Source organism: Nonomuraea sp. NPDC002799 (assembly GCF_053592075.1).
This window is the reverse complement of the sequence record NZ_JBSFVA010000001.1, coordinates 1-228,228: the sequence shown is the minus strand read 5'-3', so window position 1 is coordinate 228,228 and position 228,228 is coordinate 1. Positions and strand designations below refer to the sequence as shown.

Sequence of the window (228,228 nt, the reverse complement as noted above, 5' to 3'; positions counted from 1 at the left end):
AGACCGCCGCCGACGCCCTCGGCCTGCGCAACGGTTAGGCCGAGGTTGCTCCTTCCGCGCTCAAGGCCAAGGATGGTCTCCCATGGATGAGGAAGGCATTTCCTCCGAGCGTTTCACCGTGTCGATCGGCCTGCACGACGTCTTCACCGTCGCCCGCGCGGCGGGCGAGCTCGACTACAGCTCCGCGGGACTGCTGCACCAGCAGGCGCGAGACGCCTGGCAGGCGACGCCCGCCGCCGGACTGGTCGTGGACCTGCGCGGTGTGACATTCTGCGACTCCATGGGCGTCGGCGTGCTGGTGCTGCTGCTCAAGCAGAGCCGTGAGCAACAGAGCAGCCTGATCCTGTCGGGCATCCCGCCCCTTCTGGAACGGATTCTGACGATCACCGGCCTGCGCACCGCGTTCCAGGTGGCGGATTCGGTGGAGGCGGCCATCCAGACCTTGCGGACGCCGCCCCGATCGGACACCGGCCCGGACGACCAGACCGGCTCGGGCGCGGATGCCTGACCAGACGGCAAGGAGGCCACCGTGCCCGTCCATCGCCTGCCCGACAACCCCAGCCTCGAACGGCTCCGTGAACAGGCCAAGACCCTCCTCCAGGACGTGCGGGCGGGCCTTTCCGAGGCCCGCGGGCTCGTCACCGAGTTCCATCCCCGGCCGCCGGAGACGCCCGAGCTCTCCGACGCGCAGCTCGTCACCGCCCGCCGGTACGGCTTCGCGAGCTGGGCCGAGCTGACGGAGCACATCGGCACCATCGAGCGATACTCCCGCTCACCGCACCGCGTCGGGCCGAGCGAAGAGTTGCCGGAGGAGTTCCTGCGGCTCGCCTGCCTCACCTACGGCCACGACCACGCGGGCCGGACCGGGGAGGCCGGCCTGCTGCTGGCCCGGCATCCGCACCTGGCCGCCGCGAACGTCTTCACGATGGCGGCCACCGGCTCGGCCGACGCGCTGGCCGGCGCGCTGGCCGCGGACCCGCGACTGGCCCGGACCCAGGGCGGCCCCTTCGGGTGGGAGCCGCTGCTCTATCTGACGTACGCGCGTCTCGACATCGCCGCCCCGTACGTGGCGGCGGCCCGGCTGCTCCTCGAACACGGCGCCGATCCCGACACCGGATTCCTCTGGGACGGTCTGACCTCACCGTTCACCGCGCTCACCGGCGCGTTCGGCGGGGGAGAGAGCGACCAGCCACCGCATCCGCAGGGATGGGCGCTGGCCAGGCTGCTGCTGGAGGCCGGAGCGGACCCCAACGACAACCAGACCCTCTACAACCTCGGGCTCGGCGGCTCCTTCTCCGACGACACCGCCCACCTTGAGCTGCTGCTGGAGTTCGGCCTGGGCCGTGGCGAGGGCGGGCCGTGGCATGCCCGGCTGGGCCCGGCACTGCAGTCCCCGCAGCAGATGGTGCGCGACGAACTGGCCACCGCCGCACTGCGCGGTGGCCCGCGACGCGCCCGGCTGCTCCTCGCCCACGGCGCGGAGGTGCACGGCCTCGGCGGCCACCCGGTGTATGACGGACGCACACCGTACGAGCTGGCCCTGCTGAACGGGCACACCGAGGTCGCGAACCTCCTCGCCGCCGCGGGCGCTTAGGCCGGTCAGGACTGACCGCAGGTCGCGGGGCAGATCTTGACCTCGGGGTAGCGTGCTGATGGTTTGTCCAGGATGGACTGTCGTTTCGACTTCAGGTGCTGGTCGAGGAAGGCTGCCACGTACGTGCGGGTGAGCTCGGCGGCCCGCGCCGCGGGCAGGGCGTCGTAGGCGGGCGTGAGGCCGAGGACGCCCGCCAGCAGCGGGCCGTCGGTGAACGACTGGTGGTCCGCGCCCGTCAGCACGAGCCAGCGCTTCCACCCGGTCAGCAGCTTCCAGTCGCGGTCCCACGAGTTGTCACGGCCGCCGGAGGCGTGCTGGGGCGAACCCAGGAACATGAACGGCCGGGAGAACCCGCTCTTGGGGATCCGGGCGTAGGTGGTGCCGTCCATGTCGATCCCGGCGCGTATCCGAGGGTCCTTCAGCATGGCCGCCATGGCGCCGGCCCCGCCGATCGACTGGCCCGCCATCGCGATCGCGGAGCGGTCGATCAGGTCAGCACCGGCCCACTTCGCCGGCAACTGGTCGAGCACGAAGGAGACGTCGGCCGCCCGGCCCTGGACCACCCCTGGGCCGAAGCCCGGGTCCGTGTCACTGTCGCACGCGAGGCATTCGGCGACCCGCCCGTCGGACAAGGTCGTGGCATAGCTCTCGTAGGTGTGGTCGATCCCGGCCACGACGTACCCCCGGCTGGCCAGCTCCTCGGCCAGGGACGTGAGCGTGCTCATCGGCTTGGTGAAGCCGGGGGAGAGCACGACCAGCGGCAGCTTCCGCCCGGCGGGTTCGGCGTCTTTGATGGCGTTCGTGCGGGTCTTGCTCAGCGTGTCGGACGGAACGCCCGCCGCCCGCAAGCCCTTCAGCGTGAGCTCCGCCTCCTTCGGCGTCATGTACGGCGCCCGCTGCCCGTCCCGCTGCTCGGTCGGATACCACAGGGTGACCTTGAGCTCCCTGGCATCGACGTCGAGGTTCCAGGGATCGGGGCGGGAGGTGTCCTTCAGGTGCAGGGCGGTGGTGCCGACCGGATGGGCGCCGGTGGGGGCGGGCAAGGCGGCGGGGCTGGTCGGCGTGGGGGACGGGTTGGCGGCGGACCGGGGCGGCAAGGGTGCGGAGCAGGCGGACGCGGCCAGGACGACCAGTCCCGCGGCGACCGCCAGGAGCTGTCTCATCGAGAGGTACCTTCACTTGTGCAGCAGGGCCAGGGCCTTGGCCAGCGCGGGGTCGCGCCCGGCGGCCGCGTCCTCCGGGGTCAGGGGCACGTGGTGGTCGGGGGGCACGCCGATCCGGTCGATCACCTCGCGATCGGGCCCCAGGTGGTGCCTGGCGGGGAAGCCCAGCAGGGTGTTGTTGCGCAGCAGGTATCCCTGTGACGGTCCGGAGATGACGCCGGCCGTTCTGGTGCCGACCAGCCGGCCGGCGCGCAGGTCCTTGACCGCGGAGCTGAAGTGTTCGCAGGCCGAGGCGCAACTGCGGTCGGTGAGCACCGTCAGCGGCAGGTTGAGCAGCTCGACGGTGTCGTCGGTCCGCAAGGTCTCGCACTTGCCGTCCACCGTGCACAGGTAGGCGGTGACCTTGCCGTGGGCGAACGCGCTCACCAGCCGGATCGCTTCGGTGGGGCTGCCGCCGCCGTTGCCGCGCAGGTCCAGCACGACGCCGGTGATCGTCCGGCCGGCACGCAGCCGGGAGATCGCCTTGAAGGCCCTGTTCGCGGAGTCGGGAGCGAATCCGCGCAACCGCACATAGGCGATGTCGTCGTCCAGCAGCTTCGACTGCACCACCTGCAGCTCGGCCAGATCCCGCTGGTAGAGGCCGGGCTTGAGCGTCACGCTCCAGCGGCGGCCGGTGCTCTGCCGCGAGAGCCGCAGCCGGACCGGACGCGCCTCCGGGTAGCGCGGGTAGAGGGCGGCGATCGCGGGGGCCGGCTTCCCGTCGATGAAGGGCGCCGATCCGTTGACCGATTCGATGACGTCACCCGGGCGCAGTCCGGCGGCCTGCGCCGCGCCGCCCTGCACCTGGGTGACGAAGAGCGGCGGAAGGGCGACGCCGGGGTTGCCGGCCACCTGCGGGCCGTTGACGTTCGCCAGGAGACCCAGGCCGTAGCCGTCACCGTCGTAGTAGTCGGGCGGCCGCTTGACGTCGTGCGCCCAGGAGGCGTGATTGTCGCCCAGACCGGCCACGATGGCCTCAAGGGTGGCGACGGCCAGCTTGCCGCGAAGATCGGGAACCTGATCGGTGACCTTCCGGTAGACGGCCTCGAAGGCGGCCCAGTCGGCTTTCCGGTCGCCGGTCAACGCCGGCATGGTGGCCTCGGGCAGGTCGCGCCCGTTGCGGTTGAGCTCCTGGGTCAGGGCGACGAATCCGGCGTTCAGCAGCGAGCGGGCGTCCAGCGTGGCGCCGCTGTAGTAGTTGCCGAGGATGCAGAAGTACGCCTGCTCGATGACGTCGATCGTGGTGGCCGTCTCCGCCCCGGGAGCTCCCTGGGGCGTGGCGCAGACCGTACCGGCTGCCGTGCCCGTCTGGTTGCGCGGCGGCGCCGGCGCCGTGCAGGCCGCCGCCAGGAGGAGGGCGAGAACGGCGGTCGCGGTCCTGATGACGGTCATGACAGGCGCCTGCGGATCCACCAGAAGGACAACCAGGTCAGGCCGAGGGTGAGCAGGGCGTAGATCCCCGTCTCGATCCACTGGAAGGGCCAGAAGCGCTCAAGGGGCTGGTAGGTCGCCTGCTGCCGATAGCCGAGCCGGTTGATCTCGACGATGCAGCCGTCTCCGCCGACCGCCGACGGTGCGCAGGGGCCCGACGTGGTGGAGATCTGGGCGGCGCCCGCGGCGCCGGTGCCGAGCGTACGTCCGGACGGATCGATCAGGTTGGTGGACAGGACCCAGGCGCCCGCGTGACCGGGAACGGCCGCCCGCAGTTGAATCTCGACGAATCCGCCTCGGTCCCGGTTGATGCCGATGCCGTCCACGTTCGTCTTGCCGAGCTCGAAGGTCGCGGTGATCGGGGGCATCAGGTGGGGCCGGACCAGCAGCGGCATGGCGAGCTGGAGCGCGGCGAAGACGGCCAGGGTGAGGGCCATGGCGGGCAGCGTGCGGCGCACCAGCATGCCCACGGTCACACCGAGGACGAAGGCGAAGGCCGCGTATCCCATCGGGGTGATGCCGCGCGCGCCGAACACCAGGGGAGCCATCAGGGCCAGGTTCTCAGCGGCTGATTTGTCCAGAGGGTCGGACCACCAGGTCACCATGAGGCCGCACAGGCCGGCGACGGCCACGGCGGTCAAGCCCATGAGCCCGAGCTTGACCGCCAGCCAGCGGCCGCGGGTGATGCTCTGGTTCCACACCATCAGGTGCGTGCCCGCCTCCAGCTCGCGGGTGATCAACGGTGCTCCCCAGAAGAGCCCGGCGAGGGCGGGCAGGAGCAGCACGACGAGAGTCAGGGCCATGAACGAGGTCTCGTACTCGCCGAAGAAGTGGTCGTAGAAGCGGTCGCAGGAGTTGTCCTGGGTGCAGGCCGCGATCCCGGCGGAGTAGTCGGAGACCAGGCCGGGGCCGGTCAGGGCCAGGACGATGGCGAGGAGGACGAGCAGGGCGGCCATCATCGCGGCCGAGCCGCGGAACTGGCGCCAGGTCAGCCAGATCATCGCTGCACCTCCAGGGCGACTCGCCGGTTCTCGGCGGTGCGGTTGTCCATGTAGGCCAGGACGAGGTCCTCCATGGTGAGCTGGGTGACCGTCCAGGCGGGGTCGTGGACGGCGGCGTCGGTGCGGATGACGTACGTGCTCTGCCGGTCGGTGTGGCGGGCGGAGATCACCTGCTGGTCGGCGGGGAGCCGGTCGGGGTCGCGGCGCGGCCCGGTGAGCCGGTGATGGGTGGCCAGCAGCTTGTCGGTCTCTCCCGCCACCTGGACGCGGGAGTCGACGAGCACGATCAGGAAGTCGCAGACCCGTTCCAGGTCGGAGACCAGGTGGGAGGAGAGCACGACGCTGAACTGGTGCTCGACGGTGGCCTCCATCAGTCCCTGCAGGAACTCACGGCGGGCCAGCGGGTCGAGCGAGGCGACCGGCTCGTCCAGGATCAGCAGTTCGGGCCGCTTGGCCAGGCCCAGGGTGAGGGCGAGCTGGGCGCGCTGGCCGCCCGATAATTTCCCCGCCCGCTGGGCGGGATCGAGACCGAGCTGCGCGATACGCTCCCGCGCCATGGTGGCGTCCCAGCGAGGATTGAGCCGCGCTCCTAGACGCAGGTGCTCGGCGATGCTGAGCCCGGCGTAGACGGGGGTGTCCTGGGCGACGAACCCGACCTTGGCCAGTTGCGCCGGGCCGCCGGCGGGCCGCCCGCCCAGCACCGTGAGCCCGCCCGCCGTCGGCTCCAGCTGGCCGCTGGCCAGCTTCAGCAGCGTGGTCTTGCCGGCTCCGTTGGGGCCCACCAACCCGACGACGTGCCCGGCGGGGATGTCGATGGTGCACTCGCGTAGTGCCCAGCGTTTGCCGTATCTCTTGCCCAGTCCCTGGGCCTGCAGGACGGAAGTCACGCTATGTCCTCCTGAGAGGTGGTCCGAAAGGTGGTCATGAAGAGGGCCTCGATGCTTTCCTCGTCGAGGCCGGCCCGGCGGGCCTTGGCCAGCCAGCGCTGCAGCTCCAGCCGCAGCGGGCCGTGCGCGGCCAGGGAGGTGTCGGTGAGCGTCGCCGTGACGAACGTCCCCACCCCCGGCCGGGCGGCCGCCAGGCCCAGGTGTTCGAGCTCCCGGTAGGCCTTCAGCACGGTGTTGGCGTTGATCGCCAACTGCGCCACGACCTCCTTGACGGTCGGTAGCTGGTCGCCCTCGCGCAGCACGCCCAGCCTTAGCGCGTGCCGTACCTGCTGAACCAACTGCAGGTACGGCGACACACCCGACCTGCCGTCCAGATGGAACTCGATCACCGGGTACTCCATTTATCTAGCTTGCTAGCACTTTAGAGTTCCCAATGTTAGGGGATCATAAGGATCGGCGCATGGGCCGCGCCCGGCGGCTTGAAGCGGCCCCAGGTTGGCGGCGATCGACCTGCGAGCTCCTCGCCGGAGTCTTCGTCGAGCGGCATCGGCGAGGTGAGGCGCAGAGGACGTTCGCCTCTCGGGATGCCTGTCGCGGGCACTCCCGGGGCCACTTAGGTCAGATGGGGGGAGGGGAGCACCCAGCCTGATGCGGCGGTCATGGGTCTCGCCTCTTCGGCTCGGTCACACGCGGGGAACGACACCACGCGGAGCCGATGGCCGTTGTCACACGTCAGTGCCATGCCCCCGCCCTGTCCACGAGGCGGGGGCACACGGTCACGGTCAGCCGTCGGTCTGCGGCGGCCAGAGCATGGCGTGCTGGCCGTCCGGATACATCGCCGTTCCGACAGCCGCCGACCTGCCCCTGCGATACGCCACTTACATCGGGTTTGAGTCGGGAAGCCCGACGCGTCCTCAATTACGAATCCCAACGAACCAGGAAGGAAAACCCCGCGGACCCGTGGAAACCCGCCCACTCGGCGCGACAACCGGGCCCATCACGCTGACCGCAGCGTAAAATCAACCCTCAGCCGAACCGCTTACCCGACCATACGAAGCTCGTGAAGGATCGAGGCCTAATCCTCCAGACGCCTGACGGCAGACGGTTCGACGACGAAGAATCCGTCATGGGTAGTGCACGCGCCAGGCGGTTGGGTGAGAGTAGAGATCCCAGGGACGAGTGGTTTGAGATCCGGCGGAAAATCCGATCCGCCCGCCGTAAACAATGCACCCTCGAAGATCTGTCCAACTTGGGGAATTTCGATGCCTCGCCTGCCGTCTGGCGCGCGGACCGGTTCCGTACCCTCGGGCCATAGGGGAACCAGCGTCCTGAATTGCCGATCGGGATCACCATGTCTCGTAGCCACAAGGCACGACTCACTTTCCACCCACTCAAGTCGTGCCGTCAACGGCATCAAGGTGGAGTAGAACTCCCCCCGATATACAGCGATGGCCGGGTCGGTGCCAATAACGACGTGGCAGACTTCGTCCGACGGGCACGGATCAGGCGGAGCGGCTGTGGATGATCCACTTCGGCCGGCGTCTACGGTGCATGCCACTAAACTCACGGCCGCAACAAGCATCGCGGTGACTTCGGACAGTCGTCTCACGGAGACAACCCCTTCTGGCGAACCAACATGAGTTGGTCAAGCTGAACGTGGTGCAGTTGCCGCTCGTGACTCCAAGAATTCTCATGGACCGGCGCTCATCTTCGCGGACGATGAATGGCGAGCTTTCACCGGAGGTGTCCGGATCGGCGAATTCGACCTGTAGCAGGGCCACCCAAACGACTGTTCAGTCAATTCCACGGACCGGACGAGATGGGAGTCATCGCCGAACCCTCCAGGGCGACCATGTTCCCGTACCGTTTCACAGTTCCACGGCCGGATCGCGTGCGACATCGTTCCTCACCCTCAACCCTCGCTGTTCTCGACGACGACCACTTGTTGGGCGTGCAGTATGGCCGCTGCGGCCCAGCTTGCCGACCCGATGACACAGGCCGGACGGCTGTTGAGGATGTCGTCGCGGCTGTGGATAAGGGCTTCGGTGGAATAGGTGGTTACCTAATCTGGAGTGTCTTCTAGGTGGACCTGGCCTTCAATAGGTATTGATGTAATGGCCCATTCTGGAGGAGGAGACATGGCGCGCTGGCATGAAGTCGCTCAAGCCCTGCGCGAGGCCATCGCCGCAGGCGCCTACCCACCCAGCACCAAGATTCCGACAGAAGACCAGCTAGAGCAGCAATTCGGCTGTAGTCGAACTACCATCCGCCGCGCGGTCGCCCAACTCACCGCCGAAGGTCTCGTTCTTCCGGTTCGCAAGGGCGGCACTACTGTCCGGGAGCAACCCGAGCGGCAACCCCTCACCCTCGCCACGCACGTGTACCGCGACGAACTTGGGTACTACTTCAGCCGCACCGTGCAAGATCTGCGCCCTGTAGAGCCGCCCACGGTAAGCCAACGGCCGTGCCCGCCCGATGTCGTTGCCCTGTTAGGACTCCGGACCGGCGACCCAGTGATCATTCGCGACCGTGTGATGGGAGATCCCGAAACGGGCCGCGTCATCCAGTTGGCCACCTCCTACCTGCCCGCTGACCTGGCAGCCGGGACCGTGCTGGCCGAGGCCGACACGGCGCTGGCGGCATCTACGACCGCATGGAGGGTGAACTCGGCTGGGGCCCACTCGACTGGCAAGGTGTGATCGCTGCCAGGGCCGCAACCGCCGACGAAGCGCGCCTGCTCCATCTGGCACCAGGAGTGCCGGTGCTCACCATCACACGTACCGCTATCGCCACGGCTGGGACCGCCGAGGGCCGCATTGTCGAAGTGAACGTCACCCGCCGCGACGCAAGCCGTTTCGAGGTCCGTTACCCGATCACGCGCGACGTCTGACCCTGAGCAATAGTGCGGCAACCGCCTCCGGGGCCTCATGCATGGCGTCGTGGCCGGTTGGGAGGTCGTGGACCTGCCACTCGGGATCGGCTTGGAGCCGGGTGCGGAGTTCAGCGAACGGCGTCCGGTCTTCCCATCCCGAGCAGTAGACGAACTCCCGGCGGGGGACCTGAGCGAGCGTGCCGGTGAGCCGGATCGTTTGCACGAACGAGGCGAGAGGATGGGGACGGCGGCGGGGATCGCCGCCGTCCGGCGGCCGGACGGCGTAGCCGGTGGTCGCAGCGCCGGCCGCGAACACTTTCCGGTAGCGCTCGGTCGTCGACGACCAGCACGACTCGCCATCGCGCGGTACGTAGGCGTCGAGATGCACCAGCCGTGAGATCCGGCCGTCAGCACGATCGGCGGCGGCGGCGATCACCATCCCGCCGTAGCTGTGGCCGACCAGCGTCGCGCTGGTGATGTGGGCGCGATCGAGGAGCCGCAAGACGTCGTCGGCGTGCGTGTCGAGGTTGGCGGTCGCGATCGTCGCGTTGTCGTCGTCCGGCCGCAGACCGGTCAGGGTCAGGGCGTGAACGGCATGACCGGCACGCTCCAGCAGCGGAACCACCGCCTCGAACGACCAGGAGCCGTGCCAGCCGCCGGGCACGAGGACGAACGTCGCCATGCGTTTCTCCTTCTCTCTCAAGCCGCGGCATCGAGGCACGCTGCCTCGATGCCAGGTGGTTCGGCCGGGCGCTCTGCGCGACCGAAGACCACTCCGCAGGAGGAAGTTTCACCAGATCAAGGTGTGGCTGGCCACCGATAGGATGCCAACTGATGCCTGTTCGCCGCCAACCTCGCCGGATCGCCGGTGTGACGTCACATATGTGGCCGTCCGGTGGGCGCCACCTCTGGTCATCCGGTGAAACAAGCGCGGCGCAGTCGCACGCACGGGGACACCTGGTGTACGCAGCCAGCGGCGTCCTGGCAGTACACACCGAGCGCGGCACGTCGATCGTTCCCGCCAACCGGGTCGCCTGGACCCCCGCCGGGTTCACGCACGACCACCGCGCCCACGGCGACACCGATATGCGGATCGTCTTCCTCGCGCCATCCCTCGCCCGGCTCATCCCAGCCCGTCCCGCCGTGTTCCTGGCCTCCGACCTCGCCCGTGAGGTCCTGCTCGCCCTGACCGGCCCCCGCAACTACGACGCCGCCGCGCCTGGCTACAGCCCCTCCGCGCGCTCTCGCCTCCTTCGGGTCCTCGTCGATGAACTCCGCGAAGCACACGAACAGCCCCTGCACCTGCCGGAGCCACGGGACGACCGGCTGCAAGCCATCGCCCGGATGTTGTACGAGAAGCCGGCAGACAACGCCACGCTGGCCGAACTCGGGAAGACCATCGGAGCCAGCACCCGCACCCTCAGCCGACTGTTCCGCAACGAACTCGGCATGACCTTCTACGAGTGGCGCACCCAGCTACGCATCTACCACGCGCTCGTGCTCCTCGCCGACGGCCACGACACCACCCAAACCGCCTACGCCTGCGGATGGGCCAACCCCAGTGGCTTCATCGCAGCGTTCACCGAGATCATCGGAACGACCCCGGGCCGCTACCGAACCGGTCGCCAGACCACCGCCCGCGCATCTCAACTCCCGACGGCGGGCAAGTCCTCGGGGTGATTCGTACGTCGATGGGCCACGGCTCGGCGGCTCGTTCGTTCTGCTCGGTCCGCAGCGGTGCCGGCAACAGCCTTTGCCGCGGTTCGCCCGCCCAGCCGGCAGCAGACCGCCGCGTCCAACCTCAAGGAGGAATATCCGTGAGCGTGGTGGCGACCTTCTCCGTGGTCAAGACCTCAGCCCACACCACGATGCCGCCAAGTGGTCCCGAGTCCACCCCCCAGCGCAGCGACAACTGCTCCACCAAGAGCAGGCCCCGGCCATCACAGTCGCCATCCCCCGCCTGGCGTGGTTGAGGAGTCTTGATGCCCCCTTCATCGGTCACCTCGACACGTGCCAGCGCATCGTCGATCGCCGACACTTCCAGGATTACGAAGCCGCCCGGCCGTCCCGACCTCGAATGAGCCACCGCGTTGGTGATCAGCTCACTGACCACCAATCGCACATCGTCCACGTCCCGATGCCCCGCCGCCGTCAGGATGCGCCCCACACACAGCCGGAGAAGAGAGACCGATGCGTTCACCCCCGGCACCAGCAGTTCGGCGAGAAGTCGCGGCCCGCTCACGGCGCGACCTTCCGAAGCGGTAGTTCCGCATCGACTTCGTGACGCGCCAGCGCTTTCTCTAGTCGCGAAACGTGAGCAAGGCGCTGCACTTCGTAGTCGCTGAACGGCATAGCGGCCCTCACCTTCTGGTCTGGCACTCTGGACGGCCTTATGGCTGGGGGCGGATGCGATCGGCGGCCAAGCCATCGCCCAGCGTCATGATGTGCTTACGCTTCGCATTCTGTCAATGCACTGTGCAGATTTGGAGTGACCTGTGCAATAGCACTCAATGGTAGGCGTCGATCTGCCACACTTGGCGGCATGTCTTCAACCCACAGTCGGACGGTGAGACTGCGACGACTTGCGCGTGAATTGCGCAAAATGCGAGAAGACAGTGGGTTGACACCCGAAGCTGCCGCAGCTCAACTCGGGTGGAGCCGAAGCAAGGTCAGCCGAATCGAAACAGGCCGGACGACGGCGAGCCGTTCTGACGTTTCATCGGCTTGCGACCTCTATGGGATCAATTCAGGCGATCGCGCTCTTTTGGTCGAGCTGGCAAGTCAGGCACGAATACGCGGCTGGTGGACCGCCTACTCCGACGTATTCACAGGCTCGTATGTCGGCTTGGAAGACGATGCCGCCTTGATCCGGCAGTGGGAGGTGCAGCTCATTCCGGGGCTGCTCCAGACCGAGGACTATGCCCGCACGGTCATCTCGCAACATCGCCCCGAGGGGGAGGTGCAACGCTGCGTCATGGCCCGGATGACTCGACGTACGCTGCTGAGCCGTCCCGATGCGCCGAGGCTCGACGCCATCATTGACGAAGCCGCCATTCGCCGCTCCATCGGCGGTCAGCAAATTATGGACGAGCAGCTCGGAGCACTGCTGATCGCAGGCAGGCGCGCCAACATCTCCGTCAGGATTCTCCCTTTCAGCGCCGGTCATCATGCCGGACTCGAAGGAGCGTTCACGATCCTCAGCTTCTGGGAGGACATCGACCCAGACGTTGCCTACGTGGAGGGAGCGGGTGGCGACATTTACCTAGAAAACGCCGAACAGGTGGAGCGCTGTAAGGTGTCATTTGAGCGGATTTCGGACGCCGCTCTGTCTTCAGATGATTCCTTGCGACTGATCACGAAAGTCAAGGACGAACGATTCTCATGATCGATCTCTCTCGGGCCGAGTTTCACAAGAGCAGCTACAGCGGTAGCGGCAACAACTGCGTTGAGGTAGCGACCAACGTCCCCGGCGCCGTCATCGTACGAGACAGCAAAGATCGCGGCGGCCAGGTTCTGGTCTTCACACCTGAAGAGTGGAAGGCATTCGCTCGCGGCGTGAAGGACGGCGAGTTCGATCTAGGCTGAGCCCACGTCAAGTACCTGGCTGGGATGAGGCGAGGCTCCGTTCGGGCCGAGTGTGCCGATCACCGCGCCGGCAGGGGACCAGCAGCAGCCGGGCGCAGGGGGTGTTGGGGCGGCGACTATCGTCTTGGATGTCGTGAAAGGTAGAAAAACCCCGCTGGTGTCCCATGTGCGGATGTTCGTTCGTCGTGCAGGTGAGAGCCCACTGCCCTGGAGGTCGCGATGCGGTACGCCCTGATGATCTACACCGAGCCCGGCTACGAGGACACAGTGTCGGAAGCCGAACGCGAGGCGGCCCGCGCCGAGTTCGCGGCGCTGGCCGATGACCCCCGGTGCAGGGGCGCCGCCCGGATGCAGCCGGCCGAGACGGCGACGAGCGTGCGCGTGGCCGGTGGCCGGATGTTGATGACCGACGGCCCGTTCGCGGACACCAAGGAGGTGCTCGGCGGCTTCTACCTGGTCGAGGCGGCCGACCTGGACGAGGCGATCGAGCTGGCGGCGCGCATCCCGGCCGTCCGGATCGGCGGCGCGGTGGAGGTCAGACCGGTGGCGCGGGGCTGACCGTGCTGGAGGAGGTCTTCCGGGACGAGTGGGGCCGGGTGCTGGCCTCGCTGGTCGGGTTCCTCGGCGACTTCGACCGGGCCGAGGACGCCGCGCAGGAGGCGTTCGCCATCGCGGCGCAGCGCTGGCCCGCGTCGGGCGTGCCGCCCAACCCGGGTGCGTGGCTGGTGACGACGGCCCGCAACCGGGCGATCGACCGGATCCGCCGCGAGCGCACCCTGGCCGCGAAGATCCACCTCCTACCGGTCCCCGAGGTCACCATGGACGAGTCCGACGATGTCGTGATCAAGGATGAACGGCTTGAGCTGATCTTCACCTGCTGCCACCCGGCCCTGCCACTGGAGGGCCAGGTGGCGCTCACGCTGCGGGCCCTCGGCGGCCTGGAGACCGCCGAGATCGCCCGGGCCTTCCTGGTCTCAGAGGAGACCATGAAGCGGCGCCTGTCCCGCGCCAAGGCCAAGATCAAGGCGACCGGGATCCCGTTCGCGGTCCCCGGAGCGCACCGGCTGCCCGAACGCCTCGACGCGGTGCTCGCCGTGATCTACCTGATCTACAACGAGGGTTACCGCGGCCGGGTCGACCTCGGCGCCGAAGCCATCGGCCTGGGGCGAGTGCTGGTCGCGCTCATGCCGGACGAGCTGGAGGCGCACGGGCTGCTGGCGCTGATGATGATCCATCACGCCCGGCGGCGGGCCCGGTTCTCCGGCGAGGATCTCGTGCTGCTCGACGATCAGGACCGGTCGTTGTGGGACATGGGCCAGCTGGAGGCGGGGCGGGCGGTGCTCGATCGGGCGCTGGCGCTGGGCGGGCGCGGCGCCTACGTCGTCCAGGCCGCGATCGCGTCGCTGCAGACGCGGGAGCCGATCGACTGGCCGCAGGTCGCCGAGATGTACGGGCGGCTGGCCGAGCTCACCGGCTCCCCGGTCGTCGAGCTCAACCGTGCCGTGGCGGTCGCCCAAGCCGGCGACCCCGCCGCGGCGTTGCGCGCCGTCGACCGTCTCGACCTGGACGGTTACCTCTACTTCCATTCGACCCGCGGCGAGCTGCTGCGGCGGCTCGGCCGCGACGACGAGGCCCGTACGGCCTACCGCCGGGCGCTGGAGCTGGCCGACTCGACCCCCGAGCGGCGATTCCTGACCCGGCGGCTCGAAGAAGATCTCTGACCTGGGTTGTCCCCCGGACGGGTGCTCGTTCGTCGCCTGGATATGAGCGACAACGAGACGAACAACAAAGCCACGTTCAGCCGCTTCCACGACGCCGTGAACAGCGGCGACGCGGAGATCATCGCGAAGGCGATCGACGAGGCCGTCGGGCCGGACCTGCTGTTCCACGCGCCGGTGCCGATGGGCGCGACGGGGGCGCAGGCACTCAAGAACGTGTGGACGGTGCTCCTTCGCGCGTTCCCCGACATCCACGTGACGATCGAGGACGTGGTCGCGGAGGGGGACAAGGTCGTCTACCGGAACACGGTCACCGGGACGCACCAGGGCGAGTACCGGGGCTTGGCGCCGACCGGTAAGTCCGTCACGTACCAGGAGATCTTCATCGTCCGCTTCGCCGGCGGCCGGATCGCCGAGATCTGGGGGGTCGTCGACGTCTTCTCGCAGATGCGGCAACTCGGCGCCATTCCGGCATAGCCCGCGGCGTCCGTTCGATCAGCGGCCCGCCGGGCGTCCGAGCCTGGCCAGCGGGTGGACCACTCCGGACGGGTGTGTCCCAGCCTCTGTTGGCCACCTGTCCGCGCTGGCTTTGCTGAGCCTTACGCCCGGTCGGACAGCGACCCAGGGCGGAAAGGCCGCAACCTGATGCCCCGCGGATGCGGAGGACGGGACGGCCGCTGAACCAGAACGGGAGCCCAAGTCATGCCAGTCACCACCAAGAAGTCGTCTCCGGTCGTCCTGCTGACCGCCCTCGCGGCCATCAGCGCCACGCTGCTCACCACGAGCCCGGCGGCTGCCGCCGTCAACGAGCGCGGCCAGATGGCGGTCCCCTGCGGCGGCCCCCACAACCATCAGGGGAGGGCCCTTTACCACAACTGCTCCGACGCCCGCGAGAACATCTTCGTGACCTACCTGCTGGGCGGAAACACCTACTTCTGCGTGGCGCCGGGAGAGACGAAGGACGTCGGCAACTGGAGCAACGTGTTCAGGGTCTACAACCGGGGCGGCTGCTGACACCCTTCCCGGGTCCACGGGCCGGCCCGTGGACCCGGGAGCGGGCGCCGATCAGAGGTGATGCCAGGTGATCTGCGCCCGCTGGGCGGCGTCGGCGAGCCACTGATCGAAGGCGGCATCCCCGGCGGCCTCCAGCGTGTCCGCGTCCGCCACGGCCTCCGCCCGTTCGACGATCAAGCCCGTCAGGAAGCGTCCTTCGAAGGGAACCGGTCCGGCGGCGCCGCCGGCCGCCACCTCCCGCAGCGGGGCGGGCAGCTCGCCGGACCAGGTCTGGGCCCTGGTCAGTCGCAACCCCCATCGGTCGCTGAGAGCGCCGTGCAGTTCGGCGGCTTCGATCGGGTCTTCCGACAGCACCCAGGTCGCCCGTACCCGTGCGAACCGGTCACGATGACGGTCGAGATGCCCGGGGCCCAGTTCCGCACGCATCCGGGTGCGGAACTGGCGATCCCTGGCCATCGCCGTCATGTGGTCATGGAACGCCTCGGCGCTCATGCCCATCCGGGCCAGCCACGCCAGCATCGCGTCACGGCTGGTGAGGCCGCGCCGCCGGCGGAAGCCGTCCGCGACCGCCTGGATCTCGTCCAGGCCGACCTGTTCCTTGACGGCGGCGTTCCGCAGGAGGCAGAACCGCACCAGCTCCTCCTGCGGCGACAACCCGGGGCGGGTGAGCGAGCGGAGCATGAGCATCGCCTCGGACGCGGAGACGTGCGTCCCGTCCACGGTCAGCAGATAACCGGCGGCCCAATGGCTGGAATGATCGACCAGCCAGGACGCCCCGTCGTCCGCCTGCACGCCCAGCATGATGGTGCCGCCGGCGGGCTCGTCGATCAGCAGGTCGTAGTCGACGACCGGCGAACCGGGACGCGGGCTGGTCACGAGCTGGGCGCCGAGCGAAGGATGCGAATCGGCCCAGACGGCGGCGGCGCGCTGCGCCTCCTCCACCGCGGAACGCCGGCGGGTCAGCCCGCGCAGCAGGTTCACGCCGCTTTCCAGAGCCGGGCCGAGGGAGGATTGAGTCATTGCGCGTCCGTTTCTTCGGCCGTGAGCCAGTCGGCGATGGCGTCGCTGATGGGCAGGCCGGTCAGATCTTCGATCCAGCCCCACTGCCCATTGGGGTTGATCTCCAGGAACACGTACTCGCCGTCAGGGGTCAGGATGAGGTCGATCGCTCCGAACGACACGCCGAGCGCGGCGGCCAGGTCCACGCACCGGCGGGCGACGTCGTCGGGCAGGTGGTGCACGCTGTGGCGGGCGCGGGTGAAGTCGTAGTGGCGCCAGTCGTCCCGCGTACGCGGCGAATCCTGCGAGGCGATCTCGGCGGCGAAGACCTGCCGGCCGACCACGGTGACCCGCAACTCCACCGCCTTGGCCACGTACGGCTGCAAGATGGCCGGCTCGTGCGCGATCCGGCTCCGGCCCGCGAGCGCCCGCCGGTCCACCACGGTGGTGTAAACGGTGTGGGACGCGCCGTCGATCTGGAACAGGGTGTGCTCCATCGCCTTCGCGATCAGCCGCCCGCCCGCCCGCTCATAGGCGGGCGCCAGCTCGGTCGGGTCGTTGGTGACCACCGTCTGCGGCACGGCGAAGCCGAGCTCCCCGGCCAGGGCCAGGTGGACCAGCTTGTTGTGCGCCCTGCGCAGCACCGGTTGCCTGGCCGGCAACCAGCGCGCGGCCAGCAGATCCCAGAAGCCTTCCAGGAACCACTCCGAGAGCTCGCTCACCCGATCCCGCAGATCGGTGGCCGTGACGTTGCCGGCGGCGCGCGGGCGTCCGGGACGCCGGACCCACACCGCCGTCGTCTCCGAGAGGTCGGCGACCTCCTCGCCCCTGGCCAGGCTGAGGCCGGTGCCGGCCGCTCCGAACCGCGCGGTCAGGCGGGCGGCGGCCGGATACTCGGCGGGATCCCACCAGAGAACGTCCGCGCCCCGGGCTTTCAGCTTGGGCAGGACCATCCGCACGGTCTCGTCGCCAGGCTCACTCAGAATCAGTAACACGTGACCCCCTCAGCCGCGTGGGAGGAACCTCCGTCCCTCCCACGCGGCCGCGATTCTTAGTAGTCGGAGACCCAGTCGGTGGACGGGCTGCCACCCGTGCCGTAACAGCGCTGCATCGGCATGCCGCCGGTGACGAGGCCGAGGTCGGCCTCGTCGATGACGGCCAGCTCGTTGCTCAGATCGTCCAGACTCACGAGTTTCATGTTCCTTGGTTCCCTTCAGAATGAGCCGCGAGCCCCCGCTTGGAACGTGCGGAGACGTCTTCAGCTCCTGGATGAAGCTCACCACCGGCTGTTTGGAAGCGACTTGGAGGTGGCTTGTACGGACGCCCGGCAGCGGTGATCTCCATCTCACGTGGAATAGTGGTTAATTAAGGGATCGTTGAGATCGGGGGTAGCGCGAACGCCGTGACACGGGACCAGAGGGAGTCGCGGCCGACCGCCTGACTCAGGGAGCAGCGTTTGCGTCACGACACGGCCGATCTACATCCCAGAACCGTCGCCGCGGTCTATCCGGCGGGCATGCTGGCGGCACCGCCCCGCACGCTGATCGACGTCCTCGACGAGACCGTCCGCCTGCATCCGGAGGCGCTCGCGCTCGACGACGGCATCGTCCGCCTCGACTACCGCTCGCTGGGCGCGGAGGTGTATCGCCTCGCCGGCGAGCTCACCGCCGCCGGGATCGGCCGCGGCGCCAGGGTCGGCGTGCGCATCGCGTCGGGCACCGCCGAGCTGTACGTCTCCATCCTCGCCGTGCTCGCGGCCGGCGCCGCGTACGTGCCCGTCGACGCCGACGACCCCGACGAGCGCGCCGAACTGGTCTTCGCCGAAGCGAGAACCGACGCCGTGCTGGACGGCGAGCTGACCGTCCGCGACCGGGCTGGGGCGGTGCCCGCGCGGCCCGGCCCGGACGACGACGCGTGGATCATCTTCACCTCCGGCTCCACCGGCAAGCCGAAGGGCGTCGCGGTGACGCATCGCTCCGCGGCTGCCTTCGTCGACGCCGAAGCCGGGCTCTTCCTGCAGGACCGGCCGCTCGGCCCCGGTGACCGGGTGCTGGCCGGGCTCTCGGTGGCCTTCGACGCCTCGTGCGAGGAGATGTGGCTGGCCTGGCGGCACGGCGCCTGCCTCGTGCCCGCGCCCAGATCCCTCGTACGCACCGGCATGGACCTCGGCCCCTGGCTGGCCGAGCAGGGCGTCACGGCGGTCTCGACCGTGCCGACGCTGGCCGCGCTCTGGCCGGCCGGGCACCTCGGCGACATCCGGCTGCTCATCTTCGGCGGTGAGGCGTGCCCGCCCGAACTGGCCGAACGGCTCGCCGTCCCCGGCCGGGAGGTGTGGAACACCTACGGGCCCACCGAGGCGACCGTGGTCGCCTCGGCCGCGCGGCTCACGGGGGAGGGGCCCGTACGCATCGGGCTGCCCCTCGACGGATGGGACCTGGCGGTGGTGGACGCCGCGGGCGAGCCCGTGGCCATGGGCGAGACCGGCGAGCTGATCATCGGCGGCGTGGGCCTGGCCCGCTACCTGGACCCGGTCAAGGACGCCGAGAAGTACGCGCCGCTGCCGTCCCTGGGCTGGGAGCGCGCCTACCGCAGCGGCGACCTGGTACGCGCCGACCCCGAGGGCCTCGTCTTCGCCGGCCGGGCCGACGACCAGGTGAAGCTGGGCGGCCGCCGGATCGAGCTCGGCGAAGTGGACGCCGCGTTGCGGTCGCTGCCGGGGGTGACCGGCGCCGCCGCCGCCGTCCGCACGGCGGGCGGCGGGCACCAGGTGCTCGTCGGCTACGTCGTCACCGAGCCGGGCTTCGACGCCGGGCAGGCGCGCGAGCTGCTCGCGGCTTCGTTGCCGGCCGCCCTCGTGCCGCGCCTGGCGCCCGTGGACGCATTGCCGGTCAAGACCTCCGGCAAGATCGACCGCGACGCGCTGCCCTGGCCGCTGGCCGGGCCGGCCGCGCCGGCGGGCGAGCTGACCCCGGCCCAGGAGCTGCTGGCCGAGCGGTGGACCGCCGTCCTCGGCGTGATGCCGCAGGGGCCGGACGCGGACTTCTTCGCCGACGGCGGCACCAGCCTGGCCGCCGCCCGGCTGGTCTCCGTGTTGCGCCCCGACTTCCCCGACATCTCGGTCGGCGACATCTACGCGCGTCCGACCCTCGCCGCACAGGCCCGGCTGCTGCGCGCCGGCAACGAGCCGGAGCCTCCGCGACGGCCCGTGCGGCCCATGCCCAGAGGCGCCGCGCTCGCGCAGACGGCACTCATGATCCCGCTGCTCACCGTCGGCGCGATGCGCTGGCTCGTGCCGCTCGCCGCCCTCGGCAACCTCCTCGCGCCGCCCTGGGCTCCCGCGCTGTCATGGTGGTGGGTGGCCTTGGGCGCGCTGGTGTTCGTCACGCCCATGGGACGCATGGGTCTTTCGGCGGCGGTCGCCCGGCTGCTGCTGCGCGGCGTCCGTCCGGGCAGCCATCCGCGCGGCGGCGGCACGCACCTGAGACTGTGGTTCGCCGAGCGTTTCGCCGACCGGCTCGGCGTTCCCGACCTCGCGGGCGCGCCCTGGATGCTCTGGTACGCCCGCCTGCTCGGCGCCCAGATCGGCGAGGACGCCGACCTGCACTCGCCCCCGCCGATCACCGGCCTGCTCAGGCTGGGCAGGGGCGCGTCGGTCGAGCCGGAGGTCGATCTCAGCGGCCACTGGTACGACGGCGACCTGCTGCGCATCGGGGAGATCCGGATCGGCGCGTACGCCACGGTCGGCTCCCGCGCCACCTTGCTGCCCGGCGCGCGCATCGGCAAGAACTCCCAGGTCGCCCCGGGATCGGCGGTCGCCGGAACCGTGCCGTCGGGCGAGCGCTGGGCCGGTGTCCCCGCGTTCAGGCAGGGCAAGCCGCGCAGGACCCGGCCCGCCGAACGCGCCGCCCGCTCCCGCCTCTGGGTGTCGCTCTACGGCGTGGCCGCCATCGTGCTCAGCCTGCTCCCGGCCGTCGCCGCCGGGGCCGCGCTCGCGGTCCTCGCCGCCTTCGCCGGGGACGCCCGTACGCTCGGCGCCGCCCTCGCCGCCGCCCTGCCCGCCGTGCCGCTCGCCACGATCGCGGGCATGGCGACGTTCGCCCTGATCACGCTGGTGAGCGTGCGGCTGCTCGGCCTGGGTCTGCAGCCGGGACACCACCCGGTGCACAGCCGCCAAGCCTGGCAGGCGTGGGTGACGGGCCGGCTGATGGCCGCGGCACGGGTCTGGTTGTTCCCCCTGTACGCGAGCGTCCTGACCCCCGCGTGGTTGCGGGCCCTCGGCATGAAGGTGGGCCGCGGCGCCGAGTTGTCCACCGTCCTCGCCCTGCCCACGATGACCACGGTCGGCGACGGCGCCTTCCTGGCCGACGACACCATGGTCGCCCCCTACGAGCTCGACGGCGGCTGGATGCGCATCGCCTCCGCCCGGATCGGCAAGCGCGCCTTCCTCGGCAACTCCGGGATGACCGCGCCCGGCCGCAAGGTGCCCAAGGACGGCCTGGTCGGAGTCCTGTCGGCGACGCCGAAGAAGGCCAAGTCCGGCTCGTCGTACGTGGGCATGCCGCCGATGAAGCTGCGCCGTACCGCCGAGGAGGGCGACCGGAGCAGGACCTACGACCCGCCCGCGCGCTTCAAGGCGGCGCGGGCGCTGGTCGAGGTGTGCCGGGTGGTGCCCGCCATGTGCCTGGTCGCGCTCGTCGTCCTGGTCGCGGCCGCCGTCGAGTGGCTCGCCGCGCGCTACGGCTTCGCCGCGGCGGCCGCGTTGAGCGGCCTCGTCATGATGGCCGCCGGGCTGCTCGCGGCGGCGGTCGCGACGGCCGCCAAGTGGGCGCTGGTCGGCCGGATCAGGATCGGGAACCGGCCGCTGTGGAGCTCGTTCGTGTGGCGCAACGAGCTGGCGGACAACTTCGTCGAGGTGCTGGCCGCGCCCTGGTTCGCCCAGCCGTGGCTGGGGACCGCGCCGCTGAACGTGTGGCTGCGCTCGCTCGGGGCACGCGTCGGCCATGGGGTCACGTGCGACACGTACTGGCTGCCCGAGGCGGATCTGGTGACCCTCGGCGACGGCGCGTGCGTCAACCGGGGCTGCGTGCTGCAGACGCACCTGTTCCATGATCGGGTGATGAGCATCGACACGGTGACGCTGGAGGCCGGCGCGACGCTGGGCCCGCACGGCGTCGTCCTTCCGGCCGCCCACGTGGGCGCCGGCACCACGATCGGGCCCGCCTCCCTGGTCATGCGGGGCGAGGGCGTGCCCGCCGGCACCCGGTGGTTCGGCAATCCCATCTCGGTATGGCGATGACGTCCTACTTCCCCGATCACGGCGACCTCCGCTACCGGGTCGTGCACTACGACCTCGACCTCGGCTACCGGGTGGCGGCCAACCGGCTCGACGGGCGGGCCAGGCTGACGGTGTCGGCCGCGGAGCCGCTCACCGACCTCGCCCTCGACCTCGGCCAGTTCCGCGTCTCGGGCGTCAAGGTGGACGGCCTGACCGCCCGTTACGCCCACGGCCAGGGCAAACTGCGGGTGACCCTGCCCAGGCCGCTGCTCGCCGGAGCGCGGGCCGTCGTCGAGGTCGGCTACGCGGGCCGCCCCGTGCCGGTGCGCAGCGCCTGGGGCGGGCTGGGCTGGGAGGAGCTGACCGACGGCGCGCTCGTCGCCGGCCAGCCGATCGGCGCGCCCTCCTGGTTCCCGTGCAACGACCGGCCCGGCGACAAGGCGACCTACCGGATCTCCGTGACCACCTCGCCCGCGTACCAGGTCATCGCGAACGGCGTGCTCGCCGTCAAGCGGCGCGGGGCCGGCACCGTGACGTGGGTCTACGACCAGGCCGAGCCCATGGCGACCTATCTGGCGAGCGTGCAGATCGGGCGCTACCAGCTCGTGCAGGAAGGCGACATCCGGCTGGCCCATCCGCTGCGCCTGGCCACCCGCGCCCGCTACGACTTCGGCCGGCAGGGCGAGATGATGGCGCTGTTCACCGACCTGTTCGGGGCTTATCCGTTCGCCGGCTACACGGTCGTGGTGGTCGACGACGACCTGGACATCCCGGTCGAGGCCCAGGGCATGTCGATCTTCGGCAGGAACCACGTGGACGGCGCGCGCGGGTCCGAGCGGCTGGTCGCGCACGAGCTGGCGCACCAGTGGTTCGGCAACAGCCTCACCGTGGCCTGCTGGCGTGACATCTGGCTGCAGGAGGGCTTCGCCACCTACGCCGAATGGCTCTGGTCGGAGATGTCGGGCGGGCCGTCGGCGGCCAAGCACGCCCTGCGCTGGTACCGCAGGCTCGAAGGGCTCCCGCAGGACTTCGTGCTGGCCGACCCCGGCCCGGCCGCGCTCTTCGACGACCGCGTCTACAAGCGGGGCGCGCTGACCCTGCACGCCCTGCGCGACGCGCTGGGGGACCGGGCCTTCTTCGCCGTGTTGCGCTCGTGGAGCACCCTGCGCAGGCACGGGAGCGTCACCACCGAGGAGTTCACCTCGCACGTCCGGCGGTACGGCTCCGTCGGCGCGCTGCTGACCGCCTGGCTGCACGACAAACCACTCCCTCTCATGACTTATTGATCAAGTTCGCGGCGGCTCGCTACAGTAGGCGCTCCCCTCCTCAGGAGCGCCTCTTGCGTCGCTACCGATCAGGCACGATCGCCGCGCTGATCGCGGCCGGCTATGTGGGCGTCACGCTCGCCGCAGGGGTCGTGACGCTCGTCACCGGCGAGCTCGGCTTCGTCTGGTGGGCTGTCCTGCGCGAGCCGCCACTGCAAGGGCTCGCCGTCAGATGGTGGATCCTGCTGTCCCTGGTCCCGGTCGTGGTGGTGCAGGGGTGGGCCTACTGGCAGGTGCTGCGCGGCCCGTTACGCGGCGGCCCGCCGCACCGCGACCGGCGGGTCACGCTGCTGCTATGGGCGCTCTACCTCAGCGTCGCCTGGTGTTTCCTCCCGTACTCCGTGGTTCCGTGGACGTGGTGGCAGAGCCTGCTCAGCCTGTCGGTGCAGGTGGCCACCGCCGTGCTGTACTTCCTGGTGCTGCGCTGCGCCAGATGGCTGCGGCTGGCCGTGCTCATCGGCGGGACGCTGAACGGGCTGACCGCGTTCGCCGGCTCCATGGTGTACGGCCTCGGCGCCCTCACCTGGCTCCTCCCCGTCCTGGACTGGGTCAACCTGACCTGGCTGGCATGGATGATCCCGATCCTGGCGGCGCAAGCCAGGGACCCGCGCTGGAGCAGAACCACGGTGTGGCTGGGAGCGCTCAGCGTGGCGACGGCCATCCTGCCGCCTTCGGAGATCGCGACGGCGTTGATGCCCGCCGACGAGGCGCAGATGCTGGTCTGGTCCCTGTTCAGCGCCGTCAGCGTCTTCGGGATGTTGTGGCTGGCCCGCTCGGCGCACGACCTCGCCGGCCCGCTTCCCGCCCACGCCCCAGCGCCGCGGCCGGCCCGTCCGCCGGCCCGGTGGTGGCCGCTGCCCGCGCTCGCCGTCGTGCTGCCGCTGCTCCCGGCGGCCGTGAACCTCGCTCGCGGAATGCCCTTCTGGCACGGCCCCAGGGGCGAGATCGACCGTTTCGTGCGCGAGGTCGGCGGCGACTTCGCCATGGTGTGGCTCGCCCTCGACCTCCTCGTCGGGGTCGGCGTCCCCGCGCTCCTGGTCCTCGCCGCGGTCCTGCGCCGGACGCGGCGCCTGCTCCGGGGGACGATGACGTTCCTGGTCATCACCGCCGCGATCGGCGTGCTCACCACGCGGGGCGACGGGGGAAGCCTCGGCGACGACCCGTCGCCGTACCCGGGCAGCCTGTTCGTCAAGGACGGCGAGATCTTCCTGACCGGCGGCATCTCCCCTCTGTGGTTCAGCGCCGCCCTTCTCACCTCCGCGCTCATCCTGCTGTTCCTGTACGCCCCCGCGCCGGCCGGACGCCTGCGCCACCACGTGCTCGTGACCGCGCTCGCCACGACCGTCCTCGTCGCCTTCCTGCCCGCCGCCGACCACGCCCGCGGCCCGGTCACCACGGCCGCGGACTGCGAGCCGGACTTCGGCTCCGAACGGCCCAAGCCGACCCCCGAGCAGCGGTTCGTCTGCGGCATCCGCAAGGACACCACGTTCACGTACGCCGCCACCGCCCCCGACCAGGTGCTCCTCGCGCACGGTCGGCGGTTGTGCGGCGTCTACACGCGCAACGACCCCCAGGAGCTCGCCCGCCTGCACGCCGGGGAGAACCTGCGGCGCGACGACCTGACCCACCCGCTCGCCACGATCTGCCCCGGCGCCGCCGCGGTCGTCCAGGCGGCGGCGGACGCCCAGGAAAGGGAGACCCAGGAGTGGGAGGCGGACGCCCAGCGCATGTGCGACGCGACCCCGCAGCACCGCCCGCTCATCAAGGCGGCCAAGACGACCCGGGTCAAGAAACCCCAGTGGACGGACTACGGCGTCATGGAGGCGTACGGGGAGCCCGAGGCCGACTACGACCCCGGCGACATGGAGCTCCTGGACAAGGCCCAGCGCAACGGCCTGGTCGCCGCCCGCCCCGGCCACCTGATGGTGTTGTCCCACTCCGACTTCGACGTGTGCGTCACCATGGAGACCTACACCCGCCGCCCGCCGGTCGAGACCAAAGGCTGGGACCACGTCGTCGAAGTCGGCTACCAGCAGGCCGGCGACTCCATCGTGTTCGAGGACCAGATGGGCGACCAGGAGCTGCCCGACCTCGCGCTCGACGGCTACCAGGGCCCCTATCGGATCCGCGTGCACTACGCGTGGTTCCCGTGGCAGGGCGAGCAGGAGGCCGCCCAGCGGCTGCTGGTCATGGCCTTCCCCGGGAAGGGCGACAAGGTCGTCACCTACCGCGGGCCGGCCCGGCGACGATGACCGGCATTGTCGGTGGCACCTGATGGAATGCGCAGGACCAGATCGTGCGACGTCGCAGGAGCCCGCCGTGGACCGTCACGCATGGAAGCCGTTCCTTCAGCGCTGGAGCGAGGAGTGGCGCATCGCCAACCCCGACGAGGAGCCGGACGGCGACCCCTGGCTCGGCGGCCCGGCCGCCACGGAGGACGAGGTGCGTGCGCTGGAGGCACGTCTGGGGTGCGCGCTGCCTCCGTCATTCCGGGAGTTCTTACTGGTCACCAACGGCTGGCGGCATGCGGGCAATTTCGTCTGGAGCCTGCGCGGCACCGAGGAGCTCGGCTGGCTGGCCGACCTGGAGCCGTTCTGGGCCGACGCCTACGCCGACTGGGAGGAGGAGGAGACGGAGCCCGCGGCGGCACGCTCGTTGCTGATCTCCCTGGAGGCGGACGCCGGCGTCGTCTACCTCGACCCGGGCGATGTCGACGAGCACGGCGAATGGGCGGCCTACGACGTGTTCTCGTGGACGGCCGCAGGCCCCGACCGGCACGGTTCGTTCTACGAGAAGATGTACGACTTCTACGCCGGATTCCATGCCCTCGACCGCCCCCGATGCGAGACCCAGCGCGGGTGGGACGCCAAGGTCGAGGACGCCCGGCTGGCGAGCCTGCGCGGCGAGGTGGACCACCCGCTGGCAGTGCTGGCGCAGGCCGCGCGTTTCGGCCGCGACCGCGCCACGTTCCTGCACTTCCAGATGCGGACCCTGTTAAGGGAGCAGGACGACGACCCGTTCCACCGCCTGGTCACGCGCGGCGACACCGGGATGTGGACCCTCGACGAGGACCTGTTCGCCGCCGAGGCCCTGCCGCTGCTGTTCGCCGCGCACGAGCAGGCCCGCCGCTTCGGCTCCGGGTCCACGCTCCAGTCCTTGTGGGACCGCGGCCCGCAGGAGGTCAAGCGCCTGCTCGGCCACCATCAGGCGTGGCGCAAAGAGCCGGGGTTCCGGCTCTCCTTCGGCAACCCGGAGTTCGACGAGGCCGCGCACGCCGCTCTCGACGCCGGCGAGGACGCCTGGCCGCGCCTTCGTGACGCCCTCGGCCATTGGCGGCCGCTGCACGAGGACCACCTCGCGCCGATCGCCCTGCTGGCCGACCCCCGGGCCGCCCGCCTGATCACGCCAGAGCGCGGACGCGAACTCCTGGCCACGAGCCGGGGCTGAACGCAGGCCGGTGACCGCCGCGAAGCCGGTCGCGCGGCGGTCACCGTGCGACCGAGCCGAGGCGATCGATGAAGATCCCGGTCGGCCTGTCAGCGTCGATCGTCGCAAGTTTGACGATCGAGTCGGTGCCTTCCGTGACCGTCAGTTCACCGCTGTGGTTGTTCATGTCGGTGGCGGCGAATTTGCGATTGGCGACCTCCCCGGGAGTGGCGATGTTGAACTTGATCTGTGGGAGCGCCTGGGCGTACCGGACAGTGATCATGTTCAGCGCCGCTTTCGACGAGCTGTAGGCGAGTTCGTGGAATCTCGAGGAGGGCTGCTCCGGATCGGTCACGACCGTGAAGGAACCGACCGCGCTGGACACCATCACCACCCGCGGATGGTCCGTCGCCTGAAGCAGGGGAGGACGCGTGCGTGACCCTGATCGGCCCGTACACGTTGGTGTCGTACACGAAATGGATGTCGTCGACCGTCGCAGTGGTCAGCGCAACACCCTTACCGGGCGAGCCGGCGTTGTTGATCAGCACATCCAGCCGATCGGTGTGCTCCCGGACGAGCCGTACTGCGTCGGTCACCGACTCGTCCGAGGTCACGTAGAGCGGGACATGTGTGAGCTCGCGACGCCCGATAGGAGATGATCCGTGGGCCTACGGCTTGGCGCGTAGCGCATCGGGGCTTCGATCCGGGGCGATCGTGGAATGTTCTGCGTTGTGATCGCCCCCCGGCCAGGAGGTTCCTCGTGTTCCACAAGATCGTGCGAGCCTTGACCCAAACCGCTTCAGGCCAACGGCAGGCAGCCGAGGACGATGCGCACGCGTACGGAACACAACTGCTCAGAGAGGCCCGCGAGGAGCTCAACCGGGCCGATACCAAAGCCCAGGTTCTCCTCGGCATTGTCGGCATCGGCCTCGGCGCCGTCACAGGCGGCCTGCTCGCGGGGAACTGGTCACCTTTTGCGATGTCCAATGCCGTCGAATGGCTGTGGTGGGCAGGGGCGGCGGCAGCTCTGGCGTCCGTGGTGGTGCTCGCTGGCGCGGTCTATCCGCGGTTGGATAGACGGAAGGGGAACGGCACCGTCATGTACTACGCCGATGTCTTCCACCTCGACTCTAGGGCGACCGTCGTCAGCGCTTTGAGGCGGTCCTCGGCACTGGACCTGGAGCGAGCCGCTGATCAGCTGTACCGGGTTAGCCGCATCGTCGGGCAGAAGTATCGCCTCATCCGCTGGGGGTTCTGGCTGCTTCTGGGCGGAATGACGGCTACGGTGAGCGCGGCGCTGATCAACGTCGTGCTCACCGGGTCTCCGCCGTGACCGCGCAGGCGTAGGTGTGACGCCGCTCCGACAGGCAGGTCACACTCCGCCTACCAGCAGAGTGTCGTCTTCCAATGGCGGAACGGGCAGGCCGAGAAGTTCCAGGGTGCTGCGGAGTACTGATTCGTTGGTGACGACGAAGTTGAGCATGTCCACCGATTGGTAGCTCTGCATGATCTTATCGACGGTGCCAAGGAGTTCCTGCGCTCCCTGCTGCCGCTGCTCGACGAGGTCCGCGATGATCTGCGGCAGTTGCTCTGGGGTGACGGCCAGTTGGATCGCGTGCACCACTCGGGCGCTTCCCTCCACAGCGGCGAGGAACTCCTGCCATTTCTGCCGGACCTCGTCGGTGCTCTGGATTTTGAGCAACGCTGCGGCGGCGTCGGATTTGATGTCGTGCTGCTTTCTGTGGGCATCCCGGTTGAGCTGGCGTATCTCCTCGGGAACGTTCACCTCGGCTCTGACCGTCCATCGGTAGACTCCCGTCATTTCTCCTGAGATCGATCTGAGCTGGTCGTTCACGGCCTGTTCCGCCGCGCCTGCGCCGGTGATCTCGAACCGCCGGGTGATCGGACGCACCTCCTGGCAAGCGCGCTGGAGAACCGCCTCGGCTTCGGGCACTTCATCGTTGAGCACGACTCGGGCTCGTTTCCCGGCCGAGGTCGCGGTCCGGAGCAGGGTGACGGAGAAGTCGTAAGCGTCGCCCTTGGCGGGCGAGGCCAGAACGAACGGCTCGATGTGGACGGGCGGTTCGGCCTCGGGCTCGTTCTGCTGGACGTGATAAAGCATGGGTGCCAGCCATTTGCGCATGTGATCAGCTCCTGTGAACGAGTTGACGCAGGTGGTGATGAAGATCGGCAGAGATCTCGCCGTGGTGCCGCCAGAACCGGAGGTAGAGCAGGGCCCGCTTGGCGTTCCGCCTATCGGTCAGGCTGAAGATCTGGTCCGTGATCTCCCGTACGGTGGGCCGCTCGTCGTAATAGCGCAGCCACTCGCTCAGCAGCAGGTCCCAAGACTCGGGCACGGCCAGGCGCCCCTTTTCCTCGTAGCTGAGCGCGTTGCGCCAGAGCGTCGCCAGCGAGGGATCGGGATCGAGCCGGCTCAGATGTGGCCGCTCAGGGGTCGGGACGGGCAGCGCGGCCAGCCGTCCGAAGGCGAGGGCGGCACTGTGATGACCGGCAGGACCTCCGTCACCGACCCAACCGGCGAGGTTGTTCACGATGGTGCGAGCGGTGTCCGCGCGATACAGATAGGCGATGGACTGGGCCACGTCGCGGTGGAACTTGTCGCCTCTGGTGAGAACCAGGGTCCTGAACGCGGCGAGGGCTTGGTCGGGTGCGGCGAGACCAACGGACGAGGCGTAGGCGCGGATCGCGATCGCCTTCTCCGAATCCCTGCCCTGGATCATCGAACGGAGATGAAGGTGGACGCGGCGTGTCATCGACGGGTCCTCGGCGGCGGCTTCCAGCGCCAGGGCAGCGAGCTGGTGATCCCGGGACCGGGAGGACCGGCTCCACACCTCCAGGAACCGCTCGTTCACGAGGGCGAAGTCGAAGGTCGCAAGCTTCCCGACTGCATGCCCGACCTTGATTCTCGTGTGCGAAGATCCCTCGCCGCCGAGCCAGAGCAGCCAGTCGACCAACGAGTCGCGGATGGTCGGCTGGTCTTCCCAGATGACGCGCAGCATGACGGCCGCCAGCTTGGGGCGTCTCAGCCTTATGCTCCGCCCGCCACCGGGCCCGGCGGGTGTGGCTTCGGCATCCACGTAACTCAGCCAGAGGGGTAGCTTCTCCCAGAGCTGGACTGGTTTCGGCGAATGATCACGGCGCCACTTCTCGTTTAGCCGTTCGGCCAGGGCCAGCGCCGCGCCGGAGATTTCCGCCTCGGGCAGCCCATGGAGTACGGCGATGCTCGTCATGAAACACCGGCCTAGGATCGGCCTGCGCTTCTCTAGATCGTCGCCGACCTTCACGCGCATTCGGTGGAATCGCCGGTCCAGCATGACCTCGATGGGAGTGCCGGCCTCCACAGTGGCGGCCACCTGCTTGGCTAGCTCGACCACCTGCCAGGGCGCGGAGTGAGCGCGAAGTTCCTCGTCCAGAAGCCGCTGATCGTCCGGGGTGAGCCGAGTGCCCGATGCCTGAACGGACATATGCTTGGCGAAGAGCCGGGTGTTCGGCGGGGGGTCGTGCTCGATCATGGGTGCGGCAGAGGAGCTGATGTGCTCCGGCACCAAGACGATCACCCTGCAGTCCGCGTTGACGCCGGCCCGCTTGAGATTCGTGGTCACCCTGTCTACGGCATCGGGTGTATCGACCAGGTCCAGCAAGTAGCCGTGTCCCGATTCCAGTTTCCAGTCACGGGGGTTCGGCGTGCTCGCTCCATGCGGAATGATCCAGCTCGCTCTGCCACACCAGTCGAGCAGTGCTGCCAGGGCCGTGGTCGCCTTTCCGGTCTCTGCCGCGCCACCGAGCAGGACCAGGCGTTCGCTGTCGAGCAGCCTGCGTGCTTCGGCTTGCGACTGGGTCGATATCAGCGTTCGCCGTAGGTCCTCGATCTCGCTTTCCGTCAGTTCGTGAATCGTCGCCGTCGTTTGAGCCCGCCCCTGGTCTACGTGAATGTCGCCTTGGGCGAGCCAGATGTTCCCCTTCTTGACGCGGTTGCGCACGCGGCCGATCAGGTCCCGGGTGCCGACGCTGGGCCGCTCGTCGGCGAACAGGTCGTCCAGGCTCTGCCTGCGTTCCAACCACTCCTGTCCGGAGGCGGTCATCTCGTTGCGGATCGATTGGTTGTCAGGTTCCTGGGATGTCTCGTCCGCTTCCTCGAGAGCGGCGGCTTCGACCTCCGGTTCTTCCGGCTGCGGATTCTCGGATCTCGGTTCCTCAGGCGAGGAGTCGCTCATTTCTTCCTCCGCTTCGGATCACGAGTGACGTTGATGTCTCCTTGCGCGAAAAGAATGTCGCCTCTCTTGACCCGGTTCTTGATCGACCCGATGCTCGACGGCGGTGATGACGGGGCGTCGCGGAACGGCGGGGACTCTGGAATCTCCATGTCGTGAACGTCGAAGTGCGGCACGTACAGATATGCCGGGTACTCCTGCTTCTTCTCCGCCACCGCGACCTCCAGAAACTCTGACGGTCTCGGCCGCCCCGGCCCCTGTGACACGTAGTCGCGGAACACCTCCCGCGAGACGATCAGCGCCAGATCGGCGTCGCGGAAGGTGTCGAGAGCGGTCCGGATCGGTGCCGAATCGCGCAATCTCGCGGGCTGTACCGCGTGCTGCCCAGGCCATCCGGCCGCGCCGTCCAACTGCAGCGGTCCGACGTGGACGGCCAGCCTTATTCTCATCCGGGCCCAAGTGGGATCGGCGCGTCGACTGTTGTGCGCCGCTATGGCCGCGTCCAGCTCAGTCAGGAACGGATCGAGGAGAAGAGGAATCGTGACGAGCGGGCCCGGCTCGGCGGGAAGGACGGCGGTCAGCGAATCACCGCCCACCTGACACGACCACGACTCCCGATCCAGCCGAACGCGGTCCGCCGCCGTCTCGATGGCGCAGATCAGGCCGGACTGGAGGGTTCGCTGCTGGGCATCGGTGCGGCCGCCGTAGTTCTCGATGTCGGCAGTGAGCAGGACGCGGTAATCGTGCGTGACCATGGCATCTCCAATGAGCGGGTGAGCTCAACGGTGAGGCACGACCCGGCGGGAGAAGCCTTAGAAATATGGCTTGGCGAGGAACGGGAGGTCAGCGAGGACAGTCAGCCCCGCCAGATCCTTCACCACCACGTCGCGGTGCCCTCGCCGAATGACCCCCTCCGCGGCCAGTTCGCGCAGCGCCTTCTGCGTCGTGATCTCCTTGGCGCCCACCAGCATGCCCAGCTCGGCTCTCGTGAGCGGGACGCCGATGCTCACGCCATCATCCGTGGTACGGCCGTGCCGCGAGATCAACGCGATCAGCACGCGTGCCAGGCAGACCTTCGTCTCGTATCCGGCGAAGTCGAGGCGTCGCTGATTGGCCCAACGCAGCCGGGCGGCTATGACCTGCGTCAGCGCCAGTGCCGCGGCGGGACGCCGAGCCACGAAAGAGCGGAACACCGGGCCCTTGACCTGCTGGCAGACCGCGCGCCCGCAGGTGGTCACGGTCGCCGACCGTGGCGACCCGTCCATGGCGGCCATATCGCCCACAATGTCGCCCGACACCCGGATGCCTAGGGTCGCCTCGACACCGTTCTCAACGCCCCCGGTGACTTTGACCAGCGCGTCCAACAAAACCCAGACCGATGTGCCGTGATCTCCTTGGCTGATCAGGATGTGTCCGGGCGGGAGCGCGCGCAAGGTCCCGAGCCCAAGGAGCTCCGAACGCAGCTCGTCCGTCAGACGGTGCATGAAGGTGCCGGTCGGCCATCGGTTGGGTGCCAAAGTCTCCTCCAGCAGGCGATGTCTCACACATATGCCAGCTGGATCGTCTCGGCAAGGGAGTCATACGTTTGCGGACGTTCGCCCCATCGGCGGGGTAACGACCAGTTGTAGGCGTACAGTCCGTTGTCATTGCCCCGTCGCCGACGTTCTGACGGATTGATACCGAACGCATGTCGGCCTCCCACTCAAATGCTCGCTTAAATGGCATTTGTCGGTGCTTGATAAGCGGAGGAGAGGGATCGTACTCGGCCACCCGATCTTTGCAATCAGCACGACGAACATCCCTAAATTTAGGGATGTCAAGCCTTTCGCGGAGCGTTTTATCGTGGAGTAACCGACCCGGCTCAAACCCTCCATAAGCCGGTGCGGCCCGCGAAAACTCCAACGAAAGGAGTAGGACAATGTCCAAAAAGTACGCGTCATGGCAACACGGATTCACGGCCGTGGCCGAGAACCCCGGCACCAGCGCACTGAGGCAGGGATTCGGCGTGACCTTCTCGCTCCCGGCGAACGGGGGCGACTGGATCCACCTAGCCATCCCCACCCCGGTCATCGTCGAAGACCGCCGGGCCACCCTGGACAGGGTGCTGATCCTGTTCCACGCCCGAGAGACCAGCGCGCTCCTCCGCGTGCACGTCTGGGACGGCCCGAACCGCATCCTGGCCAGGGACGACCTCAGAATCGAAGGCGATCACACGCACGCCCCGAGCGGGAACAACGTCTTTCCCGTGGGCCGTGACGGCATCAGCTGGGGGTGCGGGATCTCGATGTTCTTCACCGCCGGCCAGATCAACAGCCGGGTCTTCATCGCCGGTTTCGGCGGGGACTTCTCGCACAACATCTGACGGGACGACCGGCGCCCCTCCGGGAGTCATCCGCTGGGGTGGACCAGGTCGGGTTCCATGACCGCGCCGGGGGCGACGACGCGGACCACCGCGAAGTCGTCCTCGCTGCTCAGATCGAGCAGGAGGGGCTCGGCGCCGGTGACCTCGGCCACGGTGACCGCCAGCGACGCGAGCTCCTGGGCGATGTCGTCGGTGGAGTGGCGTCCGGCGGCGACCTCTTCCCAGGAGTGGAGGGCATCGGGCGGGGGCGGTGCCCCGGCCCCGCCGTCGCGTACGTGGCCGTAGACGGAGGGCAGGTCGTCCCTGGTGCCGGCGATGCTGGCCAGCCGGCTCTGCGCGGCCTCGGTCAACGCCCTGGAGAGCGCGACCTCGGGAGCTCCGTGGGCGCCCCAGCCGAGGCAGGTGACGGGAAAGTCCGGGCTCCAGATCCGGGCGCCGAAGCAGGGCACGCCGAAGCGGCTGGGCAGCCGGAAGACGGCCGTCCTGATCTGCGCGGAGCGCAGGCGGTCGAGCAGGTCGGCACACGCGTCGTCGCTGACGGAGGCCGGATCGACGTGGGTGCGCGCGCTCGTGCCCGGGCCGGCGCAGCCGATCGCGTCGCGCTCGGTGATCTCGTACAGCGCGTGCAGCGCGGCCTCCTCACGCGAGTTGCCCGAGGCCAGGCCGTTGCTGCCGGCGAGCAGCCCGAACGGGCTCCAGTCACGTTCGTCGGGGCCGGTGAGGCGAACCACGTCGAGGGGTACGGGCGCGGCACGCCCGCTGACCATCCCGACCCCGTCGATCCAGTCCAGCAGCGTGTGCTCGGTGACCACGCTGCCCGCCAGCATGGGCAGGTCGAGGAGGTCGTAGCCGAGGTCCAGGTCGCGGGCGGCCACGGAAGGGTGGACGGTCGCGGGAACGACGTGCTCGGCGTGCCAGAACTCGATGCTCTCCATCGCCGCCGAGACGTTCGCCGACGTCGTGGACCGGCCTTTGCCCTGGGCGACGCTCAGCGTCTTGGCCAGGGGCCGCACGGCCATGACGACCGGAATGCCGATCACGTCCAGCCCGGTCACGTCCGCCATCCTGGTGATGCCGAAACGCGCCAGCCGGGGTCTGATGATCTCCCAGGTCTGCTCGGGACGGCGAATGCGGTGCGTGCCCTCAAGGAACGTCTTGAGCGTCATCGTGCGGTCCCCCCGAGGTGGCTCCTGATGAAGAACGGGCGCAGCGCGCCCACGGCGGCATCGACCGACTCGAAGCCCCGGTCTCTGGCGGCGGCGAGCAGGGAGTCGCCGTCCACGTCCCACACCTCGCCCAGGTGTTCGCGGAGCATCGCGCCCTTCAGGCGTTCGATGTTCTGGCCTGGCCGCTCGGCCGCGAACCGGGCGTTGACCGCGTACGACTCGGCGACCGCCGTGCGCGCGTCCTGGTCGGCGGCCAGCTCGGCCGCGGCGGCCACGAGGTCGTGGGCCAGGCGGGGCGGCCGGTACGAGCGGACGAGCACGCGCCGGAGCCGCTCACCGGAGGGGAGGGTGCGCAGCTCGTCGCCGGTGAGCCAGTGACGCAGCCGCTCATCGCTCAGAGCGGCCATCCCGTGAGCCTCGGCCACGGCGAGCGCACCCGCCGATTCGCCCAGCGGACCGCCCCCGCCCGCCGATTCGCTCAGCCGACCGCCCGCGCCCGCCCACTCGGCGATGCGGGTCAGCGCGAACGAGCGCCAGCGGGCCGGAAAGCCGGGGTGGTAGATCTGCTGGTACCCGGCGACGGCCGCCTGCCCGACATGGTGGCCGTCCACGTCCACACCCGAGAAGGTCGCCTCCCAGTCGTAGAGGAAGCGGTTACGCCACCCGCCCGACGCCGCCCATGCGCCGGCCGGGACCGGCTCCGGCAGCCGCCGCAGCGTGTGCACCGCGTCCGCGGCCTTGATGTCGCGCTGTTCGGGATGCCGGTCGAGGAAGGCGGACAGGTCTCCTACCGCCCGCCAGGACCGTTCCGTGTAGTGCAGGGCGCGGGCGGTGCCGAGCATACGTTCCGCCCGCTCGGCGGTCAGCGCCCCCGCCGCGAGCGCGGCGTTCAGCGCGTAGCGGATGTTGACGAGCGGTTCGCTGAGCCGCGTGTACTCGGGCGGCTCCGTATGGGCCACGGCCACCTCGTCGTCGGAGGTGATGGCGCCGGAGCGGTACATCTCGTACACATGTCCGTGCCCGGTCATGCCGAAGGGGTGCAGCTCGGCGGCGCGCAACGCGCCCATGCTGGAACAGCCGGCCACCTGGGCGCCGGCGGCCAGCACGGACAGGATCTCCTTGTGCCGCAGGGCGGCGCTGTGGTGGTAGTAGCCGTCGATGACGACGGCGACGTCCCCCGCGCCGAGTCCGAGGCGCAGCAGGTCGCCGTGGGCGACAGGCGGATGCGTGCGCGCCGCCGGCGCCGCCGCGCGGACCTCTTTCTCCGGCAACGTCGGCCCGACGAAGACATGAATGGTCATGGCACCTCCAAAAGGCGAATCGTCATACTAGGCGGCCGATAAGCCTGGCCTCCAGCGGACGGCGAAATATGGGTGACACCACCCAGAAAGATGAGCCGCCGCGCCGGAAAATGGGTGCCGCGCACTCATGGCCGGCGCTCCCCGGGCTGACATATTCATTCCCGTCCACCTTTCGTCTGGGTGAATGGGGAGGTGAAAAACATGGCTATCGAAACCTTCGACGATGCCGAGTCGAACCCGGTGATCTGCATAGGTTGGTATAACCATTAATTCGCCGATCGAGGGCTCGCGAAGAGGGTCTGCGCCCTCGTCGGCCCCGATCCGGCGTATTCCTTTCCGTCCACCTGCCAGCAGGGGTGAATGGAGGTGAAAAGCATGACGATCGACATTTTCGAGGAGTCCGAGATGGACCCGGCGGTCTGCCTGGGCTTCTACAAGAGTTAGTTCGCTGATCGGGAGCCGGCGGGGATGGTCTGCGCCCCCTCGCCGGCTCTCGGCACCTGAGATCCGAGGTCGACCATGCACCGAATCGAGCCGCGCGCGGTTCACCACATTCGCGGCGAGAATTGTTACTGGGCCATAGGCACGAAGCGGGTGGCGCGGCTGCCCATGGACTGCGTCGACGAGCGCGGCGATCTCACCGACGAGGCCCGCGCCGCCGTCGAGGCGGCGAACCTGAGTCCAGCGCCGGACCCGGACCTGTTCCACATCACCGCCGTGATCACCACGCAGTGCAACCTGGCCTGCTCCTACTGCTTCCAGAACACCGAGCTGCCCGGCCCCGATCATGTCGGGGCGCCGGCCCGGATCCCGCAACTCTGGCTCAACGAGGAGCGGATCCCGCGCATCCTGGCGTTCACCCGGGAGCGCATGCGGCGGCGCGGGGCCACCAAGCTCGAGATCATGTTGTTCGGCGGCGAGCCGACTCTCCGCGTCGGTGTCTGCGAACGCCTCCTCGACAACGCTCGCGAGCTCGGCCTGGTGAAGGCCGCGATGATAACCAACGGCACGCTCATGAAGCCCGCGGCCGTCGCCCGGCTGGCCAGAGCGGGCCTTCGCTCGGCCCAGATCACCTTCGACGGCGACCTGCCGGTCCACGACCAGATCAGGGTCACCCACAACGGACGCGGCAGCTTCGACCGCATCGTCGGCAACCTGGCCGCCTCCCAGGACACGGAGATCGCCTGGGGACTGCGCGTCAACCTGACCGGCCAGTCCATCGACGGCACCCGCTCGCTGCTCGACCGGCTGGCCACCCGGCTCGACCCGGCCAGGTTCGCGATCTATTTCGCCCCGGTCAACGACGGCGGCATCGGGTTCGCGGACACGCTGCAGGCTTCGCGCGAGCTCGGCCGGCGTGTGGGCGAGCTCTCCCTGCACGCCATGGACCTAGGGTTCACGCTGCCGCTGCCGAGCGCGTCCTCCTGCCTGGCCTGCGGCGAGGTGGGCGGCGAGACCGGCGCGGTGATCAATGCCGACGGCACGCTCTTCAGTTGCTGGGAGTCGGTCGGCCAGGACGGCTACCAGGTCGGCACCGTCGATGACGGCTACCTGGCCGACGAGGTGATCGACCCGCGCTGGGTGTCCTGCGGATACTCGGCGGAGCAGCGGCCCGACGGCTCCTTCGCCGACACCGTGAACGCGATGGTGCTCGACCGGATGCACGCGGCAGGACTGCTGGGCGGGGTGCGGCGATGAAGAACCGCCTGCCCACGGGCTTCCGGCGGCTGGCGGCGGCCAGAGTGCTCTCCGTGACGGGTGACATGATGTTGCCCGTCGCGGTCTCTTTCGCCGTTCTGTCCACCATGGGGGGCGGAGCCGCGGAGGTCGGGGTGGTGCTGGGGGCCGAGTTCCTCGGCCTGCTGGTGTTCCTGCTGTTCGGGGGCGTGCTGGCCGACCGGCTGCCGCCCGGCACGACCCTGGTCGCCGCCGACCTCGTCCGCGCGGCGATCCAGCTCGTCGTGGCGCTGCTGCTGGTGACGGGCGAGATGACGGTCCCCGTGCTGGCCGGCCTGCTTCTGGTACGCGGCGCCGCGTCGGCGTTCTTCTCACCTGCCTTCGGGCCGCTGCTGTTGCGGACCGTGGGCGCCGAGCGCATCCAGGAGGCCAGCGGGCGCCTCGGCGGCGTGATCGCCACCGCCGTCGTGGCCGGTCCGCTGATGGCGGGGGCGCTGGTGGCCTGGCTCGGTCCGGCGGGCGCGATCGCGGTGGACGGGCTCAGCTTCGTGGTCAGCGCGCTGCTGATCCTGGGGCTGCGGCGTACGAGCGAGAAGGGGATCCGCGCGGCGCGGGGGCCGTCGACCGTGCGGGAGTTGCGGGACGGCGCCCGCGAGGTGTTGTCACGACCGTGGTTGTGGGGCTCGATCGCGGTCGCCGCCGCGGTCGAGTTCCTCGCGTCGGGGCCGTGGTCGGCGGTGGTGCCCGTGGTGGCCGAGCTGCGGTACGGCGGGGTGGTGGCCTACTCGTGGATGATGGCCGCGCTGGGCGTGGGCGCCATCGTGGGCAGCGCGGTCGTGGCCAGGCTGCCGGTCCGCCGGCATGTCATGTCGGCCAACCTGCTGCTGGTCCCGATGGGGCTGGCCGGGCTGGCGCTGGCGTTGCACGCCGAGCTCTGGGTGGTGCTGGCGGCGTTCACCGTGTGCGGCGTCAGCCAGGCGATGTCGGGGGCGCTGTGGGAGACGGCGCTCAGTCTGGGGGTGCCCACGTCCTCGCTCGGCCGGGTGAACTCGTGGGACGCCCTGGGCTCGTTCGCCTGCCGTCCGGCCGGCCAGTCCGCCGGCGGGCTGCTCGCCGCGCGGGCCGGCCCCGATCTGGTGCTCTGGATATCGACCGCGGTCATGGTCGTGGCCCCGCTGTGTCTCGTGGCCAGCCCGCGCGCCCGGCAGCGTACCGACGACTTGAGACCCGCCGAGGAGACAGCGTGCGAATTGTCCTGATCAACATGCCGTGGGCGCCGGTGGACGTGCCGTCACTGGCTCTCGGAATCCTCACCACATGTGCCCGCGGCCGGTTCCCGGACGCGGACGTGCGGGTCGTCAACGCCAACCTCGACTATGTGAACTGGCTGGTCGAGCGGGGCGAGTTCACGCTGCCGGACTACCAGTTCTACGCGCAGGACAGCTATTTCCTGGGCTGCGGCGACTGGGTCTTCTCCTCCGCCCTGTACGACGACCCCGGCTGGCGCGAGGCCGAGTTCACCGAAAGCATGCGCCCGATCATCCCGCAGGAGCGGATCGAGGCCAGCATGCGCCTGCACCGCTCCGCCCCCGACTTCATCGAGCACCTGGCGCGGCAGGTGGCGGAGCTGGATCCCGACGTCGTCGGCCTCACCTCCACCTTCCAGCAGAACAGCGCAGGACTGGCCCTGGCCAGGCGGTTGAAGAGCCTCGCGCCCCGCGCCACGACCGTGTTCGGCGGCGCGAACTGCGACGGGCCGCAGGGCGCCGCGCTGCACCGCAACTTCCCGTTCGTCGACTACGTGGTACGCGGCGAGGGCGAGGTCGCCTTCGCCGACCTGCTGACGCTCCTGCGGGAGGGCGGAGACCCCCGGGACATCGCGGGGTTGTGCTGGCGTGCTCCCGGCGGCGACCCGGTGGCCAACGAGATGAGCGCGACGCCGCTGCCGCCCGCGGCCATCATGAGCCCGGACTACGATGATTTCTTCCGGCAGTTCCCCGCCTCGCGCGCCTACGGCTGGACCGAGCCCAAGCTCGTGGTCGAAAGCTCACGGGGCTGCTGGTGGGGGCAGAAGCACCACTGCACGTTCTGCGGTCTCAACGGCTCGCTCATGACCTTCCGCAGCAAGAACCCGTCCACCTTCCTCGACGAGATCCTCGCGCTGGCCCGGCGGCACCGCGTGCTCGACATGATCGTGGTGGACAACATCATGGACATGGCGTACGTGACGTCGTTGCTGCCGCGCATCGTCGAGGCCGACGTGGACATCCGGCTGCACTACGAGATCAAGTCGAACATGCGCGCCGAACAGCTCGACATGCTCAGAGCCGCCGGGGTGATCCGCGTGCAACCGGGCATCGAGAACCTCAGCACCCGGGTGCTCAAACTCATGGACAAGGGCGTCACCGGCTGCCAGAACGTGCGCATGTTGCGCGACGCGCAGACCAGCGGGCTCACCGTGGCGTGGAACTATCTGCACGGCTTCCCCGGCGAGCGGACGGAGGACTACCTCGGGGCGCTCGCCCAGATGTCCGCGCTGCATCACCTCGGACCGCCCGACGGGGTCGGCCCCGTGGTGCTCGAACGGTTCAGCCCGTACTTCAACGACCCGGGACTCGGCTTCGCGACCCGATCGCCCGCCGAGCAGTACCGGGTCACGTACGCCCTGCCGGACGCGGAGCTGGCGGACTTCGCCTACCTCTTCGACACCCCCGAGCAGGGCATCGGCGAGGACGTGGCCGAGCGGTTGCGCGCGGCGGTGCGCCGCTGGCGCGAGGCGTACCCGGCCAGCCGGCTCACCTGCGACGACCTGGGTGACGCGATCGTCCTGGTCAGCGAGCGCGCGGGCTTCGACTGGACGGTCATGCGCCTGAGCGACGAGGTGGAGATCGCCGCGTTCCGCCTGCTGGAGCAGCCCCGCCGCGTCCCCGCGCTCGCCGCCAGGCTCCGCGTGCCGCAGGCGCGGGTCATCGAGCTGGTCCGCGCGTGGCTGGCGCTCGGAATCCTGTTCACCGAAGACGACCAGTACGTCCACCTTGCTCCCCGTTCTGCCAACCAGAGTCTCCTGCACACCGTTTAGGACCGCGATGAAGATGACGCTGCGCCTGTGGCGCGACTACGACGAGCGGGCTCGCCGCCTGCCTGGCATGGACCTGGGCCACCGGCTGGTGGATCCGGCACAGGAGGAGCTCGCCCGTGATCTCTACCAGCAGGGCGTCCGCCGGGTGGAGGTGGCCGAGCCCGTGGACGCCCGTCACGGGCTGGCGGCGCTCGCGCTGGTCAGGGAGCTGACCAGCTACGCCGTGGTCGTCGACTGGGAGCCGGGCCAGGGGATCCCGCTGGAGGGGCTCGGCCACCTGGCCCCGCCCAGGAGGCTCGACGACGCCGACCGGCTGTCGGCCTGGCGGCGCGGCTTCTCGCTCGGACGGTACGTCTACCGGCACGGACCCGGCTTCGTCCAGGTACGGGACTGGCGCTCGGGCCGGTTGCGCAGGCTCACCATCGACGACCCGGCGTACCTGGCGGCGATCCCCGCCCTGTTGCGGGGCACGATCGTGGACGCCGTCGCCACGCCGATGCTCCAGGCGCTGGCAACGGGCGGCCTCGTCGCCATCGCGGGCGGGCAGGCGATCTGGTTGCCCTACCGGGTCCGCCGATGGACGTTCGGCTCAGAGGCCGCGTGAGCTGAGCAGGAAATACTCGCCCAGCTCCGTCCGGTTGGCCAGGCCCGTCTTGTCGAGGAGGTTGCCCACATGGCGCTCGACCGTACGCGGCGACAGGTGCAGCCGGGCCGCGATGTCCCGGTTGCCGCACGCGCGCGCCAGCAGCTCCAGGACCTCGTACTCGCGTGCGGTGACCCCGGCGTTCCGCAGCCGCTGCGGCACCCGCCCCGAGCCCAGCCGCCGCTGGCGGATCGGCAGGCCGATGCGCCGCTGCAGCTCGCGGCAGCGGCGCGCCAGGACGGGCACGCCGGTCTGGAAGAAGAAGTCCTCCGCCTGGCGCAGCCAGTGCGCCGGCTCTCCCCACCCGGCCACGTGGGCCTCCGGCGCGACCAGCCGCAACCCCAGGTGCCTGGCCACCGGGTACGGCCCGCCCGCCTCCGCCGCCTCGGCCATCGCCAGCGCCGCCTCATCCGGCCGGCCCGCCCGGCCCAGGCGCACGGCCCGCGCCAGGGCGGCGAAGTGCCGGTTCCACCGGACGTTCGCGCCGCCTTCATCGAGGCCCTCGTCCTGACCGTCCTGGAGTGCGTCGAGAAGCAGCGCCAGGCCGTACTTGCCGCTCAGGACCGCGAGCGGCTCGACCGTCTCGCCGATCGTCGCGAGCACCGACCGCGCGGCGGGCACGTCGTCTTCGAGCAGTGCGCAGAACGCCCGCCCGAGGCCCACGGCGAGAGCCGGCTCCGGGCCTTCGACGGAGCCCAGCAGCTCCTCCATCTCCCGCCGCCGCCCGCGGTGCGCCGCGTGCACGGCTCGCACGGCTCGCGTCTGCCCGGCCGCCTCTCGTGGCCAGAGGCCCGAGGCCCGGTCGAACTCGCCCCGCAACGTGGCGTCCAGGGCGAGCATCGTGTCGATGTCGTGGATCGAGCTCTCCGCGCCGGCCTTGACCGCCGCCTCGCGGGCCGGCCGCAGCGGAGCCGCGTCTCCCTCGCGCAGCCAGTCGGCCGTGGCCTGCTGGAGCCGCGCCGGTCCGCCGGTCGGTCCGGACAGGTTCAGGCAGCGCACGTGGCCGAGCCGCCGGGTCCGCTCCACGATGCGGACGGCCCGATCGGCGCACGAGCACAGGGTGCAGAGCATGAACGTGGGCTGGGCGGCGATCGTGTCGGCCAGGTATTCGGCCACGACGAGGGTGTCGATGTCTTCGTCGCAGAGGTCTTCGAGCACCAGCAGCGCGCCCCGCGCGCGGGAGGCGAGGGACAGCAGCCGCACCACCCCCTCGGCCAGTTCGATCAGCGAGCCGTCGTCGCCGCGGTCCTCCGCCCGCCAGTCCGGGATCAGCCGCCCGAGCACGCTCCGGTAGGGGCCGAGCTCGTCGGGCAGCGTCGTGGTGTCGCGGCTGAAGACGAGCAGCGCCTCGTGCAACGGCCTGAACCTGGAGGGCCCGCCGAGCTCGCTGGCCCGGCCGCGCAGCGTGATCATCCCCTCGGCGGCCGCCTCCGCGAGTGCCGCCTGGGCCAGCCGCGACCTGCCGCTGCCCGGCTCGCCCAGGACGAACACCGCACGCCCCCGTCCCTGGCGTGCGTCGGCCAGAGCCTCGGTCAGCAGGCCCCGAGCATGCTCCATCATCAGATCCCCCCGCGCCTTGACAAAGCGAACTCCGCGCATGGTAGGTCCGAGCGATATTGATCCGATTTAAGCCGCTATAAGGCAAGAAAAGCGGGGAGCTGGGGCCCGGAAGGGAATGTCACCACTCCCTGGCAACTCCGCGAATCGCCCTTTCCAGGCATCAGCCCATGATTAGGATGCTCTCCGGGCGGCGGCGAGAAAGATCACGCCCAGCCGCCGTTGACGTGGAGAGGGCTCGTGAGTAACAGCATGAATGAGGGGACGCCCCGCCCGGGAAGGCGCCGTCGCGCCGGCTCGTCCCCTTCGTCGCCCTCAGGTTCCCCCTCGGGGGCCGGGGAGCCGGGCCGGGGTCCGGCGCACCCGCCGCGTCGTCCGGAAGCCGCTTACGAGCAGACCGGCGCGATGGGCGCGCAGCCGTACGACGAGCCTTCGAGACGCGGTTCCCAGCCTCGGCAGGCCGGACGCACGGGGAGCGACCAGGACCAGCCCGTCGGTGACCCGCCCCGGCGCTCGCGCCGGAAGAGCGGTGGCGGACCCGCCGGACCCGCCGAGCCGCCGGGGCCGCCGGCCGCTCCGGCCGCTCCGGCCGGTAGGGGCGGCGGCCGGAGCGGCTGGCGCCGGTTCGTGCCGAGCTGGAAGGTCTTCGTGGCCTCGTTCGTGGTGCTCGCCGCCGGCCTCTTCGGCATGGTCATGGTCGCGTACGCCAACACGCCGGTGCCGAGCCCCGAGCAGGTCAAGTCCGACGCCCTCGCCCAGCAGAGCACCATCTACTACCGGGACGGCAAGACGGAGATCGGCAAGCTCGGCACGAAGCGCGAGATCCTCGGCGACATCTCGCAGACGTCCCAGAGCGTCAGGGACGCGGCCGTCGCCATCGAGAACAACACGTTCTACGAGGACTCCGGCATCTCCATCTCGGGCATGGCCCGATCGCTCTGGATGACCGCGAGCGGGCAGCAACTGCAGGGCGCCTCGACGATCACCCAGCAGATGGCCCGCGCCTACTACGACGGCCTCAGCCAGGAGGTCTCCGTCATGCGCAAGGTGAAGGAGATCTTCGTCGCGGTCAAGCTCGACGAGACGCTGACCAAGGACGAGATCCTGCTGAACTACCTGAACACCATCCCCTTCGGCCGCGCGAACGGTGTCGAGGCCGCCGCGAAGGCCTATTTCGGCCCCAAGGTCACCGCCGCCAAGCTGACCCCCGAACAGGGCGCCTACCTCGCCGCGCGCATCCAGCGCCCCAGTTGGGAGCCCGACGCGCCCGCGCTCAAGGCGCGCTTCCAGACCGTCATCCAGTACATGGCCGAACAGTGGCCCGACAGGTACGGCCGGCTCCCGCAGACCGCCAAGTTCCCCAAGATCCACACCGATGACAACAACGAACTCGGCGGCCTCAAGGGTTACATGGTGATGCAGACCCTGCAGGAGCTGAAGCTGCGCGGCCTGACTCCCGACGCGGTCAGGAGCGGCGGCTACCACATCACCTCGACGTTCGACAAGAAGCTCATGCGGGCCGCCAAGGCCGCGGTGGAGAGCACGAAGTCCGCCATGAGCAAGGAGTTCCACGCCGGCCTGGCCGCCGTGAACCCGAAGAACGGCCAGATCCTGGCGTTCTACGGTGGCAACGACTACGTCACCGACCCGTTCAACGAGCCCTTCGACGCCAAGAAGCAGGCGGCCTCCGCGTTCAAGCCGTACGTGCTGGCGGCCTGGCTGCAGGCGGGTTACTCGCTCAAGAGCTTCGTGCCGGGCAACGTGACGGTGCCGAAGGTGGTGCCCGGCCAGGCGCGAGGCGGCTTCCGGAACAGCCACAACGTCGGCACGGCGGTCGACGTGATCAAGGCCACCGCCCAGTCGGTCAACACGGCGTTCGTGTCGATGGCGTACAAGCTGCCGGGCCGGCTCGACGACGTGGAGAGGCTCGTGGAGGCGGCCGGGTTCGACCAGCAGCGGATGCAGGCTGACGTCAAGGAGCACAGCTACCAGTTCGCCATCGGCAGCGCCCTGGTGACCCCGGTCGAGCAGGCCGCCGGTTACGCGATCTTCGCCAACGCCGGCAAATACACCAAGTACCACGTGGTGAAGGAGGTCAAGCTGGGCAATCAGGTCGTCTACGGCGAGCAGCGAGCCACCAAGAGCGTCATCGACCCCGGTGTCGCCGCCGACGCGACCGCCGCCATGCAGGAGGTGCTGCGCAGCGGCACCGCGGCCGGCAAGGGCCTGGGAAGCAGGCCGGCGGCCGGCAAGACCGGCACCAACAACGACGAGAACGGCGCCTGGTTCGTCGGCTACACGCCGCAGATCTCGGCCGCGGTCGGGTTCTACCGCGAGCAGTGCCGGACGAAGAGCGGCAGGATCGTCCTGCCCCTGCACTCCAACTGCCCCGACACTCCCGGCGGCAAGCCGAGCACGAAGTACGGCCCGGACAACCGCTACAGCAGACCCTACGAGGTGTCCCTGGGCTTCGAGGGCGCCGGTCCGCCCACCCTCACCTGGCAGAAGTTCATGATGCTCGCCCACGAAGGGCTGCCGGTCGAGCAGTTCCCGAAGAAGGCCGAGCTCGGGCTGGCCGAGAACATCGTGCCGAGCCCGACGCCGACGCCGAAGCCGTCGCAGAGCCCGGACGACCCGTTCGGCGACGACAACCCCCTCGACCAGGGCTGCCTGAGCGAGCCGTGCGACGACAACACCACACCCGATGACGAGGTCACCATCGACGACCCGGGCGGCAACACCGGCCTTCCCCAGGACGGCAACGGCGACGTGGGGGCGGGCGGCCAGGTGCCCGTTCCAAGACCTTCGGGACGGTCGCCGAGGTGAAGCAGCAGTCGCCTTCGGCCGGCCGATGAGGGGCGACGGCTTCAGGCGGCTGCACGAATGGGGCCTTACGCCGGACGGGGAGTTCCGTCAGTCTCAGCCGGCCGGGGCGGCTGGTCGATGTGACTGCGGCAGACGAGGACGGGCCGCCAGGATCAGTCAGCGGGCAAGCCAGAGTTCACGTCACTCTTCACGGCGTGGCAAGGGGAGGAGGGGGGAGATTGCGTGGCCGGCTCGGCAGGCGGTAAAGGGTGTGCGCGCCGGACAACCACTCCTCGTCCATCGCCCGCCCGGTGATCCGCCCGACCGCGGTCAGAAAGGAGTCCGCGACTGTTTCGTCGGGGTGATCCGGGCCGAAGGGCAGACCGTCCAGGTGCGGAGTGAAGAACTTGCCCGGCGCTAGCGGAGCCCCCTCCAGGGCGCCGACCCAGTCGAGAACCTGGCCATTCTCCAGATAGACCAGGTCGTCCACTCCCTCGATCTCGAGCCAGCCGACATACAGGAGCCGTCCGCCGTTCTCCGTCAACGCCTTTCGCGTCTTGGGAGAGCCGCAGACGCTGCCGCTGATCTGAATGATCTGCGTCCAGCCGGGCGCCTGCGGGCCCAGCCAGATGACATTGTCGCCAGGGGCGGCCGGGAAACGTTCGAGAGCGTCGTCCAGGGTGCAGATGGCAGCCGAATCCTGGTCGGCGTTCAGGCGCTTGACGATGTCCTCCCCGTCGAGCCCCGAGACCCAGATGCCGATGAAGTGGTCATCGAATCCACGAGACCTCAACAGGTCGCCGGCGGTGTTCATTACGGCCGTCCCTTACTTGCTCGATCGTACGGTTTCGTGCGGACGCGTTGCAGCAGGTGCTGCGACCGATCAGGCCCGTAACCGGCGGAGTTGAAGGCTCCCTTTTGCGTGCCGGCCATGGGATATTCGTCGCAGGCTTCACCGTTCGCTACGTAGTCCGGTTCCATGAAATTAGTAGGCTGCGCATCGTGCAGCGGCTGGCGCGCGGCGAGGCCCGCGCGGTGGACCTGACCACGCAGCTCGGGCTGGCCCGGTCCACGGTGTCGAAGCACCTGGCCTGCCTGCGCGACTGCGGGCTGATCGACTACCGCGCCGAAGGCCGCCAGTCGTTCTACTCCCTGACCCGGCCCGAGCTGATGGACCTGCTCAGCGCCGCCGAGCACCTGCTCGCCGCCACCGGCCACGCCGTGACGTTGTGCCCGGCCCACGGCGCCCGGCCGGCCGGAATCATCGCCGGCGGTTGGCTGCCTGCGTGAGCGGGCCTGCATCGCGGTCTTCTCGTCCACACTGAGCGCTACCGAGCCCGGTGGGCGATGGAGGTAGAGAGCGCAGACCTCGGCGGCTTTCGCGTAGAAGCCGGGGTCCTCGGGCCGGGTGAGCCATCCGCGTACCAGGTGCGGTTTGAGGTCCAGGCCGGCGAGGATGCGTCCGACCTGGGAGGCCGAGATGCCGGTGCTGGCCAGGTGATCAGCGATGGCGCGATGGGTCCATTGGCTGTCGACGGCGGGGCGTGCCGAGGTCACCGTGGCCACAATGGCCGGATGCACTTCGGGACCGTTGCGGCGCGGGCGCCCCGGCCGGGGACGGTCCTCCAGAGCTGCGAGTCCTTCGGCGGTGAACCGCTTACGCCAGCGGCGCACGGTGTCCAGGTGCAGTCGGAGCATGCGGGCGATGACGGCGTTCGCGGTGCCATGTGCGCAGGCCAGGGCGACATGCGCTCGCTGCACCCGCCGCAGCGGCGCTGTTCGCGAGCTCGCGAGCTCGTAACAACGCGAGCTGGTCACTGTTCCAGAGCACCGCGAACGGACTGGACGACGTCATCCCCCACCTTCCCGAGCTTCTTGATCACCACGGAGGGGTAGCGTCGCTGACCTGAGCCGGAGCGGTCGATGCCGGGCCGGGCTGGCAGGGGGTGCCGGTGTCCATGGATGCGGAGGCGCCGGCGATGACCGAGTCGAGCCTGTCTCGGGTGTGCGTGAGATCGACGATGTGCTGGTCGATGTGACCGCGCTCCACAGCCAGGCGGTCGAGGAGTTCGGGTGTGGCCTTGCCGTCGATGACGCATGGCGTGAGCTCGGCGATGGTCTTGCTCGACAGGCCGGCGGTGAACAGCTCTCGGACCAGGAGAATCCGGGCGACCGCGGTTTCGGGGTAGTGGCGCTGGCCGGTGTTGCTGCGCTCGGCCGTGAGCAGGTTCTGCTCCTCGTAGTACCGCAGGGCCCGGGTGCTGACGCCTGTGCGGCGGGCGAGTTCCCCAATGCGCATTCCGAGCTCCATGTGATCTAAACCACAACGACTTGCCTTTGACGTCGACGTCAAGTTTTAGCGTAGCTGACATGACTCCGGGAGTTTCGCCCGATATGTCACGGATCAACGCCGGACGCATCCTCAACCTCAAGATCACCTGACCCGCCACCCGCACCACATCGGAAAGAAGCACGCACGTGACCACCCACCAGGCGACCGGCCTCACCGGCCCCGCTCCCACCCCGACCGTGACGGTCAAGCCGATCGTGCTGCCCGCCCCCCAGCGCGGCCAGGACCTGCACGTACGCGTTTCCGCACCGCTCACTGGCACACGCCTGCCGATCGTGCTCTTCGCACACGGATTCGGGTCCGACCTGGACGGCTACGCACCGCTGGTCGACCACTGGGCCTCTCATGGCTTCGTGGTGATCCAAGCCACGCATCTCGACTCCGAGCGGGTCGCCATCGCCGCGGACGACTCCCGCAGGCCCCACCTGTGGCGCTACCGCGTGCAGGACATGAAGCGCATCCTGGATGAGCTCAAGCCGCTGGAGGCATCCGTGCCCGGCCTGTCCGGCCGGGTCGACCACAGCCGCATCGTCGCGGCGGGCCACTCCTTCGGAGGCCAGACCGCGGGCATCCTGGTAGGTCTGCGCGTCACCGACCCCCAGACCGGCACCGCCGATGACCTGTCCGACTCCCGGGTCATGGCCAGCATCCAACTGGCCACGGCCGGCAAGGGCGGCGACGAACTGACCCCTTTCGCCCACGAGAACCTTCCCTGGCTCCGCGACCAGGACTTCTCTCACATCACCGCCCCCGGACTGGTGGTCGCCGGCGACAAGGACGATCTCCCGCTCACCACCCGAGGACCCGCCTGGACAAGCGACCCCTACACCCTCAGCCGCGGCAACAAGAGCCTGCTCACCGTCTACGGCGGCGAGCACTTCCTTGGCGGCATCTCCGGCTACCGGGCAGCAGAGACCACCGACGAGGACCCCAGCCGCGTCGCCCTCGTCCAGCAGGTCACCCTCGCCTACCTACGCCACATCACCGGCATCGACCACACCGACTGGCAGATGGCCCGGTCCGCCCTCGCCGAGGCCCACGCGCTGGGGCGGCTGGACAGCAAGTGACCCTCGGCGGTTGAAATAACACGCCTTCGGCCGCCCAGCGACCCCCCGTAGGATCAACGCGGGCCGGCACTAGTGAACGCGTGGGGTGAGGTCGTTGGCGCCCCAGCCGATGGGCGAGGGGTCGAGCACTCCGCGCCCGTTCGGCGGGCAGACGCGCGCGTGGCCACCGGAAAGCCGTTGCCCGTGGCGAAGGCGTAGAAGGCGCCGCCGACCTCGATGAAGCTCGGGTCGGCGAAGTCGCGGTCGAGACCGAGCGAGATCGAACTCGCCGTGGCGCCGGCCGGCCCACAGCGGCGCACGTGATCGTCATCAGCACGACGACGAGCATTCGCAGACCGGCTCGCAGGACGGATCTCATGGGCGGCCACACTAGTGAAGGCGCGGGGCGGGGCACATCAACCCGTCGTTGTATCTCGGGTAGACCAGGGTTGTACGTGCCCCTCGTGCGCAGCCGATGGGAACCGGCAGGGGTGACCGGACGCGGCGAAAGGGACGTGGCTGATATCCGTCCAGCGCGTGACATCTGGCGGTCAGAGCGGAGGCTGCGTGAGACGAGCTCGCAGCCCCATCACCTGCACAGGCCGGGGCGGGTCATCGGCGGACGCGATAGCGCAGGTGTGTGGCTTCCCGGCCCCGGATGACCCGGAGGGTCTCCAGCTCGACGTGCTCCGCCGCGAGATGTTCGAAGAGCCGGCGGCCCGCACCGAGCAGGACCGGGACCAGGTGGATCTGTATCTCGTCCAGAAGCCCCGCCCGTAGGCAACGAGAGGCGGTGCCTACGCCGTGGACCAGGACGTTCTTCTCGCCGGCCGCCTCCTTGGCCCGACGCACAGCCTCCTTGAGATCGCTCAGGTAAGTGACGGCGGGCCAGTGCGCGTATGCGGGGGCGGGCTGATGGCGGCTGAGGATGAAGATGGGCACGCCGTCGTGATGGTCGCCGCCCCAGCCTTCGGCCGGTTCGAAGGTCCCGCGGCCGGCGATCACCGCTCCGGTGGAGAGGAAGTCGTCAAGGACCTCGCGGTCGCCGTCGTCGAGCTGTTCGGCCTCAACGCCTCCGGACCAGTCGTGGAGACGCTCTCCGCCGTCCCCCAGCCCATTGCCTGGCCCTTCGTTGGGGCCGGCGACGTAGCCGTCGAGTGACATGGACATATACAGCACGGTCGAAGACATGACGGATGTTCTCCTTCATTCGACGTTGTCAAGTGCTGCCCGGCTCGGCGCGAGGGGCCAAGGCCACCCGAAGGAATAACGTCCAGATCCATGGATGCCGTTTTCGCCAGGCATGGCGACACTAATCGGATACGTAGTCAAAGCGATTGAGAATTCTTGCGCCAGAGCGCAATAATTTTGCATGCCCGAACCGGTGCCTCTCCGGCTGGACGACATCGACGCGCACCTGCTCGACCTGCTGCAGCACAATGCCGACCGCACCCTGTTCGACCTCGGCGAGCAGGTGGGGTTGTCGCCGAGTGCCGTCCAGCGGAGGATCGCCCGCTACCGCAGGGACGGGCTCATCACCCGGCAGGTCGCCGTCCTGGACCCGCATCGTCTCGGCTCCGCCGTGCTGGCCGTGGTCCTGGTGACCCTCGTCCAGGAGTCATTCGAGCACCACCACGCCTTCGCCGACCGCATGAGCTCCGACCCGCAGGTCCAGCAGTGTCACCGGGTCGCGGGACCGTGGGACTACGTGGTCGTCCTGACGGCCAGGAGCATGCGCGAATGCAGCCGGCTGGGGGATCGCCTGTTCAAGAGCGACGACAACATCAGGCGTTACGAGACCCTTCTGGTGTTCGACACCATCAAGGCCGACCTCACCTTCTCCCTGTCCGAACCGCGGCACGAGGGGTAGACGGCCCGGCGACCGTGACCCAGGCGGCGCATGGGGGAGTCTTCACCGGGTAGTCCGCACGTTATGTCCGCTTCGGAGAATTATCGGGGTTGGTTGCTGGCCGGCCGCTACCGGCTGCAGACCGAGCTCGGCCGGGGCGGCATGGGCAGAGTCTGGCGCGGCCACGACGAGCTGCTCGATCGCCCGGTCGCCGTCAAGGAGCTCACGCTGGACCAGCAGCCGCCGTGCGAACGTGCGGCGATGCTGCGCCGCACGATGAGCGAGGCCCGGCTGGCCGCCCGGTTGTCCCATCCCCACATCGCGGCCGTCTACGACGTGGTGGAGGCCGACGAGCGGCCGTGGATCGTGCTGCAGTTGGTCCGCGCCCCCACCCTCGCCGACGTGCTGGCCGCACGAGGACCCCTGCCGCCCGCCACCGTGGCCGGGATCGGCCTTCAGGTGCTGGAGGCGTTGCGGGTGGCACACGCCGCCGGCATCGTGCACCGCGACGTGAAGCCCGCCAACATCCTCATGGACGACGGCGGCCGGCACGCGGTGCTGACCGACTTCGGCCTGGCCACCAGCCTGGAGCAGCCGGCCGACCTGGGGTTCACCGAGACGGGGATCGTGGTCGGCACCCCGGCCTACATCGCCCCCGAACGCGGCCACGGCGCGGCCGCGATGGCCGCGAGCGATCTGTGGTCGCTGGGCGTCACGCTGTACGCCGCGGTCGAGGGTCGCTGCCCGTTCGGGCAGGGCAACGCCCTGGGCATCATCAGCGCCGTCCTCACCGCCGACCCGGCCCCCTTCGAACTCGCCGGCCCGCTGGCGCCCCTCATCACCGGCCTGCTGGCCAAGGACCCGGCCCGCCGCACCGGCATCGACGAGGCCCGGCGGCAGCTGCATCGCGTCGCCGTCCCGTCCATCGAGCAACTTCCGGTCACCGGCGCCATGGCGTCGGTGCCGAGCACACCCGCGCCGCCGCCCGATCCCGCCGGCCAAGCCTCCGGAACGAGCCGGCCCGCCGCCGATCCGGCCGGGCGCCGGTCGCCGCGCTCGATGGCCTCGAAGAGGTCCTTGGTGGCATGGCGGCTCGGGACCAGGTCCACGCGGCCCGCAGCGGCGGTGACCGTGTTGATCGCCGGTGCGCTGGCGGCCACCGCCTGGTCAGGCCAGTCCGCCGCCGAGCGGCCTCACGCCGACCCGCCTGCCACTACGGCCCCGGCCTCTCCCTCCGCGAGCCTGCAGGTAGAGCCCGTGTCCGTCGAACGCGGCACTTCGGCCACCCGGCACCAGGCCGACCGGCCCGCCCGCGGCCCGGCGGCGGCGGATTCCGTGCCGCCGGGTCCGGCGAAGAAGACCGCGGGCAAGGGCAAACACGGGCACAAGCTCCACCCGCCCGGCAAAGGCGGCGGCAAGGGGCACAAATGATCAGGTCGTAGCCGCATCGGCGACACGACGTACACCGCTGTTACTTGACGGCGCCGCCGGTGATCCCGGAGATGATCTTCCGCTGGGCGACGGCGAAGACGATCAGCAGCGGCAGGCTCATGAGGATGACGTAGGCGAAGATCAGGTGCCAGTTGTTGAGATAGAGGCCGGCGTTGGCGACCTGGAACAGGTTCAGCGGCAGGGTGTCGAGGCGGCCGCCGACGACGAAGAAGGCGTAGAAGACGTCGTTCCACACGTACAGGCAGATGAGGATGGTCGCGGTGGCCAGCACCGGCCGCAGCAGGGGCAGGATGACCGTGACGAACACCCGGACCGGACCCGCTCCGTCCATGCGGGCCGCCTCCTCGATCGACACCGGCACGGTGCGGACGAAGCCGGTGACGAAGAAGATGACGGTGGACATGTAGATGCCGGCGTAGACGCCGATCATGCCCACGGGGCTGCCTGCCAGGCCGAGCTGGCGCAGCAGGAGCACGATGGTGACGACGGCGGGCGGGAGCACGATCCCGCTGATGGCCAGCGCGTACAGCACGGCGTTGAGCCTGCTGGCCCGGCGGGCGAGGATCCAGGAGGCCATGGAGCCGACCGTGAGCACCAGCGCGACCGAGGGCACGACGATGAGCAGGCTGCCGAGGAAGGCCGAGGGGACCTCGCCCTGCTGCCAGACCTGAACGAGGTTCTCCCAGAGCTGCCAGCGCGACGGCAGGGACAGGTCCGGCGACAGCGCCTCGCTCTGCGACTTGGCGGCGGTGACGACGACCAGCCACAACGGCACGCCCATGACGGGCACGGCGAGCGCGACGACGGCGAAGGGACGTAGCCGGGCGGCGAGACCGCGGGGCCGGTGCAGCGGGGCGCGGCGGTGAGCGCGGGCGCCGAAGGCGGGGACGGTCACAGGATCTCCTCCCTCTTGCGCAGGATGTAGATGACGGGGACGGCCAGCAGGGCGACCACCACGAACAGCACCAGGCTCATGGCGGTGGCCTGGGCGAACAGTCCCTGGCCGAAGGTGCGGTAGATGAAGATGTTGAGGATCTCGGTGCTGCGGGCGGGTCCGCCGCCGGTGAGCGCCTGGACGATGTCGAAGCCGTTCATGGAGCCGAGCAGCGCGGTGGCGACGTTGAAGGTGATGGCGGGAGCCAGGAGGGGGAAGCGGACCGACCAGAACGCCTGCCGGCCGGTGGCGCCGTCGATGCGGGCGGCCTCGGTGACGTCCTGCGGGATGGTCTTGAGCCCGGCCAGGTAGATGAGCATGGACAAGCCCATCCACTTCCAGGCGTGGATGACCGCGGCCAGCGGGAGGGTCCAGGTGGTGCTGCCCAGCCAGGCGATGCTCACCGGCTCCCCGGTCAGGGCCGAAAGCAGGTCGTTGAGGCTGCCGTCCGGCTTGAGCAGGGCCTGGAAGACGTAGCCGACGGCCAGGGCGGACATCAGCACCGGGATGAGGAAGACCAGGCGGGCGGTGCGGTTCAGCCAGGTGTCCTTCTCCAGCAGGACGGCCAGGCCGAAGCCGAACAGGTTCTGCAGCAGCGCCACCAGCGCGGCGTAGATGACGGTGATGCGCAGGGCGCTGAACAGCGTGCCGTCCGACAGCAGGTAGCTGAGGTTGTCGAAGCCCACGGGCCGGATGCCGCTCTTGAAGCTGGACCAGTCGGTGAAGGCGTAGATGAAGTTGAACAGCGTCGGCAGGAAGAAGAACACGAACAGGATCGCGAAAGCCGGCGCGAGGAACCACATCGGGTGGGTGCGGTTGCGCCCGGCCGTCACGGGCGGGCGCCGCTTGGCCGGCGCTCGGCGTTCGTCGGACGGGCGGGTGAGCGTCTCCTGACCGGTCGGCACGAGCGGCTCCTTGATCGGTGGGATGGGGCGGGGGCGGGAGGCCGGGCGGCCTCCCGCCGGGCGGGTTGGATCAGAAGCCGGTGGCCCCGGCCGCCTTGGCGAGCTGGGCGAACTGCTTCTGGGTGGCGGCGGCCACCTGCTCGGGGGTCAGGCTGCCGGTGATCATGTCGGCCAGGTTCAGGTAGAGGTCGGGGTTGGCCACGGCGAGCGCCTGCATGGAGCCGACGGACTTGCCGAGCGAGGCGTGCACGTCCAGCAGCGCCTGCGGCACGCCTGCGGGGGTGGGCACGTCGGACCGGAGGGAGACGGTCTTGCGGTCGGCGGCGAAACCGGCGTAGCCGGGACCCATCCAGTAGGCCAGGAGCTGGCGGGCGGCGGCCTCACGCTTCGCGTCGCCGGTCCGGAAGGCGACCAGCGCGTTGGACTGGTCAGGGATGAACGTGCCCACGTTGCCGGACGGCGAGATGGGGAAGAAGCCGATCTTCTTGTCCAGCTCCGCGGTGTCGGCCTTGGCCTGGAGCTGGCCGAAGAACGAGTTCACCTGGACGGCCATGGCGGCCTTGCCGGACAGCAGCGCGTCGCCCTGGTCCTCGAAGGTGGCGGTCTTGATGTCGGCGTTGAACAGGCCCTCGTCGATCAGCGCCCGGTACTTCTTGATCGAGTCCAGGACGGTCTTGTCCTCGAAGGTCTCCTTGCCGGTGTTGATCCGGTCCCACAGCCCGTCGCGGGCGGCGTCGGCGAGCTGGACCTGCACCCACCACTGGGTGCCCCACTTGTCGCCGGCCATCTCGAAGAACGGGGTGACGCCCTTGCCCTTGAGCGTGCGCGCGGCCTCGATCAGCTCGTCGAAGTTCTTCGGCGGTGCGGTCAGGCCGTTGGCCGCGAAGACCTCCTTGTTGTAGTAGACGCCCTCGACGGCCGGGCTGGTGACGAGCGCGGCGTAGCGGGTCTTGTCCAGCAGGCCGGTGATGTCGCGCAACTCGGGTGCGAGCGTGGAGATCCAGGGCGCGCCGTCGAGCGGCTGGAGGTTGGTGCGGGCGTTGAGCGCGGTGAGCATCGACGCCGTGGGCTGCCAGAACGCCAGGTCGGGCTTGTCGCCGGTGGCCACCTTGGTCTGGACGCTCTGCTCGTACGGGTCGGGGATGGTGACGATCTCGACCTTGGCACCGGTGGCCTGGGTGAAGGCGTCGGTGACGGCCTTGGGCATGGTGTTGCTGTTCTGGGCGGCCCAGATGGTGAGGGTCGTGCCCTCCAGGCGCTCGGTGGGCGCGGGCCAGGCGGCGGGGGAGCTGCCGGCGGCGGGCGTGGCGGGCCCGGCGGAGGGATCGCTGCAGGCCGCGACCGCCAGAGTGACGGTGATCGCGACGGCGGCACACTTGACAAGCTTCACAGTGGGATTCCTTTTATGCATTTTAAGCCACCTATCGTGTCGAATGTCCCGTTTGGGGGGTTAGCGGGGACGAAGGTGCAGGATGCGGGCGGTAGGGGCGGGGAGCGACGTAGTGACGGTGAGTTCTGCGGTCCGGGGGTTCCAGGAGTGCGTCCAGCCCCCCGCTGCCGCGGGGTAGGCGATCTCCACGCTCAGGTCGCGCCCGGACAGGTGGGGAAGGGAGAGCACGGTGTTGTCGGCGGCTCCGGGCCGGCGCCAGATCCCCACGTGGGTGGACTCCCCGGCGCGCAGGCCGAGGGCGAGCCAGGGGTCGTCCCAGCCGGGCAGGCCGAGCGGCCAGCACGGCGTGGCACCCAGGAGGCCGGGGCGGAGGCCCTGGTGCAGCCGGACGCCCTCCCGGACCAGGTCGAGCTGGGCGTCGTTCATCCGGTTCAGGTTGCCGGACAGGTAGAGGCGGCCCAGGATGCCGGTGGACATGGTGAAGGCGATCTCCTCGTCCGTCATCCCGGGCTGCGGGTAGGCCCAGTTGGCGGCCTGCTCGGGCAGCATGGACAGCGGCGCGGCGACCGCGATCGGCGGGTAGCGCAGGAAGTCCTGCTGGTCGCTGGTGGACTGCAACTGCAGGCGCGAGAGCATCGCGTAGTCCATGCGCATCGCGCCGGATCCGCAGTTCTCCAGCACCAGGTGCGGATGCCGGTCCAGGACGCCGTCCAGCCAGGCCAGGTGGGCCCGGTTGTGCGCGAGCAGCCCGGCGCCGACGCTGGTGGCGTCGAGGTCGGTGCCCGCGCCGGGGTTGATGTTGTAGTCCAGCTTGAAGTAGCCGACGCCCAGCTCCTCCACCAGCCGGTCCACCACCTGGTCCAGATGCGCGACGGCGGCGGGGTGGCGCAGGTCCAGGTGGTAGCGGCCGTGCTCGGCGACCCGCTCGCCGGCGCGCTGGAGGAACGCCTCGGCGGGCAGTTTGTCGGCCATCGGGCTGCGGACGCCGATCACCTCCGGCTCCAGCCACAGGCCGGGCGTCATGCCGCGGGCGGTGATGCGGGCGAGCACCTCCTCCAGGCCGCGCGGGAAGCGGGTCTGGGAGGGCAGCCACTCGCCCACGCTGTCCCACCAGTCGCCACCGTCGTCGTACCAGCCGGCGTCGACGCAGAAGATCTCCGCGCCGGTCGCGGCGGCGGCGTCGATCAGCGGCAGCAGCTTGTCCGTCGTCGGGTCGCCCATCAGCGTGTTCATGTAGTCGTTGAACACGACGGGCAGCGCGGGGCGGTCGGGGTGGGGGCGCAGCAGCCCGCGGCGGTGCGCGGTCAGCGCCGCCGCCGCGCCCGCCACGCCGTCCGCCGAGACGGCGATCGAGACGGGCACGGTCGTGAACGACTCACCGGGCGCGAGCAGCTCGTTCCACTGGTGGTCGATGTCGGTCGGCCCGGACAGGGAGACGTACGCGCCGTCCAGCCGGTCGCCGGCCTCCCACCGCCACGGGCCGTTGTGCTCGATCTGCCACAACCACGTCTGGCCGGTACGCCCGTCGGTCAGGCCGCCCATCGGCACGTGCCGCCCGCTCGACCAGGTGCCCGAGCTGGTGAGCGCGAACGCGCCCCGCCCGTGCTGGCCGTGCTCGGCCAGGCCGAGGTCGGCGACGTGATCGCTGAGCGGCTGCCGGACCCAGCGGCTCTCGCCCAGCCACTCGCTGGCGGCGTGCAGCACGTCCAGCTCGCGCACCGGCCGCCCGAGGAAGCCGGCGGCGAAGGAGGTGACGGCCAGGAGCAGCACCGGCCGGTCGCCCAGGTTGGTCACCCGGACCGACGCCTGCACGGCCGCCACCCCGTCACGGGAACGCAGCGTCTGCTCCACGCCCAGCCCGGAGACCTCGTCCCGCATCCGGATGCGCAACTCGTGCCAGCCGCCGGCGGTCGACTGCTCGGCGCCCGTGTAGCGCAGCCGGCTGCCCACCGCCGTCTCCGACAACCGCTGGGAGACCTGGGACCGGCCCTCGCCCGGCACCAGCACCTCCACCAGCGGCTGCGACACCCGCGCCGGCGCGGCGGACGGTCCCGCCGACAGTTCGCGCAGCGACACGGGACGATCCGGGTGGATCTCCACCACCGCCACGAGGCCGGAATGGCCCCAGCGCAGGGTTTCAACGACGTCAGCAGGCATCAAGATCTCTCTTCCCCGAGGTGGGACGCACTCGGGGTGTCCAGGGCGTACACCTCTGCCCGAGCGGCGACCATCGTCATGTGACCGGTCACATTCATCTGAGCGCTAGTGTGAGCGGTCACATCCTGCTGAGGGAAGACCTCTTTGCGTGATTGTTACCTTCAGGTTTCAGAACGCGGCGGGCTCACGCGCCACCAAGGTTCAGGAATGCGGCGGAGGCGCGGCGGGCTCACGCGCCACCAAGGTTCAGGAATGCGGCGGAGGCGCGGTGGGCTCACGCGCCACCAAGGTTCAGGAATGCGGCGGAGGCGCGGTGGACTCGCGCACCACCAGGCTCGGCAGCACCAGGGCCGGCTCAGGCTGGGCCTGCCCCGTCAGCTCCGCGACCGCCGCGTGGAAACAGGCCCGCCCCAGCCCCGCGAAATCCATCCGCACGGTCGTCAGCGCGGGTGTCCAGTAGGCCGAGCCGGGGATGTCGTCGAAGCCGACGACGCTCACGTCGCCGGGGACGTCCTTGCCCGCGTCGTACAGCGCCCGGCGCACTCCCTGGGCGATGTCGTCGTTGCCGCACAGGATCGCGGTGACGTCCGGCTCCGCCGCCAGTCGTTGTCCGGCCCGGTAGGCCGAGCCGATGTCCCAGCCGCATCCCAAGACCTCGGGGACCTCCGCGCCGGCCTGCCGCAGCGCGTCGCGCCAGCCGCCGAGCCGCCCGCTGGAGCCGCCCTCCGACGGGATCGCGACGTGGTGCACCGTGCGATGGCCCAGCTCCAGCAGGTGCCCGGTGGCGTCGGCCGCGGCGCTCCGCTCGTCCAGCGCGATCGCGATGCGCCCCCGGTCGGGCGCGGCCGGCTCGGCGGCGGCGACGGCGGGCACCTGCTCCGGCAGCGCCTCCAGCACCGCGACGCCCATCGGGTCGAACGCGATCACCACCACGCCCCCGGCGCTGGCGTCGCTCACGTAGTCGACGGTCTGCTTCACCTCGGCGGGCTCGGCCGACTCCACCACCCGGATGCCCATGGCCATCCCGGCGGCGCGGGCGGCCTCCTCGATCCCTTGGAGGGTGGCGGCGTAGCCGTACAGGACGGTGTTGGAGGTCACCACGGTGATGCCGCGGCCGCGGCCCAGGCTGAGCGCGCGGGCGGCCCGGCTGGGCCGGAACCCGAGCTGCTCGATGGCCGCCTGCACGGCGGTGCGCGTTTCCGGCCGGACCCGCGGCGACTCGTTGAGCACGCGGGAGACGGTCTGGTAGGACACCCCGGCGGCGGCGGCGACGTCTCGGATGCTGGGCACGGCCCCAACGCGGGCGGTGGAGCGAGACGCGCGTCGAGGAGTCGAGGTCACCGTCCCATGGTAGGCCCGGCCCCAGGTAACGAAATGACAACAGCCCCTTTACCCGGCCCCGGGTAACAGTCACACTCCGCATTTGTGACCGGTCACATTTTGCTGATACCCCCGCCCCCGTCACCCGTCAGGAGACAACCGCCTTGTTATCCAGACGCGCACAACTGATCGCCGCCGTCGCCATGCTGCTCGCGTGCTCGTTGCCGGCCACACCCGCGTCCGCCGCCCCCGCGCTCACCGTCGACCTGGCCGCCGGCACCGGAGCGCTGAAGTACGGCGCGACCGGATTCCTCTACGGCCTCGGCGATGACGGCGTCCCCACCGACACCATGCTGGCCGCGCTCAAGCCGCAGGTCACCGCGCAGAAGGCGCCCGACGGGCTGCAGCACCCCAACGGGGACGCGCTGCGGATCGCCGACCAGTTCAAGCGCACCGGCGGTCGCGATATCCAGATCTACCTGCAGGACGTCTACAAACAGTGGCCGTACGACAACCTGGGCATCAACGACTATCTCGCCAAGATCGACACGATGGTGCGGAAGGTGGTCGCGCACCCCCACCGCGCCTCCTTCGTGTACGTCCCGTTCAACGAGCCGGACGCGATCTGGTACGGGGGCGACTTCACCCGATTCCTCGGCGACTGGCGCCTGACCTACCAGAAGATCCGCTCGATCGACCCGCAGGCGCGCATCGCCGGTCCGAACATCTCCCGCTACAACTCCGGGCAGCTGCGCTCGTTCCTCACCTATGCCCGCGACAACAACGTGCTGCCCCAGGCCACCACCTGGCACGAGCTCGGCGACGACTTCTTCACCGGCTGGTACGACCACTACAACGACTACCGGGCCATCGAGGCGAGCCTTGGTGTCAGCCCGCGGCCCATCGTGATCAACGAGTACGGCCGGTTCTCCGGGGACCTCGGCGTCCCGGGCAACCTGGTGCAGTTCGTCACCAGGTTCGAGAACAGCAAGGTCGACGCCTGCCTGGCCTACTGGACGACCGCGGGCTCGCTGAACGACCTGGTCACCCAGAACAACCGGGCCACCGGCGGCTGGTGGTTGTACAAGTGGTACGGCGAGCTGACCGGGCACACCGTCCGGGTCACCCCGCCCTCCCAGAACGGCCCGCTGCAGGGCCTGGCATCGCTGGACGCGGGCCGGAAGCAGGCGCGCGTGATCTTCGGCGGCAACCTCGACGTCAACGGCACCTACGCCGCCGACCTCGTGGTGCGCGGGCTCGGCTCGGCCGCCTACCTGGGCAACCGCGTCCATGTGACCGTGTGGGGCGTGAACAGCTCCGGCCTGGCCCCCTCCACCGGTCCCTCCCGGGTGCACGAAGGGGACTACCCGGTCGTCGACGGTCAGTTCACCGTGCCGCTGACCGGCCTCAACGGCTCGGCCGCGTACCAGATGATCGTCACGCCGGACAAGGACCTGTCACCGGTCGCCTCGGCCACGCGCTACGAGGCCGAGTACGCGGCGCTCGGGGGCACGGCGGCCGTGACCTACGGCGCGGGCACCGGCTACTCCGGCACCTCCTTCGCCGAGGGCTACGGCGGCAGTGCCGACGCGAGCACCAGATTCGTGGTGACCGCACCCGACAACGGCTACTACAACGTGGCGCTGCGCTACTCCGCAGGCCCCTTCGGCGGCGCGCCCGCGGACCGGTCGATCCGGCTCCGGCTCAACGGCTCGCCGCTCACCGACCTCGCGCTGCCCGGCACGCCCACCTGGGACGCCTGGAACACCGTCACCCGGAAGGTCTACCTGGCGGCGGGCGTCAACCGGATCGCGGTCGAGGCCTACACCGGCGACGACCGGGACGCGGTCAACGTCGACTACATCGACGTCACCCCGACCAGCGGCACCGTGACCGCCTACGAGGCCGAGAGCGCCGCCAACACCCGCGGCGGCACCGCCGCGACCGGCGCCAACGGCGCCGCGTCCGGCGGCTCATACGTCGGCTGGGTCGGCGCCGGTGCCGCCAACACCCTGCAGTTCAACAACGTCACGGCGCCGGCCGCGGGCCGCTATCGCATGGTGGTCACCTACGCCAACGGCGAACTCGGTGAGGGGGCGACCAACTACAACAACAACATCGTCGACCGGTACGCCGACATCAGCGTCAACGGCGGGACCGCCCAGCGGGTCTTCTTCCGCAACACCCTGGGCTGGTCCAACTTCCGGACCACCGTGGTGGACGTGGACCTGCGGGCCGGCGGCAACACGATCAGGTTCGGCAACGCCTCGGCGGGCTTCGCGCCCGACCTGGACCGGATCCAGATCGCCGCGGCCCTCGGCTGAACCGGCGGCGGTGCGGGCGTGCCGTACGCGGCGGCGCGCCCGCACCGGTCGCGAAGAACCAGACCCGTCGGCGGCGGCGCGCCCGCACCGGTCGCGAAGACCCGGACCAGCACGCCGGTGATCGCGAGGCTCAGAACTCCAGGCGGTACATGACGGCCATGCGCCGCATGAAGGGCAGCTTCCGGGCGATCCGGACCATGGCCCGGTGTGCCGCGCGGAGGTGCTCGTAGCCCTGGAGGTCGAAGGCGCTGACGGTGTCGGTGCAGCGCAGGCGGGGGTGGATCGAGACGAGCTCGTCCGCGCCGTCGACGCCCCAGTACAGGGTGGCCTTGGCGACCTGGACCGGCTTGTTGATCTTCTGCATCTTGATGCCGCGGGTGCTGAAGGCGTCGAAGACGAGCTGGCCGGAGGGGAAGCGCTCGACGACGCGCCGCAGCAGTTCGCGGCCTTCCTCCTGATGCAGGTACATGGTCAGCCCTTCGGCCACGACGAGCACCGGCAGGTCGCCGGGGACCTGATCCAGCCAGGTGGGCGGAGTGACCGAGGAGGCGATCAGTTCGTAGCCGGCGCGTTCGGGGAAGAGCTTGCGGCGCAGCTCGACGACGTCGGGGTAGTCCACGTCGTACCAGCGCACCGACGGCCCCGGGTCGACCCGGTAGACGCGGGTGTCCATGCCGCAGCCGAGGTGGAGCACGACGGCCTCGGGATGGGCCTGGAGGAACTCCCGGGTCCAGGTGTCGAAGTGCAGGCTGCGGATCGCCACCGTGGCCGCGTCGCCGGGCTTGATGCCGACCTTGGTGAAGTCGAAGTCGATCTTGCCGAGTACGTCCAGGGCCATCGTGTCGTGCAGGACCGAGTCGGGGGACTGGGCGTCGGCGGCCTTGGCGTACAGAGTGGCCAGCATGGTGGCGGGCGCGCCGGTGAGATCGATCTTCTCCATGGGCACACGTTACGCTCGAAGCAGGTCAAAACCGCGCCATTTCGGCTGCCGGCGGTGGCGGGACCGGGCGCGGCCCCACCAGGTGCCGGCGTGCGGTCAGGCGTCCCAGGTGACCGGGAGGCTCTTGACCCCGTAGATGTCCGCGGTCTCGGGGCGCAGGGCGACCTCGTCGGCCGGGACGGCCAGCCGCAGGGTGGGGAAGCGGTTGAGCAGCGCGGGGAGTGCGACGCGCAGCTCGACGCGGGCCAGCTGCTGGCCCAGGCACTGGTGGATGCCGTGGCTGAAGGCCAGGTGCCCGCCGTCTTGCCTGGCGAGGTCGAGCGCGTGCGGGTTGGTGAAGCGCTCGGGGTCGCGGTTGGCGGTGCTGAGAGACAGGATGACCGTCGTGCCGGCCTTGATGGTCTGGCCGCCGAGCTCGATGTCCTCCAGCGCCGTCCGCATGAACTGCTTGGCGACGCTCAGATACCGCAGCAGCTCCTCCACGGCCTTGTCGGTGAGCGCGGGGTTGTCGCGCAGCGCGGCCATCTGCTCGGGGTTTTGCAGCAGTGCGAAGGTGCCCAGGGCCAGCATGTTCGCGGTGGTGTCGAATCCGGCCGACAGCAGGATCAGGGCCATGCCCTTGAGCTCCTCGTCGGTCAGGTCGCCGTCGGTCAGGTCGCTGAGCAGGTCGTCGGTGGGGTTGGCGCGCTTGGCGGCCACCAGCTCGGCGAGGTAGCTCTGGGTCGCGATGTAGGCCGCGATCAGTTCGTCGTCGCCGACCTCGCCGCCGAGGAACTTGTCGATGTTGTCCTGGAAGGAGCCCCGGTCCTCGTACGGGACGCCCAGCAGCTCACAGATGATGATGGCGGGGATGGGCTTGGCGAAGGCGGTGACCAGGTCGGCTGACGGGCCGGCCTTGTCCATCGCGTCCAGGTGCTCGGCGGTGACCTGCTCGACCCGCTCGGTGAGCAGCCGCATCCGCCGGACGGTGAACTTGCCCACCAGCGGCTTGCGGTAGCGGCCGTGCTGCGGCTCGTCCATCAGCAGGAACTCACCGGGCGGCGCCGCAGGCACCTCGATGTCACCGTAGTCGACCAGCGGGTGGTGGCGCATGAACTCCCTGCGCGAGCTGAAGCGCGGGTCGGCCAGCACCGACCGGACCAGGTCATAGCCGGTGACCAGCCAGCCCTGATGCCCGCCGGGGAAGGGGAAGCGGCTGATCGGGCCGTGCTCGCGGGCCTCGGTCAGCTCCTTGGGCGGGTCGAAGGGACAGCCGGACTGACGCGCGGTCGGCATCGTCTCGACGGTGTAAACCATGATCATTCTCCTCGGACTAAAGCTCGGAAGCTGCGGGTATCTTCTTGCGGGGCGCTCTGCTCCACGCCGATCTGCACCAGGGCGGACTCGATCAACACGGCCTGGCTAGGAGATCTTGCGGCGGTAGGTCCTCATGGCGAAGGCGTAGGCGACGACGAGGATGCCGGCACACCATCCCAGGGCGATCCAGATGTCGGTGCCTACCGGCTGCTGGGTGAACAGGTCGCGGATGGCGTTGACGATGGAGGTCACCGGCTGGTTCTCGGCGAAGAAGCGCACCGGGCCGGGCATCGTGTCGGTGGGCACGAAGGCCGAGCTGAGGAACGGCAGGAAGATCAGCGGGTAGGAGAACACGCTCGCGCCTTCCACCGTCTTGGCCGTAAGACCGGGGATGATGGCGATCCAGGTCAGCGCCAGGGTGAACAGGATCAGGATGCCGGCGACCGCGAACCACGTCTGCACCGGCGCCGAGGAGCGGAAGCCCATCAGCAGGGCGACGAGCACGACGACCACGAGCGAGATCGAGTTGGCGATCAGCGAGGTCAGCACATGGGCCCACAACACCGACGAGCGCGCGGTCGGCATGGACTGGAAGCGCTCGAAGATGCCGCTCTTCATGTCCGTGAAGAGCCGGAACGCGGTGTAGGCGATGCCCGAGGCGACCGTGATGAGCAGAATGCCGGGCAGCATGTAGTTCACATAGGAGACCGACCCGGTGTTGATCGCGCCGCCGAACACGTAGACGAACATCAGCATCATGGCGATCGGCATGATCGCGGTCGTGATGATGGTGTCGGGGCTGCGGCTGATGTGGCGCAGGGATCGTCCCAGCAGGATGGCGGTGTCGCCGAAGAAATGCTTGCTCATCGTGATTCCTGACTTGTCTGTACCGAGATGCGGTGTTCGCCGGTGCTGTCCGTGCCGACGAGGGTGAGGAAGACGTCTTCGAGGGTCGGCTGCTTCTCGACGTATTCGACCTTGGCCGGCGGCAGCAGTTGCTTGAGCTCGGCCAGGGTGCCGTTGACGATGATGCGGCCCTCGTGCAGGATCGCGATCCGGTCGGCGAGGTGTTCGGCCTCGTCCAGGTACTGCGTGGTGAGCAGCACGGTCGTGCCGCCCTCGGCGAGCTTCTTGACGGTCTGCCACACCTCGATGCGCGCCTGGGGGTCGAGGCCGGTGGTCGGCTCGTCGAGGAAGATGACCGGCGGGTCGCCGATGAGGCTCATCGCGATGTCGAGGCGGCGGCGCATGCCACCCGAATACGTCGACGCCTTGCGCGCGCCCGCCTCGGTCAGCGAGAAACGCGCCAGCAGGTCATCGGCGATCTTGCCCGGGTCCTTGAGGTGCCGCAACCGGGCGACCAGCACGAGGTTCTCCCGCCCGCTGAGGATCTCGTCCACGGCGGCGAACTGCCCGGTGAGGCTGATGGACTCCCGTACGTCCGCCGGTCGCGTGGCGACGTCCCGGCCGTTGACGCTGGCCGTGCCCGCGTCGGCCTTGAGCAGCGTGGACAGGATCTTCACGACCGTGGTCTTGCCCGCCCCGTTGGAGCCGAGCAGGGCGAAGATGCTGCCCCGCGCCACGTCGAAGTCCACGCCGCGCAGCACCCGCAGGTCCTTGTAGGACTTCTCCAGGCCCTGCACGCGAATCGCCTGGGCTTGTTGTGTCGTCATCAGAGTGTCCCGTCTTCATTCCTGGTCTCTTCACCGGCGGCGCGCGAGATGGCGCTGGTGAACCGATTGCGCTCGCGGCTGATGTAGCGCCCCATCGAGTAGTTCTGCATGAACGCCTCGACGAACTCCACGGGGTCCTCCCCGAAGATCTCCCGGATCGGGGTCCCGTCCGCCGCGCTCTGCTCGAACAGATCGGCGAGGTCTTCGTACATCGAGGCCGCGTCGGCGCCGTCTCCCGGCCCGAAGTGCATCAGGTACCGCTCCAGCGCTTCGACCGCGATGCGATAGTTCTCGGGAAGCGCCTTGACGCGCGCCTTGTACTGCCGCCAGCGCCTCTTGTCCTCCAGCGGCCCGGTGACCACCTCCAGGAACTGCCGGGCGCGGCTCTTCGACTCGTTCGACTCTGCGTCCATGGCTACTTGCCTCCTTCTCGAAGCTGCTGGAGCCGTTCGGCGAGGAAGCTCCAGGTTCTCCAGAACTCCTCGAGGTACTCCCGTCCCTGAGCGTTCAGGGAGTACATCTTGCGCGGCGGCCCCTTCTCGGACGGGACCTTCTCCACGTCGACGAAGCCGCGCTGCTCGATCCTGACCAGCAGGGCGTAGACGGTGCCCTCGGCGATGTCGGAGAAGCCCTGCTCCCGCAGCCACGCCGTGATCTCGTAGCCGTAGGCGGACCGGCCGGCCAGGATCGCGAGGACGATGCCCTCCAGGGTCCCCTTGAGCATCTCCGTCAGCTGCTTGCGCATGGAACACCTCCCTTCAGCTACTTGGTGTTGCTGACTACCGGTACACAGTAACACTGACTACCAGTATGTAGCAACACCAAGTAGCTAGGGCAAGCCGGGCCCGCGAGCACGAGCCGCCGTCAAGACGATCGCTTGCAGGTGCAAGACGATTACTCATTGGCCATCTCAGGCGCTGAACAACAAAATCGAGTTCTGACCGACTGACGTTCGGGACAGAGCGCACGGCGAATGTCACACTCTGAAACTCGTGCGGCTCTTAGGGAGAGAAGGCCGGTGGGGACGCGGTCCCCACCGGCTTTGACGAAACGGGGAGCGGGCTGATGGCAAGGACAATGCACGAAAGAGGCCGGTCATATCGCGCTGCCTGCCGGAAGATGGTCACGGTGCTGATGGTCGCGGCGTTATCGGTGGTGGCGGCACCGTTCGTCGCGGTGGCCGGCCCGATCCCCGGTGGGCACGCGGAGGTGTTCGTCAACGGGGAGCGGGAGGATGGGGCCGCGGCCGCGTACGTCTGCTTCCGAGCCCCCGCCGTGGTGCGGGCCGGTGATGGGGGCCTGCTGGCCTTCGCCGGAGCGCACCTCGATGATTGCAGCGACTCCAGCCCAGGCGACATCGTGCTGAAGCGGTCTTCTGACGGTGGCAAGCACTGGGGCCCGTTGCAGGTGCTCGCCAGGCACAGCGCGACGCCGCGGGTGTTCGCGCACAATCCCGTGCCGATCGTGGACACCACCACGGACCCGCATCGGATCGTGTTGTTGTACACCGAGAACCATGACCGGGTCCATGTGCGTACCAGCGACGACCACGGCGCCTCGTGGGCGGCCCGGAAGGCGATCACGAAGGAGATCTGGAAGCCCGCCTGGGGAGCCTGGCAGGAAGGGTCGGAGGATTCTCCGGGACAACTCGGCACGGGCCCCGCGCACGGCATCCAGCTCAGCAGGGGCGCCGCCGCCGGCCGGCTGGTGGCGGGCGTCACGGTGCGTGTCGCCCCGGGTATCTACAAGGAATCTCCCCTCGGTGGAGCGCTGATCTACAGCGACGACCACGGCACCACCTGGCGCGCCGGCGCGTCCTCGCACGGTGCCGAGCCCGTGATCGGAGCGCAGGAGCTCAGCCTCTTCGAGCGGAGCGACGGCGGCGTGTTCGTGACGGCCCGCAACGAGGAGGGCAGCACGGCGACGGTGAACAGGGCCGCGTACGCGATCTCTCGTGACCAGGGCAAGACGTTCGAGGCCGACTTCGCGCTGCTCCCGCCGCTGGGGCTGCCCGCCATCGGCACGCAGGCATCCACCCTGGCCATCAGGGCCGAGGACCGCGACGGCTACGACCGGGCGCTGCTGGCCGCCCCGGCCGGCTCCACCCGGGCGGACCTCACCATCCGGTCTTCCTTCGACGGCGGGCTCACCTGGCAGGCACCCCAGGACGGATTCCTGGTCCGCGACGGCATCTCCGCGTACTCGGACCTGATCGACTTGGGCGGCGGAAAGTACGGCGTCATCTACGAGGGCGGAGTCGACGATCAGCACGAATTCGTCAGGTTCGCCACCTTCACCGAGGCCGACCTCGACCTGCCGGACACCCCGGCCGGTCTGACGGCCGATCAGTACACCGGCGCGCTGGCCACCACGGCCCCGGATCAGCTCCACCTCTTCGCCCCCACCCCCGCCGGCGACCTCGGCCACTGGTTCGAGGAGCCCGACGGCACGGTCAAGCGCGGAACCTGGGGCACGGCCGTCGCCGGTGAAACGGTCGCCTACCTCGCCGGTGCGCAGCAGCACGTCCTGGTGCGCGGCACGGACGGGAGCCTGCGGCACCGCTTCTGGGACACGGGCCGCGGCGGGCTGCTCCAGGAGACCTGGCTCCCCGCCGGCACGGTGGCAGGAGCGCCCGCGGCCGTCACGACGCCGGGTCAGCAGCACGCCTTCGTCCGCACGCCGGACGGCCGGTTGCTGCACACCTGGCGGGACGCCGGTACGGAGTCCCGCCGGGAGCAGACCTGGGCGGCGGCGGGCACCGTGGCCGGTGACCCGGTCGCGGTGGCCTTCGGCGACCAGCAGCATGTCTGGGCCAGGGGAACCGATGGCGAACTGCACCACTGGTGGTGGACCAAGGGGCCCGGCGTCCGGCACGAGAGCTGGGCGGGGACCGTGCGCGGCACCCCGTCGGCGTTCGTGCACCGCGGTCAACTGCACGTCTTCGCGGCCGACGCGCAGCAGCGGCTGTCGCACTGGTGGTGGGACTCCGGCACCCAGGTGGTCAAGCGGCAGACGTGGGCCGGCCCGGTCCCGCTGGGCGGACGCCCCTCCGCGTTCGTGCACGGCTCCCAGCAGCACGTCTTCGCCCGCACGACCGGCGACACCCTGGCGCACTGGTGGTGGGATCCCGCCTACGACGAGCCCCGTTACGCCGTGTGGCCTGGGGCGCTGCACTCCGATCCGGTGACGGGCGTGGCCGGTGAAGCGCAGCACGTCTACGGGGCCTCCGCCGGCGGAGGGGTCACCCACTGGTGGTGGGACCGTACCGGCGGCGTCCAGCAGAAGAACTGGGGCGGTCAGCTCGCCTCCGCTCCGGGCTGGTGATCTGACACCGGACCTGCTCGACGAGGTGGGAAATGTACATTCTGGCTATGGACGTGCTGAGCGACGCGGTCACCGCCATGCGCACGGGCAGACCGCACTCGACCCGTCACGAGCTCTACGCGCCCTGGAGCATGGGCTTCCCCCCGATCGAGGGGGGCGGCTTCCACATCGTCCTGCAAGGGTCGTGCTGGCTCATCCCGCCGCGGCCGGAGCCGCCGCTCGCCCTCGGCGCGGGTGATGTGGTGTTCATGCGCGGGCGGCACGCGCACAGCCTGGCCGACAGCCCGTCCACCCCGCTTGAGTCCCGTACCGGTGACGCGCCCTCCGGGCAGGCGCGGGGCGAAGGGTCCGGGGCGGCCGCCATCCTGCTGTGTGGCGCGTACATGCTCGACCAGAACAGGGCGCATCCGCTGATGTCGCACATCCCGCAGATCGTCCACCTGCCGGCGCAGGTCGGGCATCACCCGTCCCTGCGCGCCGCCGTCGACCTGCTGGGCAGTGAGCTCGCGCGGCCACAGCCCGGGGCCGGCGCCATCATCCCCGCGCTGCTCGACACGTTGCTGCTCTACATCCTGCGGGCCTGGATGGAGCGGGAGTCCCAGCAGGGCAGGACGACCGGGTGGATCGCGGCGCTGAACGACTCCTCGATCGCCGAGGCGCTGACCGCGATCCACCACGATCCCGGCCACCCGTGGACGGTCGGGGAACTCGGTGCCCGGGCCGGCCTGTCCCGGGCGGCGTTCGCCCGGAGATTCGCCGTGCTGGTCGGGCAGCCGCCACTCACGTACCTGACGTGGTGGCGGATGACCACGGCCGCCCGGCTGCTGCGCGAGTCGGACGCGCCGCTGCGGATCATCGCCGCCCAGACCGGATACTCCTCGGAGATCGCCTTCGCAGCCGCGTTCAAACGACAACACGGCCGCACCCCGGGGCGCTACCGACGTCACCCCGGGGTGCCGGCGGGCGGCGCGGCGGCTTCCGTTCGTCCTCTTCATCGACTATCGTCGATTGACGATGAATGAAGCGAAGGGACCGCTGCCGCGCGCGGCGGCCGAGGAGTATGCGAGCTGGTTCAAGGCCCTGGCCGACGCCACCCGCATCCAGATCGTGTCGCTGCTGGCCCGGCGCCGCGCGCCGATGAGCGTGGGCGAGATCGTGACCGCGTCAGGGGTGGGCCAGTCCACCGTCTCGCACCACCTGAAGATCCTGGCGGAGGTGCGGTTCGTGCTGGTCGAGAAACAGGGCACCGCCGGCCTGTACCGCATCAACGAGGCGTGCGTGAGCTGTTTCCCGACCGCCGCCGACGTGGTCATGGGCCATCCCGTCCCGGCCGCGCCCACCTGCGAGTGAAGGAGCACCGCCATGGCGCATGACGAGATCATCGACCATTACTCCGCACCGGCCCGGCCCGCCTCCGCCGGCCATGGCGTGCACTCGGCGATCGTCCAGGCCGCCGAGCCCGCCGGGCCGGGGGTGGAGATCCGGCCGATGCGCGAGGCCGACGCCGAGCAGGTGCTGGCCATCTATCAGGCCGGGCTGGACACCGGGCAGGCCAGCTTCGAGACCGTCGCCCCGAGCTGGGCCGGCTTCACCGCGGCCCGGCTGCCGGACCTGCGTTACGTGGCCTGCGACACCGGCTCGGGCCAGGTGCTGGGCTGGGTGGCCGCCTCGGCGGTCTCCACCCGGTCCGTCTACGCCGGAGTCGTCGAGCACAGCGTCTACGTCCACCCCGGCTGCCAGGCCCACGGCATCGGCAAGGCCCTGCTGGCGGCTTTCATCGCCGGCAGCGAGGATACGGGCGTGTGGACGATTCAGACGGGGATCTTCCCGGACAATGCCGCCAGCCTGTCGCTGCACCAGGCGCTCGGGTTCCGCACGGTCGGCACCCGGGAGCGGATCGGCCGCCACCACGGCGTCTGGCGCGACGTGCTGATGCTTGAGCGGCGCAGTTCCGTGGCCGGAATCTGATCGTCGCGCGATGATGTGCGCCGAACCCGCCTGTCAGCCGGGGGTCAGGACGACTTTGAGCGCTCCGCTCGTCTGGGGATCGGAGAAGATGTCGTACGCGGCGGCGATGTCGTTCAGCGCGAAGCGGTGGGTGACGAAGGTCCTGGGGTCGAGTCGCCCGGCGGCGATCATGTCCAGCAGGGCCGGGGTGGAGTAGGTGTCGACCAGGCCGGTGGTGATGGTCAGGTTGCGGTCCCACAGGTCTTCGAGGTGCAGGGTGACGGGTGCGCCGTGCACGCCGACGTTGGCGACGTGGCCGCCCGGGCGGACCAGGCGGGTGCAGAGCTCGAAGGTCTCCGGAATGCCGACGGCCTCGATGGCCACGTCGGCGCCCAGCCCGCCGGTCAGCTCGGCGACCGCGGCAGCGGCATCGTCGCCGGCGCCGACGAGCAGGTCCGCGCCGAGTTGTTTGGCGGCTTCCAGCCGGGCGGGGGCCGGATCGACCGCGATGATGTGGCTCGGCGTGAACAGGCGCGCGGCGGTGACGGCGGCCAGCCCGATCGGGCCGGCCCCGACGATGACCACCGTGTCGCCGGGCCGCACCTGGCCGTTGAGCACGCCGACCTCGTAGGCGGTGGGCAGGATGTCGGAGAGCATGAGCGCCGCCTCGTCGTCGACGCCGCCCGGCAGCAGGTGGGTGGAGGTGTCGGCGAACGGGACCCGGACCTGCTCGGCCTGCGTGCCGTTGACGTGATGGCCCAGGATCCAGCCGCCGCCACCGAGACACTGGCTGAACATGCCGGTACGGCAGTAACGGCAGCGGCCGCATGCCGAGATGCAGGAGACCAGGACCCGGTCACCCCGCTTGATCATGCCGACCGAGGCGCCGGTCGCCGTCACCGTGCCGACCGCCTCGTGGCCGAGGACGGTGCCCGGTCGCACCGTGGGCACGTCGCCTTTGAGTATGTGCAGGTCAGTGCCGCAGATGGTGACCGCGTCGACCCGTACGACCGCGTCGGTGGGGTCGATGATCTGCGGCTCGTGAACGTCCTCCCAGGAACGTTGCCCCGGCCCGTGATAGATGAGCGCCTTCATCGTGTCTCCTCAGTGTCAGCGCCGCACGCAGCCCTTCCGAGGCAGGGTCGAACCCCTCGTACGCGAGCACCCACGGGTGCGGCCTCGTCAGGTCCAGGGTGGCCATACTGATGAACGTACCCACGCGCCTCTGCCGCAGACAGAGTCCTTGGACCCCTTCTCCAGCGACTTCCGGCCCTGCATCACCAGGTCAGGGGGCGGGCGGACCTGCTGGTGGTGGGCTTACACGGGCGCGGTGCGCTGGGCGCCCTGCTCCTCGGCCCGGTCAGCCAGGGCGTGCTGCATCACGCCCGCTGCCCGGTCGCGGTGGTCCGCTCCTGAGCTCCTCCCCAGCCGGAAGGCCGGAATTCTGGCGTCCTGTCGCGGGCACGGCCTGCTGCCCTGATGCGACACTGATCGACGTGGAAAGCGAGCCCCACCCCTTGATGCCGCAGATGCGGCTTGACGAACTGCTGGCCGAGTTGCAGGTGCGGCTGAATGCCGTGCCGGCCACCCGGGACCGGGTGCACGCGCTGCTCGAAGCCGTGGTGTCGGTGGGCAGCGACCTCGACCTGGAAACGGTGTTGCGCAGGATCGTGGAGACCGCGACCCACCTGGCGGACGCCAGCTACGGCGCGCTCGGCGTGGTCGGCCAGGACGACACCCTGGTGCAGTTCATCCCGGTGGGGCTGAGCGAGGAGGAGATCGCCCGCATCGAGCACTGGCCGCACGGGCTGGGCTGCTGGGTCTGCTGATCAAGGACGCTCGGCCGCTGCGGCTGGGCCGTATCTCCGACCACCCCGAATCGTACGGCTTCCCGCCCGGCCATCCGCCCATGGGCACCTTCCTCGGCGTCCCGGTGCGGGTGCGCGACGAAATGTTCGGCAACCTCTATCTCACGTCCTCGGAAGTCACCACGAGCCTGCTGTCCGGCGCCGATCCCCGGCAGGTGCTGACCGTGGCCGAGCACCTGCTCGCCGTGCTGCGCGAGGCCCTGTCCAACGTGGTGCGCCACCCCCGTGCCGCCCGGGCGGAGGTCTCCGTCGAGGTCACGGCGGCCCGTCTCGTCCTCGTGGTCTCGGACGACGGTGCCGGTGCAGGGGAGGCGGGACGCCGCAGCGGCCTGCGCAACATCGAAGAACGGGCCGGTCGGCTGGACGGCACGGCGGAGCTGGAGGTGCCGGAAGGGGGCGGCACCCGGCTGCGTTGGCAGGTCCCCTTGTGAGGACCTGGGACTCCCTGGTCCGCTGCCCGTTGCCTATGACGTGCGGCGCTCTCACAGACCGCGGATCCGCCGGCCGGTGATCCGGCTCGGCACGACGCGGATGTACAGGTGACGCTCGCCACCGGCCCATGGGGTGACATCGGCGTCGGACACCTTGGCCACCTCGTCCTCCGGCACGTGATGGGCGGGACCCTGGACGAGGACGCTCCAGCCCTCGTGCCTGGCCTCGTCGATCCGGTCCACCTCGAAACCGATCTTGATGTCCACCCCTTCCAGGCCGGTCCGCAGGTCCTGGTCCATGGGGCCGTTGCGGGCGGTGCGGAAGACGATGGCGCCGTCGTGGAGCCGGTAGTTGACCGGCAGCACCGCCGGCCCGTCCGAGCCGTTGAACGCCATCCGGCCGATGCCGCCCGGCGCGATGAGGCGCAGGCACTCCTCGGGCTCCAGCACCTCCAGCACCGGATCGGCCGCGGCGCCGCCGGGGCCCGGCGGGCGGTCGCGGCCACCGCCCAGCAGATCCTCGACGGTGGTCTGCAGTGCCGTGGCCAGCCGCGTCACCGTGCCCCTGTCCGGGGTGCCCAGATGACCCTCCAGATACTCGATGTACCCGGCCGACATGTCGGTGCGGTCGGCGACCTGCTCCAGGGTGAGGCCCAGGTCGGTGCGGTGCTGGATGATGCGGCGTCCGAAGTCACCGTTGCCTGTCATGAGCGTGTCCTCCGTGCTGGCGGGTCGTGGTTTCGCCGCGTGACGATGGCGGGCCGTGGCCTGGAGCTTCACCTGGGCGCCGGCGGCCATGCCCTGGACGCTACCCGGGAGTCGCGTCCATCACACAGGGTCCTTCGGCCCTGGCTCGCGGTCCCCGCACAGGACTTTCGACCAGGGCATCCGGGACCTTCGCCGCTGCCGGTCCACGGCTCGGCGCAGCGACAAAGGTGAGGTGGTTGCAGGCGCGGGGTTCAGCCGTCGCCGAGCTCGTCGATCCCCGGAGGTGGACCATGAGCATCCGCTCGCCGAAACAGGTGCTGGACGCGGTGGTGGAGGCAGGGCGCTGGGCGCCGTCCGTGCACAACACGCAGCCCTGGACGTTCGCCGTGTCCGGCGAGGAGATCAGCCTGCGGGCCGACACAATACGCCTCCGCGCACGGCGTCAGCGCCGCCTTCCACACCCAGGCGATGGAAATGGACCCGCTGCGCGACTTCCTGCGGCAGGAACTCTGCGCGGGCGAGCACCCCCAGATGATCATGAGGCTGGGTGGTCACCTTCGACGCCAAGGACGTGCCCCGCCGTGCGGTGTCCGACGTCGTGGAGTGAGAAGGACCAAGGTCCCTCCGCGACGGGCCGTAAGGCACTGAACGTGAGCCGCCCCGAACGGTGTGATGAAGGTACGACACGGACTGTACGACAGAGCTGAAAGGGGAGGCCCGCCATGGCCACCACCACTCGTAAGCCGATGGCGGCCGGTACCGCCGCCGCCCACCGTCCTGTCGATTACGTCTGGGCCGTCGCCCGGATCGCGATCGGCTGGGTGTTCCTGCTCGGTCAGCGCGGCCAGGGGGTCCTTCCTGGCGGCCTGGTCGCGCAGCCGCCGCAACATGGCGGTGGTCGTCTGAGGGTCGAGCAGCGACTGCCCGGAGGCGACCGTGCGCACCGCGCCGACCAGGTCGGAGCCGTGAATCTGCTTGAGCACGTATCCGGCGGCCCCGGCCATCACCGCGTCGAACGCGCCAAGGTCCGAGGATTCAGAGCGGATCGTCGGCCGAAGGCAAGCACCGCGCCGGCTCGCTCACAGTTCGCGTCGACCGTGTCTGTTCTTTCACTTGTCGTCAGGGGGAAACACCACGTGCTCGCCATTTCGTCGCAGGAAACGCCAGGCTTCGACACGTCCCGAACCGACGGGAAAGGCCTGCACCCTGAACTCGCGTTCCAGCTCAATATGGAGATCGCCGAACGACGTCACCTTCATAGCGGTCACCCTGGGTCGTAACTCCATGAAGGTGGCATCGACCCGATCCGCCATGTAGTCGTACATGGTCCGTTCGCCATCGGCATCGCTGGTGTCATGGACTTCGTGTTCGAGCCAGGCGAGATCAGCGGAACCGAGGATCACCCGGCTCTCGTACGTGACCCGGAAGGGGCATTGGAGGTGCAGCGCGAAGGCGCTCTGCCAGTCGTCTGCCCATGTGGCCGGCGGTGCGGGATCGAGGTCGATGACACCCATGTCGAGGGCGCGGCCGACACCGACCGCATGCAGACCCAGAAGGGCATGGAGATTTGCTTCCATTCGGTGCGGGTCGAATATCAGCTTGGTCCTCCGAACGAACTCAGTCTCCCAAGCGGCCATCGTACGGCGGACGGCAGGTGCGCCACGGTCACGACCCGGCGGCGATCCCGTTGGCCGGCGGCGCCCACTCGCCGGATCGTCCTCCGCAGCCAAGGACGCGTAAGCGGTCCGTCAACGGGGGAGGCCCGCGAGAGCTTCTTGAGTGATCTTGTGGAGCCGGGTGGCCTGCACGGGGTCGAAGGTGGATGAGGCGGTGGGGATGCGCTTGCCGGCGAGTACTGCGGTCAAGCGTGCGGGTGGATCGTCCAAGTAGGGCAGGATCTCCGCGACGGCCTGTGCGGTGCTCTTGCCGCGCGTCTTCAGCACGTTCACGTGGGCCGCGGTCGCCTGATCGTATTCGCCGGCGAAGCTGGTGGCGACGACGCCGGGATGGTTGAGCACGTACCGGATGGGTGTGTCGTGGTGGATCCGGGTGTAGCTGACGCCAAGAAGGTCGCACAGGCTCGCGCTGTGGCCCAGCGCGCCGGTCCCCGGGTAGTTCCGCCGCAGTTGCAGGTCGTCCCAGCGCACGGGGCCGGTCTGGCCTGCTCCGCCGAAGTTGAGGATGATCGGGCGCGGCGCTCGGCTCAGCGGCTCGACCAGGCCATGGCTGAACAGGAACCGGCTGAGATAGTAGAGCGCGAAGTTGCTCTCGAACCCCTCCGCGGTCTCCATCCGGTTCGAGCGGTGGAACCGCGCACCGAGCACGAGCACGTCGATGCTCGGGTGATTCTCGGCGATCCACGCGAGGGCCCGTTCGTTCTCGGTGACGAGACTCAGGTCCGCTTGCAGAAACCGGGCGCGATCGCCCGCCCCGTCGCTCGCGGCGGCGTCGAGGAACGCCTGGCCTTTCCCACGATTCCGGCCGACGGTGACGACGTGGTAGCCACGGCGCAGATAGGTGTCGGCAAGCGCCCTGCCGATGCCGTCGTTCCCGCCGGTGATCACTGCTGTGGGCATCGAAGTGCCACCTCCCAGATATTTACTTTGAGAAATCAAAGCATCTACGCTGGGGATGGCGCAACCGGCCCGGCGGTCAGGGAGAGGTGGTGGGATCAAGCGTGATGCGCAGGCCCTCAAGCATGCGCTGCTGCACCCCCAGGAGGACGTCGGCGGCTTGGCCGAGCTCGGCCGGGTCGGTGGTGGACAGGACGTCTCCGAGCAGGTCCCGGCGTGCGGCGCGGACCTGGGCCACGGTGGCGCGGCCGGCGTCGGTGATGGCGATCAGGGTCACTCTGCGGTCGTCCGGGTCCGGAATCCGTGTGACGAGGGAGTCGGCACGGAGCCTGCGGAGCTGCAGCGAGACCGTCGACAGGTCGACGTGCAGGCACTCGGCGATGTCGGAAACGCGCATGGGCTCGGCCAGGTCGAAGTGCTCCAGCAGGCGTAGCTCGCTGCCGGAAAGATCACATCCCGAGCGGCGCGCCACCTCGGCCTTGACATGCCTGCTCTCGCTCCACCGCACGACGGCGGACACCGCGACCTCGAGCCGAGCCAGCGCCGCCCGGTCGGAATGACTCACCACGCCATAGTAGAGGCGTCGTGGGTGATCCGGTCGCTGACTGTGGCGGGCCAGGACGGTGCCGAGGACGGAGACGGACGGCGGTCAGGGGCCGGACGTCACGGGCGCCAGCCATAGCCCGGCGAGGGCGTCGATCAGTCCGCTCGCGGCGTCGTGCCAGCTCGACCGCGCGGTGGGGGTGCCTTCGGCGAGAGCACGTTCACGCTCGGCGCACGTGTGCGTGATCAGCTGGCGGGTCATGTCGCCGCGTTCGGCACGCACTTCGGCGGGCAGTTCGGGCAGGCATCGGTGGAACCCCTCGATGATCTGTCGCAGCGAGGGGGAGGTGCGCGTTTCCTCCGCCATGATCGCGCTGAGCCCGGGGTCGGTCACCACCTGCGCGGTGAAACGGGCGTACCAGGTGAGCGGGCCCTGGGCGGCCAGATGCTCGGTGACCGGGCGCACCATGCACGCGACCCAGTGGCGTACGTCGGCCGAGTCGTCCGTGCCGGCCAGCATCTGCGCACGTATGCGTTCGACCGGCTCGTGGTGTTTGCGGATGATCGCCTGTACCAGGTGGGTCTTGGTGCCGAAGTGGTAGCCGACCGCGGCGTTGTTCCCCTGCCCGGCGGCCTCGCTGATCTGGCGGTTGGACACGGCGAACACCCCGTGCTCGGCGAACAGCCGCTCCGCCGCTGTCAGGATTCGATCGCGGGTCACGCTGACCTGCTCGGCCCGTCCCGTCTTACTGATCGTCATCACCACCGCGCCGATGGCGCAGGCCACCCTCGCCTCGGCTCACGGGGACCCCTCCTTCGTACCGGTCGAATCGCTGCTGGTAAATTTAAGTCAATCGACTGATTTAAGATACCCCACGCCCCTTCATTCTTTCCCCGCCGCAACGGAGACTTCGTATGGCCACCCTTTCTGATCGCCCTGCTCACGCAGCCGACCCACCGCGGTCGAACAGCTTCGTGATGGTGCTCGCCTTCGCCGGGATCGTGGTGGCGGTGATGCAGACCTTGGTGATCCCGCTGGTTCCCGAGCTTCCCAAGCTCTTGGGAGCCTCGCCGTCCGACACCACCTGGGCGATCACCGCCACCCTGCTCGCGAGCGCCGTGGCCACACCGGTGGTGGGGCGGCTGGGCGACATGTACGGCAAGCGGTTCATGCTCCTGGTCAGCCTGGTCCTGCTGATCGCCGGATCGGTCGTGTGCGGCTTCAGCGACACCCTGACGCCGATGATCGTCGGGCGCGCCCTGCAGGGCCTGGCGGCCGGCGTCATCCCGCTCGGCATCAGCATCATGCGTGACGAACTGCCCCCCAACCGGCTCGGCTCCGCGACCGCGCTCATGAGCGCCTCGCTGGGTGTGGGCGGCGCGCTGGGCCTGCCCGCCGCCGCCCTCATCGCCGACAACGCCGACTGGCACGTGCTGTTCTGGACCGCGGCAGGTCTCGGCGTTCTGGCCACCATCCTGGTGCTGGCACTCGTGCCCGAATCGGCGGTGCGCAGCGGCGGCCGCTTCGACCTGGTCGGTGCCGCCGGACTGTCGGTCGCGCTGGTATGCCTGCTCCTGGCGATCTCCAAGGGCGCCGACTGGGGCTGGAACGACGGCCTCACGATCGGCCTGTTCGCCGTGGCGGTCGTCGTGCTGCTGCTGTGGGGCTGGTGGGAGCTGCGCAGCCGCGAGCCCATGGTGGACCTGCGCACCACCGCACGGCGTCAGGTGTTGTTCACCAACCTCGCCTCCATCATGCTGGGCTTCTCGATGTTCGCGATGTCCCTGGTGATGCCGCAACTGCTGCAGTTGCCGGAGGCCACCGGGTACGGGCTGGGGCAGTCGATGCTGGCCGCGGGCCTGGTCATGGCGCCGTCCGGCGTGGTGATGATGATCCTGGCACCCTTCGCGGCTCGTCTGTCCGCGCTCAAGGGGCCCAAGGTCACCTTGATGATCGGCACCGTCATCGTCGCCGCCGGCTACGGACTCAACATCGTGCTGATGTCCGAGATCTGGCATCTCGTCATGGTCTCCTGCGTCATCGGGGCCGGTATCGGATTCGCCTACGCCTCCATGCCCGCCCTCGTCATGGGCGCCGTGCCGGTCTCCGAGACGGCCGCCGCGAACAGCCTCAACACCCTCATGCGCGCCGTCGGCACCTCCGTCTCCAGCGCGGTGGCGGGTCTGGTCCTGGCCGAGATGACCATCACGCTCGGCCCCGCCGTTCTCCCCTCTCAGGACGGCTTCCGCGTCGTCATGGCCATCGGCGCCGGCGCCGCCCTCCTCGCCTTCGTGCTCGCCTTCTTCCTTCCGCGCCGCAGCCAGGCCGCCGCGACGTCGCACGCGGCCGCTACGGCACCTTCCGAGGCCGAGGCCGAGCCCGCGTACGCGTCGCCGAACGACTCCTGGACGGACCAGCCGGACGGCGGCGTCGAGATCCGCGGTTTCGTCAAGGGCGATGACGGCTACGCGGTCGCCCAGGCCACGCTGACACTGATCGACGCGCGCGGCCACCAGCTCGGCCGCGCCCTGAGCCTGGCCGACGGCGGCTACAGCGTCTGGACGCCCGGTATGGGCACCTACGTCCTGATCGCGTCGGCCACCCATCGCGAGCCGCAGGTGGCCACCCTCACCGTGGGCGACCAGCCGGTCGACTTCAACCTGGTCCTCGCCGGGTCGAGCAAGCTGACCGGTGTCGTACGCGACGTGGAGGGCAAGCCGGTGCCCGGCGCGGTGGTCGTGCTGACCGACGTCCGCGGCGAGGTCCTCACCTCGGGCGCGACCGACGCGGAGGGCTCCTACAGCCTGTCCGGGGCGGCCTCGGGCAGCTACACGCTCACGGTCAGCGCGGACTCCCATCGCCCGGCCGCCGTTCCGGTCGAGGTCCTCGGCGCCGGCCAGACCAGGCAGGACGTCGAGCTGCGGCCCGGCACCCGGATGCGGGGCACCGTACGGACGCGGAATGGCGCCCCGCTGAACGACGCGCGCGTGACGCTGCTGGACGCGGCCGGGAACGTGGTCGGCACCACGACCACCGGCGAGGACGGCGCGTACGCCTTCGCCGACCTGACCGGCGGTCAGTACACCCTCATCGCCACCGGATACCCGCCCGTGGCCGACACCGTGACCATCAGCGGCCCGGACGACGACCGCGACCTGTTGCTGGCCCACGCCGAGTAACGCCCAACGCCGGGAGCAGCCGTTCCGGCGACGCCGCAAGGACCGCTCCGCAAGGACGAGCAGGGAGAGCAGGAACGCCATGGACACCAGTCACGAGGCCGCCTACTCCGGCCAGCAGGCCGAGCAGGGCGCCCCGAGCGGCCGACGGGGCTTGCACGCCCTGATCCGGACGAAGGACGGGTGGGCCGTTCAGCACGCGGTCCTCACGATGACCAGCACGTCCGGGCAGCAGGTCGTACGGGCCGAGGCCGACGCGGAGGGGGTCGTGTCGAGCCGCCCGCTGACGCCCGGCGTGTACACGGCCGTCGCCACCGCGGCCGGGTACACACCGGCCGCGCTGACGGCGATCGTCACCGGATCCGGCACCGCCGAGCTGGGGACGGTGGTGCTGGCCCGGCAGGGCGGCGCCGACCTTCCCCCACCCGGCATCTGGACGCTCGACCCCGCCCACTGCGCGATCGCGGCGACGGCTCAGCATCTGGGGCTCAGCACCGTCCGGGGGCGGTTCACCGAGTTCGCCGGGCGGATCGAGGTCGGCCAGACCCCGGAGACCTCCGCTGTGGCCGCCGACATCGCGGCCACGTCGATCGACACGGGGAACGGCACCCGGGACGAGCATCTCCGCTCGGCCGACTTCCTGAACGCCGCCAACTATCCGACGATCTCGTACCGCAGCTCCGGGCTCACCCCGGCGGGCTCCGACCGGTGGACCGTGCACGGGATGCTGACCCTCGCCGGGGTGACGCGGCCCGTCGATCTCCACCTGGCCTACCTCGGGACCGGCCCCGACCCGTGGGGCGGCCTGCGGGCGGCGTTCCGGGCCGAGGCCGAGCTGCGTCGTGAGGACTTCACGATGACGTACAACCAGGTGGTGCGGGCCGGGGTCAACCTGATCGGTTCGACGCTGAAGGTGGAGCTGGACATCCAGGCCGTGCAGAGCACGTAGGCGCCGGCCGGTGATCGTCAGGCGATCTTGGGTGCGGCGCGCATGCCGATGTAGCAACATCCGGTGCCGTCGGGCAGGGTGGAGAACACGACGGGCATGTAGTCCTCGCTGAAGGAGGGACCGGCGCCGGTGGCGGCGAACACGGTCGCGGTAACCGGTGCCAGGTCCATGTCGAGGGGCGGGGAGAAGTCCTTCATGCCGTCGACGAACTCGTACCGCAGGCGTCCCGCGCCGTGCTGCTCGGTCACGGTGATGACGACGCCCTCACGCTTGTAGGAGCCGAGCAAGGGGGCGAAGTCCACCGCGGGGGGCTCGACGGCGGGGGCGAAGGGCTCGGGCATCGTCACGCCGGCCAGCTCGCCGAGCAGGTCGCGCATCAGGTCGGCGTAGAGGCGGCGGGCGCCGCCGCCGTTGGTCAGCAGGGCGATGGCCACGTCTGCCTGGGGGACGACGCGCAGGTAGGCGTACTGCCCGATGGAGGCGCCGTCGTGGCCGAAGCCGGGGACGCCGAACCAGTCGTACAACGTCCAGCCGAGTCCCCAGCCGTCGGCGCTGACGGTCCACTTGTCCGGGACGTCCACCTCGCGGTGCTGCATCGCCGCGACGGTCGCGGCGGACAGCACGCGGGTTCCGTCCGGTGCCAGGCCGCCGGACAGGTGCGTCCTGGCCAGGCGGACCACGTCGGCGGCGGAGGCGATGACCCTGCCGTAGGGTCCTGCCGAGCGGGGCATGAGGTCCCACGCCGGCGCCGGCTCCGGGTCGGCTCCCGGCTCGCCCAGGTGTCCCATCGCCGCTCGGAACCGCAGGGCCTCCTCGGGCAGCGTCATGGTGTGGGTGAGCCCGAGCGGGGTCAGGAGCCGGTCCTTGAGCGTCTGGTCCCAGGTCTGGCCGGTGAGCACTTCGATGATGCGGCCCAGCACGTTGTAGCCGAGGCTGCTGTAAGAGACGGCCGTTCCGGGCGGGCAGTCCAGTGCCACGCCCTTGGCAGCCTCGACGTACTTGGCCAGGCAGTCGTCTCCGCGGCCGGTGTCGATGGTGAAGTCGCAGGTCAGGCCGCTGGTGTGGGAGAGCAGGCGGCGAGCTGTGATGCTCTCGGTGGCTTCGGGGTCGGCGACGGCGAAGTCCGGCAGCACGTCGGTGACGGGGGCGTCCAGGTCCAGCTCACCGGAGTCGGCGAGCTGCATGATCAGCGTGGCGGTGTAGATCTTGGCGATCGAGCCGAGCTGGAACACCGAGTCCGTCGTCGCCGCCACGCCGGTGCCGCGGTGCAGCACGCCGGCGGCCAGCTCGTGGACGTCGCCGTCGACGAGCACCGCCAGGGTCGCGCCCGGCACGTGGTACGCCGTGCACAACTCCTCCAGCCGCGCCTGCCAGCGGGCGAGGTCCAGGCTCCGGCCGTGCGAATCTCTCGTGCCCCACTCGCCCTTGGCCTGCCAGGCTCCCTGGGCGTCCCAGGTAAGGGTCTTCGACATGACTGCTCCTTGGAGTTAGGGAAATTCAGTGGTTCGGGGTCAGGGCCCGGCGGGTGGCAGCCACTCGACGAGCTGGACCACGACACCGTTGGGATCGGTGAGCCGCAGCACCCACTCGCCCCAGGGCTCCCGCCGCAGCGGCATGGTGATGGCGGCGCCTTCACCGCGTAGCCGTTCCTGCTCGGCGGCGATGCCGGTGACGGTGAAGGACACGAGCATGTCCTCGGGCCCCCGGCCGAGCGGTGCCTCGGGCGGCGGTTCGGAGTCACGTCGCACCAGGACGACATCACAGGCCGAGTCGTCACGGCCCAGGCAGGCGAAACCGTCCGCGGTCACCAGCTCCCGAAAGCCCAGGTGGGTGGTGAAGAACCGGCTGGAGGCGGTCACATCACCGACGCTCAACGACACCGCGGTGGCGATGATGTTCATGACCGTGGCAATCCCTCGGCCGCCGGCGCGCCGGCCCGCCACCATGGCCGCCCTGTCGTGTGCGCGAAGCTCATCTTCGAGGTGCCCTCCGATGTGCTCATCCGGTTGTGCTCAACCGGAGTCCCGGACGGGTTCCGGCGACGTGATCAAGCATCCGCCCTGGCCAGGGCGGAGAACAACGGAGATTCCCGTAAGGTTGGTTAACACAGAGGTTTATGAACTGGGGGCCGCGTGGAGCTGCGCGATATCGAGATCTTCCTGGCCCTGGCCGAGGAGCTCCATTTCGGCAGGACGGCCGAACGGCTGCACGTCTCCCCCGCACGGGTCAGCCAAGCGATCAAGAAACAGGAACGCAGCGTAGGCGTCGAGCTGTTCGAGCGCACCAGCCGCCAGGTGACACTCACTCCGGCCGGGCGGCAACTTCGCGACGAACTGGCCCCTGCTTACCAGCAGATCCAGGACGCGATCGCCAAGGTGGCCAGAGCCGGACGCGGCATCAGCGGAGTGTTGCGCGTCGGATTCTCCGCCGCCTGGTGCGGCAACCTCATCGTCAAGGCCGCCGACGCCTTCCGAGCCCGCCATCCCGACTGCGAGATCGAGATCCAGGAGATGCCGCTGCACGACCGCTTCGGACCGCTGCGCAGGCGTGAACTCGACCTCCAGCTCACCGAGCTCCCCGCCGACGAATCCGATATCACCACCGGCCCCACCATCTTCTCCGAGCCCCGCGCCCTGGTCGTGCCCGTCGGCCATCAGTTCGCCGGGCGCGAGTCCGTCTCGCTCGAAGATCTCGCACACTCCTCGCTGATCACCATCAACGGCCCCCCGGAATACTGGCTCGACCTCCACTTCCCGCGCCACACCCCTACTGGAAAGCCCATCCCGCGCGGCCCCTCGACCATCGCCTGGCAGGAAGTGCTCTCGCTGGTCAGCGCAGGCAAAGGCGTCTGCACCACCGCCGCCCGCGCGGCTCATTACTACTCCCGCCCCGACCTCGCCTACATCCCCTTCCACGACGCCCCGACCATCGATTTCGCACTCCTCTGGCTGACCGCCGGCCAGGGCGTCAAGGTCGACGCGTTCGTCCAGACCGTCCTTGCCGTCGCGGGAACGTCACGCGTCTCGGCCTGAGTCGCCTCGGACACCGCGACACGCGTCCGGGCAGAGAGGCGGGGGCCGTCGCTCTGACGGCCCCCGCCCTGTTCGGAGGTGGGATCGGTCCGCTACGCGGCGTAGGTCTCGAACTCGGCGACCTTCGGCGCGCCGGTCGAGCCGGTGATCCTGAAGGTGATCTTGCTCAGTGCGGTCGAGGTGAAGGTGATGGTGCCCGCCCCGCTGCCGGACTTCAGGACGGCGCCGTTGCCGGCGTTGACGAGCTGCCAGGAGCCGATGGTGCCCGCGGAGCCTGACGGCTCACGGATGACGACCCGGGAGAGCGTCGTGGCGGAGCTCCACTTGATCGAGATGTCACCGGTCGCGCCGGCGGGCGACCAGTAGGTGCTCAGGTTGCCGTCGCGCACGTTGCCGTAGCTCGTCCCGTCGGCCTTGCTGGAGCCGTCGGAGCCGGCCCCGATGCTGAGGTTGGGCCCGCCGGGCGTAGGGGTGGTCGTCGGCGTGGGGCTGACGGTCGGTGTCACCGTCGGCGTGGGTGACGCCGTCGGTGTCTGGGGCGTGCAACTGCCGTTCGACACCTGCAGGCCCTTGTTGGCGCCGGCCGTCTGCCGGACGAGGGCCGGCACGCAGGTCGCCCCGTCGAGGCTGTAGGAGTACGGAATGCTGACGGTGGTGTTGGACTGCGGGTTGGGTCCGGCGGGGGCGTTGTCGCTGCCGGGGGCCGACCAGGTCACGTTGTCGAAGACGTTGCCGGCGACCTGCCAGTAGCCGGCCTCGCTGGTGTAGAAGGTGCCGAGGACGTCCTTGGAGTCCTCGAAGTAGTTGTTGTCCACCTTGGCGCGGGCGCCGGCCCGGGAGTTGATGCCGGACTCGTGCAGGCTCACATAGTGGTTGTTGTAGATGTGGGCGATGCCGCCACGCAACAGGGGCGTGCGGGAGTCGATGTTCTCGTACAGGTTGTGGTGGAAGGTGACGAAGCCGTTCGAACGGTCGCTCTCGCTGGACCCGATGAGCCCGCCGCGCCCGGAATTGCGCAGGATGCTGTAGGACAGCGTCACGTACTGGGTGTCGTCCTTCATGTCGAAGAGGCCGTCGAAGCCCTCCGACTCGCCGCCCGAAGCCTCCAGGGTGAGGTGATCGGCCCACACGTTGCGGACGCCGCTCTCCATGCCGATGGCGTCGCCGCCGTTGGACGTCGGCGAGCCCGACTTCTTGACGTTACGGACGGTCACGTTCTGGATGATGATGTTGCCGGCCTCGCGGATGTGAATGCCCAGCTGGTCGAAGACGGCCCCGCCGCCGACTCCGATGATCGTGACGTTGCTGATCTGCTTGAGTTCGATCACACCGGCGGCGGTGTTGCAGCTTCCGCCCGACACCTTGGTGGTGTTGCCGTGGTTGATGGTCCCCTCGACCTCGATGGTGATCGGGGTGCTGCTGCTGGCCCGGCCGCACAGGGCCGCGTGGATCGCGGTCCCCGTGGTGGCCCGCACCGTCTGCCCGCCCGCACCGCCGGTGGTGCCGCCGTTGCCGGTCGCGTAGCCGGTGGCGCTGCCGGCCGCCGCCGACGCCTGGAACACCGGCAAGGCCACACCGACCGCGGCCGTCGTGGCCACCGCGGCCAGTGCCGCCTTGAGCCGCAACGCGACTGCTCGTCTCATCCTCGTCCCACCTTCGTACGTCGAATGCCGGGTCGTTCTGCTCCGCCTTCTTCGCGCGGTCGATGCGGTCACTTGCGTGCACACATCTGTGTCGGCGGACACCCGACACCGTAGGAAAGCGCTTTCCGCGTGTCAATGCGACCTGAAACTTTCATGTCGCCGCGAACGCCCGCTCCTTGCGGTAACTGGGCCCCGGCTAGGACAGGCGGTGGATCCTGTCGGCCCACACCCAGATGCCGCGTCCGTCTGCCGCAGGGCCGATCTCCTGCAACAACCCGAACCCGCGCGGCACCTTGATCCGCTGCCACGCGCCCGCGCGGAACACCAGCTCGGGCTGGTCGTCGGAGCCGAACCACACGGCGCCGGAGGTGTCGATGGCCACGTGTTCCAGCCGGTCCGGCTTGACCGGCAGATCCACCTGCGACCAATGCTCGCCGTCCCAGCGCAGAGCGAGAGTCTTGAGCGTGCTGTACACATGACCCGCGCACTTGGCGGCGTGCGAGCGGATCTCGGCCGTGGCCCAGACGTCTCCGGTGGCGCCGGCGGCCCAGTCGGTGATCTCCACGGCTGGTTCGGTCCATGTGGTGCCGCAGGCTCCGGAGATGCCGCCCTTGGGGGTAGGCGGCAGCGTGTCGCCGGGGAGCGCTGTCTCCCTCCACTGACCGCCGTCCCAGTGCATGGGGGTACGGCGATCGCTGCTCAACGCCCAGATGCCGGCACTGCCCGCCGCGAGCAGCTGGGCGACGGCGCGAGGCGTGTCCTGCCGGTGCCACGTCGCGCCGTCCCAGCGCCAGACCCGCTTGCCCGCGCCCGCGACCCACACCTCGTCCTGGGCGGCCACGGCCGCGTCCACCAACCGGCCTGCCGACCGAATCGGGTGATCTCGCCAACGTGTCCCGGAAATCCGCCAGGCGTGTATCGCGCCGCCTTCGCCTTTGCCGGCGAACGCCCATGAGCGGCTGATCTCGGCGTTCTTCGCCTGCGTGAAGGCGGCCGGGGTGGCCATGGTGCGCCACGTCCGGCCGGTCCAGCGCATCATGCGCCAGACGGCACGTTTCTCCCAGTCGAGAGCGATGGCCAGGCCGCCGTCGATCTCGTGATCTTTCGTCAGGAAGGCAGGGCTGTCGGATGAGGTCTTGTCCCACTTCGGGGCAGGACTCACCACCAGCGACAGCGCGAGGACGAGATTGAGGATCATGACCCCGTATTGTGCCCTTCGCCGGTTTCCGCCGCCTGCCAAGCGGTGACGCCGAGGCGGCCGGTCGAGCCGAGGTCGAAGTGGCCGTGGACGCGGTGGCCGTCGACCACGACGGTGGTGCCGAGCACGGGTGGGTGAGTGGTGCCACCGTACGTGTTCCGCCACACCAGGGCGAAGCGGGCGGAGCGGCCTGGACGGAGGGACACGGTGCTCGAACCAGGGTCTTTGACCGCGGTCGTGACCCGTTGCGCACCTCTGTCGATCTTGATGTCGAGTGGCTCGCCGGACTCGTCCAGGAGGCGGACGAGGGGGTAGCCGTGGACGCTGCGTACCTTGTCGCCGCAGTTGGTGAGGATCACGGCCTGGACGCGGAGCCCCATGGCGGCGTTCGGCTCCTCGGTGGTCAAGGACGTTCCCGAAGCGGGACAGGACGGCGGGGAAGGGGACCGCGACGTCGGCCGCGGCGCGGGCGTGGGGTGCTGCGGGCCGGCCGGCGCGCCCACGCCGCAGCCGGCTAGGCAGAGCACGACAAGGGAGAACGCCCGGACGGCGGACATGACGGTCATCGGCCCCATTTTGCCGGACTACCTGAGCTGAGCGATCACTCCTTGCGGACGATCAGCTGCACCGGCCTGACGGCCAGGTTGCCCTCGGTCCACGGCACGTCCTCGGCCCGTCCGGCCAGCCTGAGGTTCGGCTGGCGCGTGACCAGCACCCGCAGGATCTCCTGCAACTCCATCCGCGCCAGGTTCGCGCCCAGGCAGAAGTGCGTCCCGCGCCCGAAGGTCAGGTGCGCGGCCTGCCGCTCCGGCCGTAACACGTCCGGGTCCGGGAAGGCCGACGGGTCGAGGTTGGCCGCGGAGACGGAGGCGATCACGGCCTCGCCCTTGCACACGGTGCCCGAAGGCAGCTCGACGTCCTCCCTGGCCACCCGCACGAACGGGCTGTCCCCGATCAGCTCCAGCCTGAGCAGTTCCTCCACCGTGCTCTCGATCAGCTCGGGCTCGCCGGCCAGCCGCTCGTATCCCGCACGCGGGTCGAGCAGTCGCAGGATCGACCTGGACAGCGCCGTCCCGGTCGTCTCGTGCCCGGCGAGGAACAGGACGAGCGTGTTGGTCACCAGCTCATCCTCGCTCAGCCGGTCCTCGCCGTCGCGGGCGCGGATCATCGTGGCCAGCAGGCCGTCGCCCGGCTTGTCGCGGTGCTCGGCGATCACCTCGGCGATGTACGCGCCGAACTCCGTGGCCGCGCCCAGTTGCTCCTCCTCAGACAGGCTGGAGGTGGAGAGCATGGCGTCCGACCAGGCCCGGACCTTCCCGGTGTCGATGCCCGGCACGCCCATGACGTCGCAGATGACCTGTACGGGCAGCGGGAAGGCGAAGTCGTGCACGAAGTCGAACTCGGCGGGCAGGGCGTCGATCAGCTCGGCGGTGAGGGTGCGCAGCCTGGGCCGCCACGCGTTGACCTGGCGCGGCGTGAACACCCCGGAGAGCAGCCTGCGCAACCTGGTGTGCTCGGGCGGGTCCATGCTGGACAACATCCCCGGCGTCTCCAGGAGCGAGAACCCGCTGAACATCCTGGGCGAGCCCGGATGGCTGAGATCCTTGCCGAAACGCGGGTCGCTCAGCGCGGCGAGCGTGTCCGCGTACGTCGTGGTGAGGTATGCCGTGCAGCCGCTGGGCAGCAGCACCTTGCCCAGCGGGTCCCTGTCCCGGCGCACGGCGTACGCGTCGGCCAGAGCCCCTTGTGGGCCTGGCCCGTACGGGTATTGCTCGAAATCGGCCATGAATGTGACGGTAACCAGTGCGGGGGATGCCGAACAGACCCCAGAACATCCTTGGCTCCGGTCACTGCCGGAGTATTTCGGCGAGCACGGCTGCCTCGCTGATCTCCGCCTGCCTGGTCGCGGTGAGCAGGGTCAGCACTCCGTCGCCGGCGAGCTCGCGCAGGTGCGTCACCGCGCGTCAGCCCCTGCCTGACAGGGCCAGGTGGGCGACGGCCTGGCGTTCGGCCTCCAGGCGTTCCGCGGTCTCCTGTTCGGCCACCACTCTCCTGTCGTAGGCGGCGCGAGCGGCCGCGATGGCGTTCTGGTGCTCCTCGGTCCAGACGACCAGGGCGCTGATGGTGCTGTGCAGGGTCGCGCCCATCGGGGTCAGCTCGTAGTCCACCCGTGGCGGGACGGTGGGGTGCACGGTCCGGCTCACCAGCCCGTCGCGTTCCAGATGCCGCAGCGTACGGGTCAGCATGCGCTGGCTGACCCCATCGATCGCGCGGCTCAGCTCGCTGAAGCGCAGGCTCCGCTTGTCGAGCAGCGCGATGACCAGAAGCGACCACTTGTCGGCGATGCGGTCGAGAATGTGCCGCACCTCACACCCCGCGCGCTGGTCCCACTGGAGAACGTCGTCGTCAATGCCGGTATCACCGCAGTAACCGAGGGACTGCAAAGTGCCGTCTTCCATGGTCATCAAGAGTGCCTGACGATGCTGTTACTTACAAGAAGGAACTAAGGGGCATTTGGTAACCGTCTCCGGGCGGGTTCCCCGATGCAGAGGGGCTGGACTCCGATGTCGAATTCCGTCAGCGCGCCCGCACGCATGACAGGGCGTGCCTGGGGCGTGTTGCTGGTGTTGTGCGGCGCGATCTTCCTGGAGGGGATCGACGTGGCGATGCTGAACGTGGCGCTGCCGTCGATCCGCGCCGACCTGGGCTTGTCCACCGGAATGCTGAGCGGTGTGGTCAGCGCCTACGTGCTCGGCTACGGCGGGTTCATGTTGCTGGGCGGCCGTGCCGCCGACCTGCTGGGCCACCGGCGGATGTTCGTGTTGTGGCTGAGTGTCTTCCTGCTCTTCTCCGGGCTCGGCGGGTTCGCCACCGAAGGCTGGATGTTGCTGGCCGCGCGGTTCGTCACGGGAGTGGCGGCCGCGTTCATGGCGCCGGCCGGGCTGGCGCTGGTCACCTCCACCTTCCCCGAGGGCCGCCTGCGCACCAAGGCGCTGGGCGTCTACGCGGGGACGGCGGCGGGCGGGTTCTCGCTCGGGCTGGTCGCGGGCGGCGTGCTCACCTCGTTCGGCTGGCGGTGGGTGTTCTTCGCGCCGGTCATCCTGTCCGCGCTGATCCTGGTGGCGGCGCTGGTCCTGCTGCGCGACACCGGCGGCAAGCGGGCTCGGGGCGGCTTCGACCTGGCCGGATCGTTGTCCATCACCGGTGCCATGTTGCTCCTGGTGTACGGCGTGGTCCGGCTGGAGCACCCCGGTGACGGGCCCCTCCTGACCGTCGCGACGTTCGTCGCGGGGCTGGCGCTGCTCGGGCTGTTCGTCGCGATCGAGCGGCGGTCGTCGTCGCCGCTGGTGCGGCTGGGCATCCTGCGCAGGGCGTCGCTCGTGCGCGTCAACGTGGCGGCGCTGCTGTTCATGGCGGCGTTCGCCGGGTTCCAGTTCGTGGCCACCCTGTACTTCCAGGAGGTGCGCGGCTGGAGCACGATGCAGACCGGCCTGGCCATGCTGGTGACCGGGATCGACACGGTGCTCGCGCCCACGCTGACGCCACGCCTGGTCAACCGCTTCGGAAACGCGCGGGTCCTGTTCGGCGGCATCGTGCTCGCGGTGGTCGGGTACGCGTTGTTCCTGCCCGTCGGCATGGACTGGGTCTACACCGCCATGCTCCCGGCGTTTCTCCTGCTCGGTCTGGCTTTCGCGCTGGCGTACGGCCCGCTGACCATGGCCGCGACCGAGGGTGTCGAGGAGGAGGAGCACGGCCTGGCGGGCGGTCTGCTCTACACGGCCATGCAGTTCGGCATGGCGCTCGGGTTGTCGGCCGTCACCGCGGTCAGCGTCTCCGCCGGCACCGGTCTGGACGCGCTGCGGACCGCCCTGGTGGTCCCGCTGGCGGCGGCGCTGCTCGGCGCGGTCGTCATGGCCTTCGGCCTGCGCACCTCCGCCGCCTCCCCCGAACCGGCCCAAGAGCCTGCCCCCGTCACCGTTTGAGCAGCAGGGAGAGAACGTTGACCGACCACGTGACGTCGTTCGCCGAGATCAAGGATCAGTTCGACGCCTACATCGGCGACATCGTGTACGCGACCATGACCACAGTCGACCAGAAGGGACGACCCCGCGCACGCGTGCTGATCCCCGTCTGGGAGAACGTCGACGGCCGGCCGCTGGGCTGGCTCGCCACCTACAAGACGCCGGTCAAGGCCGCCCACCTGGCGGGCAACCCGCACAGCACGTTCTCCTACTGGACGCCGCGGCAGAACGCGGTGAGCGTCGACACCGTCGCCACCTGGGCCGACGACCTGGAGACCAAGCGCCACGTGTGGGACCTCTACCGGCGTACGAGCCCGAAGGGGGCCGGCTACAACCTGGGCGACTTCTGGCGCGACCCGGGCGACCCGAAACTGCACGTGTTGCGGCTGGAGCCGTGGCGCGTGCAGGTGATCAGGGGTGGCGATCTGCACAGCAGAATCTGGAAACGCTGAACGACCTGGAGACGCCGCCGAGCCGTCCTGTTCCCGAATCCGGGACAGGGCGGCGGTGGCCTGTCCGATGACGCGGAGGCCGGCTGCGACCGTCGCATCGGGATCGGATAGATGGTCCAGCAGAACGGTTGTCGCCTTTTCGCCTTCTCTTCTGCTCAGCGCCACGAGAGCTGCGCATCGGATATCTCCAGGCAACGAGCGATCCGCGACAATCGACCGCGTACTCAGAATTCCCTCCTGGCGCTGTCCCGGAAAGAACGGACGAGCGCCAGGCCGTCGATCGCCGCCGGGGACAGGATCGTGTCGTCCAGCCCGCTCATGGGCATCCACGCGACGTCGGAGGTGGAGTCGTCGGTCTTGGTGACCGTCACGGGACCGGTGCTGACGTCGACGACGTAGAACAGGCCCACCAGGTGCCAGCTCACGCCCAGCCGGTGCGCGGTGTAGGTGCGCGCGTCGACCAGGCGGGACTCACGCAGCTCCAGGCCGGTCTCCTCGCGCAGCTCGCGCGTGAGCGCCTCGCGCGGTTGCTCTCCCGGGTCGATGCCGCCGCCCGGCAGGTGCCACAACCCGGGCGGGAAGATCGTGGACGCCTCGGAGAGGCGCGTCAGCAGCAGGTGGCCCGCGGCGGTGGCGATCGCGTACGCCGAGGTGCGGGAACGTACGTCATTGTGCACGACGCCCGAGCCTACCCACGGGCGACGGTGGCCGGCGTCGAAACTTTTTTGATCCGTTCGTGGGATGCCGACGAATCAGAGTCCGCTCAGCCAAGTTACTGAAGGGACTCTGCGATGAAGCAGTTACGCCACTGGCTACGCCGGCCGCTCGCCACGGGTGTTGCCCTGGCAACCGCGGTGGGCCTGCTGGCCTTCGGCTCTCCCGCTGCGGCGGCCGGCCCTCCTCCGCCCGCCTACGCCGCCGACCTGCCCAACCTGAGCACTCCGCGGGTGGCCCACGACTACAACCTCACCCGGTCGGCGAAGGGAGTAGCGGCGCGCGGCGCGGACGGCTCGCTGCTGTACAGCACGCTTTCGGGTGGCGCCTTCGGCCCGTTCCAGTCGCTGGGAGGAGTGATCATCGGCGACCCGAACGTCGTGGTGACCTCTTCCGGCACCGAGTTCTACGTCCGCGGCACCGATGACCAGGTCTACACCAACACCATCACCCCGTCCGGCGTGGTCACCGGCTACTCCACGGTGCCCGGCCTGACCGTGACCGGCGAGGTCGAGGCGATCGTCGCCTTCGACGAGCCGCCCGCCAGCGTCAAGCTCTTCGCCCGAGGCGCCGACGGCGCGGTGTGGACGAACGTCCGCCGCAACGGCGCCTGGGTGGGCTGGCGCAGCCTCGGCGGCTTCGCCACCAGCGACATCACCGCCAGCCGCGGATTCTTCACTCTCCCCTTCAACGTGCGCATCTTCGTCCGGGGCAGCGACAACCGCGTCTACTTCAGCAATGTGAGCGCGAACACCGCCACCGCCTTCCAGCCGATCGGCGACCTGCGGGTCACCAGCAACATCGCCATCCGTGACGATTTCGGCATCAACGCCTACGAGATCGCGGCCCGGGGCGAGGACAACCGGGTGTGGACCATGAATCTCGTCACCACCGGCGCCACCTGGCAGCCGCTGGACGGCCTCACCGCGACCAGCGACATCGCCCTCGCCACCAACTTCCTGTACGTCCGGGGTCCGGACAACGCCGTCTATGCCTACCGGCGTGACCGCGTCGTCGGTTACGAGCGCGTCGACGGCGAGGTGACCGGCAATCCCGCGGCCTTCGCCACCGCCCCCAACGGCGGCCCGTACGACCAGACCCTGCTGGCTCGCCTGACCTCCGGCGCGCTGGCGAGCAACTTCCGGCCCTACGTCAACGGCCAGCCGAGCAGCCAGTTCGGTGGCTACACGCCCATCGCCGGCCCCGCCGTCGACTGATCCCCAATCGGCCGGGGGGGTGAGCCCCCCCGGCCGCGACGGCGATACCGTCCCAGGGCCGCGCCGGCTTGCGACGGTGAGCCGCTTCTTGAAGAGCCCAGACGGGTTCGGAGTAGTCCAGCGGCGGCTCTCGGACGTATCGGATGAACGTGGAACGTCAGAGACGGAGCTGCTGCGATGACCGTGGAGGACCGCTTCGGCCAGGGCCTCGAAGAGGAACGTAAGAACCGGGTGCTCGGCACGTACAGCGAGACCGTGACCGATCCGGTCTCGGACTGGGCGACCGACTTCTCCGACCGTTGAACCGCAGGGCAGCCGCAGATTCCCTGCAGCCACCGCAAGCGGGACCCGCGTATTGTTGATCTTCGACGGCGATCGATTCTGTTAACGTTACCAGGTGTGACGAATCGAAGCCGGCCCACCGTCCGCGACGTGGCCAGCGCGGCGGGCGTGAGTGCGATGACCGTTTCCCGGGTGCTCAACCGCAGCCCGCTGGTGGCGCCTGAGACCGCGGACCGGGTCCGTGAGGTCATGGAGCAGATCGGTTTCCGGCTCAACCAGAGCGCGCGCAACCTGCGGCAGGGACGCACCACCACGATGATCGGCCTGGTCGTGGACGACGTCGCCAACCCGTTCTACGCGAGCCTGAGCCGGGAGGTCGAGCAGGTGGCCGAGCGGCATGACGCGCTGCTCGTGGTCGCGAGCTACGGCAGCGACCTGGCCCGCGAGCGCCGGGTCGTCACGACGTTGCTGGAGCGCGGCCTCGACGGCCTGCTCATGTATCCGGCGGCCGGCGATCACGGCTACCTGTCCGAGGAGCTGCTGGACAAGCGCCCGGTCGTGCTGCTGGGGCGCCGGCCGGGCGGGGTGGACACCGACTCGGTCGGGGTGGACAACGTCGGTGCGGCGATGCGCGCGGTGCTGCACCTGTTCGATCACGGACATCGGCGGATCGGGCTGGTGGGGTACGGCCAGGCCGAGTCCGGCGACGACCCGAACGCCGACCATCGGCTCGGCCGCATCGAGGGCTACCGGCGCGGGCTGGCCTCGGCCGGCATCGGATACGACCCGGACCTGGTCCGGCTCCGTTGCGCCGGGGTGAACGAGGCGGCGACGGCGGTCCGTGACCTGCTCGCCCTGCCGGACCCGCCGACGGCGTTGTTCGCCATGAACAACCGGATGACCGTGGGGGCGCTGCGGGTGCTGGGGACCGGGCTCGGCGGGGTCGCGCTGGTGGGCTTCGACGACTTCGAGCTGGCCGACGTCTTCGACCCGCCGATCACGGTGGTGGCTCCGGATCCGGGGGAGATGGGGCGCCGGGCTGCGGAGATCCTCTTCGCGCGGCTCGGGGGTGACGAGCGCCCGATCGAGCGCACCACCCTGGGTGCCGTCCTCATCGCGCGAGGTTCCGGGGAACTGCGGCCGAGGACCCGGCCTTGACGTGACCTACACAACCGATCTAACCTACTGGCTTGATAGGTTTTGGTAACGATAACATGAGCTAGGGGCACGACCGGTGATCTCACGGCGGCAACTCTTCAAGGGCCTCGGCGGCCTCGGCGCGGGCGTCGCCCTCAGTGCCTGCAGCGTGTCCACATCGAGTGGCGGATCGAGTCCGAAGCCGACCGCGCTTCCCTTCGACCTCCCCGAGACGGGCGCGAAGTTGCCCACCGGCGCGACGACCGTCCGCTGGCTCAACGGCGGGCCCGGCCCCAAGACGTACTTCTTCAACGACTTCATCGCCGCCTACAAGAACAAGCACCCGAACATCTCGGTGCAGTACGACGAGCTGCCCAACAACAAGATCGCCGAAGTGCTGCCGATCCAGTTGCGCGGTGGCGACGTCGCCGACGTCTTCCTCGTCATCGACGTCCCGATCTCCGAGCTGGTGGCCGGTGGCCGGCTCGCGGCCCTCGACGACGTCATCCCGAACTTCGCCGAATGGAAGAAGGCCTTTCCCTTCGGCACGCTCACCCCGGGCGTTCAGGTCTTCGGCGGCAAGACGTACGCGATCACGCCGAGCAGCGACCGGCGCAGCACCCTGCTGCTCCACAACACCGAGTATCTCCAGAAGGCCGGCTACGATCCGGCGGCCAAGCCGTTCACCTGGGAGGAGTTCCGGGCTGCCGCGAAGAAGGTCACCCAGCAGGGCAACGGCAAGTACTTCGGCCTGATCCTCCCGCAGGTGTTCGGGGGCGTCGTGGTCAATCTCGCCCAGCTCGCCGGTGTGCGCCTCGCGGACAACGGCATCGACTGGCGGACGGGCGAGTTCAACTACCACGACGACGGCGTGGTGGCGCTGGTGGAGCTGCTCCTGGCGATCAAGGCCGACGGCAGCCTGTTCCCGGGGTTCGCCGCACTCAAGGACGAGCAGGCCAGGGCCCGGATGGCCCAGGGCGCCGCCGGGATGACCCTGTCCGGGCCGTGGAACTTCCCGGTCTGGAAGGAGCAGAACCCGGCCTTCAAGTACGGCGTCTCGCGCCTGCCGGGACCCGACGGCGGCCACGCCGCGTACGCCGTCGGCGGCAGCAACCAGTTCGCCGTGCACGCGAACGCCGGCGCCGACCAGAAGGCGATCGCCGGCGACATGCTCTACCACCTCGGCACGGAATCCGGCCAGCTGGCCTGGAACCGGCTGACCGGCGCCGCCGACCCGGCCTGGTCGCCGCAGGCGATGAAGGCCATCCTCGCCTCCGACGCCCTCGACGCCCCCAACCGGGCAGCCCTCAAGATCTTCGACGAAACGGTACGCCTGGCGCCGAGCCCGCTGGTGCGCAACCCGGACAACGAGCATGTCCAGGTGGCGTTCACCCCGCCGAAGCCCAACCTCGCCCAGGTGGTGCAGGGCATCCTGACCGGACAGCTCACCGACGCCCGTAAGGCGCTGCGCGACCTGAGCGACCGGTCGGACAAGGCGCTCGACCAGGCGATCGCCAAGGCGAAGAGCCAGGGCACCGACGTGTCCCGCGACGACTGGAAGTTCGCCAACTGGGATCCGGCGCAGGACTACACCGAGGCCGACTACCGGCAACCGGCGTGACGATCGGCGGCAGGCTCTGGCAGCACCGGTGGCTCTACCTGTTCATGGTGCCGTCGGGTCTGCTGACGCTCATGTTCACGCTCTACCCGACGGTCATGTCCTGGTATTTCTCGTTCCTGGACTGGTCTGGCTTCAGTGACTCGGCGCACTTCGTCGGGTTCGCCAACTACGGGGAGGTGCTGCGCGACGAAATGTTCTGGGACGCGTTCGGGCGTTCGTTCCTCTTCGTGCTCGTGGCGGTGCCGATCCGGCTCACGCTGGCGCTGCTGGCGGCGATCGTGCTCAACAACCAGGCGCTGAAGCTCGGCCCGGTGTTCCGGACGATGTTCTTCCTGCCCGTCGTCACCACCGCCGCCATCGTCGGCGTGGTCATGTCACTGATGTACAGCCCGTTCAACGGTCCGATCAACGAGGCGCTGATGGCGGTGCACCTCATCGACCAGCCGATCGACTTCCTCGGCGAGCCGGGCACGTCGCTCTGGTCGGTGATGGCCGTCGAGATCTGGAAGAACTTCGGCATCACGATGATCTACTGGCTCGCCGCGCTGCAGACCGTTCCGCGCGCGTACTACGAGGCGGCGGCGGTGGACGGCGCCGGGCGGTGGCAGGTGTTGCGGCACATCACCCTGCCGATCCTGCTGCCGTTCGCGGCGATCATCACGCTGCTGTCCGCGAACAGCGTGCTGCACACGTTCGGCGTCGTGCAGACGATGACCGCGGGCGGCCCGTACTTCGCCAGCCAGACGGTGGAGGTCTACATCTACCAGACCGCGTTCGCGCCGGGGCAGGGCGGCGTGCCGCGCCTGGGATACGCCTCGGCCGCCGGCTGCCTGTTCGGGCTCTGCGTGATGCTCATCGCCTTGCTTCAGCTCTGGGCCGGCCGCAAAGTGGCGCAGACCCGGACGCACCTCGCCGTGGCGAGGACGGCGTGACGGGCCGGCGACACGGGATCGGGTCGGTGCGGGCGCGGCGCCACACCCACCGGATCCGGCTGGTCGTGGTCTCGGCCGTGCTCCTCGCGGTCTGCCTGGTCTGGATCTATCCGCTGATCTGGATGGTCGGCGCGTCGCTGAAGGCCAACGCCGAGGTCTTCGACGGCCTCGGCGTCTTCTCCAGCGTGCTGCACCTGGAGAACTACGTCCGGGCGTGGCGTGACGCGCGGATGGGGGAGTACTTCCTCAACACCGTCTTCGTCACGGGCGTGTCCATCGTCATCACCGTGACCGTCGTGGCGATGACGGGCTACGTCCTGGGCCGATTCCGGTTTCCTGGCAAGCCTGTCGTGATCGCGGTCTTCGCCGTCGTGATCTTCCTGCCCGAGGGCTACACGATCATCCCGGTGGCCGACCTCATCGCCAAGCTGCACCTCGATGGGTCGTTGTGGGGCCTGACGCTCGCCGAATCCGGCGGCGCGCACGTGGTGTCGACCCTGTTGTTCGCCGGATACTTCAGCCGGCTGCCGAAGGAGCTGGGCGAGGCCGCGGCGATGGACGGCGCGGGCTTCGTCCGCATCTTCTGGCGGGTGTATCTGCCGCTGGCCAAACCCGTGGTCGCGGTCGCGGTCATCCTGCAGTTCATGCACGCCTGGAACGACTTCCTGCTTCCGCTCGTGCTCACGCTGACCCGTCCTGAGCTGCGCACGCTCTCCGTCGGCATGTACGCGTTCCAGGGCGAGGAGTTCACCGACTGGTCGGGCATGATGGCCGCCGCGACCATCGGCCTGCTCCCGATCGTGCTGCTTTTCCTGTTCCTACAGCGTTACTTCGTGGAGGGCGTCGCCGGTGCCGTCAAGGAATGACCCGATAGCGGAGCGGCCGAACATCCTGCTGCTCTTCCCGGACCAGCACCGGCACGACTGGCTCCCGAACGCCCCGGACCTGCCCCTGCGCATGCCGCACCTGGCCGGGCTGATGGCGCGCGGAGTCCAGTTCGTCAACGCGGTGACACCGTCGCCGATCTGCGCGCCGGCGCGCGCCTGTCTCGCCTCCGGGCGGGACTACGACGCCTGCGGTGTGCCGAACAACCAGGCGAACTACCCGCTCGACCAGGAGACGTTGTACCAGCGGCTCCGGGAGACCGGGTACCGCGTCGGCGGAGCCGGCAAGTTCGACCTGCACAAGGCGACCCAGGACTGGGGGCTGGACGGCCGGCGGCTGCTTCCCGAGTGGGGGTTCACCGACGGCGTCGACAACGAAGGCAAGATCGACGCGGTGAGCAGCGGCGCCGAGCGGCCGGCCGGACCGTACATGGCGTATCTGCACCGTGAGGGTCTCGCCGCCACCCACGTCGCCGACTTCGCCGCCCGGCACGGCAAGCTGCCCAGCTACACCAACACCCGGCCCACCCCGCTGCCCGAAGAGGCGTACTGCGACAACTGGGTCGCACAGAACGCGCTCGACGTGCTGGACGGGTTCGAGCGCGAGCGGCCTTGGTATCTGGCGGTCAACTTCACCGGCCCGCACAACCCGATGGACGTCACGACCGAGATGCAGGACCGCTGGCGGGACGTGACGTTTCCGCCGCCCGTCGCCGGCCAGGACTTCGACGCCGACACCCATCAGCGGGTACGCCGCAACTACGCCGCGATGCTGGAGAACATCGACCGGCACATCGGGCGGCTGCTCGCCGCCGTCGCCGCCCGCGGCGAGCTGGAGCGCACGCTCGTCGTCTACAGCAGCGACCACGGCGAGATGCTCGGCGACCTCGGCCGCTGGTCGAAGAGCACGTGGCACCACCCGTCGATGGGGGTGCCGATGGTGGCCGCGGGTCCCGGCGTGCGCGCCGGCGTGACCAGCGACGCACTGGTCGCGCTGCAGGACCTGACGGCGACGTTCCTCGACTGCGCCGGCGCCGGCCCGCTGCCCGGCATGGACGGCCGCTCGCTCCGGCCGATCCTGCGGGGTACGGCCGAGGCGCACCGGCCGCACGTGCGGTGCGGGCTGGACGGCTGGCGCGCGGTCGACGACGGACGCTTCAAGCTCGTCCGCACCGGCGAAACACACCTGCTGTACGACCACGGCGCCGATCCGAACGAGCTGACGGACGTGGCCGATCAGTACCCCGACGAGGTCAACAGGCTGGCACGGCTGCTGAATATGCCGTCATGGGAGGAAAGTCTTCAATGTCTAGACAGTTAAGGCCGGTCGCGGTCGCGCTCGTGGCGCTGCTGCTCACCGTCGCCCTGGCACCGGCGAGCGCCGGCCCGGCGTCCGCCGCCCAGATCCGGTCGGACGCCGGCACGGCGGTCGTTGCCCAGACCCGGTCGGAGGATGTTTCGGCGGTCGTTGCCCAGACCCGGTCGGACGATCCGCTGAAGGACATGGGTGACGCGTTCCTCGTGGAGCAGGACGGTGGCTGGTTCTGCCCGCACAACCCCGCGCTGGAGTCCACCGCCGTCTGTCCCGCGGACACCGGCGAGGGCAGCGATTCGCGGACTTTCGCCGAGTACATGATCGAGCATGTCGTCGCGAACCCGCAGCTCACGCCGCCGATGTACCTGCGCGCGGGCAAGGCCCGCAACGACTGCTCGATCGTGCCGGGCGCCCCGTGCAGCACTGGTGTGCCGCCGGCGCCGGCCGAGGCGTGCCTGCCGGTGAGCCTGCCGCCCGCGCAGTACACGATCACCTCGCCGTACTGCGCCTTGCGGGGCCTCAAGGACGTGGGCATCGAACTGGGTGTGGTCGTCGGCGCCGCCGGTGACGAGGACGGTGACGTGAAACCGGCGCGCAGCGTCCAGGACATCACCTACCAGGCCTGCCGGATCAACCAGGCCGACACCTCGAACCTGTACGACTTCATGTTCCTCGACCTGGCGTTCAAGCTCGCGGACGCGGACCTGGTGAGCGTCGTGCAGAAGATCCAGGGCGGGGTCGCCTGGGATCCGGCCACGGGGGCGTACCAGACCTGCCCGTACGGCGGCTGGCGCAAGCTCATCACCAACGACACCACCTGGCCGGCGCGCACCCTCGCCACCGGCGCGTGGGGGCACGCCAAGTCGTTCAAGGTGCTCGAAGGCACTGACTGGCGGCAGAACGCCGAGGCCGCGGCGGACGGACTGGAGCCGGCGATCCGCACCGAGGACCTGGACTTCGTCCGCGCCGTGCACCAGCAGGATCCGGGCGGTCACCCGGTGCTGAGGTTCGAGGTGCCCTCCCAGAGCGACCGGTTCGCCCAGCTCGGCAGCGGAGACCAGTGCAACCTGCTGCGGCGCTGGGCGAAGCAGCAGAAGCAGAGCGCGCAGGAGGTCGAGCAGTTCTCGATCATCTACGCGTTCTACGTGCACGCGCTGCCGGACAAGGCCGAGACGTACGACAGCGTCTACCGAGGCACCTTCCTGCGCCAGCGGGAGCTGATCCACTACTACAACCCCGACCTCGGCGAGCAGTCGCTGAGCGTCTGTCCCCAGTGAGCGGGACCATGTCGCGGCCCAACGTCGTGCTCGTCTTCATGGACGACTGGACGCACTGGGCGCTGACCAGCGGACAGGTGCACACGCCGAACCTGGACCGGCTGGCGGCCCGCGGCACGGCGTTCACCCACGCGGTCAACCAGGGCTCCTGGACCGGCGCGGTCTGCGTCGCGTCGCGGGCGATGCTCGTGTCGGGGCGCTCGTTGTTCCACGCTCAGGCCGCGGTCGACGACTCGTCGGACACACCCCTGCTGGGTGAGGTCTTCGGCGCGGCCGGCTACCGGACCTTCTTCACCGGCAAGTGGCACAATCCGCTGGGAGCGCTGCGGCGGAGCTACCAGGAGATCGGGCCGTACGCCGGCGCGATGCTGGTGCCGGCGCGACTGCCGGACGGCAGCCAGGACATCGGACGGCCGGCCCCGGGCAACACCTGGGACCCGGCCGACCCGGCCGGCGAGGGGCACTGGATGCTCGTCGACGGCGAGGTCGTGCACTCCAGCCGGCGGTGGGTCGACTCGGCACTGGGCTTCCTCGACTCAGCCGCGGGCGGCGCCGCCCCGTTCTTCCTGCACCTCGCCCTGCACGCGCCGCACGACCCACGCCAGGCACCGGCGCGCTGGCTCGACCGGTATCCGGCCGACGAGGTGCGGCTGCCGCCCAACACGTTGCCGGAGCACCCGTTCGACCAGGGCGACCACCTTATCCGCGACGAGTTGCTGGCGCCGTTCCCGCGCACGCCTGAGGCGGTGCGCCTGCACCGCCGGGAGTACTTCGCCATCGCCTCGCACGCCGACGAGCAGATCGGGCGGCTCCTGGACGACCTGGACCGGCGTGGCCTCACCGGCGACACGATCGTGGTCTTCTCCGGCGACCACGGGCTGGCCCTCGGCGAGCACGGGCTGATGGGCAAGCAGTCGCTGTACGACCACAGTGTGCGGGTGCCGCTCGTGCTCGCCGGGCCGGGCGTGCGGTCCGGCGTGCGTGATGAGCGGCTGGTCTACCAGGCGAGCATCTTCCCGACGCTGTGCGCGCTCACCGGCGTGCCGGCGCCGGCCACCGTGGAGTTCCCCAGCTTGAGCGAAGCCGGGGACGACGATCCGGTCTTTCTGGCGTACCGGCATCTCCAACGCGGGGTGCGGACCCGGAGGTGGGCGCTGATCGCGTACGCGCCGGCCCGCCGGATGCAGCTCTTCGACGTGATCGCCGACCCCTGGCAGACCCGGGATCTGGCGGCGGATCCGGCGTATCGCGACACCCTCCGCCGGCTGCTGGCGGAGCTGCGCCGCCGCCAGGACGAGCTGGAGGATCCCAGCGGCGGATGGGCCGGCCAGATCGATGAGTCGTGGCACCGGTGATCTTTCCAGCTCGCGTTGCGAGAAGTGGGTCTCAGCGCGGGACCGAGTCCGGCGGGACGGTGGAACCGTTCCGACGACGGCGGTAGTGATCCCGCACAAAGGCCGCCGCGCATCCGAGCGTGATCATCCCGAAGACGATGCCGACGGCGACGTTGCTGACCGTGAGCGAGGTGACGATGTTCAACACCGCGCTGACCACCAGCACGACGCCAAGCACTGGCCGAAGCTTCATGTCTCTCCTGTCAGGTTTGCCCTGCTGACCCGACCGAAGCTACGGTGAGCCGCGAGGCGACGACGATCCCGCCAGCGCGACAGAGCGGGTACAGCCAGCTGTACTCATAGGGAGCACTGATGCCAGCCAGCGGCGCCGACCGGTGGGATGTGGTGGCCCGCGCTCGCGCGATGCTGGATGGCTTGGAACAACTCGTGCAGGGGCTGGGCACGGCGGTGCTGGCGCTGGTCACGCTGGGCTTCGCCATCGCCACCGCGGTGTTGTGCCTGGTCGGGGTGGGTCTGCTGCTGATACCCACTGTGGTGCGATTACTTCGCGTGGTGGGCGACAGGGAACGAGCGCGGCTGTCGAACATCGGCCCGGAGGTGATCGCCCCGGAGGAGGCGCCGGGACTCGCCACGGAGGCCACTCGGCGCGAGCTGATCTGGCTGGTCATTCACGCGCTCTACGGGCTGTTCCTGGGCCTGATGGGAGTGTCGTTCCCAATCTACGTGCTGCGCGACGCCACGTTCCCGCTGTGGTGGTGGATGCTGCCTCCGGAGGAGGCGGCGACCGCGGCCATGGGGCTGTGGCAGGTGACCGACGCGCCCGGCGCGCTCGCCGTCAGCCTGCTGGCACTGGCCTGGGTGGTGGTCAGCTTGGTGGTGTTCCCGGCCATGGCGCGTCTGCAGGCCTGGCCGGGCCGAAAACTCCTGGCTCCACCGGCGGGCGCGGATCTGGCGCTGCGCGTGCAGCAACTGACCGCCACGCGGGCCAACGCGCTCGACGCCCACGCCACGGAGCTGCGGCGTATCGAGCGGTCGCTGCACGATGGGACGCAGAACCGGCTGGTCGCCGTCACGGTTCTGATCGGTGCGGCACGGCGGGCTCGTGATCCTGCCGCCGCGGACGAGCTGCTCGAACGCGCCCAGGCTGCGGCGGAGCTGGCGCTCGGCGATCTGCGCGGGGTGGTGCGAAGCATCCTGCCGCCGGTGCTGACCGACCGGAGCCTGGCCGACGCGTTGACCGGCCTGGCCGCCGCCTGCCCGGTGCTCTGCCGGGTGGAGGCCGATATTCCGGTCCGTTGCGCTGTCTCGGTCGAGGCCGCGGCCTACTTCGTGGTCGCCGAAGCGCTCACCAACATCGCCAAGCACAGCCAGGCGAGGAAAGCCACCGTAACGGCCAGGCGAGGCGAAGGCCGGCTGCACCTGAGCATCACCGACGACGGCCTCGGGGGAGCCGACGAGCACCAGGGCTCGGGTCTGGTCGGCATCCGCCATCGAATCGAAGCACACGATGGGACATTCATGCTGGACAGCCCTGTCGGCGGCCCGACGAGAATCGCGGTGAGCCTGCCATGCGGATCGTGATCGCCGAAGACGACCCGCTGCTGCGTGAGGGCCTGGCGCTGCTGCTGCGGGCCGAGTCGCTGGACGTTGTGGCCACGGCCGAGGACGCGGAGAGCTTCTTGAAAGCGGTCGACGCCTGCGAACCGGACGTGGCCATCGTGGATGTGCGCATGCCGCCGACTCATACGGACGAGGGGATCGCGGCCGCGGTCGAGGCGAGGCGGCGCCGGCCGGGGCTGGCCGTACTGGTGTTGTCGGCCTACGTCGAACAGGCCTTCGCCACCGAGTTGCTCGCCCACGGCAGCGCGGGTCTGGGGTACCTGCTGAAGGAGCGCGTCGGACGGGTTCAGGAGTTCATGACCGCGCTGCACCGGGTCGCCGATGGAGGCACGGCCATCGATCCGGACGTCGTCGCGCAACTACTCGTGCGTACGCAGCCGGACAGGCGGCTGGAACGGCTCAGCCCGCGCGAGAGCGACGTGCTGGCGCTGATGGCGGAAGGACTGGGCAACACTGCCATCGCCGAGCGGCTCGTGGTCACCGAGGGGGCGGTGCACAAGCACATCCGCAGTATCTTCGCCAAACTTGACCTGGCGCCGGACGACCGGGCCGACCGCCGCGTCGCAGCCGTCCTGCACTTTCTCGACCACGCTTCCAGCTAGCTGTACCCCGAGGTCTCCAGGCAGCGGGATCGATCACGACCTGTGCGCTCCGACATGGTGGGACACATCCGAAACCGAAGGGGTGTCCCCATGTTCACCAAGCTCGCCTTCGCGGCGACCGCCGCCACCGCCGCAGTCGCCACTGCTGGCGCGACCCCGGTCCTGCACGACGCCGCCGTGCAGGACCGGACCGTCCCGCACAGCACTGTTTCCATCACGGCGCCGGCGGACTACGCCGCTGCCGTGCAGGGCAAGCTCGACGAGCTCGTCAAGCGGAACAAGTTCCCCGGTGCTCTGGCCGCCGTCCAGGACGTCAACGGCAGCACCAGCCACTACACCGCCGGCGTCGGGGACCGGCGCACCAAGGCGAAGGTCCCGGTCAACGGCCGGGTGCGGATCGCCAGCAACACCAAGATGTTCACCGCCGTGGCCGTGCTGCAATTGGTGGGTGACGGCAAGATCGGCCTCGATGATCGGGTGGAGCAGTATCTGCCGGGCCTGATCCGCGGCAAGGCGGGCGACGGCCGCAAGATCACCATCAGGCAGCTGCTGCAGCACACCAGCGGCCTGCCGAACTACACCAGCACGATGCCGGACATCTTCAAGATCCGCTACCGGTATCAGTCGCCGCATGACCTGCTGCGGATCGCCTTGACACAGAAGAAGACCTTCGCGCCGGGCAAGAGCTGGGCCTACAGCAACACCGGCTATGTGGTGGCCGGGCTGATCGTGGAGAAGGTCACGCGCAAGCCGCTCAGCTCGGTGATCACTCGGCAGATCATCAAGCCGCTCGGGCTGCGCGGCACGTACTGGCCTGCCAAGCGCGATGTGAGCATCCGCGGCGCGCATCCTCAGGGTTATGCGCCCAAGAAGGCCGGCGGTCCGCTGCACGACATCACCAGGTTGGACCCGTCCTGGGGCGGGGCCGCCGGGCAGCTCATCGGCACGCCGGGCGACCTCAACCGCTTCACGCGAGCGCTGCTGGACGGCAAGCTGCTCAAGCCCGCGCAGCTCAAGGAGATGCTCACCACCGTCAAGGCTCCCAAGTTCCTGCCGGGCTGGCGCTACGGCCTGGGCATCGCGGAGATCCCGCTGAGCTGCGGCGGCGTCGCCTACGGCCATGGTGGTGACATCGACGGCTACGAGACCCGTAACGCCGCGACCAAGGACGGCCGCGCGGCTGCGATCGCGGTGACCCGGCTGCCGGCCGACGAGAAAGCCCACAACAATGTGCTCGCGACCCTCGACACCGCCCTGTGCACTGACTAGGCAGGTCCATCGAGGAGGGCTTCTGATGCGCAGCGTGACCTGTTCGATGGACGTCTCACAGCTCGAGCCTGCTGCTGATCAGCGATCCCTCAGGAAGGCCAGCGCGTCGGGGGCGAACCGCTTGTCGGTGAAGGTGCTGCTGTGGCTCCGGCCCGGGTAGACGACCAGTTGCGCGTCGGCGATACCGGCCACCGTCTGCCTGGCCAGGTCCAGCGGATATATGACGTCCTTCTCGCCGTGGACGAGCAGTGTGGCCGCTTTGATGTCGGCCAGCCGCTCACGCAGGTCGAAGCCGTCTTCGGCGTTGAGCACGGTCGCCGCGTCCGTGTGGTCCCTGGCGCCGTCCGACAACCACAACAGCCCGGAGAGCAGCCACCGCCCGATCGGTGACTCGGTGACGACCTCGGCCAGCGCCGGGCTGGGGCGCCTGCCCTGGCGCACCCTGTCGATGTACGCCCGCTGGGCCCGCTTGCCGACCGGGCCGAGGGTGGCCGCCGTCCCGCCGAGAACCAGCCGATCCACCAGGTCGGGGTGGTCGGCGGCGAGCTGGAGGGCGATCGACCCGCCGGTGGATATGGCGAGTATGCTGGCCGGCCCCTTGATCGCCTTGGCATAGAGGGCGGCCAGGTCGGCCATCGTCGTGGTCGGTGGCAGGCCCGGTGGGCGGTTGAGCAGGTGAACGGTGAAGTGCTCGGTGAACGGCTTGATCAGCCGCATGGTGGACCAGAGGGCGAGTCCTCTCGGGCTGGCGGCCTCGGGGGTGAAGAGCAGGACGACCAGGGGAGGGCCGTCACCGATCGTCAGATTCAGCATGAGGTGATGCCCTCCGTCACCGCGTCGATCAGGCGGTCCATGACCGCCGGGTAGATGTCAGGCCCCAGGTGCTCGGCGTGCAGCGGGGTGAGCAGCACCGCGCGGAGCACGCCGAGCAGCACCTGCGGGTCGCCCTCCAACCGCGTGCCGATGAACTCCAGCACGTGACTCATGGGCCCGCCGGCCGCTGCGGCCATCCGCTCAGGAGTGAGCCGGGCGGCCACGGCGGCCATCTCCTCGGGGTGGGCCATCAGCCGCCGGTACAGCGGGTTGGTGTCGAGCTCGGCGACTGTGGCGCGAAGGAAACGCCGCAGCGCGTCGCGGGTGTCGGCGCCCTTGCACAGGCCCTCGTCGATGACCCGACGGCTGACCTCCTCGCTCTGCCGTAGGGCGGCCTCGAAATAGAGGTCCTCCTTCGACTCATAGAAGGAGTAGAGCGACGCCTTGGCGATCCCCGCGGGAGCGGTCAGTTCTTCGATGGACGTCTTGCGCAGACCCTGGGTCGAGAACAGGCGGGTCGCGGTGTCGAGCAACCGCTCGGTGATCCGCGCCCGCTCTGCGGGGGAGAAGACCGGGGACATGTGTCTCCATATGAACGATCGGTTTATTTGTTCATATGATAGCAAGCGAGCCCCCTGTGCGCGCGATCACGGGCGGCCCGCGCGGGGCTGGTCGAGCCTCCGGCGTCTCCGAACAGGTCGATGAGATCCAGCGGTGACTGTCCCGGCCGGACCGGCAGCGTGGCGTCGTTCGTACCGAGAATGACGACCTGCGCGCGAGTGGCGCGGCAGGCGAGCGCCGCCCCGAAAAGTGGATAAGCGTGCGTATGAAACCTTTTGGGTTGCTGTAGCTGAGGGCGGGCGGTGCTGAGAGTGCGCGGCCTTTTAGTCGGTGGACGAGAAACGCAGTTCGGGGTCCGGGTCGGTGGCCAGCCGCAACAGCGGCATTTTCCATGCGCGTAAATAATGCGTCGGTGGCTGTACTGAATGCGTAGGGATGTTGTAGAGAATGGTGTCATCCGGCCGCCGGGGCGTGTTGCATGAATGCGTTCCCGTCGGAAGGAGTGGTCGATGCGCGGGCGTTCTGGGGAAGTGTTGTTGCCCGCCGGGTTCGTCTTGGCCGTCGGCGCCTGTGTGGTGGCCGCCGTTGCCTTTGCTGAGATCTCGGCACGCGTCGTCCTGGTGACGGTGGCCGTCGGCTTGTTCGGAGTCTGGGCGAGACGCTACCTCGCCGCGCTGGCGACCGGGGTGATGGCATGGTGCTTCGCGACGGGCTTTCTCGTGCACGCCGCAGGGGAGTTGGCGTTCCAGCCCGACGACCTCGCCAGGCTGGGCACGATCAGTGTCGCGGCACTCGTCGGTTGTGCCTGCGGGCAGGTGCGTCGCGTCCTGCGCTCGCGTCGCCCGACGATGGCCGTGGAGACCAGGCCGGCCTTGTTGCCCCAGCGCGGGTAGACCGTCGTCCTGTTGACGCCCGCCCGCCCGCCCGCCCGACCGCCCGCCCGCCCGCGCGCTCGGTCGAGGCGCGGCTGCGCGACCGCGATCCCGCCCGCGTCGTGCCCAAGGGTGACGCCGGGCTCGCTCACGAACGGCGATCAGGTCGCCCACACTCGCCTGTCGCGGCTCGGGTATTCAGTGTTGCTATGTACCAGTAGTCAGTGTTACTGTGTACCAGTAGTCAGCAACGCTGAATAGCTGAGGGGAAGCGCGGACATCCACGGGGTCAAGAACCTCCCGGACGCCTGACCGCGTTCCACCAGCCGTCCGTTCCATCGAATTCTCCGTACCAGATCAAAGGAGCACATCACCATGTCCATCACCCTTAACGACCAGGACAAGCTCACCCTTCGCACCGCCGCGTGGGGCGCCGTCTCCCTGATGTCCGCCGCTGCTTCCGCCGGCTCGCCCGGGGCCCACCGGGCCGCCACCGACGGCTCGATCGCCCTGGGCTCAGCGACCGGCCTGACCGGGCACGTCCTCGGCAAGTACCCCAAGGACGCGAACCTGAAGAGCAAGACCGTGGCCGGACTCGCCGATGAGGTGCTGCCGGCCCTGACGGCGGCCATGAGCCTGCTCAAGCAGCAGGATTCGGCAGAGGCCGGCAACTTCCGCAGCACCGTCGTCGTCGCCATCGAAGCCGCTGCCCAGACCCACAAGGGCCGGCCCAGCCCCACCCTGGCCGACATGATCCGCAAGATCACGGCAGCCCTCGACGCCGCTTGATGGGACGTCGATCCGCACAGCCACCGATGGGCACGCAGCCGCCGGCCGGCCGCTGCGTGCCCATCGACCCCGAGTCGCTCGGCGAGCTCTTCGCCTGAGCGCGACACCAGAGACGAGAAACCATGAGAACCACATCCCCACCAGCGATCCTGGAGACCAGGGCACGCATCCTCGGCGGGCGCCGGCGCCCGGCCCTCCGCGGTGAGGTCTTACGGCGCGTGGGCGTCGTGGCGCTGGCGGCCGTGCTGCTGGCCGGCGTGGCCACCCCCGGGGTGGCCACCGCGGCCGGCAAGCCGGCGCCGAAGGCCGCTGCCGGGCAGGATCGCCCGGAGCTGCAGAAGGCCGTCCAGGAGTTCGTCGCTGCCGGTTATGCCGGGATGCAGATGCGCGTGCACGATCAGCAGGGTGACTGGGCCGGCAGCGCCGGGGTGCGCCGGCTGGGCCAGGCCGCCAAACCGCCGACGAACGGGCGGTTCTGGATCGGCAGCAGCACCAAGACCTTCACCGCGACCCTGGTGTTGCAGCTGGTGGCCGAGGGCAGGATCGGGCTGGACCAGCCGGTGACCGGCTACCTGCCCGAGCTCGGGCTGGACCGGCGGATCACGGTGCGGATGTTGTTGCAGCACACCAGCGGGTTGTTCAACTACACCGGCGATTTCACCGCCGACGGGACGTACGTGCCGGGGATTCCCGGCGCGGGCAAGGAGTGGGTGGACAACCGGTTCCACCGCTACCAGCCCGAGGAGCTGGTACGGCTGGCGTTGTCCAAGCCGGCGAAGTTCGCGCCGGGGGCGGGCTGGAGCTACGCCAACACCAACTACACGCTGGCCCTGCTGCTGATCGAGAAGGTCAGCGGCCGCTCCTACGCCGAGGAGATGCAGCGGCGCATCCTGCGGCCGCTCGGCCTGTCGGGCACCATGGTGCCGGCCGTCACCCGGACGCGGCTCCCCGGGCCGTACGCCCACGGCTACTACCGCTACCAGGTCGCGGCCGATGAGTGGAAGGTGATCGACGTCACCCGCCAGAACCTCTCCCTGCTGGCCGGCGCCGGTGACATGATCTCGACCACCCAGGATCTCCAGACGTTCTTCTCCGCGCTGAACGGCGGCAAGCTCCTGCCGGCCAAGCTGCTGACCGAGATGCGCGAGCCCGACCCGAGGAGCGCAAGCTTCTACGGCCGCTACGGCCTGGGGATGTACGTGCAGGACACGGGCGCGGACTGCGTCGGCGTCATCCTCAACCACGACGGCAGCCCTCCGGGGGGCTACGGGTCGCTGATGTACAGCACGCCCGACGGCAGCAAGACCCTGACCGCCTCGATCACCATGGGGGACGCCGCGATCGACCAGGCAACGGTGTTCCCGAAGGCGTTGGACAAGCTCATCCACGAGGTGTTCTGCGGCGAGGAGACCGCGGGCTGACGGCGCCAAGCCGACTCAGTAGCCAGGACCGCTGAACCCGTGAGACTTCGGCATCCCGCTCGATGCGGCGGAACGGCACTCGTGGCCGTCGGGCTCGGGCAGCCTCACAGCCGGGATCTCAGCACGGCGACCTCGGGCCAGGGGTCGAAGCCGTGCTCGATCAGCCAGCGGACCGCCAGCAGGCTTCGCAACGACCACCACGCGCGGATCACGTCGAGGTCGGCGTCGGTGCCGTAGCCGGCGATGACGTCGCCAAGGTGCTCCTCGTGTCCGAGCGTCAAGGTGGCGAGGTCGAACAGGGCGTCGCCCTGACCCGCCTCGGACCAGTCGATCACACCGGTGACCTCGTCACCGTCGACGAACACGTGGGTGATCTGCAGGTCGCCGTGCGTGAACACCGGTGTCCACGGCCGGAGCGCGGCCTCGGCGACCCGGCGGTTGTGCGTGACCAGGTCGGTGGGAAGGACGCCGTTCGTGATGAGCCACTCGCACTCGCCGTCGAGGTTCGATGCGATCTCGTCGAGGCTGCGACCGGGCCATGGCGGCAGCGGCGCGTCGTGCAGCATCCGTGCGGCGGCACCCGCCGCGGCCCACGCCGCCGACGACGCGGTCGACGGCTCGCCGAGGCGGCCGAGTGCCGTCCCTGGGAGGGCGGCGAGCGCGAGCACGGGCGGTTTGCGCCACCTGACCTCCGGAGTCGGGATCGGTGCCAGAGCCATCGCCTCGACCTCGACGTCGGTGCGCGTCTGATCGGCGTCGATCTTGAGGAACACGTCGCCGACGCGCAAGGTAGCGCGCTCGTGATGGGCGACGACGACCTCGACCTCCTCCACGTCGGCCATTATCGCGGGGATGACCATCGACGTCGCCGGGTTTATCGATGGGCCTCCGAGAGGCGCAAGCTGCCGGTTGTGTACTCCTGGCCGCGTGACCACGCCTACGTTCCACCCGCGCCGGGCGCGCGCTCGCCGTACTCCTTGCGGAGGATCAGCGGTGGGCGCGCAGTGCGGCGAGCAGCCATTGGAAGGCCGGCACCGCCTCCGGCGCCGGGGGCAGGCCCCGGAGGAGGTTCAGAAGCTGCCAGTACCGCTCCACCCGGGGCTCGGCGACCAGTTCCAGCCAGTCCGTCAAGGAGGCGGTCTCTTCAGCGGGAAGGTCGGCAAGGATGATCCGGTCCAGGATCATCCTTGCTCCGGACGATTCCGGCGGGATTTCCTTGTTGAGGGCGTCGGCTGCGTGCTCGAGGACCAGGGGCCGGAGGTTGAGGCCGAACTCGAGGCGATTGTGTGCTCTCCGCTCAGGACCATCCGCCGGACCGTCTGCTGGAAGCTCTCGTCGGCGACCAGCCCGGCCAGCTCGATCCAGGCGTTCACCTGCTCGGACGTCGGGTCTTCGGGAAGCTCGGAGGGGAGGTCACGCATCCACTCCGCGACGAGAGCGGCGTCCTCGTCGATGACGTCGGCGAATGCCCCGTTGACGAACTCGTCGATGATCTGCCGGCGTTCCCGCTCGACCTGTGGGCCGGGGGGACGACGCCGCTGTCGGACCAGAAGCGGATCGTGCGCGTCCGCAGCCCGGTGCGCTGGGCCAGCTGCCCGATCGTGTAGAGATCCGTCGCGTTCCGCATGGCTCGAATCTGCACCTTCCACCCACTGGAACCGCAAGCGATGCGCCCAGATTCAATCCGCTGACGGCGTCGGGACGCAGAGGGGACGATCCCCCCATCAGCTCGGACGCGGGCAGCGAGCCCGTGTCAGTGCCTCGATGGATCCACCACGCCGCTGACGTCCGAGGTCGCGATGGTGCCTTGGCCGGGATCGGCTTGGTGGGAGCGAGAGTCCAGGGCGATATGGCGATTGTCGCTCATCACCCACAGCCGGCCGGGCGGCACCTTGATGGTGAAGCGCACATACGAGGCGGGTGGAGCGGCGAGGTACCGCTCGTCCAGCGCCGCGCCGTTCACCTGTAGCCGGCCCTGGGCATCGCAGCAGGTCACCGTGCTTCCTGGGACGCCGATGACTCTGGATACGTGCAGAGTGTCCGGGGTCATGCCGGTCCAGCCGTGCGGCGTTTCGAACACGACGACGTCGCCGAGGCGGGGAATGTAGTCGCCGGCGGTGCGCCGGGCGGAAAAGCGTGCTCCCTGTTCGATGGTGGGCTCCATCGGCTCGCTGTTCATGGTGCGGGTGAACTCGCCGGCCGCCGTGGCAAGGAGTCCGCAGCCGGTGCCGGCAGCCAGGAGGACAAAAAGCGACACAGTTGCCGTACATGCACGCATCACCGGAGCATTATGTCGGACGGAGATCCTCTTCGAGGAAGAAGAGCTGTTCCCCTCAACCCTGGGCAACGACCACCTGTTCGCCCCGCTGTTCCCGGCCGCGCCGGACGGCCGTCGGCGGTGTCGCGCGGGAGTGTCCCGTCACATTCTTCAGCGCGGGACTGACGAGCTGACCGTCCGCGGGGCCGGTTGCCCGTCCGGGGTGCCGAGCGCCGGCGTCTCACGTTCGGCCGACGATGACGACCGGCAGGCCCGGCCGGCGGGCGACGGCCTGGCGCAGCACCTCCCGTGCGTCTTCGACCAGGACGCGCTCGCCCTCGCTGTGCCCGTGCCCGGCGTGGTCGAGGGCGTGCACCTCGGCTCCGATGGTGGTCAGCCGGAGCGCGAGCTGGTCGTACAGGCCGAGATGCTCGCCGAGCCCGTGCAACAGCAGGACGATCGCCTGAGGTTGGAGGAGAGTCGGCCAGTGGCGGTGATGGATCGCGCCGCGACGGCCGGTGAGGTACGGCATGCGGATATTGTGCGCCGCCCTTCCTCCTCAGTTCAACATATTTCCTACCGGTTTTGCGGGCTATTTGGCGGCATGCGGGCGGATCAGCTCGGCCTGGCGGTCGGCGGAGCCCAGAAGCGCTCGTAGTTGCCGACGGTCGACAGCGAGCGGGGCTCGGCCCGGTCGAGGTAGAGGATGCCGTTCAGGTGGTCGGTCTCATGCTGGGCGATCCGCGCCGGCCAGCCGGACAGCTCCACGTCGTACGCGCACCCGCCGCCGTCGAGAGCCGACAGCCGCACCCGCTCGTGGCGCGGGACGACGGCGGTCAGCCCCTCGACGCTCAGACACCCCTCGTAGAACGCGTGGTACCCGGACCCCAGGGGAGTGACGACGGGATTGACGAGTTCGAGCGCCGGCTGGGGCGCGCGCCTCCGCTCCGCGGCGATCTCCGGGGGTACGTCGGCGGGGTCCTCGATGACGGCCAGGGCCAGCGGGATGCCGATCTGCGGCGCGGCCAGCCCCACTCCGACGCCCGGCAGGTGCTTGAACATGGCGTCGAGCAACTCGCGCAGCAGGCCGTCGGGGAGTTGGCCGTCGTACGGCTCGGCCGTGCGGCGCAACACCGGGTCGCCGGCCTGGGTGACGGACCAGGGCCGGGGCGCCGCCAGCAGGGCGTGCACCCGCTCGGCCAGTTCCTCGCCGCCGCTCACCGCGAGCCTCCCGCCGTGCCCGGGCGCGGACGGTCGCCGGCGGCGTACTGGTGCTCCATGCGCAAGGGGTCCTTTCGGTCAGCAGTCGCCCGGCAGACACGCGCGAGCGAAGTGCAGCCTCTCACACCGGCTCCCGTCGCTCCGCGATCTCCACCAGCATCCCGCCTTCCGCGAGACCACCGACTTCTCCACCTACCGCCACACCGTCTTCACCCCCAAGGAGGGCGTCAAGCGCATAGATGTGGCACCGTCCCAGGGAGCTGGGGACGCCCCGCACGGCCGGGAGAGCCTCAACGCCTGACCGGCCGTCGCATGCCGGTTCGGCTTCGGCATGGCTGCGAGAGCCTTACCCGCCTCGGCGCAGGCGAACGTCGCGTGGTCTGTGGCGTCACACGGGCCGGTGCGGCTTCGCCCCTTCAGCGGGGACGGCATCCTGCTCGTCGGCGGAGAGCTCCGGGGCCTCTGCGGCCGGGGGCTCGTCCGCGCGGCCGGTGCCGAGGATGAGCGCGGCCAGCAGCACCACCGCGCAGACGACGCCCAGCATCACCCGGTAGTCGAGAGCCGCGATCAGGCTGGCGCCCGCGGCGATGGAGGCGACCTGCGGCACGGTCACCCCGAACTCGAAGGCGGCGAAGACCCGCCCGCGCAGGTCCTCAGGGGTGCGCCGCTGGAGCGAGGTGGTGGCGCCGATGACGATCCACGGCGCCGCCACGCCCAGCACCAGCATGCCCGCGATGACGACCGCGGCGATCGGCACGATGAGCAGCAGGCTGCTCGTCGCGACCATGACCAGCGCGACGACCACCAGCCCGCGTTCGCCGGCGCGGCGGATCACCCCGCCGGCCAGCACGCCGCCCGCGATGGTGCCCACCGCCTGCGCCCCGGCCAGGACGGCGAGGAAGGTGGCCTGGCGTGCCAGGCCGTCGGTGACCACGGCGATGGCGATGGACTCGAAGAAGCCGATGACGAGCATCGTGAGCGCGCAGGCGATGACGAGCCTGCGCAGGCCGGCGGCGTCGCGCAGGAAACGCAACCCGCCCGTGGTCTCGGCGATCAGCGACTGGCCGGTCCCGGTGGGGCGCGGCTCGGAGACCCGGATGAGGAGGACGGCCGCGGCGGCCACGACGAAGAGCGCCGCGTCGACCACCACGACGACCTGGGCGCCCTGCCAGACGAACAGCCCGGCGCCGATGATCGGCGCGAACACCCTCAGCAGCCCGCGCATCGCCTGCACGGCGCCGTTGGCGTCGCCGAGCTGCTCCTCCGGGACGACGGTGGGCAGGAACGCGTTCTGGGCGGGCCCGGTGACGCTGCCCAGCGCGCCGTACAGGAACATGATCACGTAGACGAGCCAGACGTCGTCCCGGTCCTTGACCAGCAGGAGCAGCAGGACGACGGCCGCCGACGACAGGTAAGAGGCGGCCAGCAGCGGGCGGCGGCGGAAGCGGTCCACCAGCAGGCCCGACAGGGGCAGCACCAGGCTGCCGCCGACGAAGGCGAACATCACGAGCCCGGCGGCCGGCGTGCTTCCCGTCAGCGTTTTCACCCAGATGGCCATTGCCAGGAATAACGCGTAGTCGCCGAGATTGGAAAGCACGTCGCCGAGAATGTAGTAGCGCATCTGCGGGCGCTTGAGTAGGTGCGCCATTTCCGGCTCTCTTCCCGTCGCGGCTGCTTATCCGGCGTCACTGTAACACCGGCCGAGTACGGCCCGGCCGAACCTGGCGCGAACTTGCCACCTTGCTGCCCGCCTGCTCGTGGCAGGCGCGGCACCAGGCTAGCTTCCTGCTCAGCACGCGGAGTTTCGTGGAGTTCTCATTCTCTGAATTGGCGTGGTCTACCATGGAAAATCAGATATTCGAGGCCGCGGAACGGCTCGCGGATAAACTCGGCGTCCCTTCCGGTGCGGTTATCGCGGTGGCCGGGCTGGTGGTGCTCGCCCGGCACTGCGGCGCGAAGGAGCTGAGCGGCGAGATCTGCGGGCAGGAGGTCCGGCTGCCGTGGCGCGCCCCCCTGCGTGCGCTCGTCGAGCGTGCCGCGACGGTGCCCGGCGTGGCCGGCCCGGTGGTGACGGTGACCACGGACGGCGGGACGCTGGCGGCGGATGTCGAGGCCCGATCGGTCGAGGCGGAACCGCTGCTGCGCGGGCGTCTGGGCGCGGCCCTCGCCGCGGATCTGGAGCAGCCGGCCGGGCGGGCGTGGTTGTGGGGCGAGGAGGACGAACGCATCGTCGCGGGCGCCCATACCGAGCGAGCCTGGGACAGAGACCGCACCGTGGCGTCGATGATCCGGGAGCACATGGTCTCCCGGCCCGGCGAGGTGGCGATCGAGCAGGACGGCAGGGCCGTCACCTACCAGCAGCTCGGCGAGCTCACGGCCGCCGTCGCCGCGGGCTTCGCGCGGGCCGGGGTCGCGCCCGGCGACCTGGTCGGCATCGGCCTGCCGCGCCGGATCGAGACCATCGCGGCGCTGCTGGCGACGTGGTCGCTGGGAGCCGGGTTCCTGCCGCTCGACCCTGCGCACCCGCCGCTGCGGCTGGGCCGCCAGCTGGAGGCGGCGGGCGCGCGCTACGCGCTGCTGCCGTCCGGTGCCGGCGTGCCCGGGTGCACGCTGCTCACCCTGGAAACGGGAGCTCCGGAAACGGGAGCTCCGGAAACGGGGGACCTGGAAACGGGGACCCCGGAAACGGGCTCGCCGCCCGGGTTCCCGGTGAGTCTCGACGGCGTCGCCTACGCGCTGTCCACCTCGGGCTCCACCGGCACCCCCAAGGCGGTCGCCATCCCGCACGCCGCGCTGCGGCACTGCGTGGGCGCCATCGCCCACCTGATCGGCGCCGGCCGCCCGCATGTCACCTGCATGGCCACACTGACCTTCGACATGTCGACCATGGAGATCTTCCTGCCGCTGGCGACCGGCGGGCGCCTGCTGCTGGTCCACGAGGACCTGCAGCGCGACCCCGAACGGCTGGCGGCCTGGTTGTCCGGCAGGCGCCTGGACCTGGTCCAGGCCACCCCCTCCACCTGGCGGATGACCGTGCCGTACCTGGAGCCGGGCAGCCTCGCGGGCGCCGATGTCATCGCGGGCGGCGAGGCGCTCAGCGCCTCACTCGCCGCCGGGCTGCAGCGCGCCGGCGCCCGCGTCTGGAACGGCTACGGGCCGACCGAGACCACCATCTACACCGTCACCCACCAGGTGCCCGACCCTCCGGCGGACCCGGTGCCGATCGGCAGGCCGCTGCCCGGCATCCGCGCCGCCGTACTCGACCAGTGGGACCGCGCGGCCCCCGTCGGGCAGATCGGCGAGCTGGTGCTGGCCGGCCCGCAGCTCGCGCTCGGCTACGCCGGCGACCCCGCGCGGACGGCCGCGGTCTTCCAGGAGCACCCCGAGCTGGGCCGGGTGTACCGGACCGGCGACCTGTGCGCGTGGCGGCCGGACGGCACGCTGGCCTACCACGGCCGCGTCGACCATCAGGTGAAGCTGCGCGGCCAGCGGATCGAGCTGGAGGAGATCGAAGCCGTCGCCGAGCGGCACCGGCTGGTCGTCAGGGCGGCGGCGGTGGTGGCCGAGCACACGGCCGACGACAAACGGCTGATCCTGTACGCGCAGGCGGACGGCCTGCGCGGAGCCGAGCTGCGCGAGCACCTGGAGCAGTGGCTCCCGCGCGCGCTCATGCCGCAGCACGTGGTGATCCTGCGTGCCCTTCCCCTGACCGGCAGCCAGAAGGTCGACCGGGCTGCGCTCCAGACGCACGCAGAGACTCTCGTGGAGGCGCGATGAAGATCCTGGGTATCAGCGGCCTGCACAACTCCGAGGAGTTCAAGCGGCGGGAACTGTCCGGGTTGTCGGAGCGGGAGTACCGCATCAGCCAGGGCCGCGACTCGGCCGCCGCCCTGGTCGTGGACGGCCGGATCGTGGCCGCCGCGGCCGAGGAGCGGTTCACCGGCGACAAGTCCACCGGGCGTTTCCCGGTCAACGCCATCAGGTTCTGCCTCGACCGGGCCGGGCTCGGGCTGGACGAGCTGGATCTGATCGGCCACGGCTTCGCCCACGAACGTTCCGAGCTGGAAACCGGCGACGGCTACCTGGCCAGGCGCTTCGCCGAGGTGTACGACCCGGAACGCCAGGTGGACTGGTTCACCGAGCACTTCCCCGGTACGGCGGTGGGTTCCCGCTTCACGCCCGTCCCGCACCATCTGGCCCACGCCGCCAGCGCGTACTACGCCAGCGGGTTCGACGACTGCCTCGTGCTCGTGGCCGACGGCAGGGGCGAGACGGAGAGCCTGACCGTCCTGTCCGGGACCGGCGGCAAGCTGGAGGTGCTGCACACCATCCCGGCCATGCACTCGCTCGGCACCCTCTATGGCGTGTTCACCCTGTACCTGGGCTTCGAGATGGCCCTGGACGAGTACAAGATGATGGGCCTGGCATCGTACGGCGACCGCACCCGCTACGAGCGCGAGCTGCGGCAGCTGGTGCACCTGCGTCCCGGCCCCGACTTCGCCGTCCCGCTGCTGGCCCGCGACGTCGACCTGCTGCAACGCGAGACGCACCGGGGCGCGCTGGCCGTCCTGGAGGAGCTGTTCGGCCCGGCCAGGGAGCCGGGAGGGCCGATCGAGCAGCGGCACATGGACATCGCCGCGGCGGCGCAGGCGGCGCTGGAACGCTGCCTGCTGCACGTGCTGCGGCACTTCCGCCGCCAGAGCGGGCTGCGGGACCTGTGCTACGCGGGCGGCGTCGCGCTCAACTGCACGGCCAACGGGCTCATCCTGCGCAGCCGCCTGTTCGACCGGGTCTTCGTGCCGCCGGGCGCGGGCGACGACGGCACGGCGGTCGGCTCGGCGTTGTACCTGCACGCGACGCGCAAACCCGAGACGCCGATCCAGCCGATGCGGATGCCGTACTGGGGCACCGCGTGCGACTCCGGCGAGATCGCCGCACACCTGGCGACCAGGACGGACGTGCGGTCGCGGCGCGTGACGGACGAGGCGGAACTGCTGTCGGAGACCGCCGAGGCGCTGGAGCGGGGGGAGGTGGTGGCCTGGTTCCAGGGCGGCATGGAGTTCGGCCCGCGCGCGCTGGGCTGCCGCAGCATCCTGGCCGACCCGCGCGAGGCCCGCATGCGCGACCACATCAACAACCTGATCAAGAAGCGGGAGGACTTCCGGCCCTTCGCCCCGGTGGTGACCGAGGCGGCGGCGCCGGCCTTCTTCGAGATCAGGCGCGGGCGCGAACGGCAGTACGCGCACATGTTGTTCACCACCAGGACCCGCCCCGAGCACCGCGAGCGGCTGGGCGCTGTCACCCACATCGACGGCACCGCCCGGGTCCAGGCGGTCGGAGCCGACGCCAACCCCCTCCTGCACTCGCTTCTGGAGGCCTTCGGCGCGCGCACCGGGGTGCCCGTGCTGCTGAACACCTCGTTCAACCTGCGTGGCCAGCCGATCGTGCGCACGCCGCGCGAGGCGGTCGACACGTTCCTGCGCGGCGGGCTGGACCGGCTGATCATCGGCGATCACGTGGTGCTGCCGGGGGGTGCCTCGTGAACCGCGCGATCACGCTCCCGGCCGACGTCGCGCCGACCGTACGGCCCGGCTACGCCCGCGGCCGCCTGTCGGTCGAGCTCACCGCCCCGGACGCGCCGGGGACGCCGCTGGCCTGGCTCGCGGCGGCGACGATGGCGCTGATCGCCGCGCCCGGCTCGGACGAGGTCGTCGTCGCGGCGGCGGGCTCCGAGCCGGTCGTCCCGCAAGCGGCGGACTCCGGGCCGGTCGTGCGGCAAACGGCGGACTCCGGGCCGGTCGTCCTGAGATCCGCGATCGGGGACGGCACGCGGCTGCGCGACCTGCTCGGCGCCACGTCGGGCGGCGACGGAACCCGGCTGGGCCGGGCGCCGGGCCCCGAGCCCCGGATGCTGGTCGCGGCGGGGATCGAGCGTGCCGAGGCCGAGCGGGCAGCCCTGGAGCTGCGCGACTGCGACGGCCTGTTCCTGCTGTACGGCACCGCCGGCGGCTGGCTGCTGGAGTGCGACTACGACACCGACCGCTACACCGAACCGGCGATGCGCTGGCACCTCGACCGCCTGGAGACGCTCCTGCTGCTCCTGGCCGAAGAACCGGACGCCCCGCTGGCGGACGTGGTGATCGCCGCCGAACCCGTGGCAGCCCCCCAGGACTGGGACGAAATCGCCTACGTGGCACCGCGCACGCCCACGGAGGTGACGCTGGCGGGCATCTGGGCCGAGGTGCTGGAGATTCCCCGGGTCGGTGTGGACGACGACTTCTTCGCCATCGGCGGTCACTCCATCCTGGCCGCCATGGCCCTGAGCAGGATCCGCGCGGTCTTCGGGGTCGAGGTGCACTTCGACGAGCTGTTCACCGCCCCGACGGTGGCCAGGTGCGCCAAGGTCGTCGAGCGTGCCGCGGCCGCCACGGCCCGACCGCTGTCCGGCGCGTCCGGGCCCGCCGTGGTGTCGCTGGAGCAGGAGCGCCTGTGGTTCCTGGAGCAGTGGCGTCCCGGCACCGCGCTCTACAACGTGCCGCTGGTCCTGGAGCTGACGGGACCTGCCGATCCCGTACGGCTGGGCGAGGCGCTGCAGCGCGTGGCCGCCCGCCATCCGGCGCTGCGCACCGCGTTCGAGACCGTCGACGGTCAGCCGAGGCCCGTGACCCTCGACTGCGAGGTGCCGTGGCGGCGGGATGAGGCCGGGGACTGGCAGCACGCCTGGCGGCTGGTGCGCGAACACGTCGCCGAGCCGTTCGACCTGAGCGTGCCGCCGCTGGTCAGGGGCGGGCTGGTCAGCGTCGCGGCCGACCGGCACCTGCTGTGGTCGTGCATCCACCACCTGGCCGTCGACGGCTGGTCGCTGGGCCACCTGCTCGACGACCTCGGCGCCGCCTGCCGCGGGCTGCCGCTGCCGCCGCAGGACGGGTTCGGCTACGCCGACTACGCCGCCTGGCAGCGCGGCCGTCCCGTCGCCGATCACCTGCAGTGGTGGCGCTCCTACCTGGCGGGGCTGCCCCCGCTGCTGGAGCTCCCCGGTGACCGGCCGCGTCCCGCGGTGCAGAGTTTCCGCGGCGGCACCCGCCGCCAGGTGTTGCCGCCGGAGCTGGCCGCGGCCCTGAAGGACTTCGCGCGGTCGCGGTCGGTGACCGTCTTCGACGTGGCGCTGTCGGCGTACGCGCTGCTGCTACGCCGCTGGACGGGCCGGAGCGACCTGGCCATCGCCACCCCCGTGGCCGCCAGGCCGCTGCCCGAGCTGGAGCCGCTCGTCGGCTTCTTCGTCAACACCCTGGTGGTGCGCGTCGACGCGGGCGGCGATCCGAGCTTCGCGCAACTCGTCGAGAGGGTACGGCACAGCACGACCGCCGCGCTCGGCCACCAGGAGCTGCCGTTCGCCCTGCTGGTGGAGGCGCTGCAGCCGGAACGGGCACTGAGCCACGCGCCGGTGGTGCAGGTGGCCTTCGCGCACTACCGGCCTTCGCACCACGACTGGGAGCTGGCCGAGGGGCTGGCGGCGCGGCTGCGGCAGGCCGACACCGGGACGGCCAAGTTCGACCTCACGCTCACCCTGCACGAGGCGCCGGGGGAGATGTTGCTGGAGGTGGAGTACGCCGCCGACCTGCTGGACGCGGCCACGGCCGACCGCCTGGCCGCGCAGTGGCTGGAGCTGGTGCGCGGGCTGCTGGCGGCGCACGGGGAGCCGGTGTCGCGGATCGGCGCACTACCCGCGGACCAGCGGCACCAGCTCACGACCTGGGCCCGCGTCGCCCCCGGCACGAAGGCCAGGGGTACGGAGGCCGGTGGTGCGAGAGCCGGTGGTACGGAGGCCGGTGGTACGAGGGCCGGTGCCGTGGACGCGGAGGCCGGTGTCGTGATCCCGGAGCTGGTCGCCCGGCAGGTCGCTGATCGCGGTGACGCCGTCGCCGTCTCGGCGGGCGGCGTCAAGCTCACCTACGCCGAGCTCTGGTCCAGCTCAGGAGCCCTGGCCGCGCGCCTGGGCCCCCGCCGCGGCCAGCTGATCGGCCTGGCCTGCCACCGCGGCGCCGACCTGGTCACCGCCATGCTCGCCATCCTGCGCACCGGCGCCGCCTACGTGCCGCTCGACCCTTCCTACCCCGCCGCCCGGCTGGCCTTCATCCTGGAGGACACCGGTGTGAGCACCGTCGTCGGGCACCGCGACCTGCTGGCCGCCCTGCCCCGGTCGGCACGCGAGACCGTCCCGGTCGACGAGCCCGGCGTGGAGCCGGGGCCCGACGTGCGGATCCACCCCGACGACGCCGCCTACGTCATCTACACCTCCGGCTCCACGGGCCGCCCCAAGGGCGTGGTGGTCGCGCACCGCGGCATCGCCCGCCTGGTGCACGGCGCCGACTACGCCCCGCTCGACACCACCACCGTCCTCGCCCAGCTGTCCAACGCCTCCTTCGACGCCATCACGTTCGAGGTCTGGGGCGCGCTGGCCAACGGCGGGAGGGTGGTCGTCGTCCCGCCCGCGACGGCCCTGTCACCGCCGGCGCTGGCCGAGCTGCTCCGGGCCGAGCGGGTCACCACGCTCTTCCTCACCACCGCCCTGTTCAACACCACCACCGGCGAGGAGCCGGACGTCTTCGCCACCGTCGACCACCTCTACTTCGGCGGTGAGGCGCTCGACGTGGCCCGGGTGGGCGAGGTGCTGCGCGGCGGGCTCGGCCCGCGCGCCCTGCACAACGTCTACGGCCCGACCGAGGTCACCACCTTCTCCACCTGCCTGCCGCTCGCCGAGCCGCCCGCGACCCGGGGCCCCATCGGCCGGCCGATCTCCGGCACCACCGCCTGGGTGACCGATCTGGACACCGGTGACCTCGCCCCGGTGGGCGTGCCGGGCGAGTTGTGGCTCGGCGGTCCCGGCCTCGCCTGGGGCTACTGGCGGCGGCCCGGCGCCACCGCGCGTGCCTTCGTCCCCGACCCCTTCTCCGGCGAGCCGGGGCGCCGGCTCTACCGCACCGGCGACCTGGTGCGCTGGACGCCCGCCGGGACGCTCGAGTTCCTCGGCCGCATCGACAGGCAGGTGAAGATCCGCGGATTCCGCGTCGAGCCCGGCGAGGTCGAGCTGGCCCTGTCGGCGCTGCCCGGCGTGCGGGCCTGCGCCGTCGTCGCGCGCAGTCCCCAGGACGGCCCGGTCGAGCTGATCGCCTACGTCCAGCCCGGCGGCGCCGCCACCTCGACGGCCACCTCGACGGCCACCTCGACGGCCGCACCGACGGCCGCACCGACGGCCACGAAGACGGCCTCGCCGACGGCCGCACTGATGGCCACGGAGACGGCCCCGCTGACGGCCGTGGCGGTGCGCGAGGCGCTGGCGCGTGAGCTGCCCGAACACCTGGTGCCCGCCCACGTGATCCTCGTGGACCGGATGCCGCTCAACCCCAACGGCAAGATCGAGACGTCCTCGCTGCCGGCGCCCGAGGAGGGGCGCGCCGAGGCGGGGACGGTCGTGCCCGCCGGTCCGGTGGAGGAGCTGCTCGCCGAGATCTGGGCCGAGGTGCTCGGCCTCGACCGGCTGGGCGCGACCGACGACTTCTTCGAGCTCGGCGGCCACTCCCTGCACGCCGTCAAGGTCACCACCCGTGCCGAACGCGCCCTGCGCACCCCGGTGTCGGTCCGCGACCTGTTCCAGCACAAGACCGTCCAGCGTCTGGCCTCCGCGCTACGCGAGGCGGACCCCGATCGGCTGGACCGCATAGCCGCCATCGTCCTGCAGGTACGGCACGCCCGTGTGGGCGCGGAGGAAGAGATCGCAGATGCACACTGACCGCGAACAGGAGCTGCTGATCGACCGGCTGCTCGCCGAAGCCGGCCTCGGCGGTACCACCGCGCCGCCGGCGGTACCGCGCAGGCGGCCGGGTGACGATCCGCTGTCATCGGGCCAGGAGCGGTTGTGGTTCCTGGACCAGTGGCGGCCCGGCACCCCCCTCTACAACGTGCCCGTGCTGCTGGAGCTGGACGGGCCGGCCGACGCGGAGGGGTTGCGCCGTGCCGTACAGGGGCTGGCCGACCGGCACGAGGTGCTGCGCACCGCCTTCGCCGTGGGCGCTGACGGCCGCCCGCGCACGCGGGTCCACGAGCAGGTCCTGGTGCCGTGGAGCCACGAGGAGGCGCCCGGCCGGCAGGCCGCCACGAAGCTCGCCGGCGAGCGTACCGGGGAACCCTTCGACCTGGCCACGGCGCCGCTGCTGCGCGCCGGCCTGATCAGCCACACCGCCGAGCACCATCTGCTGTGGATCTCCTTCCACCACATCGCCGTCGACGGCTGGTCGCTCGGGCTGCTGCTGGAGGAGCTGGCAGGCGGTGCGCCGCACGCCACGTCCCCCGCGCTTCCCGTCGAGTACGCCGACTACGCCGCGTGGGAGCGGGCCAGGCCGCTGGAGGAGGGGCTGGCCTGGTGGCGCGAGCACCTGAAGGGCCTCCCGCCGCTGCTGGAGCTGCCGACCGACCACCGCCGCCCGCCGGTCCAGGAGTACGGCGGCGCCACGGAACACTTCCGCCTCCCCGCCCCTGAGCGGATCCACGACCTGGCCAGGACCTGCGGCGCGACCGTGTTCGAAGTGCTCCTGTCCGCCTTCGCGCTGGTGCTCGGCCGCTGGAGCGGGCGCACCGACCTGGTGATCGGCACACCGGTGGCCGGCCGGCCGGCCCCTGAGCTGGAGGAGCTCGTCGGCTTCTTCGTCAACACGCTCGTCGTCCGCGTCGATCTGGCCGGCGACCCCAGCTTCGCCGAGCTGCTGGAGCGGGTGCGCGAATCGTCGGCGCAGTCGCAGGCGCACCAGCAGGTGCCGTTCGCGGCGCTGGTCGACGCGCTGCAGCCGGAGCGCGAGCTGTCCCACCCGCCGCTGGTGCAGGTGCAGTTCGGCCTGCACAGGCAGGAACGCGCCCGCTGGCGGCTGGGCGCCGCCGAGGCGGTGCAGCTGCCGGCCGACACCGGCACCGCCAAGTTCGACCTGACCGTCACCGTGGTCGACTGCGACGGCGAGCTGCGCGTGGAGCTGGAGTACGCGACGGCGCTGTTCGACGCGGCGACCGCGGGGCGGCTGGCCGCCCACTGGCAGACCGTGCTCGACGGGCTGCTCGCCGCACCCCACCTGCCGGTTTCGCACGTCGGCTCGCTGCCGGCGGCCGAGCAGCGCCTGATCGAAGGCTGGTCGGGCCCGGCCCGGCGGATCGAGGCGGGCGCGACCCTGTGCGATCTGGTCGCCGAGCAGGTCAGGGCACGGCCCGACGCCGTCGCCGTCACCGACGGGCCGCTGCGCCTCACCTACGCCGACTTGTGGGAACGCTCGGGCGACCTGGCCGCGCGGCTGGGCTCGGGTCCCGGCGACCTGGTGGGCCTGGCCTGCCGGCGCAGCGCGGAGCTCGTCGTCGGCATGCTCGCCATCCTGCGCACCGGGGCGGCCTACGTGCCGCTCGACCCCGCCTATCCGGCGCCGCGGCTGGCGTTCATGCTGGCCGACGCCGACCTGCGGATCGTGGTCACGCAGCGCGGCGTCGAGCTGCCGGACGGGGACTACCGCACGGTCCTGGCCGACGCCCCGGCCACCGGGCTGTCCTACGACGATCCTGAGATCGGCCCCGGCGACCTGGCCTACCTGATCTACACCTCCGGATCCACCGGCGCGCCCAAGGCCGTCATGGTCACCCACCACAACGTGGTCAGGCTGCTGGCCGGCACCCAGCCCGCCTACGGCTTCGGCCCCGGCGACGTCTGGACGCTCCTGCACTCCAGCTCCTTCGACGTCTCCGTCTGGGAGGTGTGGAACTGCCTGGGCACCGGCGGCCGGCTGGTCGTCGTGAGCCACTGGGAGAGCCGCGAGCCCGAGGCGTACTACGACCTCGTCGCCCGCGAGCGGGTGACCGTGCTGAACGCCACCCCGGCCGTCTTCCGCCAGTTCGTCGGCGTGGACGAGCGCCGGGCCGCCGACCTGGCGCTGCGGCTGGTCGTCTTCGCGGGTGACGCGCTCGACCGGGACTCCGTGCTGCGCTGGTGGGAGCGCCACCCGGAGGACACCCCGCGGCTGGTCAACATGTACGGCATCACCGAGACCACCGTGCACAGCACGTACGCGCCGCTGACCAGGGAGCTGCTGGCCGGGCGGACGAGCCCGATCGGGGTGCCCCTGCCCGACCTGGGCATCCACGTCCTGGACCGCGACGGCCTGCCGGTCGCGGCCGGGGTGATCGGCGAGATCCACGTCAGCGGCGACGGCGTGGCGCGCGGCTACTGGAAGCGGCCCGACCTGACCGCCGGGCGTTTCCTGCCCGACCCGTTCTCGGGCCGGCCGGGGGCGCGCATGTACCGAAGCGGCGACCTGGCCAGCTGGCGGCCCGACGGCACACTGGAGTTCCACGGCCGCGCCGACCACCAGGTCAAGATCCGCGGCTTCCGCATCGAACCGGGCGAGGTCGAGGCCGCCGTCTGCGACCACCCCCGGGTGGGCCGGTGCGTCGTCGTCGCGCACGGCTCGGCGGAGCGGCGTCTGGTCGCCTACGTCGAGTCGCGCGGCGAGCTGAGCGTCGAGGACGTGCACGAGTTCCTGGAGCCCCGGCTCCCCGCGCACCTCATCCCGTCGGTCGTGATCATCCTCGACGAGCTGCCGCTGAGCGGCAACGGCAAGATCGACCGGGCCGCGCTGCCCGACCCCGCCGAGGAGCGGCCCGCGTTGGGCCGGGCCTACCTCGCGCCGCGCACGGAGACCGAGCGGGTGCTGGCCGCCGTCTGGGCCGAGGTGCTCGAACTGGAGCGGGTGGGCGTCACCGACAACTTCTTCCACCTCGGCGGCGACTCCATCCGCAGCGTCCAGGTCCTGGCACTGGCCCGCGAGCGCGGGCTCGACTTCGAGCTGCAGCGGCTCTTCCAGCTGCCGACGGTGGCCCAGCTGGCCACGGACATCACGCCCGCCGCGCCGGTGGAACGGGAGCGGGAGCGGTTCGCGCTGGTGTCCGAGCAGGACCGGGCCAGGCTGCCCGAGGACGTGGTCGACGCCTACCCGATGGCCGCGCTGCAGGTCGGGATGGTCTTCCACATGGAGTCCGACGACCGCATGCTCTACCAGAACGTCGACAGCTTCCACCTGCGGGCGCCATGGGACGAGCAGGCGTTCCGCGCCGCGACCGCGCAGGTCGTGCAGCGCCACGACATCCTGCGCACCTCCTTCCACCTCAGCGCCTACAGCGACATGCTGCAGCTCGTCCACCACACCGCCGAGCTGCCGATCGAGGTGGCGGACCTGCGCGGGCTGAGCCCGGAGGAGCAGGGGCGGATCATCGGCGAGCTGGTCGACCGGGAGCGGGAACGGCCCTTCGACCTGGCCAGGCCGCCGCTGTGGCGCTTCTTCGTGCACCGGCGCGGCGCCGACACCTTCCAGTGGACGCTGGTCGAGCACCACGCCATCCTCGACGGCTGGAGCCTGCACTCCACGATCGCCGAGATCCTGGAGCGGTACGTCGCTCTGCTGAAGGATCCCGCCGCCGAGGCAGGGCCGGCTCCGGCCTCCACCTACCGCGACTTCGTCGAGGCCGAACGGCAGGCGGTGGACTCGCCCGGGGAACGCGCTTGGTGGAGCGAGCGGCTGGCCGGCCTGGAGAGGCTGGTGCTGCCCCGCTGGCCGGCCGGCTGCCCCGCCGAGGAGACCGCCTCGCCGTACGCGGTGGAGGACTGGACCCTGCCCGAGGGCAGCAGTGAGTTCTACGCCTGGCGCGAGACCAAGATCCCGGCAGAGCTCTGCCAGGGGCTCGAACGGGTCGCCGAGCGGCTCGAAGTGCCGTTGAAGAGCGTGCTGCTGGCCGTACACCTGCGGGTGCTCGCCTACCTGGCCGGGACCGAGGACGTCGTCACCGGCATGGCGTTCAACGGGCGGCTGGAGGAGGCCGACGGGACCGAGTCGCGCGGCCTGTTCCTCAACTCACTGCCGATCAGGGTACGCGCCGGCGGCACCTGGGCCGAGCTCGTCAGGGCCGTCTTCGAGGAGGAGAACGCCCTGCTGCCGCACCGCCGCTTCCCGATGTCGCAGATCCAGCAGTTGGCGGGCGGCGGGCCGCTGTACGAGACGCACTTCGTCTACAACCACTTCCACGTGCTGAAGGACCTGCTCGACAGCGGCGAGGTCGCCTTCGTCGACCCCAAGCTGGACGCCTTCACGACGGTCCGGGTCGAGCCGACCAACTACCCGTTCGTCTGCGGCTTCCTGCGCAACCCGCGCTCGGGCACGGGCTTGCTGATGGGGCTGGACTTCCACTCCGGCGAATTCGCGCCCGAGCAGGTCCGCCGCATCCGCGACTACTACCTGACCGCCCTGCACCAGATCGTCGCCGACCCGCGGGCGCCGATCGCCGCCGCGCCGCTGGCCGCGCCGGCCGAGCGCGCGCAGGTGGAGCGCTGGAACGCCACGCTGCGCCCGGCGCCGCTTGAGCGGTCGCTGGAAGAGCTGGTGGCGCAGCACGTACGGCTCAGGCCCGAGAGCGTGGCCGTCGTGGACGGCGAGACCCGGCTGAGCTACGCCGGGCTGTGGGAGCGCGCCGGAGCGGTCGCCGGGCGGCTCCGCGAGGCGGGTGTGCGGCCGGGCGACCTGGTCGGGCTCTGCGCCGAGCGCTCGGCCGACCTGGTGACGGCGATCGTCGGCATCCTGCGGGCCGGAGGCTCCTACGTTCCGCTCGACCCGTCGTACCCGGCCGAGCGGCTGGCGTTCATGCTGGCCGACACCGGCGCGGGCGTGGTGCTCGGGCACCGCCACCTGCTGAGCGGCCTGCCGCTGGCCGAGGGCCAGGGCCTGCCCCTGGAGGACATCGGTGCGGCGGCCGGCACCTGGGAGACGGGGCTCGGCGGCGGCGACCGCGTGGCGAGCGTGGTCTACACCTCGGGCTCGACCGGCCGTCCCAAGGGCGTCGCGGTCGCGCACCGCGGCATCGTCCGCCTGGTGTGCGGCACCGACTACGTGCGGCTCGGCCCCGACAGCGCCGTGGCGCAGTTGTCGAACGCCTCCTTCGACCCGTTGTTGTTCGAGCTGTGGGGCGCGCTGCTGAACGGCGGCCGCCTGGTGATCGTCCCCAACGAGACGGTGTTGTCGCCGCCCCGCCTGGCCGAGCTGGTCAGGGCGGAGGGCGTCACCACGCTCGCCTTGGTGACCGCGCTGTTCAACTCGGCGGTCGGCGCCGAACCCGGCGTGTTCGCCACCGTCGGCCAGGTCTACATCGGCGGCGAGCGGGTCAACCTGGCCAGCGTGCGCCAGGCGGGCCACGCCGGGCTGCACAACATCTACGGCCCGACCGAGGTGACCAGCATCTCCACCTGCCGGCCGCTGGCGGACCTGCCCGCCACCAACGGCCAGATCGGCCCGCCGATCGCCAACACGCAGGCCTGGGTGGTGGACTCGACCCTCTCGCCGGCCCCCGTCGGCGTGCCGGGCGAGTTGTGGCTGGGCGGCCCCGGCGTGGCCGTCGGCTACTGGCGGCGGCCCGGCCTGACCGCAGGCCGCTTCGTCGCCGACCCGTTCTCCGGCACACCGGGAGCCCGCCTCTACCGGACGGGCGACCTGGCCTGCTGGCGGCCGGACGGCACGCTGGAGTTCCTCGGCCGCCGCGACCACCAGGTCAAGGTCAGGGGATTCCGGGTGGAGCTGGGCGAGGTGGAGGCGGTCCTGGCCGCGCACCCGGCGGTGGCCACCTGCGTGGTGACCGCGCCCGCGGGCAAGCTGCTCGCCTACGCCCAGCCCAGCGCGGCCGTCAGCGCGGAGGAGCTGCTCGGCCACCTGGCCGGGCGGCTGCCGGAGCACATGGTGCCCGCCACCGTCATGATCATGGACCGGCTCCCGCTGAATCCCAACGGCAAGATCGACCGGGCCGCGCTCCCGCTTCCCGACGCCGGACGGCCCGCCGCCCGCACCCGGTACGTGGCGCCGCGCGACCCCGTCGAGGAGGCGGTCGCCGGCATCTGGAGCGAGGTGCTGGAGATCGAGCGGCCCGGCGTGGAGGACGACTTCTTCGAGCTCGGCGGCAACTCGCTGCACGCCGTCCAGGTCGCCTTCCGCATCCGCACCGCCTTCGGCGTGGATCTCGGCATCAAGCAGATCCTGGCGGAACCTCGCATCTCCGCGCTGGCCGTACAGCTCGGCGCGGAGCTCGACCGGCTCGTCCTGGCACTGCCGGACGACGAGCTGGCGCGGCTCCTGCAGTCCGAATCATGAGAGGACCCGCACGCATGTCGGAGACCTTCGCCGCGCGGATCGCCCAGCTGCCGCCGGAGCGGCGCGAGCTCCTGCTGGCGCGGCTGGCCGGGGGGCGGCGCCCCCCGGCGCCCCGCACCGGCGGGCCGCTGGCCCTGTCCTTCGCACAGGAGCGGTTGTGGTTCCTGTGGTCCATGGCGCCGGACAGCTCGGCCTACAACGCCCCCGCCGCCGTACGGCTGCGCGGCCCGCTCGACATCGAGGCGCTGAGCAGGGCGATCGACGGGGTGGTGGCCAGGCACGAGATCCTGCGCACCCGCTACGTCGCGGACGGCGGGGTGCCCGCCCAGGTCGTCGAGGCCGCCGCGCCGGTCGGGCTGCCGGTCGTCCCGGCCGCGGAGCACGAGCTGCGGCGGCTGGCCGACCGGGAGTGCGCGGTCCCGTTCGACCTGGAGCGCGGTCCGGTGTTGCGGGCCACGCTGTTCCGCCTGGCGCCGGACGACCACGTGCTGCTCCTGGTCATCCACCACATCGCCGCCGACGGCTGGTCGCTGCCCATCCTGTGGCGGGAGCTGGACGCGCTCTACCGCGGCCAGGACCTGCCCGCGCTGGACCTCCAGTACGCCGACCACGCCCACGACCAGCGGGCCGAGGCCGGCGGCGACGGGCTGGAGCACTGGTGCGAGCACCTGGCCGGGGTGGAGGAGCTGACCCTGCCGCTGGACCGGCCGCGTCCGGCCGATCCCGCCCACCGGGGGCTGCTCGTGCCGGTCCAGGTGCCCGGCGGCAGCGTCGCGCCCCTGCGCGAGCTGGCCAGGCGGAGCGGCTGCACGCCGTTCATGGTGCTGCTCGCCGCGGTGCAGGCCCTGCTGTCGCGGGTGACCGGCGGGCACGACATCGCCGTGGGCGCCCCGACGGCGGGACGCGACCGGCCGGACGTCGCGCCGCTGATCGGCTTCTTCGTCAACACCCTGGTCGTCAGGACCGGTACGGCGGGTGATCCCACCTTCCGCGAGTTGCTGGCCAGGACCAGGACGAGCGCCCTGGACGCCTTCGCCCACCAGCACATCCCGTTCGAGCGCGTCGTCGAGCGGCTCAACCCGGTGCGCGAGGCCGGGCGCAACCCGCTGTTCGACGTCATGGTCACCGGCGGCAGCGACGCCGCGGGCGCCCGGCCCGCGCTCGGCGGGCTGGCGGCCGAGCCCTACCCGTGCGACGGCGGCGGCGCGCTGTTCGACCTGACCTTCAGCCTGGACGACTCCTTCGCGGGCACGCTGGAGTACGACGCTGAGCTGTTCGACCAGGCCACCGCCGAGCGCCTGGCCGGCCGGCTGGCCGAGCTGCTGCGGCAGGCCGCCGACGACCCCGACCGGCCCGTCTCCGCGTACGAGCTGATCACCGCGGCCGAACGACGCCGGCTGGCCGGATGGAACTCCACCGGGCTCGCCTTCGACGCGACGACGGGGCTGGAGGCGCACTTCGAGGCCCGCGCCGACGCCGCACCCGATGACCTGGCGCTGGTGTGCGGCGCCGACCGGCTGACCTACGCCCAGGTGGAGGAGCGGGCCAACCGGCTCGCTCACCTGATCGCCGGGCTCGGTGCCGGGGTGGACGACGTGGTGGCGGTCTGCGTGGGCCGCGGCCCCGACTCGGTCATCGTCCCGCTGGCCGCGCTCAAGGCGGGCGCCGCGTTCTTCCCCGTCGACGACGACCAGCCCGCGGAGCGGCTGGCCGCCATGTTCGCCGGGGCCGCCCCCGCGGTCGTGCTGACCGGCTCCGGCTTCGGCGCGGCCGTCCCGCCGGGGCCGTGGCGCGTCGCGGACGTCGCCGAAGCGGCTGGGCAGCCCGCGCACCGGCTCGCGCGACCGTCCGGACGCCAGGTGTCCCCGGACGCCCTGGCCTACGTCATCCACACCTCGGGCTCGACCGGCACCCCCAAGGGCGTCATGGTCACCAGGCGCGGGCTGGCCAACCTCCGGGCCGACTGGGCGGCCCGCGAGATCACGGCCCGGCGCTGGCTGACGGTCGCCAGCCCCTCCTTCGACGTCTTCCTCGGCGACCTGGTCAGGAGCCTGGGCTTCGGCGGGAGCCTGGTGATCGCGCCGCGTGCCCTGGCGCTCGATCCGGCCGAGCTGGCCGGCGCGCTGGCCACCGAGCGGATCGAGGCGTTCGACAGCATCCCCGCCGTCCTGCACGGCCTGGCCGGGCACGTGGCGGCCACCGGGCTGGAGCTGCCCGAGCTGCGGCTGCTGGTCTCCGGCGGGGACGCCCTGCCGGTGGCCGACGGCGACGCCCTCATGGCGACCTTCGGCCCCCAGGTGCGGGTGCTGAACGCCTGGGGCGCCACCGAGACCACCATCGACAGCACCATCCACGAGGTCCGCCGGGGCGCCCGCACCGTCTCGGGGATCGTGCCCGTCGGCTCCGCCGCCGCCAACACCGCCGTCCACGTGCTCGACGAGCACGGCAACCAGGTGCCGATCGGCGTCGTCGGCGAGCTGTACGTCGGCGGTCCCGGCGTCGCGCGCGGCTACGCGAACCAGCCCGCGGCGACCGCCGGGAGCTTCGTACCCGACCCGTTCGCCGTGGAGCCCGGCTCCCGCCTGTACCGGACGGGGGACAGGGGGCGCCGGCTGCCCGACGGCGGCATCGAGTTCCTCGGGCGCGACGACGACCAGGTGAAGATCCGCGGGCACCGGGTGGAGCCCGGTGAGGTACGCGCCGTCCTGCGCGGGCATCCGGCCGTGGCCGACTGCCACGTGCTGGGCCTGCCGGACGGGCGAGACCACCGCCTGGTCGGCTACGCCGTCCTGAGTGCGGGCGCGAACCACGGCGGGGGCGCGGATCCGGGTCCGGGCGCGGGCGGGGGAGTGGACGCCGCCGAGTTGCGCGACTTCTGCAACGCACGGCTGCCGCGGCCGATGTGGTTGTCCTCCGTGGTCGTGGTGGACACGCTGCCGCGCACGCTGAGCGGCAAGGTCGACCGCTCGCGCCTGCCGGACCCGGGCACCGGGGCGCAGAGCAGGCGGGCCGCCTACGAGGCGCCGCGCACCGAGCTGGAGCAGGCCGTGGCCGCGATCTGGCGGCGCGTGCTCGACCTCGGGGAGGCCGCCGAGATCGGCGCGCGCGACGACTTCTTCGACCTCGGCGGCCATTCCATGCTCGCCACGCGGATCCGGTTCGCGCTGCGGCAGGAGCTCGGCGCCGACCTCCCGGTCACCGCCGTCTTCGAGGCGCCGACCGTGGCGGCGCTGGCGGCCCGGGTCGCCGCCGCCCGCCCCGCGCCCGCCCCGATCGAGCCGGCCTCCCGCGAGATCGCGCTGCCCCTGTCGTTCGCGCAGGAACGGCTCTGGTTCCTGTGGAAGCTCGCACCCGGCAGCGCCGGCTACACCATGCCGGTCTCGGTACGGCTGCGCGGCCCGCTCGACACCGAGGCGCTGAGCAGGGCGATCGACGGAGTGGTGGCCAGGCACGAGATCCTGCGCACCCGCTACGTCGAGATCGACGGCCGGCCCCGCCAGATCATCGACCCGCCCGCCCCGGTCGAGCTGGGCGACGGGCTGGCCGGCGCCCTGGAGCAGCCCTTCGACCTGGAGCACGGTCCCGTGTTGCGGGCCAGGCTGCACCGCGAGTCGCCCGGCGTGCACGTGCTGCTGCTGGTCTTCCACCACATTGCCTGCGACGGCTGGTCGCTGTCCGTTCTGTGGGAGGAGCTGGCCGCCCTCTACCAGGGCCACGAGCTGCCGCCCTCGCACGTCCAGTACGCCGACCACGCCGTCCACCAGCGTTCGACGGCCGAGCCCGCGAGCCTGGACCACTGGACGGCCCGGCTGGCCGGTCTGGAACCACTCGACCTGCCCGCCGACCGGCCGCGCCCCGTCACCCTCGCGGGGAGTGGCGGCCACGTCCTGCTCGACCTGCCTGCCGACGGCATGCGCGGGCTGGCCCGCGAGCACGGCGTCACCGTCTACATGGTGCTGCTCGCGGCCGTGCACGCGCTGCTGTCGCGGCTGAGCGGCCGGCATGACGTGGCCGTGGGCACGCCGACGACCGGCCGCGACCACCCCGCCACCGAGCCGATGATCGGCTTCTTCGTCAACACCCTGGTCCTGCGCGGCGACACCTCGGGCGATCCGGGCTTCGCCGAGCTGCTGCGGCGCACCAGGCAGACCGTCCTGGAGGCGTTCGCCCATCAGGACACGCCGTTCGAGCGCGTCGTCGAGCGGCTCAACCCGGTGCGCGTTCCCGGCCGCAACCCGCTGTTCGACGTGCTGGTCACCTACTCCAAGGAGGAGCGCCGCGACATCTGGGCGCTGCCCGGCCTGGACGTGGAGCGGCTGGACGCCCCGATGCCCACCGCCCAGTTCGACCTGACCTTCGCCGTGCACGAGAGCGGCGGACCGGGCGGGGGGCTGCACGGCGCGCTGCACTACGCGAGCGAGCTGTTCGACCGGACGACGGCCGAGGCGATGGCGGCCCGGCTGGCGCGCTTGCTCCGCGCGGCCATCGCCGAACCGGGCGAGCCGGTCTCACGGATGCCGCTGCTGAGCGCCGAGGAACGCGGCCAGGCACACGGCCCGGGCAGGGACGGGCAGCCGGAGCTGCTGCCGCACGTCTTCGCCGGCCACGCCGCCCGTACCCCGGACGCTCCGGCGCTCGTCGCCGGCCCGGACACGTGGACCTACGCCGAGCTCGACCGCGAGGCCAACCGGATCGCCCACCACCTGATCGCGCGCGGTGCGGGACCGGAGAGCGTGGTCGCCCTCGCCCTGCCGCGCTCGGCCGGGCTGATCACCGCCATCCTGGGCGTGCTCAAGGCCGGCGCCGCCTACCTGCCGCTCGACGTGAGCCACCCGGCCGAACGCCTCGCCTCGACGCTGCGCGACGCCCGTCCCCGGCTGCTGCTCACCTGCCGCGAGGCGGGCGTGCCGTACGAGCACGGCCTGCTGGTGGAAGAGCTCGGCGACGGGCCGGACCACGACCCCGGCACGCCCCTGACGGCCGGCACGGCGGCCTACGTCGTCTACACCTCGGGCTCCACCGGCACCCCGAAGGGTGTCGTGCTGGAGCATCGTGGTCTGGCCAACCTGACGGCCAACCTGGGCGAGCGGCTGGACGCCGCGGGCGGGCCCGAGCACCGGGTGCTGCAGCTCGTCTCTCCCGGGTTCGACGTGATGGTCTCCGAACTGGCCACGGCCTTCGCCCGTGGCGGCTGCCTGGTGGTCGCGCCGGCCACGCACACCGGCGAGGAGCTCGGCGTCTTCCTGCGGGAGCAGCGGATCAGCCTGGCCCACGTGCCGCCCGCGATCCTGGCCACCGTGCCGCGCGAGCCGTTCCCCGACCTGCGCGTGCTCGTCGTCGGCGGTGAGGGCTGCCCGGCCGGGCTCATGGAGTGGTGGTCCACCGGCCGCACGATGATCAACGCGTACGGGCCCACCGAGGTGACCGTCGACGCGACCGCCTGGCGCTGCGAGCCGGGCACGATGCTCATCGGCCACCCGCTCGCCCGGATCGAGGCGCACCTGCTGGACGCCGGCCTGCAGCCGGTGCCGCCCGGCAGCCGCGGCGAGCTGTACATCGGCGGCCCCGGCGTCGGCCGTGGCTACCTCGGCCGGCCGGACCTGACCGCCGCGCGCTTCGTCGCCTGGCGCGGCGGCACCCGCCTCTACCGGACCGGCGACCTGGCCCGGCGGCTGCCCGGCGGCGCGCTGGAGTTCCTCGGCCGCGCCGACGACCAGATCAAGCTGCGCGGCCACCGCATCGAGCCCGCCGAGATCGAGCACGCGCTGGGCCGGGCGCCCGGCGTCACCTCAGCGGCCGTGATCCTCCGTGACGACCAGCTGATCGCCTACGTCGTGCCCGCCACGGCCAACCCGGCGGCCGTCCTGACCCACGTCCGCACCGGGCTGCCCACCCACCTGCTGCCCTCGATGATCCTGCCGCTGGACGCGCTGCCGCTCACCCCCAACGGCAAGCTCGACAAGGCGGCCCTGCCCGAGCCGCCGGCCACGCGGCACCGGCCGCCCCGCACGCCGCGCGAGGAGACGCTGCTGCGGTTGTTCAACGCCACACTCAACGCCACCCATCTGGGCATCGACGACGACTTCTTCGCCAACGGCGGCCACTCCATGCTGGCCACCCGGCTGATCAGCCGGGTGCGCGGCGCGCTGGGCGTCACGCTGACCATCCGCGACCTGTTCGACCACCCGACCGTGGCCGGGCTGGCGGAGGTGCTGCGCGAGGACGCCAGGCCCGCGCTGCGCCCGATGGCCCGGCCCGACCGGCTGCCGCTGTCGTTCACCCAGCGCCGCATGTGGTTCCTGAACCGGCTGGAGGACGCGGGCGACCACGCCCAGAACACCCTCACCTGCCTGCGGTTGCGCGGGCCGCTGGACAGCACCGCGCTGGCCGCCGCGCTCACCGACGTGGTGAGCCGGCACGAGCCGCTGCGCACGGTCTTCCCCGAGGATGCCGGCGGCCCCTACCAGCAGATCCTCGCCCCCGTCCCCGTCGGGCTGACCGCCGAGGACGTCGACGGGGCCGACCTGCCCGGCCTGCTGACCGCCGTGGCCTCGCAGGGCTTCGACCTGACCCGCGAGACGCCGCTGCGCGCCAGGCTGTTCAGGACGTCGGCCGGCGAGCACGTGCTGCTCCTGGTCGTGCACCACATCGCCTGCGACGGCTGGTCGATGGCGCCGCTCTCGCGCGACCTGGCCGAGGCCTACCGCGCCAGGCTGGAGAACCGGGCTCCCGGCTGGCGGCCGCTGCCGGTGCGCTACGCCGACTTCGCGCTCTGGCAGGACCCCGGCGACGACCACCTGGACTTCTGGCGCACCACCCTGGACGGCCTGCCCGACCAGCTGGAGCTGCCTGCCGACCGGCCGCGCCCGGCCATCGCCGGCTACGGCGGCGACACCGTGCCCTTCACCGTCCCCGCCGAGCTGCACGGGCGCATGGCCGAGGTGGCGCGCGAGCACGGCGTCAGTCTCTTCATGCTCACGCAGGCCGCTCTCGCGGCGCTGCTCACCCGCCTGGGCGCCGGGAACGACATCCCGATCGGCACCGCGGTGGCCGGCCGTACGGACGAGAGCCTCGACGACCTGGTCGGCTGCTTCATCAACACGCTGGTGCTGCGCACGGACACCTCGGGCGATCCGAGCTTCGCCGAGCTGCTGGCCCGGGTACGGCACGCGAACCTGGCCGCCTACGAGCACCAGGAGACGCCGTTCGAGCGGGTCGTCGAGGCGCTCAACCCCACCAGGACGCTCTCCCGCTTCCCCCTCTTCCAGGTGCTGCTGGTCTTCCAGAACAACGCCGCCGACGACCTGTCCTTCCCCGGCGTCCAGGCGGCCCACGAGCCGGTCCGGCACGGCACCGCCGACTACGACCTCACCCTCGACGTCATCGAGCATTACGACGCGTGCGGCAGGCCCGAGGGCATGGACGCCTACCTCGAGTACGCCGTGGACCTGTTCGACCGCTCGACGGCCGAGTCCATGGCCGAGCGCCTGCTGCGCCTGCTGGAGGCCGCGGCCGAGGAACCGGGCGCCCCCATCGGGGCGCTGCCCCTGCTCACGCCCGACGAGCTGGAGCTGGAACTGGCCCGATCGCGCGGTCCCGCGATCGAGCCACTGGACGCGACCGTGCCGGAGTGCTTCGAGCGGCAGGCCGCCCGGACCCCGGACGCCGTCGCGGTCGTGTCGGGTGACCAGCGATGGAGCTATACCGAGCTCAACCGCCGGGCCAACCTCATCGCCCACCATCTGCGCGCCAGGGGCGCGGGCCCGGAGCAGCTGATCGCGCTGGCCGTGCCGCGCTCCGCCGAGATGATGGCGGCGGTGCTGGGCGTGCTCAAGTCGGGCGCCGCCTACCTGCCGCTGGACCTGGAGCACCCGGCGGAGCGCATCGCCTACACGCTGGACGACGCGCGGCCCCTGCTGGTGCTGACCACGCGGGACGCCGCCGTGCCGTACGAGCGGACGGTGCTGCTGGAGGAGGTGCCCGACGGCCCGGATCCGGGCGACCCGGCCACGCCGCCGCGTCACGGGCACGCCGCCTACGTCATCTACACCTCCGGTTCCACCGGGCGGCCCAAGGGCGTGGTCCTGGAACACGGCGGCCTGGCGCACCTGCTCAACGCGCACCGGCACGGGCTGTTCACCGCCGCCCGCGGCGAGCGGCTGCGCATCGGCTTCGTGGTGCCGCTGACCTTCGACACCTCGTGGGACTCGATGTTGTGGCTGATGGACGGGCACGAGCTGCACGTCATCGACGACGTCACCCGCCGCTCACCGGAGGATCTGGCCGGCTACATCGACGCCCACCGCATCGGCTTCGTCGACCTCACCCCGGCCTTCATGGAGCAGCTGGTCGCCGCCGGGCTGTTCGCCCCCGGCAGGCACCACCCGAAGGCGCTGATGGTCGGCGGCGAGGCGGTCTCGGCGGGATTGTGGCGGGCGATGCTGGAGGCGCCCGTCACCGACAGCTACAACTACTACGGCCAGACCGAGTGCACCAACGACAGCACCGGCTACCGGGTGCGCGACGGCGACATCCCGCTGATCGGCCACCCGCTGGCCGACACCGAGGTGCTGCTGCTCGACGACAACCTGCTGCCGGTGCCGCCCGGCGTGCGCGGCGAGCTGTACATCGGCGGTCCCGGCGTCGGCCGCGGCTATCTCGGCCGGCCGGGCCTGACCGCCCAGCGCTTCGTGGCCGCCCCCGGCGGGCGGCGGTGGTACCGCACCGGCGACCAGGCCCGGCGGCGGGCCGACGGCGCGCTGGAGTTCGTCGGCCGCTCCGACAACCAGGTCAAGCTGCGCGGTCACCGGATCGAGCTGGCCGAGATCGAGAACACGCTCGGGCAGGCGCCCGGCGTCACCCAGGCGGCGGTCATCGTCCGCGACGACCAGCTCGTGGCGTACGTGACCCCCGAGAACGCCGATCCCGCGCGGCTGCACGGCCACGCCCTGGCCCACCTGCCGACCCACATGTTGCCCGCCGCCTACCTGCCGCTGCCCGTCCTGCCGCTCAACGCCAACGGCAAGCTCGACCGCCGGGCCCTGCCCGAACCGCCGCGCACCCGTCACCGCCCGCCGCGCACGCCGCGCGAGCACATCCTGCTCAGCCTGTTCGCCGAGGCCCTGGAGCGCTCGGAACTCGGCATCGACGACAACTTCTTCGCCGCCGGAGGCCATTCCATCCTGGCCGCCCGGCTGATCAGCAGGGTGCGCTCGACGCTCGGCACCGCGCTGAGCATCCGCGACCTGTTCGCCGCGCCCACGGTGGCCGAACTGGCCGAGCGCCTGTCCGGGGAGGGGATCGGCGACGACCCGTTCGACACCCTGCTGCCGCTGCGGCCATCGGGCACGCTGCCGCCGCTGTTCTGCGTGCACCCCGTCGGCGGCGTCAGCTGGTGCTACAGCAGCCTGCTGCCGCACCTGGAGCCGGACCGGCCGGTCTACGGCCTGCAGGCCACGGGGCCCGACCAGCCGGGTTCGGTGACCGAGATGGCCGAGCACTACCTGGAGATCATCCGCCGCGTGCAGCCGGACGGGCCCTACCACCTGCTCGGCTGGTCGTTCGGCGGCCTGGTGGCGCACGCCATGGCCGAGCGGCTGCCCGGCCAGGTCGGGCTGCTGGCCCTGCTCGACGCCTACCCCGCCTTCTCCGGCGCGGAGCGGCCGGGCATCGAGGACGCCGCCGAGGCCCGCGCCCTGCTCATGGACTCTGTCGGCTACGCGGCCGACCTCGACGAGGAGCTCATCGCGTCGATGACGGAGACCGTGCTGCGCAACTCCAAGCTGCTGGACGCCCACCGGCCCGGCCGCCACGACGGCGACGCCCTGCTGTTCGTCGCCACCCGGACCTGGCCGGCCGGGCTGCCGGCCGCCGGGATCTGGGCGCCGCACGTGGCGGGGCGGCTGACCGTACACGAGATCGACTGTGCCCACGACGCCATGGCCAGGGCCGAGGCGACGGCCCTGATCGGGCCGATCGTGGCCGGACACTGCCGGGAGGCATGAAGCGATGTTCAAAGTCGTCGTCAACCACGAGGGGCAGTACTCCGTCTGGCCCGAGGGCCGCGACAATCCCGCCGGCTGGACTGACGAGGGGATTCGCGGCAGCCGTGCGGAGTGCCTGGAGCACATCTCGGCCGTCTGGACCGACATGCGGCCGCTCAGTCTGAGAGGACAGCACTGATGATCAACGACGTGGTGATCGTGGGCGGCGGGACAGCCGGCTGGATGACCGCCACCTACCTCAAGACAGCCTTCGGCGACCGGGTCTCCGTCACACTGGTCGAATCGCCCCGCATCCCCACCATCGGCGTAGGCGAGGCGACCTTCAGCACCGTGCGGCACTTCTTCGACTACCTGGGCCTCGACGAGCGCGAGTGGATGCCGCACTGCGCCGCCTCCTACAAGCTGGCCATCCGCTTCGAGAACTGGCGCGGTGACGGCGGCCACTTCTACCACCCGTTCGAGCGGCTGCGGGTGCGTGACGGCTTCACCCTCGCCGACTGGCACCTGCAGCTGAACGGCGCGGGCGAGCCGTTCGACCGGAACTGCTACCTCACGCCGTCGTTGTGCGAGAACCGGCGCGCCCCGAGGCTGCTCGACGGAAGCCTGTTCGCCTCCGGGCTGGACGGCTCGCTGGGCCGCTCCACCCTGGACGAGCAGCGGGCCCAGTTCCCCTACGCCTACCACTTCGACGCCGCCCAGCTCGCCACCTACCTCACCGGCGTCGGCGTCCGGCTCGGCGTGCGCCACGTGCGCGACGACGTCACGGCGGTCGGCCAGGACGAGCGGGGCTGGATCAGCCACGTCGTCACCAAGGAGCACGGCGAGGTGACCGGGCAGCTCTTCGTCGACTGCACCGGCTTCCGCGGCCTGCTGATCAACCAGACGCTCGGCGAGCGGTTCCGCTCCTTCACCGACGTGCTGCCCAACAACCGGGCCGTCGCGCTGCGCGTCCCCCGCCAGGAGCAGGAGCTGATCAACCCCTACACCACGGCCACGGCCATGGACGCGGGCTGGATCTGGACCATCCCGCTCTACGGCCGCAACGGCACCGGCTACGTCTACTCCGACGAGTACTGCTCGCCGGAGGAGGCCGAGCGCACGCTGCGCGCCTTCGCCGCACCGGGCCGCGACGACCTGGAGGCCAACCACATCCAGATGCGGATCGGCCGCAACGAACGGTCCTGGGTCGGCAACTGCGTCGCGGTCGGCCTGTCCAGCGGATTCGTCGAGCCGCTGGAGTCGACCGGCATCTTCTTCATCCAGCACGCCATCGAGCAGCTGGTCAAGCACTTCCCCGACGAGCGCTGGGAGCCGCACCTGATCGACGGCTACAACGACAAGGTGGCCCGGGTGATCGACGGGGTGCGGGAGTTCCTGGTGCTGCACTACCGCGCCGCGGCCCGGGCCGACACGCCGTACTGGAAAGAGGCGAAGGTCCGCCCGATCCCGGAGTGGCTGACCGGGTTCCTGGCGGCCGCGGCCACCCGGCTCCCGGACGAGAGCATGATCTACCCCCATTACCACGGGTTCGAGCTCTACTCGTGGATCACGATGCTGCTCGGGCTGGGCCACGCCCCGTACGGCCCGCGCCCCGCACTCGCCCATCTCGACCCGGCGGGGGCCGAGGCGGAGTTCGCCGCCCTGCGCGCCGCCGCCGACCGGATGGTGGCGGCGCTGCCCACCGCCCACGAGTACCTGACGAGCCTGCGTTGACCCCGCTGGCCGAGGCCTGCCGCGCGTTCATGAGCGCCTACCCGACGGGCGTGGCGGTGGTGACCGCGATGAGCCCGGACGGCGAACCGTGCGGGCTCACCTGCTCCTCGCTGATCAGCGTCACCCTCACCCCGCCGACGCTGCTGGTCAGCATGAACGTGCACAGCCGTACCCTGGCGGCCACCGTCGGCGCCGGCGGTTTCGGCGTCAACCTGCTGCCCGCCAGGTCGCGAGCGGTGGCCGAGCTGTTCTCCTCGCTCACCGCGGACCGGTTCTCCGCCGTCCGGTGGGCTCCCGCGGGGCCGCTGGGGCTGCCCCGGCTGGAGGAGGACCTGCACGGCTGGGCGGAATGCACGGTGGAGGAGGTCTGGACCGTCGGCGACCACGCGCTCGTGCTCGGCCGGGTCGCCGACATCACCAACGACCTCGAATCACCGCTCATGTACGGCTTCCGGAAATACGCCACCTGGCACCGGGACGCAGGAAGGATCCTCAGTGCTTGACCTCGCTCTGGTCAACATGCCCTTCGCCGACCGAAGGCGGCCGTCGTTCGCGTTGAGCCAGCTCTCCTCGCTGGTCCAGCGCGACTTCGGCGACGAGGTGAGCGTTCGCGTCTGCTACCTCAACCACGACGTGGTGCGCTTCTTCGGAACCGAGCTGTACGACGCCGTCGCCGAAGGCATGGAGCACCACGTGGCCGGCATCGGCGACTGGCTCTTCCGCCAGGTCGCCTTCCCGGACGCGCCCGACAACGACGAGGAGTACTTCGGCCGCTACTTCGCCGGGCCCGCGCACGCGCCCCTGCGGGCCCGGCTGATGCGGCACCGCGAGCGCCTGGGCGAGTTCTGCGCGCACCTGGCGGACAAGTACCGGCTGGCCGACGCCGACGTGGTCGGCTTCAGCTCGATGTTCATGCAGAGTGTGCCCAGCCTGGCCATGGCGGCCGTCATCAAGGAACGCGCCCCGGGCACCGTCACGGTCATGGGCGGCGCCAACTGCGAGGCGCCGATGGGCGCCGCCCTCGTGGAGCACGCCCCCCAGCTCGACTACGCCTTCTCCGGACCGGCCCTGCGCAGCTTCCCCCGCTTCCTGCGGGCCGTCATCGACGGCGACGAGGAGACCCCGGACCGCATCCTCGGCGTCGTGTCGCGGCGCAACTGCCACGAGGAGCGTTACCGGCGGGCCATCGGCGCCGACACCGACATCGACGACTGCGTGGAGCCCGACTACGCCTCGTTCGTGTCGTCCTTCGACGAGCTGAGCGCGACCGTCGAGGACCGGGTCGAGCCGATCCTGTTCTTCGAGACCTCGCGCGGCTGCTGGTGGGGTGAGCGCTCGCACTGCACCTTCTGCGGGCTCAACGGGCAGGGCATGGCCTACCGCGCGATGACGCCGGACCGGGCCGTCGCCCAGTTCGAGCGGCTCTTCGAGTACGCGCCCTGGTGCACCGTCTACTCCTGCACGGACAACATCATGCCGCTCGAGTACCTCACCGACGTCCTGCCCAGGCTGCGGCCGCCGGCCGGCGCGTCGATCTTCTACGAGGTCAAGGTGGGCCTCGACCAGCAGGACATGAGAGAGATGGCCAGGGCGGGCGTCGACAGGATCCAGCCCGGGATCGAGGCGCTGTCGACAGGCACGCTGAAACTGATGAAGAAGGGCTCCTCGGCGTTCCAGAACATCCAGCTGCTGAAGAACTGCGTGCGGTACGGCATCGCCCCGGCGTGGAACCTGCTCATCGGCTTCCCCGGCGAGGGGGAGGAGACCTTCGCCAAGTACGTCGACGACCTGCCGTCGCTGGCCCACCTGCCGCCGCCGGAAGGCGTCTTCCCGGTCCGGTTCGACCGGTACAGCCCCTACTTCAACCAGGCCGGGGACTTCGGGCTGGACCTGCGCCCCGTGGACCACTACCGGCTCACCTACCCCTTCCCCGAGGAGTCACTGAGCCGGCTGGCCTACTACTTCAACGACCGGGCCGTCGCGCCGTACATGATCGCGGTGGCCAAGTGGATCCGGCCGCTCACCGCGGCGGTGACCGCCTGGTCGCGGGGCTGGGAGGACGGCGACCCGCCCGTCCTGCGGCTGGACCAGGAGGACGGCGGGTCGTGGGTCGTGACCGACTCCCGGTCGGGGACGCTGTCGCGGTACGAGCTGGACGAGGCGGTCGCGCGCACGCTGCTCGTCCTCGAACGGCCCACCCGCCTGGACCGGCTCGCCCCTGAGGACGCCGCGCACGTCGGCGAGCTGCGCGAGCGCGGGCTGATCTTCGCCGAGGGGGAGCGGGCGATGAGCCTGGTGCTGGCCGAGTCCGAGACCGACCCGATGCCCCGGCCACGGCGTTCGCTGGTCAGCTCCCGCCGCCAGCCCCTGGTGCTGACCACCGGCTAGGGAGCCGGCGGCGGCATCTTTGTGCCAGTCGCGTCCGCCGGCCGGTCCGGCCGGCGGGCGCGGTGGTGTGATCAAAGTCCCGACACCGGAGGACGTGATGCACGACTTCGACCACTGGGCGGAGCTCTACCTCACCTGGACCGCGCTGGGCGGCGCCGACCCGCGGGAGGTCGCCTACTACCAGCGGCTGACCGTCGCGGCGGACGGGTCCGTCGCCGATCTCGGCATCGGCGACGGCCGGCTGGCCGCCGAGCTCAAACCCCGGGTCGGGGTGGACATCTCGGCGGCGATGTTACGCGCGGCCCGCGAGCGGCTGGGCCCGGGGATCGACCTGATCCAGGCCGATCTGGCGGACTGCGAGCTGCCCGAGCCGGTGGCGCTGCAGTACTGCGGCCAGAACACCTTCAACCACCTGCGCCGCCCGGCCGTACGCGACGCGCTGGCCTGCGCGTTCCGCAACGCGCTGCCGGGCGGGCGGCTCGCCTTCGAGGTCGTCCAGCCGCGCCCGGAACGTCAGAAGGCCCGCGACGGCGTGCCCAGGCTGCGGGTCTGGGACGAGCGGCGGGCCGTGTGGGAGATCAGCCGCATGCTGGACAAGCAGGGACTGGAGGTCGAGATGACAGGGCTGCTCGAAACGCTCGAAGAGCGCCGGGTGGTGGACCGGCTCTACTTCCCGCCGATCCGGATGTGCCTGCTGACCATGGCCGAGATCGGGCAGTGGGCGGCGGAGACGGGCTGGGAGGTGGAGAGCGCGCACGCCGGCTTCGCCGGGGAGCCGCTCACGCCCGGCTCCTCGACGGCCGTGTGGTGCCTGCGCAGGCCGGCATGAGCGCGCCCGCGCTCAGCGCGGAGCAGGTGGTCGCGACCCTCGAACTGATCACCGGCCAGGAGATGGAGACGCCCGGCGAGGTGCTGCACGTCGCCAGGTGCGAGCAGCCCTCGCTGGTGGCCACGCTGCTGAGCGCCTGGGAGAGCGAGGGGCAGCGGCTCAGCCCGGCCCTGACGCACGAGCTGGCGCAGCAGCGCGGACGGATGGCCTTCTACCGCGAGCAGTGGGAGCGCCTGCCGGACCGGCCGGTCTCGCTCAAGGGGCTGGAGTTCGCCGACCGGTATCCGGGCGGGCTGCTCAGGTACATGAACGACCTGGACCTCTGGGTGCCCGAACGTGACCGGTTGTGGACGCTGACCGGGTGGCTGCTGGCCCAGGGCTGGTCGATGCACACCGCCACGTTCGTCAGGTTCGGCGGCGGGATCGAGGTGATCGTCAGTCTGCGGCGCCTGCCGGACGATCCGCACGGCCTGCCGTACGGGATCGAGCTGAGCACGCTGGCCTACATCGGCGACGGGATCGGGGCGCCGCACCGCACGGGCGCGCCGCAGGACCAAGTGGTCAAGAACCTCCTGGCCCTGGTGTACGAGCGGTTCGAGCAGCGCTACCGGGCCAGGGACCTGGTCGACGCCGCCGTGCTGCTCGGCGGCGCGGACGAGGCCACGCTCGCGCGGTGCGCGCTGGCGATCGGCGAGGCGGAGGTGTGGCCGGAGTACGCCGAGCTGGCGCGATTGCTGGAGCGCAGCCCGTTCGACGTGCCCGAGCTGCCGGGCGAGCGCCGGGCGCAGGTCCGGCAGAGCCGGTCACGGCGGCGGGCGAGGGTGCTGAGGGCGCTGCGCCGCCCGCTTCGCCTGGCGGCCACGACGTTGCAGCTGCGCAGGCCGGAGTCGGCGCTCCTGGAACGGCTGAGCCCGCGGGCCGCGCTGAAGTCGGGGCTGATCCTGTTCGCGCTGCCCGTCGAGGGCGGCGAGCTCACCGACGTCCTGACGCTGCGCGAGCACGGCGGCGCGTTGTGGGCGCACACGCCTGTGGGACGGTTCATCCTCGTCCACGGCACCGAGGTGGACGAGGATCTGATGGCGGGGGCAGAGGCGGTGGGAGCCCTGCGGGCCGGCCTGTGAGCCGCCCGATCCACGTGCCCTCGCGCACCGGGGCGCCCGTGTGGCTGGTGCACCGGCCGGGCGCCGCCGTCACCACGGTGAGCGTGTGGCTGCGCGCCGGTTCCCGGCACGAGCGGGCCGGTACGGCAGGCGGCACGCACCTGCTGGAGCACATCCTGATGCAGACCCCGCTGGCCGGCGGGGAGCGGGTGGTGGACCTGCTGGAGGAGCTCGGCGGCGAGGCGAACGCGATCACCGGCCGCGAGCACCTGGCGCTGTACGCGCGGGTGCCGACCGGGGAGGCGACCGCGGCGCTGGAGATCCTGGCCCGCGCCCTGGCCGAGCCCGAGCTGAACGCGGCGGTGCTGGAGGCCGAGCGCAAGGTCGTGCGGGAGGAGCTGCGGCTGGCGGCGGCGGATCCGCTGGACGTCGTCCATGATGTCTTCTTCGAGCTCGCCTACCCGGACCACCCGCTGGGCAGGCCGGTCGGCGGCACGATCCAGGAGGTCGACCGGCTGGAACTGGACGCGCTGCGCGACCATCACCGGCGTCTTCTCGGCTCGGCCGGCGTGGTGGTGTGTGGTGGCGCCGACCCCGACGATCTGCTGCGGACCCTGGACATGGGACCGCTGGCGGCGTTGCCGCCGTGGCAGCACGACGGCTCGGCGGAGACGCCCCGCCTGAGCGGCGGACGCAAGGCGCTGCCGCTCAACTCGGACACCGCCGGGGTGGTGCTGGGCGGTGCGGCGGCGCCGTCCTCGGACCCGCGGCGCCACGCCTGGACGGTGCTGATGGAACTGCTGGCCGGGGCCAGCTCGGCGCTGCTCACCGAGGAGCTGCGCAACCGGCGGGGGCTGTGCTACGAGCTGTGGGCGGTGGCCGCCCCCTACCTCGAAGCGGGGGCCTGGCGGGTCTTCCTCGCCACCGCGCCCGAGCATGTGGACGAGGTCGTGACCTGCGCCACGGAGCTCCTGAACGGGCCGCTCTCCGGGGCCCGATGGCCGGCGGCGGAGGTGGCGCGGGCCGCCAGGCGCGCGGCCGGGCTGCTGCGGCTGGAGGCGGAGCAGTCGCTGGAGGAGGCACTGCTGTACGGCAGGCACGCCCTGGTGGCCGGCGAACCCGGCTGGACCCTCGCGGACGAGCTCGCGGCCATCGAGGCGGTGGGGGAGGCCGACCTGGCCGCGCTGCCGCCGGGCCCGCTCGCCGTGGCGACGGCGGGCGCGGCGTGATGGCGTTTTGTCGCCAACAAATGCGGCGGCCGGGAAAACGCCGGGAGAAAACGGTGAGCATGAGCTCAGGAATCGTCCGCGGCAGAGAGGAAGAAATGGACCGCCACCGTCGGGTAACCCGTCGTCCCAAGCAGCGGAAGAAGTGAGGTAAACGCAATGGACCGGCACCGCGTCAATTGGCTGAGGCGCCCGCGCGTCACGAAATCCCGTAAGGGCTGATTTCAAGGAGTGACGGATGCCCGAGATCGTGTGGGACAGGACGGTCCTGTTCCTGTTTCCGCCCGATGCGCTGATGCGGCATCTGGTCACTCCTGTCCTGGACAGGCTGGACGAGCACGGGTTCGAGCCGGTTCGCTACGAGGTGTTGTGGCACCGGCCGCCTGGGCAGGACGCCTTCCACGAAACCAAGATCACTTCCGTCTGGAAGGCCTACTTCTACCGGCAGGTCGACGTGGTGTTCGATCTCGGGCCGAGCCTCGCCCTGCTGGTAGAGGAGAGGTCGCCCGCGCCGGAGCCGCACCGGCGGCTGCGCGCGCTCAAGGGCGCCAGCGACCCGGCGGCGGCCGAGCCGGGCACGATCAGGCGTGACCTGCGTGGCGTCAACGTGCTGCTGGATCTGGTGCACAGCTCCGACAGCCCGGAGGACTCCCAGAACGAGGCCGGGATCTTCATGGGCGCGGGCTTCGGCACCGCGCTCGACGGCGACCAGCGGCCGCTGCGTGACCTGGTGGCGCTCCTGGAGGCCGGCGTGCCCCGCGAGAGCAGGGAGTTCGACGACGTGCGCGCCGGGTTGCGCTCGCGGGTCGTGGCCGCACTCTGGCACGAGCTCGGCGACGAAGCCCGCAAGCTGGCCCCCGAGCTGGCCAGGTCCGCCCGCGACGGCGCGGGCGCCGAGCTGGCCGCGCTGCTCCCCGCAGGACACGCGCTGGCCGAGCTCCTGGCCTGCGAGTTCCTGCCGGGAGGCGAGCGCCTCGACCTGCGCAGGGCCGCGGCCAGGCTGGCGGTCCACGGGGTGTCGCTGGACCCGTGGGAGCACGCCGTGCTGCAGACGTCGATGGTCTTCCCCCCGCTACGCTGCTGGCAGTGACTCGCGGCCCGGCTCACGGGTGCGGACGTGAGCTGCGCCGCCGCCAGTGACTCGCGGCCCGGCTCACGGTGCCAGCGTGGTCGTCGCGGCGCTCCACTCGATGAGCGGCTTGAGCTCCGGGTCCAGTGCCAGCACCCAGATCGGCAGCTCGACGGCCCGGCATCCCCGCGCCAGCTTCGCGCGCCAGGCTCCGTGCCCGTAGTGCAGGAGGCCGGCGCCGGCCTCGGCCGCGTGGCGGGACGGCTCGTAGTAGACGGTCGCGAAGTAGGTGTGCCGCGCCTCGGCGACGTCGTAGGCCATGGCCGTGCTCACGCAGTACCAGGTGCCGCGGTGGGGGAGGAAGAGCCCGTAACCCAGCAGCCTCTCGCCGAGTTCCGCGCCGGACAGCAGCGCGCCGCCGGCGCACAGCGTCTCCAGGTGGCGGGCGACGCCGGCCGGGTCGGGGTTGCCGCCGTACTTGCGGGAATGGCCGCATTTCAGCTCGACCATCCCCGGCACGGGCCGCGAGATCTCGGTCAGGCCGAGCCGGACCCCGGCGTCCGCCAGCCGGCGCAGCTCCCGCCGCGCCTCCTGCGCCCGATGTCTGGGCAGGGGCGTGCCCGGGGTGAGCTCGCACGAGTACGACATCGGTATCCCGGTGAAGCCCTGCCCGCCGAGCTCCCGCTCCAGCACCGGCCCCCGCGTGTACAGGAACGCCACCGCCCGCAGCTCGCGAGCCCGCGCCCAGGCGACGATCCCGGCCACCAGGGCTCCCACCGTCGCGCCGTCGTCCCCGGCCGGGCCGAGCGCGTGACACTCGTAGCCGGGCAGCATCACCACCAGATTCGGCGCGCAGCCGGGCCGGCCGTCCTGCCCTGCCCGAGCCTGCCTGGTGGCCGGGCTCAGCGGCAGCTTCGCGATGTCCGCCGCCAGCAGTTGCCCGAGATCGAACACCTCGCCCGGATACGCCCGCTCGACGACGGTCCCGTGCAGGATCGCCCCGCCCAGCTCGAAGGTGTACGGCCGGCCGGGCACCCGCCCGCGCATGGCGGCCAGCCAGCGGCCGGTGCTGAACAGCGGACCCTCGGCCGGAAGCAACCCGGCGGTCACCCGCATCGGGCCTTCGGCGGTCACCCGCATCGGGCCTTCGGCGGTCACCCGCATCGGGCCTTCGGCGGTCACCCGCATCAGGTCTTCGGCGGTCACCCGCATCGGACCTCCGGCAGGCACCCGCGTCGGGCCTTCGGGAGGCATCGCGTCAGACCTTCAGCAGGCACGCGTCGAGCGCGACGCGGCTCAGCCCGTGCCGGAGCTTGAACCGCGGGTTGCCCCGCCCGCCCTCCAGGACCTCGCAGCCCTCGCGCACCGCCTGCTCGGCGGTCGCGGCGTGCAGCAGCGCGTAGGGGCTGAACCCGCCCTCCACCTCGTAGTCCACCCCGCACGCCCAGGCGTGGAACCGGCGGCCGTCGCGCAGCACGATCCCGGCGGCGATGAGCCGCTCCCCCTGGCGGATCTCGATGGCCAGAGCCAGGTCGCCCAGTCCGGTGACGAAGTCCGTGAACAGCTCGGGCGGGTAGAAGCCGCCCGTGCCGTGCTTGGCCGCGGTTCTGGCGCACAGCCGCCCGATCTCCATCAGGTCCGCCTCGCCCGCCGGCCCCACCCGCTGCCACACGCCCGCTTCCGCCGCCCGGCGCCGGCCTCGGCGCAGGTTGGCGCGGGCCTTCTGGGTGGCGTGGGCCAGGGGGTCCGGCAGCCCGCGCAGGTCGAGCCGGAAACGGTCCTCGATGTGCTCGGCGGGGAAACCCAGCTCGATCAGAGCGGCGCGCAGCGGCGAGTCGTGCGCGACGTTGACGAAGCCGTACCAGTCGGCCTCCAGCTCCACGGCCAGCTCGCGCAGCACGCCGGCCACGGCCTTCAGCATGGTCTCCAGCCGCTGCGCGCCGGGCAGCCAGGCGTCGTAGCAGTGCCAGACGTGGCTCAGCAGCCCGCGCTCCGCGCCGGTCACCGGATAGCGGGCGCGCAGCTGGCCGAGCGGATCCAGCCCGTCGATCAGCGAGACGGGCAGCACCGCGACCGGGCGTCCGCCCTCGCGCACCACCAGATAACGGAATGACTTCACGGCCGTCAGCGGGGAACGCGCATACGAGCGCAGATATCGATGCCGATAGAAAACCGGCGCCCCGCACGACGAGACAACAGCATCCCATTTCTCACTGTCAAGGGCGTTGATTGACGTGAAGATGCCAATATCCAGGCTTTCGCTCATATCGCCCTTTCTCTGGTTGTACAAACGATATTAAGCACAAGAATTCGCGAGGAGGAAGTCGTGGCCCAAGTCGTCTTCCATAACAAGGTGGGCGGGTCCGAGACTCTGGAGGCCGCCGTCGGCAGGCCGCTCATGGAGGTCCTGACCGCCCACGGAATCCCCGTCAACGCGGTCATCACCACGCGCAACGGAAAGATCGTCCCCGAGGAGACGACGATCGTCGGTGAGCACGACGTCATCGAGCTGCGCCAGGTGCGCCACTACGACCTCGACGTCACCCGCCGCCCGGCGACCACGGTGTACGGCACGCCCGACCCGATCTACACCAAGTCCATCCTCTTCGACACCCTGGGCCGCTTGGAGCGGCGCGTGGAACAGTTCGACGAGGAGAGCTTCGTCCGCTATGTCGAGGAGACCTTCGTCCAGGGCGTGCTCAGCCACGGTGTGCTGCAGGCGGGCGACAACGTGGTCATCGGCCTGTCGGGCGGCCGTGACAGCGTCGCCTTCCTGAAGTTGCTGGAGCGCACCAAGCACCGGCTGCCCGCCTTCACGATGACCTCGGTGACGATCACCGGCCTGCCCGACTGGGAGGAGCCGGCCACCTTCGCCGCCGCCCGCGCCTCGGCGGAGGGGCTCGGCATCGAGCAGGCCATCGTCGACGCCTCCGACATCGAGCGGGTCTTCAAACTCCGCCGCCCCTTCGTGGAGGCGATGAACGAGGTGGTCGGCGGCGACCGCAGCCACCTGAACATGGTCGTGGGCCACCAGGTGCTGCGGCGCATGCTGGAGGACCACGCCCAGCGGATCGGCGCCGGCACGGTCGCGTTCGGGTTCAACGCCGACGACCTGGTGGCCAGCATGGTCACGTGGATCACCAGCGGGTTCCGGATGGGCGGCATCCCGGTCAGGCAGATCGGCGGGCTGCGCTACATCTTCCCGCTCTACCGCATCCCCAAGAAGGAGCTGACGATCTATCTGGAGCTGGTGGCTCCCGAGCTGAACCGCCAGGGCACCCCGGGCCGCTTCACCACCGGCCCGCAGGAACGCTCGATGGCCTACGCCATGGCCGACCACCTGTACGGCCTGTGGCCCGGAATCGACTACTACCTGTTCGAGTCGTTCGCCACCATGCAGCGCTACATGTTCCCGCTGGTCGAGGAGAAATGCGGGGTCTGCGAAGGGGTCTACGTGGTGCAGGAGGGCGTGCGCAATCCCATCGACATCTGCGACGTGTGCGACTTCTTCGCGCGCCAGGAGTTCGCGTGACCCCTTGGTACGCCCAGTACTTCACCGCCGACTACTGGAGCTTCGCCCGGCACGAGTACACCCGGGAGCGCACCGCCGCGGAGGCCGGCTACCTGCTGCAGGTGCTGGGCGAGCACGCGCCGGGGCGGCGGGTGCTCGACCTGGGGTGCGGCACCGGCCGGCACGCCGTCGAGCTGGCCCGCCACGGCTACCGGGTGACCGGGGTGGACGTCTGCGCGTGGGCGCTGGAGCAGGCCAGGTCGGCGGCGGACCGAGAGGGTGTGCGGCTCGGCCTGATCGAGGGCGACCTGCTGGAGCGGGTCGAGCTGCCGGAGGCGGACGCGGCGATCTGCGTTCAGGCCTTCGGCTGGGGGAGGGACGACGAGCAGCTCGCCCTGCTGCGGCGGGTGCGTGAGCGGCTGGTGCCCGGCGGGCTGCTGGTCCTCGACCACTCCAACGTCGCGGCCATCCTGCGCCAGTACCGGCACCGCGACCGGTTCGAGGCGGCCGGCGACACGTTCGACTTCCTGCGTTCCTACGACCCGCTGGACGGCCGCAGCCGCGGCGAGCTGCGCGTGGCGCACGCCGACGGCCGCGTCGCCGTCCTGCGCGACGACGTCCGGCTCTACCTGCCGAGCGAGGTCGTGTCGCTGGTGCGGGCGGCGGGCTTCGAGCTGGTGCGGGCCGACGCCGACTTCACCGCCGGCTCCGCCGTCCTGCCGGAGACCCGCTACGTCCAGTTCCTGGCCGTCGCGGCGCCGCGCCCGCGCCCCGCCGTCCTCGGGCACCGGGGCGGCGGCGCCGAGGTGGACCTGCGGTGGGCGCCCGACGAGATCGACTTCGTCCGGGACGCGATCGACAGTGCCTGGGCCGCGGTCGGCGACCCCCGCGAGCCCGCCCGCGCCTACCCCCTGGACGACCCGTACGGCTCGGGGCGCGCCGCCCCGGTGCTCGCCCGCCACTTCGGCGTGCCGATCGACCCCAGCCAGGTGGTGACGGGCGCGGGCACGACCGGGCTGCTGCACGCGCTGGCCGGGCCCGGCAGGCTCCTGCACACCGCCCACGCCCACCCCGACCTGCTCGCCTGGTCGGCGCAGCGCGGCGCGGAGCTGCGTGTGTACGCGCCCGGCCAGGACGTGTCGAGCGAGCGGCCGACAACCGTGCTGCTCGAACGGCCCGGAGTCCGCGGCGACGTGCTGCCACTGGATCAGGTGGCGGAACTGGCCGGGGCGGCCGCCTCGGCGGGCGGCGTGCTCGTCATCGACGAGGCCTGCGCGAGCTATCTCGGCCCGGAGGCCAGCGCGGTCCCGCTGACCACCCGGATGCCGGGCATGGTCGTGCTGCGCAGCCTGTCGAAGGGCTACTGCTGCGGCGGGCTGCGGGCGGGATTCGCGATCTGCTCCCCCGACGTGGCGGGCGCGGTCCGCCAGGCGGTGCCGCCGCTGGGCATGTCGGCGTTGTCGCTGGAGGTGGCGCTGCGGCTGCTCGACCAGGGTGATGTGCTGGGACCGCTGCGGCAGGCCGTGGCGGCGGCCAAGACGGAGCTGGTGGAGGTGCTCACCGGGCTCGGCTGCCGGGTGGAGCGAGGGCATCCGGCGCTGCCGTGGGTGGTGACCGAGGACGAGCTGCCGCCGTGGCTGGCCGGGCGGCGGCTGCCGGGCCTGACCCGGGTCAGCGTGCCGCTCTCGGCCGCACGCCGCGCCGCGCTCCGCCGGGTCGCGACATGAGGACCGTCGCTCCGCCGGGTCGCGACATGAGGACCGTCGGCGACGCCGTACAGGAGACTTTCGGCCGTTTCGACGTGGGGCGGGCGGTCGAGGACGTCGCCGAGCTGGCCGCCTTCGACCGCTATCAGGCCTCCGACGGGATCCGCGCGGCCGCCGAGTACGTCGCGGCCGGGGCGGAGCGGGCGGGCCTGAGCGACGTGCGGCTCCTGGAGTTCCCCGCCGACGGCGCCAGGCGCTGGTGGAGCTTCCGCGCCCCGCTCTCCTGGACCCCGGTACGGGCGGCGATCGACGACGTCGTGCGCTACCCGGAGCAGCCCTTCGCGTTGGCGGCGGGTTCGGCGGCCACTCCGCCGGGCGGCGTGCGCGTCGCCGTGGCGCCCCTGGCGGACGCGGGCGAAGGCATGCTGGCCGTCCATGACTGCGGCACGCCGGTGCAGGCCGCGATCGAGCGGGCCGCGAGCGTCGGCGCGTTCGGCCTGGTCACCGACCGCCTTCCCGGCCCCGGCAGAGTCGAGCTGCCGGCCGGGAGCGGCCTGGCCGCCTTCAGCGTCACCCCCGGGCAGGCGGCCGAGCTGCTGCGGCGGGGCAGGGTCCGGGTCGAGGTCGAGACGCACCGGCGCGCGGCCATGCCCGTCGTCACCGGCCTGCTGCCCGGAACCGGGCCGGAGGAGGTGCTGCTCTCGGCGCACCTGTGCCATCCGCGTCCGAGCGTGAACGACAACGCCTCGGGAGCCGCCGCGCTGCTCGGCGTGGCCGGGGCGCTGGCCGGACGGCTGGGGCGGCGGGGCATCCGGTTCGTCTGGGGCCCGGAGTTCACCGGGATGGCCGCCTACCTGCACGACGTCGCCGAGCGCCCGCCGGTCGCCGCCGTGAACGTGGACATGGCGGGGCAGGATCAGCGCCGGTGCGGCGGGCCGCTCATCGTCGAGCGCAGCCCCGACCACCTGCCCGGCTTCGTCAGCGCGCTCACCGAGCACGTCGTGGCGGCGCTGCCGCAGGCCGCGCGCTCCTACTCGGGTGCGGTGGCCTGCGACACCTGGGCCTGGCGCGCCACGCCGTTCGTCGGAGCCTCCGACCACAGCCTGCTCGTGGACTCCTCCATCGGCTGCCCGACGGTGTCGCTCGGGCACTGGCCCGACCGGTTCAACCACAGCGCGGCCGACACCCTCGACAAGCTCGACCCGGCCGAGCTGCGCCGGACGGCCACTGTCGCGGGAGCGACCGGGGCGGTGCTGGCCGGCCTCGCGGGCGAGCGCGCCGAGCTGGAGCACATCGCGGTGGGCTGGGGGGCGGAGCGGCTGCTCGGCTGCCGCCAGGGGTCACGCACGTTGGTGCGGCACCGCACGGCCGTCGCGCTGGGCGCCCTGGACGGGGTGGACGCGCTGCACGGTCCCGTCGGCGGCGGGGCCCGCGCCTGGCTGGCCGTCCTGGCCGACCACGTGGCCACCCTGCCACCGGCGGAGGCGCCGGCAGTGGCAGCGGCGCCGGGTGGCGGGATGGCCGGCGGGCGGGCGATCAGCCGTACCTGGGAGGGGCCGTTCAACCTGCGCGGGCTGGCCGAGGCGGCGAGCCCGGCCGGGCGGGCGTGGCTGGACCGGCAGGCGGCCCAGGCCCGCGCCCGCTCGTACGCCCTCATGCTGGCCCTGGCCCACGGACTGGACGGCAGCAGGGACCGGGCGGCGGTGGCCGCCTACGCGCAGTGCGCGGCCGAGCTGCCCGTGCCCGAGGAGTTCGCTCACGACTTCCTGGCCGTCCTCGTCGAGGCCGGCTGGGCGAAGGAGGGCTGATGCGCGAGTTGTTGCGAGACCGCCGGTTCCTGCTGCTGTTCTTCGGCCAGACGGTCAACATGATCGGCGACCGGGCGCTGCTGGTGGTGCTGGGCATCTACGTCAAGGAGCTGACCGGCTCGGACGCGCTGGCCGGAGTGGTGTTCCTCCTGCTGTCGGTGCCGTCGTTCTTCGCGCCGCTGACCGGGCTGCTCGTCGACAGGTTCCCCAGGCGCAAGGTCCTGATCGTCAATGACCTGCTGGCCGGGGCGTTGGTGCTGTGCCTGCTGCTCGTACGGCATCCGGAAGATCTGTGGATCGTGTTCGCGGTCACGCTCGGCTACGGCTTCGCCAACCACGTCTTCACCGCGGCCAGGGGCGGCCTGATCCACTCGATGGTCCCCGAGCGGCTGCTCAGCGAGGCCAACGGCCTGCTCAGCTCGCTCGGTCAGGGGCTGCGGGTGCTCGGCCCGCTGATCGGCGCGGCGCTGTACGTGGCGCTGGGCCTGTCCGCGGTGGCGATCCTGGACACGGCGACGTTCCTGCTGTCGGTGCTGGTGCTGCTCATGCTGCGCCGCGCGCCCGACCTGGCCAGGCCGGCGCCGCTGCAGCCGGGCCGGTTCCGCGACGACCTGCTGGCGGGCTTGCGTCACATCCTGGGCGACCGGGAGCTGCGCGGCGGCGTGCTGGCGGTGGCGGCGGCGCTGTGCGCGGCGGGGCTCGTCAACCCGGCCATGTTCGCCGCCGTCGAGCAGGGGCTCGGCCGGCCGGCCGCGTTCGTCGGAGTCATCGCGGCCTTCCAGGGCGCGGGTTCCGTCGCGGGCGGCTTCGTCGTCGCGCCGCTCATCAAGAGGTACGGCGAGCATCGCGCCGCGGCCGTGGGCTTCGTGCTCAGCGCGGCGGGCCTGGCGTCGGTGATCCCCGCCACGGAGGTGACGATGTGCGCGGGCGGCGTTCTGGTAGGTCTCTCCATCCCGATTTTCATGGTGGCCACGACGACGCTCGTGCAGCGCCGTACCGAGGGTGGTATGCAGGGCCGCGCGCTTACCGCAATGGACGCGATCATCGACCTGCCGTTCGTGCTGTCCATGGGAATCGGGGCACTCGTCGTGGGTTTCTTCGAGTTCCGGGTCATCTATGCGGTCGCGGCGGTGATTTTCGCCGTGGTGGCCACGTCGGTGCTGGTGGGGCGAGGGTGGCGGGTTGATGCCACCCTCGCGCGAATTGATTGACCAAAACAAAGAGCATTTTTATCGTTGTTGAATGACGGACAATGGGCCACAAGGCCCGGCCTAATTCAGGAGGCGCCTGTGTTACGGGAAAGCATCCAGACCACTGTCAGAACTCCCATCATGACAACTCCGGAACTCGTCGAGAAAATGCTCGCCGCACGCCAGGAAATTCAGGTCATGAAGTTCCGCACGACGTGCACCGACTGCGTGCCGAACTACTGACATGACTGAGACCGGGACGCTCGTTCGCCCCGGGCTCGACCTGCGTGCCGTCCCCGGCCTGGTTCTGTCGGAACTGGGCCGGGGCGGTCCCGGCGTGCTCGTCCTGGCCGTCGACGGGCTGTCCTGGCAGGTCGCCCGGCGCGCCTGGCGCTCCGCCGAGCTGTCCTGTCTGACCTCGACCTTTCCCAGCACCTCGGCCACCGCGTGGCTGACCTCGGTCACCGGCGCACCGGTGAGCGAGCATCTGACGGTAGGCGCGGCCTATCGCGAGCGGGCCGGCGGGCCGCTCGTCAACGTGATCACGGGGGCCGTCCTGGCGGGAGAGCCCGCCCCGCGTGAACCGGCCCGGAGCCTGCCCACGATCTTCGAGCGGGCGCGGGAGGCCGAGCCGGTGGTGGTGGGCCGCGAGCTCGACCTGCTGTCCGGCCCCTGGGTGGGGGCGCTCACCCGCGGCGCGGCGCGGCAGCCGGCGCGTCAGGCGCTGACCAGCGACCCGAAGGGCCTGGTCGCGGGCGTGGCCGCGGATGTCGAGGCGGCCATCGGCCTACGGCGGAAGCGCCCGCTGCTGTTGTGGGTCTACGTCAACCTCGACGACCACGTGCACCGGCACGGCTACGACGAGCGGGCCGTCCACGCGCTGGCCGAGCTGGGACGGCACGCGACGGCCTGGGCCCGCAGGGGGTGGAACGTGCTCTCCTACGCCGACCACGGCCTGGTTCCCGTCGACTCCGACCCGGGCCTGGCGCGACGCTGGGCGGAGGTGGACACGCCCGCGCTGTGCGAGCTTCCGGGCGGCGGCGCCGGCCGGGTGCGCTGGCTCTACCCGCGCCCGGGCAGGGCGCGTGAGGTGGCGGAACGCCTGGCCGAGGCCCTGGACGGCCACGCCATGGTGCTGCCGGCCGCCGCGCTCGGCGAGCTGGGCCTGCTGGAGTTCGCCGGTCCGGTGCGGGAGCGGCTCGGCTCGGTGGTGGCCGTCGCCACCTCTCCGCGTTTCCCGCTCCCCGATCCCGGCCTGCGTTACGAGCATGGGGCGCTCAGTGACGAGGAGACGCTGGTCCCGCTGGCTCGCTGGGTCAGATCCAGCCACGCCTGACCGCCTCCGCCCCGGCCTGGAAGCGGCTGGTGGCGTTGAGGCGCTCCATCATTCCCGCCACGCGCCTGGCGAAGGTGCGCTTGCTGAGGTGCAGCCGGGCGGCGGCGCGGTCGTCGGTGAGCCCGTCGCCGAGCGCCCGCAGCACCTCACCCTCGCCCTCGGCCTGCCCCCCGTCGCCGGGCGAGCCGCTGCGCCGGTCGTCCAGGATGTGGCAGATGGTGTCGAAGACACCCGCCACGGAGGCCGCGACCAGGGGGTTGGCGATCCTCTCCAGCCGATCGGCGGGCGCCGGGCCGGGGTGGGCGACGTAGGCGACCATGCGGTCGCGTACGAGGACCTGAAAGGGCAGGCCGGTCACGGCCCGGACGGTCGCGCCGGCCTGCCAGGCCGGCGCGAGAGGGGACGTACGGCCCGGCTGGCCGGGTCCGTGCAGGATGCGGACGGCGACCCGGCGCCGGGCGAGCCGGGCGAACAGGCGGGGCAGGGCGGGGTGCAGACGCTCGGGCTCGGCGGACAGCACGAGTAACTCGGCGTGGGTCTGCTCGGTCAGTTCCAGCTCCAGAAGAGGGAGCCCGAGCTGGGACGCGGGGAGGTCGGCGAACTTGGTGGGGAGGGGTCTGCTGGTGCTCAGAGACATCGATACCAACCCTGTTGCCAGTCGAAGTACCACTACTCCGAACGCTAGAGGGGAGGTATGTGTATGCGATTTCGATGAGTTATCGCCGCGACGGCCGGAAGTCATGCACAGTTGAAGTGGACGTTTTTTGTCATTTCTTGTTATGTCGCCTATGTGTGGATATCCTACGATCTTCCGTAGGAGTTGACGGGAATGGCATGGCCTCAGCTGAGCCGAACCAGTGGATGTGTGCATGGAGTTTCGCGTCCTCGGCCCGCTGACGGTGGTCACGGGAAACCTGCATATCCCCTTAGGCGGGCCACGCCAGCGCACCGTTCTGGCGACCCTCCTGCTCAACGTGGGCAGAGTGGTCTCGACCGACCGGCTCAGCGCCGCGATCTGGGGCCAGAACCCGCCCGCGACCGCCCGCAACCAGGTGGCCATCTGCGTGTCGGGGCTGCGCCGTGAGTTCGCCGCCGCGGGAGTGGCCCACGACTCCATCGTCACCGCCTCCTCCGGCTACCTGCTGCGGCTCGCCGACGACGACACCTTCGACGTCAAGCAGGTCGAGGAGGCGCTGCGCCAGGCCCGCACGGCCCGGACCGCGGGAGCCCTGGAAAAGGCCTCGGAACAACTCTCCAACGCCCTGGCCGTGTGGCAGGGCGACCCGCTGACCGGGGTCGAGGGAGACCTGGTGCGCGCGGAGTCCGAGCGGCTCGGTGAGTGGCGCCTGGCCATCCTGGAGGAGTTCTTCGAGGTCGAGCTGGAACTGTCGCACGACCTCCAGATCGTCGGCGAGCTGCTCGCGCTGGTCGCCGAATACCCGCTGCGCGAGCGCCTGCGCGGCCTGTTCATGCTGGCCCAGAGCAGGGCAGGCCGCCGGGCCGAGGCCCTGGCCACCTATCAGGAGGGATACCGGCTCAGCATCGAGCGCCTGGGGCTCGAACCCGGCGCTGAGCTGGCCGACCTGCACGAGGCCATCCTCCGCGGGGAGACCCAGCAGCGGCAGGGCCGCCTCGTCGTGGAACGTGCCGCACCGGAGACCACACCTGCCGTGCCCGCCCAGCTGCCACCCGACGTGACCGGCTTCGTCGCCCGCGACGCCGAGATCGGCCGGCTCGACGCGCTCCTGGAGCGCAAGACCCAGGCGGCGCAGCCGTTCATCGCCGTCATCACCGGGATGGGCGGCGTCGGCAAGAGCGGCCTGGCCGTGCACTGGTCGCATCGCGTCGCCCCGCGTTTTCCCGACGGCCAGCTCTTCGTCGACCTCAACGGCTTCTCCGAGACGGGCCCGCCGGTCTCCCCCTTCGACGTGCTCGACACCCTCCTGCGCGCGCTCAACGTGACCCGTCAGCATCCCCTGGCCACGCTGGAGGAGCGGGCCGCCCTGCTCCGCAGCGTCCTGGCCGGGCGCCGGCTGCTGCTCGTGCTCGACAACGCGCGCGACTCCAGCCAGGTCCGGCCCCTGCTGCCCGGCGCGCCCGGCTGCGCCGTCATCGTGACCAGTCGCGACCAGCTCGCCGGGCTCATCACGCTGGAGGGCGCGACCCCGCTCCGGCTGGACGTGCTCCGGCCCGACCAGGGCGTGGACGTGCTCGCGTGCATCGCGGGCGAGCAGCGGGTGCACGCCGACCCGGAGGGGGCCAGGCAGCTCAGCGAGCTGTGCGGCGGTCTGGTCCTGGCGCTGCGCGTGGCCGCCGCCAGGCTGGCCGTACGGCCGTCGTGGACCAGCGCCGACCTGGTCGCCAGGCTCACCGACGAGAGCCGCAGGCTCGACGAGCTCAGCCGGGGCGAGGTGGACCTGCGCACCAAGTTCATCCTCAGCTACCGCGACCTGTTGCCCCAGGTGGCCATCATGTTCAGGCGGCTGGCCCTGCTGGACGTGGCCGAATTCGGCCCGTGGCTGGGCGCCGCCCTGCTGGAGGTGGATCCGGAGCGGGCCCAGGACCTGATCGAGCAGCTCGTCGACGCCCAGCTGCTGGAGCTGAGCCAGCCCTGGCCCGGTGGCCAGGCTCGCTACCGCTTCCACGATCTGCTGCGCCTGTACGCGCGCGAGCGCGCCCTGGCCGAGGAGAGCGAGCAGGAGCGCAACGCCGCCCTGGGCCGGGCCCTGGGCTGCTGGCTGGCGCTGGTCGAAGCCGCCCACGCCCGGCTGCTCGGCGGCGACTACGCCGTCCTGCACAGTACGGCGGAGCGCCGCCGGCTGCCCTCCGCCGTGATCGACCGGCTGATGCCCGACCCGATCGAGTGGTTCGAGGCCGAGCGCCCGCACCTGCTGGCGGCGATCGGCCAGGCCGCCGCGCTCGGCTTGAGCCAGCTCTCCTGGGACCTGGCGATGACCTCGGCGACGTTCTTCGAGTCACGCAGCTACTACGACGACTGGCGCTCGACGCATGAACTCGCGCTCGCCGCCGCCCGCCGCGACGGTAACGTGCGCGGCCAGGCCGCCATGACCTACGGCCTGGGCAGCCTGGAGCTGTTCCGCCAGCGCTACGACGAGGCCGAGAACCTCCTGCAGGAGGCGATGCTCATGTTCGCGGAGCAGGGCGAGGAGCACGGCCGCGCGCTGGCGCTGCGCAACCTGGCCCTGCTCGACCGCATCGCCGGCCGCTTCGACCTGGCGCTCGCGCGCTACGAGCAGGCCAGGGAGATGCTGCACGCCGCCGGCGACCGTGCCGCCGGGGCGCACGTCATGGCGAGCACCGCGCAGGTGCTCCTGGAGAGGGGCGCGTACGGCGAGGCCGAGCCGCTGCTGCGGACCGCGGTGAGCACCTTCGAGGAGATCGGCTACCAGCGGGGCCTGGCCCAGGCGCTGTACCGCTTCGGCGAGATGTTGCTGCGCACCCAGCGCATCGACGCCGCCCGCCAGACCCTGGAGAAGGCGCTGGAGACGGCGCGGCAACTGCGTGACGTGGTGGGGGAGTCGTACGTGCTGCGGGTGCTGGGCGAGACCTACGCGCAGCAGGGCCGTACCGATGCCGCCGAGAAGGCGCTGCTCACCTCCAGGCAGATCGCCCTGCGTGTCGGTGAGCAGTTCGTGGTGGGGGTCACCTCGCTCGCGCTGGGCAACCTCTACTTCGGAATAGGGAACGCGACACCGGCCAGGAACAACCTGATGCTCTCCTCGAAGGTCTTCGAGGAGCTGGGCGCGAGGATCTGGCACGCGCGGGCTTTGGAGGCACTGGCGGCGACGGAGGCCATGCTCCACAACGACCAGGGCGCCCACGAGCTGTGGGCTCGTGCGGCCGCCCTGCTCGCGGGGGTCGAGGACCGATGAGCGACGTCAGCGGCCGCCGCCGCCGCGGTTGAAAATCAAGATCGTGCCGGTCCAGTGGAAGTTGCCGGGGTCCTCGCCCGGACCCGGGTCGGCGGCGGCGGGCATGGCGAGCAGAACGGTGAGGAACGCGGCCGCGGTGGTGACGAGAGCGATGCGACGCTTCATCGGAGGTCCTTTCGTAGAAGAGTGAGAGGATCTGTCGCGCAGGTTCGCCTAGAACGTAATATCCCGGGGCGGCCGGGTCGAGGAGATCGGCCAGGCGGATGGTCCTGGCACGTCCGTGGTGCCGCCGGTGCCGAAGGCGGAGGTCGTCGCGCCGGCGATCTCGCCACCGTCCACGACCAGCTCCTGCCCGGTCAGGAACGCGGCGGCCGGTGAGGCCAGATAGTGAAAGGCCGCGCCGATCTCCGACGGCTGGGCGTGCCTGCCGAGCGGGATGGAGCGGTTGACCTCCTCCAGCATGGCCGGGGTGTACTCCGCCTCCTGCATGGGTGTCAGCACCGCTCCCGGGCTGACGCACGCCACCCTGATGTGCGGGCTGAGCTCCAGCGCGAAGGTGCGGCACAGGGCCAGGACGCCGGCCTTGGTGGCGTTGTAGTCGGCGTAGTGCGGATACCCCCGTGAGGCGTTGACGGAGGCGGTCGCCAGCAGCACGCCATGCCCCTGCCTGGTCATGTAACCGGCCGCGCAGCGCCACAGGCCCAGCACGCCCAGCAGGTTGACGTCCACGACCCGGCGGGCGGTGGCCTCGTCGAGGTTGAGCACGCCGTGCCGGACGCTGATGCCCGCGTTGGCGATCACCACGTCGAGCCGGCCGTACTCCGTCCAGACCGCGGCCACGGCCGCCTCTATCGCCGGCCAGTCGCTCACGTCCGCCTCGACCCAGGTGACACCCGGGCTCGGCGGGGCGATCGGCGGCTGCACGTCGAGGTTGACGACGATGTCGCCGGAGCGCGCGAAGTGCTCGGCGGTGGCGAACCCGATCCCGCTGGACGCGCCGGAGATGACCACAGTACGCACGGCATCGCCCCTCAGAAGATCACCCGTGGGCTGGTCGTCGCCCGGTTGCCGATGGACCTGCGCAGATTCCTGCTGACCGTCAGCTTCTTCAGCCACCGGTCGGTGCCGTCGTAGCGGGCACTGAACGGCCTGCGCCCGTGGACGGCCAGGTAGTTGTCGACGATCAGCAGGGTGCCCTGGCCGACGACCACGTCCTGCTGCTCCGCCTCCAGCCCCGCCACGAGCGCGTCGAGCGCGCTCTCGGCCTGGAGATCCCCGTCCGCGCAGGTCATGAACGGGCGGTCGAGGCGCAGATAGGGGCTGCCGGGCTCGCCGACGAGCACCGGGACGGCCTCGGGGTTGTCGCGCATCTCGCGCATCAGGGCCAGCGCGGGATGGCCGGGCTCATTGGCCTCCAGCTGCCGCAGATGCTCGTCGTCGGGCCGGATGTGGAAGCGCGGGCGCGCCAGCAGCCTGGCCTGCTCCTCCGTCAACTCCAGGTCGCGCACCGAGGCCACGATCGTCGGAACGTTCTCGTGGTTGCGCAGCCCGAACAGCAGCAGGTAGTCGCAGCGCAGCGGGTGGAAGCCGTCCTCGGTGTGGAACTCCAGCAGCGACTGGCTGCTGTGACCGTTCTGCTGCATCTCGTCGCCGCGGATCGGCACGATGTTCTGGATCATCCGCCCCGACTGCAGGGTGGACCAGGCGAACGGCTCGCCCAGCACCATCCCGCACAGGGCGAGATAGATCTCCGCGTCGCCCGCGGCGGCCGGCTCGGCGGGGGCCGACCAGTGGCCGGGCGTGGGGCCGACGGCCTCGTCGTCGATCGGGAAGCCGTGCACCAGGCACATCCCGGCCGGTTCCGTGCGGCGGAAGTCCTCCAGGAAACGGCGCAGCCCGACCGGCAATTCCTCGCGGATGTGCCGGCAGCGGTCGAAGAAGCCGGGGTCGGCCGGATCCTCGCCCAGCGCCCTGACCCGCTCGCCGAGGGCCGCGATCGCCTCCACCTCCTTGCCGTCGAGGAGGTATCCGATCGTGTCGGCGCTCATACCAGCGTGCTCCTGACACCGGCGGGCCTGATGTCGCTCCAGTTGCTCTCGACGTACTCCAGGCTCTCGGCGCGGGCGGCCGGGCCGAAGGCGACGGTCCAGCCGCTGGGCACCGGGATGGCCGACGGCCACAGCGAGTGCTGCTCCTCAGCGTTCACCAGGACCAGAAAGGAGCCGTTCTCGTCGTCGAACGGGTTGCTCATGTCAGCTCTCCGGGCTCAGATCGAACAGGATGCCGCGGGGAGGCGCGGCGAAGTCGCGCTCGCCGTTCACGACCCAGCCGGACTCGCGGAAGGCCTCGTGCCACTCCGAGCGGGTGGGGAGGTAGACCCCCATCGCCGCGTGGACGAGCTCGAACCCCAGGGTGAAGATCGTCGTGTCCGGTCCCGGCGGCTCCTCGCTGCGGACCACGTCGCACAGCAGCAGCCGCCGCGCGTTGGGGAAGGCGGTCCGCAGCTTACGCAGGCCCGCCACGCAGGAGGGCTTGGGCCAGAAGTCGTGGCCGAGGAAGACACAGGTGATGAGGTCGACGTCGGCGAACTCGGGCGCGGGCGACAGATCTCGCACGTCGCCGGTGACGACGCCGATCCGGCCGGCCAGACCGGCCCCCGCCACCGAGTCCCTGGCCAGGTCCACGGCCGCGGCCGCGATGTCGACGCCCACGCCGCGCACGCCGGGTCTGCGGGAGACCGCCCCGATCAGCCGCTGGCCGGAGCCGCAGCCGAGGTCGGCGATGACCGAGTAGTCCAGCTCGCCGAGCAGCTCGACGAAATGCGGCTCGACCTCGGTCTCGCCGATCAGCTTGGAGCCGACCGCCACCGCCCGCATGTCCCTGGTGTAGAAGTCGCCGGTGCGGTCCTCGGTCCGGCTCACGCCGGGCAGGACGGAGAACAGCTCGCCACAGCCGCGGACCAGCCAGTAGAAGTACCCGCGCGCGTCGTAGGCGTGCTCGAAGCGCGGCCCGGTGACGGCCTTGTCGTCGGCGACCTCGACGATCTCCGCCCAGGACAGTGTCACCAGCAGCTGGCGCACCAGCCGCGGATCGAGCCCGTCCGCGACGGCCGTCTCGATCGGGTAGCTGCCCTGCTGCCTGAGCGCGTCCAGGATGCCGAGCTCGGCGGCGGCCGAGATCGAGGCCGCGACGAGGTAGGACGAGAAGACGTCGGCGACCGGGCCGCGGGTGAAAGCCGTATGCATCGGGTACTCCATTTCGGTCGGCTCTTCGCTCGGCATCGTGCTCACGCCTGCTCCGCCCACAGCGCGTCGATGGTCTCGTGGGACACGACCGTCTCCAGGTCGGACTTGGACGCGTACCCCATGTTGATGATCGTCCGCACGCCCGCGGTGATCGGATAGACACGGTGCAGCGTGGTGTTGGTGCGCATCACGTAGAGGTCGCCCGGCTGCACCTCGAACGACCAGGTGGGATTGTCGAGCAGCGTGCGGTGGATGGCGGGATTGTCCTTGTTCCACGTGGTGCCGGCGACGCACTGGACGAACCCGCCGTGCTCCGGCGGCGGGCACTGCACCAGCCACACCAGCGCGAAGCTGTAGTCGTCCCAGTGCCAGCCGTGGGTGTCACCGCTCTGCTCCAGACGGGTGATCACGTACTGCTCCGGCTCGTACGGGCAGGTCAGGACGGGCTCGCCGACGATCTCGGCGAGCAGGCCGACCAGCGCCTCCGACTCGTACACGGCGGGAATGACGGCGCTGCGCGCGGCGATCTCCGATCGCGTCACGTTACGCATCCGGCGGGGCGTGTCGCCGGTTTCCTTGAATCTGAGGTCGCGCCGGACCCCGGATTCCTCGATGAGGGAGAGCACGTCGTCGGCCACGGCCTGCTTGACACTCGCGGGTGCCAGAAACGACGCCATCGCGAAGCCCCGCTCGGCGAACCCGCGCCGGGCGGCGGCCACCTCGCCGGATAGGTCGGCGTGGCGTACGTGCTGGTTCAGCTCCTGCACAATTCGGGCATTCACTGCGGGGATCCTTCGCTTCTCCTGAGGGGATCTGTCTCGGACCGTAGGGCCGCCGCGGGGGCTGGAGAAGCGACAGCCGCCGTTGTGGCGAGAAATCGCCATTCGGCCACTGTCCCTGCCGGGGCTGTACGAGGCTTCCTACGCTGAGGCCATGCTGACCGGGGTTCCCCTGTTCCTCCTGCACCTCGTCGTGATCCTGGCCCTGGCCGTTCTGCTGGGCCGCCTGGCCGTACGGCTCGGCCAGCCGGCGATCGTGGGCGAGCTGGCGGCCGGGGTCGTGCTCGGGCCCTCGGTGCTGGGACAGCTGGCGCCGGACTGGGCGCAGTGGCTGCCGCGGCCCGGCTCGGGGGCGCTCATCGACGCCGTCGCCCAGCTCGGAGTGCTGCTGCTCGTCGGCCTCACCGCCGCCGAACTCGACCTGGGCAGGCTGCGCGCGCAGGCGGGCACGCTGGTCCGGATCAGCTTCTGGGCCATGCTCCTGCCGCTGGCGCTGGGCGCGGCGGCCGGCCTCGTGGTACCGGCGGCCCTGCTGGGGCCGAACGCCGACCGGGGCACGTTCGCCGCCTACCTCGCCGTGGCGCTGGCCGTCACCGCCATCCCGGTCATCTCCCGCACCCTCAGCGACCTGGGACTGCTCGGCCATCGGGTCGGCCAGATCACCCTGGCCTCCGGCGCCTTGCAGGACGCCGTCGCCTGGATCCTGCTCGCGGTCGTCGGCGCCATGGCCACCGGCGGCGTGGACGCGGGCACGTTCGGGATGCCGATGGTGTGGCTGGCGGTCATGGTCACGGCCGCCCTGCTGCTGCGGCCGGTCGCCCGGCGCGTGCTGAGCACCGCCGACCAGGCGCCGGCCATGACCACGTCCACCGTCGTGATCCTCGCCGGCGCGCTCGCCGCCCACCTCGCCGGACTGGAGCCGGTCGTCGGCGCCTTCGTCGCCGGGCTGGTCGCCGGAGCCGCGGCCGGCGACGGCGCGCGGCACCTGACCACGCTGCGCACGACCGTCATCGCCGTCCTGGCCCCGGTCTTCCTGGCCTTCGCCGGGCTCCACCTGGACCTCGCGGCCCTGGCCGATCCGGTGGTCGCCCTGACCGCGGCGGGCCTGCTGATCCTGGCCGTGGCGGGCAAGCTGGCCGGCGGCTACCTCGGCGCCCGCACCAGCGGACTGCCCCGCTGGGAGTCCTTCGCCATCGGCGCCGGACTGAACTCGCGTGGCCTGATCGAGATCATCGTCGCCACCGTCGGGCTCAAGCTGGGCATCCTGACATCCGCCGCCTACTCGATCGTCGTCCTGATCGCGGTGGCCACCTCCCTGATGGCACCCCCGCTGCTGAGGGCGGCCTTCAGGCGGGAACCCCGACCAGCCCGGAACGGAGAGCCGCATGGCCGTGGCGAGAGTGAACGGGACCACCCTGACCTACACCGACCAGGGCACAGGTGACCCCGTCATCCTGGTGATGGGCACCGGCAGCCCCGGGCACGTCTGGCACCTGCACCAGGTGCCCGCGCTGGTGGCCGCCGGCTACCGCGTCATCACCTACGACAACCGCGGTCTGTCGCCGGACCCCGGCACCCGGCACGAGATCGGCGACCTGGCCGGTGACCTCGCCGCACTGGCCGAGACCCTGTGCGGGGGCCGCTGCCGCCTCGTCGGCGTGTCGATGGGCGCGCACGTCGTGCAGGAACTGCTGCTGGAGCGGCCGGAACTGGTCGAGCAGGCCGTCCTGATGGCCACCCGCGGGCGGCCCGACCATTTCCGCGCCAGGCTCGCCGCGGCCGAGGCCGAGCTGAACGCCGGCCCGGTCGAGGTGCCCGCCGCCTACGGTGCGGCGCTGCGGGCCGCGCTCAGCCTGTCGCCTCACACGCTCAACGACGAGAGCCGGGCCCGGCAGTGGCTGGACCTGTTCGAGCTCTTCCCGACGGCCAAGGCGGTGATGCGCGCCCAGAGCAGGCTGGAGATCATCGACGACCGGCTGATGGACTACCGCGCCATCCGCGGGCGCTGCCTGGTCGTGGCCTTCGAGGACGACCTCATCACTCCGCCGCACCTCGGACAGGAGGTCGCCACCGCCATCCCGGGCGCGAGGTACGCGCAGGTCGCCAAGTGCGGGCACTACGGGTATCTGGAGCAGCCGGACGAGGTCAACTCCCTGATCGTGGACTTCTTCGCCACCGCCTAGCCCTCAGAGCACGCTCGCCGCAACCGGCCCGCCCGCGACGGCGGCGCACGCCACCTTCGGCGAGCTCCGGCGTCAGCGCTGCTTGGCGGTGTGAATCTGAGCCGCCGACGGGGGCGTCACGCGCATCTTGTTCCCCCAGCCGGTGAAGCGGGACTCGATGGTGATCAGGTCGTCGTTCACCAGGCTCTCCGTCCAGTGCTCCGCCGCCGGGTGGGTGGTGAGGAGCCGCTGCGGCAGGTTGTCCGACCCCAGCGTGAGCTCGTACTCCACGGTGTCGCCTGCCTTGCCCTTGGACACCGCGGCGGCCCGGTACCAGGGGGACACCTGCCACAGCCGGGCCACGCTGATGCTGCCCTTGTAGATCCGGCCCTTCTTCTGAGCCGCCTTGATGAGGGCCTGCAGGGTCGCGGGCTCGGCCGGGTTCACCTGCTGGCTGTACATCCCGCTGAACCCGCCGGGAAGGGGTCTGTTGACCTTGAACCAGCGCTTGCCCTTGGGGAGGTCGCCGAGCAGCTTGGCGCCCCTGGTGTAGCTGACCTTGCCGATGGTGATCGTCCGCTCGTCGCCGAGCAGGAGGTCGAGACTCTTGAAGATGTCGCCCTCGTGCGGGGTGTACGTGGCGCTGATGTCGGAGGCGACGATGACACCCATGCCGCCCTTGACGGGCTTGCCGTACTGCAGGACGCCCGAACGCCGCAGGAAGGCCGTCTTCCCGGCCATCAGGTCCACGTAAGTCGTGACGTCGGTGAATTCCACCCCCTGGCCGGCGACCAGCCGGCTCTTGAGCGCCTTCACCGGGTCGGCGAAGGTGGCGGCCTGGGCCGGGGCGCCGGCGGTGATCAGGACGATGATGCCGGCGAGTCCGGCGAGTAAGCGCTTCAACGGATTCCTCCTCGTAGGGACGGGCCGAAGGAGACTCCCAGACCGTGATCACGATGAGGTGAACGGCCGGGCACGAGCCGGTCCCCGAGTGGAGGCGCTCGCGGACCGAACGTCCTGACGCGGGCCGGAGAAGAAGCCCGTCCTTCCGGGCCGTGCTCAGCTCACGGCGGCGCCGAACCAGCCGGCCGAGCAGTTCGCGGCCCTGCTCCGGGTATCCGTTTTGGCCACCAGGTCGAAGGTCGTCGCGGATGGTGACTGCGTTATCACTGTGACGTCAGGGGCTCTTCTCATCTTCGCGTGATTACTTAGCGTTTGCGATAGCAACTCATCGTAGTTGCACCTAGTGAGAGGGGTCTCCATGCACAGCACCCTGGCCAGGATCCTCGCGGCTGTCGCCGCCGTCGCGGCGTTCAGTGTTGTCACTCCGCCCGCCCACGCGGCGCCTTCGGCCTACTTCGTGATGACCGACCTCACCCGCGAGGAGTTCGTCATCCAGCTCACCGACGCCGACAAGATCCAGCACGCTCGCGACCTGCTCAGCGGCATCACCACGAACGAATCGCACGTCGTCGGACGCATCGCCAAGAGTCCGGCTCCCTACAACCCGCGCTGGAGCTACCACCTGCGATCCGACACGATCAGCTTCTTCGACTACGCGATCGAGGTCTGCGACGCGACGATCCCCTACGTCGAGGAGTACCTGGACGAGGCCGGCGGAGCGTTCCTGCCCGGTCTTGTCTGGTGCGACTGGTCTTCCAGGCTCGTACGCGAAATCAGGCCATAACCTCTGACGTCGTCTGCCATCGCGGCCCCCGGGCAACCGCCCGGGGGCCGCTCGCATACGCCGGCCATGCCGGGCCTGGACACATCGCATGTGAGCGGCACGATGGCGTCCCTGCCTTCTCTTTCTGCCGGGGTGAGGGGCCGGGCTGCGGCTAGCTGAGGGCCTTCTCCAGCTGGGCCTTGGTCATCTGCGAACGGCCCTTGATGTTGCGCCGCTTGGCCTCGGCGTACAACTGATCCCGTGTGCGCCCACCGCTGCCGGAGTGCGACCGCAGTCCGCCGCGCCGTCCTGAGGAGATGTCCTGCGTGGACGTACGGCTGGCGGTCTTCGACTCGCCGGCCCTGGCGCGCTCCTTGTTGACCGTACGGGCCGCGATCTCGGTCGCCCGCTTCTTGCCCACACCCCGCTGCTCGGCGCTGTCCTTGATGTGCTCGTACTGGCGTTCCCTCTTCGGACTCGATCCGCGAGGCATGCTCTTCCCCTCTCGGGAGGACCTGACGTGAACCACGGGCCCCTACCCACATGAAAAAGACGAAACGGTCGCCAAAGGAGCGGACGTCGCCATCGCCTGCCTGAGCGAGCATGCGGCCTGCCGGGCGCCTTTCTGAGCGTGGACGTCCGGGCCTTCGCTTCCCGCGCCGAGGTCAACCGGCGTACGAGTCCCAGCCCAGCTTGATCGCGACCGCAAGCCCGCAGGCGGCGGCGAGGTAGCGCAGGCTGTGGCCGGGCAGGCGGCGCGCGATCTTGGGCCCGACCCACCCGCCGAGCAGGAAGCCGGCCGCCAGCGGGGGTGCCGCGCTCCAGTCCACCGGCCCGAAGAGCGCGAAGCCGACCGCGGCCACCGCGTTGGCCAGGCCGGACAGCACGTTCTTCATCGCGTTCAGCTTGGCGGCCGGATGGTCGAACATGGCGCTCAGGAGGGCGAACAGCAGGATGCCGCCGGCCGCGCCGAAGTAGCCGGTGTAGCAGGTGACGACGAACAGCGCTATCCGCCCCAGCGTCCCGTGCTCGCCCCGCCCGCCGCCGGAGGGCGGGCGGACCAGCAGGAGCGAGGCCATCGCGATCAGCCAGGGCGCGATGAGCTCGAACGTCCTGGCCGGCGTCACCAGCAGCAGGAGCGCGCCGGTCCCGCCGCCCAGCGCGGCGATCGGGCCGAGCCGGAGCATCCGCCGGCCCTCCCCGGCCAGTTCGGGGCGGGACCCGGCGGCGGCGCCGACGCCGGTGAAGAGGAGGGCGACGGTGTTGGTGACGTTCGCGGTGAGCGGCGGCAGGCCGAAGGCGAGCAGGGCGGGGTAGGAGACGATCGAGGCGAGGCTCACCACCGTGCTCACCACGCCGGCCGCGAGGCCGACGCCGAGCAGGCCGAGGACGTTTCCGACGATCACCCGCGAGTCTTCCTGTAGGCGTCTTTGAGACAGATCTTCCCATCGCGGAAGCGCCACAGGTCGATGCCGTACTCGCAGTACGGCGACCCGTCATCGGCCACGAGGTGGTACGTCCAGGTGCACACGGCCCATTCGCCGTTCATGAGCGGCTCGCCCTGCTCGATGACCGCACCGGCGTCGTGCTCGAACATGGCGTGGAAGCCGGTCTGACCGCTGCCCCCGACCGCCTCCCGGTACGGCCCGGCCGCACGTTCCGGTACGGCCCGGCCGCGCGCGTGCCGGGGAGGCGGTCAGAGCTCGGCGAGGATTCCGGCGACCAGGGCCGCGCGCTCGGGCAGCGAGGACAGCACGATCCGCTCGTGCAGCGCGTGCGCGCCCGCCCCGAGGGGACCGAATCCGTCGAGTGTGGGCAGGCCCAGCGAGCCGGCCGTGTTCGTGTCGGCGGCCCCCGCGGCGGGTTCGGCGGTGATGTCCTGGCCCAGCCGCCGCCCTGCCGCACGTACGGCGGTGCTGAAGGGGTCGTCGGGGCCCTCGAACGCCCAGGTGGGCCTGCTCGACAGGATCTCCGTCCAGACCCGCGCCCCCTCGCGCACCGGCGCGAGGGCGGTCAGTTCGGCGAGCACCGCGCGTTCCACGGCGGCGTCGGCGAAGCGCAGTCCGATGTCGGCCGAGGCGTGCTCGGGCACCACGTTGGTCTTGCCGCCGCCCGACAGCGCGCCGACGTTGCACAGGACTCCTTGGGAATGCCGGCCGACGACCTCGCGCACCCTGACGAGCTGGTCGACCAGTTCGTCGATCGCCGAGATCCCCTTCTCGGGGTCGAGCGCGGCGTGCGCCGCGCGTCCGTGCACGCTCAGCCGCAGCCGGGTGCTGCCGCGCCGCCCGCGCTTGAGCGCGCCGCCGGGGTGCGGGGACTCGAAGCCGAGTGCGGCGAACGCGCCCTCCGCGCGTTCCCTGACCAGGGCGTTGGACGTGGGGGAGCCGATCTCCTCGTCGGCCACCACGACCACCCGTACCGGCCGGTGCCGGACACCGGCGCGCGCGGCCACTTCCAGGGCCGTCTCCATGACCACCAGGCCGCTTTTCATGTCGAAGACGCCGGGCCCGTGCGCGAGGGTCCCGTGCTCGGCCGACTCTGTCACCTGCCACGGCATCGGCCCTGCCAGATGGCCTTTCGGCCACACCGTGTCGTGGTGGCCGATGAACAGCAGCGGAGCCTCGTCCGCTCGTCCGGGGGAGCCGGGAAAGTCGGCCGTGACGTGGTCGCCGGTGGGCTCGGCGACCCGGCGGGCGACGCCGCCGAGCTCGGTGTAGCGGGCCACCAGCAGGTCGGCGAGCGCGTTGAGCGCCTCGGCGTCGCCGGTGGGGGTCTCGTGCTCCACGTACCGGCGCACCCGTTCCGCCATCTCCGCCGCGCGCGCCTGGGCTGCCTCACGAAGCCCGGTGGCCGGGGTGCCCGCCGTGCCGTCGCCGTGAGGGGATCCGACGCTGATCATCTGCTGTCCTCGGGGTTGGAGGGCGGGCGGTCCAGCGCGGGCCACCCCTGGATTGCCGAGCATGATACGTGACGTATATCCGTCGCCAAAGCCCGCTTATCACGGGGTTTCAGCGTCTATTTCATGATTATTCGCAGCTCAGCCAGCTATTGACAGCGTTGACGGTATCTTGATACCTACTCTAGATGCGACTTTAAGGTACAAATCCCCGCGCATCATCTCGTTCGCAGCAGGAGCACCCCGTCCTCATGACGTCAACCACCATGCCCGTGGTCAGAACCCTCACCACCCCGGACGAGCTCGGTCAGGCGACCACGCTCTACCGGGACGTGTTCGGCTACACCGACCTGCGCCAGGGCGCCAGCCCGCGACTGCTCACCGCCCTGCGCGACAACGGCGGCTCCGTCGTCGGCGCGCATGACGGCGACCGCGTCATCGCCTTCGCCTTCGGTTTCCAGGCCACGGACGGGACCAGCTCCTACCACTACTCCCAGGCGGCCGTGGTCCACCCCAGCCACCAAGGTCGCGGCCTGGGCCGGGCGCTCAAGTCGGCCCAGCGCGAGATCGCGCTGGGCTGGGGCGCCACCCGGATGCGCTGGACCTACGACCCCCTGATCGCGCGTAACGCGCACTTCAACCTCGACGTGCTGGGCGCGGTCGCACGCTGGTTCCACGGCGGCTTCTACGACGACAGCTCCGACCGCCTCCTCGTCGACTGGGATCTCAGCATCGCTCCGGGAGCCCGCACACCCGCCCAGGATCCCCCTGCGGACCTGGTCGACTGGGGCCGCCCGATCTCCGACGGCGACCGGATATGGCTGCCGATCCCGTCCGACTTCACCGCCCTTGCCAAGCGAGACCCGCTCCACGCGGAAGGGGTGCGCACCGATCTGGCAGCCGTCCTCGGACCGCTGATGGACGACGGGTGGGCCGCCGTGTCCTGCTTGCCGTACACCCCCCAGACCGCCCTTTACCGCTTGGAGCGTGCCCTGTGACGACAGGCGACCTCGAACTCGCCCACGCCGAAAACCGGAGGCTGAGCAGCCCCGGCGAGCGCTTCGGCGCTCGGTTGCAACGCCGCTCGTCGGCCGAGGCGTTACAGCAGAAGGTCATCGAGCAGGAGACCCGCAATCTCGCCGAGGCCCTGGCGCGGATCGCCGCCGACGGCTCCGCGACCCGGGCCGCCGCCACAGTGGTGGCCGCGCGGCGGCGCTTCGTCACCGGGTACGGCAAGTCGTTCGCCTACGCCTCGCTGCTGGCCACCGACCTGTCCGCCGGACTCTCCCATGTCACCCTCGTCGACGGCGCCGTGGTGCGGGCCCTCGACGTGCTCAGCGAGGTGAGCCAGACCGACGTGCTGGTCGCGGTGTCGCTGCGCAGGTACCGCCGCGAGACGGTCGTCGTCGCCCAGCATTTCGCCGAGGCCGGCGGCGCGGTGGTGGCCATCACCGACGACGAGCGGGCGCCACTGGCCGCCATCGCGGCCGAGACCCTCGTGGTACGGACCGACAGCGCCTCCTACGCCGACTCACCCACGGCGGTCGCCGCGGTCGTGCACCTGCTGACCACGCTGGCCACCGCCAGCTCGAAAGGCGCCCGGCGCAGGCTCGCGGAACGCGACCGGCTCAGCCACGCCCTCGGCAACTATCTGGAGGACTGAATTATCCGCATCGTCGAAGCGTCGCTGCATCTCGTCCGGCTGCCGCTGGTGCACGCGTTCCAGACCAGCTCCCACCGTAAGACCCATCTGGACCACATCCTGGTACGGCTGGTGGACGAGTCGGGAGCCGAGGGCTGGGGCGAGATCGCCTCTCCGTCCGACCCCTTCTACTGCCCGGAGACCACCGAGACCTGCTGGCACATCGCCGAGCGCTACCTGCTGCCCTCCGTCGTCGGCGCCGTCTGGGAGCACCCGGCGGAGTTGCCCCGGCTGTGGCGCAAGGTCCGCGGCAACCGCTTCGCGATCGCGGGCGTCGACGCCGCCGGCTGGGCCCTGTGGTCGGAGATGCGCGGCATCTCGCTGGCCAAGGCGCTGGGCGGGACCCGCAGCGAGGTCGTGGCGGGGGTGTCGCTGGGGATCGAACCCACCTACGACGCACTCCTCGACCAGGTACGCCGCCAGGTCGACGCCGGATACCCGAGGGTCAAGCTGAAGATCGCCCCCGGCTGGGACACCGAGCCGGTACGGCTGGTCCGCGAGGCCTTCCCCGATCTGGCGGTCCACGTCGACGCCAACGGCGCCTACGGTGAGACGGCGGAGGAACTCGCCGTGCTCCGCGGCCTGGACGACTTCGGGCTGCTGATGATCGAGCAGCCGTTCGCGCCACGCAACCTGGTCGCCCACGCCGCCTTGCAGCGCAGCGTGCGGACGCCGGTGTGCCTCGACGAGTCCGTCGACACCATCGACGATCTGCGCACGGCGCTCGCGCTGGGAGCCGGCCGGGTGCTCAACATCAAGGTGTCGCGGATGGGCGGGCTCACCGCCGCCGTGGCGGCCCACGACCTCGCCCGGGAGCACGGCGTGGACGTGTGGTGCGGCGGCATGCACGAATTCGGCATCGGCCGCGCCGTCAACGTGGCCCTCTCCAGCCTCCCCGGATTCACCCTGCCCTCCGACGTGTCGGCCTCGGCCAAGTATTACGCCCGCGACGTCATCCAGCCGGAGGTCGTCGCCGACCAAGGCGTCGTCCGGGTACCGGACGGGCCAGGACTGGGTCACACCGTCGACGTCGCCTTCATCGGCGAGAACCGGCTGAAGGAAACCACGATCATTGCCTCCGGCTGAGTCCTCCCCGTCGCGGCTTCCCGCCCGCAACGGGCCCTGCCACGGCGGGATCAGTTGCCCGAAACCCCCGCAGAGAGAAAGTACATGAGCGCCTCCCCCGGCACCTCCCCCAAGAACGACACCAACGCCTATGACGTCGAAACCTCCCCCAAGCGTCGCAGGCTGACCAACATCATCGCCCTGATCGGCCTGGTCGCCTCGGTCGGCGCCGGTTTCCTCGTCAACGGCCCGACCCTCTGGGGCCTGCTGCCGATCGCGCTGTACGCACTGCTGTCCCTGCTCGGCATGGACATCGTGATCGCCACGGTCATCGCCCTGCTGTCAGGGGTGCTGGTCGCCCAGATGCCGCCGATCGAGATCGGCGCGCTGCTCGGAGACTCCCTGGCCGACCAGGTGACGATGATCGGACTGGTCATCATGCTGGGGTCCGGCGTCGGCGAGATCCTGAAGAGCACCGGCGTGGCCGGGACCATCGTGCGCGGGGTCATGCGCGTCGTGGGCGAGAAGAGCCGCTCCGCCGTGATCCTGGGCGTCATGGTGGCCTCGTTGCTGCTGGTGGCCAGCCTGGGCACGCTGGCCGGGGCGCTCGCCATCGCGGCTCCCATCCTGCTGCCGATCACCGCCAGGATGGGCTTCACCCGGTCGGCGACCGCGTCGATGATGTTCATCGGCGGCTGCGCCGGGCTGACCATCGCGCCCTTCGCCGGGTCCAACGTGGCCATCATGGACGCGGCCGGGATCGGCTACCTCGGTTACCTGGGCTACGGAGCCGGACCGCTCGCGGTGCTCTCGCTGATCATGGGACTCATCGTGGTCCCGTGGATGCAGCGCAGGACCGAGCGCACTGACGACTTCTACAGCGAGGCCGAGGTCGGCGCGGCGGCCGACGCCGACGTGCCGACCGCGGGCGCGGGCCGGGCCACGGCCGCCTTCCTGATCGTGCTGCTCGCCAGCGTCGTCTACGCGACGGTCACCAAGGCGGGGACGGCGTTCCCGCTGCTCGCCCTGCCGGTGCTGGGAGTCGTCACGGGCCTGGCGAGCGGCCGCGGCCCCAAGGAGATCATCGAGCTTCTCTACCGGGGCGCATCCCGGCTGATCAGCATCTTCCTGCTCTTCTGGCTGCTGGCGGCGCTGTTCATCACGATCGACAAGCTTGCGCCCTTCCAGGTGATCCTGGACATGTACGGCAAGAGCCTGGCGGGCAGTTCCCCCTTCGTGTTCACGATCCTCATCGCGCTGCTCGGCTGGGTCGGCGTGCCGGGGGCGACGGCGGCCCAGGTGGTGCTGCTCGACAAGGTCTTCGGCGACCTGGCCGCCACCATCGGCGTCGGCGTCGGCGCGTGGACGATCGTGTTGCTGTTCGCCTCCAAGGCCGACACCTACGGGCCCTTCCCCAACGCCAACATGGTCGGCGCGATGGGCCTGGCCCGCTCCTCGAACCTGCGGAACATGATGATCACAGGTTGGGCGTTGCTGGTTCCGTCCTGCCTGATGTACGCGGTCATCCTGTTCTTCCTGTCCCCCTGAGACCGGGGTACGGCCCGCTGAAGCACCGCATTCCCGTTGGAGCACTTGGAGGACGAGCACAGTGACGGAGCACGACACCGTTGTCCGTGGCGGCACCCTGATCGACGGCACCGGCGCCCCCGGCTACCGGGCGGATCTCGGCCTCGACGGCGGGCGGATCACCCGGATCGCCCGCCCCGCCGACGGGGACCCGCCAAGGGGTCGCACCACCATCGACGCGTCAGGTCTGGCGGTCACGCCGGGCTTCATCGACCTGCACTCGCATGCCGACTTCAGCGTCGAAGGCCGGCCCCAGGCCACCACCCAGCTCTACCAGGGAGTGACGACCCTGGTGACGGGGAACTGCGGGTGGTCGCCGTTCCCGCAGGATCCGGCGGGCCTGCTGCGCGAATGGAGCGACTTCCTCGCTCCCGAGACCGGGTGGGACTTCACCGATACCGGGGGATTCGCGGCCACGGTGTCCGGCACGCGGCCCGCTGTCAACCTGGCGTTGCAGGTCGGGCACGCGGCCCTGCGGATCGCCGTCATGGAGGGAGCCGAACGGCCCCCCGAGCCCGCCGAGCTCGACGCGATGCGCACGCTGCTGCGCGAGGCGGCGGCCCAGGGCGTCTACGGCTTCTCCACCGGCCTGATCTACGCCCCGGGTTCCTTCGCCACCGAGGAGGAGGTACGCGCGCTGGTCGCCGAAGCGGCGGCGGCGGGCCTGCTGTACTCGACGCACATGCGCAACGAGTCGGGGGCGCTGCTGCCCGCCGTACGCGAGGCGCTGGGCGCGGCGGAGGCGGCGGGCGGCCGGCTGGAGATCTCCCACCTCAAGGCGATGGGACCGGAGAACCACGGTTCCGTCGCCACCGCGCTCGCCGAACTGGACCGGGCACGGGAGCGCGGGGTGGACGCCGCCGCCGACGTGTACCCGTACACCGCCTCCAGCACCACCCTGACCTCGCGGCTCCCCCTGTGGAGCATGGACGGCGGCCCTCCCGCGCTGCTGCACCGGCTGGCCGACCCCGCCGATCGCGAACGGGTGGCCGAGGGCCTGCGATCCCGCTTCGGCCGCGACGTCGACCCCGAGGGCGTCATCCTCGCCGAGCTGGCGGACGGGCCCTACAGCGGCGCCGTCGGCGACAGCATCGCCGAGATCGGGCGGCGTGAGGGCACCGATCCGGCGGAGGCCGCGCTGCGGGTCCTCGCGGCACACCGGGCCTCAGTGAAGATCGTCAACCACGCGATGAGCGAGGAGGACGTCATCACGGTGCTGCGCCATCCGATGGTGTCGGTCGCCAGCGACGGCTGGGTGCTGCGGCCGGAAGGCGCGGGGCTGCCGCACCCGCGCAGCTTCGGCACCTACCCGCGGGTGCTGGGACGGTACGTTCGCGAACTAGGCGTGCTCGATCTGCCCGAGGCCGTACGCAAGATGACCGGGCTGCCGGCCCAGCGGCTGGGCCTGACCGACCGCGGCCGCCTCGCCGAGGGAGCGGTGGCCGACATCGCCGTCTTCGATCCCGAGACCGTCGCCGACCGTTCGACGTACACGGATCCCTGGCAGCTGTCCACCGGCTTCGCCGCCGTCCTGGTGGCAGGCGTCGCCGCACTCGCCGACGGCGCGCCCACCGGCGCGCGGCCGGGCACGGTGCTGCGCCGGCCTCGCCCCTGACCGGGGTCTCGTTGCCCCTGCTGCTCGAACTCGCGGCGTTCTTCATCACCAAGACATTCAGCGCACCTTGCGTAGCCTGCAGGCGAAGCACTTGTACGCCTGCTGTCCAGAAAGGTTGTCGTAGAACCGGTCGTCCACGAGCGTGTTGGCCGCCTCGTATCGGGGATCGCCGAAGGTGTCGCCCACCTTCTGCGCAGGCCCGAACGTGTTGGGCAGGAAGATCGTGTCCGGCCGGATGCCGGGCTCGATGAGAGCCGTGCCGGTCACCGCGCCGCGCGGGCTCTCGACCAGCACCGGGTCACCGTTGGCGATTCCGTACCGGTCGGCGGTGCTGGGGTGGATCTGGACGAGGCGAATGCCGTTGAGTTGCTCGCCGGTATGGGTCCAGTGCGTTACTCCGGCGAAATGCACGACACTCGGACGCCCGGTCATGCCCATCAGCGGATATTGCCGGTGCACCGTCCCGTCGGCGGGAGTGCCGAGCTGTACCGGATGGGTGAGCGCCTGAGGGTTGACGGGATTGGCGATGAAGGCGGCGCCGTAGGTGAGCGTCGGGTTCGCTCCCGTCACTTCCGGGTGGGTGAAGAAGATGGGAAGCGCGTGGTGGCCGCTGGGGGCGAGCCTGCTCTCCAGATCAGCCGTGAAGATCTCCACCTTGCCGCTGGAGGTGAGGAAGCGCTTGCCGGCATTGCCGGGGCCGAGCGAGCGAGCGGCCTGGTACCAGGACGGATGGTCGAGGTAGAGAGTGCTCACGCCCGGATGGTCGGTGGAGGGACACGGCCAGCGCAGCGGCTCGGTCCGGGCGCGCATGCGTTCCCTCGTCATGCCTGCCGCGCCCGGTGTGTTGGCGACGAAGGTGGCCCACAACTTCTTGTAGTCGGTCCAGTCGAGGGGGAGGGCCTCCGTCCAGTAGGACGGCGGGTGACGCCGGTCGTTGCGGGCGAGTGCGTGAGCCAGCCCGACGAAGATCTCGGTGTCGGAGCGCGACTCGCCTACCCGCGGGACGGCGGCATCCTGCCAACGGATGGCGCGGTCGTCACGGCGCATGTAGACGCCCTCGAACTCCAGGCCGCTGCACACGGGCAGGATGACGTCGGCGTAGTAGGCGGCCTCCTCCATGAACAGGCCGGTGTAGACGTAGAAGGGCAGCATCTCGAAGGCTCGGCGGACCTTGGCCGTGTTGGCCGAGCTGATCAGGGGATTACCTTCGGTCATCACCGCCCTGAGCCGGTACGGGCTTCCGCTGATGATGGCCTCCGCGAACGCGTCGGGTCCGACGGGGAGAGCCGGCCCTGGGTCGGAAACCTCGGTCTTGAGCGGGGGCAGCCCGAGTCCGCCGGGCCAGGTGTTATGCATGAAGTTGCACCCGCCACCGGGCACGCCGACGTTGCCGGTGATCGCGGCCAGCATCGCGATGGCCCGGTAGGTGTCGAAGGCGCCGAGCTGGTGCGAGATGCCGGCGTTGCAGAAGATCGCCGCCGGTTTCGTCGTGGCGTACTCCCTGGCGATCCTGCGGATCGTGGCGGCCGGAACGCCGGTCACTCCGGCGGCCCATTCCGGTGTGTAGCCCTTGGCGGCCATGTGCTCGCGGAGCTCGTCGAAGCCGGCCACCCATCGGTCGACGAAGGCGCGGTCGTAGAGCCCTTTGCCGATGACCTCGTGCAACATGCCCAGAATCAGGGCGAAGTCGGTGTGCGGTTTAGGGGCGAGCCAGTCGTCGGCGAGTGCTCCCGTGGGCGTCCGCCGTGGATCCACCACGACCAGCCGAGCCCGGGTGCGCTGCCGGGCACGCAGCAGGTAGGCAAAGGTGACGGGATGCGTCTCCGCCTGGTTGGTGCCGAGCATCAGCAGATAGCGCGCGGCCCCGAGGTCCTCCTTGCCGGTGGCGGGGTCGACGCCGTACCCGTTGGTGAAGTTGCCCAGCCCGAACGTGACCGCCAGCGCGTTGCCGCCCGCATCGTTGCACACGGGGCCGACATCGGTGTCATTCGGGCTGCCCAACAGGCTGAACAGCCGGTGCGCGAGTGCGCCGGCTCCGCGCGGCATGCGTCCCGTGGTGCGGTTGGCGATCGCCCGTGCTTCGCCTTGGTCCCGTAGCGCCAGGAAACGCGTGGCGATGAGGTCGAGTGCCGCGTCCCAAGTCATCGGCTCGAAGCGGGAGTCGGGGTCACCCTTCGCCCCGCCGACGCGGCGCAGCGGAGTGGTGAGCCGCAGCGGGTTGTAGGTCAACTGCGACATCATCGGTGCTTTGACGCACAAGTTGCCGTCCTGGACGGGGTCCGACCGCTCACCGCGTACGTCGATGACCCGGCCGGCCTTCATCCGGATCTCGAGCCGGCAGTCGCAGTTGCAGAACTGGCAGGCGCCCGCCACGGTTTTGTCCGGTTGCAGGGCGGCGGAGCCGTCGACGAAATCGGGCATCGAGGCGTCCTGAGCCGTGAGAGGCGTGGCCTGCGCGGCGTATGGCACGAGTGTCGGCAGCGAGCCCACGACCGCTCCCGTGCCGCCCAGGACGGCGCCCTGCAAGATCGACCGACGTGAGAAGGGGGAGGGGCGTGGTTCGTTCATGGAACGTCCTTGCGACGGGGAGGGAAGCGGCGGTGTCTCAGCAGTTGCCGTCGCAGGCGCAGCTCTGTGCCGACAGGTCGGGCGCGGCGAGACGGTACGTGGGTTGCGGGTAGGCCGGTTGGAAAGCGGCCTCTCCGTCGCGCCGCTCGACCTCAGCCGCGGCGGCCTTGGTGGCCGCACGCACGGCGGCGTCGACGGCGTCGTCCAGTTGGGCCGGCTTGCACGCGACGCGGGCGTTGATGCGTGCCTCCGCCTCGGCGAGCGGTCTCGCGGCGGGGCCGTCCGCGACAGGTGCGCCGCCGCTGCGGGTCAGGCTGAATCTGGTGAGAACGCCCGGCGCCTGCAGGGTGACCTTCGCGTGCCCGACGGTCCAACCCTCATCGTGGGCGGTCTTGGACACGTGCTCCAACAGCGTCCGTGCCCAGAGGTCACCGTCGAAGTCGCCGGACGCGCGCACGATGACGGTTTGATTCAGCCAGGCGAGCGCGGCCTCGGCCCTGGCGTAGCGGTTGTAGTCGATCTCTACGTTGCGCGGTGCGGGCGTTTCGGCCATCCAGGCCTTCATGAGCTGGTCCACGCCCCTGCCGGACTTCGCCGAGTAGCCGACCACCGTGGCGGAAGGGTATCTGGCGTGCAGTTCGTCCAGGGTGGCCTGGGTCTTCTCCGTGTCGAGGAGGTCGATCTTGTTCAAGGCGATCACGTCGGCCTCTTCGAGCTGCTTCCCGAAGAGGTAGGAGAGATCCGCGTTCCCGTTCTGCGACGAGGACTCGCGCAGTGCCGCGAGCCGATCGGCGTCGACGACGGTCATGAGCGAACCGGCGGTGAGACGGTCGCCGTAGTACCTCCGCAACGGCCTGAGCACGGTCGCCTGCAGGTCGGCGCAGCTGCCCACCGCTTCGGCCAGCAGCGTCTCGACCCCGTGATTGTCGATCAGGTCTTGTGCCACTTTGACGAGGTCGTCGAAGCGGCAGCAGAAGCAGCCGCCCGTGACCTCTCCCGCCTCACCGGCGGATCGCGCCAGTTGTGTGTCGACGAGTTCGGTGCCCTGATCATTCGTGATCACCGCCACCCGCCGGCCGTCTCCTTGTAGGCGCCTCGCGGTCTCGAGGAGCGTGGTGGTCTTACCTGCTCCGAGGAAGCCGCTGAGTGTCATGAATTCAATCATCGCCTGCTCGCCTCACTGACTGGTGCTTTTGTTGCAGCGGTCGATGGTTTCGCCGCACGATAACGACGAAGACGGTGGCTGATCAAGCCGTTCAATTAGGCGCAAATCTAATTAAACGAAGGTCAAAGAAATGTCACTCGATCTGATAGACGGAAACGTGATTGTCGGCGTCTTCGGTGTAAGGCGACCTGTCCCAATCCGCGTGGCGTTCCTTCAGCGCGAAACCGCAGTCACCCGCCAGCCTGTCGAGGTCGGCCGGGAACAGGTAGTGGACCTCGGTGGGGACCAGCTCGACCGTCGCGTCGTGGCGGAATCGGATGGCCTGAAAGTCGATCCGGCAGGCCCCGGCATCGTGCCTGGCGACCTGGAGGATCACCTCGTCGGCGGCCAGCGTTCTGACCAGAACCTCGCCGCGCGGTCCGAAACGCTGTGGGTCAGGGACGAGCACCTCGAGAACGAGAGTGCCGTCCGTGGGCAGCAGTGAGCGCACCAACCGCAGGCAGGCCCGCTGCCGTGCGCGTCCGCGAAGCATGAAGAAGGTGTTGAACACCATGTACGCCATGGTCACGGGCGGCAGATCCGCCGCGGTCAGGTCGGTGACATCGGCGTGCACAGTGTCGATGGGCAAGCCGGCCGCACGCTCTCGTAGCCTGTCCAGCATCCGCGCCGACGACTCTACGCCGACGACGGGCACCCCTCGTTGCGCCAGCGGCACCGCCACGCGCCCTGTCCCGATCCCGATCTCGAGCACCGTGCCGCCGTTGGCGAGCTCGCGCAGCATGTCGATCTGCTCACGCGGCGGCCGCAGCCCGGCGTACATCTCGTCGTAGCCCGCAGCGAAGCGCTCACCGTAGGTGTCGGGCCGATAGTTGTCCACCGGAGACCTCCCACATGATCGTCACGACCGCCCGGACATGATCGCGGCGGTTTCGGCCTGCCTGTCCAGCAGCATCGACAGATCGGCCAGCCTGCCGGGCACGGCCTTGTAGTGAATCCAGGTGCCCTGCCGCCGGCTCTCGATGAGGCCCACTTTGCGCAGGACCTTCAGGTGGTGGGAGATCGTCGGGGCCGCGAGCTTGAAGGCCTTCGTCAGGTCGCATACGCAGGGCTCGCCATAGGCGACGATCATTGACAGCAGTCCAAGCCGTACGGGGTCGCCCAGTGCCTTGAACACCTCGGCCAGGCTGGCAGCCTCCTGGCCGGTCAGCGGTTGGGCCGGTGTAGCGATGCGGCAGATTATTGTGACGTCGGGCTCCAGCACCACATCAGGGTGGCAGGCCGCCTTTAGGCTCACAAGCCACATGCCGCCGGGCCGGCCAAACAAAATTCGAAATCCCTCTATTTATGGTCGTTCACTAATCGTAAATTGCCCGTTAATCACAGCGCCTTTATCGTCGGCGGCACGTCGAGCGGACCGGAGGCGTCCCATGACCCTGGTGATCTTCATTCTTCTCGTCGGCCTGGCGGCCGCGAACGGTGGCAACGATGTCTCGAAAGGGGTGGCGACGCTCGGCGGAGCGGGAGTCGTGAGCTACCGCGTCGCCATCGCGTGGGGGACGGTCGCCACGTTGGCGGGCTCTCTGTGCTCTCTGGCGCTGGCCGACCGGATGACGGCGCTGTTCTCGAAGGGCATCGTCAGCGCGCCCGCGACCGATCAGTTCGCCTTCGCTGTCCTCGTGGGGACGGCGAGTTGGATCGCGCTCGCCACGTTGGCCAAGCTGCCGGTCTCCACCACTCAGGCTCTGGTCGGCGCATTGATCGGTGCCGGGTTGCTGCTGAGCTCGTCAGGATCGAGCGTGCACTTCGAGGTGCTGGGCAGCAAGGTCGTGCTGCCGCTGCTCGCCAGCGTCGTCGTCGCGTACGCGCTGTCGGCGCTGCTCAGGCAGGTCTGGCGCTACGTCGCGAGAGAGGCTAGATGTACCTGCGCCGACAATGACGTTTCAGGCGGCTCGTACGGGTTGGAGACCGCCGCGCCTTCCGCTGAACGCACCCAGACTGACATTCTCACCGAATGCGCGGTCCACCGTAAGCGGGGAACACGCGGGTCCGGCGTGGTGACCGCGGCACACTGGCTGTCCAGTGGAGCCGCGAGTTTCGCCCGTGGGCTGAATGACACCCCCAAAATCGTGGCGATCGGCACGTTCTCCCTGATACCGGCAGGCATGACGATCACGCAGGTGCTCCTGACCGTCGCCCTTGCCATGGCCGCAGGATCGATGGCCGGCGGGCTTCGCGTGGCGCGGCGGCTCGGAGAAGACGTGGTGAAGATGTCACATGGGGAGGGGCTGACGGCTAACGTCACCACGGCGGTGCTGGTCGGCTTCGGAGCCGGAGCGGGCATGCCGATGTCGACGACGCAAGTCTCGACGGGCGCGATCGCCGGGGTCGCCGGCCGTGAGGTCGGGCGGCTGAACCGCCGCTCCTTGCGCGACTTCCTGCTCGCCTGGACGGCGACACCACTGATCGCCGCAGGCATCGCCGCCATCGCTTACCTGATGGTGCGATGAATCCAGGACCCAGAGGCGGGGGTGCCATCAGGCGCCCTCGCCACTGAGGCTCATCGCCCTGTGGCCGGCCGGCAGCCGGCCGAGGCGGCGGTCCAGAGCCGCGATGCCCACCGCCAGTTCCTCCACCGCGATCGACAGGGCAGGGCGGAGCCGCACCGATCGGGGGCCGCATGGCAACACGAGAACGTTCTCTTCCTCGCGAAGCGACAGCACCAACTCGTCCCTCCGACCGTCGTCCGGCAGGTCGAAGGCACACATCAACCCCCTGCCGCGCACGTTCGACACCAGGGCGGGATGGCGATCACACAGCGCGTGAAGCTGTCCGAGCAGCCAGGAGCCGACCGACGCGGCGCGTGCGATCAGCTCGTCACGCTCGATGATCTCCAGTAACCGGCGGGAGCGGACCATGTCGGCCAGCCCACCGCCCCAGGTCGAGTTGATCCGTCCGCCGACCGTGAAGACGTTGTCCGGCACCTCGTCCACGCGCCGCCCCGCCATGATTCCGCCGAGCTGCGCCTTCTTGCCGAAGGCCACCACGTCGGGCTCCAGTCCGAGCTGCTGGTACGCCCAGGGTGAGCCGGTCATTCCGACCCCGGTCTGCACTTCGTCGAGGACGAGAAGCGCGTCCCTGTCGCGGCAGAGCCGCTGCATGGCCAGCAGGAATTCCGGCCTCATGTGGTTGTCGCCGCCTTCTCCCTGGATCGGCTCGGCTATGAAGCAGGCGATGTCGTGCCCGTGCGTGGCGAAGGCCGCCTCCGCCTGATCGAGGGCGCGGCGCTCGGCCGCCACGATCGTGTCCAGGTGCTCCGCGATGGGGAACGTCACGGCGGGAGTGGCGACGCGAGGCCAGTCGAAAAGAGGGAAGCGCTCGGTCATCGCCGGGTTCGTGTTGGTCAGTGAGAGGGCGTATCCGCTGCGCCCGTGGAACGCCCTGGTCAGATGGAGCACTTTCGTGCCCAGGGTGGCCGGACGGCCCTGCGACTCGTTGTGCCGGCTTTTCCAGTCGAAGGCGCACTTGAGCGCATTTTCGACGGCGAGAGCGCCTCCTTCCACGAAGAACAGGTGCGGCAGTGCCGGATCTCCGAGCACCCGCGCGAACGTGTCCACGAAATCCGCGAAGTGCGCCGTATAGATGTCGGAATTACTGGGCTTGTTGACCGCGGCTTCGGCGAGCAGCGCCATGAACGCGTCGTCCGCCACGATGCCGGGCGGGTTGATGCCGAGCGGCGCGGAGGCGAAGAACGTGTAGAGGTCGAGGTACCGGTCTCCGGTCGCCGCGTCGACCAGCCACGAACCTCGGCTGCGGCCCAGGTCCAGCGTTATGGGGAAGCCGTCTGTCAATATATGGCGGGCGAGCCTACGTTGCACGACATTGTCATTCAAGGCTGCTCCTTTCCGCGCTTGACGTGCCGACATTAACGCCATCGACGCGCCCGCGGGACAAAAGTCGAACAAGCACCTGCGGGTAAAGTATCGACCCTCCTGATTAATGGCGAAGGGCATTCCCATGGCACCCTTCTACAAAGTCTTCGACCTGCCCCCGGTCGCCCCCTCCATCCTGGCCGAGTTCGGAACCCTCCCGTTGGATCCGTACACGGGCGGGCGTCAGCGCAGCAGACGGTTCTCCCAATACCGCATCCGGTTCAACGCCCAAGCGGGCAGCTGGGGGCTGGGGTTGCTGCCGCATCGGCCGTTCCTCCAGCCGCCCACCGTCAACACCCTGGTCGGCGGTCTGCCACGAGAGCTGGAGCCCCTGAGAATCGATCCCTCGCCGCAGATCGATGCGGCGGCCGGTCACATCGGGCTGGACGAAGGACATGACTGGCACATCAATGTCCACCAGTGCCGAGTCAAGGTCGGGGCCGGCGTCGCCGGCGTGTCGGTGCCCGAAGGACCGCACCGCGACGGCCACGACTATGCGATGCTCGCCGTCTTCGCGCGGCACAACATCTCGGGGGGCGAGAACCAGCTGATGCCGCTCGGCGGCGGCGAACCGTTCTTCCGCGTGACACTGCAGCCGAACCAGGCGCTGGCCTTCGACGATACGGCCATGTGGCACACGGCGACCGACCTGGACTCGCTGGATGGCGGCCTCGGGCATCGCGACCTGTGGATCGTGGTATTCAACCGGTGGGACCGAAGGAAGTACGGAGAGGAGTTCGAGGCGCGGGCCGTCGCAGGAAGAGCCGGCTCATGACGCATCCGCAGACCCGTGCCGTTCGAGCTTGGGCGCCTCCTCCACCGGCGTCACGTCCTCTGGCCGTGCCTCTCTACCAGACCTCGACCTTCGCCTTCGACGATCCTGACGCGTGCGCGGAAGGACTGCATCACCCGGACCGCGGCTACACCTACAGCAGGCACGCCAACCCCACCACCAGAGCCTTCGAGACCATCATGGCGGACCTCGAAGGCGGCGCGGCGGCGCTCGCGGCCGGCTCCGGGATGGGCGCGATCAACGCGGTCCTGCTGGCCCTCCTGAGCCCCGGCGACCATCTCATCGCGCAGCGGCGGGTATACGGAGGGACCGGAAGCGTGTTCACGCGCCTGGCTGAGCGCTTCGGCATCGCCGTCACGCGCGTCTCCGGTGCTGATCCCGGGGAGCTGACCGCCGCGGTCAGGCCGGAGACGAAGCTCGTCTATCTGGAGACGATCGCCAACCCGACGACCGAGGTCGCCGACCTGCCGGGGTTGCTGGCGGCGGGCCGGGCGGCCGGACTGACCTGCGTGGTGGACAACACCTTCGCCACGCCGATCCTGTGCCGCCCGATCGAGCATGGCGCGGACGTGGTCGTACACTCCGCGACCAAATACCTCGGTGGACACGACGACGTGGTCGCCGGAGTGGCCGTCTTCGGCAGCCAGGAGTTGTACCGGCAGGTGTGGCGATTCGCGGTGGACCTGGGCACGGTCGTGGATCCGTTCGCGTCGTGGCTGGTGCTGCGTGGACTGAAGACGCTCGCCCTGCGGATGGAACGGCACTGTGAGAACGCCGGTCGTCTGGCGCGCATGCTGGACGAGCATCCCGGCGTAACGCGCGTACGCTGGCCAGGGTTACCCGGGCATCCGAGCCACGACCTGGCACGGCGGATCCTCGGCGGGTACGGCGGGATCCTGTCGTTCGACCTGGCGGGAGGTCTGCCCGCAGCTCGCCACTTCCTCACGCGGCTACGCTGCGCGGAACTGGCCACGTCCCTGGGCGGCCCGCGGACCCTGGTCCTGCACCCGGCGACGACGTCACACCGGGAGCTCGACGTCGCGGGGCTGCGCGCGGCCGGCATCAGTCAGGGCACCGTCCGAGTGTCCGCGGGTTTGGAGCACCACGAAGACCTGCTGGCGGACTTCACTCAGGCTCTGAAGGCATAGCCGCGTCATCGGTGGCCTCCGCCACGAGAGAGTCGCCCAGCGGGGTGCGCCGGTAGAGGACCCGATAGCCCGCACGGGACCGGTCGAGGAGCCCGGCCTGGTAGAGGATCGCCAAGTGATCGCCCACGGCGCCGACGGAAAGGCTCAGCCCGGCGGCGAGCTGGCTGGTGGTGGTCGGCTCACGCAATTCGTACAGCAGCCGGGCGCGAGTCTTCCCCATGAGCCTGGCCAGCGCGGATGCCCGGTCGTCGACCGCGGAGTCGAAGGCGGACCGGTGCCCGGCCGGGTAGACCAGCGTGCAGGGCCACGGATCGTCGGCGTAGATGGCGAAACCCGGCCAGACGAAGGCACTCGGCACAAGAAGCAGGCCGCGCGACGGCGTGAGCCGCTGGTCGGGCGCGCATCGGGCCAGCTCGATGCCTCCCGCCTGCCAGCGGATCCGCGGGTGCAGCTCACTCAGCGTCTTCGCCCAGCCGACTCGTCCGAGCATCGCGCCGTGCGCGGTGACGTCCCGCTCATAGGCGGACCGGATCCGAGGCCAGTCCGGAGCGAGGAGGCGACTCCACGCGAGGTCGAGCGCGTCGGCGATCAGGTCGACGATCTCCACACTGCCGAGCATGCCGCGGATTCCGGAATCCGTGACAGGACGAGCCTCCGAACAGCGCTTGATCTCCTCGCGTGCCAGCGTCAGCGGCGTGGCACGGACGGTCGCCAGGTCGTCGGCGAAGGTTTGGGCCATGCTGTGCGGCGGCGGAGTGATGAAGCCGGCGTTGTACGCGCCGCCCTGCAAAGCGAGCAGCACGCCAAAGCGTGCATCACGCCGCACTTCGTCGTACACGGGGGCCAGCCGCCGTACCCAGGCCCGGGTGGGATACCCGCGGGACATGCCGCTGAGCACCCGGAGCACCCCCATCAGCTCGAACAGCGGCGACACGGCGAAGCGGCTCGTGGCCAGGTCCTCCGACGACAGCTCTATCCGCATCGCGTCCGTGCTCCTCGGCTCCGGTGCCCAGTGTGCTCCGCGATCGAGTCAGCCGCCAGCCATGGCGCCGACGATGAGGAAGGGCTCGGCTCCGGCGCAGATCATGCTGGGCAACGGGCTGTCGGGCGGGTCGAAGGAGACGTCCTCGCCGCAGGCGAAGAATTTGACGAGTCCTCTGCGCCTTCCGGTGACCTGGTCGCGAATCGTGCCGCGGAGCATGGGGTAGCCGGCTTCCAGTGCGTCCAGCAGCAGCCGCTGCGTGGCTGCCGCCTCGCCGTCGAAGTGCAGCGTCACCTCGCCGTTGACGCACGCCAGCCGCCGTAGATGTGTGGGAAGCACGACGCGGATCATGGCAGCGTCTGCGCTTCCACGGAGAGCACGGCGGGAAGGTGGCCGGCGATCGCCTCCCAGGAGTCGCCCTCGTCGGCCGAGGCGAACAACTGCCCTCCCGTTGTGCCGAAGTAGACGCCGCACGGGTCCAGCGAGTCGACGGTCATCGCCCCGCGCAGCACGTTGACGTAGCAGGGGTCCTCTGGGAGTCCCTTGTTCAGCGGCTCCCATTCGCCGCCTCCGGTGCGGCTGCGGTAAACACGCAGTTCGCCGTCCGGGGGATAGTGCTCGGACTCGCTCTTGATCGGCACGACGTACACGGTGTCGGGCTCGTGCGCATGGACCACGATGGGGAACCCGAAGGCCGCGGGCAGGTCGCCGCTGATGTCCCGCCAGGATTCGCCCCCGTCGTCGCTGCGGTTGACGTCCCAATGCTTCTGCATGAACAGCACATCGGGGCGCGCGGGATGTATCGCGATTCGGTGCACGCAGTGGCCGACTTCCGCCCGTGGGTCGGGCAGGTCACGCGAATACAGGCCTTGGTTCTTCGGTATGAAGGTGGCGCCGCCATCGTCGGATCGGAAGAGGCCGGCGGCGGAGACGGCGGCGAAGATCCGTTCGGGGCGGGTCGGGTCCAGGGTGACGGTGTGCAGGCACAGGCCGCCGCCACCCGGCTCCCATGTCGGTGCCGACTCGTGCTCGCGCAGCGCCGTCAGCTCCGTCCACGTCCGGCCTCCATCCGAGGTACGGAACAGGGCGGCGTCCTCGACCCCCGCGTATACCGTGTCGGGGTCGGTCAGCGAGGGCTGGAGCTGCCATACTCGGGCAAACTCCCAAGGATGGGGCGTCGCGTCACCCCAATGCCAGCGATGGGTGCCGGGCGCGCTCTGGTAGGCGAAGTTGTTGCCGACCGGCTCCCATGTCTCACCGCCGTCGTCCGAGCGCTGGATCACCTGGCCGAACCATTGCGTGGATTGCGCGGCGTAGAGCCGTCGCGGGTCGGCGGGAGAACCTTTGACATGGTAGATCTCCCACCCGGGGAAGTGCGGGCCGGTGATGTCCCACTGACGGCGCATGGCGTCAGAGGTCAGCACGAAGGCGCCCTTACGTGTGCCTACCAGAAGGCGTATCCGGCTCATCGGGTTCCTCCTGCTGGTGCCGGCGCCTCCGCGTCCAAGGCCAGAGAGAGCATCTGGTCGCCCACGCGTGTACGGAGAACCACCTGTATGCCGCCGTCTTCGCTCCGTGTGACCTGCACGGTCCGCTCAGCCGTCCAGCCGGCGAAGCGAAACTCGCCGGCGCCCCGATGCACAAGCCCATAGACGGGCTCGCCGTCGAGGTACAGGGCCAGCCCACCGGCGTGCCAGTCGACACTGGCCGGCACGCCAGGCTGGTCCTTGAGAAACGCCCCTTCGGGTTCCTCCCAGGAGCGGAAGGACTCCGGCAGGGTGAAGCGGCAGCGCAGTGCGTCCAGCTCACCGGGGGCCGGTTGAGCCGCTTCGGGCTCGAACAGGGTGTTCTCGTGCACCGCGGCGGTGTGGAAGACGGGCGGGAAGAGCGACAGAAGCGCAGGGGTGAGCAGCGAGTCGATGACAAGGTGCACGCGGACGGCGCCACCGGTGTTCTGCACCATGTGGCCCCGGGTGAAGTCGGCGTACCAGGCGGTGCCGGGTTGCCAGCAGTTGACCTCGTCCGCGATCGTCAGCGTCGCTTCGGGCATGGTCACGATGGGCACGTGCAGCCGGGTCGATCCCCACGGCAGTCCGACCTTGGTGTCGCTGTGTAACGGTGTCCGCGCTCCGGGACCCAGCGCCATCAGGCGCACCGACGTGAGCTGCGCCGGGATCGCCTTGAGCACCTCGGCCAGATAGGGCAGGCGGGTCAGCCAGGGCGTGTCGGCGAAGTCCGCCAGGTCCGGCCCTCCCGCATCCCCTCGATCGCCATCGCCACCGATGCTGCGCAGCGGAATGGTCTTCCAGTCGAGCTTCGTGGCGTAGTCGCCCACCCCGTCGCCCGACACGATGCGGATCTCCTTCCAGCTCGTGGCCTTGACCTGCTCCAAGTCTTCGAGCAGGCGCGCGACGTCGAAGGAAAGGTCAAGCTGGGCGGTCGGCGGCAGCGTCGCCAGGATAGGCGCCTGTGGCCAGGGATCGACGGCTGACATGTGCTTACCTCCGTACTGGCGCGTCAGCGTGGGCGGGCCGTCACGAACATGTGGTTCAGGCCGCGTAGCGTGCCTGTCGGACGTTGCACCGGCGGCTCGGCGAGGGTGATGCGGTACCGCTCGGAGAGCTGCGTGAGCACCGGCATGTGCAGGGATTGGGCGAGGTGCGCGCCGATGCACGCGTGCACGCCTTTGCCGAAGCCCAGGTGCGGGTTGGACTCCCGGGTGAAGTCGAGGTCGTCCGGCGTGCTGAAGACGGCCGGATCACGGTTGGCCGCAGCGGGCACGAGAAGAACCTCTGTGCCCCGCAGGATCTCCTTGCCGCCGATCGTCACGGTCTCCGCGCAGCCGCGCGTGTCGACCTGCACGGCGCCGGAATGGCGGATGAGCTCGCTGTAGACCTGGTTGGTCACCTTGAGTGGCTCTTCGCCGTTGAGCAGGTTGCGTTCGACGAGCGTGCGGGAGATGCAGCTCAGGGTGCTGCTCGACGAGAGGAAGCCGGCGACGAACATCTGGCGCAGCGCATTGAGCACGTATCCCGTCAGCGGACCTGTCTTGCCGAAGTCGACGTGCGCGAGCAGTCCGGTGGGAGGCGGGTTGATCGCGTACGGCGCCAGCACACTTGTGCAGTACCTGCGCGCGTCGACACCAGGCTCCAGCAGGCTCAGGTTCAGCCCGAAGTCCATGCTCAGGACCAGGCGGCGCTGTGCCTCGTGGAACTTCTCCTCCTCGCCGAAGTTCGGGATGCCGAAGAACAGGCACATGCTCCTGAGAGCGAGGGGCTCGTTGAACTGCTTGACGAAGTCGAAGCGCTCCAGGTCCAGGGTGCCGAGGAGTTCCTCGGCGACCGTCGAGCACTCCTTCACCCACATCGGGATGTCGATGTTCCGCATGGCCTCGATGAGGGTGTGCCGGACCTCTGTGTGCTCGGGAGCGTCCAGCGTCTGCAAACCGAGGATGTCCTCAGGAGCCTCTTCGCCGATCTTCCTGTAGTCGTTGATGAACGTCTGCGGGTCACCGAGTATGCGGACGCAGTCGGCGTATCTGGTGACGATCCAGGCGTTGAGCTGCTCATGCCAGTGGACCGGATCCTCGCGCTGCAGATGCCGGTACACCGAGTACGGATCGGCGAGCATGCTCGGCGAGATGGGTGAGAAGACTTCCATGTTGTACTCCCCAAGATCTCAGACGACGAAGACCGGACCGCAGCCGCCGTTCTTGACACGGCGGCTCGGGCGTCCGAACGGCGGGCTCTTGCGGACGATGGCCGCGGGCACGGTGTCGCTGACCGCGAAGTAGCCGTAGTCCACATATGTGGGCTCGCTCGCCAGCGAGCCGTCCTTCACGATGGAGGCCATGGTCGGGTGGGACTTCGCGATCCGTTGCACCAGCCACGCCTCGCCGGAGGCGACGGCCTCGTCCAGGGCCGTCAACCACCGTGCGGACTCGCTTTCACAGCCGATCGTCACGCCGCGGCCGCCGTAGCCGGCACCCGGCTTGAGCACCAGTGACTCGCGGTTGTCCGCACACCACTTCAGCAGATCCACGGTGCTGCCGTCGACGTCGACCTGAACGTCCTCCACGACCCGCGTCCACGGCACGAACGTCGCCAGTACGTCCCGCAGAGCCGGCGGAAGGTTACCCGCGTCCAGTTCCTCCGAGATGGTGGCGAGGATGGTCTTGTTGAGGGCGATCGCGTCGTCGAGGTCGTCCACGATCACCACGCGTCCCGCACGCCCGGCGGCCAGGATCGGGGCCAGCATGGGGTAGTTGCCGACGGGGTCGGGCTCTTCACCGGCGACCCGGTACAGCAACGAGCAGCGCTTGCCGGCGTACGCCACTCCGCTGTCACTGACGTCGAGATCCTCGACGGCAGCGGCCTCCGCGCGCAGGCCGTGCCGGCGCAGCTCCTGCGACAGGCCGTGGCAGTCGTCGCACGCACCGCCTAGATCCGCTCTGAACTCGATGACCAGGATGCGAGCCTCGGAAGGTGACTCACCTGCCGCCACCAGCCGTTCCCGCAGGTAAGCGGCGAGTGCGCCGACGACCTCCGTGCGACGCGCTCCCCGTTGCCGCAGGAAGTCACCGATGAAAGGTGCTTCCTCGAAGAGCCGTCCCAGGATGTCGGCGTCGGGCATGTAGCCGCACGACGAGCCGGCGTTGGGCTCCACCATGGTGACGGCGTCGTCGTGGATGACGACGTCGGGCCGCGCGATGGTCATCCAACGGGGCCTGCGCGTCGCATCGACGTAGCGGAACGTCGGTTCCTCAAGGCGCAGCGCCTCCGCGAGCCGGTCCCAGGATCCCCGCAGGCGGGCCTCGAAGATCAGGTCGAGTGCCTGCTGGAAGGCCCGATGGCAGCGGGCGAAGCGGTCGGCCACCTCACGCGGAACCAGCGCGGGCGGCACCGGCATGCGGTCGCCGACACAGCAGCTGAGGCGGCTGTCGCGCAGTCCGGACAGCGCGACGCCGGCGTCGTCGAAGTACGCCGCCAGCTCGGTGGCGTGCTCCTGCGCATACGCCTGCATTTCAAAATTAAGCGCGTGGATTCGCTGCTCTAAGGTCTGCACCGGCTCTCCTCAGGGGGATCAAGTGCGTATGCCGCCCCCTGTTCCAACCGTGACGTGCACTCGGCCGGACAGGGGGCAGCCGCTCTTTTGCCACGTCATTCTCTGGCGTATCTAATTTCAGTGACGGTAACGCATGGTCCACCTCCTTGACGGACAGCGTAGCTGGCGGGCGCGTTTCCATTCCCACGGAAGTCGAACAGCAGAATCATGCATCGCCATTCCGATTTTCCGGGGAATGGTTCAGCAGCGGACGCAGCAACGGCCGGCGCCTGCCTTTACGGCCTGCTGGTGGCGTTCTGCCCACAGCTCGTCCACCGCCGGGTCAGGGTGTTTCCAGTCGTAGTAGAAGCCGTGATCGACCAGTTCGACGCCGTCGAGCCACCGGGAGCCCAGGAGCGGCGAGCCCTTGTAGAGCAGCAGCCGGGTCTGACGAGCGGTCGGATCGACGGCGATGCCGGTCTCGTCAAGGAAAACGTCCAGTGCTTGGATCTCGTCCAGGCCGACCCACGGAGTGAAGGTGATGAACGAGGGACGCAACTCGATGCCGGCGGCGTTCGCCACGCGAATGGCCTGCTTGATGCCCTGCACGTCGATGCCCTTGTCCAGGATCTGCAGGAGCTTGTCCGACGGGAACTCCAGGGCTGAGGTCACCACCCGCAAGCCCAGCTCGGTCATCCGGTTGAGCTCGGACTCGAATTCGAGAATGTGATCGAAACGCGTGGTGAGCTCGAACGTCACCGGCCCGAGTCGCTTGGCCACCGCCTCCATGACGGTCAGCGCGTGGCGGCGTGTGTTGAAGAACTCGGCGTCCACGAAGACGAAGTGCCTGGCTCCCTGGGCGGCGAGCTGCGTCGCGTCCGCGAGGATGACGTCCGAATCGATCGGGATGGCGGCGACGCCGTAAGAGGCGTAGACGGCACAGTAACTACAGCGGTGATGGCAGCCGCGGGTCGCTTCTATGTTGCCCAGAAGCCCGAACTTCGTGCTGTGCGCCGGATACTGGGCGATCGGTGGGAACAGGTCGCGAGCCGGCACCTGCCAATATTGCGTGGCGTGCCGCTTGGGCCTGACGCGGTGACCGCTGGTCACGACGCCGGCGAGCTGATCCACCGTGACCTCGCCACGGGCATAGGCGACCAGATCGGCGGCCATGCCCTCAGGCTCGTCCACGATCACGCCGTCCGCGGCCCGCGCGAGAGTGGTCACGTTGAGCCAGGCGTACTGACCGAAGACAAGCACGCGCCGTGCTCCCTCGGCCTTGAAGCGAGCGGCCAGCTGCGAGCCCGACTCGATGCCCTCGAAGGAGGGGATCGAGACCAGCACCAGATCGAAGTCTCCGCCGGGAAAATCGAGTGGGAATCCACCCGCGTCCCATCCGGTAACTTCAGCGCCTGCGCCGCGCAGCGAGCCGGCCGCACTCGCGGCCAGAATCGGCTGTAACTCGGCTTCAAAAGCAGAAACGACTGCCACCGACGGACCGCTCATCGAAAGTCTGCCTCCCTTGGGATGGGCTCGCGCCTTTCGTGAACCGACGCGCCATTCTTACATGAATGGCGCAGGTAGGCGCATGTTCGTGTTCCCAGGGAATGGAAAGGGCGATGAATGAATTACCTGCGGCGCGCTGTCAGGATTTTCCCGGCGTCGCCAGGCCGGTAGATATGACCTTGGCATCCGGGACGAAGTCCGGCGTCTGCAGCAACGCTCGCTTCGGCAGCAGTGGGCCCGCCATCGCCGTGGTGATCAGCGCCATGAGGACCATGAGGGTGAACATGGTGCCGTCCAGGACGCCCAGGCTGACGCCCACGTTGAGGATGATCAACTCGGTCAGGCCACGCGTGTTCACGAGAATTCCCAACGTTGTGGACTCCCGCCAGCCCATGCCGGCGATCAGAGCCGGTCCTGTGGCGCCCAGCATCTTTCCCACGCAGGCGACGAGGACGATGGCCGCCAGTTCGAGATAACCGATGCCGGTCAGCGCGCCGATGTCGACACCGAGCCCGGTGACGATGAAGAAAACGGGCATGAGGATGAGGCTGACATGAGAGAGGGGCACCTTCAGCCCCTGCCGGAGCACCTCGGCGGGCTCGCGCGGCATGGCGACACCGAAGGCGAAGGCACCGAAGATCGGGTGGATGCCGATGAGCGTGGTGGCGTAGGACGAGATGAGCACGCCCGCACAGAGCACGACGACGAGGAACGGTGAGACGTGTTCCCTGGCCCACCGGCCGATCACGGCCTTCAGCAGCGGGCGCACCGCCAGGGCCATGACCAGGACATAGACGGCGGAGAGCGACACCGTCTGGAGGAAGTCCGCCAAGTCTCCCGACGTGGCCAGCGCCGCCACGAGGGCCAGCAGACACCAGGCCAGCACGTCGTCGATGGCGGCGCTGGCCAGTGCGAGCGCCCCGACTCTGGTGAACATGAGCCGGTTGTCGGCCAGGATCCTGGCCAGGACGGGGAACGCGGTGATCGACATCGCCGCACCCAGGAACAGCACGAACGCAGCGAGCGGCACCCGCTCCCCGTTGACCAGAGCGTGCCGGTCGTACAGGAAGAGACCCAAGCCCGCGCCCAATCCGAAGGACAGAGCGATCGAGGAAAGAGAGACCGCAGCGGCTGTCTTCTTCTGCCGGCTGACCAGCTTCCGCTCGAACTCCCATCCGACGCCGAACATGAAAAGCAGCAGTCCCACCTGGGCGATCATCTTCAGGTGCGGTCGGGCCTCGTCAGGGAAGATCGCCTGGGTGGGATTGCCCGGCAGGAGGCCGAGCAGGCTCGGTCCGAGCGCGATGCCCGCGAGGATCTCGCCGATGACGACCGGCTGGCGGAACCGGGTGACCAGCCGTCCCAGCACGGCTCCGACGATGAGGATCAGCGCGACATCCACGATCACCATGGCACCGATGAGTTCATTGTGGTCGTGCATGCCAACCCCTCAGCAGACGGCTGCGTACTACTTGGTCTCCATGGGACGAGGGGTTCGGATGAGGCTCGGGTCGTCCATCTCGGTCTGGACCCTCGTCGCAGGCTGCGCGTTGCCTGTACCTGAGCAGGAGCACGAGGTCGGGAGTCCGGGCTCCGGCTTGAGCGGCACCGCCAGGGCCCGCCAGACGAGGAAGACCCCCAGCACGGCGGCGACCCCGCCGCTCAGTGCTATCACCGCTGAGACGGGTACCGCCAGTGCCAGCGCGCCGGACACCGCGGGGCCGATTCCCTGCACGGTCATCAAGCCCGTGCTGCGCAGGCCGAACGCCAGGCCGCGTTTGTCCTCGGGGATCGAGTCCACGAATCGGAGCTCGAGGCCGAGGTCGTAGGCCAGACCGATGCCGCTGAGCAGCAGGAACGCACCGAGGATCACCACTGGCAGGTTGAAGATGAGCGCGATCAGCGGCAGTCCCGCGACGAGGGGCAACCACAAGGTGAGCTGATCACGCAACCTCGCGTCGGTGACTCTGCCGAACAGCAGGTTGCTCGCCATCATGCCGACCGCCAGGCAGGCGAGCAGCATACCTGCGACCGAAGCGGAATAGCCGTTCTGTGCGGTGTACGGCACGATCAACGCTTCGGCTCCCGTCACCAGGCCGGGCGGGATCCACTTGGCGAGCAACAGCGTCAGGACGGACGGGGTGCCGAGCAGCTGGAAATTCTGCCGCCAGCTCTCGGCAAACGTGGAAAGCCGGCGCTGCGGCACCAGACCGGTGTCCGGCATGGGAGCGGAGGGCAAGTCCGGGAGCCCGAAGCGGATCATCAGAACGCTGCCGATGTGGAATGCGGCACTGATCACGATGGTGGTCTCCGCACCGAACGCCGCGATGCTGAAACCTGCCAGCGCGTTGCCGACGAGCTGGGCGGCGAGCGGCGCGCTGCACCACAGCGCGCGGCCCTTGACGTAGTCGTCGCCGCTGAGCACCTCGGCCACCAGGCGGCTCGACGCCCCCTGATAGAGCGGAGTCACCAGAGCCACCATCGCAACGAGGATCAGACTCACCGCCACCGGCGGATGTCCGAGGCCGATGATGACGCCGACGCTCGCATCTATGGCGAATAGCGTCGTGAGCAGAGGCCGGGGGCGCAGCCGGTCCGCCAGCGTGCCGAGGAGGCTGGAGCCGAGCATCTGCGGAACGAACGAAATGCTGTACGCGACGGCCGACAGAAGAGGCGATCCAGTGACGGCAAAGACTGAGACCGCCAGAGCGAGCGCTCGAACCGAGTCGCCGGTGACGGCGAGCGATCTGGTCAAGAAGAGCACACGGAACGCGGGTTGTGCGAGCACACGCCGGTACGTGGAAGCTTGCGGCTGATTACTGATCTCCGTCATGTCGTCAGTATCCGGCGGCCGAAATCAATCGCAAGAGTTTCGTGCACCGCCGTAAGTCACGCTCCTTGGGCGGGCGATCACGTGTTCGTTCGTATGTGCGCAGGCCGGCAGGAGCCGGGGCAGGCTAGAATCGACCCCACCATGATCTCTTGGCGCTTCCATCTCCCTCGACCTGGGAATGTCTAAGCCTGGCCGGTGTTCAGGGCGGAAGATCGGCAACAATTTGAGTCTTCCGAATGTTCCAGCTGGCATGCGAAGTCCTGCCATTTACTGGCCATCTGGCGAGCGATTGTCGCGACGGACTGACGACAGTGCTCCGGCACATTGTCGAGGAACGACTCCCAATCCTTGGTGTCGAAGGCATGCAGATGCAGCCAGCGAAGGAAAAGACGGCCGGCTTCCGTGTACTTCAGCGATGGATCCTTCGTCAGACGCGCGATCATCGACTCCACGCAGAGGGCGTCCTTCGCCAGCGAGGCCTGTGAGGCCGGCTTCTCGGAAGCTGCCAAAGGGAGCGCGCGGCCGTTCGCTTCGCGCTTCTGCGGAACAGGATCGTCACCGCGCAGCATTCTCTGCCGTACATCGTGAACCGTCGCCAAGGAGACGCCGGAGGCCTCCGCGACCTTGCGCAACGGCGTCGCCGGCGCAGCCTTGAGGATCTCCGAAGCGCGTCGGCGGCCGTCGGCGGCGTTCATCGGCCGCCGACGGCCGTCCAAGCCCAGCCTCTCGTTCGACTGCGGCAAGTCCGCGCTCGAACGGATCGCCCGAACGGTCCGGTCGGACAGTCCTGTCCGCGCGGCAATGGCCCGGTCGGACCAGTGGGGATGAGATTGGATGATACGCGCCGCAGCCGAGCGCCGGTCGGCATGCGTCAGCGGCATGCCGTGCCTGACGTTGCGTTCTACGGAAATGACGAACGCGTTGTCCTCGCTGCCGTCATAGAAGTGCGCGGCGATGGAGTCCTTGCCGTTCAATTGGGCGGCGCGTACACGATGCGCACCGTCGATCACCCGCATCGTCTTGCGCTGCACGAGGATCGGCGGCAGTTCCGCGTCGGTCTCCGCCAGCCGCTGCACATGCTCCCGGTCCTGACCGTACAACCGCGGGGAGGAACCGAGCACGAGCTGGTCAAGCGGCACCACGGTCGCTGGATATTGCTCCCACGGAAGGTGATCGGTAGAGATGGCTTCTGGCACGAGTTGCTGCGCAGTCCGACAGGACTGGTGGTTCGGCTCCTGCATGCACGCCCCCGCATGGACTCTCACTTTGAAAGACCAAACCCCGGATAGCGAGGTTAGTTTGTCATCCATGTAATCAATTGAGTAGCTCCGGAACCCGCTGTTCGGATGGCCGTTCTAACGTTCCATCGTGCTGAAGCGCCTAGTCACAGCCAATGGTCAGCAAGGCTTTCGCACAAGATATCGAATCGATAACGGATGTCCGCCATTCCAACGCCGGCGACGTGGCGTGCACGGTCCTGAACGCCAGGACAACACCTGACGGCTTCATCGTGGCTTCACATCGGCGTCATCCCTGCTCAGCAAGCCGACGCAGCCCTGCCGGCCCAAGCGCGCCGACGAGTCACGCTGACACCTCCGCAGCACGCGCGCGGTCTCCTCGTGTGCCAGGGTCGAAAGCCTTTGCGGTCCTGCCGCCGGCCTGCGACTAGCTCCATGAGCGCTGGGCAATGGTCGTCGCCGGATCGACGGAGGCCGCCGGCGCCGGGCACGACGTCACGATGGGTATCCCGGTTGGGGGCTGGACGTCAACGAGCCGGCGCAGCACCGGCTCTGGGGCCACGTTCGGATCGTCGAGGCCGCGAACGAACCGTCTCTTGATTGGACAGTGAAGTCAAGCATTGAGTTTCCGATGATCAACGACTATCGTCGATTGTCGATTGAAGGACCTTTGGGCAGAGCAATAGGCGAGCTGGTTCAAGGCTCTCGCCGACGCCACGTCAGTGCGGGCCGTGGCCGAACGCCAGGTGCGGAGTGGGCGAGGCGCCGGCGAAGCGGTGGATGTCGAAGTTCATGGAGGCCCTGCGCACTCCACCGGGAGGACCCGGGCCGGCGTGGTCGAGAAGCATCCGCATCCCGGACGCCCTGCTTCGAGTCGTTGGTGTGCCGCTGTGGGCAGCTCTTCTGGCTGCGGGGCCACCCGCCGTTCGGTGCCTTCGGCGATCGGACAGAGCCATTGCACCCCTAGTCGGAGCCCCAACCTGGTGCCTGGCGCACCGCTGTCGGCGATGGCTCCCATTCGCGATCCGGCCGAGGTGGTCGATCTCACGGCTCGGATACAGCGGCGAAGCGCCGTCTGCGGTCTGATCCGTGAGTAGCGCAGAGCTGCTTGACGACGTGCGAAACCGCAGGCCAGCGCAACGAGCGAGTTTTGGCACCGGACAGGTTGCTGTTAAGTTGACGGCTCAGCGGAACCAGCATCGGGTCATGGTGCTTGCCCTGGGAGGAAATGATGATCCGGGTTCTGATCGCCGAGGACATGCGCATCCTGCGTGACACTCTGGTCGCCTTATTGGAGCTGGAGGACGACTTCGAAATAGTCGCCGAACTCGCCTCCGGCCCGGAGATCTTGCCCGCCGCGCTCCACCACCAGCCGGACGTGGCCGTGCTCGACATCGACCTGCCCGGCACCGACGGGCTCACCGCCGCCGCCGAACTGCACCGGCGACTGCCCCAGTGCCGCGTCCTCATCCTGACCGGCCTCGGTATACCGGGAACCCTGCGCCGCGCGCTCGCCGCGCACGTCTCCGGGTTCATCGTGAAGGACGCGCCGTCGCAGGAGTTGATCGACGCGGTCCGGCGGGTGGCCGCCGGCGAGCGGGTGATCGACGCGAAATTGGCACTGGCCGCGCTGGAGACGGCCGACAACCCGCTCTCCCCGCGCGAGGCCGAGGTCCTCAAGCGCCACGCCGCCGGCGCCTCGGCAGCCGAGATCGCCAGGGACATGTCGTTGTCGCACGGGACGGTGCGGAACTATCTGGCGGCGGCGGTCACCAAGCTGGGCGCGCGCAACAGAGTGGATGCCGCCCGCATCGCCGGCGAGGCCGGCTGGCTGTAGACGAGGAACGGCGCTGCAGCCGGCACGTCCACCTCCTACTTGGCTCCGTCGTATTCATCGGGGAGGCGCATGGCTGGGCCGCCGACTTGCAGGCCGAGTGGGGTCGCGCGCCCCTTCGGCTCCTCCCACGCCTCCTGACGGCCGAGCGCGGTGAGGTCGAGGTACGGGTAGCCATGATGGAAGTCCTCAATGCCACGACCGAATGTGGAGTAGGTGTGGTAAACCTCGCCGTCACTCTGAAGGAAGGCACTGATGCCCGGCCAGTCACCGCGCATGCTCGTGTCCCACGGCGTTCCGGCCTCGGCCAGCTCGGCCTCGGAGCGATAGAAGACCTGCACCGGCGCCACCCGGTCGTCCACGGTCGCGTGGAAGTCGTAGTTGAAGTCGCTGCCGGCCGAGGAGTACCAGGGAAATGTCCATCCCATCCGCTCACGGAACGCGGCGATCTTCTCGTAGGGCGCCAGGCTCACCGCGACCAAGGTGGTGTTGCGGACGTGCAACTGCCGGGGATTGCCGATGCCGTCGGCCGCGGACGAGCAACTGGAGCAGGCGACGTCACTGGGGTGCTCGTTACCGGCGGGGTCGCTGTCGTTGATCCACATGAAGTGATGCATCACCAGCTGCGGTCGTCCCTCGAACAGGTCGAGCAGGCTCACCTTTCCGTTCGGGCCCTCGAAGGTGAAGGGTTTGTCCACGCGGACCATCGGCAGCCGGCGGCGGTCGGCATTCAGCCGATCACGCGCGCGAGTGAGCTCCTTCTCCTTGGCCAGTAGCTGCTTGCGGGCCGCGAGCCACTCCGCACGCGATACCACTTCAGGCAGGTTTGCTTCTGCCATCCTTACCTCCTCGGACTGCTTCCTCACGGCCGGTCCTCCGAATCTAGCCGGGTAGCGCTCGCCCCAGCGGTTGATCCGGGCATTGAGCCGGCGCTTCGCCGCCGGCGGCGAGTATGGCAAGATCACCGCATGCATGATGAGGTGAATCGCCCGCTTCCCGTCGACCTGCTGGGAAGCATCGACGCACCTTCTGCAATGGTGACGGGGTTCGCCGCGGAGCAGTGGTCGCGCCCGACCTCCTGCGTCCTCGCTTCGCTCGACGGCGAATTCGTCGCTTTCGATCGCGCCTCCTTCTTCGCCGGCAACCCAGCGGTGGTCGATCGCCGGCCGCGCGAGCCTGGCGCCATGGCGGCGCTGACGCCCGATGGCACGACGCTTGTCGTGGCGGCTGCCGACTCGATCCGGGCGTTCTCCGGCGACCGGCTCCTTTGGGAGCACCGCCATGGGCGATGGTCGGTGCAAGGCTTTCGAGCACCCGGCCAGATCGCCCCGCGTGCCGTACGACCGGCGGTCAGCCCTGATGGGACCCGGGTGTCCGTCCTGGTCGCCGGAGCGGAAACGGATCCGAACGGCACCAGGAGGGTCTGGTCGACCTGGCTGCTGCTGGACACGGTCACCGGCGGCGTCCTCGCTGAGCACCGGCTTGGATTCCCGACGCTTGAGGTCACTCAACGTTGGCATGCCGACAGCCGCCACCTCACGATCTCACGGTGGGTGGACTGGGAGAGCTGGCGCACGATGTACGTCGACATGACCGAGCAGCCACTGCGAACGCGCTGGATCCTCGGCATGCGCGAGGTCACCGACCTGCTCAGTCCAAGCCGCATCCTGTCACTACGCCGGGCTGAGTACATCGCAGCAGCCGATGATCGCGCCGAGGTGACCCTTCATGAGATCACCGGTTCGCAGGAGCGTGAGGTCGCACGACTTGACGTCCTGCGATTGGGCGGCGGGTTCAACGAGGAACCGCACGATGTGCGCGGGCTCGGCAGCGACCACGTGTTGTTCAGTCCCGGTGCCAGTCACCTGCTGCTTGACGCTGAGGGTTTGCGGCCGCTCGGCCGCCTCGACTACCCGGACGGAAGGGCAGGACCGTCCATCGCCCCTCTGCCCGACGGCACCTGGCTGACCACTGACACCAGCGGGGAAGGAATACCGCGCCTGCGGCACTGGGCTTTGGCCTGACAGGGTGGCCGGCAGATCAGCCCTGGGCCTTCTCCTCGCGCTTTCTCATGTCGGATCGGCGCCACGTACGTCCCCTTCCAGGGGCAGACTGGAAAAGAAGCGCCAGGGGGCATGATGCGCCGTTTGTTGGTATGGATCTGCACGCTTTGTACGGCTCTGCCACTTTATGGAGCGTTCATATCGCCGTCGTCAGCAGCCGCCGACGACCCGATCTACACACTCCCGCAGACCGCCGTGCTGGCGGAGGTCGGCACAGACGGCCGGGTCGAGGTCACCGAGAAGCACACCTTCACGTGGCAGAAGCAGGGGCACGGAGCCTACCTCGACATCCCGATGGATTCCGGGGTCCGTGTCGACAACATCGCGCTCAGCGAGGAGGGCCGCGCCTATCGCCGTGGCCGGGTGGCCGCGGTAGGCGTCGACCAACCAGCCGGTACGTTCGGCACCGCCTGCTGTGAGGCCGGCCAGCAGCGCGTGACCTGGTACTTCTCCGCCGGCGCCGGTTCGACCCGCCACTTCACCATCCGCTACACCCTGCATGGGGCGGTCACCGCCTACAGCGACCAGGCGTTCGTGAAGCTGCCGGTGTGGGGCGGCAACTGGTCGCAGACTCTCGACCTGCTCCTGGTCGAGATCAGGCTGCCGCGCGGCGGCGATGGAGACCAGGGCGTTCTCGAAAGCGCGAAAGAGCCCGCGCTCGCCATCGACGCATCCGCTCGTATGGCCACCATGGCCGCGCGCCACCTCACCCCCGGCCGCACCCACACCGCCGAACTGGCCTTTCCACGCGGCCTGCTCGATCGGACGCCCGGCTCGGCCACGGTGAGATCCGGCAGCGGTGCCACCCACCTGAGTGAGCTGCGTGCGATGCCGACACGAGCACCACAGGCCGCGGACCAGCCCATCCAGATCTCCCCCTTCCGATGGGGAGGGCTCATCCTCCTCGCCCTCGTCATCCTGGGGGGAATCGTTTCGCTGTTCGTCATGGGCTATCGCGATCGTCGTGCCGACCGCCGTGCCTCCCACTCCTCGGGTGCCGGCGTCCCGCACGCGACCTCGTACGGCGGATCTTCAAGCGGCACATCGTCAGGCGGCACATCGTCAGGCGGCAGCCCCGGCAGCAGCGGAGGAGGTGGAGGCGGCGCCTGGTGAATGCCTCACGTCGCCTCGAGGTGGTCCCTCAAGGCGGCGAAGGGGCCGTCCCAGTCGCGGGCCAGTGCGGCGAGGAACTGCTGGGCGACCTGCATCGGCGCGGAGCGCAGCCGGTAGCGTACGCGGCGCCGCTCGCCTGGTTCGGCCGTGACCAGGCCGGCCTCGGACAGCAGGGCCAGATGTTTGGCGATCGCCTGCCGCGTGATGGGCAGCCGATCGGCCAAGTCCGTGGCGGTGGCCGGACCTCGGGCGGTGAGCGCGGCCAGGATGGCGCGCCGGCTCGGGTCGGCCAGGGCGATGAAGACAAGCTCGGCGATCGCCTCCATCCGGCCGGCATCCGGCGGCGTCCGGTCTGGGTCAGGAGGCATCGAGGTAGTCGCTCAGTTCGCCCAGTTCACTGGCCCAGCCTTGGGTGTGAGAGTCGTACGCCTTGCGGTGAACCTCCTCCGGCAACTGGGCGAATCCGGTCTCGACCACCGTCAGCCTCGTGCCCGCACCGTCCGGTACGAGGGTGAACTCGACATAGGTACGGCGCGAATCGTCCTTGGGCAGCCCGAAGATCTGCCAGGTGAAGGCGAACACCGTCGGCTCCTCCACACGTTCCACCCGCAGGTCGACCGCGTATCCGTCGCTCCACCTCAGGTGGGCGGCCCCGCCGGGGCGCAGGTCGATCTCCGCCTCGTGGCCGAACCAGGCGGCCAGGCCGTCGGCCGTGGTGAGCGCCGCCCACACGCGGTCCGGCGGTTGCGCGACCTCCATCGTCCGCTCGATGCGGTCGGGAAAACCCATGGCGACCTCCCTGAGTGGCACCCCAGCCGGCTGCCACCGTATGGCAACCGGCTGATTGCGTCAACAAAGGTGCTCGGCGGGTTGGTTCGACGCCGCCGTGGCGCCCACGGCCGTGCGGTGCTCGCCGCGCGGGCGCAGTCCGCGCCAGACGAAGATCACGCTTGCGAGCGTCACCGCGACGTTCACGCTCAGCGCGAGATGGATGCCGGTCAGCTCGACGCTCTGCGTCGCGGCGACCGCGCTCAGGACGGGAATGCCGACGGTGATGGCCACCTGCTGGGTCATCGAGGTCAGGCTCGTGGCAAGGCCCTGCTCCTCGTCCGGCAGCCCCGAGGTCCCGGTCACCGTATAGGCGACGATGCAGGTCACATGCCCGAAGAAGCCGATGAACAGCGCGGGGATCAAAATCGCGAGTGCCATGAGGTCGGCGCTCAGGAACACCAGCGGGAGGGTCGCCAGTCCTTGCACGGACAGCCCTGCGGCCAGGACCTTGCGGCCGCCGAAGCGCCCGATGAGGCGCCCGGCGAGCACGCCTGCGGCCACCGCCGTCAAGCCCGGCACACCGAAGATCAGGCCGGTGGTCAGGGGGGACAGCTTCAGGACGTTGTGCAGGTAGAGGGTCGTCAGGAAGATCATGGCAGGCTCCATGGTGAAGACCACGAACCCCGCGATGTTGCCCCATTTGACCGTGGGCCGCCTGAGGATGCGTACCGAGGCGAGCGGAGCGGGCGAGCGCAGCTCGATCATCCAGAAGGCGATCAGCAGGAGCACGCCGACGACCGCGGCGGGAAGGCTCTTCTCGATGACCGCGTAGATCACTGTCAGCAGGCCGCCGGTCACGGTCGCGGCTCCCGGCCAGTCCAGCTTCGACCGCCCCGGCAGCCTGCTCTCGTCGATCAGGACCGGAGTGATGAGCAGGATGACCGCGGCGACCGGGACGTTGATGAAGAACGCGGCCCGCCAGCTCAGCAGGCCGACGAGGGTGCCGCCGACCAGCGCGCCGACGGTGAAGCCGCCCGACAGCAGCGCGCCGTTGAGCCCGAGTGCGCGGGAGCGCAGGGGGCCTTCGGGGAACAGGGTGGTGAGCAGCGACATCGCGGCCGGGATGGTCATCGCGGTGGCCAGGCCCTGCAGCACGCGTGCCGTGAGCAGCGTCTCGGGGCTGGTCGCGAAACCGCCGAGCAATGAAGCCCCGGCAAGCAGGGCCATCGCCGACATGAACAGCCTGCGGCGGCCGAACAGATCCGCCATCCGGCCGAACAGGATCGTGAAGCCGGCGGCGGGCAGCGCGTACGCGGACGTGAGCCAAGGCAGTCCACTCCGCTCAAGCCCGACGCCCGCGCCGACCTCCGGTAACGCGACGTTCAGGATCGAGAAGTCGACCGACAGCATGAACCCCGCGCCGAGTAACACGAAGAGGATCAACCGCTGCCGGCCGTCGAAGCGAGCCGGCGCGGGGGTGTCGATGGTGGTGCCCATGACGGCCTCCCATTGAGTAGCAACCTGTAAGTTGCTACTTTATGGCAACCCTCCGGTTGCTTCAAGGGCGATGGGCACTCACCTGCGAAACGGGATGCGGGCCTCAGCTCACCTGCCAGCGGCAGATCTTCTTGGTGCGGACGTCCGCCCCGAGGCGCTGGTAGAAGCGCAGCGCTCCCTCGTTGGCCTCGGCGACCTCCCAGCGGATCGTGCGTCCGCCGGAGGCGGCCGCGATGGCGCGCATGAGCCGCTCGCCGACTCCGGAGCTTCGCTCGTCGGCGCGGACGTAGAGGTCGTCCAGCGCGAGATAGTCGTGGCCGCTCCACAGGCTGACCCGCTCGACCCAGGAGACGTAGCCGATCGTCTCGTCGCCTCGCTCGGCGATCAGGTAGCCGATGTCGGTGCGGCCGAGCAGTTCCTTCAGCCGCTCCGGGGTCAGCGCCACGTCCGTCTCATGGCCCTGGTGCGCTGCGAGTTCACGCATCAGGGTGTGCAGGGCGAAGGCGTCGTTGGGCGTCGCGGGGCGGATCGTCACCGTCATGGTGGACTCCTGTTTCACGTCGTCTCGTCATGAGAGGGCATGGCCTCCTGCGATGGAGAGGCCGGTGGCCGGGTCGGGGGAACGTGCCGGAGTTTGGCGAGGGCCAGGAACGCCGCCGCGATGGCGATCACCGCGGCGGTGCCCGCGGCGACGTTCAGCCCGCTGGTGAAGGACTGCCGGGCTGCGGCCAGCAGCGTGGCGGCGAGGTCGGCGGGGAGGTCCGGCGCTGTCGACACGGCACCGCCGAGGCTGTCCATGCTTGCCGTCGTGGCCTCGGGTGAGAGCCCGGCCGGCAGTGTCCGGCTCGCCTGAGAACGGTAGACGAGCGCGCCGATGCTGCCGATGACCGCGATACCGAGCGAGATGCCGAGATCGCTGCAGGTCGTGGCGAGCCCGGAGGCCGCTCCGGCCTTGTGCGGCGGCGCCGAGCCGACGACCAGGTCCGTGGTGAGGGCCATGGACGGTGCGACCGCGGGATAGAGCACGATGAAACCGGCCAGGAGCAGCGGCAGCCCGCCGATGCCGTCCACCTGGCTGATCATGAGGTAGCCGATCGCCTGGATCGCCAGGCCGCCAGAGATCAGCAGGCCAGGGCGCACGCGGCGGGCCAGGACGGGTGAGAGCGTGGATACCACCACCAGCAGCGCTGCCGCGGGCAGCACCCACAGGCCGGCTTGCAGCGGGGACAGTCCTTCGACGAGCTGTAGATGCTGGGTGACCAGGAGATACACGCCGCCGAGCGCCATCGCGGACAGCAGGAAGACGCCGAGTGCGCCGCTGATGGTGCGGTTGGCGAACAGCCGGACGTCCAGGAGCGGATCCGGCAGGTGAAGCTGGCGGATCACGAACCAGGCGCCGAAGGCCGCCCCGACCATGAGGGCGGCCAGGGGCGGGCCGAGTGCGTCGCCTCGGGCGAGTTCCTTGATGCCGTAGACGATCGGCAGCAGGGTCGCCAGGGACAGGGCCACGCTGATCAGGTCAGGGCGCTTGGCCGCGGGATTGCGGTTGCCGGCCAGCAGCGACGGTGCGCCGATCAGGACCACTGCCATGATCGGGACTGCGACCAGGAAGGCCGCCCGCCAGGAGAACAGGTGCAGCAGTGTTCCGCCGACCACGGGACCAAGGGCGGTGCCGACCGAGATCGCGCCTGACCAGACGCCGACGGCGATGCCGCGCTGTCGTGGCTCGGTGAACGTGGTGAAGATCAGGCCCAGGGTGGCCGGCATCTGGGTGGCGGCCGCGATGCCCAGGACGGCCCTCCAGAGGATCATGAGCTGGGGATCGGTGGCGGTGGCGGCGAGCACTGAGACGATGGCGAAGGTGGCCGCACCCGCCATCAGCAGTCGGCGGTGCCCGACGCGGTCACCGAGTGTGCCCATGGTGACGAGCAGACCGGCCATCAGGAAGCCGTAGATGTCGGTGATCCACAGTGTCTGGGTGTTGCTCGAGTGCAGGTCCGCGGCCATCTGGGGGATGGCCAGGAACAAGATGGTGAGCATCATGAACAGCAGCAGGGCCGGCAGGGCCAGCACGATCAGGGCGAACCAGAGTCTGGTGTCGCCGCGCCGGTGGGAGTGCATCGTGGGGGACGCCATGAGAGTTTCCTTCGTGTGACTGTGTTTCAGGGCACGGGACGGCGCCGCGGATCGCCCCGGCCGCTGGTGCCTGGACCCCAGCGGCCGGAGCGACGGCCCGCGACCGTCACCTTCCTGCGGTGACCGTGGTGACGGGAGTCGCGTCAGGACTCTTCGGCTCGTCATGGCGGCGAGCCAGGCCAGACGATGGCCGGTTACCCGGAAGCTGGACGATCCGGCGCACCACCGCCACGGCGGCCAGGGTCAGCAGGGCGCCGATGAGCAGCAGCCTGACGAGGGTGAGGGTGGCTTCCCAGGGCCAGCTGCTGCCGGTCAGCTTGACGTCGATCACGGGATACTCCAGTGTCTTCGCCGTCCAGCGGGCGGTCTGCAGATCGTAGGTGCGGGCGATGTCGCGTATCACCGTGTCGAACGCGAACTCTTCGCCGAGGTGAAGGTACTCCGGCTGGGGGCCGGCCGTGACCGTCGCCCGTGCGGCGCCGGCCGCTTGACGCCGGGAGGAGTCCAGGCCGGGAACGAGGAGGCGGTCGAGATCGCCGGCGACGGCCGCGACGGTCGAGCGTGGCACGAAGGTCAGACCATGCCGGGAGCGGATGGGGCCGTCGCCGAGTGCGATGGTGTGCCCGACCATGGCCTGCTCGGTATAGGAGACGAAGACGGAAGCGAGTTCCAGCTCGCCGACGCCGTCGATGAGCCGCACGCCGACCGTCGTCGGACCGGGCCGGTAGGAGGCGTTGAGCGCGACGGCCACATCGGCAGGCTCAAGCTCGGAAGGGGCGATCCGGGCGGCGGCGCCGGGGGAGTAGTGCCGCCAGTGGACGTACTCCGCCGCCTTGCGCGCCGAATCGCCGTTCAGGAGCCGCTCGATGATCCGCAGCGCGCCGTCGATCCCGGACAGCACACCGGCGGTGGTGATCACGTTGCCGTCGTCGACGTACCGCCGGCCGGTGGTCCACCGGACGGCGCGGTGGTCCTCGCGCAGCGTGGACATCCGCCACCAGTGCGAGGTCGCGGGTCTGCCGTCCAGCAGTCCGCTGGCGGCGAGCGTGTCGGCTCCGTAGCAGACACTGAGCGTGATCGCGCCGGCCGCCGACTGGCTCCGCAACCATGAGCTGATCGAGTCGCGTTCTGCGGGCTCGGGCTTCTGCAGGGCAGGGATCACGACGGCGTCCACGCTGTCACGCTGCCGGCTCATCAGCCGGCTCAGCTCGTCGAAGGTCAGGTCGGGGACGAGGTCCAGGCCGCCGGTCATCGGCACCAGCCGGGCGCCGGGGGAGACGACGTAGGCGTTCACCTGCCCGGTGCTCATCAGCACCTCGTAGGGGCCGAGCAGATCGGCCACGTTGGTGCCGTTGTCGCCGGCCAGGAAGGCGATGGTGGGCTTGTCGCGGTCATGGCCCGCGGCCTTGACCACAGGGCGGACGTCTACCGGGTCAGGGCGCGCCTGATACAGGTCGCCGAACGCGCCGGTGGTGTTCACCGCGGACACGGCGCCCGCGACCAGCAACGCGACCAGCCCGGCAGCCACTCGCGCCGGCCATCGCCGGCGGCCGGTGGAGCGGGAGCGCAGGTATTCCGCGCGCCGTCGCAACATGGCGAGCACCATGCCGACGAGCATGATCATGTGCGCGGCCATCATCACCGCCTCGCCGGAGAGCACGCCGGCCCAGAACGGCACGAGCAGCACGACGAACGGGCTGATCATGGCCAGCGCCATCTCTGCGATGGCACGCCGGCTGTAGTGGCGAACGCCCATCCAGATGGCCACGACGAGATACATCTGCGCGGCCATGATCAGAGCACTCACGTCGAGGCGGGTGACCTTCGGCAAGAGCGCGGCCCACACCGGATCGAGTAGCAACATTCCGAAGAACATCGCGACCATCAATTCGAGGAAGCGCCCGAGGAATCGGCCGACCATGCCGACTCTGCCGGGACGTGGCGCAGGAATCGCCATTATCTTTCTCCTAACGGGAGACGGGGCAGGGACGCCGTTGTGCGATTGTGCTGCCGAGTGTGACTTGTCCCGGGATGAGGTCACCAGTGTCTGAGGCACGTGCCCGACATGGGCTTCGCACGGGATTGGATATGCGTTCCGCAGGTGCGAGGACGTCGGTTTTCTACGATCCGGGCGTCGTGTTATATGAGGGTGGCAACATAACGGAATGCGGTGGCGGGCTTTCGGAGAAACCGTGCGCCGACTGCTGGCCTTCGACATGCCCCGTTGACTATGAGGCCCGATGTGCATTCTGCGTGATCCGCGCCCTGCATTGTGCGTGGTGGCTTCGTGACCAACCGCACTGGCATCGGCTCCGGCAGTGAACGGACACTGGAGTATGGCCAACACAGGCGTGGACGGCAGGAACCGTGGCAGGCAGATCATCGCCGGCGCACCGGCGCCTCGACGGCCGCCGGTGACGAGGATTCTGATCGCCGAGGACATGGATGATCTGCGGGACACGCTGGTCGCCCTGCTCGAACTGGAGGAAGACTTCCTGGTCGTCGCCGCTCTCGCCTCCGGCGAGCGGATCGTCCCCGCCGGGCTGGCGCATCACCCCGACGTAGCGGTGATCGACATCGACCTTCCTGTGGTTGACGGTCTCACCGCAGCGGCCGAGCTGCGCCGGCGGCTGCCCACCTGCCGCGTCCTCATTCTGACCGGGCTTCCCCGTGCGGGCTGTCGCGGTCTCGCGGCAGCGGCCGGAGCGTCAGGATTCCTGACCAAGGACGGCCCCGCGGACCTGCTCATCGATGCCATTCGTCGCATTGCGGTGGGCGAGCAGCTCCTCCGCGACGCCTGATCACATCACCTATAATCAAGCCTCAGCCGAACGCGGTGATCGACCCGCATCGTAGGGCGATAGTGAGGCGGGCATGAGGTTCTCGACCGCTGATGAGATGGGCCTGTCTGCGGTTCCCCGCCGTCCCGAAAAGGACCACGCCTCCGACGATCTGCGCGCGCTGATCGCACCATCGCTGGCCCGGGCAATCGTCGCGGTGGTGTTCTGCGGCTTCGGCGGCACCGCGCTGTTGTGGGTGAACGCATCGCAGCACAGCCCTCTTGAGATGACGCTGGCGGTCACGATCCTGGCCGCCCTGCTGGGCCTGCAGTATTTCTACTTCTGCCGGCCGGGCACCCATCTGCACTCGGCGCTCTCCTATGTCGTGCTCGTCGTGCAAGCGTGTCTGGTCTACCTGCCATTGGCCGTCTTCCATCAGTCGTGGGTCAGCCAAACCCCCTTCCTCGCCGCCGGCGTTCTGCTGGTGTTCCGCCCATCGGTGGCTTGGGTGGCGTTCGCCGGCATCATCGCGGGCACCGGCGTCGTGCAATACGTGATCAACGGCGTGCTGCTCGACGTGGTCTATGTCGCGGTGAACGCGGCCACCGTCGCCTTGACCATCTACGGCCTGGTCGCGCTGGCCCGGCTCGTGACCGCGCTGTACGAGGCCCGTGACGAGCTGGCCAAAGCCACGGTCGCGCGGGAGCGGCTGCGTCTCACTCAGGATGTGCACGACCTCCTGGGGGCGAGCCTGTCGGCCATCGCCCCCAAAGGAGAGCTCGTGCTGCGGCTGCTGCGGCGCAGGCCGGACCAGGCGGGGCAGGAACTCTCCGAGATCCTGGAAATCTCCCGGAGAGCACTGGACGATCTGCGCTCGATCGCCCGGGCCTATCGTGAGATCTCCCTCGGCGACGAGGCCGCGACCCTTGCGACGATGCTCGCGGCCTCCGACGTCGAGGTGCGGATGGACCTCGACAGCCGCGATGTCGTGCCGCGAATGCGTGGCACGCTCGCGGCCGTCCTGCGGGAAGGTGTCGCGCATGTCCTTCTGCACCCGCAGGTCCGGCAGTGCGAGATCATCCTGCGGCAGCGGCACGACTCGATCACGATCGACATCCTCCATGACGGGCTCGGCCCGGTAGCGGCAGGATCGGGCGGCGGCCGGGACGACCTGGCCGCCACGGTGTCGAGGCTGCGAGGTGAACTCACCGATACGGCGGCCGGTGATCGGTCGCGGCTGCACATCGTGCTTCCGGTGCCCGCGCAGGCTGAGAGCACCCCCGCCGACATGACCGACGAGATCAAGACGTCCATGCCCAACATCGAGCCCAAGCTCGCCAGCGGCCTCGTCGTGGCAGTCTTCTGCGGGCTCTTCGTGCAGGCGGTGCTGCGTCAGTTCTACGTGACCCAGACGCAGGCAGACGTGCCGGCGGCAGTGTGGACGCCACTCCTCGTCACGGCCTACCTGCTCACCGCGCTCGTGCTGCAACTGGCCTACTTCAGCCGGCCGCGGATCAAGCTGCGCCCCGCGACGATGTATCCGCTGCTGGCCCTCCAAGCATTGCTCGTGTACCTGCCGATCCTGCAGTTCCAGCAGTGGCAGGTCGGACTCCAGGGATTTCTGGCGGCCAGCGCGCTGCTGGTGCTGCGCCCGGCGATCGGCTGGAGCGTGTTCGCCGCGGTCATCGGCGTCGACATCTGGGCCCAGCTCACCTTCAGCAACGACCTGCCTCTGGACTTCTCCTACGTCATCGTCACGGTGGACCTTGCCCTGATCACCTATGGCCTGACGTGGATGGTGCGCTCAGTACGCCAATCGCAGGCCGCCCGGCTCGAACTGGCCGAGGTCGCGCTGGGCGAGGTGCGGCTGCGCTTCGCGCAAGACCTGCATGACCTTCTCGGACTGAGCCTTTCGGCGATCACGCTGAAGGCCGACCTCGCCCGCCGGCTGCTCTCACGCGACCTTGCTCGTGCCCGCGGCGTGCTCGAGGACATGCTCCAGATCTGCCGGCGTGCCCTGGCCGACGCTCGCTCCGTGGCCAGCGACCATCGCGAGATGTCGCTCGAGGAGGAGTGCCGAACCGCTGAATCGCTCCTGGCCAGCGCCGACCTGGACGTGCGCATGGATGTCGGCCACCCACCGTTGCCCACGGACGTCGCCACGGTGCTCGCCACGGTTCTGCGCGAGGGAGTCACCAATGTGCTGCGACACAGCAAGGGCCTGCAGTGCGACATCATGATTCGTGCTGATGAGCATGGCGTGTGCCTGCGCATCACCAACGACGGGGCGACGGAGCTTGCGGATGCTGATTCCGCGGGCAGCGGCATCCGGAACATGACCGACCGCGTCGTCGCCATGGGTGGGACGCTCACAGCCGAACCCGGGACCGAGGGCCGCTTCGAGCTGACTGTCCGTATCCCGCAGAGTGCCGTAAGCGGCAAGGGCACCACGAGCGGTGAGCATGCCTTGGAGGATGTTCTGTGAGGATAGAAAGCCGATCCGGCCGGTCATCGTGGAAGCCCGTGTCCTCACGGTCCATGCCGACCCGCGCATTGTCGTGCCGGACACCCAGCACATCGACGTAGCCCTCCGGCGCCCGCGATCCTGACGCTGTCAGCGTCAGGACCGCGGTGCTTGCTGCTGTCCGGTGTCAGGAGCGTTCGCTGGAGGCCGCGCGATAGTGCAGGTCCTGCACGTACGGCGTCGTGGTGATCGGGTAAGGCGAGACAACCTTCGCCACCGTGGCGGAGCTCCTGGTCACGGTGGCCGAAGCGGTCCCGGCCTGCAACGGGAACGTCTTGGCGGACACCCCGGCGGGCGCGTCATAGGTCTGCGTCGTGCCGCCGATCGTGACGGACACCTTGCCGGCCGCGGTGAGCATACTGAGCACCTCGACCGTGTTGCGGGCCGCGGTGCTGCCGCCGCGCAGCTTCATCAGCTTGGTCTGCGCGTACGTCGGCGCGGCCGCGGCCGGCTGGATCCTGTGGGTGAGGTACGCCACGTCATTGGTGATCTTCGGACAGCCCAGCTTGTAGCAGGTCAGGTAGTAGGCGTTGATGTCCAGATAGGTCCAGCCCGCGTTCTTGGAGGGGGCGAACTGGGTGTTCTCCGAGTAGTCGTTCCAGGTGGTGAGCTGAATCCAGTCGGCCTTGCCGTCGATCGCGCCCTTCCAGGTGGCCCGGAGGTTCTCGGTGTTACCGGCCTCGTCGAAGGTGCCCTGGTTGGGGCGCTCGTCCTGGACGGACACCGGCTGCATCCAGATCTTGTCCATGCCGTGCGCGGTGGTGATGTTGGTGGTCAGGTTGGCGTTGGCCGCCGGGTTGCGGCCGCCCCAGTTCGAGAAGCCGTAGCTGATCGAGGCGAAGGCGTCGCGGTTCTTGTTGAAGTCGAGGAAGCAGGGCACCAGGGCGACCTTGATCCCGTGCGTGGTCTCCATGGTCTTCATCCAGTCGGACCACCAGGCGGCGGTCCGGCCTTCGGCCTTGAAGGGGGCGACGACCAGGCGGTTGTCGGCGAGCCGGTAGACGGACTTCGACGCGGCGAGCTTGGCCATGGCGGTGGCCAAGGTGGCGCTGTCGACCGAGGCCAGTCCGTTCGTGTCCGGCATGAGGACGATCTTGAAGCCGGGGTCGACGGCTTCGGCGGCCTTGATGAGGCTCTGCACCCGGGTCCAGTGTGCGCTGGTCACGGAGAGGATGTCGACGGTGAAGCCGTCCAGGCCCGCGGCGATGGCCTGCTTGATCTCGGTCTTGAAGTCCGCCAGCGCGTAGTCGCCGGTGATCGGGTCGCGTCCCAGCGGCCGGTCGCGGAGCAGGCCGCCGTACGCGGCGTGCTTGCCGCTCTCGCCTTCCGGCTTGAGGTAGTTCCTGGCGTAGTAGTCGTTCGCGGGCGCCTGGTTGTCCAGGGAGAGCGGGTACGGGGTGAAGTAGTGCGCGAACACCTTCTTGCCCGAGGCCCGCAGCGCCGCCGTCCCGGGCAGGGTGAAGGGCAGCGGCCCGTCCGTCTGCTCCTCGCCGGTGCCCTCGGTGTAGGTGACGGTGAGCTTCGGACCGCGGTTCCCGGTCTCGCGCGAGGACATCAGGACGGTCGTGGTGGCGGCCGTCCCGGTGAGGGCGAAGGCGTAGGTGCCGTCGCCCTTGACGGCCGTCGAGACGTCCAGCTTGGCCGTCGCGCCGGTCGTGAAGCCGGTGTGCGAGCCGACGGCGGTCTCACCGATCGTCGGCCGGGTGTTCCAGGTGGTGGCCGCCTCGCTCCAGGTGCCCGTCACCGTGCGGGCGGCGATGGTCGTGTCGGTCGTCCTGGCCGAGACGACGTCCAGCGTGACCTTGACATCCTCGGCGTCTTCCGGGATGCCGGTGACCTTGAAGCGGGTCAGGCCGATGCGCTGCCCCGCGGCGGAGCCGCCGCAGGCGGAGCCGCAGACGCTCACCCATGTCGCGGTGGCGAAGCTCTTGGCGGGCTCGGCCTGGCTGATGAACACATCTTCCGCGGCGGCGAACGTCACGCTGACCGGCGCGACGGCGGCCGCCTGGGCGGAGGTGACGGTGACGGTTCCCAGGGTGGCGAATGTCGCCACGGTAGCAAGTAACGCCTTGAGGCGATTCATCCATGTTCCTTGGTTCGCGGTTTGGGCCCCCGGGGGGACGAAGGCCGTCTGTTCCATGATCAAGTGTGCGGCAAACTCCGCCGGCTGATCCGATTTTTCGGGTAAGTCGCCTTATTGGAACGTGACTATTCCGGTGAGAGGCACTCCAGCGTAGAACTCGTGTGAAATGTCGAGTTTTCTGAGAGAGCGCCTATGGAGGCATTGGCGAGATCCACGCCGCCATCCCCGGCATGTCGGTCAACGAGCACGCGCGCGGAGCGCTTCCGTTCATGCGCTCTTCACTCGATGGTCCGCTTCGGTCGGCTGGTGCTGACGCTGTGTGCGGCGCGAAGGCCGACGTGGTCGTGGTGGGACCCTGGAAGCAGCAGAGCGGGCGCGGGCGCGCCATCTCCATGGCGCCGCAGGTCAACGTCGCGGGCCGGTGCCGTCCAGAGTGAGCGTCAGCGCCTCGAAGGGGCGCCCGGCGGTGGTGAGATCCGGCTGTTCTCGCAGCCGGTGGAGGCGGCGTACCAGTAGATGCAGGCATTCACGTCGCCGCCGGTCAACGCGGTGTGGACGGCTTGGGCGACGGTGAAGCCGTCATAGCCGCTGCCGGTGGGTGGTGACCCAGCGGTGGGCCTGGGCATCGGCCGCGATCGCGGAGGAGTAGCCGGCCTGGCCGCTCCAGCCGACGGCTGGCCGCCGAAAAGGCTTACGAAATGTGTCAAGCATTTGGCCGATATGTTTCGGCCCACAGGTCGGATGTTTGATGGCCCTCACCTGCTCATATCGGTTCCGAAAGTTTCTGATCTATCGGAGATCTCGCGGGAATGGTCGCGATTGAGGTCGGTTGAACGGTCCTGGTCGAAAGTTTCGGAGCTCGTGGGGGTGAAAGTTTCATCGGCCGGGATGTCGCAACGGTGGACGTATCGCGCCGATATCGCAGTTGAGGGCGACATCGGCGCGCAGGTGCCGGTATGCGGGGTTGCAAGCTCCTTGACGGAACTTCGCTCTGTCAGATTTGCTCCGTTCGCACCGACGACTCTCACCAACAGTGAAAAGGGAACACTGCTCGAAGCTCCGCGAAGATGCTGCCGAGCACACCGCCCTGACCTGCGCTGTTACCCATATACGCGAAACTTGATCACCGTGCTCCCGGCGTGGAGAAGGGAACGGGTCATCCATGGCGAGATTGAAGCGCCTGCTCGCGGGCCTGGCGGCTGGCTCAACGCTGATCGCGATGGTGGTGTACGCCGCGGGTGTGGCCGGCGCCGAGTCCAACGGCGGGGTACGGGTGATGCCGCTGGGCGACTCGATCACCGACGGCCTTACCGTGCCAGGCGGTTACCGGATCAATCTGTGGCAGAAGCTGGTCGCCGACGGCTACACGGTCGACTTCGCCGGGTCCATGTTCAACGGGCCTGCCGGCCTCGGCGACCATGACCACGAAGGCCACTCCGGGTGGCGGATCGACCAGATCGACGCCAACATCGTCAACTGGCTGCGCACCTACACGCCTCGTACCGTGCTTCTGCACATCGGCACCAACGACATGTTCCAGAACCCGGGCGGCGCGCCGGCGCGACTCGGCACCCTGCTCGACCGCATCACCGGCACGGCGCCCGACACCGAGGTGTTCGTGGCGACGATCATCCCGCTTTCCGGCGCCGACGCGGCCGTCCGGACGTTCAACGCGGCCATCCCAAGCCTGGTGCAGAGCCGGGCCAACGCCGGCCGCCATGTGCACCTGGTCAACATGTACAGCGCGCTGACCACCGCGGACCTGGCCGATGGAGTCCACCCCAACGCCGGCGGCTACGCCAAGATGGCGACCGTCTGGTACAACGCGCTTCGCTCGGTGCCCGGCAGTCTGGAGGGTGGCACCTCCACCCCGACCCCGACCGTCACCCCCACCGTGACCCCGACGCCCGGGACTTCGTTCCGGCTGCGTAACGAGGGGGCGGGCCGGTGTGTCGATGCGCCCAACAGCGCGAGTGCCAACGGCACCCAGCTGCAGATCTATGACTGCCACAGCAACCCCAACCAGCAGTTCACCGCTACCGGTAACCGGCTGCAGACCTTGGGCAAGTGCCTGGACGCCCCGACGAACGCCGGATCCGGCACCCGCATCCAGTTGTGGGACTGCCACAGCAACTCCAACCAGCAGTGGACCTTCACCTCCAGCGGCACCGTCACCAACGGGGCCGGCAACCTGTGCCTGGCGGTGAACGGCACCACCAACACCAGCGCCGTCACCGTCGCCACCTGCAACGGCCAAGCCACCCAACGATGGACCCAGGCATAGCCCGGCACACCAGCAATTCCACGCCGGTCCGGCGGGATGTCCTCGCGTCTCCTCCGCTCTTCCATGATCAGATCATTGGAGGCTCAGTCATGAGCACGAATGCCACACCCTCGCCCGGAATCCGGCGCCCCGCCGGCGGCCTCCGGGTCCTGCTCGCCGGCGCCTTAGGCGTCGTCGCCGTGGTCGCGGTCCTGACGGCGCAGAATCCCGCGACTGCCGCGGAGAGTACGCTCGGCGCGGCGGCCGCGCAGAGCGGCCGGTACTTCGGCACCGCCATCAGTGCGGGTAAGCTCGGTGACTCGGCGTACACCACGATCGCCAACGCCGAGTTCAACATGGTGACGGCCGAGAACGAGATGAAGATCGACGCCACCGAGCCCAATCGGGGTCAGTTCACCTTCACCAACGCCGACCGGGTCTACAACTGGGCCAGGCAGAACGGCAAGCGGGTCCGGGGCCACACCCTGGCCTGGCACTCCCAGCAGCCCGGATGGATGCAGTCCCTCAGCGGCAGCACGCTGCGCCAGGCCATGATCGACCACATCAACGGCGTGATGGCCCACTACCGCGGCAACATCTACGCCTGGGACGTGGTCAACGAGGCCTTCGCCGACGGCAGTGGCGGCGGCCGCCGCAGCTCCAATCTGCAGTCCACCGGCAACGACTGGATCGAGGTCGCGTTCCGCACCGCCCGCGCCGCCGACGCCGCCGCCAAGCTCTGCTACAACGACTACAACATCGACAACTGGACCGCGGCCAAGACCCAGGGCGTCTACAACATGGTCCGCGACTTCAAGCAGCGCGGCGTCCCCATCGACTGCGTCGGCCTGCAGTCCCACTTCAACAGCGGAAGTCCCTACAACAGCAACTACCGCACCACCATCTCCAGCTTCGCCGCCCTCGGCGTCGACGTCCAGATCACCGAACTGGACATTCAGGGCGCCTCCGCACAAACTTACGCTGCCGTCACCAACGACTGCCTGGCCGTCCCCCGCTGCAACGGCCTCACCGTCTGGGGCGTCCGCGATCAGGACTCCTGGCGCTCGGGTGACACTCCCTTGCTGTTCAGCGGCAGCAACAAGAAGCCCGCCTACACCTCGGTCCTGGCCGCACTCAACGCCGCCGGCCCGAGCCCGACCGTAACGCCCACCGTCACCCCGACCGTCACCCCCACCGTGACCCCGACGCCCGGGACTTCGTTCCGGCTGCGTAACGAGGGGGCGGGCCGGTGTGTCGATGCGCCCAACAGCGCGAGTGCCAACGGCACCCAGCTGCAGATCTATGACTGCCACAGCAACCCCAACCAGCAGTTCACCGCTACCGGTAACCGGCTGCAGACCCTGGGCAAGTGCCTGGACGCCCCGACGAACGCCGGATCCGGCACCCGCATCCAGTTGTGGGACTGCCACAGCAACTCCAACCAGCAGTGGACCTTCACCTCCAGCGGCACCGTCACCAACGGGGCCGGCAACCTGTGCCTGGCGGTGAACGGCACCACCAACACCAGCGCCGTCACCGTCGCCACCTGCAATGGCCAAGCCACCCAGAGATGGACCAAAGCCTAACCCCCGATCAGCGACGACAACCCGCCGGTCCAAGCCGTCCGACGGCTTGGACCGGCGCCGGCCGCTGAGCCCCCAGATCTGCCAGGGCGGTCGGCCGGCCGGCAAGAAGCCGGACTCCCTGAGCGATGACAAGGCCTACCCCAGCAGGGCACGACGCGTTCGGCGAGCTCGCCGCCGCGACCGGGCTGACGGTGCGGACCCTGCACCACTTCCACCAGATCGGGCTGCGGTGCCCGGCCGGCCGCTCGGCTCGACCAGGCGGGCCTTGACGGCGAGATGATCGTTGACGAGTCTCACGATGTCTCCCTTCGGGCGCGGCGGGCGTTCACGAGGCCTGCCTTCTGTTCAGGCCGGACAACTGCCAGGCCAGGCGGGTGCGGATGGCGGGGATGCGGCCGGCCAGCCCGAGGATGAGGTTGCGCAGCACGCGGCGGCCCGCGGCGGCGGTGGCCAGCTTGGTGAGCCGCCCGGCGAGGGCGACCACCTGCTCGGCCTGCGGGCGACGGGTGGCGGCATAGGCGTCGAGCAGCGCCTCCGGCTCGCCGTCGAGCACCCGGGCCAGCACCTCGCCCAGGTGCACGGCGTCGTCGATGCCCAGGTTCATGCCCTGGCCCCCGGCGGGCGAGTGCACGTGGGCGGCGTCGCCGGCCAGCAGGATGCGGCCCTGGCGGTAGGTGTCGGCGATGCGGTGGTGCACCCGGAAGCGCGAACCCCAGATCAGCTCCTCCACCCGCGCGGGCTCGGCCTCGGGGCCGCGGGTGTCGAGCAGCCGCTGCACGAAGGGGACGCCGGGCTCCTTGGGGGCCTCCTCCACGGTGGCGACGATGCGGTGCAGACCGCCGGGCAGCGGGGCGACGACGACCAGCCCGGCGGGGGAGAAGTACAGGATGACCTCGTTGTGCGGCACCCCGCCCGACAGGCGCACGTCGGCCAGGACGAACGACTCGGCGTAGGTGCCGCCGGTGAAGCCGATTCCGGCGCTCTCGCGGACCGTGCTGTTCAGGCCGTCGGCGCCGATCAGGTAGGCGGCGCGGATCCGCTGCCCGTCGTCCAGGGTGGCGGTGACGCCGTCGGCGTCCTGCTCGACGCCGCTCACCCGGGCGGGCCTCAGCACCTTGCCGCCGAGCTCTTCCAGGCGGGCCAGCAGGTAGGCCTCGGTGTCGGCCTGGGAGATCATCAGGGTGTAGGGGTAGGCGGTGGGCAAGCCGTCGAAGGGCACCGGCACCAGGACTTCGTCACGGTCGCGGATGGTGAAGGCCGGGGTGTGAATGCCGTGCGCGACCAGCCGGTCCGTCACGCCGTACGGCTCCAGCAGCTCCAGGGTGCGTGCGTGCACGACGGCGGCGCGGGAGGTGCTGGCGCCCTCCGTCTGCGCGTCCACGATCAGGACCTGCCTGCCGCGCTGGGCCAGGACGATCGCGGCGGTGAGCCCGGCGGGTCCGGCTCCGGCGATGAGCACTTCGGTCTTCATGTCGACTCCTAGGTCAACGGCTGTTGGCATGAATCTAAGCCGGAGGCATTGGGATGTCAACAGATGTTGGCCTACAATCGTTGACATGAGGAGATCCTCCGCCGAGACCAAAGCCGTGATCCTGGCCGCGGCCCGCGAACGTTTCGCCGCCGACGGCTATGACAAGGCCACCATCAGGGGCATCGCCGCCGACGCGCGGATCGACCCGGCCATGGTGATGCGCTACTTCGGCAACAAGGAGAAGTTGTTCGCCGCCGCGGCCGACTTCGACCTGGAACTGCCCGAGCTGCCGCCCGACCAGGCCGGCGCCGGCCTGGTCCGCCACTTCCTGCGCACGTGGGAGGCCGACGAAGGGCTGCAGGTCCTGCTGCGCACCGGGGTGACGAACGAGGCCGCCGCCGGACGGATGCGCACGATCCTCGGCGGCCAGGTCATCCCGCTCGTGATCAGCCTCACCGGTGACCCGGAGCGTGCTCCCATGCGGGCTTCGCTCGTCGGCTCGCAGTTGCTGGGCGTGGCCCTGTCCCGCTACATCCTGAAATTTCCGCCGATGGTGGCGATGTCGGAGGAAGAGCTGGTCGCCTGGCTGAGTCCCACGATCCAGCGGTATCTCGCGGAGTGATGCCCTCCGCGTTGGGCGCCCCGTGACCGCGCGGCCGTAGCACCAGTGGTCGAGCATCTTGACGATCGGCCTGGATCAAGGCTTTGCCGCCCAGGAGGTTCGCAACAGGATCAGCGTGGCGGCGTATGCCACGCCGTACCCTGCGGGGAGCCACCCGCCTCCGATCACGGCGACGGCTAGGCTGATCGCCGAAACCGCGGCGATCGGCAGCGCGCCGGCCACCCACGCCCGCGCGGCCTGCGCCGCCACCCCCACCGCCCCCAGGACGCCCATGGCGGCGAGAAGGTCCGCCACCAGCCACGCGTCGAGCAGTCCCGCCCGCGCCAACAGGTCCAGCAGCGGCAGCGGCAGCGACGGCGTCCAGATCCAGGTAAGCCCGCCGGCCAGGTTGAGAGCCGAGGGAAGCGCCAGCAGCAGCGACTCCGCAGCCAGTACCCACCCGCGCTGGCGACCACCGCTCAGGGCCGTACCCCGGGCCGATCGGTGACGCCGATGTCCAGACGGACAGCGAGTGTCAAGATCGTTCCTTTCTTGATCGTGTAGGAGGGCCCCTTGTGGATGATCTTCCGGCCCTCTTCGACGCGGACGCCCGGTTCTGGAGCGGTGTAGTCAGCTTTGGCCACCGCGCGCTCGCCCAGATAGGTATAGGTGGAGCGGTCGAGCAGCAGTTCATGGCTTACCCAGCCGGCTTCGACACGGGCCACCGCCACCGCCGGACGCGCATCGACGTCGACCGCGCCTGGGTTCACCGTCACCCCAGGGATCTTGGCCAGGGCCCGGTAGACGGCCGCCTCCTGCGCCGGGGGCACCAGGTTTTGGGCGAGCAATGAGCCAAGCAACCGGTAGGCCCAGTTGTGCCGGTCCTCCTCGGAATTGTGCAGATTGCCGCTGTTGGCGTACATCCACGCCAGCAGCGCATCGGGATCCGTGGGGAGTGCCGCCACCGTGGCATAGTCCGTGGGAGGCATGCCGCCGCCGGTGGCCGAGCGGACCAGTTCGCCGTCCTCGAAGAGGGCTACCTCTTTGCCGTCGGCTCGGGTCCATGACCGGTCCATGCTGGTCTCCAGCGGCGTTCGCGGGGTCTGCACCTCGCCTGGGGCAGCATTCCCGACGCCCTGTCTGCGGGTCTCGATGTAGACCCACTGGTCAGGCCGGGGGCCGGTGAACGCCCGGCTCCCGGCTGCCTCGGCCGCCCGGCCGAGCAGCACCTGCGCGTTGGCCGCCGGCATCGCCAGGCCGGGCACGACAGAACGCGGCGCCTCGACGCCCACGGGGTTGATCACCAGTGCGACCGCCGTGATCACGGCGGCGAGCACACCGACCGTGGCCGCCCGTCGACCAGCCCTGGGCAGGCGGAAACCACCGGCACGCTGGGGCGCCACCGCCGTGGCCCGCTGGAGGAGCGCGTCTCTGGCGGCGGAATAGGCGTCAGGGGACGGTGGGGCGGGCTGTGGCCAGGACTGGCGCAGGGCCTCCAGATCAGCCACCGAGTGTTCGCTCATGATTAGCGCTCCTTCCTGGTGAGTGCTGGATCCAGCACGGCCCGGATCTTCGTACGAGCACGGTGCAGGCGCGAGCGGACCGTGCCCGCCGGCACGCCGAGTGCCCTGCCGACCTCGTCGGAGGTCAGCTCGGCCCAGGCGACCAGCAGAAGCACGTCCCGGTCTCCGGCCGCCAACCCGGCCAGCGCCGCCGCCAGCCGACCGCGGGTGGCGAGGGCGGCGACCGAGTCCACGACCCGCTCGGCGTGGTCCTCGACGAACTCCCCCGCGTCCGTCCTGGCCAGCGCGCGGTACTGCCGGATCTCGGCCCGGTAGTGGCGGGAGATCAGGTTCGAGGCGATCCCGTACAGCCACGGCCGGACGTCCGATCGGGACAGGTCGTAGGTGTCGCGCCGGTCGAACGCGATCAGGAACGTCTCGGCGGCGATATCGTCGGCCAGCGGGCGAGACAGCCGCCGCTCGGCGTAGCCGTGAATCGAGGAATAGTAGCGGTCGAACAGCGCGGCGAAGCATTCCGGCTGCCGTAAGGACCGTTCGATGATCATGGCGTCAGTGGCGTCATCCGCCTGCTCCGGCACCGGGGTCATGTCACGGCTCTCGCCATCGCTCTGGGCGTCATCGGCCACCTTCCTCGTGGGGATTCATCGTCCTTCCTTCGCCGATCACCCCAAAAGTGTTCACGCTCCCGGCCCCGCAGACGCGGTGCCCGTCCTGGCACCCGGTTGTCGTCGGCCAGCACGCTGATCACCGAGTCATGGTGGCGACGCCTCGGAGCCGCTCCACTGTGTTGTTCTGGGGCCGCAGTTCCTCCTTCGCTGCGGCCACGGAGTCTTCAACGGCGGGCTGAACCACGGTCGCATCGAGATAAATCCGTTTCCGCCGGGCGTTGGCAGGACCGCCGTTGCCCTGACCCTCACAGATTCCAACCAGCACGCGCCCGAGAGCGCGCCAAGAGCCACGCCCAATGGCGGAAAATTCAACGAAGTAGCTTCTGACCTGCGATGAAAGCTTCCCGATCGGTCCGGTGCGATGAGGTCTAGACGAGTAAGTCCTAAGATTTTCTAGCCCCATAGCCCCCAAGTAGGTACTTCTGTGGGCTGGAAAACGGGTGGTCTCTTGCGATCGACTGGAATGATCAAGACCCGTTCAGGCGGCTGAACCACGTTCTGGTACGGCGTAGCTGCCGTACAGACCGTGAATTGCCTCTTCGCTGCGAACCAGAAGACGGAGCTCAAGGTCTCTGGAGGTGTCAGCGGTCTTACGAGCGGTGCTCCACCAGCGGATGGCCGCCCCGTGGTCGCTGACTCGGGTCAGTGCGTTGGCCTGGATGGCGGCCAGCAGGGCCGCCACTCGGTACGGCTCGGTCAGCTCGCTGCCGGACGCAACGAATATCACCACGCCGCGTTGCCGTCCTGCTTGCCGGCGCCTTCCTTTGTCGACGCGAACGGATACTCGTCGCATTGAATCGATTCCTGCTTCGGAACGCCGTGGAGCACCATGTCCCGGGTGCATTCGTGTACGTGTCATAGAAATAGTATTTGCGGTAGTTCACTCCTCTAAGTTCTCGAATCCCCACCTCGACCTCGTCGGGAAGGCCCGGCCAGCGTTTCTGGGCGGTAGTGCCTTTGTCCGTGAGACCTCAACCACCTCGGCCGGAATCGCTACACGCCCGACGCGCACACCGCCACCCCATTGGACGCACTCATGCACGTCCCTGCCGAGGGCTACCACCTCCGGCTTCTTGGGGCCAAGGAGGCGTCCAATGGGGTGGCCTGACCTGACCCGCGCCGCTCTCCAAGCCGCCGCCCGTGGCTGGCGTGTCTTCCCGCTCACCCCACGCGGCAAGAAGCCGTTGCGCGGCTTCACCGCCTGGGTGTCAGCGCTCGTCTAATGAGCCGGGCAACGATCACGGAATTGAGCCACCCGACGTCGCCTCCCCATCAGTAGCGGATGTCCAATATCTGCCGCTATGAGAGTTTTCCCCTGATTCGGTGCGACGCCTGGGGCTTGGGTCGCCTGGGGTTGATCGAGGGAAGCGAGGGTCAGTCGAGCGCGAGCCGCCCGCAGGTGCGCCCTTCGCCCTTGAACAGCAGGCCCGCAGCCTGCCCGCAGCCGCGCGATGTCCGCAACCCCGGGCCCAGTGGCGCCCGCACCACCGACAGATGCGTCACAAGTGCGCGTTTTACGCGTTCGGGTCCCAGTCTGCGAGCTGCTCCATCGGCTCGGTGTCGCCGGTGGTCTCCAGGCCGTCGAGCGGGACGCGCGCGTAGAAGTAGAGGACCAGTTCGCTCGCTGCGCCTCGCATCGCCATGTCGCCCGGCTCCGCGTCGGCGGCGAGGTCGTCGCAGCGGACGCCGTCGGCGTTGAGGGTCAGGCGCCAGGAGCGGCCCTCGGTCGTGTGCAGGTCGATGGTCGCCGGCTTGAACGGCCAGGGGACGGTCGTCGCCGAGACGGTCGTCAGGAATTCGTCGACGCCCTCGACCGCGACGTCCGTCGGCAGCGGCTGTGCGGCCCCCTGGGTGAGCTGGGCGTCGTAGGTGTGGACGGCGATCTCCTGGATCTGGTGCCGGGCCACGGCTCCGCTGGTCTCCGGGGCCTGCGAGCGGCCCCACCAGGTCCAGCAGTCGCGGTCCGGGCCGGCCTCGCGCATCGCGTCGAGCATGAGCTCGGTCGACTCGGCGAGCCAGGCGTCCAGGGCTTCGCGATCGCGGGGCGCGGTCGGGGCGCCCTTCGGGTCCGTCCTCGCCGGGAGCTCAGCGCCCGGGCCCGCCGCGACGATGGCGGCCTGGCGGCGGCGGCCGTCGCCGAGGTGCTGCGCCAGTTCGCGCAGCGTCCAGTCCGGGCAGGTCGGGACCTGGACGTCAAGGTCGGGGGCGGACGCGATCGCGGCGCGGAACGCGGCCGAGCGGTCTTCGATCAGCCGCAGGACCTCGGGGAACTCCAAGATGTTTTGCACGCCGGTTGTCTATCACGGCGCTCCGGTCGCCACGTACCTGGCCACGGTGTTATGCGCCACGCCCAGGCTGCTGGCGATCTTTCTGACGGAACGGCCTGCATGCCAATGCATCAAGATCTCTGCGATGTCGACCACGTGGAACGACTTCCGCGCCATGACCGACCCCTCCGGCGAGCCCTGAAGGACTACCGAAAGGATTATGGACTGGACTGACCAAGTCCAGACGACACGCACGCGTCGTGACCTGGCTCAATTCCATGATCGAGGCGCTACCGTCCGGCTCGAATCGGCGAAGTTGATCATGCCTTCGTGGCTCAATAACGTGATCGCTGACACCTGGGAGCGCCACGCCACCACCGACACCAACCGCATCGTCGCCTTCTGGCCGCGCCAGCCGTACAACGTCGGCATCGCCTGCGGCCCGTCCCGCCTGGTCGTGATCGACCTCGACCAGCCCAAGCCCGGCGAGCGCCCGCCCGCCGGTCTCGCCCAGCATCACCCACAGAGCGGAGAGCACGTCTTCCGCCTGCTGTGTGCCGAGCACGACCAGCCGTACCCCGACGACACCTTCACCGTCCGCACCCGGCGCGGCGGCACGCATCTCTACTTCACCCCGCCTGAGGGTCTACCGCTGCGCAACAGCGCAGGTCACAAGGGCGGGCTCGGCTGGCTGATCGACACCCGTGCCTGCGGTGGCCACGTCGTCGGCCCTGGCAGCCACGTCACCCAGCCGGACGGCACCGGCCCTTACGAGATCACGCACGACCTACCACTCGCACCGCTCCTGGCCTGGCTCGCCGAGGCACTCGCACCTGCCCCGCCGCCTTCGATGAGCGGTTTCTATTCGTCGTGACCCGATCGGGGCAGCGTGAACAGGCCGGGTTCGGGTTCGGTGAGAACGCCTCGGGCGACCATGCGCTTGAGTTTGGCGCGCAGGCTCTCGGTGTGCTTGTGATCCACGTCGGTGTTCAGCATCCGGCAAATGTCCTTGACCCGAAGCCCGTCCGGCGCCTGTTCCACGATCGTCAGGATCTGTCGGTAGACGGGCGAGAGCACCGCAGCGCCGGAAGATGCCTCGGACGGCTCGCCGGTCATCTCCAGGATCGTCTGGCGGGTGACGCGGAGCCGGGACAGCACCTGCTCGGCAGTGCTCAGCCGCTGCGTCAGCTCGCCGATCTGCTCGCGCAGATGATCGGCTTCAGCCTGAGCGGCGGCTTCCCGCTCGGCCAGGCGCTCGAGGAACTCCCGCATCGGCCTGCCCGGTCGCTAGGCCGACACCGGGACGGGATCGCGCCAGGTCGGTGTGGCCGTTCCGGTCAACCGGCGGGTCATGTTGTCGGTCATCGACCAATAGATCATCGACTCGGAACTGGCCGGCCGCGTCTCATGGTCGCGGGCCAGCCGGCGGTGCAGCATCAGGGTGCCGTAGACCTGCTCGGCCTTCCACCGCTTGGGCAGCGGCGCGAAGCCGAGGGTATGCGGATGGCGCTGCACCACCTCCACGTCGATGCCCAGAGCGGCGCCATGCTGGGCGACCGCGTTCTTGAACCCGGCATCGGTCCAGGCCTTGGTCACGGTCGGGTTGTCGGCGGCGACCTTGTCCAGCAGTGCGCTGCCGATGGCGTTGTCGTGCACGCTGGCGGCGGTCACCACCACCGCGATCACCAGGCCGAGTACGTCGGAGGCGATGCCGCGCTTGCGGCCCCGGCTCTTCTTGCCCGGATCCAGCTCGGTGGTGTCGGCCGGGGCGTTGACGGATGTGTGCACGGTCTGGGTGTCCAGCACCACCGCGGTCGGGTCCTCGGCCCGGCCGGCCTGCTCGCGCACCTGCCAGCGCAGCAGATCATGGATGGTCTGGTCGGTGCCGTCATCACGCCAGGCGGCGAAGTAGTAGTAGACCGCGCTGTGGGGCGGCAGGTCGTGCGGCAGGTAGCGCCACTGGCAGCCGGTCCGGGCCTGGTACAAGATCGCGTTCACGATCTCTCGCATGTCGTAGCGGCCCTGATACCCGCTGACCGAGGGGTGCCGGCCCTTCCACGAGGTGATGACCGGCCGGATCAGCTCCCACCGCGCATCGGACAGATCGCTGGGGTACGGCTTCCGCTCGCTCATAACTGTCAGTTGAGCGCACTCACACGGAACGTCAACCCATTCCGGGAAAATCCCTACGAATGCGCAGGCATAGAACGCTCATACAGTCTCAAAACGTCCTCTAAGTGGGCATCTTGGGATGGCTTGCGGGCATATGCCCCTTCTGCGAGGTAGGCGGGTCGCGTCGTTTGTAAAGAGTGCCCCGCCTTGCGAG

199 protein-coding genes and 5 pseudogenes (1 of these 204 only partly in view) are annotated in these 228,228 nt (G+C 70.1%); 98 read left to right on the top strand and 106 right to left on the bottom strand.

The window, feature by feature from the left end; genetic code table 11:
- The 3 genes in view from ACWD0F_RS01020 to ACWD0F_RS01010 are tightly spaced (at most 44 nt apart) and all read left to right on the top strand, a layout consistent with a single transcriptional unit that may run on beyond the window.
- On the top strand, positions 1-38 hold the final stretch of the coding sequence (locus ACWD0F_RS01020) for an LLM class F420-dependent oxidoreductase (protein ID WP_449871483.1). Its footprint begins 832 nt before the window's first position; the window shows 38 of its 870 coding nt (coding positions 833-870); its start codon lies off the left edge, out of view; the stop codon is at positions 36-38.
- A 44-nt stretch (positions 39-82) separates the two neighbouring features.
- Complete coding sequence (locus tag ACWD0F_RS01015; protein ID WP_449871481.1) at positions 83-508, top strand: STAS domain-containing protein; 426 nt, start codon at positions 83-85, stop codon at positions 506-508.
- Positions 509-529: 21 nt separating this feature from the next.
- Positions 530-1,594: a hypothetical protein gene (locus ACWD0F_RS01010; RefSeq protein WP_449871479.1), complete on the top strand. Its 1,065-nt coding sequence runs from the start codon at positions 530-532 to the stop codon at positions 1,592-1,594.
- Between the two features lie 5 nt (positions 1,595-1,599).
- Here ACWD0F_RS01010 and ACWD0F_RS01005 read toward each other — a convergent pair whose 3' ends face one another.
- From ACWD0F_RS01005 to ACWD0F_RS00985, 5 genes are read right to left on the bottom strand one after another with little or no spacing between them, the layout of a single operon-like run.
- Positions 1,600-2,757, bottom strand: a complete 1,158-nt coding sequence (locus tag ACWD0F_RS01005; RefSeq protein WP_449871477.1) for an alpha/beta hydrolase family protein — start codon at positions 2,755-2,757, stop codon at positions 1,600-1,602.
- 12 nt (positions 2,758-2,769) lie between these two features.
- The gene (locus tag ACWD0F_RS01000; protein ID WP_449871475.1) at positions 2,770-4,188 is read right to left on the bottom strand and encodes a S41 family peptidase; all 1,419 of its coding nucleotides are present in this window, start codon (positions 4,186-4,188) and stop codon (positions 2,770-2,772) included.
- Positions 4,185-5,228 (bottom strand): ABC transporter permease, encoded by a 1,044-nt coding sequence (locus ACWD0F_RS00995; RefSeq protein WP_449871473.1) that lies wholly within the window; start codon positions 5,226-5,228, stop codon positions 4,185-4,187. The genes ACWD0F_RS01000 and ACWD0F_RS00995 overlap by 4 nt, the downstream gene beginning before the upstream one ends.
- Positions 5,225-6,115, bottom strand: a complete 891-nt coding sequence (locus tag ACWD0F_RS00990) for an ABC transporter ATP-binding protein (protein ID WP_449871471.1) — start codon at positions 6,113-6,115, stop codon at positions 5,225-5,227. The genes ACWD0F_RS00995 and ACWD0F_RS00990 overlap by 4 nt, the downstream gene beginning before the upstream one ends.
- Positions 6,112-6,516, bottom strand: coding sequence for a GntR family transcriptional regulator (locus tag ACWD0F_RS00985; RefSeq protein ID WP_449871469.1), 405 nt, complete (start codon positions 6,514-6,516; stop codon positions 6,112-6,114). Before ACWD0F_RS00985 ends, ACWD0F_RS00990 begins: the two co-directional genes overlap by 4 nt.
- Positions 6,517-7,779: 1,263 nt before the next feature.
- Between ACWD0F_RS00985 and ACWD0F_RS00980 the strand changes: the two are divergent.
- The 3 genes and pseudogenes from ACWD0F_RS00980 to ACWD0F_RS00970 form a co-directional block, all read left to right on the top strand.
- Positions 7,780-7,887, top strand: a pseudogene (locus ACWD0F_RS00980) (DUF397 domain-containing protein); the annotation flags it as partial.
- 366 nt (positions 7,888-8,253) lie between these two features.
- Positions 8,254-8,814 (top strand): GntR family transcriptional regulator, encoded by a 561-nt coding sequence (locus tag ACWD0F_RS00975; RefSeq protein WP_449871467.1) that lies wholly within the window; start codon positions 8,254-8,256, stop codon positions 8,812-8,814.
- On the top strand, positions 8,769-9,005 hold the full coding sequence (locus tag ACWD0F_RS00970; protein ID WP_449871465.1) for a UTRA domain-containing protein: 237 nt from the start codon (positions 8,769-8,771) through the stop codon (positions 9,003-9,005). Before ACWD0F_RS00975 ends, ACWD0F_RS00970 begins: the two co-directional genes overlap by 46 nt.
- Here ACWD0F_RS00970 and ACWD0F_RS00965 read toward each other — a convergent pair.
- Entirely contained in the window at positions 8,989-9,669 is a 681-nt protein-coding gene (locus ACWD0F_RS00965; protein WP_449871463.1) for an alpha/beta fold hydrolase, read from the bottom strand. The two genes, ACWD0F_RS00970 and ACWD0F_RS00965, sit on opposite strands and share 17 nt — an antisense overlap.
- A 278-nt stretch (positions 9,670-9,947) precedes the next feature.
- On the opposite strand from ACWD0F_RS00965, the gene ACWD0F_RS00960 reads away from it, so the two are divergent.
- Complete coding sequence (locus tag ACWD0F_RS00960; RefSeq protein WP_449871461.1) at positions 9,948-10,667, top strand: AraC family transcriptional regulator; 720 nt, start codon at positions 9,948-9,950, stop codon at positions 10,665-10,667.
- Positions 10,668-10,788: 121 nt separating this feature from the next.
- Here the strand turns inward: ACWD0F_RS00960 and ACWD0F_RS00955 are convergent, their stop codons facing one another.
- Positions 10,789-11,229 carry an ATP-binding protein gene (locus ACWD0F_RS00955; protein ID WP_449871459.1) on the bottom strand — a complete coding sequence of 147 codons (441 nt, stop codon included), beginning with the start codon at positions 11,227-11,229 and terminating at the stop codon, positions 10,789-10,791.
- A gap of 324 nt (positions 11,230-11,553) precedes the next feature.
- On the opposite strand from ACWD0F_RS00955, the gene ACWD0F_RS00950 reads away from it, so the two are divergent.
- The 6 genes from ACWD0F_RS00950 to ACWD0F_RS00925 all read left to right on the top strand — a co-directional run bounded on the left by ACWD0F_RS00950 (position 11,554) and on the right by ACWD0F_RS00925 (position 15,304).
- A complete protein-coding gene (locus ACWD0F_RS00950; protein WP_449871457.1) occupies positions 11,554-12,372 on the top strand; it encodes a helix-turn-helix domain-containing protein in 819 nt (272 codons plus the stop codon).
- Positions 12,369-12,572 carry a DUF397 domain-containing protein gene (locus ACWD0F_RS00945; protein WP_449871455.1) on the top strand — a complete coding sequence of 68 codons (204 nt, stop codon included), beginning with the start codon at positions 12,369-12,371 and terminating at the stop codon, positions 12,570-12,572. Before ACWD0F_RS00950 ends, ACWD0F_RS00945 begins: the two co-directional genes overlap by 4 nt.
- A 219-nt stretch (positions 12,573-12,791) precedes the next feature.
- Complete coding sequence (locus ACWD0F_RS00940) at positions 12,792-13,130, top strand: YciI family protein (RefSeq protein WP_449871453.1); 339 nt, start codon at positions 12,792-12,794, stop codon at positions 13,128-13,130.
- Between the two features lie 2 nt (positions 13,131-13,132).
- The gene (locus tag ACWD0F_RS00935; protein ID WP_449871451.1) at positions 13,133-14,293 is read left to right on the top strand and encodes an RNA polymerase sigma factor; all 1,161 of its coding nucleotides are present in this window, start codon (positions 13,133-13,135) and stop codon (positions 14,291-14,293) included.
- Positions 14,294-14,335: 42 nt separating this feature from the next.
- Positions 14,336-14,767: an ester cyclase gene (locus ACWD0F_RS00930; protein WP_449871449.1), complete on the top strand. Its 432-nt coding sequence runs from the start codon at positions 14,336-14,338 to the stop codon at positions 14,765-14,767.
- Positions 14,768-14,992: 225 nt separating this feature from the next.
- Entirely contained in the window at positions 14,993-15,304 is a 312-nt protein-coding gene (locus ACWD0F_RS00925; protein WP_449871448.1) for a hypothetical protein, read from the top strand.
- Positions 15,305-15,355: 51 nt separating this feature from the next.
- On the opposite strand, the gene ACWD0F_RS00920 is transcribed toward ACWD0F_RS00925, so the two are convergent.
- From ACWD0F_RS00920 to ACWD0F_RS00910, 3 genes are read right to left on the bottom strand one after another with little or no spacing between them, the layout of a single operon-like run.
- Positions 15,356-16,324, bottom strand: coding sequence for a TIGR04500 family putative peptide maturation system protein (locus ACWD0F_RS00920; protein WP_449871446.1), 969 nt, complete (start codon positions 16,322-16,324; stop codon positions 15,356-15,358).
- A complete protein-coding gene (locus ACWD0F_RS00915; protein ID WP_449871444.1) occupies positions 16,321-17,298 on the bottom strand; it encodes an MvdC/MvdD family ATP grasp protein in 978 nt (325 codons plus the stop codon). Before ACWD0F_RS00915 ends, ACWD0F_RS00920 begins: the two co-directional genes overlap by 4 nt.
- A gap of 56 nt (positions 17,299-17,354) precedes the next feature.
- Complete coding sequence (locus ACWD0F_RS00910) at positions 17,355-17,501, bottom strand: hypothetical protein (RefSeq protein WP_449871443.1); 147 nt, start codon at positions 17,499-17,501, stop codon at positions 17,355-17,357.
- Positions 17,502-17,759: 258 nt separating this feature from the next.
- On the opposite strand from ACWD0F_RS00910, the gene ACWD0F_RS00905 reads away from it, so the two are divergent.
- The 4 genes from ACWD0F_RS00905 to ACWD0F_RS00890 all read left to right on the top strand — a co-directional run bounded on the left by ACWD0F_RS00905 (position 17,760) and on the right by ACWD0F_RS00890 (position 26,350).
- Positions 17,760-21,599, top strand: a complete 3,840-nt coding sequence (locus tag ACWD0F_RS00905; protein ID WP_449871442.1) for a Pls/PosA family non-ribosomal peptide synthetase — start codon at positions 17,760-17,762, stop codon at positions 21,597-21,599.
- On the top strand, positions 21,590-22,864 hold the full coding sequence (locus ACWD0F_RS00900) for a M1 family metallopeptidase (protein ID WP_449871441.1): 1,275 nt from the start codon (positions 21,590-21,592) through the stop codon (positions 22,862-22,864). Before ACWD0F_RS00905 ends, ACWD0F_RS00900 begins: the two co-directional genes overlap by 10 nt.
- A gap of 53 nt (positions 22,865-22,917) precedes the next feature.
- Entirely contained in the window at positions 22,918-25,155 is a 2,238-nt protein-coding gene (locus ACWD0F_RS00895; protein WP_449871439.1) for a hypothetical protein, read from the top strand.
- A gap of 67 nt (positions 25,156-25,222) precedes the next feature.
- Positions 25,223-26,350, top strand: coding sequence for an SMI1/KNR4 family protein (locus ACWD0F_RS00890; RefSeq protein ID WP_449871437.1), 1,128 nt, complete (start codon positions 25,223-25,225; stop codon positions 26,348-26,350).
- A gap of 40 nt (positions 26,351-26,390) precedes the next feature.
- On the opposite strand, the gene ACWD0F_RS00885 is transcribed toward ACWD0F_RS00890, so the two are convergent.
- The gene (locus ACWD0F_RS00885; RefSeq protein WP_449872383.1) at positions 26,391-26,723 is read right to left on the bottom strand and encodes a hypothetical protein; all 333 of its coding nucleotides are present in this window, start codon (positions 26,721-26,723) and stop codon (positions 26,391-26,393) included.
- A 70-nt stretch (positions 26,724-26,793) separates the two neighbouring features.
- Positions 26,794-26,925: pseudogene (locus tag ACWD0F_RS00880) on the bottom strand (short-chain dehydrogenase); the annotation flags it as partial.
- 164 nt (positions 26,926-27,089) lie between these two features.
- Between ACWD0F_RS00880 and ACWD0F_RS00875 the strand changes: the two are divergent.
- Positions 27,090-27,662 carry a Pycsar system effector family protein gene (locus ACWD0F_RS00875; RefSeq protein ID WP_449871435.1) on the top strand — a complete coding sequence of 191 codons (573 nt, stop codon included), beginning with the start codon at positions 27,090-27,092 and terminating at the stop codon, positions 27,660-27,662.
- A 39-nt stretch (positions 27,663-27,701) separates the two neighbouring features.
- On the opposite strand, the gene ACWD0F_RS00870 is transcribed toward ACWD0F_RS00875, so the two are convergent.
- Genes ACWD0F_RS00870 through ACWD0F_RS00855 form a run of 4 tightly spaced genes read right to left on the bottom strand, consistent with a single transcriptional unit; the run spans position 27,702 to position 32,105 of the window.
- Complete coding sequence (locus ACWD0F_RS00870; RefSeq protein ID WP_449871433.1) at positions 27,702-28,472, bottom strand: hypothetical protein; 771 nt, start codon at positions 28,470-28,472, stop codon at positions 27,702-27,704.
- Between the two features lie 4 nt (positions 28,473-28,476).
- Positions 28,477-30,564, bottom strand: coding sequence for a hypothetical protein (locus tag ACWD0F_RS00865; protein WP_449871431.1), 2,088 nt, complete (start codon positions 30,562-30,564; stop codon positions 28,477-28,479).
- Positions 30,561-31,316 carry a hypothetical protein gene (locus ACWD0F_RS00860; RefSeq protein ID WP_449871429.1) on the bottom strand — a complete coding sequence of 252 codons (756 nt, stop codon included), beginning with the start codon at positions 31,314-31,316 and terminating at the stop codon, positions 30,561-30,563. Before ACWD0F_RS00860 ends, ACWD0F_RS00865 begins: the two co-directional genes overlap by 4 nt.
- Positions 31,317-31,373: 57 nt before the next feature.
- Positions 31,374-32,105, bottom strand: a complete 732-nt coding sequence (locus tag ACWD0F_RS00855) for a Crp/Fnr family transcriptional regulator (RefSeq protein ID WP_449871425.1) — start codon at positions 32,103-32,105, stop codon at positions 31,374-31,376.
- 374 nt (positions 32,106-32,479) lie between these two features.
- Between ACWD0F_RS00855 and ACWD0F_RS00850 the strand changes: the two genes are divergently transcribed.
- Positions 32,480-32,923, top strand: coding sequence for a DUF6623 family protein (locus ACWD0F_RS00850; RefSeq protein ID WP_449871423.1), 444 nt, complete (start codon positions 32,480-32,482; stop codon positions 32,921-32,923).
- A gap of 26 nt (positions 32,924-32,949) precedes the next feature.
- Here ACWD0F_RS00850 and ACWD0F_RS00845 read toward each other — a convergent pair whose 3' ends face one another.
- Positions 32,950-34,089 (bottom strand): YcaO-like family protein, encoded by a 1,140-nt coding sequence (locus ACWD0F_RS00845; protein ID WP_449871421.1) that lies wholly within the window; start codon positions 34,087-34,089, stop codon positions 32,950-32,952.
- A complete protein-coding gene (locus ACWD0F_RS00840; RefSeq protein WP_449871419.1) occupies positions 34,086-35,390 on the bottom strand; it encodes a TfuA-like protein in 1,305 nt (434 codons plus the stop codon). Before ACWD0F_RS00840 ends, ACWD0F_RS00845 begins: the two co-directional genes overlap by 4 nt.
- 519 nt (positions 35,391-35,909) lie before the next feature.
- On the opposite strand from ACWD0F_RS00840, the gene ACWD0F_RS00835 reads away from it, so the two are divergent.
- The 4 genes from ACWD0F_RS00835 to ACWD0F_RS00820 are packed head-to-tail and all read left to right on the top strand — an operon-like array spanning position 35,910 to position 40,750.
- On the top strand, positions 35,910-37,088 hold the full coding sequence (locus ACWD0F_RS00835; protein WP_449871417.1) for a radical SAM protein: 1,179 nt from the start codon (positions 35,910-35,912) through the stop codon (positions 37,086-37,088).
- A complete protein-coding gene (locus ACWD0F_RS00830) occupies positions 37,085-38,326 on the top strand; it encodes an MFS transporter (RefSeq protein WP_449871415.1) in 1,242 nt (413 codons plus the stop codon). Before ACWD0F_RS00835 ends, ACWD0F_RS00830 begins: the two co-directional genes overlap by 4 nt.
- Entirely contained in the window at positions 38,311-40,146 is a 1,836-nt protein-coding gene (locus ACWD0F_RS00825; RefSeq protein ID WP_449871413.1) for a RiPP maturation radical SAM C-methyltransferase, read from the top strand. The genes ACWD0F_RS00830 and ACWD0F_RS00825 overlap by 16 nt, the downstream gene beginning before the upstream one ends.
- 7 nt (positions 40,147-40,153) lie before the next feature.
- Entirely contained in the window at positions 40,154-40,750 is a 597-nt protein-coding gene (locus ACWD0F_RS00820; protein WP_449871411.1) for a DUF5825 family protein, read from the top strand.
- Here the strand turns inward: ACWD0F_RS00820 and ACWD0F_RS00815 are convergent.
- Positions 40,736-42,349: an AAA family ATPase gene (locus ACWD0F_RS00815; RefSeq protein WP_449871409.1), complete on the bottom strand. Its 1,614-nt coding sequence runs from the start codon at positions 42,347-42,349 to the stop codon at positions 40,736-40,738. The two genes, ACWD0F_RS00820 and ACWD0F_RS00815, sit on opposite strands and share 15 nt — an antisense overlap.
- Positions 42,350-42,751: 402 nt before the next feature.
- On the opposite strand from ACWD0F_RS00815, the gene ACWD0F_RS00810 reads away from it, so the two are divergent.
- Entirely contained in the window at positions 42,752-45,172 is a 2,421-nt protein-coding gene (locus ACWD0F_RS00810) for a transglycosylase domain-containing protein (protein WP_449871407.1), read from the top strand.
- Between the two features lie 187 nt (positions 45,173-45,359).
- Here the strand turns inward: ACWD0F_RS00810 and ACWD0F_RS00805 are convergent, their stop codons facing one another.
- Positions 45,360-45,965, bottom strand: a complete 606-nt coding sequence (locus tag ACWD0F_RS00805) for a hypothetical protein (protein WP_449871405.1) — start codon at positions 45,963-45,965, stop codon at positions 45,360-45,362.
- Positions 45,966-46,087: 122 nt separating this feature from the next.
- Between ACWD0F_RS00805 and ACWD0F_RS00800 the strand changes: the two genes are divergently transcribed.
- Positions 46,088-46,441 (top strand): ArsR/SmtB family transcription factor, encoded by a 354-nt coding sequence (locus tag ACWD0F_RS00800; RefSeq protein WP_449872371.1) that lies wholly within the window; start codon positions 46,088-46,090, stop codon positions 46,439-46,441.
- 174 nt (positions 46,442-46,615) lie between these two features.
- Here ACWD0F_RS00800 and ACWD0F_RS00795 read toward each other — a convergent pair.
- Positions 46,616-46,912 (bottom strand): annotated as a pseudogene (locus ACWD0F_RS00795) (helix-turn-helix domain-containing protein); the annotation flags it as partial.
- Positions 46,913-47,030: 118 nt separating this feature from the next.
- Positions 47,031-47,450 carry a MerR family transcriptional regulator gene (locus ACWD0F_RS00790; protein ID WP_449871403.1) on the bottom strand — a complete coding sequence of 140 codons (420 nt, stop codon included), beginning with the start codon at positions 47,448-47,450 and terminating at the stop codon, positions 47,031-47,033.
- 179 nt (positions 47,451-47,629) lie between these two features.
- On the opposite strand from ACWD0F_RS00790, the gene ACWD0F_RS00785 reads away from it, so the two are divergent.
- Positions 47,630-48,568 (top strand): alpha/beta hydrolase family protein, encoded by a 939-nt coding sequence (locus ACWD0F_RS00785; protein WP_449871401.1) that lies wholly within the window; start codon positions 47,630-47,632, stop codon positions 48,566-48,568.
- 591 nt (positions 48,569-49,159) lie between these two features.
- On the opposite strand, the gene ACWD0F_RS00780 is transcribed toward ACWD0F_RS00785, so the two are convergent.
- Positions 49,160-49,738 (bottom strand): dihydrofolate reductase family protein, encoded by a 579-nt coding sequence (locus tag ACWD0F_RS00780; protein ID WP_449871399.1) that lies wholly within the window; start codon positions 49,736-49,738, stop codon positions 49,160-49,162.
- Positions 49,739-49,919: 181 nt separating this feature from the next.
- On the opposite strand from ACWD0F_RS00780, the gene ACWD0F_RS00775 reads away from it, so the two are divergent.
- A complete protein-coding gene (locus ACWD0F_RS00775) occupies positions 49,920-50,417 on the top strand; it encodes an Lrp/AsnC family transcriptional regulator (protein WP_449871397.1) in 498 nt (165 codons plus the stop codon).
- A gap of 63 nt (positions 50,418-50,480) precedes the next feature.
- The gene (locus ACWD0F_RS00770) at positions 50,481-51,827 is read left to right on the top strand and encodes a protein kinase domain-containing protein (protein ID WP_449871395.1); all 1,347 of its coding nucleotides are present in this window, start codon (positions 50,481-50,483) and stop codon (positions 51,825-51,827) included.
- Between the two features lie 40 nt (positions 51,828-51,867).
- Here ACWD0F_RS00770 and ACWD0F_RS00765 read toward each other — a convergent pair whose 3' ends face one another.
- The 5 genes from ACWD0F_RS00765 to ACWD0F_RS00745 all read right to left on the bottom strand — a co-directional run bounded on the left by ACWD0F_RS00765 (position 51,868) and on the right by ACWD0F_RS00745 (position 58,524).
- Positions 51,868-52,743, bottom strand: coding sequence for a carbohydrate ABC transporter permease (locus tag ACWD0F_RS00765; RefSeq protein ID WP_449871393.1), 876 nt, complete (start codon positions 52,741-52,743; stop codon positions 51,868-51,870).
- Positions 52,740-53,687 carry a carbohydrate ABC transporter permease gene (locus ACWD0F_RS00760; protein ID WP_449871391.1) on the bottom strand — a complete coding sequence of 316 codons (948 nt, stop codon included), beginning with the start codon at positions 53,685-53,687 and terminating at the stop codon, positions 52,740-52,742. The genes ACWD0F_RS00765 and ACWD0F_RS00760 overlap by 4 nt, the downstream gene beginning before the upstream one ends.
- A gap of 70 nt (positions 53,688-53,757) precedes the next feature.
- A complete protein-coding gene (locus ACWD0F_RS00755; RefSeq protein WP_449871389.1) occupies positions 53,758-55,077 on the bottom strand; it encodes an ABC transporter substrate-binding protein in 1,320 nt (439 codons plus the stop codon).
- A 60-nt stretch (positions 55,078-55,137) separates the two neighbouring features.
- Complete coding sequence (locus ACWD0F_RS00750) at positions 55,138-57,234, bottom strand: glycoside hydrolase family 36 protein (RefSeq protein WP_449871387.1); 2,097 nt, start codon at positions 57,232-57,234, stop codon at positions 55,138-55,140.
- Positions 57,235-57,525: 291 nt separating this feature from the next.
- Positions 57,526-58,524 (bottom strand): LacI family DNA-binding transcriptional regulator, encoded by a 999-nt coding sequence (locus ACWD0F_RS00745; protein ID WP_449871385.1) that lies wholly within the window; start codon positions 58,522-58,524, stop codon positions 57,526-57,528.
- Positions 58,525-58,718: 194 nt separating this feature from the next.
- Between ACWD0F_RS00745 and ACWD0F_RS00740 the strand changes: the two genes are divergently transcribed.
- Positions 58,719-60,878 carry a CBM35 domain-containing protein gene (locus tag ACWD0F_RS00740; RefSeq protein WP_449871383.1) on the top strand — a complete coding sequence of 720 codons (2,160 nt, stop codon included), beginning with the start codon at positions 58,719-58,721 and terminating at the stop codon, positions 60,876-60,878.
- A gap of 130 nt (positions 60,879-61,008) precedes the next feature.
- Here the strand turns inward: ACWD0F_RS00740 and ACWD0F_RS00735 are convergent, their stop codons facing one another.
- The 6 genes from ACWD0F_RS00735 to ACWD0F_RS00710 all read right to left on the bottom strand — a co-directional run bounded on the left by ACWD0F_RS00735 (position 61,009) and on the right by ACWD0F_RS00710 (position 65,532).
- Positions 61,009-61,818, bottom strand: coding sequence for a class I SAM-dependent methyltransferase (locus tag ACWD0F_RS00735; protein WP_449871381.1), 810 nt, complete (start codon positions 61,816-61,818; stop codon positions 61,009-61,011).
- A 96-nt stretch (positions 61,819-61,914) separates the two neighbouring features.
- A complete protein-coding gene (locus ACWD0F_RS00730) occupies positions 61,915-63,114 on the bottom strand; it encodes a cytochrome P450 (RefSeq protein ID WP_449871379.1) in 1,200 nt (399 codons plus the stop codon).
- 105 nt (positions 63,115-63,219) lie between these two features.
- A complete protein-coding gene (locus tag ACWD0F_RS00725; RefSeq protein ID WP_449871377.1) occupies positions 63,220-63,981 on the bottom strand; it encodes an ABC transporter permease in 762 nt (253 codons plus the stop codon).
- Positions 63,978-64,787 carry an ABC transporter ATP-binding protein gene (locus ACWD0F_RS00720; protein WP_449871375.1) on the bottom strand — a complete coding sequence of 270 codons (810 nt, stop codon included), beginning with the start codon at positions 64,785-64,787 and terminating at the stop codon, positions 63,978-63,980. The genes ACWD0F_RS00725 and ACWD0F_RS00720 overlap by 4 nt, the downstream gene beginning before the upstream one ends.
- Positions 64,787-65,200, bottom strand: coding sequence for a DUF1048 domain-containing protein (locus ACWD0F_RS00715; protein WP_449871373.1), 414 nt, complete (start codon positions 65,198-65,200; stop codon positions 64,787-64,789). Before ACWD0F_RS00715 ends, ACWD0F_RS00720 begins: the two co-directional genes overlap by 1 nt.
- Positions 65,201-65,202: 2 nt before the next feature.
- On the bottom strand, positions 65,203-65,532 hold the full coding sequence (locus tag ACWD0F_RS00710) for a PadR family transcriptional regulator (protein WP_449871371.1): 330 nt from the start codon (positions 65,530-65,532) through the stop codon (positions 65,203-65,205).
- A gap of 374 nt (positions 65,533-65,906) precedes the next feature.
- Between ACWD0F_RS00710 and ACWD0F_RS00705 the strand changes: the two genes are divergently transcribed.
- From ACWD0F_RS00705 to ACWD0F_RS00690, 4 genes are read left to right on the top strand one after another with little or no spacing between them, the layout of a single operon-like run.
- Positions 65,907-68,111 (top strand): exo-alpha-sialidase, encoded by a 2,205-nt coding sequence (locus ACWD0F_RS00705; protein WP_449871370.1) that lies wholly within the window; start codon positions 65,907-65,909, stop codon positions 68,109-68,111.
- Positions 68,112-68,158: 47 nt separating this feature from the next.
- A complete protein-coding gene (locus ACWD0F_RS00700; RefSeq protein WP_449872370.1) occupies positions 68,159-69,133 on the top strand; it encodes an AraC family transcriptional regulator in 975 nt (324 codons plus the stop codon).
- Positions 69,126-69,461, top strand: a complete 336-nt coding sequence (locus ACWD0F_RS00695; RefSeq protein ID WP_449871368.1) for an ArsR/SmtB family transcription factor — start codon at positions 69,126-69,128, stop codon at positions 69,459-69,461. Before ACWD0F_RS00700 ends, ACWD0F_RS00695 begins: the two co-directional genes overlap by 8 nt.
- 12 nt (positions 69,462-69,473) lie before the next feature.
- Positions 69,474-70,079 carry an N-acetyltransferase family protein gene (locus ACWD0F_RS00690; protein WP_449871366.1) on the top strand — a complete coding sequence of 202 codons (606 nt, stop codon included), beginning with the start codon at positions 69,474-69,476 and terminating at the stop codon, positions 70,077-70,079.
- Positions 70,080-70,112: 33 nt separating this feature from the next.
- Here the strand turns inward: ACWD0F_RS00690 and ACWD0F_RS00685 are convergent, their stop codons facing one another.
- Positions 70,113-71,153 (bottom strand): zinc-dependent alcohol dehydrogenase family protein, encoded by a 1,041-nt coding sequence (locus tag ACWD0F_RS00685; protein WP_449871365.1) that lies wholly within the window; start codon positions 71,151-71,153, stop codon positions 70,113-70,115.
- A gap of 177 nt (positions 71,154-71,330) precedes the next feature.
- Between ACWD0F_RS00685 and ACWD0F_RS00680 the strand changes: the two genes are divergently transcribed.
- Together ACWD0F_RS00680 and ACWD0F_RS00675 are read left to right on the top strand one after the other, a co-directional pair.
- Complete coding sequence (locus tag ACWD0F_RS00680; protein WP_449872369.1) at positions 71,331-71,474, top strand: universal stress protein; 144 nt, start codon at positions 71,331-71,333, stop codon at positions 71,472-71,474.
- 104 nt (positions 71,475-71,578) lie between these two features.
- Positions 71,579-72,339 (top strand): annotated as a pseudogene (locus tag ACWD0F_RS00675) (GAF domain-containing sensor histidine kinase); the annotation flags it as partial.
- A 69-nt stretch (positions 72,340-72,408) separates the two neighbouring features.
- On the opposite strand, the gene ACWD0F_RS00670 reads toward ACWD0F_RS00675, so the two are convergent.
- Positions 72,409-73,065, bottom strand: a complete 657-nt coding sequence (locus ACWD0F_RS00670) for a helix-turn-helix domain-containing protein (RefSeq protein WP_449871363.1) — start codon at positions 73,063-73,065, stop codon at positions 72,409-72,411.
- A gap of 290 nt (positions 73,066-73,355) precedes the next feature.
- Between ACWD0F_RS00670 and ACWD0F_RS00665 the strand changes: the two genes are divergently transcribed.
- The gene (locus ACWD0F_RS00665; RefSeq protein ID WP_449871361.1) at positions 73,356-73,772 is read left to right on the top strand and encodes a nitroreductase family protein; all 417 of its coding nucleotides are present in this window, start codon (positions 73,356-73,358) and stop codon (positions 73,770-73,772) included.
- A 402-nt stretch (positions 73,773-74,174) separates the two neighbouring features.
- Here ACWD0F_RS00665 and ACWD0F_RS00660 read toward each other — a convergent pair whose 3' ends face one another.
- The 4 genes from ACWD0F_RS00660 to ACWD0F_RS00645 all read right to left on the bottom strand — a co-directional run bounded on the left by ACWD0F_RS00660 (position 74,175) and on the right by ACWD0F_RS00645 (position 76,941).
- Complete coding sequence (locus ACWD0F_RS00660) at positions 74,175-74,642, bottom strand: hypothetical protein (RefSeq protein ID WP_449871359.1); 468 nt, start codon at positions 74,640-74,642, stop codon at positions 74,175-74,177.
- A 171-nt stretch (positions 74,643-74,813) separates the two neighbouring features.
- Complete coding sequence (locus ACWD0F_RS00655; RefSeq protein WP_449871357.1) at positions 74,814-75,641, bottom strand: SDR family NAD(P)-dependent oxidoreductase; 828 nt, start codon at positions 75,639-75,641, stop codon at positions 74,814-74,816.
- A gap of 76 nt (positions 75,642-75,717) precedes the next feature.
- Positions 75,718-76,203 carry a MarR family winged helix-turn-helix transcriptional regulator gene (locus tag ACWD0F_RS00650; RefSeq protein WP_449871356.1) on the bottom strand — a complete coding sequence of 162 codons (486 nt, stop codon included), beginning with the start codon at positions 76,201-76,203 and terminating at the stop codon, positions 75,718-75,720.
- An 84-nt stretch (positions 76,204-76,287) separates the two neighbouring features.
- Complete coding sequence (locus ACWD0F_RS00645; protein WP_449871355.1) at positions 76,288-76,941, bottom strand: TetR/AcrR family transcriptional regulator; 654 nt, start codon at positions 76,939-76,941, stop codon at positions 76,288-76,290.
- 155 nt (positions 76,942-77,096) lie between these two features.
- On the opposite strand from ACWD0F_RS00645, the pseudogene ACWD0F_RS00640 reads away from it, so the two are divergent.
- The 3 genes and pseudogenes from ACWD0F_RS00640 to ACWD0F_RS00630 form a co-directional block, all read left to right on the top strand.
- Positions 77,097-78,551, top strand: a pseudogene (locus tag ACWD0F_RS00640) (MFS transporter); the annotation flags it as partial.
- A gap of 201 nt (positions 78,552-78,752) precedes the next feature.
- On the top strand, positions 78,753-79,361 hold the full coding sequence (locus tag ACWD0F_RS00635) for an MSCRAMM family protein (protein ID WP_449872368.1): 609 nt from the start codon (positions 78,753-78,755) through the stop codon (positions 79,359-79,361).
- A gap of 79 nt (positions 79,362-79,440) precedes the next feature.
- The gene (locus ACWD0F_RS00630; protein WP_449871353.1) at positions 79,441-80,307 is read left to right on the top strand and encodes a YceI family protein; all 867 of its coding nucleotides are present in this window, start codon (positions 79,441-79,443) and stop codon (positions 80,305-80,307) included.
- Between the two features lie 17 nt (positions 80,308-80,324).
- On the opposite strand, the gene ACWD0F_RS00625 is transcribed toward ACWD0F_RS00630, so the two are convergent.
- Positions 80,325-81,779: a serine hydrolase domain-containing protein gene (locus ACWD0F_RS00625; RefSeq protein ID WP_449871352.1), complete on the bottom strand. Its 1,455-nt coding sequence runs from the start codon at positions 81,777-81,779 to the stop codon at positions 80,325-80,327.
- 39 nt (positions 81,780-81,818) lie between these two features.
- Positions 81,819-82,208 carry a VOC family protein gene (locus tag ACWD0F_RS00620; protein ID WP_449871350.1) on the bottom strand — a complete coding sequence of 130 codons (390 nt, stop codon included), beginning with the start codon at positions 82,206-82,208 and terminating at the stop codon, positions 81,819-81,821.
- 231 nt (positions 82,209-82,439) lie between these two features.
- Between ACWD0F_RS00620 and ACWD0F_RS00615 the strand changes: the two genes are divergently transcribed.
- Positions 82,440-83,339: a LysR family transcriptional regulator gene (locus ACWD0F_RS00615; protein ID WP_449871348.1), complete on the top strand. Its 900-nt coding sequence runs from the start codon at positions 82,440-82,442 to the stop codon at positions 83,337-83,339.
- Between the two features lie 92 nt (positions 83,340-83,431).
- On the opposite strand, the gene ACWD0F_RS00610 is transcribed toward ACWD0F_RS00615, so the two are convergent.
- The 5 genes from ACWD0F_RS00610 to ACWD0F_RS00590 form a co-directional block, all read right to left on the bottom strand.
- A complete protein-coding gene (locus ACWD0F_RS00610; protein WP_449871346.1) occupies positions 83,432-84,982 on the bottom strand; it encodes a pectate lyase family protein in 1,551 nt (516 codons plus the stop codon).
- 196 nt (positions 84,983-85,178) lie between these two features.
- Positions 85,179-86,180, bottom strand: coding sequence for a hypothetical protein (locus ACWD0F_RS00605; RefSeq protein WP_449871344.1), 1,002 nt, complete (start codon positions 86,178-86,180; stop codon positions 85,179-85,181).
- The gene (locus ACWD0F_RS00600; RefSeq protein ID WP_449871342.1) at positions 86,177-86,746 is read right to left on the bottom strand and encodes a DUF4232 domain-containing protein; all 570 of its coding nucleotides are present in this window, start codon (positions 86,744-86,746) and stop codon (positions 86,177-86,179) included. The genes ACWD0F_RS00605 and ACWD0F_RS00600 overlap by 4 nt, the downstream gene beginning before the upstream one ends.
- Before the next feature lie 35 nt (positions 86,747-86,781).
- The gene (locus ACWD0F_RS00595; RefSeq protein WP_449871340.1) at positions 86,782-87,966 is read right to left on the bottom strand and encodes a cytochrome P450; all 1,185 of its coding nucleotides are present in this window, start codon (positions 87,964-87,966) and stop codon (positions 86,782-86,784) included.
- A gap of 178 nt (positions 87,967-88,144) precedes the next feature.
- Positions 88,145-88,639 carry a winged helix-turn-helix transcriptional regulator gene (locus tag ACWD0F_RS00590; protein ID WP_449871338.1) on the bottom strand — a complete coding sequence of 165 codons (495 nt, stop codon included), beginning with the start codon at positions 88,637-88,639 and terminating at the stop codon, positions 88,145-88,147.
- A 135-nt stretch (positions 88,640-88,774) separates the two neighbouring features.
- Here ACWD0F_RS00590 and ACWD0F_RS00585 point away from each other — a divergent pair, with 135 nt between their 5' ends.
- Together ACWD0F_RS00585 and ACWD0F_RS00580 are read left to right on the top strand one after the other, a co-directional pair.
- Positions 88,775-90,163: an MFS transporter gene (locus tag ACWD0F_RS00585; protein ID WP_449871336.1), complete on the top strand. Its 1,389-nt coding sequence runs from the start codon at positions 88,775-88,777 to the stop codon at positions 90,161-90,163.
- A 17-nt stretch (positions 90,164-90,180) separates the two neighbouring features.
- Entirely contained in the window at positions 90,181-90,654 is a 474-nt protein-coding gene (locus ACWD0F_RS00580) for a pyridoxamine 5'-phosphate oxidase family protein (RefSeq protein ID WP_449871334.1), read from the top strand.
- A 224-nt stretch (positions 90,655-90,878) separates the two neighbouring features.
- On the opposite strand, the gene ACWD0F_RS00575 is transcribed toward ACWD0F_RS00580, so the two are convergent.
- Positions 90,879-91,331, bottom strand: coding sequence for an NUDIX hydrolase (locus ACWD0F_RS00575; RefSeq protein ID WP_449871332.1), 453 nt, complete (start codon positions 91,329-91,331; stop codon positions 90,879-90,881).
- Between the two features lie 114 nt (positions 91,332-91,445).
- Between ACWD0F_RS00575 and ACWD0F_RS00570 the strand changes: the two genes are divergently transcribed.
- From ACWD0F_RS00570 to ACWD0F_RS00530, 9 genes are all read left to right on the top strand, one after another.
- A complete protein-coding gene (locus tag ACWD0F_RS00570) occupies positions 91,446-92,585 on the top strand; it encodes a hypothetical protein (protein WP_449871330.1) in 1,140 nt (379 codons plus the stop codon).
- Positions 92,586-92,762: 177 nt separating this feature from the next.
- Complete coding sequence (locus ACWD0F_RS00565) at positions 92,763-92,888, top strand: hypothetical protein (protein ID WP_449871328.1); 126 nt, start codon at positions 92,763-92,765, stop codon at positions 92,886-92,888.
- A 96-nt stretch (positions 92,889-92,984) separates the two neighbouring features.
- Positions 92,985-94,025 carry a LacI family DNA-binding transcriptional regulator gene (locus ACWD0F_RS00560; RefSeq protein WP_449871326.1) on the top strand — a complete coding sequence of 347 codons (1,041 nt, stop codon included), beginning with the start codon at positions 92,985-92,987 and terminating at the stop codon, positions 94,023-94,025.
- A gap of 76 nt (positions 94,026-94,101) precedes the next feature.
- On the top strand, positions 94,102-95,625 hold the full coding sequence (locus ACWD0F_RS00555) for an ABC transporter substrate-binding protein (RefSeq protein WP_449871324.1): 1,524 nt from the start codon (positions 94,102-94,104) through the stop codon (positions 95,623-95,625).
- Positions 95,622-96,557, top strand: a complete 936-nt coding sequence (locus ACWD0F_RS00550) for a carbohydrate ABC transporter permease (protein WP_449871322.1) — start codon at positions 95,622-95,624, stop codon at positions 96,555-96,557. Before ACWD0F_RS00555 ends, ACWD0F_RS00550 begins: the two co-directional genes overlap by 4 nt.
- The gene (locus ACWD0F_RS00545; protein WP_449871320.1) at positions 96,554-97,423 is read left to right on the top strand and encodes a carbohydrate ABC transporter permease; all 870 of its coding nucleotides are present in this window, start codon (positions 96,554-96,556) and stop codon (positions 97,421-97,423) included. The genes ACWD0F_RS00550 and ACWD0F_RS00545 overlap by 4 nt, the downstream gene beginning before the upstream one ends.
- Positions 97,407-98,762, top strand: coding sequence for a sulfatase family protein (locus ACWD0F_RS00540; RefSeq protein ID WP_449871318.1), 1,356 nt, complete (start codon positions 97,407-97,409; stop codon positions 98,760-98,762). The genes ACWD0F_RS00545 and ACWD0F_RS00540 overlap by 17 nt, the downstream gene beginning before the upstream one ends.
- Positions 98,747-100,033, top strand: coding sequence for a hypothetical protein (locus ACWD0F_RS00535; protein WP_449871317.1), 1,287 nt, complete (start codon positions 98,747-98,749; stop codon positions 100,031-100,033). The genes ACWD0F_RS00540 and ACWD0F_RS00535 overlap by 16 nt, the downstream gene beginning before the upstream one ends.
- An 8-nt stretch (positions 100,034-100,041) precedes the next feature.
- Positions 100,042-101,388 carry a sulfatase-like hydrolase/transferase gene (locus ACWD0F_RS00530; protein ID WP_449871316.1) on the top strand — a complete coding sequence of 449 codons (1,347 nt, stop codon included), beginning with the start codon at positions 100,042-100,044 and terminating at the stop codon, positions 101,386-101,388.
- A 31-nt stretch (positions 101,389-101,419) separates the two neighbouring features.
- Here the strand turns inward: ACWD0F_RS00530 and ACWD0F_RS00525 are convergent, their stop codons facing one another.
- A complete protein-coding gene (locus tag ACWD0F_RS00525; protein WP_449871314.1) occupies positions 101,420-101,605 on the bottom strand; it encodes a hypothetical protein in 186 nt (61 codons plus the stop codon).
- A gap of 134 nt (positions 101,606-101,739) precedes the next feature.
- On the opposite strand from ACWD0F_RS00525, the gene ACWD0F_RS00520 reads away from it, so the two are divergent.
- From ACWD0F_RS00520 to ACWD0F_RS00510, 3 genes are all read left to right on the top strand, one after another.
- Positions 101,740-102,969 (top strand): sensor histidine kinase, encoded by a 1,230-nt coding sequence (locus ACWD0F_RS00520; protein ID WP_449871312.1) that lies wholly within the window; start codon positions 101,740-101,742, stop codon positions 102,967-102,969.
- Positions 102,957-103,610 carry a response regulator gene (locus ACWD0F_RS00515; protein WP_449871310.1) on the top strand — a complete coding sequence of 218 codons (654 nt, stop codon included), beginning with the start codon at positions 102,957-102,959 and terminating at the stop codon, positions 103,608-103,610. Before ACWD0F_RS00520 ends, ACWD0F_RS00515 begins: the two co-directional genes overlap by 13 nt.
- Positions 103,611-103,700: 90 nt before the next feature.
- Positions 103,701-104,879, top strand: a complete 1,179-nt coding sequence (locus tag ACWD0F_RS00510; protein ID WP_449871308.1) for a serine hydrolase domain-containing protein — start codon at positions 103,701-103,703, stop codon at positions 104,877-104,879.
- Positions 104,880-104,957: 78 nt separating this feature from the next.
- Here ACWD0F_RS00510 and ACWD0F_RS00505 read toward each other — a convergent pair whose 3' ends face one another.
- Together ACWD0F_RS00505 and ACWD0F_RS00500 are read right to left on the bottom strand one after the other, a co-directional pair.
- Positions 104,958-105,692 carry an alpha/beta fold hydrolase gene (locus tag ACWD0F_RS00505; protein WP_449871307.1) on the bottom strand — a complete coding sequence of 245 codons (735 nt, stop codon included), beginning with the start codon at positions 105,690-105,692 and terminating at the stop codon, positions 104,958-104,960.
- Positions 105,686-106,273, bottom strand: coding sequence for a TetR/AcrR family transcriptional regulator (locus ACWD0F_RS00500; RefSeq protein WP_449871305.1), 588 nt, complete (start codon positions 106,271-106,273; stop codon positions 105,686-105,688). The genes ACWD0F_RS00505 and ACWD0F_RS00500 overlap by 7 nt, the downstream gene beginning before the upstream one ends.
- A gap of 489 nt (positions 106,274-106,762) precedes the next feature.
- Here ACWD0F_RS00500 and ACWD0F_RS00495 point away from each other — a divergent pair, with 489 nt between their 5' ends.
- The 3 genes from ACWD0F_RS00495 to ACWD0F_RS00485 all read left to right on the top strand — a co-directional run bounded on the left by ACWD0F_RS00495 (position 106,763) and on the right by ACWD0F_RS00485 (position 109,335).
- Positions 106,763-107,146: a hypothetical protein gene (locus tag ACWD0F_RS00495; RefSeq protein WP_449871303.1), complete on the top strand. Its 384-nt coding sequence runs from the start codon at positions 106,763-106,765 to the stop codon at positions 107,144-107,146.
- Positions 107,147-107,500: 354 nt separating this feature from the next.
- Entirely contained in the window at positions 107,501-107,914 is a 414-nt protein-coding gene (locus ACWD0F_RS00490) for a hypothetical protein (protein WP_449871301.1), read from the top strand.
- 122 nt (positions 107,915-108,036) lie between these two features.
- The gene (locus ACWD0F_RS00485; protein WP_449871300.1) at positions 108,037-109,335 is read left to right on the top strand and encodes a serine hydrolase domain-containing protein; all 1,299 of its coding nucleotides are present in this window, start codon (positions 108,037-108,039) and stop codon (positions 109,333-109,335) included.
- Positions 109,336-109,439: 104 nt separating this feature from the next.
- Here ACWD0F_RS00485 and ACWD0F_RS00480 read toward each other — a convergent pair whose 3' ends face one another.
- From ACWD0F_RS00480 to ACWD0F_RS00450, 7 genes are all read right to left on the bottom strand, one after another.
- Positions 109,440-110,177, bottom strand: a complete 738-nt coding sequence (locus tag ACWD0F_RS00480) for a phosphotransferase (protein ID WP_449871298.1) — start codon at positions 110,175-110,177, stop codon at positions 109,440-109,442.
- Between the two features lie 145 nt (positions 110,178-110,322).
- A complete protein-coding gene (locus ACWD0F_RS00475; RefSeq protein ID WP_449871296.1) occupies positions 110,323-110,520 on the bottom strand; it encodes a hypothetical protein in 198 nt (65 codons plus the stop codon).
- A 184-nt stretch (positions 110,521-110,704) separates the two neighbouring features.
- Entirely contained in the window at positions 110,705-110,962 is a 258-nt protein-coding gene (locus ACWD0F_RS00470; protein ID WP_449871294.1) for a MerR family DNA-binding transcriptional regulator, read from the bottom strand.
- Positions 110,963-111,088: 126 nt separating this feature from the next.
- On the bottom strand, positions 111,089-111,592 hold the full coding sequence (gene lepB / locus ACWD0F_RS00465) for a signal peptidase I (protein WP_449871293.1): 504 nt from the start codon (positions 111,590-111,592) through the stop codon (positions 111,089-111,091).
- Between the two features lie 241 nt (positions 111,593-111,833).
- Positions 111,834-112,124 (bottom strand): alpha/beta fold hydrolase, encoded by a 291-nt coding sequence (locus ACWD0F_RS00460; protein ID WP_449871291.1) that lies wholly within the window; start codon positions 112,122-112,124, stop codon positions 111,834-111,836.
- Positions 112,125-112,207: 83 nt separating this feature from the next.
- Positions 112,208-112,813: a peptide deformylase gene (locus tag ACWD0F_RS00455; RefSeq protein WP_449871289.1), complete on the bottom strand. Its 606-nt coding sequence runs from the start codon at positions 112,811-112,813 to the stop codon at positions 112,208-112,210.
- 388 nt (positions 112,814-113,201) lie between these two features.
- A complete protein-coding gene (locus ACWD0F_RS00450; RefSeq protein WP_449871287.1) occupies positions 113,202-114,461 on the bottom strand; it encodes an MFS transporter in 1,260 nt (419 codons plus the stop codon).
- A gap of 194 nt (positions 114,462-114,655) precedes the next feature.
- Between ACWD0F_RS00450 and ACWD0F_RS00445 the strand changes: the two genes are divergently transcribed.
- The 13 genes from ACWD0F_RS00445 (at position 114,656) to ACWD0F_RS00385 (ending at position 147,374) form a co-directional block, all read left to right on the top strand.
- Positions 114,656-116,590 carry an amino acid adenylation domain-containing protein gene (locus tag ACWD0F_RS00445; protein WP_449871285.1) on the top strand — a complete coding sequence of 645 codons (1,935 nt, stop codon included), beginning with the start codon at positions 114,656-114,658 and terminating at the stop codon, positions 116,588-116,590.
- The gene (locus ACWD0F_RS00440) at positions 116,587-118,356 is read left to right on the top strand and encodes a carbamoyltransferase family protein (RefSeq protein ID WP_449871283.1); all 1,770 of its coding nucleotides are present in this window, start codon (positions 116,587-116,589) and stop codon (positions 118,354-118,356) included. Before ACWD0F_RS00445 ends, ACWD0F_RS00440 begins: the two co-directional genes overlap by 4 nt.
- Positions 118,353-122,603: an amino acid adenylation domain-containing protein gene (locus tag ACWD0F_RS00435; RefSeq protein WP_449871281.1), complete on the top strand. Its 4,251-nt coding sequence runs from the start codon at positions 118,353-118,355 to the stop codon at positions 122,601-122,603. The genes ACWD0F_RS00440 and ACWD0F_RS00435 overlap by 4 nt, the downstream gene beginning before the upstream one ends.
- Positions 122,593-129,024: an amino acid adenylation domain-containing protein gene (locus ACWD0F_RS00430; protein WP_449871279.1), complete on the top strand. Its 6,432-nt coding sequence runs from the start codon at positions 122,593-122,595 to the stop codon at positions 129,022-129,024. The genes ACWD0F_RS00435 and ACWD0F_RS00430 overlap by 11 nt, the downstream gene beginning before the upstream one ends.
- Positions 129,021-139,028 (top strand): amino acid adenylation domain-containing protein, encoded by a 10,008-nt coding sequence (locus ACWD0F_RS00425; RefSeq protein WP_449871277.1) that lies wholly within the window; start codon positions 129,021-129,023, stop codon positions 139,026-139,028. The genes ACWD0F_RS00430 and ACWD0F_RS00425 overlap by 4 nt, the downstream gene beginning before the upstream one ends.
- A 4-nt stretch (positions 139,029-139,032) precedes the next feature.
- Positions 139,033-139,206: an MbtH family protein gene (locus tag ACWD0F_RS00420; RefSeq protein ID WP_449871275.1), complete on the top strand. Its 174-nt coding sequence runs from the start codon at positions 139,033-139,035 to the stop codon at positions 139,204-139,206.
- Positions 139,206-140,741: a tryptophan halogenase family protein gene (locus tag ACWD0F_RS00415; protein ID WP_449871274.1), complete on the top strand. Its 1,536-nt coding sequence runs from the start codon at positions 139,206-139,208 to the stop codon at positions 140,739-140,741. The genes ACWD0F_RS00420 and ACWD0F_RS00415 overlap by 1 nt, the downstream gene beginning before the upstream one ends.
- Positions 140,738-141,244: a flavin reductase family protein gene (locus ACWD0F_RS00410; protein WP_449871272.1), complete on the top strand. Its 507-nt coding sequence runs from the start codon at positions 140,738-140,740 to the stop codon at positions 141,242-141,244. Before ACWD0F_RS00415 ends, ACWD0F_RS00410 begins: the two co-directional genes overlap by 4 nt.
- Positions 141,237-143,129 carry a RiPP maturation radical SAM C-methyltransferase gene (locus tag ACWD0F_RS00405; RefSeq protein ID WP_449871270.1) on the top strand — a complete coding sequence of 631 codons (1,893 nt, stop codon included), beginning with the start codon at positions 141,237-141,239 and terminating at the stop codon, positions 143,127-143,129. The genes ACWD0F_RS00410 and ACWD0F_RS00405 overlap by 8 nt, the downstream gene beginning before the upstream one ends.
- A 97-nt stretch (positions 143,130-143,226) precedes the next feature.
- Positions 143,227-143,958 (top strand): class I SAM-dependent DNA methyltransferase, encoded by a 732-nt coding sequence (locus ACWD0F_RS00400; RefSeq protein WP_449871268.1) that lies wholly within the window; start codon positions 143,227-143,229, stop codon positions 143,956-143,958.
- Positions 143,955-145,079, top strand: coding sequence for a hypothetical protein (locus ACWD0F_RS00395; RefSeq protein WP_449871266.1), 1,125 nt, complete (start codon positions 143,955-143,957; stop codon positions 145,077-145,079). The genes ACWD0F_RS00400 and ACWD0F_RS00395 overlap by 4 nt, the downstream gene beginning before the upstream one ends.
- Positions 145,076-146,287, top strand: a complete 1,212-nt coding sequence (locus tag ACWD0F_RS00390; RefSeq protein WP_449871265.1) for a M16 family metallopeptidase — start codon at positions 145,076-145,078, stop codon at positions 146,285-146,287. Before ACWD0F_RS00395 ends, ACWD0F_RS00390 begins: the two co-directional genes overlap by 4 nt.
- A 235-nt stretch (positions 146,288-146,522) precedes the next feature.
- On the top strand, positions 146,523-147,374 hold the full coding sequence (locus ACWD0F_RS00385; protein WP_449871263.1) for a nucleoside-diphosphate kinase: 852 nt from the start codon (positions 146,523-146,525) through the stop codon (positions 147,372-147,374).
- A gap of 63 nt (positions 147,375-147,437) precedes the next feature.
- Here the strand turns inward: ACWD0F_RS00385 and ACWD0F_RS00380 are convergent, their stop codons facing one another.
- Together ACWD0F_RS00380 and ACWD0F_RS00375 are read right to left on the bottom strand one after the other, a co-directional pair.
- Positions 147,438-148,565, bottom strand: coding sequence for a hypothetical protein (locus ACWD0F_RS00380; RefSeq protein WP_449871261.1), 1,128 nt, complete (start codon positions 148,563-148,565; stop codon positions 147,438-147,440).
- A gap of 46 nt (positions 148,566-148,611) precedes the next feature.
- The gene (locus ACWD0F_RS00375; protein ID WP_449871259.1) at positions 148,612-149,472 is read right to left on the bottom strand and encodes a GNAT family N-acetyltransferase; all 861 of its coding nucleotides are present in this window, start codon (positions 149,470-149,472) and stop codon (positions 148,612-148,614) included.
- A gap of 207 nt (positions 149,473-149,679) precedes the next feature.
- Between ACWD0F_RS00375 and ACWD0F_RS00370 the strand changes: the two genes are divergently transcribed.
- From ACWD0F_RS00370 to ACWD0F_RS00350, 5 genes are all read left to right on the top strand, one after another.
- Positions 149,680-150,885, top strand: coding sequence for a hypothetical protein (locus ACWD0F_RS00370; protein WP_449871257.1), 1,206 nt, complete (start codon positions 149,680-149,682; stop codon positions 150,883-150,885).
- Positions 150,882-152,591 carry an aminotransferase class I/II-fold pyridoxal phosphate-dependent enzyme gene (locus tag ACWD0F_RS00365; protein ID WP_449871255.1) on the top strand — a complete coding sequence of 570 codons (1,710 nt, stop codon included), beginning with the start codon at positions 150,882-150,884 and terminating at the stop codon, positions 152,589-152,591. The genes ACWD0F_RS00370 and ACWD0F_RS00365 overlap by 4 nt, the downstream gene beginning before the upstream one ends.
- A gap of 26 nt (positions 152,592-152,617) precedes the next feature.
- Positions 152,618-154,378 (top strand): DUF4910 domain-containing protein, encoded by a 1,761-nt coding sequence (locus tag ACWD0F_RS00360; RefSeq protein WP_449871253.1) that lies wholly within the window; start codon positions 152,618-152,620, stop codon positions 154,376-154,378.
- Positions 154,378-155,589, top strand: a complete 1,212-nt coding sequence (locus ACWD0F_RS00355) for an MFS transporter (RefSeq protein WP_449871251.1) — start codon at positions 154,378-154,380, stop codon at positions 155,587-155,589. The genes ACWD0F_RS00360 and ACWD0F_RS00355 overlap by 1 nt, the downstream gene beginning before the upstream one ends.
- A gap of 223 nt (positions 155,590-155,812) precedes the next feature.
- Positions 155,813-156,904, top strand: coding sequence for an alkaline phosphatase family protein (locus ACWD0F_RS00350; protein ID WP_449871249.1), 1,092 nt, complete (start codon positions 155,813-155,815; stop codon positions 156,902-156,904).
- Here ACWD0F_RS00350 and ACWD0F_RS00345 read toward each other — a convergent pair.
- On the bottom strand, positions 156,885-157,541 hold the full coding sequence (locus ACWD0F_RS00345; RefSeq protein ID WP_449871247.1) for a response regulator transcription factor: 657 nt from the start codon (positions 157,539-157,541) through the stop codon (positions 156,885-156,887). The genes ACWD0F_RS00350 and ACWD0F_RS00345 overlap by 20 nt on opposite strands.
- 232 nt (positions 157,542-157,773) lie before the next feature.
- On the opposite strand from ACWD0F_RS00345, the gene ACWD0F_RS00340 reads away from it, so the two are divergent.
- A complete protein-coding gene (locus ACWD0F_RS00340) occupies positions 157,774-160,797 on the top strand; it encodes an AfsR/SARP family transcriptional regulator (RefSeq protein WP_449871245.1) in 3,024 nt (1,007 codons plus the stop codon).
- Positions 160,798-160,803: 6 nt separating this feature from the next.
- On the opposite strand, the gene ACWD0F_RS00335 is transcribed toward ACWD0F_RS00340, so the two are convergent.
- The 6 genes from ACWD0F_RS00335 to ACWD0F_RS00310 are packed head-to-tail and all read right to left on the bottom strand — an operon-like array spanning position 160,804 to position 164,824.
- Positions 160,804-160,962, bottom strand: a complete 159-nt coding sequence (locus ACWD0F_RS00335) for a hypothetical protein (RefSeq protein WP_449871244.1) — start codon at positions 160,960-160,962, stop codon at positions 160,804-160,806.
- Positions 160,963-161,010: 48 nt separating this feature from the next.
- The gene (locus ACWD0F_RS00330) at positions 161,011-161,817 is read right to left on the bottom strand and encodes an SDR family NAD(P)-dependent oxidoreductase (RefSeq protein WP_449871242.1); all 807 of its coding nucleotides are present in this window, start codon (positions 161,815-161,817) and stop codon (positions 161,011-161,013) included.
- Positions 161,818-161,828: 11 nt separating this feature from the next.
- Positions 161,829-162,845 carry a guanitoxin biosynthesis L-enduracididine beta-hydroxylase GntD gene (gene gntD, locus ACWD0F_RS00325; RefSeq protein ID WP_449871240.1) on the bottom strand — a complete coding sequence of 339 codons (1,017 nt, stop codon included), beginning with the start codon at positions 162,843-162,845 and terminating at the stop codon, positions 161,829-161,831.
- Positions 162,842-163,048: an MbtH family protein gene (locus ACWD0F_RS00320; RefSeq protein ID WP_449871238.1), complete on the bottom strand. Its 207-nt coding sequence runs from the start codon at positions 163,046-163,048 to the stop codon at positions 162,842-162,844. Before ACWD0F_RS00320 ends, gntD begins: the two co-directional genes overlap by 4 nt.
- A 1-nt stretch (position 163,049) precedes the next feature.
- Positions 163,050-164,042, bottom strand: coding sequence for a methyltransferase domain-containing protein (locus ACWD0F_RS00315; protein WP_449871236.1), 993 nt, complete (start codon positions 164,040-164,042; stop codon positions 163,050-163,052).
- Positions 164,043-164,083: 41 nt separating this feature from the next.
- Positions 164,084-164,824 (bottom strand): HalD/BesD family halogenase, encoded by a 741-nt coding sequence (locus tag ACWD0F_RS00310; RefSeq protein WP_449871234.1) that lies wholly within the window; start codon positions 164,822-164,824, stop codon positions 164,084-164,086.
- Positions 164,825-164,975: 151 nt separating this feature from the next.
- Between ACWD0F_RS00310 and ACWD0F_RS00305 the strand changes: the two genes are divergently transcribed.
- Complete coding sequence (locus ACWD0F_RS00305) at positions 164,976-166,265, top strand: cation:proton antiporter (protein ID WP_449871232.1); 1,290 nt, start codon at positions 164,976-164,978, stop codon at positions 166,263-166,265.
- Positions 166,207-167,004 carry an alpha/beta fold hydrolase gene (locus tag ACWD0F_RS00300; RefSeq protein ID WP_449871230.1) on the top strand — a complete coding sequence of 266 codons (798 nt, stop codon included), beginning with the start codon at positions 166,207-166,209 and terminating at the stop codon, positions 167,002-167,004. The genes ACWD0F_RS00305 and ACWD0F_RS00300 overlap by 59 nt, the downstream gene beginning before the upstream one ends.
- A 72-nt stretch (positions 167,005-167,076) precedes the next feature.
- Here the strand turns inward: ACWD0F_RS00300 and ACWD0F_RS00295 are convergent, their stop codons facing one another.
- Positions 167,077-167,886: a hypothetical protein gene (locus ACWD0F_RS00295; protein WP_449871228.1), complete on the bottom strand. Its 810-nt coding sequence runs from the start codon at positions 167,884-167,886 to the stop codon at positions 167,077-167,079.
- Positions 167,887-168,244: 358 nt separating this feature from the next.
- Between ACWD0F_RS00295 and ACWD0F_RS00290 the strand changes: the two genes are divergently transcribed.
- A complete protein-coding gene (locus tag ACWD0F_RS00290; protein WP_449871226.1) occupies positions 168,245-168,670 on the top strand; it encodes a BP74-related protein in 426 nt (141 codons plus the stop codon).
- A 151-nt stretch (positions 168,671-168,821) separates the two neighbouring features.
- Here the strand turns inward: ACWD0F_RS00290 and ACWD0F_RS00285 are convergent, their stop codons facing one another.
- From ACWD0F_RS00285 to ACWD0F_RS00270, 4 genes are all read right to left on the bottom strand, one after another.
- On the bottom strand, positions 168,822-169,142 hold the full coding sequence (locus ACWD0F_RS00285; protein ID WP_449871224.1) for a hypothetical protein: 321 nt from the start codon (positions 169,140-169,142) through the stop codon (positions 168,822-168,824).
- Positions 169,143-169,314: 172 nt separating this feature from the next.
- Positions 169,315-170,055, bottom strand: a complete 741-nt coding sequence (locus tag ACWD0F_RS00280) for a sulfite exporter TauE/SafE family protein (RefSeq protein ID WP_449871222.1) — start codon at positions 170,053-170,055, stop codon at positions 169,315-169,317.
- The gene (locus tag ACWD0F_RS00275) at positions 170,052-170,246 is read right to left on the bottom strand and encodes a hypothetical protein (protein WP_449871220.1); all 195 of its coding nucleotides are present in this window, start codon (positions 170,244-170,246) and stop codon (positions 170,052-170,054) included. Before ACWD0F_RS00275 ends, ACWD0F_RS00280 begins: the two co-directional genes overlap by 4 nt.
- 99 nt (positions 170,247-170,345) lie before the next feature.
- Positions 170,346-171,551, bottom strand: coding sequence for a M20/M25/M40 family metallo-hydrolase (locus tag ACWD0F_RS00270; RefSeq protein WP_449871219.1), 1,206 nt, complete (start codon positions 171,549-171,551; stop codon positions 170,346-170,348).
- A 248-nt stretch (positions 171,552-171,799) separates the two neighbouring features.
- Between ACWD0F_RS00270 and ACWD0F_RS00265 the strand changes: the two genes are divergently transcribed.
- The 5 genes from ACWD0F_RS00265 (at position 171,800) to ACWD0F_RS00245 (ending at position 177,517) form a co-directional block, all read left to right on the top strand.
- On the top strand, positions 171,800-172,546 hold the full coding sequence (locus ACWD0F_RS00265) for a GNAT family N-acetyltransferase (protein WP_449871217.1): 747 nt from the start codon (positions 171,800-171,802) through the stop codon (positions 172,544-172,546).
- Positions 172,543-173,211 carry a MurR/RpiR family transcriptional regulator gene (locus ACWD0F_RS00260; RefSeq protein ID WP_449871215.1) on the top strand — a complete coding sequence of 223 codons (669 nt, stop codon included), beginning with the start codon at positions 172,543-172,545 and terminating at the stop codon, positions 173,209-173,211. The genes ACWD0F_RS00265 and ACWD0F_RS00260 overlap by 4 nt, the downstream gene beginning before the upstream one ends.
- Positions 173,212-174,336, top strand: a complete 1,125-nt coding sequence (menC, locus tag ACWD0F_RS00255) for an o-succinylbenzoate synthase (protein ID WP_449872367.1) — start codon at positions 173,212-173,214, stop codon at positions 174,334-174,336. It abuts the gene before it with no gap.
- A gap of 84 nt (positions 174,337-174,420) precedes the next feature.
- On the top strand, positions 174,421-175,863 hold the full coding sequence (locus ACWD0F_RS00250; protein WP_449871213.1) for a Na+/H+ antiporter NhaC family protein: 1,443 nt from the start codon (positions 174,421-174,423) through the stop codon (positions 175,861-175,863).
- Positions 175,864-175,924: 61 nt separating this feature from the next.
- Positions 175,925-177,517, top strand: coding sequence for an N-acyl-D-amino-acid deacylase family protein (locus ACWD0F_RS00245; protein ID WP_449871211.1), 1,593 nt, complete (start codon positions 175,925-175,927; stop codon positions 177,515-177,517).
- Between the two features lie 57 nt (positions 177,518-177,574).
- Here the strand turns inward: ACWD0F_RS00245 and ACWD0F_RS00240 are convergent, their stop codons facing one another.
- The 4 genes from ACWD0F_RS00240 to ACWD0F_RS00225 all read right to left on the bottom strand — a co-directional run bounded on the left by ACWD0F_RS00240 (position 177,575) and on the right by ACWD0F_RS00225 (position 182,511).
- Complete coding sequence (locus ACWD0F_RS00240) at positions 177,575-180,085, bottom strand: molybdopterin-containing oxidoreductase family protein (protein ID WP_449871210.1); 2,511 nt, start codon at positions 180,083-180,085, stop codon at positions 177,575-177,577.
- A gap of 37 nt (positions 180,086-180,122) precedes the next feature.
- Complete coding sequence (locus tag ACWD0F_RS00235; protein ID WP_449871208.1) at positions 180,123-181,238, bottom strand: GTP-binding protein; 1,116 nt, start codon at positions 181,236-181,238, stop codon at positions 180,123-180,125.
- 145 nt (positions 181,239-181,383) lie between these two features.
- On the bottom strand, positions 181,384-182,127 hold the full coding sequence (locus ACWD0F_RS00230; protein ID WP_449871206.1) for a class I SAM-dependent methyltransferase: 744 nt from the start codon (positions 182,125-182,127) through the stop codon (positions 181,384-181,386).
- Between the two features lie 21 nt (positions 182,128-182,148).
- On the bottom strand, positions 182,149-182,511 hold the full coding sequence (locus ACWD0F_RS00225; RefSeq protein ID WP_449871204.1) for an ArsR/SmtB family transcription factor: 363 nt from the start codon (positions 182,509-182,511) through the stop codon (positions 182,149-182,151).
- 166 nt (positions 182,512-182,677) lie between these two features.
- Here ACWD0F_RS00225 and ACWD0F_RS00220 point away from each other — a divergent pair, with 166 nt between their 5' ends.
- The gene (locus tag ACWD0F_RS00220) at positions 182,678-183,757 is read left to right on the top strand and encodes an anion permease (RefSeq protein ID WP_449871202.1); all 1,080 of its coding nucleotides are present in this window, start codon (positions 182,678-182,680) and stop codon (positions 183,755-183,757) included.
- A 27-nt stretch (positions 183,758-183,784) separates the two neighbouring features.
- Here ACWD0F_RS00220 and lat read toward each other — a convergent pair whose 3' ends face one another.
- Positions 183,785-185,260: an L-lysine 6-transaminase gene (lat, locus tag ACWD0F_RS00215; RefSeq protein ID WP_449871201.1), complete on the bottom strand. Its 1,476-nt coding sequence runs from the start codon at positions 185,258-185,260 to the stop codon at positions 183,785-183,787.
- Here lat and ACWD0F_RS00210 point away from each other — a divergent pair.
- Together ACWD0F_RS00210 and ACWD0F_RS00205 are read left to right on the top strand one after the other, a co-directional pair.
- Positions 185,247-185,954 (top strand): 2OG-Fe dioxygenase family protein, encoded by a 708-nt coding sequence (locus ACWD0F_RS00210; protein WP_449871199.1) that lies wholly within the window; start codon positions 185,247-185,249, stop codon positions 185,952-185,954. The two genes, lat and ACWD0F_RS00210, sit on opposite strands and share 14 nt — an antisense overlap.
- 65 nt (positions 185,955-186,019) lie before the next feature.
- The gene (locus ACWD0F_RS00205; RefSeq protein WP_449871197.1) at positions 186,020-187,120 is read left to right on the top strand and encodes a trans-sulfuration enzyme family protein; all 1,101 of its coding nucleotides are present in this window, start codon (positions 186,020-186,022) and stop codon (positions 187,118-187,120) included.
- Here the strand turns inward: ACWD0F_RS00205 and ACWD0F_RS00200 are convergent.
- From ACWD0F_RS00200 to ACWD0F_RS00150, 11 genes are all read right to left on the bottom strand, one after another.
- Positions 187,098-188,102, bottom strand: coding sequence for a DUF5937 family protein (locus tag ACWD0F_RS00200; RefSeq protein ID WP_449871196.1), 1,005 nt, complete (start codon positions 188,100-188,102; stop codon positions 187,098-187,100). The genes ACWD0F_RS00205 and ACWD0F_RS00200 overlap by 23 nt on opposite strands.
- Before the next feature lie 48 nt (positions 188,103-188,150).
- Positions 188,151-188,441 carry a MoaD/ThiS family protein gene (locus ACWD0F_RS00195; RefSeq protein WP_449871194.1) on the bottom strand — a complete coding sequence of 97 codons (291 nt, stop codon included), beginning with the start codon at positions 188,439-188,441 and terminating at the stop codon, positions 188,151-188,153.
- 8 nt (positions 188,442-188,449) lie between these two features.
- Positions 188,450-189,571 (bottom strand): WD40/YVTN/BNR-like repeat-containing protein, encoded by a 1,122-nt coding sequence (locus ACWD0F_RS00190; protein WP_449871192.1) that lies wholly within the window; start codon positions 189,569-189,571, stop codon positions 188,450-188,452.
- Positions 189,568-190,596, bottom strand: coding sequence for an aspartyl/asparaginyl beta-hydroxylase domain-containing protein (locus ACWD0F_RS00185; protein ID WP_449871191.1), 1,029 nt, complete (start codon positions 190,594-190,596; stop codon positions 189,568-189,570). Before ACWD0F_RS00185 ends, ACWD0F_RS00190 begins: the two co-directional genes overlap by 4 nt.
- A 23-nt stretch (positions 190,597-190,619) precedes the next feature.
- On the bottom strand, positions 190,620-191,762 hold the full coding sequence (locus ACWD0F_RS00180; RefSeq protein ID WP_449871189.1) for a cytochrome P450: 1,143 nt from the start codon (positions 191,760-191,762) through the stop codon (positions 190,620-190,622).
- An 18-nt stretch (positions 191,763-191,780) separates the two neighbouring features.
- A complete protein-coding gene (locus ACWD0F_RS00175; protein WP_449871187.1) occupies positions 191,781-193,124 on the bottom strand; it encodes a hypothetical protein in 1,344 nt (447 codons plus the stop codon).
- A 282-nt stretch (positions 193,125-193,406) separates the two neighbouring features.
- Positions 193,407-194,651, bottom strand: coding sequence for a radical SAM protein (locus tag ACWD0F_RS00170; protein ID WP_449871185.1), 1,245 nt, complete (start codon positions 194,649-194,651; stop codon positions 193,407-193,409).
- A gap of 139 nt (positions 194,652-194,790) precedes the next feature.
- Positions 194,791-196,092, bottom strand: a complete 1,302-nt coding sequence (locus ACWD0F_RS00165; protein WP_449871184.1) for a cation:proton antiporter domain-containing protein — start codon at positions 196,090-196,092, stop codon at positions 194,791-194,793.
- Positions 196,093-196,119: 27 nt separating this feature from the next.
- On the bottom strand, positions 196,120-197,484 hold the full coding sequence (locus ACWD0F_RS00160) for an MFS transporter (RefSeq protein WP_449871182.1): 1,365 nt from the start codon (positions 197,482-197,484) through the stop codon (positions 196,120-196,122).
- Between the two features lie 182 nt (positions 197,485-197,666).
- Positions 197,667-198,725, bottom strand: coding sequence for a ParB/RepB/Spo0J family partition protein (locus tag ACWD0F_RS00155; RefSeq protein ID WP_449871181.1), 1,059 nt, complete (start codon positions 198,723-198,725; stop codon positions 197,667-197,669).
- Positions 198,726-199,441: 716 nt separating this feature from the next.
- Positions 199,442-199,576 (bottom strand): hypothetical protein, encoded by a 135-nt coding sequence (locus ACWD0F_RS00150; protein ID WP_449871179.1) that lies wholly within the window; start codon positions 199,574-199,576, stop codon positions 199,442-199,444.
- Between the two features lie 377 nt (positions 199,577-199,953).
- Here ACWD0F_RS00150 and ACWD0F_RS00145 point away from each other — a divergent pair, with 377 nt between their 5' ends.
- A complete protein-coding gene (locus ACWD0F_RS00145) occupies positions 199,954-200,559 on the top strand; it encodes a response regulator transcription factor (RefSeq protein ID WP_449872366.1) in 606 nt (201 codons plus the stop codon).
- Between the two features lie 35 nt (positions 200,560-200,594).
- Here the strand turns inward: ACWD0F_RS00145 and ACWD0F_RS00140 are convergent, their stop codons facing one another.
- Positions 200,595-201,530 carry a DUF899 domain-containing protein gene (locus tag ACWD0F_RS00140; protein ID WP_449871178.1) on the bottom strand — a complete coding sequence of 312 codons (936 nt, stop codon included), beginning with the start codon at positions 201,528-201,530 and terminating at the stop codon, positions 200,595-200,597.
- On the opposite strand from ACWD0F_RS00140, the gene ACWD0F_RS00135 reads away from it, so the two are divergent.
- The gene (locus ACWD0F_RS00135; RefSeq protein ID WP_449871176.1) at positions 201,525-202,580 is read left to right on the top strand and encodes a hypothetical protein; all 1,056 of its coding nucleotides are present in this window, start codon (positions 201,525-201,527) and stop codon (positions 202,578-202,580) included. The two genes, ACWD0F_RS00140 and ACWD0F_RS00135, sit on opposite strands and share 6 nt — an antisense overlap.
- 234 nt (positions 202,581-202,814) lie before the next feature.
- Positions 202,815-203,732, top strand: a complete 918-nt coding sequence (locus ACWD0F_RS00130; protein ID WP_449871175.1) for a DUF2207 domain-containing protein — start codon at positions 202,815-202,817, stop codon at positions 203,730-203,732.
- Positions 203,733-203,737: 5 nt separating this feature from the next.
- Here ACWD0F_RS00130 and ACWD0F_RS00125 read toward each other — a convergent pair whose 3' ends face one another.
- The 6 genes from ACWD0F_RS00125 to ACWD0F_RS00100 form a co-directional block, all read right to left on the bottom strand.
- Positions 203,738-204,100, bottom strand: coding sequence for an ArsR/SmtB family transcription factor (locus tag ACWD0F_RS00125; RefSeq protein WP_449871173.1), 363 nt, complete (start codon positions 204,098-204,100; stop codon positions 203,738-203,740).
- Positions 204,090-204,521 (bottom strand): SRPBCC domain-containing protein, encoded by a 432-nt coding sequence (locus ACWD0F_RS00120; RefSeq protein WP_449871171.1) that lies wholly within the window; start codon positions 204,519-204,521, stop codon positions 204,090-204,092. Before ACWD0F_RS00120 ends, ACWD0F_RS00125 begins: the two co-directional genes overlap by 11 nt.
- Positions 204,522-204,581: 60 nt before the next feature.
- A complete protein-coding gene (locus tag ACWD0F_RS00115; protein ID WP_449871169.1) occupies positions 204,582-206,000 on the bottom strand; it encodes an MFS transporter in 1,419 nt (472 codons plus the stop codon).
- Between the two features lie 103 nt (positions 206,001-206,103).
- On the bottom strand, positions 206,104-206,541 hold the full coding sequence (locus ACWD0F_RS00110; RefSeq protein ID WP_449871168.1) for an N-acetyltransferase family protein: 438 nt from the start codon (positions 206,539-206,541) through the stop codon (positions 206,104-206,106).
- Between the two features lie 14 nt (positions 206,542-206,555).
- Positions 206,556-208,136 carry an MFS transporter gene (locus ACWD0F_RS00105; protein ID WP_449871166.1) on the bottom strand — a complete coding sequence of 527 codons (1,581 nt, stop codon included), beginning with the start codon at positions 208,134-208,136 and terminating at the stop codon, positions 206,556-206,558.
- A 106-nt stretch (positions 208,137-208,242) separates the two neighbouring features.
- Positions 208,243-210,093: a DJ-1/PfpI family protein gene (locus ACWD0F_RS00100; protein WP_449871165.1), complete on the bottom strand. Its 1,851-nt coding sequence runs from the start codon at positions 210,091-210,093 to the stop codon at positions 208,243-208,245.
- Positions 210,094-210,487: 394 nt separating this feature from the next.
- Between ACWD0F_RS00100 and ACWD0F_RS00095 the strand changes: the two genes are divergently transcribed.
- Positions 210,488-210,937, top strand: coding sequence for a response regulator (locus ACWD0F_RS00095; protein WP_449871163.1), 450 nt, complete (start codon positions 210,488-210,490; stop codon positions 210,935-210,937).
- Between the two features lie 73 nt (positions 210,938-211,010).
- The gene (locus ACWD0F_RS00090) at positions 211,011-213,401 is read left to right on the top strand and encodes a sensor histidine kinase (RefSeq protein WP_449871162.1); all 2,391 of its coding nucleotides are present in this window, start codon (positions 211,011-211,013) and stop codon (positions 213,399-213,401) included.
- A gap of 166 nt (positions 213,402-213,567) precedes the next feature.
- On the opposite strand, the gene ACWD0F_RS00085 is transcribed toward ACWD0F_RS00090, so the two are convergent.
- Entirely contained in the window at positions 213,568-215,523 is a 1,956-nt protein-coding gene (locus tag ACWD0F_RS00085; protein WP_449871160.1) for an endo-1,3-alpha-glucanase family glycosylhydrolase, read from the bottom strand.
- 440 nt (positions 215,524-215,963) lie between these two features.
- Positions 215,964-216,149, bottom strand: a complete 186-nt coding sequence (locus ACWD0F_RS00080) for a hypothetical protein (protein WP_449871158.1) — start codon at positions 216,147-216,149, stop codon at positions 215,964-215,966.
- A 536-nt stretch (positions 216,150-216,685) separates the two neighbouring features.
- Here ACWD0F_RS00080 and ACWD0F_RS00075 point away from each other — a divergent pair.
- From ACWD0F_RS00075 to ACWD0F_RS00065, 3 genes are all read left to right on the top strand, one after another.
- Positions 216,686-217,807, top strand: coding sequence for a ricin-type beta-trefoil lectin domain protein (locus ACWD0F_RS00075; protein WP_449871156.1), 1,122 nt, complete (start codon positions 216,686-216,688; stop codon positions 217,805-217,807).
- An 89-nt stretch (positions 217,808-217,896) separates the two neighbouring features.
- Positions 217,897-219,372, top strand: a complete 1,476-nt coding sequence (locus ACWD0F_RS00070) for an endo-1,4-beta-xylanase (RefSeq protein ID WP_449871154.1) — start codon at positions 217,897-217,899, stop codon at positions 219,370-219,372.
- Between the two features lie 125 nt (positions 219,373-219,497).
- The gene (locus ACWD0F_RS00065; protein WP_449871153.1) at positions 219,498-219,641 is read left to right on the top strand and encodes a hypothetical protein; all 144 of its coding nucleotides are present in this window, start codon (positions 219,498-219,500) and stop codon (positions 219,639-219,641) included.
- Positions 219,642-219,697: 56 nt separating this feature from the next.
- Here ACWD0F_RS00065 and ACWD0F_RS00060 read toward each other — a convergent pair whose 3' ends face one another.
- The gene (locus tag ACWD0F_RS00060; RefSeq protein ID WP_449871151.1) at positions 219,698-220,843 is read right to left on the bottom strand and encodes an FAD-dependent oxidoreductase; all 1,146 of its coding nucleotides are present in this window, start codon (positions 220,841-220,843) and stop codon (positions 219,698-219,700) included.
- Between the two features lie 85 nt (positions 220,844-220,928).
- On the opposite strand from ACWD0F_RS00060, the gene ACWD0F_RS00055 reads away from it, so the two are divergent.
- Entirely contained in the window at positions 220,929-221,465 is a 537-nt protein-coding gene (locus tag ACWD0F_RS00055; RefSeq protein ID WP_449871150.1) for a TetR/AcrR family transcriptional regulator, read from the top strand.
- A gap of 75 nt (positions 221,466-221,540) precedes the next feature.
- Here ACWD0F_RS00055 and ACWD0F_RS00050 read toward each other — a convergent pair whose 3' ends face one another.
- The 5 genes from ACWD0F_RS00050 to ACWD0F_RS00030 all read right to left on the bottom strand — a co-directional run bounded on the left by ACWD0F_RS00050 (position 221,541) and on the right by ACWD0F_RS00030 (position 224,466).
- Positions 221,541-221,759, bottom strand: a complete 219-nt coding sequence (locus ACWD0F_RS00050) for a hypothetical protein (RefSeq protein ID WP_449871148.1) — start codon at positions 221,757-221,759, stop codon at positions 221,541-221,543.
- Positions 221,760-221,923: 164 nt separating this feature from the next.
- A complete protein-coding gene (locus ACWD0F_RS00045) occupies positions 221,924-222,967 on the bottom strand; it encodes a CU044_5270 family protein (protein WP_449871146.1) in 1,044 nt (347 codons plus the stop codon).
- Positions 222,968-222,969: 2 nt separating this feature from the next.
- Positions 222,970-223,554, bottom strand: a complete 585-nt coding sequence (locus tag ACWD0F_RS00040; protein WP_449871144.1) for an RNA polymerase sigma factor — start codon at positions 223,552-223,554, stop codon at positions 222,970-222,972.
- Positions 223,555-224,113: 559 nt separating this feature from the next.
- Positions 224,114-224,365, bottom strand: coding sequence for a hypothetical protein (locus ACWD0F_RS00035; protein WP_449871142.1), 252 nt, complete (start codon positions 224,363-224,365; stop codon positions 224,114-224,116).
- Positions 224,359-224,466, bottom strand: a complete 108-nt coding sequence (locus ACWD0F_RS00030; RefSeq protein ID WP_449871140.1) for a NucA/NucB deoxyribonuclease domain-containing protein — start codon at positions 224,464-224,466, stop codon at positions 224,359-224,361. Before ACWD0F_RS00030 ends, ACWD0F_RS00035 begins: the two co-directional genes overlap by 7 nt.
- Before the next feature lie 263 nt (positions 224,467-224,729).
- Here ACWD0F_RS00030 and ACWD0F_RS00025 point away from each other — a divergent pair, with 263 nt between their 5' ends.
- Positions 224,730-224,858, top strand: a complete 129-nt coding sequence (locus ACWD0F_RS00025; protein ID WP_449871138.1) for a bifunctional DNA primase/polymerase — start codon at positions 224,730-224,732, stop codon at positions 224,856-224,858.
- 291 nt (positions 224,859-225,149) lie between these two features.
- On the opposite strand, the gene ACWD0F_RS00020 is transcribed toward ACWD0F_RS00025, so the two are convergent.
- Positions 225,150-225,923, bottom strand: a complete 774-nt coding sequence (locus tag ACWD0F_RS00020; protein WP_449871136.1) for a maleylpyruvate isomerase N-terminal domain-containing protein — start codon at positions 225,921-225,923, stop codon at positions 225,150-225,152.
- Positions 225,924-226,245: 322 nt separating this feature from the next.
- Here ACWD0F_RS00020 and ACWD0F_RS00015 point away from each other — a divergent pair, with 322 nt between their 5' ends.
- On the top strand, positions 226,246-226,776 hold the full coding sequence (locus ACWD0F_RS00015; RefSeq protein WP_449871134.1) for a bifunctional DNA primase/polymerase: 531 nt from the start codon (positions 226,246-226,248) through the stop codon (positions 226,774-226,776).
- Here ACWD0F_RS00015 and ACWD0F_RS00010 read toward each other — a convergent pair.
- Both ACWD0F_RS00010 and ACWD0F_RS00005 read right to left on the bottom strand, forming a co-directional pair.
- Positions 226,764-227,174 carry a hypothetical protein gene (locus ACWD0F_RS00010; RefSeq protein ID WP_449871132.1) on the bottom strand — a complete coding sequence of 137 codons (411 nt, stop codon included), beginning with the start codon at positions 227,172-227,174 and terminating at the stop codon, positions 226,764-226,766. The two genes, ACWD0F_RS00015 and ACWD0F_RS00010, sit on opposite strands and share 13 nt — an antisense overlap.
- Positions 227,175-227,189: 15 nt before the next feature.
- Positions 227,190-228,035 (bottom strand): IS5 family transposase, encoded by an 846-nt coding sequence (locus ACWD0F_RS00005; protein ID WP_449871130.1) that lies wholly within the window; start codon positions 228,033-228,035, stop codon positions 227,190-227,192.
- Between the last annotated feature and the right edge of the window lie 193 nt (positions 228,036-228,228).

Coding starts and splice junctions, on each gene's coding strand:
- ACWD0F_RS01015 (WP_449871481.1), top strand. CDS start 83: ATGGATGAGGAAGGCATTTCCTCCGAGCGTTTCACCGTGTCGATCGGC.
- ACWD0F_RS01005 (WP_449871477.1), bottom strand. CDS start 2,757: ATGAGACAGCTCCTGGCGGTCGCCGCGGGACTGGTCGTCCTGGCCGCG.
- ACWD0F_RS01000 (WP_449871475.1), bottom strand. CDS start 4,188: ATGACCGTCATCAGGACCGCGACCGCCGTTCTCGCCCTCCTCCTGGCG.
- ACWD0F_RS00995 (WP_449871473.1), bottom strand. CDS start 5,228: ATGATCTGGCTGACCTGGCGCCAGTTCCGCGGCTCGGCCGCGATGATG.
- ACWD0F_RS00985 (WP_449871469.1), bottom strand. CDS start 6,516: ATGGAGTACCCGGTGATCGAGTTCCATCTGGACGGCAGGTCGGGTGTG.
- ACWD0F_RS00975 (WP_449871467.1), top strand. CDS start 8,254: ATGGCGCGCTGGCATGAAGTCGCTCAAGCCCTGCGCGAGGCCATCGCC.
- ACWD0F_RS00970 (WP_449871465.1), top strand. CDS start 8,769: ATGGAGGGTGAACTCGGCTGGGGCCCACTCGACTGGCAAGGTGTGATC.
- ACWD0F_RS00965 (WP_449871463.1), bottom strand. CDS start 9,669: ATGGCGACGTTCGTCCTCGTGCCCGGCGGCTGGCACGGCTCCTGGTCG.
- ACWD0F_RS00945 (WP_449871455.1), top strand. CDS start 12,369: ATGATCGATCTCTCTCGGGCCGAGTTTCACAAGAGCAGCTACAGCGGT.
- ACWD0F_RS00940 (WP_449871453.1), top strand. CDS start 12,792: ATGCGGTACGCCCTGATGATCTACACCGAGCCCGGCTACGAGGACACA.
- ACWD0F_RS00930 (WP_449871449.1), top strand. CDS start 14,336: ATGAGCGACAACGAGACGAACAACAAAGCCACGTTCAGCCGCTTCCAC.
- ACWD0F_RS00925 (WP_449871448.1), top strand. CDS start 14,993: ATGCCAGTCACCACCAAGAAGTCGTCTCCGGTCGTCCTGCTGACCGCC.
- ACWD0F_RS00920 (WP_449871446.1), bottom strand. CDS start 16,324: ATGACTCAATCCTCCCTCGGCCCGGCTCTGGAAAGCGGCGTGAACCTG.
- ACWD0F_RS00910 (WP_449871443.1), bottom strand. CDS start 17,501: ATGAAACTCGTGAGTCTGGACGATCTGAGCAACGAGCTGGCCGTCATC.
- ACWD0F_RS00900 (WP_449871441.1), top strand. CDS start 21,590: ATGGCGATGACGTCCTACTTCCCCGATCACGGCGACCTCCGCTACCGG.
- ACWD0F_RS00870 (WP_449871433.1), bottom strand. CDS start 28,472: ATGCGCAAATGGCTGGCACCCATGCTTTATCACGTCCAGCAGAACGAG.
- ACWD0F_RS00865 (WP_449871431.1), bottom strand. CDS start 30,564: ATGAGCGACTCCTCGCCTGAGGAACCGAGATCCGAGAATCCGCAGCCG.
- ACWD0F_RS00860 (WP_449871429.1), bottom strand. CDS start 31,316: ATGGTCACGCACGATTACCGCGTCCTGCTCACTGCCGACATCGAGAAC.
- ACWD0F_RS00850 (WP_449871423.1), top strand. CDS start 32,480: ATGTCCAAAAAGTACGCGTCATGGCAACACGGATTCACGGCCGTGGCC.
- ACWD0F_RS00845 (WP_449871421.1), bottom strand. CDS start 34,089: ATGACGCTCAAGACGTTCCTTGAGGGCACGCACCGCATTCGCCGTCCC.
- ACWD0F_RS00840 (WP_449871419.1), bottom strand. CDS start 35,390: ATGACCATTCATGTCTTCGTCGGGCCGACGTTGCCGGAGAAAGAGGTC.
- ACWD0F_RS00835 (WP_449871417.1), top strand. CDS start 35,910: ATGCACCGAATCGAGCCGCGCGCGGTTCACCACATTCGCGGCGAGAAT.
- ACWD0F_RS00830 (WP_449871415.1), top strand. CDS start 37,085: ATGAAGAACCGCCTGCCCACGGGCTTCCGGCGGCTGGCGGCGGCCAGA.
- ACWD0F_RS00820 (WP_449871411.1), top strand. CDS start 40,154: ATGAAGATGACGCTGCGCCTGTGGCGCGACTACGACGAGCGGGCTCGC.
- ACWD0F_RS00815 (WP_449871409.1), bottom strand. CDS start 42,349: ATGATGGAGCATGCTCGGGGCCTGCTGACCGAGGCTCTGGCCGACGCA.
- ACWD0F_RS00810 (WP_449871407.1), top strand. CDS start 42,752: ATGGGCGCGCAGCCGTACGACGAGCCTTCGAGACGCGGTTCCCAGCCT.
- ACWD0F_RS00805 (WP_449871405.1), bottom strand. CDS start 45,965: ATGAACACCGCCGGCGACCTGTTGAGGTCTCGTGGATTCGATGACCAC.
- ACWD0F_RS00790 (WP_449871403.1), bottom strand. CDS start 47,450: ATGCGCATTGGGGAACTCGCCCGCCGCACAGGCGTCAGCACCCGGGCC.
- ACWD0F_RS00780 (WP_449871399.1), bottom strand. CDS start 49,738: ATGTCTTCGACCGTGCTGTATATGTCCATGTCACTCGACGGCTACGTC.
- ACWD0F_RS00775 (WP_449871397.1), top strand. CDS start 49,920: ATGCCCGAACCGGTGCCTCTCCGGCTGGACGACATCGACGCGCACCTG.
- ACWD0F_RS00770 (WP_449871395.1), top strand. CDS start 50,481: ATGTCCGCTTCGGAGAATTATCGGGGTTGGTTGCTGGCCGGCCGCTAC.
- ACWD0F_RS00750 (WP_449871387.1), bottom strand. CDS start 57,234: ATGCCTGCTGACGTCGTTGAAACCCTGCGCTGGGGCCATTCCGGCCTC.
- ACWD0F_RS00735 (WP_449871381.1), bottom strand. CDS start 61,818: ATGGAGAAGATCGATCTCACCGGCGCGCCCGCCACCATGCTGGCCACT.
- ACWD0F_RS00730 (WP_449871379.1), bottom strand. CDS start 63,114: ATGGTTTACACCGTCGAGACGATGCCGACCGCGCGTCAGTCCGGCTGT.
- ACWD0F_RS00725 (WP_449871377.1), bottom strand. CDS start 63,981: ATGAGCAAGCATTTCTTCGGCGACACCGCCATCCTGCTGGGACGATCC.
- ACWD0F_RS00720 (WP_449871375.1), bottom strand. CDS start 64,787: ATGACGACACAACAAGCCCAGGCGATTCGCGTGCAGGGCCTGGAGAAG.
- ACWD0F_RS00715 (WP_449871373.1), bottom strand. CDS start 65,200: ATGGACGCAGAGTCGAACGAGTCGAAGAGCCGCGCCCGGCAGTTCCTG.
- ACWD0F_RS00710 (WP_449871371.1), bottom strand. CDS start 65,532: ATGCGCAAGCAGCTGACGGAGATGCTCAAGGGGACCCTGGAGGGCATC.
- ACWD0F_RS00705 (WP_449871370.1), top strand. CDS start 65,907: ATGGTCACGGTGCTGATGGTCGCGGCGTTATCGGTGGTGGCGGCACCG.
- ACWD0F_RS00700 (WP_449872370.1), top strand. CDS start 68,159: ATGGACGTGCTGAGCGACGCGGTCACCGCCATGCGCACGGGCAGACCG.
- ACWD0F_RS00695 (WP_449871368.1), top strand. CDS start 69,126: ATGAATGAAGCGAAGGGACCGCTGCCGCGCGCGGCGGCCGAGGAGTAT.
- ACWD0F_RS00690 (WP_449871366.1), top strand. CDS start 69,474: ATGGCGCATGACGAGATCATCGACCATTACTCCGCACCGGCCCGGCCC.
- ACWD0F_RS00685 (WP_449871365.1), bottom strand. CDS start 71,153: ATGAAGGCGCTCATCTATCACGGGCCGGGGCAACGTTCCTGGGAGGAC.
- ACWD0F_RS00670 (WP_449871363.1), bottom strand. CDS start 73,065: ATGACAGGCAACGGTGACTTCGGACGCCGCATCATCCAGCACCGCACC.
- ACWD0F_RS00665 (WP_449871361.1), top strand. CDS start 73,356: ATGAGCATCCGCTCGCCGAAACAGGTGCTGGACGCGGTGGTGGAGGCA.
- ACWD0F_RS00660 (WP_449871359.1), bottom strand. CDS start 74,642: ATGGAAGCAAATCTCCATGCCCTTCTGGGTCTGCATGCGGTCGGTGTC.
- ACWD0F_RS00655 (WP_449871357.1), bottom strand. CDS start 75,641: ATGCCCACAGCAGTGATCACCGGCGGGAACGACGGCATCGGCAGGGCG.
- ACWD0F_RS00645 (WP_449871355.1), bottom strand. CDS start 76,941: ATGACGATCAGTAAGACGGGACGGGCCGAGCAGGTCAGCGTGACCCGC.
- ACWD0F_RS00635 (WP_449872368.1), top strand. CDS start 78,753: ATGGGCACCTACGTCCTGATCGCGTCGGCCACCCATCGCGAGCCGCAG.
- ACWD0F_RS00630 (WP_449871353.1), top strand. CDS start 79,441: ATGGACACCAGTCACGAGGCCGCCTACTCCGGCCAGCAGGCCGAGCAG.
- ACWD0F_RS00625 (WP_449871352.1), bottom strand. CDS start 81,779: ATGTCGAAGACCCTTACCTGGGACGCCCAGGGAGCCTGGCAGGCCAAG.
- ACWD0F_RS00620 (WP_449871350.1), bottom strand. CDS start 82,208: ATGAACATCATCGCCACCGCGGTGTCGTTGAGCGTCGGTGATGTGACC.
- ACWD0F_RS00610 (WP_449871346.1), bottom strand. CDS start 84,982: ATGAGACGAGCAGTCGCGTTGCGGCTCAAGGCGGCACTGGCCGCGGTG.
- ACWD0F_RS00605 (WP_449871344.1), bottom strand. CDS start 86,180: ATGATCCTCAATCTCGTCCTCGCGCTGTCGCTGGTGGTGAGTCCTGCC.
- ACWD0F_RS00600 (WP_449871342.1), bottom strand. CDS start 86,746: ATGACCGTCATGTCCGCCGTCCGGGCGTTCTCCCTTGTCGTGCTCTGC.
- ACWD0F_RS00595 (WP_449871340.1), bottom strand. CDS start 87,966: ATGGCCGATTTCGAGCAATACCCGTACGGGCCAGGCCCACAAGGGGCT.
- ACWD0F_RS00590 (WP_449871338.1), bottom strand. CDS start 88,639: ATGGAAGACGGCACTTTGCAGTCCCTCGGTTACTGCGGTGATACCGGC.
- ACWD0F_RS00585 (WP_449871336.1), top strand. CDS start 88,775: ATGACAGGGCGTGCCTGGGGCGTGTTGCTGGTGTTGTGCGGCGCGATC.
- ACWD0F_RS00570 (WP_449871330.1), top strand. CDS start 91,446: ATGAAGCAGTTACGCCACTGGCTACGCCGGCCGCTCGCCACGGGTGTT.
- ACWD0F_RS00565 (WP_449871328.1), top strand. CDS start 92,763: ATGACCGTGGAGGACCGCTTCGGCCAGGGCCTCGAAGAGGAACGTAAG.
- ACWD0F_RS00535 (WP_449871317.1), top strand. CDS start 98,747: ATGTCTAGACAGTTAAGGCCGGTCGCGGTCGCGCTCGTGGCGCTGCTG.
- ACWD0F_RS00530 (WP_449871316.1), top strand. CDS start 100,042: ATGTCGCGGCCCAACGTCGTGCTCGTCTTCATGGACGACTGGACGCAC.
- ACWD0F_RS00520 (WP_449871312.1), top strand. CDS start 101,740: ATGCCAGCCAGCGGCGCCGACCGGTGGGATGTGGTGGCCCGCGCTCGC.
- ACWD0F_RS00515 (WP_449871310.1), top strand. CDS start 102,957: ATGCGGATCGTGATCGCCGAAGACGACCCGCTGCTGCGTGAGGGCCTG.
- ACWD0F_RS00510 (WP_449871308.1), top strand. CDS start 103,701: ATGTTCACCAAGCTCGCCTTCGCGGCGACCGCCGCCACCGCCGCAGTC.
- ACWD0F_RS00505 (WP_449871307.1), bottom strand. CDS start 105,692: ATGCTGAATCTGACGATCGGTGACGGCCCTCCCCTGGTCGTCCTGCTC.
- ACWD0F_RS00500 (WP_449871305.1), bottom strand. CDS start 106,273: ATGTCCCCGGTCTTCTCCCCCGCAGAGCGGGCGCGGATCACCGAGCGG.
- ACWD0F_RS00495 (WP_449871303.1), top strand. CDS start 106,763: ATGCGCGGGCGTTCTGGGGAAGTGTTGTTGCCCGCCGGGTTCGTCTTG.
- ACWD0F_RS00490 (WP_449871301.1), top strand. CDS start 107,501: ATGTCCATCACCCTTAACGACCAGGACAAGCTCACCCTTCGCACCGCC.
- ACWD0F_RS00485 (WP_449871300.1), top strand. CDS start 108,037: ATGAGAACCACATCCCCACCAGCGATCCTGGAGACCAGGGCACGCATC.
- ACWD0F_RS00480 (WP_449871298.1), bottom strand. CDS start 110,177: ATGGCCGACGTGGAGGAGGTCGAGGTCGTCGTCGCCCATCACGAGCGC.
- ACWD0F_RS00475 (WP_449871296.1), bottom strand. CDS start 110,520: ATGATCCTGGACCGGATCATCCTTGCCGACCTTCCCGCTGAAGAGACC.
- ACWD0F_RS00470 (WP_449871294.1), bottom strand. CDS start 110,962: ATGCGGAACGCGACGGATCTCTACACGATCGGGCAGCTGGCCCAGCGC.
- ACWD0F_RS00460 (WP_449871291.1), bottom strand. CDS start 112,124: ATGCCGTACCTCACCGGCCGTCGCGGCGCGATCCATCACCGCCACTGG.
- ACWD0F_RS00450 (WP_449871287.1), bottom strand. CDS start 114,461: ATGGCGCACCTACTCAAGCGCCCGCAGATGCGCTACTACATTCTCGGC.
- ACWD0F_RS00445 (WP_449871285.1), top strand. CDS start 114,656: ATGGAAAATCAGATATTCGAGGCCGCGGAACGGCTCGCGGATAAACTC.
- ACWD0F_RS00440 (WP_449871283.1), top strand. CDS start 116,587: ATGAAGATCCTGGGTATCAGCGGCCTGCACAACTCCGAGGAGTTCAAG.
- ACWD0F_RS00430 (WP_449871279.1), top strand. CDS start 122,593: ATGCACACTGACCGCGAACAGGAGCTGCTGATCGACCGGCTGCTCGCC.
- ACWD0F_RS00425 (WP_449871277.1), top strand. CDS start 129,021: ATGAGAGGACCCGCACGCATGTCGGAGACCTTCGCCGCGCGGATCGCC.
- ACWD0F_RS00420 (WP_449871275.1), top strand. CDS start 139,033: ATGTTCAAAGTCGTCGTCAACCACGAGGGGCAGTACTCCGTCTGGCCC.
- ACWD0F_RS00415 (WP_449871274.1), top strand. CDS start 139,206: ATGATCAACGACGTGGTGATCGTGGGCGGCGGGACAGCCGGCTGGATG.
- ACWD0F_RS00400 (WP_449871268.1), top strand. CDS start 143,227: ATGCACGACTTCGACCACTGGGCGGAGCTCTACCTCACCTGGACCGCG.
- ACWD0F_RS00395 (WP_449871266.1), top strand. CDS start 143,955: ATGAGCGCGCCCGCGCTCAGCGCGGAGCAGGTGGTCGCGACCCTCGAA.
- ACWD0F_RS00385 (WP_449871263.1), top strand. CDS start 146,523: ATGCCCGAGATCGTGTGGGACAGGACGGTCCTGTTCCTGTTTCCGCCC.
- ACWD0F_RS00380 (WP_449871261.1), bottom strand. CDS start 148,565: ATGCGGGTGACCGCCGAAGACCTGATGCGGGTGACCGCCGAAGGCCCG.
- ACWD0F_RS00360 (WP_449871253.1), top strand. CDS start 152,618: ATGAGGACCGTCGGCGACGCCGTACAGGAGACTTTCGGCCGTTTCGAC.
- ACWD0F_RS00355 (WP_449871251.1), top strand. CDS start 154,378: ATGCGCGAGTTGTTGCGAGACCGCCGGTTCCTGCTGCTGTTCTTCGGC.
- ACWD0F_RS00350 (WP_449871249.1), top strand. CDS start 155,813: ATGACTGAGACCGGGACGCTCGTTCGCCCCGGGCTCGACCTGCGTGCC.
- ACWD0F_RS00345 (WP_449871247.1), bottom strand. CDS start 157,541: ATGTCTCTGAGCACCAGCAGACCCCTCCCCACCAAGTTCGCCGACCTC.
- ACWD0F_RS00340 (WP_449871245.1), top strand. CDS start 157,774: ATGGAGTTTCGCGTCCTCGGCCCGCTGACGGTGGTCACGGGAAACCTG.
- ACWD0F_RS00335 (WP_449871244.1), bottom strand. CDS start 160,962: ATGAAGCGTCGCATCGCTCTCGTCACCACCGCGGCCGCGTTCCTCACC.
- gntD (WP_449871240.1), bottom strand. CDS start 162,845: ATGAGCGCCGACACGATCGGATACCTCCTCGACGGCAAGGAGGTGGAG.
- ACWD0F_RS00320 (WP_449871238.1), bottom strand. CDS start 163,048: ATGAGCAACCCGTTCGACGACGAGAACGGCTCCTTTCTGGTCCTGGTG.
- ACWD0F_RS00315 (WP_449871236.1), bottom strand. CDS start 164,042: ATGCATACGGCTTTCACCCGCGGCCCGGTCGCCGACGTCTTCTCGTCC.
- ACWD0F_RS00305 (WP_449871232.1), top strand. CDS start 164,976: ATGCTGACCGGGGTTCCCCTGTTCCTCCTGCACCTCGTCGTGATCCTG.
- ACWD0F_RS00300 (WP_449871230.1), top strand. CDS start 166,207: ATGGCCGTGGCGAGAGTGAACGGGACCACCCTGACCTACACCGACCAG.
- ACWD0F_RS00290 (WP_449871226.1), top strand. CDS start 168,245: ATGCACAGCACCCTGGCCAGGATCCTCGCGGCTGTCGCCGCCGTCGCG.
- ACWD0F_RS00285 (WP_449871224.1), bottom strand. CDS start 169,142: ATGCCTCGCGGATCGAGTCCGAAGAGGGAACGCCAGTACGAGCACATC.
- ACWD0F_RS00275 (WP_449871220.1), bottom strand. CDS start 170,246: ATGTTCGAGCACGACGCCGGTGCGGTCATCGAGCAGGGCGAGCCGCTC.
- ACWD0F_RS00270 (WP_449871219.1), bottom strand. CDS start 171,551: ATGATCAGCGTCGGATCCCCTCACGGCGACGGCACGGCGGGCACCCCG.
- ACWD0F_RS00265 (WP_449871217.1), top strand. CDS start 171,800: ATGACGTCAACCACCATGCCCGTGGTCAGAACCCTCACCACCCCGGAC.
- ACWD0F_RS00250 (WP_449871213.1), top strand. CDS start 174,421: ATGAGCGCCTCCCCCGGCACCTCCCCCAAGAACGACACCAACGCCTAT.
- ACWD0F_RS00240 (WP_449871210.1), bottom strand. CDS start 180,085: ATGAACGAACCACGCCCCTCCCCCTTCTCACGTCGGTCGATCTTGCAG.
- ACWD0F_RS00235 (WP_449871208.1), bottom strand. CDS start 181,238: ATGACACTCAGCGGCTTCCTCGGAGCAGGTAAGACCACCACGCTCCTC.
- ACWD0F_RS00220 (WP_449871202.1), top strand. CDS start 182,678: ATGACCCTGGTGATCTTCATTCTTCTCGTCGGCCTGGCGGCCGCGAAC.
- ACWD0F_RS00210 (WP_449871199.1), top strand. CDS start 185,247: ATGGCGAAGGGCATTCCCATGGCACCCTTCTACAAAGTCTTCGACCTG.
- lat (WP_449871201.1), bottom strand. CDS start 185,260: ATGCCCTTCGCCATTAATCAGGAGGGTCGATACTTTACCCGCAGGTGC.
- ACWD0F_RS00200 (WP_449871196.1), bottom strand. CDS start 188,102: ATGCGGATAGAGCTGTCGTCGGAGGACCTGGCCACGAGCCGCTTCGCC.
- ACWD0F_RS00190 (WP_449871192.1), bottom strand. CDS start 189,571: ATGAGCCGGATACGCCTTCTGGTAGGCACACGTAAGGGCGCCTTCGTG.
- ACWD0F_RS00185 (WP_449871191.1), bottom strand. CDS start 190,596: ATGTCAGCCGTCGATCCCTGGCCACAGGCGCCTATCCTGGCGACGCTG.
- ACWD0F_RS00180 (WP_449871189.1), bottom strand. CDS start 191,762: ATGGAAGTCTTCTCACCCATCTCGCCGAGCATGCTCGCCGATCCGTAC.
- ACWD0F_RS00175 (WP_449871187.1), bottom strand. CDS start 193,124: ATGCAGGCGTATGCGCAGGAGCACGCCACCGAGCTGGCGGCGTACTTC.
- ACWD0F_RS00170 (WP_449871185.1), bottom strand. CDS start 194,651: ATGAGCGGTCCGTCGGTGGCAGTCGTTTCTGCTTTTGAAGCCGAGTTA.
- ACWD0F_RS00165 (WP_449871184.1), bottom strand. CDS start 196,092: ATGCACGACCACAATGAACTCATCGGTGCCATGGTGATCGTGGATGTC.
- ACWD0F_RS00160 (WP_449871182.1), bottom strand. CDS start 197,484: ATGACGGAGATCAGTAATCAGCCGCAAGCTTCCACGTACCGGCGTGTG.
- ACWD0F_RS00155 (WP_449871181.1), bottom strand. CDS start 198,725: ATGCAGGAGCCGAACCACCAGTCCTGTCGGACTGCGCAGCAACTCGTG.
- ACWD0F_RS00150 (WP_449871179.1), bottom strand. CDS start 199,576: ATGCGGATGCTTCTCGACCACGCCGGCCCGGGTCCTCCCGGTGGAGTG.
- ACWD0F_RS00145 (WP_449872366.1), top strand. CDS start 199,954: ATGATCCGGGTTCTGATCGCCGAGGACATGCGCATCCTGCGTGACACT.
- ACWD0F_RS00135 (WP_449871176.1), top strand. CDS start 201,525: ATGCATGATGAGGTGAATCGCCCGCTTCCCGTCGACCTGCTGGGAAGC.
- ACWD0F_RS00140 (WP_449871178.1), bottom strand. CDS start 201,530: ATGCATGCGGTGATCTTGCCATACTCGCCGCCGGCGGCGAAGCGCCGG.
- ACWD0F_RS00125 (WP_449871173.1), bottom strand. CDS start 204,100: ATGCCTCCTGACCCAGACCGGACGCCGCCGGATGCCGGCCGGATGGAG.
- ACWD0F_RS00120 (WP_449871171.1), bottom strand. CDS start 204,521: ATGGGTTTTCCCGACCGCATCGAGCGGACGATGGAGGTCGCGCAACCG.
- ACWD0F_RS00115 (WP_449871169.1), bottom strand. CDS start 206,000: ATGGGCACCACCATCGACACCCCCGCGCCGGCTCGCTTCGACGGCCGG.
- ACWD0F_RS00110 (WP_449871168.1), bottom strand. CDS start 206,541: ATGACGGTGACGATCCGCCCCGCGACGCCCAACGACGCCTTCGCCCTG.
- ACWD0F_RS00105 (WP_449871166.1), bottom strand. CDS start 208,136: ATGGCGTCCCCCACGATGCACTCCCACCGGCGCGGCGACACCAGACTC.
- ACWD0F_RS00100 (WP_449871165.1), bottom strand. CDS start 210,093: ATGGCGATTCCTGCGCCACGTCCCGGCAGAGTCGGCATGGTCGGCCGA.
- ACWD0F_RS00090 (WP_449871162.1), top strand. CDS start 211,011: ATGAGGTTCTCGACCGCTGATGAGATGGGCCTGTCTGCGGTTCCCCGC.
- ACWD0F_RS00085 (WP_449871160.1), bottom strand. CDS start 215,523: ATGAATCGCCTCAAGGCGTTACTTGCTACCGTGGCGACATTCGCCACC.
- ACWD0F_RS00080 (WP_449871158.1), bottom strand. CDS start 216,149: ATGCCCAGGCCCACCGCTGGGTCACCACCCACCGGCAGCGGCTATGAC.
- ACWD0F_RS00075 (WP_449871156.1), top strand. CDS start 216,686: ATGGCGAGATTGAAGCGCCTGCTCGCGGGCCTGGCGGCTGGCTCAACG.
- ACWD0F_RS00070 (WP_449871154.1), top strand. CDS start 217,897: ATGAGCACGAATGCCACACCCTCGCCCGGAATCCGGCGCCCCGCCGGC.
- ACWD0F_RS00065 (WP_449871153.1), top strand. CDS start 219,498: ATGACAAGGCCTACCCCAGCAGGGCACGACGCGTTCGGCGAGCTCGCC.
- ACWD0F_RS00060 (WP_449871151.1), bottom strand. CDS start 220,843: ATGAAGACCGAAGTGCTCATCGCCGGAGCCGGACCCGCCGGGCTCACC.
- ACWD0F_RS00055 (WP_449871150.1), top strand. CDS start 220,929: ATGAGGAGATCCTCCGCCGAGACCAAAGCCGTGATCCTGGCCGCGGCC.
- ACWD0F_RS00045 (WP_449871146.1), bottom strand. CDS start 222,967: ATGAGCGAACACTCGGTGGCTGATCTGGAGGCCCTGCGCCAGTCCTGG.
- ACWD0F_RS00040 (WP_449871144.1), bottom strand. CDS start 223,554: ATGACCCCGGTGCCGGAGCAGGCGGATGACGCCACTGACGCCATGATC.
- ACWD0F_RS00030 (WP_449871140.1), bottom strand. CDS start 224,466: ATGGTGCTCCACGGCGTTCCGAAGCAGGAATCGATTCAATGCGACGAG.
- ACWD0F_RS00025 (WP_449871138.1), top strand. CDS start 224,730: ATGGGGTGGCCTGACCTGACCCGCGCCGCTCTCCAAGCCGCCGCCCGT.
- ACWD0F_RS00010 (WP_449871132.1), bottom strand. CDS start 227,174: ATGCGGGAGTTCCTCGAGCGCCTGGCCGAGCGGGAAGCCGCCGCTCAG.
- ACWD0F_RS00005 (WP_449871130.1), bottom strand. CDS start 228,035: ATGAGCGAGCGGAAGCCGTACCCCAGCGATCTGTCCGATGCGCGGTGG.